The sequence below is a fragment of the Pseudactinotalea sp. HY160 genome, assembly GCF_009372055.1.
Classification (GTDB): Bacteria; Actinomycetota; Actinomycetes; order Actinomycetales; family Beutenbergiaceae; genus HY158.
In genome coordinates this window covers 1-230,686 of record NZ_WHMT01000004.1, presented here as the reverse complement: position 1 = coordinate 230,686, position 230,686 = coordinate 1, and the positions used below count along the sequence as shown (strand labels likewise).

The window sequence follows — 230,686 nt, the reverse complement described above, 5'->3', positions numbered from 1 at the left end:
CCTCGCTCGCGGGGAAGGGCACCACGAGGTAGCGCTCGTTCGCGACCGCGTCGAGGGCGGCCGTGACGGGATTGCCGGCGAGCACCTCCCGCTTGTGCTCCGCCGTGTTCCAGCTCGAGTCGACGAGCACGATGACGTCCGGATCGGCCGCGGCCACCGCCTCCCAGGAGACCGAGGCCCACGTGTCGTCGATCCCCGCCTCGATGTTGGTCAGGCCCGCGGTCGACATGATGAGCTCGGGAGCCCCGATGCCCCCGCCGACGAACGGGGTGTCCGATCCGGAGGAGTACCAGAGGGCGGTGAGATCGCCCGTGGCGGGCTCGATGGTCTCGAGGAGCCGGTGCTGCTCGGCCACGAGGTCGGCCGCCGCGCCGGGGACGTCGAGGATCCGGCCGACCTCGGTGATCTGGGCGAAGACCTGCTCGAACGTGAGCGGATTCGGCTGGTACTCCGGCTCCTGACACGCGGCCGGGAGCACGTACCCGGCGATGCCCAGATCGGCCAGGTGGTCGCGCTCGCCCACGCCGTCGGCCGTGAGGTTCGACTCCCAGCCGGCGACGATGAGGTCGGGCTCCGCCGCGAGCACGACCTCGGCGGCGGGCAGCTTCTCGGCGAGCACCGGGATGCCCTCCTCGGCCCACTGGTCCGGCACCGGGCCGTCGGCGAACGCGGTGCCGACGAGCCGATCGCCCGCGCCGAGGGCGAGCACGAGCTCCGTCGCCGCCGACTTGATCGTGACCACCCGCTCGGGCGGGGCCGGAAGGGTCACCTCGACGCCGCAGTTCGTGACGGTGAGCGGGAAGGCGCTGCTCGCGGGCGATGGCGTGGGGGAGGGACGCGCGGCGGGATCCGGTCCGCCCTGGCAGGCGGCGAGCGTGAGTAATACCGCGGCGCCGGCGGCCGTCAGGAGGCGGGTCCGGCGGGAGAGATCGGGCACGGGACATCCCTCGAGGAAGGCAGGCGGATGGGTCGCCGGCAGTACTGCCGGGGACGTCGCGGCCAGATCGAGCCGGAGTTCCGCGGGCACGAGCGCCCGGTGTCCGGGGTCAACGATAGCCCGATCCGAGCCGGGGGGATCGACCCCGCGGGCACGCGGCCCGTCCGGCTCAGCCGGGGCCGCTGAAGTCGACCGAGTCCAGCTCGAGCGTGCGCACCGACCCGTCGGCGGTGACCGTCAGCTCCGCACCCGGGGCGTTGTCGCCCGGGTACCAGGCGACCCACCACCCCTCGTTCAGGCTCGCCTCGACGGGTGAGCCCGCGCCGTCCGTGATCTGCACCCGAGTGACCCCGGCCGCGTACGTGCCTACGACGGCGCTGAAAGTGCCCGCGCCGCCCTCGGCGCCCCAGCCGAGCACGATCTCCTGCACGGCCACGGGATCGGCCTCGGCGCGGGCCGCGGCGACGTCGAGATAGGTCGTGCTCAACGGGGCGACGATGCCGTCGCTGCGCTGGCTCACCATGCACAGCCCGAGCGGATCGTGGCCCGTGGCGTCGTCCCGGCCGAGCATGACCGCGAGGGTGTAGGGCCCGCGCTGCTCGGCGAGCACGGGGGAGAGGTGGATGTCGTCGGCGTCGGGGTCCATGACGTTCCAGGGCGGCAACCTGTCCGGGCACGCCGCCACCATCACCTGCGGGTCCACCTCGATGGGCGTCGCCGTCCAGCCCGCATACGCGGTCGAGCCGCCGAGGCCGCTCAGGCCGATCGCCCCGGCGACGATCAGGGCCCCGGCTCCGACCGCCCCGAGCGCCAGCCGCATGGAGTGCCGGCTGCGGCGGGCGGGCACGATCGATTCGATGTCGACCACCTCGTCGGCCGCGATCCGCGCGTCGATGCGGGCGCGCAGCGCCGCCGAGTCCACCGTGAGCCCGGCCGCCGGGTCGAGCTCCCCCAGGGCGTCGAGCAGCGGGCCCTGGCCCGCTTGGTCCTGCCTCATGTCGTCTCCCCTCGACCGTGTTCGATCAGATGGAGCAGTCGCCGTCGGGCCCGGAACAGCCGGACCGCGAATGCGCTCGAGCTGATGGAGAGAACCTGGGCCGCCTCGCGGTGGGAGAGGTCGTCCCAGGCGACCATGCCCAGGACCTCCTGCTCGCCGGCCGTGAGCCGCTTCCACGCTGTGACCAGGTCGGCCCTGGTCGCGATGGCCCCCTCGATCCCGTCGTCGGGCACGATGCCTTCTGCGATGCGGACCGCGGTGTCTCGCCGGCGCGCCGCGGCCCGGTAGTTGTTGCGGATGATGTTGCGCGCCACCGTGAACAGCCACGGCCGCTCCTCGGATGGGACCTCGTCGATTCGGCGCCAGGCGACCAGGTAGGTCTCCGCCAGGACGTCCTCGGCGATGTCCGGTTCGGTGCGGCGGCGGATGAAGGCCAGCAGCTCGCGGTGATGAGCCCAAAGCTCATCGAATCTCGCGTGGCTGCTGGCCGCCATTCCGTTCCCGTCCCACCCATACCTATGACATGTCGGCTCCCGACGAATCCTTACAGTGACCTGCGTCACACTCCGGCGTGAGGGGGTGACCCGTTACGCTCGGTGCGGGCGCTCGACCACCCGAATCCATGAAGTCAAGCAGATCAGGGAACCCATGAGCCACTCGACCCCGGCCCGCAGACGCGCCGGACTCACCGTGTCCATCCTCGCGGGGCTCGCGCTCGCGGCCACGGCGGCCTCGCTGCCGGCCGCGGCCGACACCGCCGGTGAGGCGGCGGATCCCGGCGAGGCGGCGGGCGTCGTCCATACCCGAAGCCACGCCGAATGGCAGGCGTGGGCCGGGGACCTGCGCGCGGAGCTCGAGGGCACGGACTGGGCCGCGCTGTCGCGGGCCGCCGGCTGCGAGCTCACGTCGGTCTCCCTGACCGAGGTGGTCGACCCCGAGGCGAACGAGGCGCTCGGGGCCCCGGCGGACCTCGCGCTGCCCGTGGTGGAACGCGAGGAGCACTGCGCGCCCGGGCTCGCGGCCGGCGCGTTCACGCAGCAGGCCCCGATGCCGGCCGGCGCGTTCGCCGCGGCGGCCGGTTCGTGCGAGGGCGTGACCGGCGGGCGGGCCTGCATCTCCCGGTCGGGCTCGTATGTGACCGGCTCCTACACCTACTACGGCTCCGGCACCACGAACGGGTTCTCGCGCCTGTACAAGATCTCCTCCCTGTCGGGCTGCCCGCGGGGCACGACGATGGCCACGAGCGGGAGCTCGACGCTCGGCTACGGGGACCGGTCCTCGATCACCACGGCGCTGGGCACCGGCAGCTACTCGATGCACTTCTGGCGCAAGGTGTTCATCGGCCACAGCGACACCGGCGGCGCCTGCGCCTACCTGTGACCCCGTGAACCCGCGGGGCGGTGCGGCCGCCCCGCGGGATGCCGACCTCACACGGCCGTGTAGCCGCCGTCGACGAGGTGGTAGCTGCCGGTGATGAAGCTCGCCGCCGGCGAGAGTAGGAAGCACGTGAGCGCCGAGACCTCCTCCGCCCGGCCCAGCCGCCCCAGCGGGTGCTTGGTCGCGAGCAGCGCGAGCGCCTCGGTCGGCAGGTTCTTCTCGAGCAGCGGGGTCACGATGTATCCCGGCCCGACGGCGTTGATCCGCAGGCCCGCCGCACCGTACTCGGCGGCGGCGTTCTTCGTCAGCCCCACGACCGCGTGCTTGGCCGCGGTGTAGGCCCCGTTCCCGGGAGCCGCCACGGTGCCGTGGATCGAGGCCATGTTGACGATCGCCGAGCCGTGGGGATCCTTGAGCAGCTCCGGGATCTGGTAGCGCATCCCGTACAGCACGCCGTTCAGGTTGATGTCGATGACCCGCTGCCAGTCCGCGAGGTCGACCTCGCCGGCCGGCGCGCTCACGCCGCCGATGCCCGCATTGTTGACGGCGAGGTGGAGCCCCCCGTAGGTCTCGACCGCGTACTCCACCGCCAGCCGGGACTGCTCCGGGTCGGCCACGTCCTGCCGGAAGGCCGAGGCCGTGCCGCCCGCCGCCGCGATCTCCCCGGCCACGCGCTCGGCGCCGGCGAGGTCGATGTCCGAGACGACCACCGAGGCCCCGCCGAGCGCGAGCTCCTTCGAGATCGCCTCCCCGAGTCCGGAACCGCCCCCGGTCACGATCGCCACCCTGCCCGCGAACTTCGTCATGATGCGCTCCTTGTGTCTGCAGCTGCGTGTGCAACGGCGCGGATCTCGCGCACCTCCCACGGTAGGCGTACGGACGACGCCCGGCCGGGTCGAGGGTCCCGGTCACCCTGGGTAGAACGTCCCGTTCGGGGTGCGCTCAGCCGCGGCGGATCCGGAAGCGCCAGTACCGGCGCGGCCACAGCCCGGTGCGTTCCTGGGCGAGCAGGGCATGCCCATCGCGTTCGGCCCACAGCGGCACCTCGTACGGGGCGAACCGGTCACGGCTGAGCACCTCCAGCTCCTGCCCCGGCGTGAGCGCCCGCACGCGCTCGGCGGCCCGGATGAGCCCGATCGCACACGGGGCGGAGCGGTTGTCGAGCACGGCGGCCGGCGCCGACGGGCCCGTCATGGCGCGGTCCTCTCGGCGCGGCCCGCGGCGCTCGCGGGGGGTTCGGGGTGGGCGCGGTCCTCGGGGTCCTCAGGGTCCGCAGGGTCTTCAGGGTCCTCGAGGTCGTGGAGGTCGCAGACGCCCTGCACCGGGGAGCAGTGCCGAAAGAGGGGGCAGGTGATGAAGACGACCACGAGGGCGATGATCGCGAGCACCTTGCCCGGGATGAGGGCGCCGGGGAAGGCGGCCCACCAGGTCGCCGGCAGGGCGCGGTAGGCGCCGGCCATGAGCAGGCCGGTCACGATGATCGTGGGCAGCGCGAACCGCACGACCCACCGGAACCGGTCGAGCTGGTGCGCCCCGGCGACGACGGCGTCGACGTTCGCGTGCGCGCGGCCCGCGGGCATCGCCACCGCGATGTTCCAGAGCGCCCCGCCGAGCCAGAGCGTGAAGGCCGCCAGGTGCGCGGCCCGCATCCAGCCGTGCCAGCCGGCGCCCGCGTCGGCGTACGCCCACAGCGCGATCGCGGCCACGGCGAGCAGGCAGACGGCGATCCCGGCCGGTCGGCGGTCGACCCCCGCCGCGAGCGCCGCGGCGAGCGCCACGAGGCAGGCCACGAGCGCCCAGCGCACGAGCGGGGTGGGCGCCAGGTAGCCGGTGGCCAGCGGCCCGGCGACGCCCGCGAGCGCGATCGGGGCCACCCGGCGGCCGATCGTGCGGGCGCGGGCGAGCGCGGTCGCGTTGAGCGCCTCGAGCGCGCCCTGTTCCGCCTCCCGGTCGCTGCGGCGCAGGTAGAGCACCCGCCAGGCCGCGAACCCGCCCGCGAGCGCGATCGCCCAGAGGCCGAGCCACCGGGCCGCGATCGCCCCCGGGCCGAGGCCGGCCATCGCGCCGGTGAAGGTCACCCCGGCGAGCGAGGCGAGGCTGATGAGCACGAAGGCGACCTTCGGCAGGAACGGGGTCTCCTGCTTGACGATCACCTGCAGCCCGGACGGGCTCGCGGCGCTGAGCGCGGCCTGCTCGAGGGCGGAGGCGGCGTTCGGCCCGGTCACGGGTCCGGGGCGTTCGGGGGCGGAGGTCATCGAGGGCTCCTGGAGGCTGGGCGCCATCGGCGGCGCCCTGCGCCGGCCGCTGCCGGGAGGGCGTCTGGTGGTGGCGGGACGATTCGGTACAACACCCCTGACGGCACCGACGATACCGCCCCGACCCGATTTAGGTAAGCCGGTGCTTGCGCATATGAGACGCTGGCCTCATGACCACGCTCGAGCCCGGCCCGGTGGCCCACGGACTCCTCCTCGCGGCCGGCGCCGGCACGAGGATGGGCCGGCCGAAGGCGCTGCTCACCCGCCCCGACGGCACCGGCTACCTCGAGGCGGCGGCCCGCGCACTCCTCGAGGGCGGCTGCGCCGAGGTCCTCGTCGTGCTCGGCGCCGCGGCCGGCGAGGCCCGCCGCCGGCTCGAGGCCGCGGCGCCGACCGGCGTCCGCGCGATCGAGTGCCCGCGCTGGGCGCAGGGCCAGGGGGAGTCGCTGCGGTGCGGCCTACGCCACCTGCGCGAGCGCTCGAACGCGCGCGTCGCCGTCATCCAGCTCGTCGACCTGCCGGACGTGGATGCGCGCGTGATCCGGCGGCTCCTCGGTGCAGCCGGTTCGGCAGGTTCGACCGGTGCAGGCACGCTCGCCCGGGCGGCCTATGACGGGATCGGCGGCCATCCCGTGCTGCTCGGGCGCGACCACTGGGCGCCGGCGGCGGCGACCGCGGCCGGGGACCGGGGCGCACGCGCCTACCTGCGCGAGCACGCGACGGTCCTGATCGAGGCGGGCGACCTGGCCGCCGGGCGCGACGTCGACACCCCGGAGGAGTACCGGGCGGCGGGGGGCCTCGACGGCCCGGAGGGATCTGGCGGTTCAGGCGTTCCCGGCTGACATCCGCTGCCGCATGCAGTCGACGAACTGTGTGAGGAGATTGTCCGAGACCCGCTGGATGATGCCGCGGCCGAACTGGGCGGGCTTGCCCGTGATCGCCATGTCGGTGAGCACCTCGACCGAGGTTTCCTCCTCGGCCGCGGTGAGGGTCGCCGTGACGGTGACGGAGGCGACGCCGTTCCCGCGCCGATCCGTGCCGGAGGCCTCGATCACGACCCGGCCGGCCGCCTCGTCGCGTTCGACGAAGCGGCCCTCGCCCTTATAGGCCATCGAGATCGGGCCGAGCTTGACCCGCACGGAGCCCTCGAAGCCGTCGCCGTCGGTGCTCGTCAGGGCGGCCCCGGGGAAGCAGGGCACGACCTGTTCGAGGTCGTTGAACGTGGCCCACGTGTGCGCCATCGGGGCCGGCACGGTGAACTGGTGAGTGAGATCCATGAGTGGCGCCTCCCGGTCACCGGGGCGTGGCGGCCGCGAGCACGGCCCGGCGCGCGAGCACCGTCGCGAGGTGGAGCCGGTAGGCCTCGTCGCCGTTGAGGTCGGACGGCGGTTCGGTGCCCGCTCCGGCGGCGGCGCAGGCGGCCGTGACCGCCGCGGGCGTCGCCGGGCCGCCGACGAGGGCCTGTTCCACCTCGGCCGCGCGGACGGGCACCGAGCCCATGTTCGTCAGCGCGACACGGGCCCCCGCGATCGCCTCGCCCTCGAGCCGCACGCACGCGGCCACCGCGACGATCGACCACTGCTGGGCCACCCGAGTGAACTTCTCGTAGGCCGAGCCCCAGCCGTCGAAGAGCGGGACGCGGATCTCGGTGAGGAGTTCGTCCTCGCCGACCGCCGTGGTGAAGTAGTCGACGAAGAAGTCCGCCGCGCTCACCGTGCGGGGACCGGCCGGCCCCGTGATCGTCAGCTCCGCCTCGAGCGCGAGCAGGCAGGCGGACATGTCGCCGGCCGGGTCGGCGTGGACGATCGCGCCGCCGATCGTGCCGCGGTGGCGCACCTGCGGGTCGGCGACCGTGCCGGCCGCCCGGGCGAGCAGTCCGGCGTGGGCGGCGACGAGCGGGTCGGTGGCGATGTCGTGGTGGCGGGTCATCGGCCCGATGACGAGCCGGTCGTCCTCGACCCGGATGCCGCGCAGGCCGTCGATGTGCTGCAGCCCGATGACGAGCTCGGGATCGGCCATCCGGAGCTTGAGCACGGGGATGAGGCTCTGCCCGCCGGCGAGGATCTTCGTGTTCATCGGGTCGCGGGCGAGCAGCGTGACGGCCTCGGCGACGGTCGCGGGGGCCTCGTAGTCGAACGTGCTGGGGATCATGCTCCTGCCTCCGTTGCGGATGGGGCCGTGCCGGTGCTGCGGGCCGCCTCGAGTGCGTGCCAGACCCGGGCGGGGGTGCACGGCATGGTCAGGTCGGTCACCCCGAGGTGGCGGATCGCGTCGAGGATGCCGTTGACGATCGCGGGGGTCGAGGCGATCGTGCCGGCCTCGCCCACGCCCTTGACCCCGAGCTCGTTCGAGGTCGCCGGCGTGGTCGTGCGATCGGTGACGAACTCGGGCAGGTCGGGTGCCGAGGGCACGAGGTAGTCCGTGAACGATCCCGTGACGAGCGTGCCGAACTCGTCGTAGACGGCCTCCTCGTAGAGCGCCTGCGAGATGCCCTGGGCGAGCCCGCCGTGGACCTGGCCCTCGACGAGCATCGGGTTGACCACGGTGCCGACGTCGTCGACGCACACGTACGCGCGCACGGAGGCGCGCCCGGTCTCGGTGTCGACCTCCATCGCCGCGAGGTGGGTGCCGTGCGGGAAGGAGAAGTTCTCGGGATCGAACGTGGCGTCCGCGTCGAGGCTCGGTTCGAAGCCGTCCGGCAGGTCGTGTGCGGAGAACGTCGCGAATGCGACGTCGGCGAAGCTCACGCCCTGATCGGTCCCGCGGACCGAGAACCGGCCGTCGGTGAACTCGACGTCGGTGGCCGCGGCCTCGAGCATGTGGGCGGCGACGATCCGAGCCTTCTCGATCACCTTGTCGGCCGCGGCGAGCACCGCCATGCCGCCGACGGACAGCGAGCGCGACCCGTAGGTGTCGAGGCCCTTCTGGGCGATCTGGGTGTCGCCGTGGAGCACCTCGACGTTCTCGAACGGCACCCCGAGGCGGTCGGCCACGAGCTGACTCCAGGAGGTCACGTGCCCCTGCCCGTGCGGGCTCGTGCCGGTGACGACCTCGACGTTGCCGGTGGCCAGCACCCGCACCTGGGCGTACTCCCATCCGCCCGCCGCGTAGTTCAGCGCGCCGAGGACCCGGGAGGGGGCGAGCCCGCACATCTCGGTGAACGTCGAGACCCCGATCCCGAGCTGGATCGGGTCGCCGCTCTTGCGGCGGCGGGCCTGCTCGGCCCGAAGCTCGTCGTAGTCGAAGAGCTCGAGCGCCTTCGCGGTCGCGGCCTCGTAGTCGCCGGTGTCGTAGGTGAGGGAGGCGACCGTGTCGAAGGGGAACTCCTCGTGGGCGATCCAGTTCTTCTCCCGCAGCGCGATCGGGTCCATGTCGAGCTCGGTGGCGAGCTCGTCCATCATCCGCTCGATCGCGAACGTGGCCTCCGGCCGCCCGGCCCCGCGGTAGGCGTCGGTCCACACCCGGTTCGTGAACACGTTGCGGCATTCGAATCGGTAGGCCGAGAACTTGTAGATGCCGTTGTACATGAATGCCCCGAGGATCGGGATGCCCGAGGTGATGAGGCCGAGGTAGGCGCCCATGTCGGCGACGATCCGCACGTCCAGGCCCGTGACGGTGCCGTCGGCCTTCGCCCCGATCCGCAGGTGCTGGACGTGGTCGCGGCCGTGGTGGGCACCCATGAGCGACTCGCTGCGGGTCTCGGTGTACTTGCACGGCTTGCCCGTTCTGCGGGCGGCGAGGATGGTGATGACCTCCTCGGGGGTGACCGCCAGCTTGCCGCCGAACCCGCCGCCCACGTCGGGGGCGATGACGCGCAGCTTGCTCTCGGGGATGCCGAGGGTCAGGGCGAGCATGAGCTTGGCGATGTGGGGAACCTGCGTGGCCGACCACATCGTGATCTGCTCCCCGCTCGGATCCACGAGCACCGAGCGCGGCTCCATGAACGCCGGGATGAGCCGCTGCTGGCGGATCGTCCGCTCGACCACGACGTCCGATTCGGCCAGGGCGGCCTCGACCTCGCCCCCGGTGCCCGCCTCGGCCGAGTCGAAGACCCACGTCGCGGAGACGTTCGTGCCGAGGTCCGGATGCACGAGGGTCGAATCGGTCGCCGCCTCCTCCAGATCGAGCACGAGCGGCAGCTCCTCGTAGTCCACGTCGACGAGTTCCTGCGCGTCCCGCGCCTGGGCCCGGGAGCGGGCGACGACCACGGCGACGATCTCCCCGGCGAAGGCGACCGTGTCGACGGCGACCGCCGGGTGCGGGGGAGCCAACTGATCGGGGGTGACCGGCCAGGCGTTCGGCAGGGAGCCCTGCTCGTCGGCGAGGTCGGCGCCGGTGAACACGCGCACGACCCCGGGGGCGTCGCGGGCCGCCGACACGTCGATCGAGGCGATCCGGGCATGGGCCACGGGGCTGCGCACGAGCCCGAGGTAGAGGGTGCCGGGCAGGGAGATGTTGTCGGTGAAGCGCCCGCGGCCGGTCGTGAGGCGGGCGTCCTCCTTGCGCAGGCGCGCCCGGCCGATCTCGGGCGGGCGGGAGTCGGTGACGGTCATCGTGGTACCCCCTCCTCGGCGGCGGTCCGCACGGCCGCCACGATGTTCTGGTACCCGGTGCAGCGGCACAGGTTCCCCTCGAGGCCTGCGCGGATCTCGGTGTCGCTCGGGTGCGGGTTCTCCGCCAGCAGCGAGGCGGACTGCATGATCATGCCCGGGGTGCAGAAGCCGCACTGGAGCCCGTGGCAGGCGTTGAACGACTCCTGCAGCGGGTGCAGCCCCTCGTCCGGGGTGAGCCCCTCGATCGTGGTGATCTCGTGCCCGTCCGCCTCGACCGCGAGCATCGTGCACGACTTGATGCCGTAGCCGTCGAACAGCACGGTGCAGGCTCCGCAGTTCGTGGTGTCGCAGCCGATGGCCGTGCCGGTCTTGCCGAGCACCTCCCGCAGGTACTGCACGAGCAGCATCCGCGGTTCCACCGGATCGGTGTACTCGACCGAGTCGACCGTGACCGTGATCGTTCGTGTTCCCGTTGCCATCCTCGCGCTCCTTCGCCTCGACCAGCAACCATCCGACCCGCCCGACATTCGGACTGCATACGATACGCCGCATGTCAAACCGGCGTGGGCAAAGTCTCAGATTCGGTGAGATGGCCTATCCTGGCGGCGTGGCACAGGTGAGGCACGGATGAGGAGCATCGCCTCGATCGACGACGTCGGGGCGGCGCTGGACTCCGCCGGGTACCTGAGCGAGGAGGGCCTCTCGACGATCACCTACCTGGCGATCGCGATGGGCCGCCCGCTGCTGCTCGAGGGGGAGCCCGGTGCCGGGAAGACGGCGCTGGCCGAATCCCTCGCGGGCGGCCTGGGCGTGCCGCTCATCCGCCTCCAATGCTACGAGGGCATCGACGCCTCCCAGGCGCTCTACGACTGGGACTTCACCAAGCAGATCCTCCACCTGCGGGCGCTCGAGGCGGCCGCCGTCACCGGGAGGGACGGCCCCGGCGGCGAGGCGGCCGCGGGGATCGGCGAGATCGAGACCTCCCTGTTCGACGAGCGCTTCCTGCTCGCCCGGCCGATCCTGCGCTCGCTGCGGGAGGGGCCGTGCGTGCTGCTCATCGACGAGATCGACCGTGCGGACGACGAATTCGAGGCCTTCCTGCTCGAGGTGCTCTCCACGAACCAGGTGTCCATTCCCGAGCTGGGAACGATCCGCGCCGAGGTGGCGCCGATCGTCGTCATGACCTCGAACTGCACGCGCGAGCTGCATGACGCGCTCAAGCGCCGCTGCCTGTACCACTGGATCGACCATCCCGGCCTCGAACGCGAGGTCGCGATCGTCCGGCGGCGGTTGCCCGGCGTGAGCGAGCGGCTCGCGCGAAGGCTCGCGGGCGCCGTCCAGACGCTGCGGGCAGACGAGCGGCTCGTCAAGCCGCCCGGCGTGGCCGAGACGCTCGACTGGGCGGCGGCGCTGGCGCACCTGGGCCGCGCGGAGCTCGACCTGGCCACGGCCGCGGCGACCGTCGGTGCCGTGTGCAAGCATCGAGGTGACGTCGAGGTCGTGCGTGCCTCGCTCGACCGGTTGCTGCGGAACTGACATGGGCCCAGGAGGCGGCGCGCCGGCCCGCACCCCCGTGGAGATCCTCGCTGGGTTCTCGCGGGCGCTGCGGGAGACCGGCCTGGCCGTGACGACCGAGGCGACGGCCACCTTCGTCGACGCCGTGGCCCACCTCGACTACGGCCGCCGCGCCGACGTCTATTGGGCCGGCCGCGCCACCTTCTGCGCCCGCGCCGAGGACCTGCCCTCCTACGACCGGGCGTTCGAGGCGTGGTTCGCGGGTCTCGACGCGCCGCCGCCGGCCGGGCCCGGTGAGTCGGGACGGGCCGAGCGCCGGGCGGGGGTGCACCCCGGAGCGGCCGGGGACTCCGAGGCGATCGCGGCGCTCGCCTCGATGGCGGAGCGGCTCCGGCACCGCGACATCGCCCAGCTGAGCGCGGCCGAGCGGGCGCTCCTCGAACGCGAATTCGACACCCTCCCCGTGCGCCTTCCCACCCGCCGGACCCGCCGGCTCGAGGTCGCCGGTCATGGCCGGATCGACCGGGTGCGCACCCTGCGTGACCAGCTCCGCCGGGCGGGCGAGCCCGGGCCGCTGCGTCATGCCCGCCGGCGCCGACGGGCGCGCCGGATCGTGCTCCTCATCGACGTCTCCGGATCGATGAAGCCCTACGCCGACGCGCTGCTGCGGCTCGCCCACCGGGTATGCCGGGCGGCCCCCGCCGGCGGAGTCGAGGTGTTCACGCTCGGGACCCGGCTCACCCGCGTGACCGAGGCGATGCGACGCCCGGACGCCCACGCGGCCCTCGTCGCCGCCGGCGAGACCATCCCGGACTGGGCCGGGGGCACCCGGCTGGCCGACGCGCTCGAGGCCTTCCTGCGGCGGTGGGGGCGTCGCGGCCTGGCCCGCGGGGCCGTGGTGGTCATCGCCAGCGACGGCTGGGAGCGCGGCGATCCGCAGCGGCTGGCCGGGCAGCTGCGGGTGCTGGCGGGCCTGGCCCACCGGGTCGTGTGGTCGAACCCGCACGCCGGAAAGGAGGGCTACGAGCCGGTCCAGAGCGGGATCGTGGCCGCGTTGCCCCATCTCGACGCGCTCGTGGCGGGCCACTCGATCGCGGCCTTCGAGGAGCTGCTCGCAACGATCGGCGCGGCCCGGGGCGACTCGGTGCGGCGCCGCCCGAGTGAGGGGCCGGTTGCGAGGAACGGGAGGACGACCCATGCGTGACGTGCTCGAGGATCTCATGGCGCTGTGGGAGGCCGGGCGCACCGCCGGCCTGGCCACCGTCGTCGGCGCGTTCAAGTCGGCGCCGCGGCTGCCCGGGGCGGCGATGCTCGTGGCCGCCGACGGCGCCGTGAGCGGCTCGGTCTCCGGCGGCTGCGTCGAGGGCGCGGTGTACGAGGCGGCGAACGAGACCCTCGCCGGCGGCCCGGTGCGCCTGCAGCGCTACGGGTTCACCGACGACGACGCCTTCGCCGTCGGCCTCACGTGCGGCGGGATCATCGACGTCTTCGTCGAGCCCGTCTCGCACGCGACGTTCCCCGAGCTGGGCGACGTCGCCGCGGACATCCGCGCGGGCCGGCCGGTGGCCGTGGCGACCGTCGTCGACCACCCCGATCCCACCTGGCCGGGCCGTCACCTCGTGATCCGGCCGGACCGGGCCGCCGGCACCCTCGGCTCGGAGCGGGCCGACCACGCCGTGATCGACGACGGCCGCGGGCTGCTCGCCGCCGGCCGCAACGCGATGCTCACCTACGGCCCCGACGGGCAGCGCCTCGACGAGGGCATGCGGGTGTTCGTCTCGAGCTTCGCCCCGGCGCCGCGGATGATCGTCTTCGGGGCGATCGACTTCGCCGCCGCGCTCGCCCGGCAGGGCGCGTTCCTCGGCTACCGGGTGACGGTCTGTGATGCCCGGCCCGTCTTCGCCACCCGGGCGCGGTTCCCCGACGCCGACGAGGTCGTGGTGCGCTGGCCCCACGACTACCTCGCCGGCGAGGTCGACGCGGGCCGGATCGACCGGCGCACGGTCATCGCCGTGCTCACCCACGACCCGAAGTTCGACGTGCCCGTGCTCGAGGTGGCGCTCCGGCTGCGCGAGATCGCCTTCATCGGTGCGATGGGCTCGCGACTCACCCACGACGACCGGCTCGAGCGGCTGCGCGAGCGGGGGCTCACGGCCGCGGAGCTCGCGCGGCTGTCGAGCCCGATCGGGCTCGACCTCGGGGCCCGCACCCCCGAGGAGACCGCGGTGTCCATCGCGGCCGAGATCATCGCCCGCCGCTGGGGCGGCACCGGCGAGACCCTCAGTGCCCGGGCGGGCCGCATCCACAACGACGACGCCCTGGACTGACTCGCGTGAGCCCGCGTGGCAGCATGGCAGCCATGAACGACACCCACGCGCCCGGCCTCGTCGTCGTCACCGGCGCCTCGTCCGGCATCGGCGAGGCGACCGTGCGGCACCTGCGCGGCCTCGGCACCCCGGTGGTGGCCGTGGCGCGCCGCCGGGAACGACTCGAGACGCTCGCCGGTGAGGTCGGCTGCGAGGTCGTCGCCGCCGACCTGGCCACGGCCGAGGGGGCCCGCGCCCTCACGGACCACGTCGGTGCCCGGGCGCTCGCGGCCGTCGTCGCCAACGCCGGGGGAGCCCGCGGCGTCGATCCCGTGGAGGCCGCCGGGGGCGAGGAGGCGGAGGCGGTCATCGGCCGGTGGCGGGAGATGTACGACATGAACGTCGTGGCCACGCTGCGGACCGTCACGGCGCTGCTGCCGGCGCTGCGGGCCGGCGGCGGCGACGTCGTCGTGGTCACGTCCATGGCCGCCCGCGAGTTCTATCCGGGTGGCGCCGGCTACACCGCCGCCAAGCACGCCGAGCGCGCGATCCCGGCCACGCTGCGGATGGAGCTCCTCGGGGAGCCGATCCGCATCATCGAGATCGCGCCCGGGCTCGTGCACACCGAGGAGTTCTCGCTGCGCCGCCTCGGCGACCGGGCGCGGGCCGAGGCCGTGTACGCCGGCGTTCCGGGCCCGTTGCACGCCGCCGACGTCGCCGAGGCCATCGCCTGGACCCTGAGCCGGCCGGCGCACGTGAACATCGACCTGCTCGAGATCAACCCCGTGGCCCAGGCCGGCGCCACGAGGGTGCACCGGCTCACCCCGTGAGCGAGCCGAGGAAGCGGTCGTGGAAGGCCGCCACGTCGAGGTCCTCGACGATCCGGACGACCCCGGGCACGCGCGCATCCTCCGGATCGGGCCGGCCCGGCCGCAGATCGGCCGTCACCTGCCCGCGGGTGCGCTCCCCGCGGAGTTCCACGCCCGCGCGCACGAGCCGGTAGCTCGCGAGCCGGTGGTCGACGGCGAGGGCCATCGCCAGCGGATCGTGCAGCAGGCACGTGCGCCGGCCCAGGGTGCGTTCGTACCGGTCGAGGTAGTGCTGCATCGCCGCCCAGAGGAACCGCCCGTGCGGCGTCGCGGTGGTCGCGAGCCGGTCGAGCAGCTCGGGCGGGACCGCGGTCCGGCGGGTCGCCTCGAGCCCGACCCACGTCAGGTCCCACGGGGCGTCGATCACGAGCTGGGCGGCCTCCGGATCGCAGAACGTGTTCGCCTCGGCGAGCGCGGTCGCGTTCCCCGGCACAAGGATCGCCCCGCCCATGACCACGACCCGGCGCACGTGGCCGGCGAACTCCGGGTCGAGCAGCAGCGCGATGCCGATATTCGTCAGCGGCCCGACCGCCACGAGGGTGAGCTCGCCGGGGTGGGCGCGGGCGAGCCGCACGAGCTCGACCGGCGCGAGCGTGCCCGCGAGCGAGCGTGTGGACGGCGCCCGGCCGGTATCGCCCAGGCCGTCGCCTCCGTGCACGGCCTCCGCCGTACGAAGCGGCTGGGCGAGGGGCCGGGCGGCGCCCAGGTGCACCGGCACGTCGGCGAGACCGAGCACGTCGAGCACCGTGAGCGCGTTCCGGGCCCCGGTCTCGACGGGCACATTGCCGTGGGTGACCGTGCAGGCGACGTACTCGGCGCCGTGCGCGGCACCGTACGCCAGTGCGAGGGCATCGTCGATGCCCGGATCGCAGTCGAGGAGGAGGGGGAGGGGCGTCACGAGGCTGTCAATCGGCCGGAGTCCCGTGCCGGCCCGGCACGTCGGTGCGTGGCGGCGGCGTCCACGTCGCTGATCGAGATCCGTTGAGAGTCGGACACGATCTCTCCTCTCAGCGGCGATGTCGAGGGCCGGCCGGGAAGCGGCTCCGGTCGATTGTTGCTCACGGGATCGGGTCTGGTGCGCCGGTGCGCGGTTCGCTCCGGGGCTGCCGTCGCTGCTTCGAAGGACGCCGCTCGCCTCCGATGCCGCGTGAATCTCAGTGTACGCCCGGGCTGCTCGGCCGACCACGGGACGCTTCGGCTCAGGATGGCAGGGGGCGACATGTGAGCCCTGTCCGCTTGTCTACTTTCCGTCTACCATCATCGTATGGCGATGAAGACGACGACGATCAGGGTGCGTGAGCCGGATTCGGAGCGCCTACGCCGCATGGCCGACGCGCGCCAGACACCTGTGATCGACGTGGTCCACGCGGCCATCGACGCTCTCGAGCGACAGGAGTTTCTGCGTGGGCTCACCGAAGACTACTCAAAGCTGCGAGACGACCCGCGACTACTCGCCGAGTACAGGGAAGAGCGACGCGTGTGGGACTCCGTCGAAGCTACGGCTTGCGCAGCCACATCGAACTGACGTCCGGAGCGAGTGGCCTCGACCACGCCAGTTTCGCCCGCTGCGATCAGATCCGCACCATCTCCCTCGAGCGGCTACGATCGCGCATCGGTGCGGTCGGCCCAGTGGAGATGCGCGCCATTGATCAAGCCCTGCGATTCGTGCTCGACTTATGACTCGCCTGGGGTCGAGCCCGACACTGCTGGACATCGGCATATGGCGGCCCCGTCGAACGTGAACAGCTGACGCTCCGGACGAAGGCGGGCGGCGGAGCTCGATCGTCCGCCTCGTCCACTCCGTCGGGGCATCGGCGAGCGTGTCCACGGGGATGTCGCTCATCACGTAGCGCTCGCCGGCGCTCGTCTCGAAGCGGATCTCGTCCCGGCGGTTGCCCTCAAGCGCTCCTCCCGGGCCCGTCCAGGTCGTGTGCGGAGCGATCCGTGCGCAGCAGGCTGGCGAGGGTCGCGACGACCATCGAGGCGATGATGACGCCGAGTGAGAGCCCCGTGCCGATCTCGGGGGCCCACTGGATCGGCTGCCCGCCGTTGAGGAACGGGATGCTGTTCTCGTGCATCGCATGGAACACGAGCTTGACGCCGATGAATCCGAGGATGGCCGCGATCCCGTACTTGAGGTAGATGAGCCGCTCGATGAGGTGACCGAGCAGGAAGTACAGCTGCCGCAGCCCCATGAGGGCGAAGATGTTGGCCGTGAACACGATGAACGCGGAGTTCGTGATGCCGAAGACCGCGGGTATCGAATCGAGCGCGAAGAGCAGGTCCGTGGTGCCGAGCGCGAGGAGCACGAGCAGCAGCGGCGTGAGCATCGCCTGGCCGTCGACCATCGTGCGAAGGCGCATGCCGTCGTAGGTGTCGGTCATCCGAAGCCGCGAGCGCAGGCGCCGGATCAGGGCGTTGTCGCTGCCGCCCTCGTCCTCGGAGCCGGTGACCTGGTGGATCGCGGTGAACACGAGGAATGCGCCGAAGAGGTAGAAGATCCAGCTGTAGCTGGCGATGAGCTGGGCGCCGATGAGGATGAACACGCCGCGCAGCACGAGCGCGATGAGGATGCCGGCCATGAGCACCTCCTGCTGGAGGTGTTCGGGCACCGCGAACCGCGTCATGATGAGCACGAACACGAAGAGGTTGTCGATACTCAGGGAGTATTCGGTGAGCCAGCCGGCCACGAACTGACTGGCGTACTCGGCGCTGCCGAGCAGCAGGATGCAACCGGCGAAGACCAGCGCGAGGGTGACGTAGACGCCGACCCAGATCCCACACTCCTTCGCGCTCGGGCGGTGCGGCCGGCGAGTGACGACGACGAGGTCCGCGATGAGGATCGCGACGAGCACGATGAGCGAACCGATTTCGAACCAGGGTGGCAAGCCGGTGGACATGTGGGCCTCTCGGGGCGGTCTGCGCTGAAAGTCTCTCCCGCAGGTCGTGCGGCGCGTTGCGGGCGCCTAGCCTCAGGGCTTGGCGGGCAGGGAGGTGCGCGCCGTCACGTTCATCCGGTTCCACACGTTGATGACCGAGATGGCCATGATCAACTGAACGATCTGCTGCTCGTCGAAGGCATCGCGCACGCGTTCCCACACGGCATCGCTCACGCCACCGCGGGACAGCAGCGTCATCTGCTCCGTCAGGGCGAGCGCCGCCTGCTCCCGCTCACTGAACAGGTCGCCGGCCTCGTGCCAGGCCGCGACCAGGTCGATCCGCCGCTGATCGACGCCGGCCTCGCGGGCGTCGTCCGTGTGCATGTCGAGGCACCACGCGCAGCCGTTGAGCTGGGAGGCGCGGATATCCAGGAGCGGGACGAGCCCGGCGTCGAGTCGAGCCGAGTTCACGTACTTCTGCAACGGGAGCACGGCCTGGTAGGCCGTGGGGTCCACGTTCTTGATCGACAAGCGCTGCTTATTGGTCATCATCTGCTCCACTTCTCGCCCCTGTGCTCGCTGCCGCCCCTTTCCTTCGATGCTACGCCCGGCGCGTGGCAGGCTGGGGGTGAACGAAAGGATTCACCGATGAGAACCTTCACCCTGCCCGGCACCGACATCGTGGCCCCGAACGTCGTGCTCGGGCTCATGCGCATCGCCGACAAGACCGACGAGGAGATCCGCACCCTCGTCGCCGCCGCCCGCGACGCCGGCATCGACTTCCACGACCACGCCGACGTCTACGGCCCCACGACGCACGAGTGCGAACGACGCTGGGCCGGCGCGCTGCGGCTCGGCCCCGCCGAGCGCGAGCAGGTGACGATCCAGACGAAGGCCGGGATCGTGGGCGACGGCCCGTACTTCGACTACTCCCACGACCATCTCACCGCCGCCGTCGACGGCTCGCTCGAGGCGCTGGGCACCGACTACATCGACATCCTGCTGCTGCACCGGCCCGACGCCCTCGTCGAACCCGACGAGGTCGCCCGCGCCTTCGAGGACCTGCACGCCGCCGGCAAGGTGCGCCACTTCGGCGTCTCCAACCACACGCCCGGCCAGATCGAGCTGCTCAAGAAGTCCGTGACCCGGCCGCTCGTGATCAATCAGCTGCAGCTGTCGATCACCCACGCCCCGCTCATCGCCCAGGGGGTGGCCGCGAACATGGCGGGCCTCGACCAGTCGATCAGCCGCGACGCCGGCACGCTCGACTACTGCCGCCTGCACGACATCACCGTGCAGGCCTGGTCGCCGTTCCAGGCCGGGTTCTTCACCGGGGTGTTCCTCGACAATCCCGAGTACGCCGAACTCAACGCCGTGATCGACCGGCTCGCCGCCGCCTACGACGTGCCCCCGATCGCCATCGCCACCGCCTGGATCACCCGCCACCCGGCGACCATGCAGGTCGTGCTCGGCACCACGACCCCCGCGCGCGTCACCGGCGCCGCCCAGGGCTCGGACCTCCCGCTCACCCGCGCCGAGTGGTACGAACTCTTCCGCGCCGCGGGCCACACGGTGCCCTGATCCGACCACGACCCCGCATCCCCTGATGCTGCGCTCCATCTGGCGACCGCGGTCCTGCTCGGCGAGCCGGTCACGGTGGCGACGCACGACTCGACCATGACGACCGTCGCCGCGCACCTGGGACTGCGCGTGACCGATCCCGTCCACCCGCGGGAATGACGAGCCGGTCGCCCCGGCCGGGTAGACTTCCCGCAGGCATCGACCCGGCCATCACCGGTGAGCCTTCCGGAAGAACAGCCGCCCCCACCCGAGGGGGCGCCCAGTAGAACCGGACGGGAACGGCGCCGTCACCGCCGAAGGAAGCGATCGTCGTCCATAAGCCGGCTCCCGAAGGGTCGGCGGGCGGCGGTAACCGAGGTGGTACCGCGGTTCCGGCCATCGGCCGAGATCGTCCTCGGGGAGAAGCACGCCCACCCCGAAGGATTCCCATGGCGCCCACCCCCGCAGAGGCCCGCTACCCCCGCCACGCCGGTGGTGAGCCCGTCAGCTCCCCGGACCTGCCCGCGCTCGAGCGCGCGGTGCTCGACTACTGGGCCGCGGACGGCACGTTCCAGGCCTCGATCGATCAGCGCCCCGCCGGGGAGGACGGGTCGAACGAGTACGTCTTCTACGACGGCCCGCCGTTCGCGAACGGGCTGCCCCACTACGGGCACCTGCTCACCGGCTACGTCAAGGACGTCATCCCGCGCTTTCGCACGATGCTCGGGCAGCGGGTCGAGCGCCGCTTCGGCTGGGACACCCACGGGCTGCCCGCCGAGCTCGAGGCCGAGCGGGTGCTCGGCATCACTGACAAGTCCCAGATCGACGAGATGGGCATCGAGGCGTTCAACGCGGCCTGCCGCTCCTCGGTGCTGACCTACACCGCCGAATGGCAGGAGTACGTCACCCGCCAGGCCCGCTGGGTCGACTTCGAGAACGACTACAAGACCCTCGACCCCACCTATATGGAGTCGGTCATCTGGGCGTTCAAGCAGCTCCACGACAAGGGCCTGGCCTACGAGGGCTATCGCGTGCTGCCCTATTGCTGGAACGACCAGACCCCGCTGTCGAACCACGAACTGCGGATGGACGACGACGTCTACCAGATGCGCCAGGATCCGGCGCTCACGGTCGGGCTCCGGCTCGAGAGCGGCGAACTCGCCCTCGTCTGGACGACGACGCCGTGGACCCTGCCCTCGAACCTCGCCATCGCCGTGGGCCCCGAGATCGAGTACGTGACCGTGACCCCGGCGGAGGGACCGCTCGCGGGGGAGCGGGTGCTGCTCGCGCGCAGCCGGCTGGCCGCCTACGCCCGCGAGCTCGGCGAGGAGCCGCAGATCGTGGCGAGCACGAGCGGCGCGGACCTCGCCGGTCGCACCTACGCCCCGCCGTTCCCGTACTTCGAGGGGCAGCCGAACGCCCACCAGATCCTGGTCGACGACTTCGTCTCGACCGAGGACGGCACCGGGCTCGTGCACATGGCCCCCGCCTTCGGTGAGGAGGACATGAACGTCTGCGCCGCCGCGGGCATCGAGGCGGTCGTGCCCGTCGACGACGCGGGCCGGTTCACCCCGCTGGTGTCCGACTACGCCGGGCTGCAGGTCTTCGACGCCAACCCGAACGTGATCACCGACCTCAAGGCCGGCACCGGTGCCCTGGCGCGCCTGGCACCCGAGCGGCGTCCGGTCGTCGTGCGGCACGAGACCTACGACCACTCCTACCCGCACTGCTGGCGCTGCCGGAACCCGCTCATCTACAAGGCCGTGAGCTCCTGGTTCGTGCGGGTGAGCCGATTCCGGGATCGCATGGTCGAGCTGAACGAGCAGATCACCTGGGTGCCCGAGCACATCAAGCACGGCCAGTTCGGCAAGTGGCTCGCCGGCGCCCGCGACTGGTCGATCTCGCGCAACCGGTACTGGGGCACGCCGATCCCCGTGTGGGTCAGCGACGATCCCGACTATCCCCGCACCGAGGTGTACGGCTCGTTCGCCGAGCTCGAGGAGGCCTTCGGGGTCCCGGTGACCGACCTGCACCGGCCGTTCATCGACGAGCTCACCCGCCCCAACCCCGACGATCCGACCGGACGCGCGACCATGCGCCGCATCCCCGACGTGCTCGACGTGTGGTTCGACTCCGGGTCGATGCCGTTCGCGCAGGTGCACTACCCGTTCGAGAACTCCGACTGGTTCGAGCATCACTTCCCGGGCGACTTCATCGTGGAGTACGTCGGGCAGACCCGCGGCTGGTTCTACCTGCTGCACGTGCTCTCGACGGCGCTGTTCGACCGGCCCGCGTTCCGCACCGTCGTCTCGCACGGGATCGTGCTCGGTGACGACGGCCGCAAGGCGTCCAAGTCGCTGCGCAACTATCCGGACCCGACCGAGATGTGGGACTCCTACGGGTCGGATGCCGTGCGCCTGGCGCTCATGAGCTCGCCCGTGCTGCGCGGCGGGAACCTCATCGTGGCCGAGGAGGCCATCCGCGAGCAGGTGCGCGGCGTGCTCCTGCCGCTGTGGAACGCGTCGTATTTCTTCAGCCTGTACGCGAACGCCGTCGGGGGCGGTGAGCGTGCGGACGACGCAGCTCCCGCGGGCGGGTATCTCGCCTCCCCGCCCGCACCGGCCGAGGTGGCGGGCCTGGACGTGATGGACCGCTACCTGCTCGCCCGCACCCACGACCTCGTGGGTGCCGTGCGCGCCGACATGGAGGCCTACGACGTGCCGGCCGCGGCCGCGCACATCCGCGAGCACCTCGACGTGCTCACGAACTGGTACGTGCGCACCTCCCGGAACCGGTTCTGGGGCGAGGACCGCGGCGCCTACGACACCCTCTACACCGCGCTCGAGGTGCTCGCCCGCATCACCGCCCCGCTCGCCCCGATGGTCGTCGAGGAGATCTGGCGGGGCCTGACCGGCGGGCGCTCCGTGCACCTGACGAACTGGCCGGTGCCCGGGGATCCGGGTGACGCGGCCGCGGCCGCGCTCGTGGCCGACCCGGAGCTGGTGGCGGCGATGGACGCGGTGCGGACCGTCGTCTCTGCGGCCCACGGCCTGCGCAAGGCCCACCAGCTGCGCGTGCGCCAGCCGCTGCGCACCCTCCAGGTGGCCGTGCCCGACCCGCGGCTGCTCGCCCCGTTCACCGGCCTCATCGCCGAGGAGGTCAACCTCCACGAGGTCGAACTGCTCGACCTGGGGCAGGTGAGCATCGACGATTTCGGGCTCTACTCGAAGCTCACGGTCAACGCCCGGGCCGCCGGGCCGCGCCTCGGCAAGGACGTGCAGACCGTCATCCGGGCCGCCCGCGCGGGGGACTGGGAGATCCACGAGGCCGTCGTCTACGCGGGCGGGATCGCGCTGACCGAGGAGGAGTACACGCTCACCACGGAGGTCGCGGACGACGGGGATGCGAGCGTCGCGGCCACGACGCTGCCCGGCGACGGCTTCCTCGTGCTCGACATCGAACTGGACGACGAGCTCCTCGGCGACGGCTACGCCCGCGACGTGGTGCGGCAGGTGCAGGACGCCCGCAAGGCCGCCGACCTGCACATCACCGACCGGATCACCCTCTCGCTGCTCGTGCCGCAGGACTGGGCGGGTGCGGTGCGTGAGCGCGCCGAGTTCATCGCCGCCGAGACCCTCGCGGTCTCGGTCACGGTCGACGAGGGGCCGAGCGTGGTCGAGGCGGCTCCCGGGGACGGCCGGGTCGAGAACGAGGTCGGCATCGAGCTCGCCAGGGTGGAGCCGTGAGCCGCCCGCGCGCCGGCGGGGACGGCGGCACCGACCGGGCCGCCGACCGGGCCGCCGCCCTCAAGGCGGCCGCGGAGCAGGAGGCCCGGGCGATCTACGCCGGCATCCTCGCCCGCAACCCGGAGCACGACTTCGATCCGACCCTCGACCGGGTCGCCTCGCTCATGGACCTGCTCGGGAACCCGCAGCACTCCTTCCGGGCGATCCACCTGACGGGCACGAACGGAAAGACCTCCACGGCCCGGATGATCTCCGCGCTGCTGTCCGAGCTCGGGCTGCGGGTGGGCCGGTTCACCTCCCCGCACCTGCACAGCGTGCGCGAGCGGATCGACATCGACGGCGCCCCGATCTCGGCGGTGCGCTTCGTCGAGGTCTGGCGCGACATCGAACCGTACGTGGCGATGGTCGACGCGCAGCTCGCCGAGGCCGGGCAGTCCCGGCTCAGCTTCTTCGAGGTGCTCACGGGGCTCGCATACGCGGCCTTCGCCGATGCCCCGATCGAGGTGGGCGTCATCGAGGTCGGCATGGGCGGGTCGTGGGACTCGACCAACGTGATCGACGGCGACGTCGCGGTGGTCACCCCGATCGCCCGCGACCACGAGCGCTGGCTCGGGCACACGCCCGCGGAGATCGCCGGCGTCAAGGCCGGGATCATCAAGCGCCTCGAGGGGCGCTCCCAGGTCGTGGTCACGGCCGAGCAGCCGGAGGAGGCGGCCCCGGTGCTCGCGGAGGCGGCGGCAACGGCCGGGGCGCGGATCGTCGCCGCCGGCTACGACCTCGAGGTGGCGAACCGGCACGTGGCGGTCGGCGGCCAGCTCATCGACCTGCGCACCCCCGCCGGGCTCTACACCGAGATCTTCCTGCCGCTGCACGGGCGCCACCAGGCCGAGAACGCGGCGCTCGCGCTCACGGCCGTCGAGTCGTTCCTCGGCGGCGGCACCCTCGATCCCGGCGTGGTCGAGGCCGGCTTCGCCGCCGTCACCTCCCCGGGCCGGCTCGAGGTCATCCGGTCGAGCCCGACCGTGCTCGTCGACGGCGCCCACAATCCCGCGGCCGCGGTCGTGCTCGTCGACGCGATCGAGGAGGCCTTCGCCTTCAGCCGGCTCGTCGGGGTCGTCGGGGTCATGGCCGACAAGGACGCCGAGGGGCTGCTGTCGGTGCTCGAACCGCTCCTCGACGAGATCGTGCTCACCCAGGCGCCGACCCCGCGGGCGATGGACGCGGGCGATCTGGCCGAGATCGCCCGGGACGTCTTCGACGAGGACGTGGTCCACGTGGCCGCGGGGCTGTCGGACGCGATCACGCTCGCGGCCGACCTCGCCGAGCAGGGCGAGGTCGACGCGATCGCCTCCCGCACCGGCGTGCTCGTGACCGGCTCCGTGCTGCTGGCGGCCCAGGCGCGAGCGATCGTCGGACTCGGCGACTGAGGCGGGTCGGGATGGAGCAGCCCTCACCCGTCGCGGCCTTCCCGGCCGATTTCGGGCTGCGTGCGCGGCTCCAGGCGGTCACGCCGCACCTGACGCAGCGGATGGCTTCGCTCGCGGAACTCCTGCTCGATCGGCCCGAGCTGGCGGTCATGCTCTCGAGCAGTGACCTCGCCGCCCGCGCCGGCGTCTCGCCCCCGACCCTCACCCGGTTCTGCAAGCTGCTCGGCTACGGCGGTTTCGTGCAGCTGCGCATCGGCGCGGCCGCGGACGCGGGGCGCTCCGCGGGCCAGGAGAGCCTCACGGGTGAGCCGGGCGCGATGGTCCATCCGGGAATGGACGATCGGGAGTTGCTGCGCACCTTCCTCGCCACCCACGTGCAGGCGCTCCAGGCCTCGGCCGATCTGACGAACCTCGACGTCATGAGGGAGGCCGCCGCGCTCGTCGCCGCCGCCGACCGGGTCGACGTCTACGGCGTCGGCGGATCGGGTTCCGTCGCCGACGGCCTCGTCGAGCGGCTCTATCAGGTCGGCATCAACGCCCGCGGGTGGAGCGACCTGCACCTCGGGGTCATGAGCGCCTGCCGACTCGATCCGGGCTGCGTCGCCATCGGGGTCTCGAGTTCCGGGATCACGCGCGAGACCGTCGAGATGCTCACGGTCGCGGGCGAGACGGGTGCCCGCACGATCGCGATCACGAGTGATCACCGCTCACCGCTGGCCCAGGCCGCGGAGGTCGTCATCCGCACGGCGCCACTGGACGACTACCGCGATCTGGGCGAACTGACGGCGTCACACACCCAGGTCTTCGCCGCCGACCTGCTCTACCTGCTCGTCTCGTGGCACGACCGGGCCAGATCGGCCGAGCAGGCCGGCAAGGCGCGGGCCGCCGTCGCCCGGCTGGGCCGGCCGGTCCGGCGATCGCGCTGATCGCCGGACCGGTCGGATCACGAAACCGATCGCGACGATCGACGTCGCACGGCGAGCGCGGCGCCCCCGAGCAGCAGAAGTGCGACCGGCAGCACCAGGCCCGTGCCCACCCCCGTGACCGGCAGCGCCCCGGGCGCGGCGGCCTCTCCCGACCCATTCGCCGTGTCGCTCCCGGCCCCGCCCGCCGCGGCGTCGGGATCGCTGGGGTCGCTGGGGTCGCTGGGGTCGCTGGAGTTGCTGGGTCCGTCGGGTCCACTGGACCCTCCGGAATCGCCGACGCTCGTGCCGGAGGCCCCGGATCCGTCGGTGGCGTCACCGGCGCCCGAGTCGGCGTCCCCCGGGTCGGTGGTACCCGCGGAATCGTCGTCACCGCTCGCAGCGCCGTCCGCGTCGGCGCCGTCGGCTGCGGAATCGTCCCCGTCCGAACCGGAGCCGTCGGAGCCGTCCCCGTCCGAACCGTCCCCGTCCGAACCGTCGCCGTCGTCCCCGTCGCCGGGCTGCTCGGACGGGTCGATCACCTTGTAGAGCACTCCCTCACTCGGCGCGAGCTCGCGGGTCAGGGTTCCATCCGGCAGCTCGATCTCCCGGCCGAGCGAACCGTCCGCGCGGCTCACCTCCTGCAGCGCGACCGACGGGTCGGCGAACTCGAGCACCGCCTCGTGGGAACCGGTGAAGCTGTTGTTCACCACGAACAGATAGTCCTCGCCGCCGGCCCGGTCCACCAGGTGTGAGAGCACGAGGTTGGCGTCGCTGCGGGGCTGCACGAAGAAGTCGGCCGGCACGGGCTCCTGGCCGTGAGCGGTGCCGGCGACGTACACCTCGGTGGCGTCGAGGCCCATGAGGGTCGGTCCGAGCGCGTGGATCTCGGAGTTGAGCTGTGTGACGGGCGCGTACAGATCGGTCGGCTCGCCCTCGGCGGTCATGATCCCGTCGGTGAACGGCTCGCCCCGGTCGGTCGGGGTCCACCAGGTGAAGTAGGAGAGCTGCTTGTAGCCGTAGGCGAGGGCGAGGTTGGCCTCGTAGCGGATCTCCGCAGGCACCGGGCGGCGCAGGTTTCCGGGGATGCCGATGCTCTGCAGGTACATCGCAGTCTTGACCTGGTTCTCGAGCCCGAGCTCGCGCACGGTGTTGAGGTTCGTCAGCAACGACGCCGTACCGGTGCCGCCCTCCTGGAACGGGTACAGGTCGTACATGAGGTAGTCGCGGTCGTCGATCGTGCGCGGACCGGTCGCGTCCAGCCACGCCTGCATGGCGGCGTCGTTCGCCTCCTCGGAGCCGTAGAACGAGTAGGGGAAGAAGTTGAGGTGTGAGTAGTACTCGGGAGCAGCCTCGCGGATGGCGTTGAAGGCGGTCGCGTAGGCGGTTGCGTCGAGGGGCTCGTCCACGAGGTAGAAGCCGCCGACGCCCGGGATGTTCGTGTAGCGCTGTGCCCATGCGGCGGCCTGCTCCGGGGTCATCGTGGTGAACCGGCCCGAGGCGTTCTCGTCCTGCACGATCGTCTGCATCCCGCGCTCGTGCGCGAGCCGGGCCATCTCGTGGTTCACCGCCGGCGTCGCCGTGAGCTGCGAGGCCTGCACGACGTCGATACCCGCGTTCGCGAGGTAGTCGTACTGTTCGTCGTTCACATACTCGGGCAACGGCGCCCAGAAGACCGTGATCATGAAGTCGTCGCCGATGCGCTCGACCTGCTCGGCGACCTCGACGGGGACGCTCAGCGTCGTCTCGCCGGAGACGAGGGTGACCGTCGCCGTCCCCGACGCGACCGCGGTGATCGTTCCATCGGGCGCCACCGTGGCAACGGCCTCGTCCGAGGAGGACACGGCGTAGTCGCCCGTGTCACCACCGAAGTCCTCGAACCAGTGCGAGTCGCTCGCTCCGGGCTCGAGGAGCAACGCGGGCTTGACCGATCCGATGCATCCTTCGCTCGTTCCGTAGACCGCGAACTCGGCGAGTTGCACGAGGTAGCCGTCGACCCCGGCGGGGCCGTTGCGCACGTCGGTCACGAGCCGCACGTGATGTGCCATCGTGCCGGGGTCAATGTCGAAGACCTGGGGATCGGATTGATCCGCGGGATTGTCGACGCTCTCGGCGACCGGCGTCCACTGCGTTCCGTCCGCGGAGACCTCGATGCGGTAGTCACGCGGGAAGGCCTTCGTCCGGGGGAACACGACGGCGCGTGCGACCTCGGATTCGCACCGGAGCGCCAGCGTGAGTGTCGCGTCCTCGTGTGGGTCCTGCACCTTCTCGTACGGGTCGGTGCTCCAGCCACTCGTGCGGCCGACGTCACCGTCGATCGCGAAGGCGGCGGCCCAGGACTCGTCCGGCTTCTCGTAGCTGGAGGATGCTGTCACCCTCGAGGTGACCGAGAGGTTCTCGGTGCCGGCGGGTTGATAGTCCGGAATCTCGGTCGACGTGCCGAAGACCGCGATCTCGGAGAATTGCAGGATTCCGCCCTCGCGGGACTGTCGAGTGAGGACGTCGATCCGCACGCTGACGGCGTCGACCGGGGTGTCCAGGTCGATCACATCGGGTTCCGATACGACACCGTCGAAATCGTCCTCGTGCGTGACACGTTGTTCGAACACGTTCTGCCCGCCCGCGTCGGTGACCGTCACGGTGAACTCGGTCGGGTAGTAGACGCCGTAGAAGTCCGCGTCTCCGCGGGGGAAGACGACGATGCGTGAGAGGGCGGATTCGTTCCGGAGATCGACCTGCACGAACCCGCCGGCGTCCACACCCGTGTCCGCCGCCACCCAGACGTTCAAGTCGGGACTGCCGGCGTTCCCGTCGTTCAGCACGTCCGGGGCGAGCCCACCCTGCGAACTGCTTGCAGTCACCCGTGCGGACGGTGCGAGGTTGACGGTCCCCGCCGGTGCGTACGAGGCCACATCGGTCGGATCCGGCGCGGCGGTCGCCGAACTCGCGGTCATGGCGAGCCCGGCGCCGACCAGCCCGATCGTCAGCGTCGCGGCGAGGCCGGCGCGAAGCGTGCGCAGTCGCGTTCCGGTAGCTCTGGGCATCCTTGCTCCTCTTGGTCGGTGTCCGTGGCTGCGGTGCCCCGGGTCCGCCTCAGATTACGAGAAGTTCCATATGGATGTCTACCAACTGAAAGAGCCTTTCATCGCATCGTTCGCGCCGCCCCCTGGCACTCGCCGACCCCCGTCTTGCCGACCAGGGTGATATCGCTATTCTCGGGCGTCACACCCGGGATTCGACCCTGGTCGGCGGTGCCGGCGGGCAGCGTTCCCAGTCGTGTTCGGGGCATGAACCGGCGGCAGGCCGTGGTCACGGCACTCACGTGCATCGTCGCGGGTGTGCTGAGCTTCATCGTCGACCCGTGGTGGCTCGTCCTCGCGGTCGTCGTATCCGTGTCGCTGCCGCTCCTGACGCTCGCGGGCAGGAGCGAGCGGACAGGTCGCGGGTAGCCCGCCGGTTCACGCCCCGCCGCCGTCCGCGGTGAATCCGTCCGCGGTGAATCCGGCGACTCCTCCACGGTCGAGCAGGGTGAAACCCCTGAAATCCGCTGCCAGAGCCGGGGTTCGGCCCTGGTCGGTGGGTGGAGCGGGGGTTTGGCCCTGGTCGGTGGGTGGAGCGGGGGTTCGGCCCTGGTCGGCGACCGGAGCGGGACGGTGAGCCGTCAGCCGATGGGTGACCAGGCGCCGTCCCTGCGCCGGGCGAGCACGCCGCGCACGAACTGGGCCTGCCCGAGGTGCTCGAGGCCGTCGGAGACCACGCTCACGAGCCGCACCCCGAGGGTGACCGGCGGGTCCCAGCCCTCGTCGACCACCTGGTCGAGATCCCGGGCGCGCAGGCCGCGCAGGTAGGCCGCCGTCGCCTCCTGGGTCTGCTCGTGGTAGGTCGCGAGGTCGCCCACGGCCACCGCGGCGAGGGCCGCGACCTCCTCGCCCGTGTGCCCGAAGCCCGTCGCGGTGGGGCTGAACGGCAGGTCGAGCGCCCGCGCCCAGCCGCCCGCCGTCCACACCTGCTCGACGCCCGCGAGCTCGGCCACGTGATCGTCCTGCACCCGCGTCAGGTGCCACACGAGCCACCCGATCGAGTTCGCCGCGCCGTCGAGCTGGGCGCCGGCGTCGCCCGCGCTCAGGCCGTCGAGCACCCGGGCCACCCCGCCGGCGATCCGGCCGAACGAGTCGAGCAGCAGGGCGGTCGCGGCGTCGTCCTCGGTCATCGTCTTCCCCTGCCGTGCTCGGTGTTCCAGACTGGGGACCGGCGGGTGCACGGGCCCTCGACCGAGGGTAACCCCGGCGACCGCCCGAACGGCAGGAGGAGGCATGACCCGGATCGATTCCCAGCAGGGTGAACGCACCTACGACGTCGTCGTCATCGGCGCCGGGCCGGTCGGCGAGAACGTCGCCGACCGGGTCGTCGCGGGCGGCCTGAACGCGGTCGTGGTCGAGCACGAACTCGTCGGCGGCGAGTGCTCCTACTGGGCGTGCGTGCCCTCGAAGGCGCTGCTGCGCCCCGGCGCCGCCCTGCGCGCCGCCCGCGCGGTCGGCGGGTCCCGCGAGGCCGTCACGGCCGGTGTCGACGCGCGCGCCACGCTCGCCCGCCGCACCGAATTCACGAGCGACTGGGACGACTCGGCCCAGGTGGACTGGCTTCGCGGGGCCGGCATCGACCTCGTCCGCGGCACCGCCCGCCTGAGCGGCCCGAGGCGGGTGAGCGTACGGACGACGCAGGGCCCCGTCGCGCTCGAGGCCCGCCTCGCCGTCGTGGTCTGCACCGGATCGCGGGCGATCGTACCGGGGATCCCCGGCCTGGCCGAGGCCCGGCCCTGGACCTCCCGCGAGGCGACGTCCGCGCGCGCCGTCCCCGGCTCGCTCATCGTGCTCGGCGGCGGGGTCGTCGGCTGCGAGTCGGCCTGCGCCTACGCCGACCTCGGTGCCGACGTCACCGTGATCGAGGCGGACCGGCTGCTGGGAACGCTCGAACCCGTCGCGGCCGAGCACGTGCGCTCCGCCCTGGCCGCCCGCGGGGTGCGCTTCCACACGGGGGCCACGGCCACGCGCGTGACCCGGGACGACGCCGCGGCGCCGGATGCGCGGGTGACGGTCGAACTCTCCGGCGGCGAGCGCGTCACCGGAGCGGAGATCCTCGTGGCCACCGGCCGCGGGCCCCGCACCGACGGACTCGGCCTCGCCGTGGTCGGGCTGACCGACGGCGCATGGCTCGCGGTGGACGAGACCCTCCGGGTCACCGGGCCGGACGGCGCCGGGATCGACTGGCTCTACGCCGCGGGCGACGTGAACGGCCGCCGGCTGCTCACCCATCAGGGCAAGTATCAGGCCCGCATCGCGGCGGGGGCGATCATGGCCCGCGCCGCCCGCGCAGACTCCGGTGGGCACGGCGCCCGGCTCGACGACTCCCCGTGGGGCGCGCACGCGGCGACCGCCGACCAGCGCGCGGCCACGGCCGTGGTCTTCACCGATCCGCAGGTCGCCTCCGTCGGGCTGACCGAGGCCGACTGCCGGGAGCAGGGGGTGCGGACCCGCGTGGTCGACGTGGACCTGGGCGCCGTCGCCGGGGCCGCCCTCATGGCCGACGGCTACCGCGGCGCTGCCCGGATGGTCGTCGACGCCGACCGGCAGGTGATTCTCGGCCTGACGTTCATGGGCCAGGACGTGGCCGAGCTCGCGCAGGCCGGGGCGATCGCGATCGCGGGCGAGGTTCCGATCGCGCGGCTGTGGCACGCGGTGCCCGCCTTCCCGACCGTGAGTGAGGTGTGGCTGCGCCTGCTCGAGGCCTACCGCGACGGGTCGTGACCGGCACCAGACAGCGTGCGTGTGGGGCAGTAGGATCGGCAGTGAGTTCGGTAGCTCCACTGGAGGTTGGCCATGAAGAAGCTCATCAATGATCCACACGACGTCGTGAAGGAGGCGGTGGCGGGCTTCGTCGCCGCCCATTCCGATCTCGTGGCGGCGGGACCGGATCCCGAGGAACTGTTCGTCCACCGGCGCGGCGGGGCGGTGCCCGGCAAGGTCGGTCTCGTCTCCGGCGGCGGGAGCGGGCACGAGCCGCTGCACGTCGGCTTCGTGGGGGAGGGGATGCTCGACGCGGCCGTGCCCGGCGCCGTGTTCACCTCGCCCACGCCCGGTCCGATCCTGGCGGCCACGAAGGCCGCCGACGGCGGCGCCGGGGTGCTCCACATCGTCAAGAACTACACCGGCGACGTCCTCAACTTCGAGACGGCGGCCGAGCTGGCCGACGCGGAGGACATCGACGTCGCGGCCGTGATCATCAACGACGACGTCGCCGTCCAGGACTCCCTGTTCACGGCCGGTCGCCGCGGCGTGGCCGGCACGGTCCTCGTGGAGAAGATCGCCGGGGCGAGTGCGGAGCGGCGCGACGACCTGGCCACGGTCGCCGCCGTCGCCACGAAGGTGAACGAGCGCACCCGCAGCATGGGCGTGGCCCTGCACGCGTGCACGGTGCCGCACGCGGGCGAGCTCTCGTTCGAGCTCGCCGAGGACGAGATCGAGATCGGCATCGGTATCCACGGCGAACCGGGCCGCGAGCGGATCCCGATGGCCGGCGCGGACGACATCACCGATCGGCTCCTCGACGCCGTGACCACCGACCTCGGTCTGTCCGGGGGCGAGGAGGTGCTGCTGTTCGTCAACGGCATGGGCGCCACGCCGCTGTCCGAGCTGTACATCGTCTACGGCCGGGCGGCCGAGCGCCTCGCCGCGGCCGGGGTGAAGGTCACCCGGTCGCTCGTGGGCAACTACACGACGGCCCTGGACATGCAGGGCTGCTCGGTCACGGTGCTCCACCTCGACGAGGAACTCACTACGCTATGGGATGCCCCTGCGAAGACACCGGCGATGAGGAGTGAGACATGAGTGAGAAGGTGCTCGGCAACGAGTGGGCCGTGGCCTGGATCCAGGCCTGTGCCCGGATCACGTCCGATGAGCGCGCGGCGCTGAACGACCTGGACCGGGCCATCGGCGACGGTGACCACGGCGAGAACCTCGACCGGGGCTTCTCCGCCGTCGCGGCGAAGCTCGACTCCGCCGCCCCGGCCCAGCTGGGCGAGACCTTCAAGCTCGTGGCCACCACCCTCATGTCGACCGTGGGCGGCGCCGCCGGTCCGCTGTACGGCACCGCCTTCCTCCGCGCCGGCAAGGCCGCCGGGGAGGCGGACAACCGGGCCGGCGGGCTCGACGCGACCGGCGTGGCCGAGCTGCTCGAGGCCGGGCTGGCCGGCCTCGTCGCCCGCGGCAAGGCCGAGCCCGGCGACAAGACGATGGTGGACGCGTGGGACGCCGCCGCCACGGCCGCGCGCGCCGCGGCCGAGTCCGGGTCCGATCCGGTCGCCGTGTGGGCCGAGGCCTCGGACGCCGCGGAGGCCGGCGCCCGCGCCACCGAGCCGATGGTCGCCCGCAAGGGCCGGGCGTCCTACCTCGGCGAGCGCTCGGCCGGGCACCGCGATCCGGGCGCGCAGTCCTCGGCCATGCTGCTCGCGGCCGCGGCGGCCGCAGCGCGGGACACGCCGTGACGATCGCGGTGGGCCTCGTGCTCGTCTCCCACTCGGGCAACCTCGCCAAGGGAGCGGCCGAGGTCGCCGCGCAGATGGCACCCGACGTGCCGATCTATGCCGCCGGCGGCACCGACGACAACCGCATCGGCACGAGCTTCGACCGGGTCATGGAGATGGTCGAACGGGTTCAGGAGGCCGGGGCCGAGGCCGTCGTGCTCTCCGACCTCGGCTCCGCGCTGCTCACCGCCGAATCGGTCGCCGAGGTCCTGGACGGCGGGGTCACGATCGTCGACGCCCCCTTCGTCGAGGGCGCCGTCGCGGCGGCCGTCGCGGCCCAGACCGGTTCGAGTGCCTCGCAGGTCGCGGCGGCGGCGCGGACCGCGATCGATGCGTTCGCCGGCGGCCCTGCCGATGCTGCCGACTCTGCCGACGACACTGACCACCCTGGCGGCGACTCTGCTGCCACCGACAGCACGGCCGACACCGCGGCCCCGGCCACCCCGGCCCCGGCCGCCGCGGAGGCGACGGACGATCACGAGGCGAGCTCCGACGTCCTCGAGCGGACCGTGACGCTGCGCAACAGCCTCGGACTGCATGCGCGACCCGCCGCGCAGGTGGCGCGGATCGTCGCCGATCACGACGCCGAGGTGACGATCAACGAGACCCCCGCGGCGAGCGTCCTCGCGCTCATGGGGCTCGGCCTCACGGGCGGGGCGGAGGCGACGCTGCGGGCGAGCGGCCCGCAGGCCGGCGACGTGCTCACGCGGCTCGAGGAGGAGTTCGAGAACGGGTTCGGCGAGGACTAGGCCGACCCGGGGTACCGTGAGGTCGTGACCACCGCGCCCTCCTCCGATTCCCCGCCGGCCCGCCCCGGCCGGCCGGCCCCCGCCGGCCGATCCGTCCGGCACCTGTTCGCCGTTGCGACGCTCGGAACCCAGGTCTTCGTGTTCGGATTCGCCGGGCTCGTGGCCTACGGACTGCGGCTCGCGCCGCCGGAGGTCATCTGGCCGGTCGTCGGGTTCGCGGTCGCGCTGTGCCTGGCGGCGCTGGCGCTCCTGCGGGGCCTGCCCGGGCGCATCCTCGGCTCCCTCGTGCAGGTCGTGAGCATCCTCGCCGGACTGATCATCCCGATGATGTGGATCCTCGGCACGGTCTTCGCCGCGCTGTGGATCCTCGCCATGGTGCTCGGCGCGAAGATCGACCGTGAGAAGGCGGCCTACGCCGCCGCGGAGGCGGGCGGGCGCACCCGATAGCGTGTGCGAGGCTGGCCGCATGGATGTCCAGGTCTCGCCGGCGCTGACGATCCCGGCGGCGGAGCTGCGGTGGCGGTTCTCCCGCTCCTCCGGGCCCGGCGGCCAGCACGTGAACACCGCGGACAGCCGGGTCGAGCTGTCGTGGGACATCGCGACCTCGGCCGTGCTCAGCCCGACCCAACGGCGCCGGCTCGAGGGCGGCCTCGCCGGCCGGCTCGTGGGCACGACCCTGACCGTGACCGCCTCCGAGCGCAGCTCCCAGCTGCGCAACCGCGAGGTCGCGATCGCCCGGCTCGCCGAGCTGCTGCGCGCGGCGCTGCGTCCGCCGTCCGCGCCCCGGCGCGCCACCCGGCCCACCCGCGGATCGGTCCGGCGCCGGCGTGCGGCGAAGCAGCTCCGGTCCGAGACCAAGCGACTGCGGCGGCGCCCGGGGGACGACTAGTCCGGGCGGTGCTGCGCCGTGACACGCGTGCCGTGACATGCGTGCCGTGACGCATGCGATGACATGGGAGAAGGGCGCCCCCGGAGCCCGCTATCGTGGGGGACGCGCTGGGCCTGACATCGTTGCCATCGGCCACCTCGGCCATGCCCAGTCGCCGACACCCATCACATTCTTGCCACAACCTGCCACAAGGAGCTTCATGAGATCCATGCTTGCGGCCACCGCCGCAGCGGCACTCCTCGCAGCCGCCGTCGTCCTGCCGTCGGAGGCGGCCGTCGCGGACACCGGTCCGGCCGCGAACGGCGCCGTCCCCGCGGCCGCGGACGGGGAGTCGAACCGTGCCGACCGGCCACTTCCCCGGCTCGCCTCCCAGTACCGCGACGTGCTCGACCGGACCGGGAGCCCGCTCGCGTTCCGCGAATTCGACGGGGTCGGCAACCAGCGCTTCAACCCCCTCCTCGACGCGGGCGCATGGCACGGGTTCACCCTGCCGGCCGAGCCGAGCGAGTACGGCGGCTTTACCGGACCGATGGTGATCGCCGAGGAGTACAGCGTCTTCTTCGCCCACGAACTCGACCGGCTCACGATCAGCGCCGACGGGGACCCGGTCGACCTGTCGAGTGCGACCTCCCAGGAGATCTTCGCCATCCCGGGCGCCCTCGTGCAGAGCTATGACTTCGAGGGCTTCGGGCTCGAGCTCGAACTCCGGTTCGCCGACGACCGCACGGCGCTCGTGCGCACCCGGCTCGTCAACCACACGGCCTCGACCCAGGCGCTCGAGCTCACCTGGACCGGTGAGCTGCTCGACCAGTGGACCCCGACGGCCACGGTCGCCGAGACCTACCCGGACTGGACGCGGTCGATCGAGGCCACGGACGACGGGGTTCGGTTCACGTTCGGGAAGCTCCGCAGCACGTGGAACATCATGCAGAGCGGCAGCGCCGAGTACCGGATCGACCGCACCATCGCCGCCGAGACGACGATCGACAAGGCGGAGCTGAGCTACGCCAGCACCTCGAGCATCGACGTCCCCGCCGACGGCTCGAGTGAGTTCTACACGCTGCACAGCTACGTGCACTCGGACACCGAGGCGGCAGCCCTGGACGGCTCCGTCGCGGACATCGAGGCCGACCCGGACGCCTACTTCGACGCCTCGATCGAGCGGTGGGAGGGCTACCTGGCCGCCGCCCTGATCGACGAGTCCGCCACGGCCGAGCGCCGCCGGGTGACCGTCAAGGCGGTCGAGACGCTCAACGGCAACTGGCGCTCGCCCGCGGGGGAGATCGAGCACAACGGCATCACCCCCTCGAACACCGCCCGCTGGTTCGACGGACTGTGGGCCTGGGACACCTGGAAGGGTGCGGCCGCCCTCGGGGAGTTCAACCCCAAGATCGCCAAGGACACCATCCGCGCCATGTTCGACTCCCAGATCCAGGCCGACGACCCGGTGCGCCCGCAGGACGCCGGCATGGTCATCGACGCCGTCTTCTACAACAAGCTCGCCGACCGCGGCGGCGACGGCGGGAACTGGAACGAGCGCAACACGAAGCCCCCGCTGACCGCGTGGGCGATCTGGGACATCTACAAGGCGACCGGCGACGTCGACTTCGTGGCCGAGATGTACCCGAAGCTGCGGGCCTACCACGACTGGTGGTACCGGGCCCGCGATCACGACGGCAACGGCATCGCCGAGTACGGCGCCACGAAGCACCCCGCCCACAACGACGAGAACGGCAACATCACCTTCGACGTGCGCTACCCGGGCACCCCGCCCGCCGGGCTGGACTTCACGGGCTGTGAGGAGTCACGCGGCGTGTTCGCGTGCGCCGGCGACGAGCTCTATCGTGCGGTCCTCGCCGCCGGGGGCTACAACTCGCTCTCCGTCGGTGCCCAGGACGGCGCCGGCTGGGAGTCCGGGATGGACAACGCCGCGCGGTTCGGCTTCATCAACAACGACCAGCTCGAGCAGTACGCGGACGAGGCCTACGACGGCGACCTGGAGCGCGCCCGCAAGGACTGGCAGGTGCTCTTCCTGGAGAACCGGGCCGACGACGGCAGCCTTATCGGCTTCTCGATCAACCAGGAGTCCGTCGAGCTCAACGCCTACCTCGCGATGGAGAAGAACGTGCTGGCCGACATGGCCGTGCTGCTCGGCGAGCCCGACCAGGCCGAGGCCGACCGCCGCGACGCCGAGGAGATCGCGCAGTACGTCAACACGTGCATGTTCGACGAGGAGAGCGGGTTCTACTACGACCGTCAGCTCGCCGAGGACGCCGCCGAGGCCGGCTCGTGCTCCGGCGCGCTGCTGACCGACCGCGGCCGGGGCCCCGAGGGCTGGAGCCCGCTGTGGACGGGGATCGCGCCGGCCGACCAGGCCGCACGCGTGCGTGAGGTCATGCTCGATGAGAACGAGTTCAACACCCTCGTCCCGCTCGGCACCGCCTCCCAGACCAACCCCGCCTACGATCCCGAGATCTACTGGCGTGGGCGCGTGTGGGTGGACCAGTTCTACTTCGGCGTGACCGCCCTGAGCAACTACGGCTACGACGACGACGCGGAGGCGCTCACCGACAAGTTCTTCGCCAACGCGCAGGGACTCGCCGGCGATCAGCCCATCCGGGAGAACTACAACCCCGAGACGGGCGCGATGCAGGGGGCGACGAACTTCACGTGGAGCGCCGCCCACCTGTACATGCTCCTCGACCCGGAGAACGAGGGGCCGACCGAGCCCCCGACCGACGAGCCCACGGACGAGCCGACCGACCCCACGACGGAGCCGACCGACCCCGGTGAGGACCCGGACCCGACGGACGGGACGAACACGTCCGGTTCCGACGGTTCCGATGCCGCCGACGGTTCCGACGGTGCCGACGGTGCCGACAGTGCCGATGGCGCGCCGGGCGGCGCACTGCCGGACACCGGTGCCGGCGGCGCGACCGCCTGGTTCGCGGCGGCGCTCGGACTCCTCGCTGCGGGCGCGTTCGCGCTCGCCTATCGACGACGCTCGCTCACCCACTGAGCCGTCTCGGCGAACAGCGGGCCCCGGTCGCAATGCGGCCGGGGCCCGTTCGCGTCTGGGGAACGGTCCCCGCTCGGGGCGGGATCGCGGGCGTGGTGACCGGCGATAGGGTGAGGGACATGACTACAGAGCGCACCCTCGTCCTCATCAAGCCCGACGGCGTCGCCCGGTCCCTCACCGGGGAGATCCTGCGCCGGGTCGAGGCCAAGGGCTACGTGCTCACCGCCCTCGAGGTGCGTGCCGCCTCCCGGGAGCTCCTGGCCCAGCACTACGCCGAGCACGAGGGCAAGCCGTTCTACGAGCCGCTCGTGGAGTTCATGCTCTCCGGGCCGATCGTGGCCGCCGTCGTGAGCGGCGACCGGGTGATCGAGGGGTTCCGCTCCCTCGCCGGGGCCACGGACCCCACGGGCGCCGCGCCCGGCACGATCCGGGGCGACCTCGGGCGCGACTGGGGCCTGGCCGTGCAGCAGAATCTCGTGCACGGCTCGGACTCGACCGAGAGCGCCGAGGCCGAGATCGCGCTCTGGTTCCCGGCCCTGTAGCCGACCCCCCTCACCGGTACCGCAACCGGCCCTGTAGGCGGTCCCCTCACCGGCCCGGCCTGCGGGGAATCTCTTTGGTCGCTACGACGGGTGTTCTGCCCCGGTTCGCTGCGGCGACCGGGCTCGAGTCGTGGTCGGGGTAATTCGCCCGTGGCTCGCACCGACGTGTCTCCCCACCGAGGAATCGGCCGGGTCCACGAACGTCGCCCCGGCGCCCAGTAGGCTGAGCCCGTGCACCTGAAGACGTTGACGCTGCGGGGATTCAAGTCCTTCGCCTCGGCGACGACCCTTCACTTCGAGCCGGGCATCACCGCCGTCGTGGGGCCGAACGGGTCGGGCAAGTCGAACGTCGTGGACGCGCTCGCCTGGGTCATGGGCGAGCAGGGGGCCAAGACCCTGCGCGGCGGCAACATGGCCGACGTCATCTTCGCGGGCACCTCGTCGCGGCCGCCGCTCGGCCGCGCCGAGGTCTCGCTCACGATCGACAACACCGACGGCGCCCTCCCCATCGACTACACGGAGGTGACGATCTCACGCACGCTGTTCCAGGGGGGCGGCAGCGAGTACGCGATCAACGGCACCTCGTGCCGGCTCCTCGACATCGCCGAGCTCCTCTCCGACTCGGGCCTCGGCCGGGAGATGCACGTGATCGTCGGCCAGGGCCGCCTCGACGCCGTGCTCAGCGCCACCCCCGAGGACCGGCGCGGCTTCATCGAGGAGGCCGCCGGCGTGCTCAAGCACCGCAAGCGCAAGGAGAAGGCGCTGCGCAAGCTCGACGGGATGGCCGCCAACCTCGCCCGGGTGGGCGACCTCGTGACGGAGATCCGCCGCCAACTCGGACCGCTGGCCAAGCAGGCCGATATCGCCCGCCGCGCCCACGTGGTGCAGGCGGATCTGCGGGACGCGAAGGCGCGGCTGGTCGCCGACGACTATGTGCAGCTCACGGCCGCCCTCGAGGCCGAGCAGGCCGACGAGAACGCCCTGCGGGCCCGCCGCGAGCAGGTCGAGGACTCCCAGCTCAAGGCCCGGGCCCGGCTCACCGCCCTCGAGGGCGAGGCGGCTGCGGCCGCCCCCGCGCTCAACGAGGCCGCCGAGATGTGGTTCCGGCTCTCGAGCCTGCGCGAACGGCTGCGCGGCACGGCCACCCTCGCCGCCGAGCGGGGCCGCCTCCTCGAGGAGGACGACCGGGCACCGGTCACCGGGCCGGATCCCCGCGACCTCGACGCGCAGGCGGCCCGCGCCCGTGGCACCGAGGGCGAGCTGACCGCCGAGCACACCGCGGCCGCTGCCGCGCTCGAGACCGCCGTCGAACGACGCAGGCACGCGGAGGGGGTCGCGGCCGAGGCCGAGAAGGCCCTCGCCCGGGTGCACCGGGATGCCGCCGACCGCCGTGAGCATCTCGCACGCCTCACGGGCCGGGTCGCGGCGGCCCGCAGCCGGCTCGAGGCGACCGAGGCCGAGGTGGAGCGGCTGCGCGCCGGGCATGCCGCGGCCCGCTCCCGCGCCGAGGAGGCGGGGTCCGCCTATGCCCGACTCGAACAGGAGGCGGTCGGTGCCGAGGCCGGCGAGGAGGACCTCGACACCGCCCACGAGGCCGGCCTGGCCCGGCTCACCGCGGCGGAGGAGACGGTCACGAGCCTGACCGAACGGCGCCGCGGTACCGGCGGCGAGCTCGCCACCTGGACGGCCCGCCGCGACGCCCTCGACCTGAGCCTCACCCGCCGCGATGCCACCGGCACCCTGCTCGAGGGCGACGTGCCCGGCATCCTCGGTGCATTCGCCGACCGGCTGCAGGTCCGCGCCGGCTACGAGAACGCGATCGCCGCGGCGCTCGGCACCTGGGCGGACGCCGCGGTCGCCGAGACCATCGACGCCGCCGCCGCGGCGCTCGAGCGGGTCCGTGCCGAGGAGTTCGGAACCGCCCACCTGGTCATCGCCGGGGGCGGCGCTCCGGCGGGGCGCCCGGCACCGGTCGCGGGGGAGTGGGCGAGCGACCTCGTCACGCCGGAGCCCGACGTGGCCGCGGCCGTTCTCCTCCTGCTCGAGGGGGTCGTGGTCGTGGACGATCTGACCGAAGCCGCCGACGTGGCCCGGGCCGGCGACCCCGGGGTCGTCGCCGTCACCCGCGGCGGCGACCTCGTCACGGCGACGCGCGCCAGCGGCGGCGCCGGCGACTCCCCGAGCGTGCTCGAACTCCACGCCGCCCGCGACGAGGCCGCGGCCGCGGTCACGGCCGCCGAGCGGGAACTGGCCGGGATCGAGACCGCCCTCGAGCCCGCGCGCGAGGCGCTGCAGCTCGCCCAGTCCGACGCCGATGCCGCCCTGGCCGCCCTGCACGACTCCGACGCCGCGCTCGCCGCCGTGGCCGAACGCCTCGCGCAGCTGGGCTCGACCATGCGCGCCGGCCACGCCGAGGCCGAGCGCACCGCGGCCGCGATCGAGGACGCGAACGCGAGCCGGTCGACCATCGCCGCCGAGCTCGCCGAACTCACGGCCACCCTCGCCGCCGCCGAGGGGGAGGCCCGCGACGAGCCCGCCGCCGGTGCCGGGCCCGCCGCCGGTGTCGACCCGGCCACGGCCGCGGCGGAGGCGCGCGACGAGGCCGCCGTCGCCGCCACGACCGCGCGCGGCGTCGAGACCGATGCCCGGCTCGTCATGCGCACCCTCGAGGAACGGCTCCGCGCGATCTCCGGGCGCGCCGCCGCCCTCGAACGGTCCGCGGCCACCGAGCGCCGCAACCGCCAGGCCGCCGCCGAGCGCGCCCGGCGCCGGGCCGCCCAGCGGGTGAGCGCCGGACTCGTCGAGACGGGGGCCGAACGCGCACTCGCGGCGATCGACACCTCCCTCGCCGCGGCCCAGCGCGCCCGCGACGAGGCCGAGGCGGCCCGGACCGCCCGGGAGACGGAACTCGGCGCCGTCCGCACCCAGGTCGACGCCCTGGCGCGGGAACACGCGGAGCTGACGGACGTCGTCCATAAGGATGAGGTGGCGCGGGCCGGCCAGCGCGCGACGATCGAGGCGCTCGCCACCCGGGCCGCCGACGAGCTCGGGCTCGACCCCGAGGAACTCGTCGAGTCCTACGGCCCGCACCTGCCCATCCCGGCCACCTCGGGCCCGTCGGGCACAGAGCGCTCAGCGGGATCGGAGGACGACGCGGAGGCCGCGCCCGTGCCGTTCGTCCGCGCGGAGCAGGAGAAGCGGCTCCGGAAGGCCGAGCGCGCCCTCGCGCTCCTCGGCAAGGTCAACCCACTCGCGCTCGAGGAGCACGCGGCGCTCGAGGAACGGCACAACTTCCTCAGCCGTCAGCTCGCCGACATCAAGTCCTCGCGCGCGGACCTGCTGCAGATCGTGGCCGAGATCGACGAGCGGGTCGAGCAGGTCTTTGCCGACGCGTTCGCCGACACCGCGGCGCAGTTCGAGCGGGTGTTCGCCCGGCTCTTCCCCGGCGGCGAGGGCCGACTCCTGCTCACCGACCCCGGCGACCTGCTCACCACCGGTATCGAGGTGGAGGCGCGCCCGCCCGGCAAGAAGGTCAAGCGGCTCTCGCTGCTGTCCGGCGGGGAACGCTCGCTCACGGCGGTCGCGATCCTCGTGGCGATCTTCAAGGCCCGGCCGAGCCCGTTCTACGTCATGGACGAGGTCGAGGCCGCGCTCGACGACACGAACCTCGGGCGCCTCATCGACATCTTCCGCGAGCTGCGCGAGGACTCCCAGCTCATCGTCATCACCCACCAGAAGCGCACGATGGAGGTCGCCGATGCCCTCTACGGCGTGACGATGCGTGGGGACGGCGTCACGACCCTCATCTCCCAGCGGCTCGGCCAGGGGGGAACCCGCCTGAGCCCGCCCCTGAGTGCGGATGGGTGAGGGTGGGCGAGGTCACGTGAAGATTCGGTGACGGGCCGGGTGTCCGTGTCCGGCGCGGCGGCGGGGCGGGTGAGAATCGGAACATGACCGCAGCCGTCCTCGCCACCGTCTCGGCCATCGTGTGCGCCTTGATCGTGATCGTCGTGATCCTGGGGACGCGCGGTGGGGACTGGAAGCACGCCTGGTCGCGCTATCGGGGCGCACTGCGGGACCGATCCGCCTTCACCTCCGTGCGGGCCGAGGCCGCCGCGATCGCCGAGCCCGCCGCCCGCACGGGTGACCTGCGGGTGGGCGATCTGTGGACCCTGGGCGAGGCGGAGCCGCACCCACGCGCCTGACCGCGACGGCCCCTGCTTCGTGCGGGGAACGGGCCCTGCTTCGTGAGTGGGGAGGACCGGCCCGGGGTGTGGGGATCGGTCCCCGCTCGGTGGGGCGCGGTCGTTGAGGCAGACTAGGGGATGTGACGGATACCTTCTCCTGGCTCCTGTGGATCGCCCTCGCCATCGTCGTGCTCGTGGTCGGCACGGTCGTGTTCCTGCGTCCCGGCCGCGGTGGCCGGCGCGGCCCCGAGGTGCCGCCGACCCGGCAGACACCGCCCGCCGGCACCGCTGAGCGACCCGAGTCGGACGGCGAGGGGCCCGGCACCGGCGGGGTCGACACCCTCGCGCCGCCGGAGGGCGACGAGTCCGCCGGCGTGCTCGACACCGTCGACATCGATGGGGCGCTCGAACAGGCGGCGCCCACCCTCGAGCGCCCCGAGAGCGCCGGCACCCGGATGGAGCGCCTCCGCAGCCGGCTCGCCCGCTCCGGGGCCCTCGGCAGCGCCCTGCTCGCGGTGCTCTCCCGCGACCACCTGACCGAGGCCGACTGGGAGGAACTCGAGGAGACCCTCCTGATCGCCGACGTCGGCTCGGCCCCGACCGATGAGCTCATGAGCGCGCTGCGCACCCGCTCGCGCGTGGCCGGCGCCCTCGACCCGGACTCCGTGCGCGGGGAACTGCGCTCCCTCCTGCTCGATCTCGTGAACCCGGCCATGGACCGGAGCCTCGAGACCGCGACCCGCCTCGGCGACGACGGCGAGCCGCACCCGGCGACCATCCTCATGGTCGGCGTCAACGGCACCGGCAAGACCACCACCGCCGGAAAGCTCGCGCGCCTGCTCGTGGCCGAGGAGCGTGACGTCGTCCTCGGCGCCGCCGACACCTTCCGGGCCGCCGCCGCCGACCAACTGCAGACGTGGGGCGAGCGGGTCGGGGTGCCCGTCGTCCGCTCCGACCGGGACGGCGCCGACCCGGCCGCCGTCGCCTTCGACGCGGTCGCCACCGGTCGCGCCGACGGCGCCGACGTGGTGATCGTCGACACGGCCGGCCGGCTGCAGAACAAGGCCGGCCTCATGGACGAACTCGGCAAGGTCGCCCGCGTGGTCGGGCGCGCGGCACCCGTGAGCGAGGTGCTGCTCGTGCTCGACGCCACGACCGGCCAGAACGGCCTGCGCCAGGCCCAGGTCTTCGCCGAGGTCGTCGGCGTGACCGGGATCGTGCTCACCAAGCTCGACGGCACCGCCAAGGGCGGGATCGTCATCGCCGTCCAGCGCGAACTCGGCGTGCCCGTGAAGTTCGTCGGCCTGGGGGAGGGCCCGGACGACCTCGCTCCCTTCAGCGCCGCGGACTTCGTGGACGCCCTCCTGAGCTGAGCACCTATCCTGTAGCAGCACGACCCGATACCCGACGCCTCGAAGGACCGCATCCGTGTTCGCCAGCCTTTCCGACCGGCTCACCGCCAGCCTCAAGTCCCTGCGCGGCAAGGGCCGGCTCACCGACGCCGACATCGACACGACGATCAGCGAGGTGCGCCGGGCCCTGCTCGACGCCGACGTGGCCGTGCCCGCCGTGCGCGCCTTCACCAGCGCGGTGCGGGAGAAGGCCAAGGACGCCGACCTGTCCAAGGCGCTCCAGCCCGGTCAGCAGATCGTCAAGATCGTCAACGACGAACTCATCGAGATCCTCGGCGGCGAGTCCCGGGAGCTGACCCTCGCGAAGCGCCCGCCGACGGTCATCATGCTCGCCGGCCTCCAGGGCGCCGGGAAGACGACCCTGGCCGGGAAGCTCGGCGTCTGGCTGCGCGAGCAGGGGCACACCCCGCTCCTCGTCGCGGCCGACCTCCAGCGACCCAACGCCGTGACCCAGCTGCAGGTCGTGGGCGAGCAGGCCGGCGTGGCCGTGTGGGCGCCCGAGCCCGGCAACGGCGTCGGCGACCCGGTGCTCGTGGCCCGCGCCGGCGTCGAGCACGCCCGCGCCAAGCTCCACGACGTCGTGATCGTCGACACCGCCGGACGCCTCGGCGTCGACGAGGAACTCATGCGGCAGGCCGCGAACATCCGCGACGCCGTGAACCCCGACGAGACCCTCTTCGTGGTCGATGCGATGATCGGCCAGGACGCCGTGACGACGGCCGAGGCCTTCCGTGACGGCGTCGGCTTCACCGGGGTCGTGCTCTCCAAGCTCGACGGCGACGCCCGCGGCGGGGCGGCCCTGTCGATCCGGACGGTCACCGGCCGCCCCGTGCTGTTCGCCTCGACCGGTGAGAAGCTCACCGACTTCGAACGCTTCCACCCGGACCGGATGGCCTCGCGCATCCTCGACATGGGCGACATCCTCACCCTGATCGAGCAGGCCGAGAAGGCCTTCGACGAGCAGCAGGCCGCCGAGATCGCCCACAAGATCTCGGGCGACGGCGACTTCACCCTCGCCGACTTCATGGCCCAGATGCAGCAGCTGCGCAAGCTCGGATCGATGAAGAAGATGCTCGGGATGCTGCCCGGCATGGGGCAGATGCGCGACCAGCTCGAGAACTTCGACGAGCGCGAGGTCGACCGGATCGAGGCGATCATCAACTCGATGACCCCCGGTGAGCGCGACAATCCGAAGATCCTCAACGGCTCCCGCCGCAGCCGCATCGCCCGCGGATCCGGCACCACCGTGACCGAGATCAACCAGCTGCTCCAGCGGTTCGACCAGGCCAAGACCATGATGCGCTCGATGGCCAAGAGCGGGGGCCGTGGGATGCCCGGCATGGGGGGCATGCCCGGCATGGGCGGGATGCCCGGTGCGGGCGGCATGGGGTCCCTGCCCGGCAGCGGCAAGAAGTCCCGCGGCCGGATGGCGCCGGCGCCCAAGCGCAAGAAGGGCAAGTCCGGCAATCCCGCCAAGCGCGCCCAGCAGGAACGCGAGGCCGCCTCGCAGTCCCAGGCGAGCGCCGGGTCGGCGTTCGGGCAGGCGCCCGAGCCCGCGGACTTCGACCCGGGCAAGCTCCCGAGCGACCTCGGCGACTTCCTCAAGAACTAGCCGCCCGTGACCACGCTGAGCGGCGTCGTCCTCACGGGTGGGGTGGAGCGCGAGCGGGTTCGTATCGACGGCGACCGCCTCACCTTCGCGCCCGCTGCCGGCTGGGAGTCGGGGGAGTCGGGGGAGTCGCCCGAGTCGCTGTTGGGCTGGATCACCCCCGGACTCGTCGATGTGCACTGCCACCTCGGCCTCGGCCCGCTCGGCGCGATCGATGAGGCCGCGACCCGCGCCCAGGCGGACGCGGACGTGCGCGCCGGGGTGCTGCTCGTGCGCGACGCCGGGTCGCCGGCCGACACGGCGTGGATCCGGCGCGAGACGGGTATGCCCCGCCTCATCCGCGCCGGCCGGCACCTCGCGCGTCCGAAGCGGTACGTGCGCGACTACGCCCACGAGCTCGACGACCCGGACGACCTGCCGGCCGCGATGGCCGCCCAGGCCCGCGCCGGCGACGGCTGGGTCAAGATCGTGGGGGACTGGATCGACCGGAGCGACGGCGCCGCCGCCGACCTGCGGCCCCTGTGGACGGCGAGGCAGCTGCGGGAGGGAGTGGCGGCAGCCCACGGCCACGGCGCCCGGGTCATGGTGCACACCTTCGCCACCGAGACGGTCGAGGATCTGCTCGACGCCGGCGTCGACTGCATCGAGCACGGCACCGGCATGACACCCGCCCAGCTCGACCGGGCCGCGGAGGCGGGTGTCGCCGTCACCCCCACGCTCGTGCAGATCGCCAACTTCGCCGCGATCGCCGACCAGGCCGGTGTGAGGTATCCCCGCTATGCCGCACGGATGCGACGCCTGCACGCCCGCCGCCACGAGCAGGTGGCCGCGATGCACGCCGCCGGCGTGCAGATCCTCGTGGGCACCGACGCCGGGGGCCTGATCCGGCACGGCCGGATCGCCGACGAGGCCGCCGAGCTCGTGGCCGCGGGGGTGCCCGCCGCCGATGTCCTCGCCGCCGCGACGTGGGCCGCGCGCACGTATCTCGGGGCGCCCGGGATCGCCGAGGGGGCGCCGGCGGATGTCGTCGTCTACCCGGAGGATCCGCGGACCGACATCGGTGTGCTCGCCCGCCCGAGCGCCGTCTTCCTGCGGGGGCGACGAGTGCGCTGAGTTCCGTGAGGCCGGGGCGACGGCCGCCTGTGGCCCTCGCCACACTCCCGCGGGAGGGGCCGAGTGGCAGCAGGCCCCCGGCATCTGGCAGACTAACCCGCTGTACCCGTGTGCACTCAGCCCTCTCACTGATGCGACACGCGTCCACGAAGATCGTCCGCCGGTTGGCCCCACCTGCAGGCGGCGGTATTCACCCCCACGAACCAGGAGTGAGCCAACACGTGGCTGTCAAGATCCGTTTGAAGCGTCTCGGCAAGATCCGGGCGCCCTACTACCGTGTCGTCGTCGCCGACTCGCGCACCAAGCGCGACGGTCGCGTGATCGAGGAGATCGGCAAGTACCACCCGACCGAGGAGCCCTCGCTCATCGACATCGACCGGGAGCGCGCGCAGTACTGGCTCGGCGTGGGCGCACAGCCCACCGAGCAGGTGCTCGCACTCCTCAAGGTGACCGGCGACTGGCAGACCCACAAGGGCCTGCCCGGCACCGAGGGCACCCTGACGGTCAAGGCCGAGAAGGGCGACCCGGCCGAGGCCGTCAAGGCCGCCGAGGCGGACGCCGAACTGCGCAAGGCCCGGGCCTCCGAGGCCAAGGCCGCCGCCGCGGCCAAGGCTGCCGAGGCCCCCGCCGAGGAGTCCGCGGACACCTCGAACAGCGAGGACTGATGCTCACCGACGCGCTCGACCACCTGGTGCGCGGGATCGTCGACAAGCCCGACGACGTCCAGGTCACCGCGCGGTCGCTGCGCCGCGGGGACCTGCTCGAGGTCCGGGTCCACCCCGACGATCTCGGCCGGGTCATCGGCCGTTCGGGCCGCACCGCGCGAGCGCTGCGGACCGTGATGAACGCGCTCTCCACCGACGGCTCCGTGCGGGTCGACGTGGTGGACGTCGATCGTCGTTGAGATCAGCCGTGAACGGGCCCGCATTGCACAGTGCGGGCCCGTTCGCATGAGCGGAAGGAATCGCCGGCGGTGACTGAGGAACCGATGCTGCTGCGGATCGCCACGATCGGCGCCCCGAACGGGCTGCGCGGGCTCGCACGGCTGCGCCTGCACACCGACCGCCCGACCGAGCGGCTCGCGGTGGGCACGACGCTGACGAGCGCGGCCGGCCCGCTCACGATCGCCGCACTGCAGCGGCGCGAATCCCACTGGTACGCGAGCTTCGAGGGCTACGAGGACCGCACGGCGGTCGAGGGCCTCCGGGGCGTCGAGCTCCTGACCGAGCCCGAGAGTGAACCCGACGCGTGGTACCCGCACGAGCTCGCCGGGCTGCGGGCGGAGGATCCCACCGGCCGGGTGCTCGGCCAGATCCGCGGGCTCGAGTACTACCCGGCCCACGACGTGCTCGTGCTCGCCGAAACCTCCGGGGCGCGCACCCTCGTGCCGTTCGTCGCCGCCATCGTGCCCGTGGTCGACGTGCCCGGCGGGCGGGTCGTGATCGACCCGCCGGCGGGTCTGCTCGCCGGTGATGCCGACGACACTGCCGATACTGCCGATACTGCCGCCGCCGGCGACGCTGCCGACCCCGGCGACACCGGCGACACTGCCGACACGGACGCGCGCCCGTGACCGAGGCGCGGCAACCGGACGGCCCGAACGCCGGGAAGATCGACATCGTGTCGATCTTCCCGGCGTTCCTCGACGTGCTCGAACTCTCGCTCCTGGGGAAGGCGCGCGCGCAGGGAGACCTGCGGGTCGGCGTCCATGATCTGCGGGACTGGACCACGGACCGGCACCGGACCGTCGACGACACCCCGGCCGGCGGCGGTGCGGGCATGGTCATGCGCCCCGACGTCTGGGGGCGTGCGATCGACGACCTCCTCACCGGCTCGGACCCGGGCGCGCCGGCGACCCTCGTCGTGCCCACCCCGGCGGGGGAGCCGTTCACCCAGCGGATCGCCGAAGAGATCGCCGCCGAGATCGCCGGCGGGGCCCACCTGATCGTGGCCTGCGGCCGGTACGAGGGCATCGACGCCCGCGTGGGCGCCCACTACGCCGCGGCGGGGATGCGCGTGCGGGAGCTGTCGATCGGCGACTACGTGCTCAACGGGGGCGAGGTCGCCGCCGTCGTGATGATCGAGGCGATCGGGCGACTCCTGCCCGGGGTCGTGGGCAACCCGCACTCGCTCGTGGAGGAGTCGCACGGCCGGGCGGGCCTGCTCGAGTACCCCGTGTACACCGCCCCGGCGCAGTGGCGCGGACTCGACATCCCCGCGGTGCTGCGCTCCGGCGACCACGGCCGGATCGAGCGGTGGCGGCGCGCCCGGGCCGTGGCCCGCACGGCCGCCGTCCGCCCCGACCTCCTGGCCGCCCACGAGGTGAGCGTGCGCCGCGCCCGGCCCTCCGACGCCGCCGACCTCGCCGACGTCGCGGCCCGCACGTTCCCGCTCGCCTGCCCGCCCGGATTCCCGCCCGCGGAGGCGGCGGCCTTCGTCGCGGAGAACCTGACCGAGGCCGCGTTCCGGGGCTGGGCCAAGGCGCGGCGGCGACAGCTCTGGCTCGCCGAGGTCGCCGGGGCCGTCGTGGGCTACGCGATGGTCGTGCTCGACCAGCCGGGCCCCCTCGCGCCCACTGTGCATACCGAGCCCACCGTGCCGAGTGGGCCGAGTGCGCCGAGTGGGCCGGCCGGCCGGGTCGGCGACCTGAACAAGGTCTACGTGCTGCCCGAGCACCACGGCAGCGGCGTCGCGGACCGGCTGCTCGAGGCCGCGATCGAGGGCGCCGCCGCGGCCGGGATGGCCCGCCTGTGGCTCGGCGTGAACCAACGCAACGCCCGCGCCCAGGCCTTCTACCGGCGTCATTCATTCGCCGTCGCGGGGGAGCGCATGTTCACCGTCGGCGCGCGCGTCGAGGACGACTACGTGATGGAGCGCACGCTCGACCCGGATGGATTTCCACCGCGGCCCGGGGTGTGACAAACTTCAGCGACGGCCCGGTGAGCCGCCGGTTCGCTCTGCCGCGGGGGAGCGACCATCCACACGATCACCGGCCCACCCTGATCACGGCGGAACCACCGCCCGAACATTCGCTCTTGACCCGAGGCAAGCGCGGGAAGGCACACCATGCAGAAACTGGATTCGATCGACGCGGGCTCCCTCAAGGAGATCCCGCAGTTCCGGGCCGGCGACACCGTCAAGGTGCACGTGAACATCGTGGAAGGCAGCCGCTCGCGCGTGCAGATCTTCCAGGGCGTGGTGCTCGGGCGTCAGGGCAGCGGCCTGCGGGAGACGTGCCGCGTGCGCAAGTTCTCCTTCGGTGTCGGCGTCGAGCGTGTGTTCCCGCTGCACTCGCCCACGGTCGACAAGATCGAGGTCGTCACCCGCGGTGACGTGCGCCGCGCGAAGCTGTACTACCTGCGCGATCGCAAGGGCAAGGCGACCCGCGTCAAGGAACTGCGCGAGACCGCGAACTGAGTTGACCTACGAAGGTCCTGACTCGGCCGGGCAGGAGGATGTCGACCCCATCGGGGACGGCGTCCCCTCCCGGCCGCCGTCGTTCCCGCCGGCGGATCCGCATCGGCTCCCGCCGGCCGACCGGCCCCGCCAGGTGATCGTCGGTCGATCGGGGACGACGGAGCCTCCCGCGCAGCGACGTAGCCGCACGGCCTCGGGTCGGCCGGGTGCGCAGAGTCAGGGCGTGCTCGGGTTCCTGCGCGAGGCCGCGATCGTGGTGGTCGCCGCGCTCGTCATCTCCCTCGTGATCAAGACCTTCTTCGCTCAGGCGTTCTACATCCCGAGCGAGTCGATGGAGGACACGCTCAAGGTTGACGACCGCCTCATCGTGAACAAGCTCCGGCCCGGCCCGCTCGACATCCAACGCGGCGACGTCGTCGTGTTCGTGGACCCGGGCGGCTGGCTGCGGCCGCACTACGAGGAGCCGACCGTGGTCCAGCAGGTGCTCACGTGGGTGGGCCTGCTGCCCGCGGACGCCGGCGAGCACCTCATCAAGCGGGTCATCGGCCTGCCCGGCGACGAGGTGGCCTGCTGTGACGACCAGGGCCGCGTGACCGTCAACGGCGCGCCCCTGGACGAGCCGTACATCAAGCCGGGCGCGGTGCCGAGCGAGAAGACCTTCGACGAGACCGTGCCCGCCGAACACCTGTGGGTCATGGGTGACAACCGCCCCAGGTCGCAGGATTCGCGGTACTCCCAGGGCGCGGTCGGCGGGGGCTTCGTGCCGATCGACAACGTTGTGGGCACCGCCTGGGTGCGGGTGTGGCCGCTCGACCGGCTCGGCATGATCGGACGCTCGGGCGAGACGTTCGCCGACGTGCCCGATCCCGGCACCCGGGAACCGGCTCCGGACCAGGAGACCGCGGGCGACTGAGGCCCGCGTTACCGTAGGAGCCATGCCCGCATCCGCCCCCACGCGCACGCTCGAGAAGGAGCTGCTGGCCTCCCACGCGCGGATCGCAGGCATGGACGAGGTCGGCCGGGGCGCCCTCGCCGGGCCGGTGAGCGTCGGGGTCGTGGTCGTGGACGGCTCGACCGGGCGGCTGCCGGCCGGGCTGCGCGATTCCAAGCTCCTCACCCCCGAGGCCCGGATGCGACTGTTGGATCCGATCCGCCGCTGGTGCGTGGCCGGCGCGGTCGGGCACGCGAGCCCGGCCGAGATCGACGCGTACGGCATCATCGCGGCGCTGCGCCTGGCCGGGCACCGGGCGCTGGCGCAGGTGTGCGGGGCCGGCTGCGTGCCGGATCTCGTGCTGCTCGACGGCGTGCACGACTGGCTCACCCCGGTGCAGCCGCAGGTGCCCGTGCTTCCGGCGCTGCCGGGGCCGGCGCTGCCCGGTGCGGTGCTGCCGGGTGCGGTGCTGCCGGGTGCGGTTCAGTCGGAGCAGATCCGGCTGGGGCAGATCCGGCCAGGGACGGTGCAGTCGGACGGCGCCGGCGGCCAGCCGGCACGTGGCGGCCGGGAGTCCGCACCGCTGGGCTGCCCGCCGGTGCAGACCCACGTCAAGGGCGACCTGCGCATCAGCGCGATCGCCGCCGCCTCCGTGCTCGCCAAGACCGAGCGTGACGAGATGATGGTCGGCCACCACGAGGCGTATCCGGGCTTCGGGTGGGACTCGAACAAGGGATACGCGGCCGCCGCCCACACCGACGCGTTGCGACGCCTCGGCCCCTCGCCGCTGCACCGGCGGTCGTGGCGGCTCCCCGGCGTCGAGCCCACGTTCGTGCAGGCCGGCCTGCTCGACTAGCGCCCCAGGCGGTTGAGTATCGCGCCGACCGGGGTCGTTCCATGGTTCCCGTCGCCGACCAGGGTCGTTCCATGGTCCCCGTCGCCGGCCAGGGCCGATCCATGGTTCTCGGCGTCGACCAGGGCCGAATCGTCGTTCTCGTCGGTGACCAGGGCGAAGGCGGCGGTTTCGGCCGGGATTTCCGGGGTTACACCCTGGTCGGCGGCTGGTCGAGCCGGTCGGTGGGCCGGTCGGTCGAGCGACCAGGGTCGTTCCGCTGTTCCCGGCGGCGGCCAGGGCCGATCCATGGTTCTCGGCGTCGACCAGGGCCGAATCGTCCTTCTCATCGGTGACCAGGGCGAAGGCAGCGGTTTCGGCCGGGATTTCCCGGGTTCCTCCCTGGTCGCCGGGTGCTCGAGCCCACCAGTCGAGCCCACGAGCCGATCCCGCCAGCCGATCCCACCCGACGAGCCCGCCAGCCGAGCCCACCAGCCGGGCTCGTCGGGCGAGTCGGTCAGCGAGCCGGGTGCTGCGCGGGCCGCAGTCGCGCCAGGGCCGCGTCGACCTGAGCTTCGAAACCCGGGGCGCAGTTCGGGGGCAGGCTCGAGGTCGGGAACCAGCGCACGTCCTTGCTCTCCGGGCTCACCACGGGCGGCCGCGGCTCCGCGGTGAGCGCATAGACCACGTCCCAGTGGGCCCGGCACCGGCCGAACTCGGATGCCAGCTCGTGCCGGTTCAGGTCGATGGGCAGATCCCGCGTCGCGACGACGTCACTCAGCCCGCTCTCCTCCCGCGCCTCCCGCAGCGCCCCCGCGAGCGGGGTGGGATCGTCGGCCTCGAGGTGGCCGCCGAGCTGCACCCAGAAGCCGGCCTTGCCGTGCAGGCACAGCAGGATCTGCGCGAGGTCGGGGGTGAAGACCATGGCCGAGGCGGTGAAGTGCTCGGGGCCGGTGCGGTGCACGCGCCCCGGATCGGCGGCGAGGAAGGCGGCGTACTCTGCCCGCAGCGGCTCGCCGGCCGCCCACGGTTCGGCCCCGAGGGCGACGAGGGTGGTCGAGAGGGCGGCGGCGAGATCGGGCACCCGACCAGGGTAGGGGGCGCGGCCGGCCGGGCCCGGGGGCCCCGCCGCGAATGGGAGCCTCGCCGAACGCGGGATTCCGTCGAGGTGACCGGGGCCGGACCTCGACACGATCCCGCGTTCGAGGCCGCGGCCGGCGGCGGATGGGGGATGATGGGTCACGTGAGTGCAGAGGACCTGGAGAAGTACGAGACCGATGCCGAACTCGAGCTCTACCGCGAGTATCGCGACGTCGTGCATCTGTTCAGCTACGTGGTCGAGACCGAGCGCCGGTTCTACCTGGCCAATCAGGTGGATCTGCAGGTGCGCTCGGCGGGCGGGGAGGTGTTCTTCGAGCTGACCCTGGCCGACGCCTGGGTGTGGGACGTCTATCGCTCCGCCCGGTTCGTCAAGTCCGTCCGCGTGGTCACGTTCAAGGACGTGAACGTGGAGGAACTCGCCAAGGCCGACCTGGAACTCCCCTGAGGCACGGCCGCTCGTGAGCACGGCGGGGGGCCGGTTCGAGGACGCCGCGGACGGCGGCCCGCTGCGGCTGGACCTGCGCAGCATCGACGGCCACGACTTCCAGGTGCTCCGCCGGTTCGCCTACGTCAGCGAGGAATACGACGAGCCGTTCGTGGCGCCGTCCGATCCGGACACGTTCCGCACCGACCTGGCCTCCGTGCCGTGGATCTTCACCTGGCTCGTGCCCCGCAGCGGCATCTTCCTGCCGGCCGCGGTCCTGCACGATGCGACCGTGCGCCGCTGCTACACCGGTCCGTACCTCGATCGCGCCGGCGCCGACCGGCTGTTCCGCCGCGCGGCCCGCGCCCTCGGCACCGGCGTGATCCGCTGCTGGCTCATGTGGGCGGCGGTCACGATGGCCACGCTGTGGTCGCGGCCGCGCGCCCGCTGGTACTGGAGGGGCGTCGTCGCGGGGCTCATCGCGGTGGTCGTCGTGCTCGGGGCCCTCGCCACGGGCGACCTGTTCGGGGTCGGGCCCGGGGTGCCGTGGATGGGGCACGGGCCGCTGTGGACCCGGATCCTCGGCGGTGCGGCCGGGGCGCTCGTCATCCCCTCCGTGCTCGCCCTCAGTTGGGGACGGCGGCTCGCGCCCGCGGGCGTCATCACCGGGATCACGCTCGCGTTCCTCCTGCACGTGACCGTGGCGATCGCGGTGCTCTACGCCCTCTACCGGCTGCTGGAACGGCTCGTGAGCGGCCCGAGTCTCGGAGCGCGTCCGCCCGCGGGCTGACCCGCGGTACCACCCCTGAGGGGTGAGCCGAACCGTCCCGGGCGAGCAACGCCGTCCACAGGCGACCTCTCGATCCACAGCCCGGCCGGCCCGCGCCGCACGCCCGGGCCGCGCTGCGCCACGATGACGGGACATCGAGCGAGAGGGCGGTGATCGGGATGCAGCCACTGCAGATCGGGCGCGCCGGGGAATGCGTCGCCCGGGCCTACCTGGGCGAGCGCGGCTGGCGGATCCACGACGCGAATTGGCACTGCAGGTACGGCGAGATCGACCTCGTCGCCTCCCGGGGCACGGTGCTCGCGTTCATCGAGGTCAAGACGCGCACCTCGACCGCCCACGGCCACCCTCTCGAGGCGATCACCGCGCGCAAGCTCGCCCGGCTGCGTCGACTCTCGGCGGCATGGCTCGCGAGCCACGAACACGAGCCCCCCGAGATCCGCCTCGACCTCATCGCGATCCTCGCGCCCCGGTCGGGACCGGTGCGGCTCGAGCACGTGCGGGGAATCGGATGAGCCGGCAGGGCCTGGGCAGCACGATGGCCGTCTCGCTCGTGGGGCTGCAGGGCGACATCGTCGGGGTGGAGGCGCAGGTGAGCGACGGCCTGCCGCAGTTCCGGATCGTCGGCCTGCCCGATACAACACTCGCCGAGGCGCGCGATCGGGTGCGGGCCGCGATCCAGTCCACCGGCCTGACCTGGGCGCTGCGGCGGATCACCGTCGGCCTCACCCCCGCGGAACTGCCCAAGTCCGGGTCGATCTTCGACCTCGCGATCGCCGTGGCCGTGCTCCGCGCCCAGGGGAGCCTGCCGGGCGGTGGCGAGCACGTGCATCTGGGCGAGCTCGGTCTCGACGGCGCCCTGCACCCCGTGCGCGGGATCCTGCCCGCCGTGGCGGCCGCTGTGGCGCGTGGCCGGCCGCGGATCGTGGTCCCGGCCGCGAACCGCGCCGAGGCCGAGCTCGTTCCGGGCGCCCGGGTGGTCGGCGCCGGTCACCTCGCCGAGGTCGTGCGCCTGCACGGCGGGCGTGCGGACGACGCCCCCGCCCCTCCCGTAGCCGCCGCACCCGCCCCGCTCGCACCCGCCGCACCCGCCGGCGGCCTGGCGGGCCCGGCCGACCTGGCCGATGTGGTCGGTCAGCACGAGGCCCGGGCCGCCCTCGAGATCGCCGCCGCCGGCGGGCATCACCTGTTCATGAGCGGACCGCCGGGCACGGGCAAGACGATGCTCGCGGCCCGGCTGCCGGGGCTGCTGCCGGATCTGAGCGAGGCGCAGGCGATCGAGGTGACCGGGATCCACTCGATGTCCGGTACGTTCGACCCCGCCCGCGGCCTGCTTCGCCGGCCGCCGTTCGAGGCACCGCACCACAGCGCCACGATGGCCTCGATCGTCGGGGGCGGCTCGGGGATCCCGCGGCCGGGGTCGGCCTCGCGCGCCCACCTCGGCGTGCTCTTCCTCGATGAGTCGCCCGAGTTCGCCCCGCACGTGCTCGACTCGCTGCGCCAGCCGCTCGAACACGGTGAGCTCGTGCTGCAGCGCTCCTACGCCAGTGCCCGCTACCCCGCCCGGTTCCAACTCGTGCTCGCCGCCAACCCCTGCCCGTGCGGGAAGGGGAGCGGCAAGGGCATCGACTGCACCTGCTCCGCGCAGGTGCGGCGGCGGTACGAGAACCGACTCTCGGGCCCACTCCTCGACCGGGTCGACATCCGGGTGACCGTCGGCCGGATCACCCGCGTCGAGGCCGCCCGCGCCGGCGAGGACACCGCGACCGTCGCGGCCCGGGTACGGCGGGCCCGCCATCGCCAGCGCGAGCGGCTCGCGGGCACCCCGTGGGGCACGAACGGCGAGGTGCCCGGGCCGTGGCTGCGGGAGCGGACCGGGCAGGTCGCGCCGGACTGCCTCCGGTTGCTCGAGCGCCAGCTCGATCAGGGTCGTCTCAGCCTGCGCGGCATCGACCGGGTGCTGCGGCTCGCCTGGACCGTCGCCGATCTCGCCGGTGCCGAACGCCCGCGGGTCGACCACCTCGGCACCGCCCTCGTGCTGCGCTCTGGAGGCGAACATGACCCCGCTCGCATATGACGCGACCGATCCGCTGCTGGCGCGGATCGCCTGGTCGCGAATCATCGAACCCGGCGATCGGGTCGCCGGCTGCCTCCTCGCGGGCATCGGCCCGGTCGCGGCCCTCGACTGGCTGGCCACCGGCGGGGCGGACGGGCCCCCGGGGATGCCCCCACACGCGGCCTGGGCCCGCAGCGCCCGCAACTGGCGGCCCCGACTGCGCGACCTCGACCCGCGCCGCGAACACGACGCGATCGACCGCCTCACCGGTGCCGTGCTCACCCCGGAGGGGGCCGGGTGGCCCGCCGGGCTGACCGACCTGGGCCCCGGGGCGCCGCCGTGCCTGTGGGTGCGCGGCGTGATCGAGGCGATCTCCCGGCCGGCCGTGGCCCTCGTCGGCGCGCGCGCCTGCACCCACTACGGGCAGCACGTGACCGGCCGGCTCGCCGGTGCGGCCGCCGACGCCGGGCTCGTGGTCACCTCCGGTGGCGCGTTCGGCATCGACGCGGCCGCCCACCGGGCCACCCTCGAGGTCGGCGGCACGACCGTCGCCTATCAGGCCGGGGGAGTCGACCGGTTCTACCCGGGCGCGCACACCCCGCTGCTCGAGTCCGTGATCGAGCGCGGCGCGGTCGTCTCCGAGGCGCCACCCGGCTCGGCGCCGATGCGCCAGCGATTCCTCCAGCGCAACCGCCTCATCGCCGCGGCCACGGCCGCCGTCGTGGTGGTCGAGGCGGCTTGGCGCAGCGGCGCGCTGAGCACGGCCCATCATGCCGCCGGCCTGCTCCGGCCCGTCGGGGCCGTGCCCGGGCCGGTCACCTCGCCGGCCAGCGCGGGCTGCCACCGGCTCCTGCGCGACCAGGTCGCCACCTGCATCACAGACGAGGAGGAGCTGCTCGAGCTCGCCGGACCGATCGGCTCGGTCGACCCGCGCCCGGCGGAGGTGCCCGCGGGGCTCCTCGACGACCTCGATCCGGAGACGGCGCAGGTCCTCGACGCCCTGCCCGTGCGCGCGGCGACCGGCGTCGACGCGCTCGTGCGGGTCGCCGGGCTCGCCCCCGCGGCCGTCATCCGCGCGCTCGGGGTGCTCGAACTGGCCGGGAAGGTCGCCCGGCACGGCGACGGCTGGCGGCGGGCCCGATGAGCAGTCGCCGCCTCCTCGTCGGGTTCCTGGCCGCGGTCGTGCTCCTCGTCGCCATGCCCGCGGCGGCCTCGAACCCGCCCGAGGGCGCCCCGCCCGACCTGTCCGGCCCGCCCGACCAGCCGGCCCTGCCCGACCCGCCCGGCGCATCCGGCTACGTCGCGCCGGTCGGCCCGGTCGATCATGACCCGGTGGTCCTGCGCGCCTTCGACCCGCCCGCGCAGCCCTGGCTCGCGGGACACCGCGGTGTGGACCTCGCCGCCGAGGTCGGATCGCCGGTCCGCGCGGCGGCCGACGGCACCGTCGCCTTCGCGGGCACGGTCGCCGGCACGCCCGTCGTGAGCATCGACCACCCCGACGGGATCCGCACCACCTATCAGCCCGTGACCGGCCCGCTCGCCCGGGGCGATCCCGTGCGGGCGGGGGAGCCGATCGGTGAGCTCACCGCCGGCGAGCACTGCGGCGCCACCTCGTGCCTGCACTGGGGAGCGCGGACCGGCAGGGACGCCTATGTCGACCCGCTCGGGCTGCTGCGTCCGCCGGTCATCCGGCTCTACCCGGTCGAGTGACCGTGCTCGGCCGTGCCGGAGCGACTCACGCCCGCGGGTGTGCCTGGGTGAACACCGCCCGCAGCCGTTCGGGGCTCACGTGCGTGTACCGCTGGGTCGTCTGCAGCGAGGAGTGCCCGAGCACCTCCTGCACCGCCCGCAGATCCGCGCCGCCGGTGAGCAGGTGCGTCGCGGCCGAGTGCCGCAGGCCGTGCGGGGCGATGTCGCGCACGCCCGCCCGCGTCGCGATCCTATGGACGACGTCGCGCACCATCCGCGCGCCGTACCGTCCGCCTCGGGCGCCCAGGAAGAGGGCCGGGCCCGAGGCCGCGGTGACCAGGTCCCCGCGCCGGGCGAGCCAGGCCGCCAGGGCGCGCGCCGCGGGCACTCCGATCGGGACCATCCGCTCCTTGCCGCCCTTTCCGAGCACCCGCAGCAGGCGCTGGTCGAGATCGACGTCGTCGGTGTCGAGGCCGACGACCTCACTCACCCGGGCACCGCTGGCGTACAGCACCTCGAGCACCGCCCAGTCGCGGATCTGAGGCGCTCCGCCGTCGCGGGCCTCGACCTCGGCGCGGGTGAGCACCGACTCGGCCTCGCCCTCGCTCAGCACGGTCGGCAGCACCTGATCGGGCCGGGGAGCCTGCAGCCGCAGCGCCGGATCGTGCGCGAGCAGACCCTCCTCGTGCGCCCAGGAGCTGAACGTGCGTGCGGCCGCGGCCCGGCGTGCGAGCGTCGCCCGGGCCAGGCCGGCCTGGGTCTGCCCGGCCAGCCAGGAGCGCAGCGCCGCGAGGTCGAGTGCCGCGAGATCCGTGTGCTCCACCGGCTCCTTGGGCCCCCCTGGCTGCTCGGTCTGCTCGGTGTGCACGGTCTGCTCGGACTGCTCGGTCTGCTCGGTCTGCTCGGACTGCTCGGACTCGGTCTGCTCGGACCGCCGGGGCTGCTGGGACTCCCTGGGCCGCTGGGGCTCCCTGGCCTGCTGGGGCTGCTGGGGCCGCTGGGGCTCGGCGGCGCGCGCGGAGCTGTCCATGGCGGCACGCCCGCCGTCCCCGCCGGCGGCGGGCAGGGAGAGCAGCAGCGAGATGACGTCGGCCCGATAATTTCGTGCGGTGTGCTCACTCAGGCCGCGCCGCAGCAGCAGGGTCGCCGCGAAGGCCGCGAGCAGCGGCTCATCCCCGGGCCGGGCGCGAAGCAGCGTCCGCGGCGAGGCCGGACGCAGCCGATCGCGCGCGGCACTGCCGGAACCGTGAGCGACCATGGCCCCAGCCTGCCGCGTCGGCCGGCGCCCGCCCAGTCCGACACGCAGGCCCGACCCGCAGGCCCGGCATGCCCGCAGACCCGACCCACACGCCCAGTCCGACCCGCAGTCCCGGTACACCTGCAGTCCCGGTACACCCGCAGGCCCGGTACACCCGCAGGCCCGGTACACCCGCAGTGCCGGTACGCACCCAGGCCCAGCACGCCCGCCGAGCCGGTGCTCCCACCGGTTCCCGCACGCCCCCGCCCCCGGCCTGCCCCGTGCGGCCGGTGGGTGGGCCCGGGTGGTGCGCGCCGGTTCGGTGGACCTGGATGCGTCCTTGCACGAACGTGTCTTTACAAGGACACGTCCTTGCGCGGACCTGTCCTTGCCTGGGCACGGGCACGGGTATGGGCCTCGGCGTGGGCGCGGGAACGGGGGCGGGAGAACGTGACCGTCGTCGCACGCTCCGGGTTCGGCCGCGCATGGCAGCGGCCCCGGACGATCCGGTACGATATGGGGTGCAGTCGGACGGCCCTCGGGTCGCCGACTGACATCGCGTGCTCCCGACCGCGTCAGCGGGTGCGGAGGGCGAGGTCCGATTCCATCGGTGCCCTCCCACGTGAGCACCAGGTTCGCACGGCCGGCCGGCCTGCGAAGAGTCAACCGAATACGCGCGGAGCGATCCGCGCCGTGAAAGGACGAGCCATGGCCGTCGTCACCATGCGTCAACTGCTGGAGAGCGGTGTCCACTTCGGACACCAGACCCGTCGCTGGAACCCGAAGATGAAGCGCTTCATCTTCACCGAGCGCAACGGCATCTACATCATCGACCTGCAGAAGTCCCTCGCGGACATCGACCGGGCCTACGAATTCGTCAAGGAGACGGTCGCCCACGGCGGCACCATCCTCTTCGTGGGCACGAAGAAGCAGGCCCAGGAGGCGGTCGCCGAGCAGGCCACCCGCGTCGGCATGCCGTTCGTGAACCAGCGCTGGCTGGGCGGAATGCTCACGAACTTCGGCACGGTCAACAAGCGCCTCCAGCGCCTCAAGGAGCTCGAGGAGGTCGACTTCGACGACGTGGCCTCCTCCGCGTTCACCAAGAAGGAACTGCTCATGCAGCGCCGCGAGCGGGACAAGCTCGCCCGCACCCTCGGCGGCGTGCGCGACATGGCCAAGGTGCCCTCCGCCGTCTGGATCGTCGACACCAAGAAGGAGCACCTCGCCGTCGCCGAGGCGCGCAAGCTCAACATCCCGGTCGTCGCGATCCTCGACACCAACTGCGACCCGGACGAGGTCGACTTCCCGATCCCGGGTAACGACGACGCGATCCGGGCGGTCTCGCTGCTCACGCGCGTGATCGCCGACGGCGCGGCCGAGGGCCTCGTGGCCCGGTCCGCCGGTGCGGGCAAGCGCGGCGAGTCCGAGGCCGAGCCGCTGGCCGAGTGGGAGCGCGAGCTGCTCGCCGCCCACGAGAGCGAGGAGGCCGCGAAGGCCGCCGAGGCTCCCGAGGAGGCCAAGGCCGAGGTCGCGGATGCCGCCGCCGATGCGGCCGACGCCCCCGTGGCCGCCGACGCCGCCCCGTCCCCGTCGGCGGAGACCGCCGCCGCGGAGGCCGCAGTCGAGGCGACCGCAGTCGAGGAGGCCGCCGTCGAGGCGACCGACCAGACCGACCAGGCCTGAGACCACCACCGTCGATTCGAAGGATCGGACCAATACTTATGGCGAATTACACCGTCGCTGACATCTCCGCACTGCGCGAATCCACCGGCGCGGGCATGATGGACGTGAAGAAGGCGCTCGACGAGGCGGCCGGCGACAAGGAGAAGGCGCTGGAGATCATCCGCGTCAAGGGCCTCAAGGGCGTTGCCAAGCGCGAGGGGCGTGCGACCTCGGACGGCCTCGTGGCCACGTCGATCAACCCGAGCGAGGCCGGCGAGACCGGCGTCATGGTCGAGGTGAACTCCGAGACCGACTTCGTGGCGAAGAACGAGGTGTTCATCGCGCTCGCCGACCGGGTGCTCGAGGCCGCCGTGACCTCCGGCGCGGGTGACCTCGAGGCGCTCCTCGCCGCGGACTCGGACGGCAAGCCCGTGGGCACCGTCGTGGACGAGCAGGCCGCCACCCTCGGCGAGAAGATCGTCGTGCGTCGCGTCGCCCGCGTCGCCGGCGAGAAGGTCACCTCGTACCTGCACCGCACGAACAAGGACCTGCCCCCGCAGGTCGGCGTGCTCGTCGCGACCGACGCCGCCGGTGAGGCCGTGGCCAAGGACGTGGCGATGCACATCGCCGCGTACTCGCCCGCCTACCTCACGCGCGAGGAGGTTCCGGCCGATCAGGTCGCGGACGAGCGTCGCATCGCCGAGGAGACCGCCCGCAACGAGGGCAAGCCCGAGGCCGCCCTGCCGAAGATCATCGAGGGCCGCATGAACGGCTTCTACAAGGAGCACGTGCTCCTCGACCAGGCCTTCGCCAAGGACCCGAAGAAGTCCGTCGGCCAGATCGTCACCGAAGCGGGCGGCACCGTCACCGGCTTCGAGCGTTTCCGCGTCGGCTCCTGATCGACCACGATGGCCCCGTCCCACCTAGTCGTTGGGGCGGGGCCATTGTGTAACGTCGACGAGTATCCCCACGACCTGCGAGGTGCCATGACCAGCCAGCTCAGCCCGACCCCCTCGGCCCCCCGCCGAGTCCTGCTCAAACTGTCCGGTGAGGTCTTCGGAGGCGGCAGCATCGGGCTCGCCCCCGAGGTGGTCCAGGGCGTGGCCCGCGAGATCGCCGAGGCGATGGCCGCCGGGATCCAGGTCGCGATCGTGGTCGGCGGCGGCAACTTCTTCCGCGGCGCGCAGCTGAGCCAGCACGGCATGGACCGGGCCCGCGCCGACTACATGGGCATGCTCGGCACGGTCATGAACTCCCTCGCGCTGCAGGACTTCCTCGAGAAGGCCGGGGTCTCCACCCGCGTGCAGACCGCGATCACGATGGGCCAGGTCGCCGAGTCCTATATCCCGCTGCGCGCCATCCGCCACCTCGAGAAGGGGCGCGCGGTCGTCTTCGGGGCCGGAGCCGGGCTGCCGTACTTCTCGACCGACACCGTCGCGATCCAGCGCGCGCTCGAGGTCCGGTGCGACGAGGTGCTCGTGGGAAAGAACGGCGTGGACGGCGTCTACACAGCCGACCCACGGGTCGATCCCGACGCCCGCCGACTCGACACCATCACGTTCGACGAGGCGATGCAGCGCGACCTGCGCGTGGTGGATTCGACCGCCTTCGCACTCTGCCGCGACAATGGACTGCGGATGCGGGTGTTCGGAATGAGCGAGCCCGGCAACGTGACCAAGGCGCTGCTCGGGGAACCGATCGGCACCCTGGTCTCCGCCGCCTGAACGCACCGCCCACCCAGCCCACCCAACACAACCCCGAGGAGCACCGTGATCACCGAAGCCCTCTTCGAAGCCGAAGAGAAGATGGACAAGGCCGTCGACGTCGCTCGTGAGGATCTCTCCGGGATCCGCAGCGGCCGCGCGAACGCCGGGATGTTCAACAAGATCCTGGTCGACTACTACGGTGCCCCGACGCCGCTGCAGCAGCTCGCCTCGCTCACCATCCCGGAGGCCCGCACGGTGCTCATCAGCCCGTTCGACAAGTCGGCCATGGACGGCGTGCGCAAGGCCCTGCGCGAATCGGACCTGGGGGTCAACCCCTCGGACGACGGCCAGGTCATCCGGGTCGTGCTGCCCGCCCTGACCGAGGAGCGCCGCCGCGAGTACGTGCGCATGGCCAAGACCAAGGGGGAGGACGCCCGGGTCTCCGTGCGTAATATCCGCCGCCGCGCCAAGGAGGAGCTCGACCGCATCGGCAAGGACGGCGACGCCGGTGAGGACGAGGTGAACCGCGCCCAGTCCGAGCTCGACGCCCTGACCAAGAAGCACGTCGACCTCATCGACTCGATGCTCGCCGGCAAGGAGAAGGAACTCCTCGAGGTCTGAGGGCCACCGAGGAGAACCGGAGGCGTCCATGGCAGCATCGGGGCACCCCACCCGCCGCGACCGCAGGGCCGCCGAGCGGGCGGCCGAACGTGCCCACGATCCGGCCGACCCGCCGGACCCGACCGAGCCGACGGACCCGACCGAGCCGACGGATCCGACCGATCCGACCGAGCTGGCCGACCCCTCTGACCCCGACCCCTCTGACCCGGCACACCCCACGGATCCGGCTGACCCCACTCGACCCGCCGACCCGACCCGGCCCGCCGACCCCACTGAACCCACCGACCCGACCGAGCCCACTGCCCGGGCCCCGCGCAAGGCCGGCCGGAACCTGCCCGCGGCGCTGGCGGTGGCCGCGGTGCTCATCGCGGTGGTCGGGGTGGGACTGTTCGTGCCGTTCGGGTCCCCGCCGAAGCCGTGGGGCTTCGTGGCCCTCGTGCTGGCGGGCTGCCTCGGCGGGCTGTGGGAGTTCTCTCGGGCGGTGCGCACCCGGGGCATCGAGCTCCCGCTGGCGCCGCTGTGGGTCGGGGCCGTGGGAATCCTCGTCTCGGCCTACACCGCCGGCACCGAGGCGCTGCTCGTCGCCTTCGTGCTCACCGCCGGGGGAGTGCTCATCTGGCGGGTCCTCGACGGCGGGGGCCCGCTCGCGCTGCGGGACGCGACCGTGGCGATCCTCGCGGCGGCCTACATCCCCTTCCTCGCCGGCTTCCTCCTGCTCATGCTCGGCCAGTCCCAGGGGCCCGAGCGCGTGCTCGTGTTCCTCGCGCTCGTCATCGCCAACGACACGGGCGGCTACATCGCGGGCGTGCTCTACGGCCGCCATCCCCTCGCCCCGACCGTCAGCCCGAAGAAGTCCTGGGAGGGCTTCGCCGGATCCGTCGTGCTCGCCGGCCTCGTCGGCGTGGCCGGCGCGCTCTTCCTCCTCGACCTCCCCTGGTACGTGGGCCTCGTGCTCGCCGCCGTCGCGGTCGCGGCGGCCACCCTCGGCGACCTGTCCGAGTCGCTCATCAAGCGTGACCTCGGGGTCAAGGACATGGGATCCCTCCTGCCCGGCCACGGCGGGATCCTCGACCGGGTCGACTCGATCCTCATCGCCGCCCCGGTCGTGTTCACCGCGATGCTCCTCACCCTCGGCGGCTGACCGTGTGCCGCCGCCCGGTCCGCACCCGCAGTGCGAATCTGAAAGAATGCCCGCAATGACCTCCCAGCGCCAAGTCCTGCCCGCCCACGAGAAGGCGACGCTCCCGAAGCCGACCCTGAGCTTCTCCGTGCCCCGCCGCGGCAAGCCGCCGCGGCACCTGGCGGACCTCACCCTCGACGAACGCGTCACCGCCCTGCGCGACCTCGGTTTCCCCGGCTACCGGGCCCGACAGATCTCCACCCACTACTTCGAGCATCTCACCCGGGATGCGGCCGACATGACCGACATCCCGGCCGCGATGCGCGAGGCGGCCATCGACGAACTGGTGCCCGACCTCCTGGGCGAGGTGCGTCGTCTCGAAGCGGACGGCGGGGCCACGGTCAAGACCCTGTGGAGCCTGTTCGACGGGGTCAAGGTCGAATCCGTGCTCATGGGGTATCGCGATCGCGCCACGCTGTGCGTCTCGAGCCAGGCCGGCTGCGGGATGGCCTGCCCGTTCTGCGCGACCGGTCAGATGGGCCTGACCCGCAACCTCTCGCCCGCGGAGATCGTCGAACAGGTGCGCCAGGCCGCCCGGATGTGCCGCGACGGGGAGCTCGCGCGCGGGCCGAGCCGGCTGAGCAACATCGTGTTCATGGGCATGGGCGAGCCGATGGCCAACTACAAGTCGATCATGGCGGCCGTGCGCCGGATGGTCGCGCCGAGCCCCGAGGGCTTCGGCATGTCCGCCCGCAACATCACGGTCTCGACCGTGGGCCTCGTGCCGGCGATGCGCAAGCTCGCGGACGAGGGGATCCCCGTGACCCTCGCGCTCTCGCTGCACGCCCCCGACGACGAGCTGCGCGACGAGCTCATCCCGATCAACTCGCGCTGGAAGGTCGGCGAGGCGCTCGACGCGGCGCGCCACTACTTCGAGGTGACCGGCCGGCGCGTGAGCATCGAGTACGCGCTCATCAAGGACATGAACGACCACGCCTGGCGCGCCGACCTGCTCGGCAAGGAGTTGAACGACCGCGGCCACGGCTGGGCCCACGTCAACCCGATCCCGCTCAATCCGACCCCGGGTTCGATCTGGACGGCGAGTGAGAAGCACGTGGAGGAGGAGTTCGTGGCACGGTTGCGGCATGCGGGCATCGCGACCACGGTGCGGGACACCCGCGGCAGCGATATCGACGGCGCCTGCGGACAACTGGCCGCGGAGGTGCGGGAGTCGGCCGCGCCGGCAGGTGCCGACCGGCCCGGCACGGCGAGCGACGAGGAGCAGTAGATGGCGCAGATGTTCCCCCGGGTGTCCGGGACCTCGACGGGCTACGAGCGCGCCCAGGTCGACGAGTTCTTCGCCGAGGCGCGCGCCGCCTACGAGGGCGGCACCGGCATGAGTGCGGACGACGTCCGGCGGGCTGCGTTCGACCTGGTCCGGGGCGGTTATCGCCCGGGCGCGGTGGACGCCGCCCTCGACCGGCTCGAGAACGCGTTCATCCAGCGCGAGCGCACCGCCTTCATGGAGACGCACGGCCAGGACGCGTGGATGGCGGACGTCGCCCAGCGCGCCACCGTGCTCTACCCGCGGCTCAACCGGCCCGCGGGGGAGCGGTTCGCGCAGCCGCGGCGCGGGCGGGGCTACGACCGGGCCGGGGTCGACGCCGTGCTCGACCGGCTCGTCGACTACTTCGACTCGGGCCGGGCCCTGTCCGCGACGGATCTGCGCACGGTCACATTCGCCTCGGCGCGCCGGCCCCACGCCTACGACGAGGGCCCGGTGGACGCGTTCCTCGACCGCGCCGTCGACATCCTCCTCGCCGTCGAATGACCCGGTCGGTCACACTCCTCGGGAGCACGGGATCCATCGGGACCCAGACCCTCGAGGTCATTGCGGCCAACCCGGATCGGTTCACGCTCACGGCCCTGGCCGCCGGCGGGGCGAACCTCGAGCTCGCGGCCCGGCAGGCGGTCCGGTTCGGGGTCGAGGCGCTCGCCCTCGCCCGGGGCGACCGCGCCGAGGCGGCGGACGCGCTCGACCGGGCCCGCCGCGACCTCGGGCGCTCGGCCCGCCCGGAGGTGCTCGTGGGGGCCGAGGCGGCGACGAGGATCGCGGGTGCGGGCATGGACGTCGTGCTCAACGGGATCACGGGCTCGGTCGGGCTCGGGCCCACGCTCGCCGCGCTGGGTGCCGGATCGACCGTCGCCCTGGCCAACAAGGAGTCCCTCGTCACCGGGGGCGCGCTCGTTCGGGCCGCCCGGAGCCGGCCCGACCAGATCGTGCCGGTCGACTCGGCGCACTCCGCCATCGCCCAGGTGCTGCGTTCGGGCCGTACCGAGGAGGTCGCCCGGCTCGTGCTCACGGCCTCGGGCGGGCCGTTCCGCGGCCGCGCGCGGGAGGAGTTGGGCGGGGTGACGCCCGAGCAGGTCCTCGCCCACCCGACCCGGCGAACGGGACCGGCGGTCGCCACGAACACGGCCACGCTCGTCGACCAGGGGCTGGGACTCGTCGAGGCGCAGCTGCTCTTCGACCTGCCGCTCGACCGGATCGCCACGGTCGTGCACCCGCAGTCGATCGTGCACTCGATGGTCGAGTTCGTCGACGGCTCGACCACCGCGCTGGCCTCCCCGCCCGACATGCGGCTGCCGATCGGGCTCGGCCTCGGCTGGCCGGACCGCGTCGCGGGCCTCGTCCAGCCCTGCCGGTGGGAGGAGGAGACGACGTGGACGTTCGAACCCGTCGACTCCGACACCTTCCCGGCGATCGGGCTGTGCCGCGCCGCCGCGTCGGCCTCGGCCTCGCATCCGGCCGTGCTCAACGCCGCCAACGAGGAGTGCGTCGCCGCGTTCCTGGCCGGGCGGCTCCCCTTCCCGAGGATCACCCGGGTCATCGCCCACGTGCTCGACGATCACGACGGCGTCGACGCCGCCGCACTCGACCTGGTCGGGCTCGAGGAGATCGAGGAGTGGGGGCGGGGCCGCGCGCGGGACCTCATCGCCGCCGGCTCGCACAGATGATCCACGACTGATCCGCGACTGATCCACGTCTGATCCACACCTGATCCACCGGGCCTCCGCGTCGCGGCGCCGCCGGCCACGGCCGCGGCGCCTACGATGGGTCAGTGATGTTCTGGTTCGGTGTCCTGGTGATCGCTGTCGGCCTGGTGATCTCGATCGCCCTGCACGAGATCGGGCACCTGCTGCCCGCGAAGAGGTTCGGGGTCAAGGTCCCGCAGTACTTCGTCGGCTTCGGACCCACCCTGTGGTCCACCCGGCGCGGCGAGACCGAGTACGGCGTCAAGGCCGTCCCGCTCGGTGGTTTCGTGCGCATGATCGGCATGTTCCCGCCGAATGGCCGCCAGGGCGAGCCGAGACGGGGACTGCGCGGCTGGATGGACCGGGTCTCCGAGGACGCCCGCTCCTACAGCGCCCAGGAGGTCGATCCGGGGGACGAGCACCGCACCTTCTACTCGCTCAGCACCCCCAAGAAGCTGGCGGTCATGTTCGGCGGCCCGGTGATGAACCTCGTCATCGCCGCCGTGCTGTTCACGATCGTCGTGGCCGGTCTCGGCACCGCGGTCGCCACGAACCGGGTCTCGGCGGTCTCGCCGTGTGTGAGCACGACGGGGGAGTGCACGGCCGAGGACCCCGCCTCCCCGGCGGCGACCGCCGGTCTCGAGGACGGCGACCGGATCGTCGCCTGGAACGGCGAGTCGATCGACGACTGGGCCGACCTCGTGGCGGCCATCTCGGCAGGCGGCGCCGATCCCGCCGAGGTGCGGGTCGAACGCGACGGCGGCGAGTTCACCACGACCATCACCCCGGTGATGACCACGCGGCCCGCGGCCGACGGCTCCGGCAGCGAGACCACGCCGATCGTCGGCATCACCGGCACGTTCGCCCTGCGGCCGCAGCCGCTGACCGAGGTTCCCGGCGTCGTCTGGCAGGTCACCGCCGGCACGGCGGAGATCGTCGTCCAGCTGCCGCAGCGCCTCTACGGGATCGCGACCGCGCTGTTCACCGACGCCCCGCGCGACCCCGGCGTCATGGGGCTCATCGGGGCCGGCCGCATCGCCGGCGAGATCGCCTCCGTCTCGGTCGATCAGTACGGCGCCAAGGAGCGCGCCGCCGATCTGCTCTCGCTGCTCGCCTCGCTCAACATCGCCCTCTTCGTGTTCAACATGATCCCCCTGCTCCCGCTCGACGGCGGACACATCGCCGGCGCACTGTTCGAGGGCACCCGGCGACGCTGGGCCGCCTGGCGCAGCCGCCCCGACCCGGGGCTGGTCGACACCGCCCGGCTCATGCCGCTGACCTACGCCGTGTTCACGGTGCTCCTGGGCATGACCGTGCTGCTCGCCGTCGCCGACATCGTCAAGCCCGTCACCCTCTAGATGGGATACTGAGCCCGTGAGCAGTCCGATCAGCCTCGGCACGCCGGTCGCGCGGGAGCGGCCGTTCGTGTCCGCGCCGCGCCGTGCGGCCGGGCGCGTCGCCCCCACCCGGGGCGCCGCCGACCTGGACGCGGCCGGTCCGAGCCCGTCGATCGCGGTCGGATAGCTCGTGCGTGCGTGGGGCCGGTCGGCCTCGAAGGTGACGACCGGCCGGGAGATCGATCCCGAGCTGATCGTCGCCTTCTGCGCCGCCCACCCGATCGAGACCGCCCTCATGGCCGAGCCGGTCCAGACCCTCCGCTGGTCGGGTGCGCTCGGCGAGTCGGTCCTGGTCGCGCGCGCGCCCGGCACCGGCGGCGAACTGTCGGCGGTCTGCTGGATCGGCGGCAACATCGTGCCGGTCGGCTTCACCCCCGAGCAGCTGGACGAGCTCGCCGGGCGGATCCGCCGGCGGGGCCGGCGGTTCTCCTCGATCGTGGGCCCGGCCGACCAGGTGCTCGGCCTGTGGGAGCGGCTGCGCGACCAGCGCTGGCCGGTCCGGGAGATCCGCAGCGATCAGCCGTCGCTGCTCATCGACCACGATCCGATCGTGCCGCCCGACCCGAGCGTCCGGCCCGCGACGATGGCCGAGTTCGACCTCCTCCTCCCGGCCGCGGTCGCGATGTTCACCGAGGAGGTCGGCTACTCCCCGCTCGGGGTCGCGGGGGCGTACGAGCGGCGCGTGCGGGAGCTGATCGCCGGGGGGCGTTCGCTCGTGCGGATCGACGACGGCCCGCGTGGCCGGGAGGTCGTGTTCAAGGCCGACCTGGGTACCCTCGGCTTCGGGGTCACCCAGGTGCAGGGGGTCTGGATCCACCCCGCCTACCGTGGTCGATCCCTCGCCGCCCCGGCCGTGTCGGCGGTGATCGAGTACGCGCGCCGGCAGATCGCCCCGACCGTCTCGCTGTACGTCAACTCCTACAACGGCAGGGCGCTGGCGACATACGAGCGGGTGGGCTTCGAGCGCATCGGCACGTTCGCCTCCGTGCTCTTCTGACGGCGCGCGCCCGGCAGCCGCGGCCCCGACGGCCTCCCCGGATCCACTAGACTTCCGGCGTGCTCATGCGGATGTCTTCCCTCTTTGTCCGAACCCTGCGCGAGGCCCCGGCCGACGCGGAGGTCGCCAGCCACTCCTGGCTCGTGCGCGCCGGCTACGTGCGCCGCGCCGCCCCCGGGATCTACACGTGGCTGCCGCTGGGGCTGCGGGTGCTGGGCAAGATCGAGGCGATCGTGCGGGAGGAGATGAACCGTGCGGGCGCCCAGGAGGTGCACTTCCCGGCGCTGCTGCCGCGGGAGCCGTACGAGGCCACCGGGCGCTGGACCGAGTACGGGCCGAACCTGTTCCGCGTCAAGGACCGCCGGGACAACGACCTGCTCCTCGCGCCCACGCACGAGGAGATGTTCACGCTGCTCGTCGCCGATCTCTACTCCTCCTACAAGGACCTGCCGCTCACGCTCTTCCAGCTGCAGACGAAGTACCGCGACGAGGCCCGCCCCCGCGCGGGGCTCCTGCGCGGGCGAGAGTTCATCATGAAGGACGCCTACTCCTTCGACGTCGACGACGAGGGCCTGGCGGCCTCCTACGACGCCCAGCGCGCCGCCTACGAGCGCATCTTCACCCGGCTCGGCCTCGAGTACGCCATCGTCTCGGCGACCGCCGGGGCCATGGGCGGCTCGCGCAGCGAGGAGTTCCTGCACCCGAGCCCGATCGGCGAGGACACGTTCGTCCGCTCACCCGGCGGCTACGCGGCGAACGTCGAGGCCGTCACCACCCCGGTCCCGCCCGCCGTCGACGCGTCCGGCGAACCCGCGCCGATCGTGCACGACACCCCCGCCGCCGCCACGATCGAGGCCCTCGTGGACTCGGCCAACGAACTCTTTCCGCGCGCCGACCGGCCCTGGACGGCGGCGGACACGCTCAAGCACGTGCTCGTGACCGCCGTGCACCCCGACGGCGACCGCGAGGTCCTCGCGATCGGACTGCCCGGCGACCGCAACGTCGACGGCAAGCGGCTCGAGGCGGCCCTCTATCCGGCCGAGGCCGAGACCGCGACCGAGGCGGACCTGCGCACCCGGCCCGAGCTCGTGCCCGGCTACGTCGGCCCGCAGGTGCTCGGTCCCAACGCCCCGGAACGTGCGGACGACGCCCCCTCGCCCGTGCGGTACCTGCTCGATCCGCGGGTGGTCGACGGCACGGCCTGGGTGAGTGGCGCGAACGTGCCGGGCCGGCACGTGGCCCACCTCGTCAAGGGCCGGGACTTCGGCGCGGACGGCGTGATCGACGTGGCCGAGGTCCGGGCCGGGGATCCCGCCCCGGACGGCTCCGGGCCGCTCGAACTGGCCCGCGGCATCGAGGTCGGACACATCTTCGCGCTCGGTCGCAAGTACGCCGAGGCGCTCGGCCTGAACGTGCTCGATCGCAACGGCAAGGCCGTCACCGTGACGATGGGCTCCTACGGCCTCGGCGTCACGCGTGTGCTCGCCGCCCTCGCCGAGAAGACCTGCGACGACGCGGGCCTGGCCTGGCCCGTCGACGTCGCCCCGTTCCACGTGCACGTCGTGGCCACGGGCAAGGACGCGGCGGTCTTCGACACCGCGGCCGATCTCGCCGGCCGGCTCGACGCGGCCGGGCTCGAGGTGCTCTACGACGACCGACCCAAGGTCTCCCCGGGGGTCAAGTTCGCCGATGCCGAGATCCTCGGAGTGCCCTTCATCCTCGTCGTCGGGCGCGGGCTGGCGAGCGGGGTGGTGGAGGTGCGCACGCGCGCGAGCGGCGACCGGGTCGAGCTCGCGCCGGAGGCGGCCGTCACGGAGTTGATCGATCGGGTTCGCTCGGCCCTGGCCCACTGAGCAGGCCCGGCCACGGGCCGCCGACCACGGCCCCGCCATGGGTGCCGAAGTACGCCGTCCACGCCTGGTCGAGCGCGGCGGCCCGCTCCGGGCCGCGGCTCTCCTGCGCCGCGGCGATCCAGGCCGCGACGAGTTCCCCCTGGCGCAGCCGGATCGCCGTGTCCACCCCATCCGCGCCGATCGCGTAGGCGGGTCGGCGCGGGTCGGCGTCGGTGCCCGCGGCCGCTGCGATCATCGTGCGCGCCGCCGCCCGATGGTCCGCTGCGCGGGCGGCGAGGGCCTCCTGCTCCTCGCCGTCCGCCTGCGCCGCGGCGATCTCGCCCAGGTACCCGATCGCGTCGAGGTGGGCGATGATCGAATCCTTGGTCGCGCCGTCGTTGAGGTTCACCGGTGCGAGCGGGGCCGGGCAGACCGGCCCGCAGTCGAGGCCGAGGAGGTCGCGGCCCGCGCCGACCATCGCCTGCCGGGTCACGAGCATCGATCCGACGGTCGAGATCCAGCCCTCCGGCAGGTCCTGCTCGGCCAGGTCGGCGAGCTCGGTCAGGGAGGCGGTCAGCTCAGCGACCGCGGCCTCGGGCGAGAGCACGGCCGGTTCTGTGGATTCCGTCGGCTCCGTCGGGTCGACCGGGTCGGTCGGGTCGCCGGAGCCGGCAGGGTCGGCAGGGTCGTGCGTGTCCGTCGCGGGGCGCGGCGGGGGAGTCCAGACCCCGCCCAGGTCCCCGGCCTGCTCCGAACCGATGTCCGAGACGAGCCCGAAGAGGTCCGCCGGGCCCGGCCCCTCGGCCGCATTCGCCGAGGTGGCCTCGACCCGGCTCGTGACGTCCGCCACGCCCGTGGCGTTGCGCGCGAGCAGCTGCCGGAGCTGCTCGACGGCGTCGGGGGACGGGATCGGCGCGGGGGGCGAGCCGATCCGCACCCCGCAGCCGGCTGACAGGGCGGCGATCGCCACCCCGGCGGTCAGGGTGGCGAGGGCCCGGCGGATGGTCATGACGTTGATCGTGCCACGTCCTCGGCCTAGGCTGGTGCACTGCCGCCACGGGTGGGTCGCACGCGCGACCGCGAGACAACTACACAAGGAGGAGCCATGGCCGCCGAACGCGCGGACCTTCGGACCGCATTGACCAGCGTGCTCACGCCGGTGGTCGCCCACGCCGGACTCTTCCTCGAGGACGTCGCCCTGACCGGACCCGCGAAACACCGCACGCTCCGGGTGATCGTCGACCTGCCCGACGGCCCGGGCGGGGTCGACTCCGACCGGCTCGCCGACGTCACCCGCGCCGTGTCGGGGGCCATGGACGACGTCGCCGACCGCATCCCCGGCAGCTACACCCTCGAGGTCACGACCGCGGGCGCGGATCGGACCCTCACGACCGCCCGGCACTTCCGGCGCGCCGAGGGCCGCTCCGTCACCCTCACCACAGAGGACGGTTCCGTCACCGGCCGGGTCGTGGCCGCCGACGACGCGCAGGTCGTGCTGCGCACCGAGGCGGGCGAGACCGCCGTCGCCCTCGCGACCGTGCGCAGTGGCCGCATCAACCTGGACTTCCGCCCCGCCGCGGATCACGCCTGAGGAGGCCGTCATGGAAATCGATATGACCACGCTCAGGCTGGTCGAGTCGGAACGGGACATCCCGCTCGAGGCGCTCGCCTCGGCGATCGAGCAGGCCCTCGAACTGGCCTACCTCAAGACCCCGTACGCCTTCCCGCACGCCCGGGTGGAACTCGACCGTCGCAGCGGACGCGTGACCGTGTACGCGCGCGAGGAGGAGGACCCGTCGTCCCCCGAATTCGACGACACCCCGGACGACTTCGGGCGCATCGCCACCTCGACGGCCCGCCAGGTCATCATGCAGCGTCTGCGCGACGCGGAGGACGACCTGGTGCTCGGCAACTTCCGGGGGAAGGAGGGCGACATCCTCGCCGGGGTGATCCAGCAGGGCCCCGATCCCCGGACCGTGCTCGTCGACGTCGGCGGGGTCGAGGCCGTCCTGCCCGCCACCGAGCAGGTCCCCACCGAGACCTACGTCCACGGCGAACGGATCCGCGTGTACGTGGTGGAGGTCTCCCGCGGCATGAAGGGACCCCACATCACGGTCTCGCGCACCCACCCGAACCTCGTGCGCCGGCTCTTCGCGATGGAGGTGCCCGAGATCGCCGACGGCTCCGTGGTCATCGGCGCGCTCGCGCGTGAAGCCGGACACAGGAGCAAGATGGCCGTCTCCTCGACCGTCGCCGGCCTCGGCGCGAAGGGCGCCTGCATCGGCCCGCTCGGGCAACGGGTGCGCGCCGTCATGAGCGAACTGCGCGGGGAGAAGATCGACATCGTCGATTTCAGCGAGGATCCCAAGGTCTTCGTGGCCGCGGCGCTCTCCCCGGCCCGAGTCGACTCGGTCGAGATCGTCGACGCCGCGGAGCGTTCGGCACGCGTCGTCGTACCCGACTTCCAGCTCTCACTGGCGATCGGGAAGGAAGGACAGAACGTCCGTCTCGCCGCTCGACTCACCGGCTGGCGGATCGACATCCACCCCGACGTGGAGGCCTGAGCGAAGCGGGGTATACACTGGCCCACGGGCCGACGCCCGGTCATCCAGCGTTCACGAGCCTTCGGCGCTCGCACCGTACTCGAGAGGTTCGATCGATGAGTACTCACGTGCCGATACGTTCGTGCGTGGGATGCCGGACGAAGGACCGCAGGTCCGCCCTGGTACGCCTGGTGATCGATCACCGGTCCGACGACCATCCGGTCGTCACCGTCGATCGTTCCGCCTGCGCCCCGGGTCGGGGAGTGTGGGTGCACGAGCACCCACGTTGCCTGGACCGCGCCCTCACCACCCGGGCCTTCCCCCGGGGACTGCGGACCACCCGAGCGGTGGACCTCAGCCAGGTGACGGAGTGGCTCCACACCATCCGTCGTTGATCAAGAAAGCGGGTTAGAAGCCGATGGGCCCCCGATGAGTTCCCAGCGATGAATCACCACTAGCGACGGTCCGTTCCTGTCCGGGCGGACCTGGACAGGAGAGTTGTGTCACGAGTCCGCGTTCACGAGCTCGCCAAAGAGCTCGGCGTTGACAGCAAGACTGTGATGGCCAAATTGGAGCAGCTGGGCGAGTTCGTCAAGTCCGCCTCCTCCACGATCGAAGCCCCCGTTCAGCGGCGGCTCCGTGAGGCCTTCCCCGATCAGCCGGCGGCTGCGCCGGCTAAGAAGAAGACCCCCAAGGCGACCCCGGCCGAGAAGCCGGCCACAGCCGGTGCGGCCGCCGCACCGACCAAGCCGGCCACGTCGAGTGAGCCGAGTGGGCAGAGCGCGCCGGCGACCCCGAGCGGATCGGCCACCGCCGACGCGGAGGCCCCGGCGGCGCCGAAGCCCGGTGCAGTCAAGGCCGGTGCCGTCAAGCCCGGCCCCAAGGCTCCGGAACCCGCGGCGCCCGTGCCACCGGTCCCCGGCCCCAAGGCTCCCGAGCCCGCGGCACCGGCCCAGTCGGCACCGGCCCAACCGTCGGCACCGGCCGCTCCGGTCGCGAAGCCCGCCGCCGGCGAGACGCCGGCAGCGCCGTCCGATCAGGGTGAGGCGGCGGCCCGCCCGGCCCCGCGTCCCGGGCCCAAGCCCGCGCCCAAGCCCGCGGGGCGTCCGGGGAACAACCCGTTCGCCTCGAGCCAGGGCATGCCCCGTCCGGGGCAGCGTCCCGGCGGCGGCGGCCGCTCCGGTGGCGGACCGCGCCCCGGCGCGCCTCGCCCGGGGAACAACCCGTTCGCCTCGAGCCAGGGCATGCCCCGTCCGGGGCAGCGTCCAGGTCCTCGCCCCGGTGGCACCGGTGGAGCGGGTGGCACGGGTGCCGGAGCCGGAGCGGCGGGACCGCGTCCCGGCGGGCCGCGCCCGAGCCCCGGCATGATGCCCGGCCGCTCGAGTGTGGGCCGCCCGGGTGCCACGAACGCCGGTGGCGGTCGCGGCGGCGGTGCCGGTCGCGGTGCCGGCGGCGGCGGCGGTCGCAGCGGCGGTCCCGGTCGTCCCGGTGGTGGCGGCGGCTTCGGTGGCCGCGGCGGCGGTCGCGGTGGCCGTGGCTCCACGCAGGGAGCGTTCGGTCGTTCCGGCGGCCGTCCGGTTCGCGGGCGCAAGTCGAAGCGCGCGAAGCGGCAGGAGTTCGAACAGCAGTCCGCGCCGTCGATCGGCGGCGTCCAGGTTCCCCGTGGGAACGGTTCGACCGTCATCCGCATCCGCGCCGGCGCCTCCCTCATGGACTTCGGCGACCGGATCGACGCGAACCCCGCGAGCCTGGTGCAGGTGCTCTTCCACCTGGGAGAGATGGCCACCGCCACGCAGTCCCTCGACGAGGACACCTTCCAGACCCTCGGCAGCGAACTCGGGTACGTCATCGAGATCGTGTCGCCGGAGGAGGAGGACAAGGAGCTCCTCGGGAGCTTCGACATCGACCTCGAGGCGGAAGAGGCGGCCGAGACCGACGAGGACCTGCAGGCGCGCCCGCCGGTCGTCACGGTCATGGGCCACGTCGACCACGGTAAGACCGCCACGCTGGACGCCATCCGTCACACCGACACGGCGACCCGCGAGGCCGGTGGCATCACCCAGCACATCGGTGCCTACCAGGTCCACGCCGAGCACGAGGGCCTCGAACGCGCGATCACCTTCATCGACACCCCCGGTCACGAGGCGTTCACCGCCATGCGTGCCCGCGGCGCCCAGGTGACCGACATCGCGATCCTCGTGGTCGCGGCCGATGACGGCGTCATGCCCCAGACGGTCGAGGCTCTCAACCACGCACAGGCGGCGAACGTTCCGATCGTCGTCGCGGTGAACAAGGTGGACAAGCCCGACGCGAATCCGGACAAGATCCGGGCGCAGCTCACCGAGTACAACCTCGTGGCGGAGGAGTACGGCGGCGACACCATGTTCGTCGACGTCTCCGCCAAGCAGCGCACGGGCATCGACGACCTCCTCGAGGCCGTCCTGCTCACCGCCGACGCCGCCCTCGACCTGCGGGCCAACCCCGACAAGGACGCCCGCGGCGTCGCCATCGAGGCGAACCTCGACAAGGGCCGCGGAGCGGTCGCCACGGTGCTCGTGGAATCGGGCACCCTGCACGTCGGCGACGCGATCGTCGCCGGCACCGCCCACGGCCGTGTCCGGGCCATGTTCGACGAGCACGGTGAGTCCCTGACCGAGGCCGGTCCCGCGCGGCCGGTCCAGGTCCTCGGCCTCACGTCGGTCCCGGGAGCCGGGGACAGCTTCCTCGTCGCGCCCGACGACCGCACCGCCCGGCAGATCGCCGACAAGCGGGAGGCCGCCGAGCGTGCCGCGATGCTGGCCAAGCGTCGTAAGCGCGTCTCCCTCGAGGACTTCACCGAGCACCTCGAGGCCGGCAAGGTCGACACGCTCAACCTGGTGCTCAAGGGCGACGTCTCCGGTGCCGTCGAGGCACTCGAGGACGCCCTGCTCAAGATCGATGTGGGCGACGAGGTCGCGCTGCGGATCATCCACCGCGGTGTCGGTGCGATCACGCAGAACGACGTCAACCTCGCCACGGTCGACAGCGCCGTGATCCTCGGGTTCAACGTCCGTACCGCCGAGCGGGTGGCCGAACTGGCCGACCGCGAGGGGGTCGAGATCAAGTACTACTCGGTCATCTACCAGGCGATCGACGAGATCGAGAGCGCGCTCAAGGGCATGCTCAAGCCCGAGTACGAGGAGGCCCAGCTGGGCTCCGCCGAGGTTCGGCAGGTGTTCCGCTCCTCCAAGGTCGGTTCGATCGCCGGGTCGATCGTGCGCTCCGGCACGATCAAGCGCGGCACGAAGGCCCGCCTCCTGCGCGACGGCGTGGTCCTGGCCGACAACCTCACCATCTCCTCGCTCCGGCGGGAGAAGGACGACGTCACCGAGGTCCGCGAGGGCTTCGAATGCGGTATCGGCCTCGGCCACCGCGACATCATCGAGGGGGACGTCATCGAGACGTTCGAGATGCGCGAGATCCCGCGCGACTGACCGTCCGCGGCGTCATCGCCTCAGGGTCCCGGCCACTAGGCTGGGGCCCTGAGGCGCCTCCCGGGCCGGCCGGCGTGCCGGCGGCCCACCCACACACGGCCCATCACACTCCCCGCGCGGGTCGCGCGGGGGCCGAGAGCAGGAGAAGGAACATGGCCGATCACCCCCGCGCCCGTAAGCTCGGTGAGCGTATCCACCAGATCGTCGCCCAGATGCTCGACACCCGGATCAAGGACCCGCGCCTCGGCTTCATCACCGTGACGGACGTGCGCGTGACCGGGGACCTCCAGCACGCCACCGTGTTCTACACCGTCTACGGCGACGAGACCGACCGTGCGAGCACCGCCGCGGCGCTCGAATCGGCCAAGGGCCTCATCCGATCCGAAGTCGGCAAGCAGACGGGCGTGCGGCTCACCCCCACGCTCGAGTTCACCGTCGACTCCATCCCCGAGACCGCCGCCCACCTCGACTCGGCCCTCGCGCGGGCGGCCGCCCACGACGCCGAGGTGGCGAAGCTGCGCGAACGAGCGGGCTACGCCGGCGACGCCGATCCCTACCGGACCCCCCGCGCCGAGTCCCCCACGGACGAGGCACCCTGAACGCCCCCGACGGCCTGCTCCTGCTCGACAAGCCGGCGGGCCTCACCTCCCACGGCGCCGTCGCCCGCACGCGGCGCGCCCTGGGGACCCGCAAGGTCGGACACGCCGGCACCCTCGATCCGATGGCCACGGGCCTGCTCGTGCTCGGCATCGGGCGTGCCACCCGGCTGCTCACCTATATCGTCGGCGTGGACAAGACCTATACGGCCACCATCCGGCTCGGCCAGGGCACGAACACCGACGACGCCGAGGGGGAGGCGACCTCCTCCCCGGGCGCCCGCCTCGCCGCCGGCCCGGAGCGCGTCGTCCGGCTCGAGCCGGACGGGATCGAGGCCGTCGCCGCGGGGCTGCGCGGACCGATCGAGCAGGTTCCGAGCGCGGTCTCGGCCATCAAGGTCGACGGCAAGCGCGCCTACGCCCGGGTGCGCGCGGGGGAGGAGGTCGCCCTGCCTGCCCGGCCCGTGACGATCCACCGGTTCGCGCTGGCCGAGCCCCGCGCGTCGGTCGCCGCCGACGGCACACCGGTCGTCGACGTCGACGCCGTGATCGACTGCTCCTCCGGCACCTACGTGCGCGCCCTCGCCCGGGATCTCGGCGCCCGACTCGGCTGCGGCGGCCACCTCACCGCGCTGCGGCGCACCCGGGTCGGACCCTTCGACCTCGACCCCGAACCCACCGCCACGGCTGCCCGAACTGCGGCGGTCCGCGCCGACGACACCCTGCCCCGGACCGCCCCGGATGCGCTGCTGAGCGTGACCACTGCGCTGCGGCTGCTCTTGCCCGCCCGCGAGCTGACCGAGGGCGAGGCCCGGGCCGTCCGCTACGGCCAGTCACTCGCGGCGGGCGGCATGGCCGAGCTCGCCGGCGCGTTCGACCCGGCCGGGCGCGGGATCGCCGTGCTGAGCCTCGACGGTGAGCGGGCCCGCCCCGTGCTCGTGCTCGACCCGGCCTGATCCCCGGGGCGCGGGCCACTCTCCCCGCTCGGTTCCGGTCCGCCGGGCGACACCGAGAGGCCGGTTTGATAGTCTCGATTCGGTAACGATCGGTCGATCCGCGCGCAGGATCGTGGTGCGGCCGGTCGTCCGCCCGAGACGCCGACCCAGGGGAGAACGTGGCAGCAGCACCGAGGACAGCGGGCCTCCGCGACCCCGGAGGCGACGTCGGCCTGGCATCGGGCGCATCCGGGGTACCTGCGGCGAGCAGCCCGAGCGACCGGTCACGGCCGAGCGGGCGGCGAGCTGCGTCGTCCACACGCGCGCGCTTCCAACCGGAGATCCAGGCGCTGCGGGCGCTCGCGGTGCTCGCCGTCATGGCCTATCACTTCCGCCCGGGCGCCCTGCCGGGCGGCTACGTCGGCGTCGACATCTTCTTCGTCATCTCCGGCTACCTCATCACCGGGCTGATGATCCGCGAGATCGCCCGCGAGGGCCGGCTGAGCTTCCGCGGCTTCTACGGCCGGCGCATCCGGCGGATCCTGCCCGCGGCGAGCGCCGCGCTGGCCGCGATCACGGTCGCCGGCGTGCTCATCCTGCCGATGAACCGGTGGACCGACCTCGGCCACGAGGCGCTCGCCACGACGTTCTTCGGCCAGAACTGGTATCTGGCCCATCAGTCCGTCGACTACCTCGCCGAAGGGGCTGCGGCGAGCCCGCTGCAGCACTACTGGAGCCTGTCGGTCGAGGAACAGTTCTACTTCGTGTGGCCCGCGCTGCTCGTGGCCTCGATCGCCGCGGCCACGTGGTGGCGCCGGCGGCGGGGGCACGGACCGGCCTCGCCGCGGCTCGTCGCCGGCGTCGTGCTGTGGGCGGTCGTCGCGGGCAGCGGCGCCTACAGCGCCCTCCAGGTGATCGCCGGGGATCCGGCGGCCTACTTCGTCACCCCCGCCCGCGCCTGGGAGCTCGCCCTCGGCGGCCTGGTCGCCGTGCACTGGCCGCAGCTCCAGCGACTCGCGCGCGGCCCCCGTCGGGGCGGGGCCTGGCTCGGATCGGGGACGGCGCTCGTCGCCTTCGCGCTCGTGACCTACGACGCCGCCACGCCGTTCCCCGGCGTCGCGGCGCTCGCGCCGACCGTCGGCACCGCGGCGATGATCCTCGGGGCGAACCGGTGGATCGAGGCCAGGCCGGACGGCGCCCTCGCGCACCTGATCGGCGCCCGCAGCGTGCAGTGGTGCGGCGACGCCTCCTATTCCCTCTACCTGTGGCATTGGCCGGTCGTCGTGTTCCTGCCCTACCTGTTTCCCGGGGTGAGCCCGGCGGTGGCGCTCGGGTTCGGGGTCGCGCTCGCATTCCTGCTCGGCGCACTCTCCCGCCATCTCGTGGAGCTGCCGTTCCTGCACCACACCTCCGCCAACACCGCCCTGCCGCGGCTCGTGGCCGTCGCCGCGGTGAGCATGTCGTTCACCGCGATCGCCGGCGCCGGCACGGTGGGCTGGTTCCACCACAGCAGCACGACCCTCCAGAGCGAGGCCCAGGCGCTCGAGTCGAATCCGCCGCGCGGTTTCGGATCCGAGTCGATCAGCCGCAGCGGATACCGCCCGTTCGTGCAGAACGCGGCCGGGATCGCGCCGACGCCCTCCCGGGCCCGCGAGGACCTGCCGGAGAGCGCCAAGGACGACTGCAAGTCCTCGATCGACGACCCGACCACGCCGCGCTGCGTCTTCGGCGACGAGGACGCGGGCACGACCGTCGTGCTCGTCGGCGACTCCCACACCGAGCAGTACCTGCCCGCGTTCCAGAAGATCGCCGAAGAGCAGAGCCTGCGCATCGTCACCTACCTGCACGCCTCGTGCCCGTTCAGCTTCGCCCAGCGGGAGTCCGACGCCACCCGCGGGGGCCCGTGCCTCGAGGCGAACCGGGCGACCCTGGCCGACATCGTCGACCGGGACGAGGCCGACCTGTTCGTCACCTCCAACCTCACCGACCACCCCTTCGTCGAGAGCGCGGACGTGCCGAGCCCCACGGACGGCTTCCGGCAGATGTGGAAGGACCTGCGCGCGGTCGCCCCCGTGGCGGTGTTGAGCGACAACCCGATGATGCTGCCCAAGGACGAGACCACGGAGTGCGTGCTCGAGAACCTGAACGATCCCGAGGACTGCGCGATCGACAAGGACGACGCGATGCCGCTCGACCGCCAGCGGGCGGCCGCCGCGGGCGATCCGGACGTCACCTGGGTCGACATGACCGGGCAGTACTGCACCGCGGACGAATGCCCGCCGGTCATCGGCAACGTGATGGTCTATCGCGACCAGCAGCACGTGACCGAGACCTACGCCCGCACCCTCGCCGACTACGTCTGGGGCCAGGTCGAGCCGCTGCTCGGCACGGGGGCGGCCGCCGGGTGAGGCCCGCCGGCGGTCGCGTGGGCGGGCGCCAATTCGCGCAGGCACCCGCCGTGGTGGCACGCTAGGACCGGCGAGAGCGAACTGGAGAGGCGGAACCGCGTGCAGATCTGGCGTGGACTGAAGGAGATCCCGGCGGATGTGGCCGGCGCCGGAACGGCGATCACCATCGGGAACTTCGATGGCGTGCACACCGGCCATGCCGCCGTGCTCGCGGCCACGGTGCGCGCCGCCCGCGAGCGGGGTGTCATGGCCGTGGCGATCACCTTCGATCCGCATCCGGCGCGCATCCATCGCCCCGAGGGCGCGCCCGTGCTGCTCACCGGGCTGGCCGACCGGCTCGACCTGCTCGCCGCGGCCGGCCTCGACGCCTGCCTCGTGATCCACTACACCCCGGCCTTCGCGGCCCAGAGCGCGGTGGCCTTCGCGCGCACCTACCTGCGCGACGGCCTCGGGGCGCGAGCGGTCGTGGTCGGGGAGGACATCCGGTTCGGCGCGGGGAACGAGGGGGACCGGGGCACGATGGCCGAGCTCGGAGGCGAGCTCGGCTTCGAGGTCGGGATCGTCACCGACGTGCCCGCCGACGGCTCCCACCGGCGCGCCTCCTCCACCTGGGTGCGCGAGCTCCTGGCCGCCGGAGCGGTGGCCGATGCGCGCCGCATCCTCGGGCGCTGGCACCGGATGCGCGGCGTCGTCGTCCACGGGCAGGCCCGCGGACGCGACCTCGGATTCCCGACGGCGAACCTCGCCCCGGACGCGAGCGGCACCATTCCAGCCGACGGCGTGTACGCCGGCTGGCTCACGACCGATTGGGGCAGCGGCACCTCCGAGCGGATGCCCGCGGCGATCTCCATCGGCACGAACCCGACGTTCTCCGGGATGGCCCGCGTGGTCGAGGCGCACGTGCTCGGGCGCACCGACCTCGAGCTCTACGGCCGGGAGATCGTCGTCGAGTTCGTGGCCCGGCTGCGACCCACCCTCAAGTTCGACGGCATCGACGAGCTCATCGCGCGGATGAACACCGACGTCGACCAGGCGGCCGATCTGCTCGGTGTCCCGCGGCCCTCGGTTCGGCCCTCGATCCAGCCGATCCAGCCCTCGATTCAGCCGACCCAGCCCAGGGCGAACCGCGCCTGAGCCGTGTGGGAGGGGCGCCTGCGCGGTGTGTGCGCCGTCTCAGTCGCCCGCCCGATACCCGGACGCCGCCGCCTGATACGATGGACGTTGCCGTTCGATCGGCCGCGGAATTGTTATGCCCGGGTGGATATGCCCCGGAGCTCCGCGCAACGGAAAACGAAAAGGAGACGCCGGTGCCACTTGCTGCGGACGTCAAGAAGAAGATCATCGCCGAATACGCGACCAGCGAAGGCGACACCGGGTCGCCCGAGGTTCAGGTCGCCCTGCTCACCCAGCGGATCACCGATCTGACCGAGCACTTCAAGACCCACAAGCACGACCACCACAGCCGTCGTGGTCTGCTGCTGCTCGTCGGTCAGCGCCGCCGCCTCCTCGGCTACCTGCGCGAGACCGACATCGCGCGCTACCGCACGCTCATCGAGCGACTCGGCCTGCGCCGCTAGCCTGACCGCCCCGGCTCGGTCCCCTCGGGGACCGGGCCGGTGTCGTGTACCGGCCGGGGTTCCCGGCCGCAGCCAGAAACGAGAACAACCAGAATCGCCGGCAGGCGAAGGTCCTCGGTAGTGGCTCCCGGATCGTGGATCCGTGGGCCTCGATCGATGACCGCCGCGGGCCGGGATCGATCCACACGAAGGAGGGCACCCATGGAGGGTCCCGAGATCAAGTACGCCGAAGCCACGATCGACAACGGTCGGTTCGGCACCCGCACCATCCGCTTCGAGACGGGCCGCCTCGCCCAGCAGGCCGGCGGCGCCGTGCTCGCCACGCTCGACGAGGAGACCGTCGTGCTGTCCACGACGTCCGCGGGCAAGCACCCCCGGGAGGGATTCGACTTCTTCCCGCTGACCGTCGACATCGAGGAGCGCCAGTACGCCGCCGGTAAGATCCCCGGCTCGTTCTTCCGCCGCGAGGGCCGCCCCTCGACCGAGGCGATCCTCGCCTGCCGCCTCATCGACCGCCCGCTGCGCCCGCTGTTCGTCAAGGGGCTGCGCAACGAGGTCCAGGTCGTGGGCACCGTGTTCGCGATCCACCCGGACGACTCCTACGACATCCTTGCCATCAACGCGGCGTCGCTGTCCACCCAGATCTCCGGCCTGCCGTTCTCCGGCCCGGTCGGCGCCGTGCGCATCGCCCTGATCGACGACCAGTGGGTCGCCTTCCCGCGCTACTCCGAGGTCGAGCGCGCCGTGTTCTCGATGGTCGTGGCCGGACGGATCGTCGGGGACGACGTCGCGATCGCCATGATCGAGGCCGAGGCCACCGACCAGGCATGGGACCTCATCAAGAACCAGGGCGCGACCGCCCCGACCGAGGACGTCGTGGCCGCCGGGCTCGAGGCCGCCAAGCCGTTCGTCGCCGCGCTCGCCCAGGCACAGCTGGACCTGGCCGCCCAGGCGTCCAAGGAGACCCAGAGCTTCCCGCTCTTCCCCGACTACGAGGCGGACGTGTACGAGGCCGTCGAGGCGAAGGCCGCGGCCGACCTCGACGCCGCCCTGTCCATCGCGGGCAAGCAGGAGCGCGAGAACCGCCTCGACGAGCTCAAGTCGGAGCTCGTCTCCTCTCTCGCCGGCCAGTTCGAGGGGCGCGAGAAGGAGCTGTCCGCCGCGTTCCGCAGCGTGCAGAAGCAGGTCATCCGCACCCGCATCCTCTCCGACGGCTTCCGCATCGACGGCCGCGGGCTCGCCGACATCCGGACCCTCTCGGCCGAGGTCGAGGTGCTCCCGCGCGTGCACGGCTCGGCCCTGTTCGAGCGCGGCGAGACCCAGATCCTGGGCGTGACCACGCTCAACATGCTCAAGATGGAGCAGCAGCTGGACACCCTCTCCCCGGTGACCCGCAAGCGCTACATGCACAACTACAACTTCCCGCCCTACTCGACCGGTGAGACCGGCCGCGTGGGCTCGCCCAAGCGTCGCGAGATCGGCCACGGCGCGCTCGCCGAGCGGGCGATCGTGCCCGTGCTGCCCGCGCGCGAGGAGTTCCCCTACGCGATCCGTCAGGTCTCCGAGGCCCTCAGCTCCAACGGGTCCACCTCGATGGGGTCGGTCTGCGCCTCCACGCTCTCGCTGCTCAACGCCGGTGTGCCGCTGCGCGCCCCGGTCGCCGGCATCGCGATGGGTCTCGTTTCCGGGACCGTCGACGGCGAGACGAAGTACGCCGCCCTGACCGACATCCTCGGCGCCGAGGACGCATTCGGCGACATGGACTTCAAGGTCGCCGGCACGGGTGAGTTCATCACGGCCATCCAGCTCGACACGAAGCTCGACGGCATCCCGGCCTCCGTGCTCACGAGCGCGCTGACCCAGGCCCGTCAGGCCCGCCTGACGATCCTCGACGTCATGGCCGGCGCGATCGAGGCCCCGGACGAGATGGCCCCCACGGCCCCGCGCATCATCACGGTGCAGGTCCCCGTGGACAAGATCGGCGAGGTCATCGGGCCCAAGGGCAAGATGATCAACCAGATCCAGGACGACACGGGCGCCGACATCTCCATCGAGGACGACGGCACCGTGTTCATCGGCGCGGTCGACGGCCCGTCCGCCGAGGCGGCCCGCCAGGCGGTCAACGCCATCGCGAACCCGCACATGCCCGAGGTCGGGGAGCGGTTCGTGGGAACGGTCGTCAAGACCACGTCCTTCGGCGCGTTCATCTCGCTCACCCCGGGCAAGGACGGCCTGCTGCACATCTCCCAGGTGCGCAAGCTCGTGGGCGGCAAGCGCATCGACGCCGTCGAGGACGTGCTGTCGGTGGGGCAGAAGGTCCAGGTCGAGCTCGCCGAGATCGACCCCCGCGGCAAGCTCTCGCTGCACGCGGTGGTCGAGGAGGAGGCCGACGCCTCCGCCGCCGAGGCGAAGTAGTCCCCGGCATCCATGGTTGACCTCGTCCTCGGCCCGGCCGCCGCGCCGGGCACCGAGGTCTCGCTGGAGGCGGGCGGCGCGCTCATGCGCCGCTCCGTCCTCCCCGGCGGGATCCGGCTGCTGACCGAGTCCGTTCCGGGGCAGCGATCCGCAGCGATCGGTGCCTGGGTGGCGGTCGGGTCGAGGGACGAGACCGGGGGACACCACGGGTCCACCCACTTCCTCGAACACCTGCTGTTCAAGGGCACCCCCACGCGCACGGCCCTCGACATCGCCGCCGCGTTCGACGGCGTCGGCGGGGAGGCCAATGCCGCCACCGCCAAGGAGTACACGGCCTACTACGCCCGCGTGCTCGACGCGGACCTGCCGATGGCCAGTGAGACCATCCTCGACATGGTCACCTCCTCGATCATCGACGCGGACGAGTTCGAGTCCGAACGCGGCGTCATCCTCGAGGAACTCGCCATGGCCGGCGACGATCCGGTCGACGTCGCCCACGAGGCGTTCGCCGCCGCCGTCTTCGGAGAGCACGCCCTCGCCCGCCCGATCGGCGGCACCCCGGCGACGATCAATGCCACGGGGCGCGACGCCGTCCTCGAGCATTACCGGGCGAACTACCGCAGCGACGAACTCGTCGTCTGTGCCGCCGGCAACGTCGACCACGACCGGCTCGCCGGCGCCGTGCTGCGCGGCGTGGCCGCGGGCGGGTGGGAGCTGCCGGCGGACCTCGCCCCGGTGGCACGCCGCAGTCCCTCCCTCGCCGGCCCCCTGCTGGGGGCGACCAGCGGGCTCGCCGGCGCGTCCTCGAGCCGCGCGATCGCCCGCCCGTTCGAGCAGGCGAACATCCTCCTCGGCGGGCTCGGGCCGAGCGCCACGGACGAGCGCCGGTTCACCCTCGCCGTGCTCAACGCCGTCCTCGGCGGCTCGATGAGCTCGCGACTCTTCCAGGAGATCCGCGAGAAGCGCGGCCTGGCCTACTCCGTCTACTCCTTCGCCGCCGGGTACGCGGACACCGGGCTCTTCGGCGTGTACGCCGGCTGCGCGCCCGATCGCGCCGAGCAGGTGGTCGAACTCATCGAGACCGAGCTCCAGCGCCTCGCCCGCGAGCCCGTCGGCGCCGACGAACTCGCCCTCGGCATCGGCCAGGTGCGCGGGAACCTCGTGCTCGGGCTCGAGGACTCCGGCGCGCGCATGGCCAGGCTGGGCCGCGCTGAGATCACCCTGGGCGAGTTGACGACCGTGGACGAGAACCTCGCCCGCATCGCCGCCGTGACCGCCGAGCAGGTGCGAGAGCTCGCCGCCGACCTCGCCGGGCAGCCGCGCCACCTCGTGGCCGTCGGGCCGAGGGACGACGCACTGCCGCTCCCGTAGCCCGCCGCGGGTTCGCCCCTGTCGCTGCCGGAGCCGACGTGGCACACTGTGTGGCTCGCGCACGCAGATCTCGTGAGGAGCCGTGATGGCACAGTCCCTGGCAACCTATATCGCCCTGCCCGGCACGACGGCCGAGGCGATGGCGCACTGGCACGAGGTGCTCGGCGGCGAGCTCGACATCCTGCGGTACGGCGACGCGCCACCGATGGCGGGCATGGGCTTCGAGCCCGACCCGAACGCGGTCGCCCATGCGACGCTCACGTTGCCGGCCGGCGTCATCGCGGGCGGGGACTCGATGGATCCGGGCACGGACTATCCGGTCGGCGGCACGGCGTACTCGCTGCTGTTCACGACCGAGACCCCGGAGGAGGCGCGCGGGTACATCGACGCCTTCGTCGCCGGCGGGGGCCACGTCGGGATGCCGTTCGGGCAGGCGCCGTGGGGCGACTACTACGGTCAGGTATTCGACCGGTACGGGGTCATGTGGGCGTTCTCGTGCGAGGCCACGCCGGCCGCGTGATCCGGCGCGCCGCGCAGTGATCGGCAGGATCAGCCCGGCTGGTTCCGGGCGGAGCTCTCGGACCGGAACATCAGGGCCGCCCGGCGCAGCGTCGTGCGGGCGCGCCGGCGGTCCCCGGCGGCGTCGTAGGCCCAGCCGAGGTTGAACCAGGCGCGCCAGTCCTGCGGCGAGGCCTCCGCGATCTCGGCCAGCGGGCCGAAGCGTTCCGCCGCGGCCGCCTTGTCGATCCGGCCGCCGCGGGAGCGGGGCAGGTCGTCCACGACGAGGCCGTCCTCCGCCTCGAGGGTCGCGTACATCCGCGACACGACGGCGGCCTGGCGCCACTCGGCGACGAGGAACCACACGGTCACGACCGGGATCACGAACACCGCGACCCCGATGCCCACCGCGACCGGGATACCGCTGCCGATGAGGACGAGCGCGCGGGTGCCGACGATCCAGATGTACAGCGCGAGCAGCGCCGTCATCGCGGCGGCGTAGGCGATGCTCCCGCCCCGGGATCTCATCCGAGCCGTCTCACGTGGGCCTCAGCCGAGCAGGGGGTCGAGGCCGACGGTCAGGCCGGGGCGGCCGGCGACCGCGCGCACGGCCAGGAGCACGCCGGGCATGAAGGAGGCGCGGTCGAAGGAGTCGGTGCGGATCGTCAGCTGCTCGCCGGGGTTGCCGAAGAGGATCTCCTCGTGGGCCACGAGACCGCGCTGGCGCACGGCGTGCACGCGCACCCCGTCGACGTCCATGCCGCGGGCCTCGAACCCCGTCTCGGTCGCATCGGGCATCGGGTCGAGCCCGGCCCGCGCGCGGGCGGAGGCGATCCCGCGGGCCGTGTGCATGGCGGTGCCGGAGGGGGCGTCCACCTTGTTCGGGTGGTGCAGCTCGATCACCTCGGCCGACTCGAAGTAGGGGGCGGCCATGGCCGCGAAGCGCATCGCCAGCACCGCCGAGAGCGCGAAGTTCGGGGCGATGACCGCACCGAGGCCCGTGCCGTCGAGCGCGGCGCGCACCCGATCGAGGGAGCCCTCGGTCCAGCCGGTGGTGCCCACGACCGGTGCGATGCCGGCCTCGATCAGGGCGTGCACGTTCGCCTCGGTCACCGACGGGACCGTGAAGTCGACGGCGACGTCGACCGCGCCGGCGAGCGCCGCGATCTCCTCGGCCGTCCGGCCGCTCGCCGGGTCCCCGCTCGAGGGGTCCACCTCGGCCACCAGCTCCAGGTCCGCGGCGCCGGTGACGGCGGCGCACACCTGACGCCCCATCCGTCCCCGGGCACCCACAACCGCCACACGCAATGTCATGCCTCCCACCCTACTGGGACCTGGACGGACCGGCAGCAGCGGCCCGGGCGCGCGATCGAGTGGACCGGTCCGCCGGTCCCCCTAGCCAACGCGAATGCGGCGTTGATAGGCCTGAAGGGGGCAGGCATCAGTCACCGCCCAGTCGTCGCTTCCGGGCCAGGGAGGGGTCGTGTCGCATCCGAGGTCACCCCACGAGGTGCCGCCGAGATCCCATCAGGACCGCTTGATCGAACAGCATCTCGGCCTGGCCCGGTCGCTGGCCGCCCGATATCGCAGCCGGGGAGTCGAATTCCAGGACCTGGAGCAGGTGGCCTGCCTCGGCCTCGTCGGTGCGGCTCGCCGGTATCGGAGCGAACGCGGGGAGTTCGGGGTGTTCGCGGCGATGACGATCGAGGGCGAATTGAAGAAGTACTTTCGCGATCACGCATGGGTGATCCGGCCACCGCGACGGATCCAGCAGCTGCGTTCGGAGTTGGCCACCTCGTATCGCGATCGGCTGACCGATGCGGAGCAGCAGGTGCTGGCGTGCCGGCATGGCGTGACGCGACGCGAAGTCGGCGAGGCGCTCGCAGCGACCACCTGCTTTCGGGCGGATTCACTCGATGTCCCGGCGCGGGACGGTCGAGCGCCCCGGTCGGCGTCGATCTGCGATGGGGTCGATGGCGACCACGCGGGGCTGGAGGACCTCTTGGATCTGCGACGTGTGCTCGCCGCGCTGAGTGCCCGCGAACGCACCCTGATCCGGTTGCGATTCTTCGACGAACTCACGCAGCAACAGATCGCCGAGAGACTCGGGATCAGTCAGATCCAGGTCTCGCGGAGGCTGACGCGCGTGCTTGCGCGCCTCCGCGCGACCCTGGAGGCGGGTCCGCAATTCGCTTCAGCGGACCAGGGTACGGCGGGCCATGTGAAGCGAACGTTCCCGCCACAGGCCGCCTAGCCGCACCGATCCGTTGCCACCTCGAGGCCTCGAGCATGAGCGCGTGCACACAGGCCTGGGGCAGGTTGCCACGCAGTAGCTGCTGAACGTGTCGTACTCCTCGGATTGCAGGCGTGGCGGCCCACACGCGGCGCGGCTGCGTTCGAACCACATCCGTGCCGCGGTGAGCTGGCCCCGTCGTGCGCCGCCCGCGTCACGAAGAGGCCGCACAGCAGGAAGGCTCCCTCGGCGTGTCCGAGCGGGGCCGGTTCATGCCGGAATCGGTAGACGAACCCGTCCCGAGAGCTCGGCGCTGACCGCGTCATGAGACTGGTGAGGCCCACGAGCACCGCAGAGGCATGCCGGGCGTCCCACGGCGTGATCGTCGCGTTCATGTCTGGAACGGTGCGTCGCCTCGGTGGCCGACCGGGTGGCGTGAGCGTGCGGTTGTCGTAGTGCCCGCTCGCGGCTGCTCCCGAACGGTCCCGAACACGGTCGGCCTGCGTCAGTCATCCTGCCGGTCCTTGGAGTCCGCCGAGCCGTCGTCGTCGGCCTCGCCGGCGGTGAGCGGCATGGCGATGCTCTCGAGACTCGCCCGTTCCGCCTTGACCCCGAAGAACAGCTCGGCGATGCCGCCGAGTGCCATGACCCCGGCGCCGATGAAGAACGCGATCGAGACGAGTCCGGCGTCCTTGCTGTTGATGAGCGCGCCGAAGAGGAGCGGGCCCGCGATCCCGCCGACGGCCGTACCGATGGCGTAGAAGAACGCGATCGCGAGCGCCCGGGTCTCCATCGGGAAGATCTCGCTGACCGTCAGATAGGCCGCGCTCGCGCCGGAGGAGGCGAGGAAGAACGTGGCCACGAGAACGATCATGAACAGCCAGATGTTGCTCGTGCCGGAGATCATGACGAACGCGAGGACCACACCGAGCGCGGCCGAGCCGAGATAGGAGATCGAGATCATCGGCTTCCGGCCGACCGTATCGAACAGCGGGCCGAGGATGACGGGGCCGGCGAAGTTCGATACGGCCCACCCGGCGATGAAGAAGGGAACGATATCCGCCGACCGGTCGTAGAAGGTGGTGAGCAGCAGGCCGAGATTGAACGTAATCCCGTTGTACATGAACGCCTGACCGACGAACAGAGCGACGCTCAGGACCGACCGTCGAGGATACGTCTTGAACGCGACCTTCGCGATCTCCCGGAAGGGGATCGACCGCCGTTGACGAATCGTGAGCGAATCGCCCGGATCGGCCAGTTCGGCCGTGGTGCGATCGTTGATGTCCTGCTCGATCCCGCCGACGATCTCCTCGGCCTGATCTTGGTAGCCGTGGATGAACAGCCACCGCGGGCTCTCGGGGATGCCGCGCCGGACGTAGAGCACGCCGAGGCCGAGAACCGCGCCGATCCCGAAGGCGATACGCCAGCCGATATCGGCCGGGAACAGCGCCTTGTCGAGCAGCACGACGGCAGCAAGGTTGCCACCGACCGCGCCGAGCCAATAGCTGCCGTTGATGATGAGGTCGACGCGGCCGCGCACCCGGCCCGGGATCATCTCGTCGATCGCCGAATTGATGGCCGCATACTCCCCACCGATGCCGGCACCGGTGAAGAAGCGCGCGAGGAAGAAGTACCACGGAGCGAACGCGAACCCGGTGGCGACGGTGGCCACGAGGTACACGATGAGCGTGATCATGAACAGCCGCTTGCGGCCCAACTTGTCGGTGAGCTGCCCGAAGAACAACGCGCCCAGGCATGCTCCGGCCACATAGACGGCTCCGGCGAGACCGATCTGGGCGGAGTTGATCTCGATGCCGCTGCCGGACTGGGTGAGCCGCGAGGCGACGGCACCGACCATCGTGACCTCGAGCCCATCGAGAATCCAGACGGCACCGAGGCCGATGACGACCCGCCAATGGAAATTCGACCACGGGAGCCGGTCGAGCCGGCCGGGGATCTTCGTTTGGATGGTGCCCAACTGCACGTCCCTGCTCGCCATGTCACGCCTTCTTCGCCTGGTTGCGACGTTCGAACCATCGCCACAGGCGTAACGGGAAGAGACCGATGAGTGGGGCTCGACGACCGAGGTCGTCCCGGTCACGACGATCGAATGCGTGGGCGTACCGGGCGGCGGATTCCGGGTCGGCGTACTCCTTACGACCTCCCGCACCGCAGCGGCGGGTGCAGGTCCACCGCATCGTCGAGCCGTCGGCGGTGAAGTGGTAGTCGTGTCCGAAGACCGTGCAGACCAGCGGGGGAGCGGTGAGCGCCGGCGCGCTGGCTCCCGCGACTGTGTGGGAGGTGGTCGGCTGCGGGTCCTCGTCCGGGCTGCCGGCGCGTCCAGTGGTCATTGTCATCCACTCCTCGGGTCGCGACTGATGTGCTCAGTTGGCCGTGTGAAGTGTCTGCACCCCCGTCGCCCGAATCTATGCACCCGAGCCAGGACGCCCCGCGCGTGGGCCCCGTGACCGCCGGACCCGGCCCTGCGGATCCTGGATCGGTGCTCCAGTTGTCGGAGCGGCCGCGATCCGGGGGGAGACCCGGTGGGTCAGGAGCCCTGGATCAGGGCGAGGACCCGTTCGGCCTCCTGCGCCGATGTGAATGTGAGCTGGACGGCACCACCGGTGAGCGGTTCCATGACGGCGGGTGCGCCCACCACCTCGTTGCCGGCCCGCATGAGCAGCCGGTCACCGGAATCGGCGGCCTCCTGCGAGAGGTCTTCGAGCATCGCCGCGCCGGCATCGTCGAGCTGCACGGCGATCGTGTCGCCGTCCCCGAGCTCCGCGGAGGCGACGCCCGCGCGTTCGTAGGCGCCCGGGTCGAGCACGTGCGTGCCGCCCGCCTCGACGCATTCGGGAGCCGAGTCCGGCTCGCAGCCGGTCGTGAGCGCGAGGTCGATCGAACCACCGACACCACCGACACCGCCTGGACCACTGCCGCCATCGGCACCGTTGCCACCGTTGCCACCGTTGGCACCGGGTGAGCCGCTGCAGGCCGCGACGACGAGGCTCGTGGCGAGCACGCCCGCAGCCCATCCCGCCATCCGCCCGACGGGCCCCCGCCGGGTCGCCCGATCCGTCACCGTGCCCGCCTCGATCGGGATTCCCCGTTCCATCCGGCCCCTCCTCAGGGTTCACGTCCTCCGCGTCGTGCTCTGCCCCACACTCTCATACAGCCCCTGTCTCGGGTGGGGAAACTTCTGGGTCCCCGCAACGGATCTTCCTCCCCGCCGGGGCACGGAGCGCGCGGGCGGCGTGGAGCGGGGAAGAGTACCCGTCGCCCGCAACGAATAGTTTCCCCGCCGGGGCACGGAGCGCGCGGGCGGCGTGGAGCGGGGAAGAGTACCCGTCGCCCGCAACGAATAGTTTCCCCGCCGGGGCACGGAGCGCGCGGGCGGCGTGGAGCGGGGAAGAGCACCCGTCGCCCGCAACGAATAGTCTCCCCACGGCGCGGAGGCGAACGAATAGTCTCCCCACGGCGCGGAGCGGGGAGAGCACCCGCTGCCGGCAACGAATAGTCTCCCCACGGCGCGGAGGCGAGGGTCGCGCGCCGGTTCAGTCGCCCAGCTGCGCGCCGTAGGCCTCCTGGGCCACCTCGGTGCCGCCGGCATCGAAGGTGCGGCGCGTCCCCGTGGGTCCGAAGCCCGCCGCGGTGAAGAATCCGATCCGGCCCTCGTTGCCGACCGGGATCCAGGTGCGCAGCCCGGTCGCGCCGGTCTGACGCAGGATGTCGGCGCAGGCCGCGAGCAGCCGGGACCCGTGCCCGGCGCGGGCATGATCCGGGTCGACCTCGAGGGCGACGATCTCACCGGTCTCCTCGTCGGCGGGCGCCAGGGCCGCGAAGCCGACCACGGTGGCGCCCTCGCAGGCGGTGAGCATGCGGTGCTTGGCGGACGGGGGCGAGGCGATCGCCGCCGCCCACGCGGAGGAGAAGGCCGCGGCGTCCACGAGCTCCTCCGCGCTCGCCGGAACCCTGCCGTCGGCGAGCCATGCGGCCGCCTGGATGCGACCGAGCAGCGGGGCGTCCTCGTCGACGGAGGGACGCACGCTCGCGTCGGCGGTCAGGTCATGGCTGTGCCCGTGAGAATGCGACATGCCGCCCAGCCTATGCGGGCGCGGTACCGTTGTGTCCATGTCCACCCCCTCGCGCAGCTTCGGTTCGGTCGCCGTGGCCATGGTCACGCCCATGTTCCCCGACGGGTCGATCGACTACGAGTCCGCGCGCCGCCTCGCCCGCCACCTCGTCGACACCGGCTGCGATGCGGTGCTCGTGAGCGGCACGACGGGCGAGTCGCCCACGACCCACACCCCGGAGAAGGACGAGCTCATCCGGGTCGTCGTGGACGAGGTCGGCGCCGAGGCGATGGTCATCGCGGGCGCCAGCTCGAACGACACCGCGCACGCGGCCCGCATCGCCCAGGCCGCCGAGGCGGCCGGCGCCCACGGGCTGCTCGTGGTCTCGCCCTACTACAACCGGCCCTCCCAGGAGGGCGTCTTCAGGCACATCCGCGACATCGTCGAGTCCACGGCGCTGCCGGCGATGGTCTACGACATCCCGGGCCGCACCGGCGTCGCGATCGGCGACCGGTGCCTCGACCGGCTGGCGGAGGTACCCCAGATCAAGGCCGTCAAGGACGCCACCGGCAACGTGGCCGCCGGCTTCGACCGGATGCGGCGCACCGGCCTCGAGTTCTATTCCGGGGACGACGCCCTCAACCTCGCCTGGCTCGTCCACGGCGCCTCCGGCGTCGTGTCGGTCACAGGCCACCTCGTCGCCGGGGAGTACCGGCGCATGGTCCAGGCCACCGACGCCGGCGATCTCGACGAGGCCCGCAACCTCTCCGCCCAGCTGTCCCCGGTCTGCGATGCGATCATGGGGGGCGGGCAGGGAGCCGTCATGGCCAAGGCCGCCCTCACCCTGCAGGGCCGGATCACCCACGCGAGCGTGCGCTCGCCCCTCGTTGAGGCCGGCGCCGAGGAGATCGAGCAGCTGCGCTTCGACCTCGAGCGCCTCGGCCTGCTCGACTGATCAGTCAACCACTGGAGAATACATGTCTCACCCGCACCCCGGTCTCGGGCTGCCCGCGCCGCTGCCGGAGAACGGCCTGCGCATCATCGCCCTCGGCGGGCTCGGGGAGGTCGGCCGGAACATGGCCGTCTTCGAGCACCGCGGCCGGCTGCTCATCGTCGACTGCGGGGTGCTCTTCCCCGAGGACACCCAGCCCGGCGTCGACCTCATCCTGCCGGACTTCTCGATCATCGAGGACCGCCTCGACGACGTCGAGGCGATCGTGCTCACCCACGGCCACGAGGACCACATCGGCGCCGTGCCCTACCTGCTGCGCCTGCGCCGCGACATCCCGCTCGTGGGCTCCAAGCTCACGCTCGCCTTCATCGAGGCCAAGCTCAAGGAGCACCGCATCACGCCGGTGACCAAGCTCGTGACCGAGGGGCAGCGGCACTCCTTCGGCACGTTCGACTGCGAGTTCATCGCGGTCAACCACTCGATCCCGGATGCGCTCGCCGTGGCGATCCGCACCCCGGCCGGCACCGTGCTGCACACCGGCGACTTCAAGATGGACCAGCTTCCGCTCGATCGGCGCATCACCGACCTGCGCGCGTTCGCCCGCCTGGGGGAGGAGGGCGTCGACCTGTTCATGCCCGACTCGACCAACGCCGAGGTGCCCGGCTTCACCGTGGCCGAGCGTGAGATCGGGCCCGTGCTCGACCGCGTGTTCGAGCAGGCCGCCGGCCGGCTCGTGGTCGCCTCCTTCGCCTCCCATGTGCACCGCGTGCAGCAGGTCCTCGACACCGCCTACACCCACGGCCGCCGCGTGGCGCTCGTGGGCCGGTCGATGGTGCGCAACATGGGCATCGCGGCCGACCTCGGCTACCTCACCGTGCCGGAGGGGGTGCTCATCGACCTGAAGAAGGTCGGCGACCTGCCCGACGACCGGGTCGTGCTCATGTCCACCGGTTCGCAGGGGGAGCCGATGGCCGCCCTGAGCCGGATGGCGAACCGCGATCACAAGGTCTCGATCGGCCCCGGCGACACCGTGGTGCTCGCCTCCTCCCTCATCCCCGGCAACGAGAACGCGGTGTTCCGGGTCATCAACGGCCTCACCCGCCTCGGCGCGAAGGTCGTGCACCAGTCGAACGCCCGCGTGCACGTCTCCGGGCACGCCTCGGCCGGCGAGCTGCTCTACTGCTACAACATCATCCGGCCGAAGAACGTCATGCCCGTCCACGGCGAGATCCGCCACCTCGTGGCCAACGGTGCGCTCGCGGTCCAGAGCGGCCTCGCCCCCGAGCGGGTCGTGCTCGCCGAGGACGGCGTCGTGGTCGACCTGATCGACGGGGTGGCCCGCATCGCCGGCGCCGTGCCCTGCGGCTACGTCTACGTCGACGGCTCCTCCATCGGCGGCGTGACCGAGGACCAGCTCAAGGACCGCCGGATCCTCTCCGAGGAGGGCTTCCTCTCGGTGTTCGCGGTGGTCGAGGCCGCCACGGGCACGATCGTGTCCGGGCCGCAGCTGCACGCCCGCGGCTTCGCCGAGGACGAGGGCAAGCTCCAGTCGATCGTGCCCGACATCGAGGCCGCCCTCGTGGCCGCCATGGCCGAGGGAACCGTGGACACCCATGAGCTCCAGCAGGCCGTTCGCCGCGTGGTCGGGCGCTGGACCGGGCGCCGGCTCCGTCGCCGCCCGATGATCATCCCCGTGGTCGTCGCCGTCTGAGCGCGACCCGCGACCGAACCGCGGCTCCCCACGGCGCCGTCGGGCGTATGGACGACGCCCGCGCGCCGTGGGCGCGGGTGTGTCACTCACGTGTCGGGTGGGCGCCGTCTGGTTGACTGAACTCTCACGGGTGTCTTCTCGCGCCCGGTAGGAGGAAGAGACTCATGGCACCCCGCACGAAGCCGACCTCCGGCCGCGGTAGCAAGCCGGCCGGTCGCCCACCCGCTCGCCGGCCCGAACCGGAGCCGGAGGAGCCGTCGCTGCCCGTGCGGATGGTCAAGGGCACGTGGCTGGGCATCGCGCACCTGATCGGCGGCACGGCCCGCAGTATCGGAACAGGAGCACGCAACTTGGATCCCGCACATCGCCGGGACGGCCTCGCCTTCCTCATCCTCGCCCTCGCGATCGTCGTCGCGGTGCGGGAGTGGTTCGGGATCTCCGGGGCCGCCGGCGACGTGATCCACGCGGCCGTGGCGGGCGCCGTCGGCATCCTCGCGGTCATCGTTCCGGCGCTGCTCGTGTTCATGGCGGTCCGGCTTATGCGCCATCCCGACCGTGGGCACGTGAACGTGCGCATCACGATCGGACTGCTCGCGCTCACGACCGCGATCTGCGGTCTCATCGCCGTCGGCTCCGGCCTGCCCACGCCCACGGAATGGGACGCGGTCTTCGCCGCCGGAGGACTCCTCGGCCTGGCCGTGGCCAATCCGCTCTCGATGCTGCTGTCCACCTGGGTCGCGGTGCCCGTGCTCGTGCTGCTCGGGACCTTCGGGATTCTCGTGACCACCGCCACGCCCGTCGCGACGATCCCGCGCCGGCTGCGCCAGTTCGGCGACTGGGTCCAGGGCAGGGAGCCCGCCGGCGCCGCGGGGTCCGACCACTCCGGTGACCCGAGCGACCCGGGCGACCCGCACGCGCCCACACCGGCCACGCGTGACGGCGCGCCCGCAGCGAGAGGCAAGCGACGTCGTCCTCGATCGACGGGCGCGGCCCGAGCCGGCGACGAGGCGTTCGCCCACCCCCACGACGTGGCAGCCGAGGGCGAGGTGGCCGACCCGTCCGGAGACCCGTCCCACCCGGACGACGTGTTCGACGTCTACGAGGAACACGACCATGCGACCGGCGCGACCGGTGCGACCGGCGGGGCCGGGCACACGAAGGTCATGGACCCGGACGCGACCACGCTCCTCGGGGCGGACGGGTCCGAGGCGGTCGAGACCGAGAACCTGAGCGCCCCGCCGACCGAGCCGCTGCCGGCGCGGGCCGAGCAGCTCGAACTCGCCCCCGACCTCATCTACAACCTCCCCACCGACGAGATGCTCGTGAGCGGGCCCCCGCACAAGCTGCGCTCGGCGGCGAACGACCGCGTGGTCGAGGCGCTCACCACCGTGTTCACGGAGTTCTCGGTCGACGCCGAGGTCACCGGCTTCACCCGCGGCCCCACGGTCACCCGCTACGAGGTCGAGCTCGGCCCCGGGGTCAAGGTCGAGCGGATCACCGCCCTGACCAAGAACATCGCCTACGCCGTGGCGAGCGCCGACGTGCGCATCCTCTCGCCCATCCCCGGCAAGAAGGCGATCGGGATCGAGATCCCCAACACCGACCGCGAGACCGTCGTGCTCGGTGACGTGCTGCGCTCCTCGGTCGCGCGCCGGAACGAGCACCCGCTCGTGGTCGGCGTGGGCAAGGACGTCGAGGGCGGCTACGTCGTGGCGAACCTGTCGAAGATGCCGCACCTGCTCGTGGCCGGGGCGACCGGCTCGGGCAAGTCGAGCTTCGTCAACTCGATGATCACCTCGATCCTCATGCGCACGACCCCGGAGGAGGTGCGGATGGTGCTCGTCGACCCCAAGCGGGTGGAACTGACGATCTACGAGGGCATCCCGCACCTGATCACGCCGATCATCACGAACCCGAAGAAGGCGGCCGAGGCGCTCGAATGGGTCGTGCGCGAGATGGACCTGCGCTACGACGACCTGGCCGCGTACGGCTACAAGCACATCGACGACTTCAACGCCGGCGTGCGTTCGGGCAAGGTCCAGCCGCTGCCCGGCAGCGAGCGCAAGATCGCCCCGTATCCGTACCTGCTCGTGATCGTCGACGAGCTCGCCGACCTCATGATGGTCGCCCCGCGCGACGTCGAGGCCTCGATCCAGCGGATCACCCAGCTCGCGCGGGCCGCCGGGATCCACCTCGTGCTCGCGACCCAGCGCCCGTCCGTGGACGTCGTGACCGGGCTCATCAAGGCGAACGTGCCCTCCCGGCTCGCGTTCGCCACGAGCTCGCTCGCGGACTCCCGGGTCGTGCTCGACCAGCCCGGCGCCGAGAAGCTCATCGGCCAGGGCGACGCGCTGTTCCTGCCCATGGGCGCCTCGAAGCCGATGCGGGTCCAGGGCGCCTGGGTCGGGGAGTCGGAGATCCACGGCGTGGTCGAGCACGTCAAGTCCCAGCTTCAGCCGGTCTACCGCGACGACGTCGTGCCCACCGCCGCGAAGAAGCAGATCGACGAGGACATCGGCGACGACCTCGACGTGCTGCTGCAGGCGGCCGAGCTCGTGGTCACCTCCCAGTTCGGTTCCACCTCGATGCTGCAGCGCAAGCTGCGGGTCGGCTTCGCCAAGGCCGGCCGGCTCATGGACCTGCTCGAGTCCCGCGAGATCGTCGGCCCCTCCGAGGGCTCGAAGGCCCGCGACGTGCTCGTGACCCCCGAGGACCTGCCCGGCGTGCTCGCACTCTTGCGGGGGGAGACCCCGCCTGGCGATGGTGCCCGGGATGCCCACGACCCGGACAGCGGCGGCGACGCCTACGGCGACGACGATTGGGAGGACGAGGAGGGCGCCGAGTCCGAGGACGCCTGGGAGTTGACGGGCCGCTGAGGGCCCGCGGGTCCGAGCACCCGCGCTCAGCGCGTCGGCGGGCTATCGTCGAGGCCGTGCGCCGCATCCTCCCGAGCCTGGCCGCCCTCGCGGCGGCCGCCACGCTGTGCGCCGTGTTCACCGGGTGCGGCGGCGCGGGCGGGACCGCCTGCACGGAGATCGGGGCGCGCGCCGGAGTCCACCCCGACTGCGCCCGCCCGACCGACCTCAGCCGGCGCGCGGCACGACGACGGGCGGCTCGCCGGTCGGCTCGGGCGGCGTGGTGAGCAGCGGGAAGTCCGCGCCGGCGGAGTTCTCCATGATCGACTCCACCCGGGCCATCCGGTCCTCGAGGGTCGCGCGGGAGAGGGTGAGTGCTGCGGGGGGCTCGCCCTCGAGGAGTCCGGGCAGGGGATAGGCCCGCTGGTTCCCGAGCCGGTCGACGGTCATCGGCGTCCACTCCATGCCGGTGACCCGCGCCGGGCCGTCCGCGGGCTTGGTCACGGTCGCCGTCATGAACAGCCCCGTAGCGGTCTCGGGGATGCAGCAGTTCGAATCCTGATTCGAGATGAAGTTCCCCAGGGAATAGGCGACCCACATCCCGTCGCCGCCGGGGCCTCCCGGGAGCTTGGCCATCGGCTGGGGCACGTGCGGGTGGTTCCCGATGATCAGGTCGATCGCGCCGGAGGCGGCGAGCTTCTCGGCGAGCGCCTCCTGCTCGGGGTTCTGCCGGAGCTGATACTCCAGGCCCCAGTGGAGGCTCGCCACGACGAGGTCGGCGCCGTTCTCGCGGGCCGTCTCGGCCTGGGCGATCAACTGGTCGGCGTCGAGGAGGGTGACGAGCCAGGGCTGGTCGGGTGGGATCGGCAGCCCGTTCGTGCCGTAGGTCGCCGCGATCTGCGCGACCCGGATCTGCTGGCCGGCCCGCTCCAGGTCGTAGTACTGGGGGGTGGCCGCCTCCTGGGCCGAGCGGGCGCTGCCCGCGTGCCCGAGGCCCTCGGAGTCGAACACGTCGAGGGTGTACATCGCGTTGTCCGCGCCGCGGTCGATCGTGTGATTGGTGGCGGTGGCGCAGCCGTCCCAACCGAGGCCGGCCAGATTCGCGACGATCTGCATCGGCGCGCCGAACAGCGGGTAGCCGCTCGGGCGCTCCCCGGGCATCGACAGCGGCACCTCCATGTTGCACAGCGCCAGGTCGACCCCCTCGCTCCACTCGCGGGTCGCCTCAAGCATCGGCGTGAAGTCGTAGTCGTCGCCGCCGGTGTGCGCAACCCGGATCGGCGTGTCGTGCGGGAGCACGTCGCCGACCGCGCCGATCGTGAACACGGCATCCGGCGCGGGCGTGGGGCTCGGGGTCTCGGTCGGGGACGACGCCCCCTCGCTCGGCGCGTCGGTGGGGGACGCCCCCTCACTCGGCGCCGCACCGGTGAGGCCGCCGGGACCGTCGGCGTCGTTCCAGGGCTGCCAGGTCGCCGTCGCGGTGACGAGGGCGACGAGGATCGCCAGGCACGTGAGCAACAGCCATCGGGCGGGACGGCGAGTGGTCGGCGGCGTGGAGTGTGCGGGCACCCGCACAGTGTAGGCGGCGGCCCCGGCTCGAGGCTCGCGGGGTGGGCGGGGCCATCGCCCCGCGCGACCGATAGGCTGGTGAGGTGAGGACAACGAATGACGACGCCGCCCCGCGGGTGAGCTTTGTGTGGAACCTGCCCAATATCCTCACGCTCGCGCGCGTCGCGCTCGTGCCGGTCTTCATCGTGCTGCTCGTGCAGCAGACCATGGCCGCGCGGCTGTGGGCGTTCGGGGTGTTCGTGCTCGCCTCGCTCACCGATCGCTATGACGGCCACCTCGCCCGCAAGTACAACAAGGTGACGGCGTTCGGCACCCTCGCCGACACGATCGCCGACAAGTTCCTCACCGGGGCCGCGTTCATCCTGCTCTCCTGGCTCGATGCGATCCCATGGTGGGTGACGATCGTCATCCTCGTGCGCGAGGTCGGAATCACGCTGCTCAAGCTGCTCATGGTCTCCCACGAGGTGATCTCCGCCAGCGCCGGCGGCCGTCTCAAGATGGTGCTGCAGATCGCCGGGATCTGCGTGCTGCTCGTTCCCTGGGCGGACCTCGTCGGGGCACGGATCGGCGACTGGATCGTGCTGCTCGGCCAGATCGTCATCTATCTCGCGCTCGTGCTCACGGTGCTCACCGGCATCGACTACCTGGTCAAGGCTCGGCGAACGACCCGTGGCATCCGCGACTGACATCGCCTCGGCCCGGCTGGTCCACCTCGCCCGCGAGCGGGGGGTGAGCCTCGCGGTGGCCGAGTCCCTCACCGGCGGGGCCGTCACGGCCGCCCTCGTGTCCCAGCCGGGCGCCTCGCGCGTGCTGCTCGGGGGAATCGTCTCCTACACGAACGAGATGAAGATCGCCCTGCTCGGGGTGCCGGCCCGCCTGCTCGCCGACCACGGCAGTGTCGACTCCCGGGTCGCGCTCGCGATGGCGGCCGGGGCACGCCGGGTCACCGGGGCCGACGTCGGTCTCGCGACGACCGGGGTGGCCGGGCCGGGAGCGCACGACGGCAAGCCCGTGGGCACCGTCTACGTGGCCGTGTGCGACGACACGGGTGAGCGGCTCGAGGGGTTCTCGTTCAGCGGCGACCGCGATCAGATCAGGGAGCAGGCGAGCCTCGCCGCGCTCGACCTCGCGCTCGAGCACCTTGCCGGCTGAGGGCCGGCCGAGGGCCGGCCGCGGGCGGCCGAGGGCGGACTGAACGCCGGGAGCGGGCACAGGGAGCCGGGAACAAACGACTCCGGCGGCGTGTTGTGCCGGGTGATGAACTCGAATGACCTGACGACCAGCCCGCAGCGCCCGGCCCGACACTCTCCCGCCCATGCCCGGCGGTCGCCCGCCCGGATCCTCGGCAGGCGGGACGGTCTCACCTCCGCAACGATCCGCCCGACAGATGCACCGGCCGTCGGTGGTGCACGGTACGGTAGTACCAAGCAGTCACTCACCCGGAAGGAGGAACCCACCATGATCGTGCTTCGCCACCAGATCGGCGACGTTCTCCGTGGTGTCCGCCAGCGTCAAGGGCGCACACTACGCGAGGTCTCCTCCTCGGCTCAGGTCTCACTGGGATATCTTTCGGAAGTGGAACGCGGCCAGAAGGAGGCCTCCTCCGAACTGTTGTACTCGATCAGCTCGGCGCTGGACATCCCGCTCTCGCTCGTGCTCCGAGAGGTGTCCGACCGGGTCGCCCTCATCGAGGGCATCGCGATCCCGGACACGATCCCCGCGGACCTGACCGAACGCGACGAACTCGCCGCCGTCTAGAACCGGCAGCATCGAACAGCACCTCGGCCCGCCGGCCCAGCCGGCGGGCCCGCGTGTGTCACGAGCACGCCGGCGGGCCGGGGTGTGCTGAGCCGGCCGGCCGGAGGCTTTGGGTGAGCCGGGTGAGCTGGGTGGGCCGGTGGCGCCGTGGTCGGGTCGGGGGACCCGGGTCGCGCGTGCCGGCAGTCAGTCCGGCAGTCAGTCCGGCTGGCAGGCGGGGCAGTAGTAGCCGGGCCGGTCCGGCAGCGCGCGAGCGGCCTCGGCGGCGACGGTCGACGGCCGGACCCCGGCCACCGCGATCGGTGCGCCGCACCGCCGGCACGGGCGCCCGGCCCGGCCGTGCACATGGGTCGTCTCCCCGGGCCGCGTGCTCCCGGTCGCGGTGAGGGCCGGCGCATCGGCGCTGCGGCGCATGAGGGCCGCCGCCGTCGCATAGAGGCGGTCGAGCCCGGGCACGGCCGAGACCGGACGCCACGGGTTGATCCGGCACACCCACAACGACTCGGCCAGGTAGATCGTGCCGATCCCGGCCGCGACGCGCTGGTCGAGCAGCACCTCCCCGATCGGGCGGTCACCCTCCCGGCGCGCCCGCCGAGCGACGTCGGCGAGGTCGACGCGTGGGTCGAGCAGGTCCGGGCCGAGGTGCCCGAGCAGGGCTCCCTCGCCGGCGGTGGGCACGAGGTCGCACATCCCGAGCAGCGTGCCGATGCAGGTCCAGCGCACATTCGCCAGGACCACCCGGATGTCGGGGTTCCCGAGGCGCTGGGGCGGGTCGGCGGTGTGGCGCACGTGCCAGCTGCCGTCCATGCGCAGGTGAGTGTGGAGCGTGCGGCCGTCGTCGAGCCGGAGGAGCAGGTGCTTGCCGTAGCTCACGCATTCGGTCACGCCCGCCCCGGCGAGATCCATCGCGCCCAGGGTGGGCCAGCGCAGCTCCCCGCGAACGAGCACCCGGCCGGCCAGCGCCTCCTCCAGCCGGCGCGCGACCCGCCGCAGCACGTCCCCCTCAGGCATCGACGCACCCGCCCGCCGACTCCAGTCCCGATCCAGGCCCCGATCCCGCGCCCGGGCCGCTCGCGGCCGTCGTCTCGGCCGCGGGGGACACCGATTCCGGCCTGCTCATGCGGCTCCCCGCAGCCGCAGCCCGCGCGGATGCGGCACGAACCCGGCGCCCCGGAGCGCGGCGGTGGCGGCCGCGCCGGTCAGGGCGGCCGCGCCGTCGATCGTGGTGAGGGTGATCCGGCCCAGCCGGCCCGCGCGGATCGCCTCGGCGAGCGCGTCGGCGGCGATCGCCAGTACACCCGGCTCCGTGGTGAACGTCAGCAGGGAGCGGCCGCCGCGCTCGAGGTAGAACACGAGCCGGCCGGCCACGAGGGCGACGCACGCGCCGATCTTCCGGCCCGGACGGTGGCCGCCCGGGCCGCATGCCTCGGGCCAGGCGAGCGCGGCGCCGTAGGCCTGCGCCGGGTCCGTGGCGGCGAGCACGAGCCCGGACGGCGGGCCGGGCGCCGGGGCGGCGGCGGCGCGGAGGCGTTCGACCGCCTCGGGCAGCGCGAACTGCGCGGCGCCGAGACCCTCGACGAAGTATCCACGCCGCACCTGCCCCGACTCCTCCGCGCGGGCGAGCACCCGGTAGACCGACCCGAAACCGCCGGGCAGTCCCTCGGGCACCGAGCCGCGCAGCACCACCCCGTCCCGGTCCACCAGCGCGAGCGAGCGGCCGAGGATCCGGGCGGTGGCTTCACCCGCGCCCGGAACGAGCGACCAGCGTCCGCTCAGGTGCGGCGCGGTGGTCGACGGGGCGTCGATCCGCCGGCGGGCCCGCATAGATCGCAGCCCGGAGCGGGCCCGCGGCGCCCGGGTGGCCCGGGTGGCACGGGTGGCCGGAGCGGCCAGGGTGGCCGGATGGGCGGACCCGCCGAGGCGGGCGCGCAGCGGCGCGAGGGAGTCGTTGCTCAGGAAGCCGGCCCACGCGAGTTCCCAGATCGCCTCCGCGAACTCGGCCGGGGTCGGCGGGGGGAGCGGCGGCGCCGTCGTGCCCGCCCGTGCCGCGACCTCGGGCGCCAGTTCGCGGGCGAATCGGCCGACTCCGGCCGGCCCGGCGGCGAAGATCTCGATAATCCACCGGGCCGGCTGCGAGAGCTCGGTGATCTCGACCCGCCGATCGGGTGCGAGATCGGCCACCGCGTCGGCCGGGACGAGCGCGACCCAGCCGTCCAGGCCCGTGGCACTCGCCCCGGCCCCGATCCAGACGACCTCCCCGCTCGTGGTCAGCTCGTCGAGGTCCTCGGGCCGGTAGTCGACCACCCGTGCCGGGAGCACGAGGGACTCGAGCGCGCTCGCCGCCACCGGGGTGCCGGCGAGGGTCTCGACCGCGGCCGCCACGCCGTCGACGCCCCGCAACCGGCCGACCTCGTGCCAGCCCGGGAGGAAACCCGCGAACACCTCCGGCGGCACGGGCTCGACGTCGGCCCGCAGCGCCGCGAGGGAGCGCCGGCGGATCCGGCGAAGCACGTCGACGTCGCAGTAGTCCGGGCCGGGCATCCGGGCGCCGGCGGCCTCGGGCGGACGCAGGTCGCCGCTCGTGAGGGCGCCGGCGGCCACGAGGGCCGCCAGCGCCGCCATGACCGCGCCGAGCCCGATCCCGTACGCCGCGGCCACCTCGCCCCCGCGGAACGGGCCGTGGGTGCGAGCGAACCGGCGCACCAGCTCGAGCAGCGCCTCGGGATTCGCCCGCGTGAACGGCTCGGGCACCCCCGGCGGGAGGGCGACGCCGAGCCCGTCACGCAACCGGGCGGCGTCCTCGATCACCGCCCACGCCTCCCGGCCGGCGACGCGCACCCGCAGGACGCGCCGCGACCGCTCGAGGTCGTCCAGCCAGGCGGGCACGCCCGCGGGCTCCGCGGCCCGCTGCGCCAGGCCGTCCCCGCTCAGCGGCCCGGCGAGCCGGAGCACGTCGACGAGCTGCTCGGCGGAGGTGATCCGCCACGCCTCGGTGCGCAGCCCCACCTCCGCCTCGACCGAGGCGATCGCCTCCGGATCGAGCAGGTCGGCCAGGCCGCCGGGGCCGCCGAACCCGTCACCGAGCAGGTCGGAGAGCAGGCCCGGGTCGAGGGTGAGGGCGGCCGCGCGACGCTCGGCGAGCGGGGCGTCGCCGTCGTAGACGAACTGGGCCACGTACCCGAACAGCAGCGACTTCGCGAACGGTGAGGGCGCGGCGGTCTCGACCTCGACGACCCGGACCCGGCGCTGCCGCACCGCCGTCATGAGCTCGACGAGCGCGGCGACGTCGAAGTCGTCGCTCAGGCACTCCCGGACCGCCTCGAGCATGACCGGGAACTGCGGGTATCCGGCCGCCACGGCCAGCAGCTGGGCCGCGCGCTGCCGCTGCTGCCACAGGGGCCGGCGCCGATCCGGACGCCGCCGCGGCAACAGCAGGGAGCGGGCGGCGGCCTCGCGGAACCGGGCCGCGAAATGGGCCGACCCGCCGAGCGCGTCGACCACGAGCGAGCGGACCTCCTCCGGTTCGAGCAGCAACTCCTCCAGCTCGACCCGTGCCCCGCCTCCCGGTCTACCTGGGCCGCCCGGGCCACTGAGGCCGCCCGAGTCATCCGCGCCCACATCGGCGCCGGTCGGGAGTGCGAGCGGGTCGAACGGGTCGATCGCCTCCTCGGTGTCCGGCAGCCGCAGCACGATCCCGTCGTCGGTGTGCATCGCCGCCACGTCCCCGAACCGCTCGCGCAGCCGGGCCGCGAGCACGATCGCCCACGGCGCGTGAACCTGAGCGCCCCAGGGGGAGTGGATGACGATCCGCCAATCGCCCAGCTCGTCGCGGAACCGCTCCACCACGAGCACCTCGTGGGTGGCCAGCCTCGTCGCGCTCGCCCGCTGCTCGCGCAGGTAGGCGAGCAGGTTCGCACTCGCCCACTCGTCCAGCCCCCAGCCGGCGATCGCGGCGGGATCGAAGTCGGCCTCCTCCAGCTCCGCCAGCCGCTCGCCGAGGGCCCGGCCCAGCTCCGCGGGGCGGGACGGGGAGTCGCCGCGCCAGAACGGCAGCCGGCCCGGCAGCCCGGGGGCGGGGGAGACGAGCACGCGGTCCGGGGTGATCTCCTCGATCCGCCACGTCGAGGACCCGAGGGTGAACGTGTCGCCGGCGCGCGATTCGTAGACCATCTCCTCGTCGAGTTCACCCACCCGCTTGCCGCCCCGGGCCGCGGCGCCGCCCTCGCCGGCGACGTAGACCCCGTAGAGCCCCCGGTCCGGGATCGTCCCGCCGCTCGTGGTGGCGAGCCGCTGCGCGCCCGGCCGGCCGGTGAGCGTATCGCTCACCCGGTCCCATACGACGCGAGGTCGCAGTTCGGCGAACTCCTCGCTCGGGTACCTGCCCGAGAGCATGTCCACGACGGCGACGAGGGTCGCCTCGGTCAGGGTGTGGAACGGGTCGGCCCGGCGCGCGAGCTCGGCCAGCTCGGACATCGTCACGGGGTCGAGGGCGGTGATCGCGACGATGTGCTGGGCGAGCACGTCGAGCGGGTTGCTCAGCACGTGACTGCGTTCGATCAGGCCGGCGCGGGCACGCAGGCAGGTCGTGGCGGCGGCGAGCAGTTCGCCGCGGTGGGTCGGGATGACGACCCCGCGGGAGGCCTCGCCCACCCGGTGCCCGGCCCGACCGATCCGCTGGAGCGTGCTCGCCACGCTCGGGGGCGCCCCGACCTGCACCACGAGGTCGACGCTGCCCATGTCGATCCCGAGCTCGAGGGAACTCGTGGCCACGACCGCGGGCAGGGTGCCCTGCTTCAGGGCGGTCTCGATCGCGGTCCGTTCGGCGCGGCTCATCGACCCGTGGTGGGCGCGGGCCAGCACGCGGGCCGCGGGGACCGGGAGAGCCGTGCCCGCCTGGCCGGGGAGCTGGGCCGCCCAGGTCGAGCCCGTCGAGCCCGCTGAGCCCGTCGAGCCCGCTGAGCCCGTCGAGCCCGCCGCGCCCGCGTCGACGTCGCCCACGCCCGCCCGCGCGGCCGCCTCCTCGTTGATGCGGGCCGTGAGACGTTCGGCGCCGCGCCGGGAGTTCGCGAACACGATCGTGGACCGGTGTGCGGTGATGAGGTCGACGAGCCGGGAGGTGACATGCGGCCAGATCGACCCGGGTTCGCGCCGGGCGCCGGCCGCGTCACCACTCAGGTCGGCGCCCGGGCCCGAGTCTTGGCCGATCGCCGGGCCGATCGCCGGGCCGATCGCCCGGCCGGTCGGTGGCCCGGTCGTCGGCGCGGCGGCGAGGTCGGTCAGGTCGGGGACCGGAACGGCGATGTCGATCTCCACCTGCGGCCCCTGACCGGGCGCGATCACGCGGACGTCCCGGCCGCCGTCGGCCCGGTCGCGGTGGCCGGCGAGGAAGGCGGCCACGTCGCCCGGCGGGCGCACCGTGGCCGACAGCCCGATCCGCTGCGCCGGCCGCTCGAGCAGGAGGTCGAGCCGCTCGAGGGAGAGGGCCAGGTGGGCGCCCCGCTTCGTGCCGGCGAGCACGTGGATCTCGTCGACGATGACGGTGCGCACCCCGCGCAGCCCCGCCCGCGCCCCGGAGGTGAGCATGAGGAACAGGGACTCCGGCGTGGTGATGAGGATGTCCGGCGGCCGCGTGGCCATCGAGCGCCGTTCGGAGGCGGGGGTGTCGCCGGTGCGGACCCCGACGCGGAGGTCTCCCGCCGCGCCGGTCGCGGGGCCGAGGGCGCGCATCCCCGCCAGCGGCGCCCGGAGGTTGCGCTCGATGTCCGCCGCGAGCGCCTTGAGCGGCGAGACGTACAGCACGCGGCATCGCAGCGCCGGCTCGGGCGCCGGCTCCGTGGCGAGCCGGTCGAGCGCCCAGAAGAATGCCGCGAGGGTCTTGCCCGAGCCCGTCGGGGCGACGACGAGCGCGTGATCGCCCGAGGAGACGGCCTCCCACGTGCCCGCCTGGGCCGGGGTCGGCTCGGGGAACGCACCGGTGAACCAGGCACGGGCGACCGGGCTGAACCCGGCCAGCGCATCCGAGGAGTTCACGCACCTATTGTGCCGACCGGCTCCGACATTCGCACCGGGTCGTCCCTCGCGCCCCTCGTGTGCCTCGCGCCACCGCCCGCCCGCGCACGTCGACGCGCGCCCGCGCGCACGACCGCGCGCCCAGTCATGATCGAACCTGACGGGGCGTGTGACATCGTGAGCACAAGGCGTTAACATCAGATGTCTGCGGGTGGGGTGCCGTCGTGGCGACCCGCTGCTCGACTCACGATGGAGTGCACATGAATCACTGCGACAGGCCCGCACCGATGCGATCGGCCCACCAGGGACGCCCGCGACGTCGGGGTCGCGGCGGGACATTCGTCGCTGCGACCGGAGCCCTCGGCCTCCTCGCCGCGATGACGAGCTTCGCGGCCATCGGACCGGCGAGCGCGGCCCCGACCGACGACCTGAACATCGGCTTCGCCGGTTCGCTCGTCGACACGACGGGCTACACGACCCAGGGCGAGGAACGGATGCGCGGCGTCGTCCACCGGATCGACGGCGCGGAGGAGCAGCTCGCGACCGGGGGAGTCCGGCTCGACGGCGGCGCCCAGGGCATCGCGTTCGAGGCCGCCGACTTCACGCTGACCGGCGGCGCGGGCAACGCCGGCACGACCGGCTTCGTGGCCGAGGTCGAGTTCACGCCCGCCGGCTGGGGCGACATGTCCACCGTGCTCTCCGCGGGCGGAAACCTGTTCGTGCGCTCGGAGAACGGCCGGCTCGCCTACGGCTTCGACTCGCAGAACCCCGGCGGCGGTTGGTCCAAGCACCGCAACCAGGCGGACCTGCCCGCCATCGGGGCGGAGCACGCCCTCTCCGTGCGCTACGAGGCCGACGGTGCCGGCGCGGCCACCCTCGAGGTCTGGCTCGACGGTGAGCCGCTGCCGACGGTCACCGCGGACGGCCAGGCGGCCGTCAACGCCGCCCTCGTCGACACCTTCGGGTTCGGCAACGAGGTCCACCCCGCCGGCGGCGACCGCGGCATCGCCGGAACCCTGTCGCGGGTGCGGGTCGTCGGCGACTCGGGTGCCGACGAGCCGTTCGAGTTCCAGCCCACCCCCCTCGCCACGGACCTGCTCGACCTCGGCTTCGACGGGACCCTCGCCGGTGCCGAGTACGAGCCCGCGGCGGGCGACGTGCTCGACGGCGCCCTCGCCGTGCGCTCGGGAACCCAGATCTCCGGCGGCGCACTGGTCACCTCCGCGCCGACCCACGGCGCCGACTTCACCGCGACCGAGGACCCGTTCGGGGTCACCGCGCTCGACGCCGGCTTCGTGACCGAGATCGAGTTCACGCCGAACGGGGAGCAGGCCGAGCTCGGCACGGTGCTCGCCGTCGGCGGCAACTTCTTCGCACGCTTCCAGAACGGCCGGTTCCGTTACGGCTTCTCCTCGAACGCGAGCGGCTCCTGGCAGGACTACGTGCAGGACGTGCCCGCCCCGGCCGCGGGCGAAAGCCACGTGCTCTCCCTCGCCTACGACACGGATGCGGACGGCGTCACGCTCGTCGCCTGGCTCGACGGCGACGAACTTCCGCAGGTGAGCGCGCCTGCGCCGTCCACACGCAGTAGCGCCGCCGAGGCGACGCTCGCCGTCGGCAACGAATTCGCCGGACAGGCTCCGGAGCGTGCCTTCGCCGGCGAGATCGAGCGCGTGCGATTCGCGCTGCTCACCGGCCCGTTCGAGGGCCGCGCGTTCACCTACCAGCGGCTCGACGCGACCGTGTGCGACCCGATCGACGACCTCGAACCCGGCAACTACATCTCGGTCGGCCCGAACGAATGTGCCGAGAACATCATCGGCAAGGCGAACCTCGTGCGCCCGACCGCCGAGCAGCTCGACTGGCAGGAACTCGGGCTCACCGCGTTCATCCACTTCGGCATCAACACGTTCTACAACCAGGAATGGGGCCACGGCACCGAGGACCCGGCCCGCTTCGACCCGACCGGTGAGCTCGACGTGGACCGGTGGGTCCAGACCCTGCGCGACACCGGGCATCGCCTCGCGATCCTCGTGGTCAAGCACCACGACGGCTTCCTCTCCTTCCCCTCGCGCTACAGCGACTACTCGGTGGCCTCGACCCCGTGGCAAAACGGAGAGGGCGACATCCTGCGCGACTTCGTGACCGCGGCCCACAAGTACGGAATGCAGGTCGGGGTCTACATGTCGCCGGCTGACTCGAATCAGGAGATCGAGGGCACCTTCGGCAACGGGTCGGCCACGACGGAGCGGACCATCCCGACCCTCGTCGAGGGCGACGACCGCGCCGGCGAGGACCTGCCCACCTTCACGTACGAGGCGACCGACTACGGCGAGTACTTCCTCAACACGCTCTACGAGGTGCTCACCCAGTACGGCCCCATCGACGAGGTGTGGTTCGACGGCGCCCAGGGCAACACCGCCAAGCACGAGACCTACGACTACCCGGCGTTCTACGACATGATCGGCGAGCTCCAGCCGGACGCCGTCGTGGCCGTCGGCGGCCGGGACGTGCGCTGGGTCGGGACCGAGGCCGGATGGGCGCGGAACGACGAATGGGCCGTCGTGCCCATCTCGAACCCGGCGGACGGCGGCAAGATCGGCCTCGTGGGAACGAGCGGCAACATGGATCAGGCGCTCGGATCACGCGCCCAGATCGAGGCGGCCGCGCGCGCCGGCGCCGACGCCCTGCACTGGTGGCCCACCGAGGCCGACATGAAGCTGACCCAGGGATGGTTCGCGCACCCGAACGACGCGCCGAAGAGCGGCCAGACCCTGCTCGCGCACTACCTGGAGACGACGGGCCGCAACTCGCTCATGCTCCTCAACACGCCGCCGACGACCACCGGCACCTTCGCACCCGCCTCCGAGGACGCCCTGGCGGACTTCGCGGCGGAGCGACGCCGCTCGTTCACCCTCGACCACGCCCTCGGCGTGCAGGCGAGCGCGGACGGCGAGGCGACGGCGGCGATCACCGACGGCAACTCCCGCAGCTCCTGGCTCAGCGGCGACGACACACCCGAGGTCACCCTCGACCTGGGCGCGCCGGAGCGGGCCGACTACGTCGGCCTGAGCGAGGACGCGCTCCGCGGCGGGCAGGTCGTCGAGGGCGTGCGCGTCGACGCCTGGATCGACGGCGCCTGGACCGAGGTCGGCAGCGCCGGGGTCGTCGGCGTGCAGCGGATCATCGACCTGGACGAGCCCGTGACCGCCCAGGAGTTCCGGATCACGATCACCCGGGCGCGCGGCCCGGTCGCCCTCGCCTCGATCAACCTGTGGGAGCGTCTCGACGCCGATCCGGGCAAGCTGACCGAGGTGCACCTCGACCCGAGCGCTCCGGTGGCCGGCGACGGTTCCGCCGAGCGGCCGTTCAACCACCTCGAGCAGTTCCGGCGCGCGGAGCTCGCCCCCGGTGCGAGTGTCGTGCTCCACGGTGGAACGGCGGAGGACGCCGACGTGCCCTTCTGGGGCTACGGCACCGATGACGCCCCGATCACCGTGACCGTGGCCGACGGGGACGAGGCGCCCTCCTTCGGGGATCGAACGGCCGCCGACGTCTTCGGCCCGCTCACCGCGCAGGGCTGGGTACTCGACCTCGAGACCGGCGGCGACGGATCGGACGGCGGGTCCGACGGTGGGTCGGATGGCTCCGACGGCGGCCCCGACGGAGGGTCGGATGGCTCGGATGGCTCGGGCGGCGGGTCTGACGGCGGGTCTGATGGTTCGGGCGGCGGGTCTGACGGCTCCGACGGCGGCTCCGACGGTTCCGACGGTTCGGACGGCTCCGATGGTGGATCCGATGGCTCGGACGGCTCCGATGGTTCGGATGCTGGTTCTGACGGCGGGTCGGACGGTTCCGATGCTTCGGACGGCAGTGCCGGTGGTGCCGACGGTTCTGACAGCGGTTCGGACGGGCCCGATGGCACCGATGGCTCCGACGCAGGCGCCGGCAGCGACCAGGACGCGGACGCCGAGGGATCTGGCCCCGGCTCGGGGTCGGGTGACGGTTCCGACGGTGCCGATGACGCAAACGTGGGCGCCTCCGGCGCCTCGGACGCGGGTGCGAACCCGGGCTCCGGGGGCACTCCCGCCGGGGGCCTGCCGAGCACGGGCGCTGCGCCGATCGGCCTGGTCGCCGGGGCCCTGGCTCTGCTGGTCGGGGCGGCGGCCCTGCTGACCCGGCGAGCCGCCCGTCGCTGACGGTGCGACCTGGGTGCGCTCGACACGACGTGGTCGGCTTGAGTGCACCCACGTCCGTCGTGGCCTGGAGCTGGGTGGTCTGGACACGACGTGGTCGGCTTGAGGTCACCCAGCTCCGTACGGGCTTGGAGCTGGGTCATCTGGACACGACCTGATCGGCTTGAGGCCACCCAGGTCGCCCCGGGAGGTGCGGGGTCCGGCCACGAGCCGTGCCCGGACACCGGTGGGAGAGTCGTTACCCTGGGGGCGTGAAGCACTCGGAGTTCGCCGGCGCCGTGGAGGCCACGTTCGGCAGCTACGGCGCGAGCGTGCGCGCGGATCTCGTGCTCTCTGCGCTCGGCGGGCGCACGCCCGATGAGGCGCTCGCGGACGGCGCCGCACCCCAACGCGTCTGGGATGCGATGTGCGACGCCCTCGACCTGGGCGAGGCGCAGCGTTTCCCGCATCGGCGGGGTCACCGCCGCGCCTGAGACCACACGGCGAGGGCGCCGGTGCGATGACCCGCACCGGCGCCCTCGCCGTTCTCCTGGACCGGCCGGCCGTCAGGCCGCCAGGTGTCGCCTGCGCGCCAGCACGACTGCGGCACCGGCTGCCAGCAGGAGTGCCCCGAGGCCGATGAGGCCGCCCGCCTGGCCGCCGGGTGCCCCGGTCGTGGCCAGGTCTCCCGGCGGCGTCGCCCCGTCTGCGCCGTCCGTGCCGTGCGAAGAGTCTGCGCCGTCCGGACTATCCGAGGCATCCGGCCCGCCCGTGTCGGTCGGGGACGGCCCGCCGGTGTCCGAGGGGGAGGGCTCGCCGGTGTCGGTCGGGGACGGGCTCGGCTGGGCAGCGATGACGTCGAAGGTGGCGTCGGCGCGGACCGTCGGGTCGTTCGCCGCCGGATCGGCGGGGACGACGCTCACCTCGTACGTCCCCGCCGTCGCGTCCGCGGGGACATCGACGGCCACGACGGCGCGACCGTGCTCGTCCGTGGTGAACGTGGCCGAGCCGAACTCCGTCGTCGCCGTGTAGGCGGTGCCACGCACGAGGCCGGTCACATCGAAGGCGGTCGTGTCCCCGGCCTCGACGTCGCCGGCGATGAGTTCCGGCGTGGGCCGGAACCGGGTGTCCACCATGCATTCGTCGCCGGTGATCACGTTCGAGTGCACGTCCTTGGTCGGCACGCCCTCCGCGCCCGGTATGTCCGCCGGCACCACGAGGGTGTCGACGTAGGCGTTCGCGATCTGCGTGGCGCACTCGGAGCCGCCGTAGGAGGTGTGGCTGTAGCCGGCCACCGTGAGGAGCGTGGCGCCCATCGCGGCGGCGGCCACCACGCCGTTGTCGTACGGTGTCGCCGAGTCGTACGTGGTGGAGACGACCAGCACGTTCGGCATCGCCTCGAGGGTCTCGCCGGCGGGCAGCGTGAACTGATCCTCGTAGTAGGTGCACCAGTCCTCGACGGGCGCCATTCCGCGCTCGGGATGGTCGTTCGTGCGGGGATCGGTGAACGGCGCCGCCGCATAGTAGCCCTCGAGGTCGGCGATGATGCCGGCCGTGTCCTCGTTGTAGCCCGGCGGGGTGCCGGCGTCGGTGCACCAGATCGACGGGAACGCGGCCAGGTCGAGCGAGTAGGAGCCGTCGGGGCCACGGCCCGCATACGCGTCCGAGAGGATCATCATCCAGTCCTCGTTGCCCTCGACGGCGTCGGTCGCCTCGAGCAGGCCGGAGTTGAGGTAGCCCCAGTAGGCCTCGGTGTACATCGCCATGAGCGTGCCCTGGTTGAAGTCCGCGAAGCTCAGCGGCCGCGGGCCCCCGATCGAGCTGGAATACGTCTGGGCGCCCCAGGCCGCCCGGGCGATGTCGCGGTACCGCTCGAGCAGGGCGGGAACCGTGTTGTCGGGTGTCTCTCCGTCCGGGACGTCGTCGGTGCCCTGATACAGGGCGCACTCGAACGTCTCGGTGGTGCCCGCTTCGTCGACGACGACCTCCTGGCCCTCCATGCCCGCGCACCAGGCGAGGAACTGCTCGAACGTCGCCTGGAAGCCCGCGATCTGAGCGGTCGCGCCGTCCTGCCCGATCGACTTCGCGTACTCGGAGTATTTCGCGAGCTCGTCGGGGTTGTTCTCGAGCACATTGACGACGCCGTCGATCACCATCGCGCGGATGTTGTCCGGGAACTGGCGGGCGTACTCGTAGCCGATCGACGTGCCGTAGGAGAAGCCGATGTAGTTGAGCTTCTCGTCGCCGAGGACGCTGCGCAGCAGGTCGAGATCCTTGACGACGTTCACGGTTCCCGAGGCGCCGATGAGGGCACGGCCGTCGATCCCGAACGGCGCGCCGGTGTTCTCGTAGCACTCGTCGGTGTTGTACTCCAGGATGGCGTTGAGTTCGCTCGCAGCCAGGCCGTCGGACCCCTCCCGTTGCCGGTCCCAGGCGTCGTTCGACTGGCAGCGGATCATCGGAACGGAGGCGCCGACGCCGCGCGGGTCGATCCCGACCGTGTCGAAGTCCTCGGCCAGGCCCGCGAACATCCCACTGCCGGCGAGCACCAGGCCCGGGCTGCCCGGGCCGCCCGGGTCGGTGAACACGGCCCCTCGGCTCTCGCCGGTCGCGTTCGCGCGGGCGACCGCGAGGGCGATCGTGTCCCCGCCCGGGTCGGCGTAGTCGAGGGGGGCGATGACGTAGGCGCACTCGTCGGCCCCGCCGGTGGCGCCGAAGCCCGCGCAGGAGCCCCACTCGACCTGCTGGTCGTAGAACTCCTCGAGCCCGTCCGGCACGGTGCCGGCGCCCTCGCCGCCCGGAGCCGGCCGCGGGATCGTGTACTCGTCGTCTCCGGTGGCGAACCGCTCCGCCGCCGGGGCGATGCCGTACCCCTGGGGATCGGGCACGATCGCCTCGAAGTCGGTCGGGTCCGGAACGGGAAGGGCCGAGGGGAGCGGAGCGCTCGCGCGTGCGGCGAACGACCGGATCACCCGTTCGACCTCGTCGGAGCTCGCATCGGGGGCGAGCAGGTCGCCCGCGGGTCCGGGGATCAGAGCGCCGTCCGGCTCGGGTAGCGGTGGCGGTGGTAGCGGATCGGCGGCCGCCGGCCCGGCCGTCAGGAGGGTCGCCACCAGTGCGGCGGCACTGAGAACGGCTGTGCGTTGTCCCCATCGTGGCATCGTGAGCTGACCTCATCATCTTCTCGTGGGCACCCCGGAGGGTCGTCGCATCGGTGCGACACTCCGAGGGTAGCGGGCTCGTGGTGCTCGATGGGTGCAGAACCCGACGGGTGGTGCCCGTATCCCGGCGTGTCGGATCCTCGCATTCGAACGTCCGTGCGGTTAGGCTGTGGACTGTGAGGACGACGCGGCTCCGTCCACAGTTCGGGTCGGTGCTGCGGCGGATGTCGGTGGTCGGGCATAGCCTCCCAGGTATCGCGCTCGGAGAGGGCGCAATGGCCTGAACAGACCAGTTCCATACCCGCAGCGGCGACCCGGACGGGGCGCCCGAATGAGAAAGAGGCACCGTTATGGCTGCTCCCAAGGCAGATCGCGAGAAGGCACTCGAGGCCGCCCTCGGCCAGATCGACCGCCAGTTCGGCAAGGGCTCGATCATGCGCCTGGGCGACGACACCCGCCCCCGCGTCGCGGTGATCCCCACCGGGTCGATCGCCCTCGACGTCGCCCTCGGCACCGGCGGCCTCCCCCGAGGCCGGGTCGTCGAGATCTACGGTCCGGAGTCCTCCGGTAAGACCACCGTGGCGCTGCACGCCGTCGCCAACGCCCAACGGGCCGGCGGGATCGCGGCCTTCATCGACGCCGAGCACGCACTCGATCCGGAGTACGCCAAGAAGCTCGGCGTCGACACCGATGCGCTCCTCGTCTCCCAGCCCGACACGGGGGAACAGGCCCTGGAGATCATGGACATGCTCATCCGTTCCGGGGCGCTCGACGTCGTGGTGATCGACTCGGTCGCCGCGCTCGTGCCCAAGGCCGAGATCGAGGGGGAGATGGGCGATTCCCACGTCGGTCTCCAGGCCCGGCTCATGTCGCAGGCGCTGCGCAAGATCACCGGCGCACTCTCCGCCTCGGGCACCACGGCGATCTTCATCAACCAGCTCCGTGAGAAGATCGGCGTCTTCTTCGGCAGCCCGGAGACCACCACGGGCGGCAAGGCCCTCAAGTTCTACGCCTCGGTCCGCATCGACGTGCGCCGGATCGAGACCCTCAAGGACGGCACGAACGCGGTCGGTAACCGCACCCGCGCGAAGATCGTGAAGAACAAGATGGCGCCGCCGTTCAAGCAGGCCGAGTTCGACATCGTCTACGGGCTGGGGATCTCCCGCGAGGGCGGACTCATCGACCTCGGCGTCGAGAACGGCATCGTTCGCAAGTCCGGATCCTGGTACACCTACGAGGGCGATCAGCTCGGCCAGGGCAAGGAGAACGCCAGGAACTTCCTGCGCGACAACCCCGACCTCGCGATCGAGATCGAGGAGAAGATCAAGGCCAAGCTCGGTATCGGTGCCGCCGCGGACACGGCCGCGGAGAACGAGGTCGCCCCGGTACCCGTCGACTTCTGATGGCGGGCACAGACCCGGCCGCGGACGATCCGACCTCAGCCGCGGACGATCCGCCCCCGGCCGGGGACCTGCCGCGGGATCCGGCGAGCGCCGAGGCGACCGCCGACACGATCGCGCAGCTGCGCACGATGCTCGCCGACCACGCGGCCGGCCGCCTCCCCAGCGACCTGTGGCAGGCCTCCGAGCCCGCCGCCGGCACCGGTGAGGCGGTGGCGTCGCCCGAGCCGGTACCGCCGGGATCGGAACCCGCACCCGAGTCGGTACCCGCCCGCCGGTCGGCACCCGCCGGTGGGCCGGTGCCCACTGGCCGGTCGGCACCCGATCCCGCCGGCGTGCCGGCTGCGGAGGAGGAGCGTGAACGCGCCCGCGAGATCGCTCTCCAGCAGCTGTCCTTCTCGGCGCGCTCCCGCCACCAGCTGGCCCAGGCGATGACCGCCCGAGACGTCCCGGAGCCGATCGTGACCGAGCTGCTCGACCGCTTCGAGCAGGTCGGACTCATCGACGACGCCGAGTACGCGGCGATGCTCGTGCGCACCCGGTACCGGGAGCGGGGCCTCGCGCGCCCCGCCCTCGCGCAGGAACTGCGCCGCAAGGGGATCACCGGCCCACCGGCCGACGCCGCGCTCGACCAGATCGATTCCGGCGACGAGCGCGCCGCCGCGCGCGACCTGATCGCCCGGCGGATCCGCTCGATGGGCGAGGTCGAGCCGGCCAAGCGCCGGCAACGGCTCTATGCGCTGCTCGCCCGGCGCGGCTACGCCGCGGCCGTGGCGGTCTCCGTCGTCGACGAGGCCCTGGCCGCCGAGGGGCTCAACCGCTACTGAGCCCGGTCCGCTCTGCTGGTCACGAGCAGGCCACGGGCAGGCCACGGGCAGGCCACGGGCAGAGCACGGGCAGGGCACGCGTAGACCACGGATAGACCACAGGGGCCCGGATCGCCGATGCGATCCGGGCCCCTGTGGTCTGTGGTCGGTGCCGACCTGGCGGCGCACCGACCTGGCGGGGTCAGCCCTTGACGGAGCCGGACATGAGTCCGCCGACGAAGTACTTTCCGAGCAGGATGTAGACCACGAGGGTCGGCAGCGAGGCGAGGAGTGCGCCCGCCATGGATGCGCCGTAGTCCTGGAGCTGTGCGCCGTTGGCGAGGTTGTTCAGGGCGAGGGTGACGGGCCCATTCGCGGCGGTGGAGAAGAACACCGCGAAGAGGAAGTCGTTCCAGGCGGAGGTGAACTGCCAGATGAGCACGACCACGAAGCTCGGGATCGAGATCGGGAGCACGACCGAGGCGTAGGTACGGAACATGCCCGCGCCGTCCACGCGTGCCGCCTCGATGAGTTCGTTCGGAACGGACTCGTAGTAGTTGCGGAAGATGAGCGTGCAGATCGGGATGCCGTAGACGATGTGCAGCAGCAGCAGGGAGGGCACGCCCGAGGGCACGTTGAGCCCGAGGAGGAGCTGGTTGAGCGGGATGATCACGGCCTGGTAGGGGATGAACATCCCGAACAGGATGAGCGTGAACACGATGTTCGCGCCGCGGAAGCGCCAGCGGCTCAGCACGAAGCCGTTGAGCGATCCGAGGAAGGCCGCGACGATCGCCTGCGGGATGACGAACTGGACGCTGCGCCACATCGAGGGGGAGAGGGTGTCCCACGCCTTGGCCCAGTTCTCGAGGGTCCAGTTCTGGGGCAGGGTCCACGCATTCGTGGCGGTGGCCTCGACGCCGCTCTTGAAGCTGGTCACGAGGAGCACGTAGACGGGGATGAGCACGAGGACGAGCCCGAAGTAGAGCGCCAGGTATCGCAGCGTGCGGGCGGGGCGGAAGCGGGAGGTCGACGTGGTGCGCAGGGGCATGGTCGCGGTGGTCATCGGGCGCCCTCCTCTTTGCTCGTGTAGATCAGGTAGGGCACGACGAGGATCGCGACGATGACCAGCAGGATGCCGCCGACCGCCGCCGCGTTGGCGAAGTCGTAGTTCGACTTGAAGATGTACATGTCGACTGCGGGGACCTTGGTCTGGTAGTTCGAGGCCTTCGAGATCGCCATGATCAGGTCGAAGGACTTGAGCGACATGTGTCCGATGATGATGAGGGCCGAGAGGGCCACCGGCGTCAGCTGCGGGAACACGACGTGGCGGTAGACCTGCCACTCGCTGGCGCCGTCCATGCGTCCGGCCTCGCGCAGCTCGTCGGGGACGCCGCGGAAACCGGCGAGGAAGAGCGCCATGACGTAGCCCGAGAGCTGCCAGACGGCGGGCAGGGCGATCGCCGCCACGCCCCACGAGATGTTGTTCCACCAGGGGTTCTGGAGGAAGTCGAGGCCGACCATCTGGAAGAGCCGGTTGAGGCCGCTGGCGTGCTCGCCCTGGTTGGAGTTGAGGAGCCAGCGCCACACGACACCGGAGGCGATGAAGGAGACGGCCATCGGGAACAGGTAGATCGAGCGGAAGACGCCCTCACCCTTGGTCGGGCGCTCGAGCAGCCAGGCCCACAGGAAGCCGATGACCATCGTGCCCACGAGGAAGACGACCGTGAACACCACGAGGTTGCGCAGCGAGTGCTGGAAGTCGGGATCGGCGAACAGGTCGAGATAGTTGCGGAACCCGACCCAGCTCACCGGCTTGCCGCCGGCCGCCTGCGCGGAGGTGTGGTTGTCCGTGAAGGACGTATTGAAGTTGATCGCTATGAAGCCGTAGACGAAGACTCCGAGCAGCAGGATCGATGGGGCGAGCATCAGCAACGGAGGCCCCAGTCGTTTCAGGCGGTTCACGTGACTCCTTTTCGTGCCTGATTGTGGACGGCGGCGGTGCGTCGGGCGGTCCGGTCCGGATCCGGTGTGGTCCGGACCGTACCCTCCCGTGCGCGATCGGTGGCCGCTTCCGGCCACGGACCGCAGCGGGCGGGTGCCCCGTCCTGGAGCACCCGCCCGGTGTGCGTCGTGCGAGGGGTCAGCCGTTGACGGCTGCTCCGAGCTCGCTCTGGAAGGTGGCCAGGTCGGAGCCACCGGCGGTGAACTTGCTCACCGCGTCGGTCACGCCGTTGAGGACCGCGACCGGAGCGGCCGCGCCGTGCGCGAGCGAGGGAACGATCGTGTCGTTCGCGTAGGACTCGATGGCGGTCTGCTGGTACTCGGAGAACTCCGAGGGGTCCGCGTCGGTCCGGGCCGGGATCGAACCCTTGGCCTTGTTGAACGCGACCTGGCCCTCGAGCGAACCGATCGTCTCGAGCCAGGCCTTCGCGCCCTCGGCGTGCTTGGCGCCCACGGGCAGGGTGAAGGAGTCGGCGAGGAAGCCGAACTGCTCGTCCGAACCCGGGACCGGGAAGTCGACGAAGCCGGTGCCGCGCTCGATGTCGTTCTCCTCGAACAGGGCCACGGCCCAGTCGCCCATGACGTTGTAGCCGGCGACGCCGTCGATGACCTTCTGGGTGGCGTCGGGCCAGTCCAGACCGTCACGGTCGGTGTTCGTGAAGCCGATGAGCGTCTCGAAGTGCTCGAGCGCGCCGGTCACCTCGGCGCTCGCCCAGTCGGTCGAACCGTTCCACAGGCCGTTGTAGCCCTCGGCGCCGAGATCGGCCATGAGCACGGTCTCGAGCAGGTTGACCTGGGTCCAGGGCGCCGCGACCGACAGGGCGGTCGCGCCGGAGTCGGCGACCTTCTGCAGGTCCGCGATCCACGCGTCGATGTCCTCCGGCACCGCGGCCGGGTCGACACCGGCGGCCTCGAGCACCTCGGGGTTGGCCCACACGACGTTCGAGCGGTGGATGTTCGAGGGCACCGAGTAGATCTTGCCGTCGACGGTGAGCAGGTCGAGCAGGTCCTGGGGGAAGACCTCGTTCAGGCCGAACTCGTCGTACAGGCCCGAGACGTCTTCGAGCTGGCCCGCGTCGATGTAGTCCTGCAGCTCCATGCCCGCGTGGGCCTGGAACGTGTCCGGCGGGTCGCCGGCCTGCAGTCGGGTCTGCAGGAGGTCCTTCGCCGCCGAACCGGCGCCGCCGGCGACCGCGCCGTTGATGAACTCGGTGTCGGGGTGCTGCTCGGCGAAGACCGCCTCGAGCGCCTGCAGGCCGGTCAGTTCCGAACCGGCCGCCCACCAGGTGAAGACCTCGACCTTGCTGGCCGAGTTGTCGCCACCGGCGTCGGCGTTGTCGCCGTCGTCGCTACCGCCGCCGCAGGCGGTGAGCACGAGTCCGGCTGCCGCAAGCGCAGCGACCGCTGAGATGCGTCGCATCTGGTCACTCCTTTGTGTAGGGGAGGGGAGTTAGAGGACATCGTATGCTTCCGCACCGTCGTCCTGACCCACACAAGTCCACAAATACTCAGAAAACAACAAATGTACTCAAACTGTGATCTGGAGCTGGGGGCCGTGCGGGTGTGCCCGATGGGGGGAATCGGGGCCAGGTTGCACGGATCGAGCGGCGGCGTCGATGTGTGAGCCACACGGTACGGCCCCTTGATAACGTTGTCAACGCGTGTGAGGCCCCTCACCCCGGGAGCGTGTCGCGCGCGGCTTGTACGATCGGTTCCCGTGACCTCTCCAGCAGCCCCGCCGCTCGACTCCCCGGCCGCTCTCCCCGCCGTGGGGGCGGGTGACCGCGGCCGGCCCCGCACCTACCTCGTGCGCACCCTCGGGTGTCAGATGAACGAGCACGACTCGGAGCGGATGGCGGGGCTGCTCACCGACGCCGGCTATGTCGAGGCCCCGACCGCGGGTGCGGGCTCGCTCCTCGGCGAGGTCGACGGCGCCGACGTCGTCGTGATCAACACCTGTGCGGTGCGCGAGAACGCCTCCGACCGGCTCTACGGCAACCTGGGACAGCTCGCCTCCATCAAGAAGCGCCGGCCGGGCTTCCAGATCGCCGTCGGCGGCTGCCTCGCGCAGCAGGATCGGGCCGGGATCGTCGAGCGCGCACCCTACGTCGACGTCGTCTTCGGCACCCACAACATCGACGTCCTGCCGGTGCTGCTCGAACGGGCCCGGCACAACGAGGAGGCCCAGGTCGAGATCGAGGAGGCGCTCAAGACCTTCCCCTCCACGCTGCCCACGAAGCGCGACAGCGCCTTCTCGGCCTGGGTCTCCATCTCCGTCGGCTGCAACAACACGTGCACCTTCTGCATCGTGCCGCACCTGCGCGGCAAGGAGCGCGACCGCCGGCCCGGTGACGTGCTCGCCGAGGTCGGGGCGGTGGTCGCCGAGGGGGCCATCGAGGTCACCCTGCTCGGCCAGAACGTCAACTCCTACGGCGTGGGCTTCGGCGACCGCGGGGCGTTCGCGAAGCTGCTGCGCGCGTGCGGCCGCATCGAGCACCTCGAGCGGCTCCGCTTCACCTCCCCGCACCCGGCGGCGTTCACGGACGACGTGATCGAGGCGATGGCCGAGACCCCGGCCGTCATGCCGACCCTGCACATGCCCCTGCAGTCCGGTTCCGACCGGGTGCTGCGGGCGATGCGCCGGTCGTACCGCTCGGCCAAGTTCCTCGGCATCCTCGACCGCGTCCGTGCCCGCATCCCGGACGCCGCCATCACCACCGACCTGATCGTCGGGTTCCCGGGCGAGACCGAGGAGGATTTCCAGGCCACCCTCGAGGTGGTCGAGCGGTCTCGGTTCTCCTCCGCCTTCACCTTCCAGTACTCCCCGCGCCCCGGCACGCCGGCCGCGACGATGCCCGATCAGGTGCCCGCGGACGTCGTCGCCGACCGCTACCGCCGGCTGCTCGCCCTGCAGGAGCGCATCTCAGGCGAGGAGAACGCGGCCCAGGTGGGCCGCACGGTCGAGGTCCTGCTCGCCGATTCGGACGGCCGCAAGGACGCGGCGACCGCGCGCGTGTCCGGTCGCGCCCCCGACAACCGGCTCGTGCACGTGGGGCTTCCCCCCGACGTCGCCGCCCTCCCCGCCGACCGTCGCCCCCGCCCCGGGGACCTCGTCACCGCCACGATCACCCACGCGGCCCCCCACCACCTCATCGCGGACTCCGGCCCGGCCGGAGGGACGTTCGCGCTGCGGCGCACCCGTGCGGGCGACGCGTGGGAGCGGGCCCGCCACGCCGTCGCGGCCGCACAGGCGGAACCCGCGGGGCCGCGTCCCGTCGGGCTCGGGATGCCCGCCCTCCCGCCCTCCCGCCGGCCCGGTGACGGCCCGTGATGGACCCGGTGATGGCCCGGTGATGGGCCGGGCGGGAGCCCCCGCGATCCGGCCGGCCGGAGGCGTCGTCGCGATCGTCGGCCCGACGGCGACGGGCAAGTCCGACCTCGCGCTCGATCTGGCCGAGTCGCTCGACGGCGAGATCGTCAACGCGGATGCGATGCAGCTCTACCGGGGGATGGACATCGGTACGGCCAAGGTGCCGGCGTCCGAGCGTCGGGGCATCGCCCACCACCAGCTCGACGTGCTCGAGGTGACCGACGAGGCGAGCGTGGCCGCGTATCAGCGGCATGCCCGCGCGGACCTGGGCAGGATCGCGGCCGCCGGGCGGCGAGCGATCGTCGTCGGCGGCAGCGGGCTCTACGTGCGGGCGCTGCTCGACCGCATCTCCTTTCCCGGCACCGACGAGGCCGTGCGCGCCGGCATCCAGGCCCGCGCCGACGAGCTCGGTCCTGGCCTGCTCCACGACGAGCTGGCCCGGGCGGACCCGGCCGCCGCCGAGCGGATCGACCGTGCCAACACCCGCCGCATCGTGCGGGCGCTCGAGGTGATCGAGCTGACCGGGGAGCCCTTCTCGGCCCGGCTGCCGACGTATACGTACGAGATCGAGGCGGTTCAGCTCGGCATCGCCGTGCCCGCCGTCGACCTCGAGGATGCGATCGGGCGGCGCACGCGGGCGATGTTCGCCGCCGGCCTGGTCGAGGAGACCGAGGAGCTGCTCGCCCGCGGCCTGGCCGGCGGCCCCACCGCGGCGAGGGCGGTCGGATACGCCCAGGCGATCGGCGTCGTCCGCGGCGAACTAGGGGTCGAGGAGGCGCGCGACCAGGTCGCCCTCGCCACCCGGCAACTGGCGCGCCGCCAGCTCAAGTGGTTCCGGCGGGACCCGCGCGTGACCTGGCTCGAACCCGGTTCGGACCTGGCCCGCCGAGCGCATAGGCTCTGCCCATGAGCACCGATCCCACCCTCATCGACGAGACCGGCCCCGCGCCCGCGCGGGCCCCGATGATCGACCTGACGAAGGCCCACGGCGCCGCCCGGGCCTATCTCGTGCACTGCGACCGCGACGGAACCGGCGAGCTGAGTGCCGCCTCGGTGCGGGCCGTGACCGATCCGGTGCGCGGGATCGGCGCCACGGGCATCATCCGGCTCGTGCTCAGCTCCGTGCTCGGGAAGTCCGGCCCGGCCTGGTTCGTCTCGGCCGTCTCCCCGAGCGGGGGGCCCGCCGTCGTCTCGACCGGCGTGCTGCGCGTCGCGGCCGCCTACCTGCACACCAGCGGTGAGGTGAGTGCGGGGGAGGGCGACACGATCGCCCTGCTCTCGGACGCCGGCCGCCACTACGTCACCTACCGGGACGGTCAGTACGGGATCACCGTCGGCGCCTGGCGCGGCCTCGGCGGCACCAAGACCCTCGACGAGGGCTTCAACGCCACCGTCGCCGTCAGCGGCCTCGACGAGCCGCGGCCCGGTCTCCAACTCGACGTGGGCGCCACCCACACGATCGTCGCCCTCGAGTCCGCCGACGAGCTCGCCGGCCTGGATCTGAGCGCACCCACCCGCGTCGAGCCCGCCACGGACGGCACCGGCAGCCTCGCGTTCGTGGTCCCGCTCGGCGAGCGCGACGTCGAGGTGATCGGCGCCGGCGGCGCGGTGACCGGCTCCGAGCGGATCGGGGCGGCGCAGGTCCGGCTCGCCACCGCCGACGGCGCGGAGCTGCTCGGCGACGACTACGCCGCCGCGGCGGCCACGGTCGCCGTGCGCCACTGGCTCGGTGCGGAGGCGGCTGCCGAGTGGGTCGTGCTCACCCCCGGCGGGTCCCAGCGCGTCATCGTGCACCCGTCGCGGTCGGTCGAGGTGGCCGAGGAGATCGTCTTCCCCGCCACGATCGCATGGAAGGCCCAGCCGGCTCAACCGGTCCAGCAGGCCTGAACGGGTCCGATCGGGCCGACGTCCCGTGCCCGCCCGGCCCCCGCTCGCCGGAGGGTGCCCGGATCGGGACGGTTCAGGTGCGCGCCGGGCGCACCCGCAACACCCGGAAGCCCTTGTGGCTGGCGACCCGCGCGACCGTCACCGGCAGCTCCTGCTCGAGCCAGCGGTGCAGCGAGTCCGAGCCGAGGTTCTTGTTCACCACGAGGTAGGCCTCGCCGGCGGGCGCGAGCCGGGGCAGCCACGTGCGCATCATCTCGTGCAGGACCGCCTTGCCCACCCGGATCGGCGGGTTCGACCAGAGCACGTCGATCGGGGCGGGGCCGGCGAACTCCTCGGGCGCGCGGGCCTCGACCGCGAGGCCGTTGCGGTGGGCGTTCACCTCCGTCAACGCCCGTGCCGCCGGATTGACGTCGATCCCCACGACCCGCAACCCCGGCGCGGCATCGGCCATCGCCAGCGCGATCGGCCCCCACCCGCAGCCCAGGTCCACACCGAGGCCGCTCGCCGGCGGGTCCGGGACCTCGCGGAGGAGGACCGCCGTGCCTGGGTCCAGTCGGCCCCCCGAGAACACCCCCGCCGCGGTGCCGGCCGTCATCGGGCGCCCCCGCAGGACCACCCGCACCTCGCGTTCACGCGACCGGGCGGGGGGCTCTGAGCTGAAGTAGTGCGACACGCAGAACAGGATAGGCCCGCGCGGGCGCGCGCTCGCAGCGAAATCACCTTGGCCCGCGACCTGGAGCGTGCGAGAGTGGAGAACACCACTCCACCCCACTCGAAGGATGATATGCCCGCACCTGGTCACGACCGTGGCACCACCGCCCGTGCCGACCACTCCGGCAGCCCGGCACCGGTGAACGACCACCAGCGCGCCGAGGATCTGGTCGCCCGGATCCTCGCCCGGTCCGGAACGGCCCTGCAGGAGCGGGCAGCCGAGCACACCGACTACGACGGCGACCAGTTCGACGTCGAGGAACGCGCGGCCCTCCGCCGGATCGGCGGGCTCTCGACCGAGCTCGAGGACGTCACCGAGGTCGAGAACAGGCAGCTGCGGCTTGAGCGGGTCGTCCTCGCCGGGATCTACACCTCCGGCCGGACCGAGGCCGCCGAGGTCTCGCTCCGGGAGCTCGCCGCGCTCGCCGAGACCGCGGGCTCGACCGTGCGGGGCGGGGTACTGCAGCGGCGCCCCCATCCGGACCCGGCCACCTATCTCGGCTCGGGCAAGTCCCGGGAACTCGCCGACATCGTGCGCGAGACGGGGGCGGACACCGTGATCGTCGACTCCGAGCTGGCTCCCTCCCAGCGGCGCGCGCTCGAGGACGTGGTCCGGGTCAAGGTGATCGACCGGACCGCCCTCATCCTCGACATCTTCGCCCAGCACGCCAAGTCCCGAGAGGGCAAGGCCCAGGTCGAGCTCGCCCAGCTCGAGTACCTGCTGCCGCGGCTGCGCGGCTGGGGCGAATCGATGTCGCGGCAGGCGGGCGGCCGCGCGGCCGGCGGCGAGGGAATCGGCTCCCGCGGCCCCGGTGAGACGAAGATCGAGCTCGATCGCCGACGGATCCGCTCGCGGATGTCCAAGCTGCGCCACGAGATCGCCGCGATGGCCCCGGCCCGGGAGACCCAGCGTCAGCACCGGCGCGCGGGCGCCGTGCCCTCGGCGGCGATCGTCGGCTACACGAACGCGGGAAAGTCCTCCCTGCTCAACCGCCTCACCGGCGCCGGGGTGCTCGTGGAGAACGCGCTGTTCGCGACCCTCGATCCGACGGTGCGCCGCTCGCGCACTCCCGACGGGCGCGAGTACACGCTCGCCGACACCGTCGGCTTCGTGCGGAGCCTGCCCACCGAACTGGTCGAGGCGTTCCGATCGACGCTCGAGGAGGTCGGCCTCTCCGACGTCGTCGTGCACGTGGTCGACGCGGCGCACCCGGACCCGGAGGGCCAGATCGTCTCCGTCCGGGACGTGCTGCGCGACATCCCCGGGACCGCCGACCTGCCGGAGCTCGTGGTGCTCAACAAGGCCGACCTCGCCGAACCGGAGACCCTGGCCCGACTGCGCACCGCCGAGCCCGGGGCGATCATCGTCTCCGCGGCCACGGGCGCCGGGATCGAGGAGCTGCGCGAGCGGATCGCCGCGGACCTCCCGCGGCCGCGGATCGAGGTCGACCTCGTCGTGCCCTACGACCGGGGCGACCTCGTGCACCGGGCGTACACGACCGGGGAGGTGCTCAGCGAGCTGCACGACGCCGAGGGCACCCACCTCGTCGCCCGGGTCGACGAGGTGCTGGCGACCGATCTGCGGAAGGCGACCCAGGCGTCGTCCTGACGCCAGCGGGCCGCCCCGGCGACGCGGCTAGACGCTCGCCGGGGGGCGTTCGCCCGAACCCCGTTCGATGAGACGCACGGGCAGCGTGACGTTCTCCGGCGGCCGCGAGTCGCCCGCGATCCGATCGAAGAGCAGCTCGGCCGCACGGCGCCCCATCCCGCTCGCATCCTGCGCCACGACGGTCACGGGCGGGTCGAGAACGTCGGCCAGCTCGAAGTCGTCGAACCCGACGAGTGCGAGTCGCTGCAGGATCCGCCGGCCCGTGCGGAGCGCGGCATGGGTGAGCCGGTTGTTGCCCGTGATGAGCGCCGTGGGAGCCGGATCGAGGTCGAGCAACCGGGCCAGCACGGCGTCGACCTCCGCCACGTTCGGGGTGCCGAGGTGGATGAGGCGCTCGTCGACGCCGGCGCCTGCGGCCTCGAGGGCGGCGCGGTAGCCGGAGGCGCGCTCCCGCGCGGTGTACAGGGACGGGTTGTCGCCGAGGTAGGCGATCCGCCGATGGCCGTGGGCGAGGAGGTGCTCGGTGGCCAGGCGGGTGCCGCCCGCGTTGTCGGCGAGCACCGTGTCGGCCTCGAGCCCGCGCACCGGCCGGTCGATGAACACGAGCGGGGCGCCCATACGCAGCTCGGTCGCCAACCCCTCCGACTCGATGCCCTCGGTCGGGGTGAGGAGCTGTCCCTCGACCTGGCGGCCGTTGAAGGTGTTGACGAGCCCGACGGCGCGGGCGGGATCCCCCTCGGAGGAGGCCGCGACGAGGAAGACCTCGCGTGCCGCGGCGACCTCCTCCGCGGCACGGGTGACCACCGAGTAGAACGGGTCGGAGACGTCCTCCATGACGAACGAGATCGTGTTCGTGGAGCCCTGGCGCAGCTGGCGCGCGAACTCGTTGCGGCGATACCCGACGGCATCGATCGCGGCGGTCACGCGCGCTAGCATGTCGTCACTGACGTAGGGATCACCGTTGACTACCCGGGAGACCGTCTTGTGGCTCACGCCCGCGAATGCAGCGACATCGTGCATCGTGGGCCGCGACGTGCCCCGTCGACGTGAGTGGGAGGGCCCGGCAGTCGTCATGGCGGACGATCCTTTCTGGTGTGCTCCGACCGGAGCCAGGTGGCGAGATGGCCGGAATCAAGCGATTGACATCGTTAACAGGACATCCTAACGCGCTTGGGCCCCGGCGGGGACGATCCGTGGACGCGCGTTCGCGCCGACTGCGAACCTGGGAGGATGGGCGGGTGAGTGGCGCAGACGTGGACGAGGTGCTCGACTCCGTCGTCTCGGCGATGGCCGGATCCCGGCGGGAGGGCCAGCACGAGATGGCCCGGGCGGTCTCGGCCGCCGTCGCCGGGGGCGGCCGGCTGCTCGTACAGGCGGGCACCGGCACCGGGAAGTCCATCGCCTACCTGCTGCCGACGCTGCTGCACACGATCCGGACCGGGGAGCGGGCCGTCGTGTCCACGGCGACCCTGGCGCTCCAACGGCAGATCGTCGGGGTCGACCTCCCGCGGCTCGAGCCGGTCGTCACCGCCGCGGCCGGCCGCGCACCCGAGGTGGCGCTCCTCAAGGGATGGCACAACTACCTGTGCAAGCACAAGCTCGCCGGCGGCTACCCCGATGAGGAGGAGGCGCTGTTCTCGAGCGAGGGCCTGCGGGCGGAGGACCATGCGCCGCCCGCCGGGGAGTCGGACCCGGGCGAGGGCGGCCGGGAGCGGAGCGGCCTCGCCGCCCAGGTGCTCCGGCTGCGCGACTGGGCCGCCACGAGCGAGACCGGGGATCGCGACGACCTGCCCGCGGGCGTGAGCGACCGGGCCTGGCGGCAGGTCTCGATCAGCGCGCTCGAGTGCCTCGGTCAGAAGTGCCCACTCCTGGACGAGTGCTTCCCCGAGGCGGCGCGCAGGCGATCGCGGGAGGCCGACGTCGTGATCACGAACCACGCCATGCTCGGGGTCGCGGCCTCGGGCTCCCCGCGCGCCCTGCCGGAGCACGATGTGCTCATCATCGACGAGGCGCACGAACTGCCGTCCCGGGTCACCTCCCAGGCGACGGTCGAGCTCTCCGGAGCGGCGGTCGAGCGGGTCGCCCGGCTCGCGCGCCGGCACGCGGGCCTGGCGACGACCGCCCTCGACGAGGGGGCCGCGGCCCTGCGGGAGGCGCTGGCCCACGCGCAGCCGGGCCGATGGCCCCGCGGGCTGCCGATCGAGGTGAACGCGGCGGCCCGCGCGATCGACGCCGGCACCCGCGAGGTGCTCACCGCGTTGCGGGAGAGTCGCGGCGCGGGGAAGGGCGACCAGGGTGGCACGCTCATGGCCCGCTCCGCCCTCGTCGAACTCGCCGAGGTGACCGACCGACTCCTGTCGGACTCGATCGCCGAGAACCGTGATGTGGTCTGGTGCGAGGCGCCCCGACAGGCCGGCGAGGCTCCCCGGATCATGGTCGCCCCGCTCGAGGTCGCGGGGCGGATCGCGGGGGAGCTGCTCGGGGAGAAGGCGGTCGTGTGCACCTCCGCCACCCTCACCCTCGGCGGGCGGTTCGAGCCGGTGGCCGCCATGATCGGCCTCGCCGGCGACTACGAGGGAATCGAGGTCGCCTCGCCGTTCGACTACCGCGCCCAGGGCATCGTCTACGTGGCCAAGCACCTGCCGCCACCGGGGCGAGAGGGCCCGAGCGACCAGCTCCTCGACGAGGTGGCCGAGCTGATCACGGCGGCCGGCGGGCGCACGCTCGGCCTGTTCTCCTCGCGCCGGGCCGCCGAGGCCGTGGCCGAGGTCATGCGCGAACGGCTCGAGGTGCCGATCCTCGTCCAGGGCGAGGACTCCATCGGCTCGCTCGTGCGTCGATTCATCGAGGACGACGCCAGTTGCCTCTTCGGCACGCTCACCCTGTGGCAGGGGGTCGACGTGCCGGGGGACACGTGCCGACTCGTGCTCATGGACCGCATCCCATTCCCGCGGCCGGACGACCCGGTCATGTCGGCGCGTTCCGACGCCGTCAAGGCCCGCGGCGGCAACGGCTTCATGCAGGTGGCGGCCGCGCACGCAGCCCTCCTGCTCGCCCAGGGGGCCGGTCGGCTCATCCGGGGGGTGGGTGACCGCGGCGTCGTGGCGGTCCTGGACCCGCGGCTCGCGACCGCCCGCTACGGCAGCTTCCTCGCGGCGTCCCTGCCTCCGCTGTGGCCCACGACCGACCCTGCGCTCGTGCGGGCCGCCCTCACCCGGCTGCGCGAGGGCTCCTGAGGCTCGTCCCCGCGCCCCAGCAGGAGCGGGGGAGCCGGCGCGAAGGAACGGGCGGCTAGAGTGCGCGCAGAACCGCGACGACGCGCCCGAGGATGACCGCGTGGGTGCCGTCGATGGGGGAGTAGTTCGGGTTCGCCGGGTGGAGCCAGCGGCCGTCGTCCGCGTGCCGCAGCGTCTTGACCGTGGCCTCGCCGTCGATCATGGCGGCGACGATCTCGCCGTTCTCGGCCACGGACTGTGACCGGACCACGACCCAGTCGTCCTCGCAGATGGCGGCCTCGATCATCGAGTCGCCCACCACCTTGAGAAGGAACAGTTCGCCGTCGCCGACGAGCTGCTTCGGCAGGGGGAAGACGTCGTCGATGGCCTGCTCGGCCAGGATCGGCCCGCCCGCCGCGATTCGGCCCACGACCGGCACGAAGGAGGGCTCGACCGTCACGGCGCCCTCGTTCGTGGCGAAGGTCGGCGCGCCCTCCGTCGAGGGGGCGTCTGCCGCGTCCGTGCCGACGGAACCGTCGGGATCGATGAGCTCGATCGCCCGGGTCGCGATCGGGTCGCGTCGGAGGAGACCCTTCTCCTCGAGCACCTGGAGCTGATACTTGACGGACGACGGGCTGGCGAGTCCCACGGCCTCGCCGATCTCGCGCATCGTGGGCGGGTAGCCGCGTTCGCTCAGGGAGTCGCGGATGCACGCCATGATCCGCGCCTGCCGTTCGGTCAGATCGGCGGCGGGGCGCCCGGTCTCGGCGGTGGGGCTCATGGACTCTCCTTCGTTCCGTTCCGGCCGGGGGCCCGGGACCGGGGCGTGGCCACGCCGCGAACCTCCCGGCGCCGGAGATCCGAACGGGTCGATCGGATGTCGGTGGTCGGTGCTCAGCTTGGTCGTGATGTTGATCAGCCTACGGCCGCAGACACCGGTTCGCCCAACATATGTTCGAACCGCGTGTCGACATCGGCCGGGCTTCCTGTTATCTTCGTACAAGCGTACGACGAACGGACGTTCGAGAGGAACGACGATGAGTGTTCTAGCTTCAACGAAGCCCCACCGTGCCGGCCGCCCACTCCCCGCCGCAGTCCCGCAGCGGGGACCCCGCCCGACCGACCCCGCGCGCCGCTCCCGCCGGGCCCACATGGTGCTCCTGCCCGAATGGAGCGAATCGCCGGAGCGGGCCGAGGACCGTGCTCCCGGCCGCGGGAGCGGAGCGGGCGATGTCGCCGCCCGGCTCCCGATCCGGTCGCTCCCGCATCGTTCCACCACCGTCCCCGCGACCGCACCCGTGACCACCCCGCTCCCGACCCGGGCGCCCGTCGAGCCTCGACGTGAGGCCGCCCCGGCCGTTCGGACCGGGCTCCACCAGCACGTGGGAGAGGCGCTCTCGCTCGTGGTCTCCCGGCCCGTCGGCCGCATCGTCAACCGGCCGGTCGGCCGGATCGAGCCGACGCCGACGCTTACGCGGGCTCCGGCGCGGGTGCCCTCGTCTGCGCCGCGGTCGCTGTCACATGCGGCAGCCACGCACTCGGTAGCCACGCACTCGGTAGCCACGCACTCCGTCGCGGCGAGCCCCGCGCGCCGGCGGAGCTTCTCCCAGCTGACCGTCCGCGGCCAGCGGGTCCTGGTCGGCGCCGGGTTCGCCCTGGCGGTCGGACTCGGATCGCTCGTGGGTGGCCTCGTGCAGTCCGGCGGAGACGTGCCCGCGGCGACCGACGTCGTCACGGTCGAGTCCGGCGAGAGTCTCTGGCAGATCGCCGGCGCCGTGGCCGAGCCGGGCGCGGACCTGCGGCCGCTCATGGAGGAGATCCGCGCGCTCAACTCCCTCGACGGTTCCGCCCTCACCGGCGGCCAGAGCCTCCTCGTCCCCGTGGCGGCGGGCTGAGCATGCCACCGCGGCCACGTGCACCGGCGGGGCGGAGCCCGACGTGCACCGGGGGCGGAGCCCGACGTGCACCGGCGGGGCGGAACTCCACTTGCACCGGCGGGGTGGAACCCGTAGCGTTTCCCGGAGTTACAGATATGTGATTCGAAGGGATGGTGCACGGGTGCATTGCCCATTCTGTCGACACCCCGACTCGCGAGTCGTCGATTCGCGAACCGCCGAGGACGGCTCCTCGATTCGGCGCAGGCGTCAATGCCCCAACTGCGGTCGGCGTTTCACCACGCTCGAGACGACGAGCCTGTCGGTGATGAAGCGCTCCGGCGCGGTCGAGCCGTTCAGTCGTGACAAGGTCATCGCCGGCGTGCGGAAGGCCTGCCAGGGCCGCCCGGTGAGCGAGGATCAGTTCGCGCTGCTCGCCCAGCAGGTGGAGGAGGCGGTGCGCAGCACGGGGGCCGCGGAGATCGACGCGCACGAGGTCGGCCTGACGATCCTCGGCCCGCTCCGGGATCTCGACGAGGTGGCCTACCTGCGCTTCGCCAGCGTCTACCAGGGCTTCAGCTCCCTCACGGACTTCGAGGACGCGATCTCCACGCTGCGACGAGAACGAGACGAGCCCGCGCCCGAGACCCCCTGATCGGCTCTCGCCGCAGCGCGGCGGTGACGCCCTCAGGCGTCGCTCGAGCGGGCCCAGATGTTGATGTCGCCGTCGCGCGCGAAGCGGTCGATGCGCTCGAGTTCGTCCGCCGTGAAGTCCAGGTTCGCCAGCGCACCGAGCGTGTCGCTCAGCTGCTCCACGCTCGAGGCGCCCACGAGGGCGGTGGTCACGCGCGGGTCGCGGAGCACCCAGGCGATCGCCATCTGCGCCAGGCTCTGGCCGCGCGCCTGAGCCACCTCGTGGAGTGAACGGATCGCCGTCAGATTCTGCTCGCTGAGATGCTCGGAGCGGAGCGAACCGTGCCGCGCGGCCCGAGAGCCCTCCGGGACTCCGTGCAGGTACTTTCCGGTGAGCAGTCCCTGTGCCAGCGGGGAGAACACGACCGAGCCCATGCCCGCCGACCCGAGCACGTCGAGGACGCTCTCGCCCGAGGTGTCGGGCTCCTCGATCCAGCGATTGAGCATCGAGTAGGACGGCTGGTGCACGAGCAGGTCGAGGCCGATGTCGGCACAGACGGCCAGGGCCTCGCGAGTGCGGGTCGCCGAGTACGAGGAGATCCCCGCGTACAGCGCCCGGCCCGAGTCGACCGCGGTCTTGAGGGCCCCCATCGTCTCCCGCAGCGGCGTGTTCGGATCGAATCGGTGACTGTAGAAGATGTCGACGTACGGCAGGCCGAGTCGGTCGAGGGAGGCGTCGAGCGAGGCGAGCAGGTACTTGCGGGAGCCCCATTGGCCGTAGGGCCCGGGCCACATGTCGTACCCGGCCTTCGTCGTGACGACGAGCTGGTCGCGCAGGCCGGCGAGGTCCGAGTGGAGCACTCGGGCGAAGTTGCGCTCGGCCGACCCCGGCGGCGGTCCGTAGTTGTTCGCCAGGTCGATCTGCGTGATCCCCTGGTCGATCGCGTGCAGGATGATGTCGCGCTGGCGCTGCAGCGGCGTGTTGTCGCCGAAGTTCTGCCACAGGCCCAGCGAGATCGCTGGGAGGTCCAAGCCGCTGCGTCCGGCGCGACGCATGGGCATCCGGTCATATCGATCAGCTGCGGGGGTGTACATGCCCCGACCCTATCGGCACCGATCGGGGGTGGGCCCCGAGTGATCCGGGCCGATCCGGTCCGATCCGGTCCCGGCCGACCCGGGCGCGGCCGGGCCGACGCGGGCCGACGCGGGCCACGCCGTCAATAAGCTGGGCAGCCGCGACCGTCCTTGGCAAGCTGGGGGGAGTGGGTCAGCCGGACCCCGGTACAGACAGGTCACTAGGAGGCTCAGATGGCTGAGAACCAGGACGAATACGCCGACGCGAAGGCGAAGATGCGCGCAGCGCTCGAACGGAAGAAGGAGACCGAGCATGCGCGGGCCGACGGCCGCTCCAACACCGGGTCGATCCACGGCTCGGAGGTGACCGGCGCCGAGGGGAGGCGGATGTTCCGCCGCAAGTCCGGCTGAGCGCCACCTGCCGCAGACCAGCGGGGACGCCTGGCCACCCCCCGGGTGGTCGGGCGTCCCCGCTGTGTGTGTCCGCTCCGGGCGACTCAGGCGCCGGCGGGGGTGAGCACGCGCACCCGGATGGTGCCGTCGATCTGCTCCATGCCCGCCACGGCCTCGGCCGCGAGCCGGGAGGAGACGTCGGTCACCGCGTAGCCGAGGTGGCCCACGGTCCCGAGCACCTGGGACTCGATGTTCGCGCCCGCGGTCGAGAGCACCTGGTTGATGCCGGCCAGCACGCCGGGAACGTTGCGGTGCAGGTGCGTCACGCGCACGTTCGACCCCCGCGGGGTCTCGAGCACGAGCGCCGGCACGTTGACGGAGAGGTTCGTGGTGCCCAGCGTGAAGTAGTCGCGCAGCTTCGCCGAGACGAACTTGCCGATATCGGCCTGCGCCTCCTCGGTCGAGCCGCCCACGTGCGGGGTGAGGATGACGTTGGGCAGGTCGCGCAGCTCCGAGTCGAACGCGTCGCCCTGCACCTTCGGCTCGGTCGGGAAGACGTCGACCGCCGCGCCCGCGAGTCGGCCGGAGAGGATCTCCTCGCGCAGGTACGCGTAGTCCACGAGGAACCCGCGGGAGAGGTTGAGGAAGATCGAGCCGTCCTTCATCCCGCGGAACTGCGGCGGGCCGAACATCCCGGCATTGCCCGGGCGGCCGTCGACGTGGAGCGTGACCACGTCCGCCTCGGCGAGCAGGTCCTCCAGCGAGGTCATCCGCCGGGCGTTGCCCAGGGCGAGCTTCTCGGCCGTGTCGTAGAAGATGACGCGCATGCCGAGCGCCTCGGCCACGACGGACAGCTGGGTGCCGATGTTGCCGTAGCCCACGATGCCCAGGGTGCGCCCGCGCACCTCGTGCGAGCCCGTGGCGGACTTGTCCCAGATGCCGGCGTGCAGCGCCTTGTCCTTCTCGGTCAGGCGGCGGGTCAGCGCGATGATCTCCGAGAGCGCCAGCTCGACCACGGAGCGGGTGTTCGAGAACGGGGCGTTGAACGCGGCGACGCCGGCCTCGGCCGCGGCCTGCAGGTCGATCTGGTTCGTGCCGATGCAGAACGCGCCGACCGCGAGCAGGTCGGGCGACTCGGCGATCACGCGCGACGTCAGGTGCGTCTTCGACCGGATACCGAGGAGCTGCACCCCGGACAGTGCCGAGACGAGTTCGTCCTCGTCGAGCGCCCCCTTGGCGGTGGTCACCTCCACCCCGGCCTTTTCGAGGGATTCCCGCGCGAACGGATGGATGCTTTCGAGAAGGAGTGCCTTGACCACGTCGTCTATCATGACCCATCCCGCCGATCGGACCAAACGGATATCACGCAGTGGACGGCGCCCGCTCGCGCCCCGCCGGTCAGGCGAGCCCGGCCGGCAGCTCCTCGCTGTGGACGACGTCGAGGTGCCGGGTCGGCCGCGTCATCGCCACATACAGGTCGCCCGGCCCGTGCCCCTCCCGCTGGATCCGGGCCGGCTCCACCAGCACGACGTGATCGAACTCGAGGCCCTTCGCCTGCCCGGGAGTGAGCACCACCACAGGGTCGCGCAGGTCGCCGTCGAGACTCACACCGAGCGCCCGGGCCACCTCCGCCACGAGTGTGGCGGGCGCGATGACCGCGATCGCGCCGGTGTCCGCGGGGATCGCCGCGACCACCGCGGCCGTGGTGGCGGGGGCGTCGAGGGCGTGATGACGACGCAGCGCCCCCTCGACGTCTCGGGCGGAGGTGAGCGTGGCGGGGGGATGGGCGGGGTCGGCCGCCGCGGCCACCGCGTGGGCCGCCGCCATGATCGAGGCCGGGGTGCGGTAGTTGACGCTCAGCGTCTCGAGCCGCCAGCCGTCGCGCAGGCGGGAGTCGAGCGCCTCGCCCCAGCTGCGGGCACCGGCGGCGGTGGAGGTCTGGGCCACGTCGCCGACCACGGTCATCGACCGGGACGGATTGCGCCGCAGCACGGCACGCCAGGCCATCGCCGACAGCTCCTGCGCCTCGTCGATGACGACGTGCCCGTAGGTCCATTGCCGGTCTGCGCGGGCCCGGTCGGCGAGGGAGCCCACGGCGGCGCCCCCGTCGAATCGGTCGGCGAGCATCTCGGCGCTCACCATGCCGCCGCCGGCGCCCGAGGCGCTGAGCATCTCCTGCGCATAGGCCACCGCCTCCGCCCGCCGGGCGGCCTCCCGGCGCGAGTGTTCACGGTCGAGGGAGTCGTCGGCCCCGAGGAGCTCGGCCAGCTCGTCGAGGAGCGGCACGTCCGCGGGGGTCCACTCCGGCCACTCGCCGCCCGGGCCGGGCACGCGATCGGCCGGCCAGGCGAGCCGGGCCCGGGTGCGCGCGCCGAGTTCGGGGGCGGCCTCGAGCAGCCGGTGCGGCTTCGTGTACAGATCCCGCAGGAGGGAGGCGGGAGTGAGCGGCATCCAGGCGAGGTTGAGCGCGACCCGCACGTCCCGCGCGGAGCGCACCTCCTCGGTCAGCTCCGCCCAGTCGGCCTCGCCCACCTCCTCGCCGAGGGCCTGCGCGTACTGCTGCGCGAGCGCGGTGAGCATGTGCCGCACGAACGTCACCCGGGCCTCGTTGTGGGGCTTGCCGGTGCGGCGTGCCTTCGCCTGCGCGGCGCGCAGGTCGGCCGGGCGCAGGGTGAGGGTCTCCCGGGCCACGCGCAGCGGCCGCTCCGAGAGCACCCGCTGCCGGGCCCGCACGGCGCGCGGCAGGATCCGGGCCCACACGCCCCGGCCCTTGATCGTGGCGATCTCGTCCGGCTCCGTGCCCGTGGCGGTCACGTCCGGGAGCAGGCCGGCGATCGTCATCGAGACGACCCCCGTCTCCCCGAGGGCGGGCAGCACCTGTTCGATATAGCGCAGGAACACCGGCGTCGGCCCGATCACGAGCACCCCGGAGCGTTCGAGCCGCTCGCGGTGGGCGTAGAGCAGGTAGGCCGCGCGGTGCAGGGCGACCGCGGTCTTCCCGGTGCCCGGTCCGCCCTGAACCACGAGCACGCCGGCCGAGTCGGAGCGGATGATCGCGTCCTGCTCCGCCTGGATCGTCGCCACGATGTCGCCCATCCGGCCGGTGCGGTGCTGGGCCAGGGCCGCCAGGAGGGCTCCCTGGCCGGCCACCTGCGAGGGGTCGGTCACGGCGTCGAGGTCGAGCACGTCGTCCTCGATCGAGACCACGGAGCGCAGCCGCGTCTGGATGTGTCGGCGCAGGACCACACCGCCGGGGTGGGCGGCGGTCGCCTGATAGAACGGCTCGGCCGCCGGCGCGCGCCAGTCGGTGAGCAGTTGGGAGTGCTCGGCGTCCGAGAGGCCGATCCGGCCCACGTAGCGCTCCTCGCCGTCGGTCAGGTCGAGCCGGCCGAACACGAGCCGCTCCTCGACGGATTCGAGCTGTGCCAGCCGGTCCTCGTAGAGGGTGGCGAAGGCGTCGCGTTCGCTCCGGTTCTGCGGCGAGCCGCTCGGGCCCTCGCGGCGCACGTGGGCGAGCCGGCCGCGGGTGTGGGCGCGCAGTTCGTCGAGCCGGAGGTAGACCTCGTCGAGGTGGAGCTGTTCGTCGGTCAGGGGGGTGGGCGTGGGTCGGGGATCAGCGGCAGCCGACACGATCACGGGTCCTTTACGCGCAGGGGAGGCCGGAATTCCGCCGCCAGGGGCGGACCGTCTATTATCCATCCGGCGGGCCGGGATCGAGCCCGGAAGTCCGCCAGCAGGCACGTGCGCGGGTGTGACGTGGCCCGCACCGGGCGGCGACGGGCGGGGAATGTCCCAGGCCGTCCACGTGTTGTGACCAGCGAGGTGATACCCGATATGAGCAACCCGCGCAACCCCCGTGATCTGTTCGTCCGCTCCGAGGAGCCGGCCGAGGCCGTCGCCGTGCTCGTGCACGCGTTCCAGGGCGCCTTCGACGCGGGCCAGGCGGGTCAGCAGGCCGCCGACCACCTGACCGCGACCCTCGGCGGCGAGCGCGTCGCCACGTTCCGTGTGGACGAGCTGCTCGACTACCGCTCCCGCCGCCCGGCGATGATGTTCGAGAACGGCGCCTTCACCGACTACGACCGGCCCGAGCTCGTGGTCGACCTGCTCCGTGACGACGAGGGTGAGCCGCTGCTGCTCCTGCACGGGCCCGAGCCCGACCTGCAGTGGGACTCCTTCGTCGACGCCGTCGAGGCGATCGTCGACGACTTCGGGGTGCGGCTGACCATCGGCATGCACGGCATCCCGATGGGGGTCCCGCACACGCGCCCGCTCACCGTGACGGCCCACGCGACCCGGCGCGACCTCATCGCCGATCACCCGAACTTCATCGGCTCGGTCCAGGTGCCCGCCTCGGTCTCCGCGCTGCTCGAGTACGAGTTGGGGCGCCGCGGCCGCGACGCGCTCGGGATCTCCGTCAACGTGCCCCACTACCTCGCCCAGACCGAGTTCCCGCAGGCGGCGGCCGAGCTCCTGCGGCAGGTCTCGCGCGCCGGCGACCTGTCGCTGCCCCTCGGCGACCTCGAGGCCGAGGGCGTGCGGGTGCTCGAGGAGATCGACCGCCAGGTGGGCGAATCGGCGGAGGTGAGCGGCGTCGTCCATGCGCTCGAACGCAACTACGACGAGCACGCCCAGCGGGCCGTCGCCGAGGGGCGCCACCCCCTGCCCGCGCCGGTCGACGTGCCCAGCGCCGACGACATCGCGGCCCAGGTCGAGGCCTTCCTCGCCGGCCACGAGTCCGAGACCGACTCCGGCGACGAGTTCGGGCCACAGGGGCCGGCGGCGGAGTGAGGTGGGCCGTTCGGCCCGGCATCCGGGTGTCCACCTGGTGGGCGGTTCGGTGTGCCGCCCGTCGCGATAGTGGCGATCACGCGGCGTCCATGCAAGACTGTCCCGCAGTTGCACCAGTTTCTCTTACGTAGCACCCGGGATAATCACCCAAAGCACGACGTGGGCGAGGCAATGCGGCACCGCGAGACGGACACACGGTCCGTCTCGACAGAAAGTCCCGGAAGGACACAGCAACATGGCACAGGGAACCGTCAAGTGGTTCAACGCTGAAAAGGGCTACGGCTTCATCGCCCAGGATGGTGGCGGGGACGACGTCTTCGTGCACTACTCGGCGATCGAGAGCGACGGCTACCGCTCGCTCGAGGAGGCTCAGCGCGTGGAGTTCGACATCACCCAGGGCCCCAAGGGCCCGCAGGCGGAGAGCGTTCGCGCCGTCTGATCCAGGCGTGAGGCGGGCCCGTGACCGGTTGGTCACGGGCCCGTCGTCGTTTCTCATGGACGACGAGTCCCCGGCTCCGGCGGTCCCGGCGGCTGCGGTGACGTCGGCGACTCCGGCGAACGTTCGCGACTCGGGCGACTCGGGGCCGAGGCGGCTCAGGGGGCGGGCGGGTCCTCGAACGGGCGGTGACCGGCGAGGAAGTCGAGCGCCTGCGGGCCGGTGACCAGGCGGGCCGCCACGGGCATGGAGCGCAGGAGCCGCGCCGCGGTGTCGGGGAGCGGGCGGTGGGAGCCGACGAGCACGACGTTGCCGTAACGGCGCCCGCGCAGGATGGCCGGCTCGGCGACGATCCCGACGTGGGCGAACACCGCGGCCAGCGTGGCGGCCTCCCGGCGCGCGACCGGCAGGGGTGGGCGGTCGGCGACGTTGGCCAGGTAGATTCCGTCCTCGGTCAGCCGGGCGGCGACCGCACGTGTGAACTCCACCGTGCGCAGGTGCTGGGGAACGACCCGATCGGCGAAGGCGTCGCGCAGGACGACCTCATAGCGCGCGGGGCCCGGGGAGTCGACCGCCGCGCGCGCATCGCCCACACGGATCCGCAGCCGTGGCGCCCGGGGCAGCTCGAACCATTCCCGCATGTACTGCGCGAGCAGGCCGTCGATCTCAACGGCGAGCTGCCGCGAGTCGGGCCATTCGGCCTCGATCGCGCGGGCCATGGCGCAACCGGCGGCCCCCAGGTGCAGCGCGCGCAGCCGCGGGGCGCCGCCCGGGCCCGCCGGCGGGAAGGCCGCGCGGATCACCGCCTGCATGTGCTGCATGTACTCGAAGGTGAGGTCGGCCGGGTCGAGCAGGTTGAGGTGCGAGCTCTCGACCCCGCCGAGGAGCACGGTCACCTGCGTGCGTTCGATGTCGTAGGCCAGTTCTACGGTGGTGCACGAGGTGGCCACGGGCCCCTCCGGCCAGCCGTCCGCTCCCTGGGGCGTGCGGCGGGCGCGGGCAGCCGAACCGGAGCGACGGGAGCGGGATGAGGACGACGACCGACGGGGCACGTGGGCAGCCTAGCCGCCGGGCCGATCGGGCCGATCGGGTGGCTCGGGTGGCTCGGGCTGATCGGGTAGGTCGGGCCGGTGGGGCCGATCGCTCCGGAACCCTTGACTCGTTCAAACGGATGTTCGATACTGGTGTCGGGAGGGCATCATGACCATCGCAGCGCATCGGCAACTCACCCGGGCCCACGGCGAACTCGACGACGCCGCGCGGGCGCGGGCCGACACCGAGATCTTCCTCCACGCCCACATGGCCGCGCTGCGGGCGGCGGCCGCCGTGACGGCGGGCAGTTCTGCCACGGGACGGCGGCGCCTGCGCAGCGTGTGGGAGCAGCTGGCCGAGCGCGGCGGGCCGTGGGAGCCCTGGGCGGAGCGATTCGCGGCGGGAGCGCCCATCCGCGCGGGCATCGAGTCCGGGCAGCTCGACTCGCTCCCGCCGGGGCGGGCCGCCGCGGCCCTGGCCGCCGCCGGCGAGTTCGTCGCCGCCGTCGAGCGCGAGCTCGACGGCCGGGCGGCGACGCTCGTGCCGTGGACGATGGCCCCGAGTGCGGATCGGTTCGGGCGGGCCTTCGCCCGCGACGGCCACGGGGCGGCGAAGGCCTCGTGAGCCGCTCCCCCCGCGCCGCGGGCGTGCGCCGCGACTGGGGCGAGGACGACTCCTCCGCCCCGATCCTGCACGTCGACATGGACGCGTTCTTCGCTGCGGTCGAGCTGATCGACCGCCCCGAGTTGCGCGGGCTACCGGTCATCGTCGGCGGGGAACACCGGGGCGTCGTGCTCTCGGCCACGTACGAGGCGCGCGCCCTCGGGGTGCGGTCGGCGATGCCGATGCGCCGGGCCCGGATCCTCGCCCCCCGGGCGATCGTCATCCGCCCCGATCACGCCCGCTACCGGGAGGTCTCGCGGTCGGTCATGCAGATCCTCGGGGACATCACCCCCGTGATCGAACCGGTCTCGATCGACGAGGCCTTCCTCGACGTCTCCGGCGCGCGGCGGCGGATCGGCGGCCCCAGTCGGATCGGCCGGCTCATCCGGGCCCGCATCGCCGCGGAACTGCACGTCGTGGCCTCGGTCGGCATCGCCTCGACGAAGTTCGTGGCGAAGCTCGCCTCGCAGCACGCCAAGCCCGACGGGATGCTCCTCGTCCCGCACGAGGCCACGATCGACTTCCTCCACCAGCTCCCGGTCGGCGCGCTCTGGGGCGTGGGGGAGCGCACCGAGGCGGGCCTCGCCGGGGCGGGGATCACCACGGTCGCCGCGCTCGCCGAGACCCCGGTGGCGCGCCTCGCCGCCCTCGTCGGCGTCCGCGGCGCGGAGCGGCTCCACGACCTCTCGTGGGGAAGGGATCCGCGCCCGGTCGAACCCGTGCGCGCGGAGAAGTCCATCGGGCACGAGCAGACCTTCCCCACGGACCTGACCGACCTCGACGAGCTGAACGCCGCGCTCCTCGATCAGGCGCACCGCTGTGCCGCGAGGCTGCGAGCCGCCGAGGTGCTCGGAGGCACCGTCTCCATCAAGGTGCGCATGCACGACTTCACCACCCTGAACCGTTCCCGCACGCTCGCGGCCCCCACCGACGTCGCGCACGAGCTGTACGGGGCGGCCAAGGCCCTGCTCGCGGGGATGAGCGGCCTGAGCCGGGGCGTGCGGCTCCTGGGGATCCGGTGCGAGTCGCTGCAGCCCGCGGCGACCGTCGCGATCCAAGCCGCATTCGACGATCCGGGTCCCGAACGGCGTGACGCCGAACGGGCGATGGACGAGGTGCGGGCGAGATTCGGGTCGGAGGCGATGCGAGTTGGCTCACTGGTCCGCGGTCCGGGTACCGAGAACGGCGAAGGGGAACTATCCTAGAGAAAAGCACCGATCCCCGATGCCGAGCGACCCGTCAGGAGCCGACATGCCACTCTCCGAGTACGAGCAGCGCGTGTTGGAGCAGCTGGAGCAGCAGCTCCGCTCCGATGACCCCCGCCTCGTCGAGGTCATCTCGCGGCAGGGGCCGCGTCGACCGCTGACTGTGGCGATCGGTGTCCTCATCGTACTCCTCGGCCTCGGCGGACTCATCGGAGGCGTCGCCTCGGGGCACATCTGGCTCGGTTCGCTCGGCTTCGTTGCGATGTTCGGCGGAGTCCTCCTCGCGATGCGGCGCAGTGGCCCTCCGAGCGATCCGCGCGGTCACTCCGGCCGGGGCGGGAGCCCGCGCGGAAACAAGCCGCACGGAGGCAAGGCGCCCACGTCCAAGCGCCCACTCCTCGATCGCCTCGACGACCGGTGGGAGAAGCGCCGCCGCGACCGCTGAGCCGCCCTTCGCTACCCGCCGAGCGCGGCGGCGAGTTGGTCGGCCCACCGCCACGCCTGCTCGGGAGTGGCCCGCGATCCGGCCGGGCCGTAGCGGTGGTCGTTCATCGCGACCGCGAGCGAGCTCAGCGCGGCGATCGCCGCTGCGCCGTCGGCGGTCTCGAGCTCGCCGAGTCGATCGGCCCCCAGCGCGGCCACCTGGAGCGGGGTGAGCGCGTCCACGTCGTCCAGCCCGGACCGGCCGAGCATGCGCAGCGCATGGTCCCAGGCGGCTGAGATCGACGTGGCCCGCCGCTCGCGATCCCGGCGGCGGGTGAGCACGATCCCGGCGGCGGCCGCCGCCGCGACGATCGCTGCCGCGAGCGCGAGCGTCCACCCGCGCGTGGAGCCGCCGGTATCCTCCCCGGCGATCGCCGCGGCGGCCGTGGTCGAGGTCGCGGTGGTCGGGTCCTCGCTCGCGGGCTCGGTGGGCGCCGTGGTGCTCGGCGCCTCGGTGGGAGGCGCGTCGGCGGGGTCGGACGCCCAGGCCGGAGCCGTCGACGTGCGGTCGGAGGGGGTCGGCTCGAACCGGACCCAGCCGGCCTCCGGGAACCGCACCTGGGGCCAGGCGTGCGCGTCGTGGGCGCGCACGACCCCGCCCCCGCCCTCGTCGTCGCCGGGCAGGTAGCCCACGGCCATGCGGGCCTCGATCCCGAGGGTGCGCACCATGACGATCATCGCGGTGGCGAACTGCACGCAGTAGCCGCGGCCGTCGTTGAGGAAGTCCCAGACCGCGTCATTCGTGTGTTCGGGCCCCACCGAGGTCGTGTACTGGAACGAGGGATCGTTGCGCAGGTAGTTCTGGATCGCGAGCACCTGTTCGTACGGGCTCGCGGCGCCGGCGGTCACCTCGGCCGCGCGGGCGGCGATCTCGTCCTCGAAGCCCGTGGCGGGCACGTCGAGGTACGTCGGGTTCCGGTCGAGGGTCGAGGGGTCGAGGCCGCGCCAGTAGTCGAGGGAGTCCGGCCGCTCGACGAGCGTGAGCGTGAGGCTCTGCCCGCCCTCGTCCTGGGCCATGAGCTCGTCCCGCTCGGGCAGGTAGGCCTGCGGCGTCTGCGCCACGCGCGGCATCTCCGGCAGTGGAAGCCGGCCGTCGGGGACCCCCGGGAGCGTGAACGTCACCTCCTCGTTCGCGGCCGAAGGATCGGGAGCGGTCGGCCACAGCCGGGTCGTGAGCACGATGTGCTCCTCGGCCGTGGACCGGGCCCGCCACTGGCGCCCGGTGAAGTCGCTCAGGGTATGGGTGTGGAGCGCTCCGAGCTCGCCCGGGCTCACGCCGGTGTAGGTGAACACCGGGGAGTTCGGTCCGCGGATGAGATCGTCGCGCAGGTCGAGGCCCAGGTCGAGCCGCTGCCCCGACCCCGCCGCGGCGATGTCGGTGTACGTGCGCGGCACGTCCAGTGCGGCCACCCGGGGCACGACGGCGACGGCGAGCGCGAGCGCGACGGCGGCGCAGGCGAGCGTCGTGGCCGTGGCCGTGACCGAGCCGCGCGCCCGTTCCGGTCGTGCCTGCGCGGCGAGCACGAGCAGGAAGGCGCCGATCGTCACCGCGATCGCCGCGCCCGCGACCTGGCCGTTCCACAGCAGCGCGGGGGTCCACAGCGCGAGCAGCGGCAGGCCCGCGAGGGCGGGTGCCCGGCAGCCGACCGCGAAGGCCTCGGCCAGCAGGAAGGCGACGAGGGCCCCGGCGGCCACGACGAGCCCGAGGCCCGCCTCCGCCTCGACGGGGGCCGCCTGGGAGGAGATCGCCTCGAGCCCCGCCCGCACGCGAGCCGCCACCGCCGTGAGCGCCGTGGGGGAGGGGAGCACGAGCCAGCGCTCCTGCGGGTTCTCCATCACGATGACGGCGAGCGAGCCGGTCGCCGCCGCGAGGAGGCTCGGCACGCCGAAGGGCCGGATCCGCGGCCGGGCAAGCGCGAGCGTCAGTCCCGCGACCGCGAGGCCCGCGACCGTGATCGACCACCACGCCGCGGGATCGATGAGAGGGCGCAGCACGGTGGTCGGGGCGAGCACGGCGGCCACGAGCGCCGCCCACGTGACCACGTCGGCCGCCGCGGGCGCACGGGAGTCGGCCCGGGCACTCATACGATCCGCACCCCCCAGCCGGCCCGCTCGAACCGCGCGACCCAGGTCCCGGGCCGGGGCAGGTGGGCCAGGCCCGGGTGGCTCGCCCAGTCGAGCAGCGCGCCGATGGTCGCGGGGTCCTCCTCGCCCAGGACCACGAGCGCCGTGCCCACGAGCGTGCCCCGCGGCGGCTCCACGGGGCCTGGTGGTGGGCCCGGAAGCAGCGCGAGGTCGGTCAGCGCGTCCGCCAGGACCGGCACCGGCCGGCCGGTGAGCCGGCCCGAGGGATCGGGAGTCCACAGGGTCACCGCCCAGCCCTCCCCGTGGACCGAGGCGAGCAGGGAGGCGGCGACGTCGACCAGCCGGTCGAGGCCCTCCGCATCCGCGGCCCGGCCGGGAACGAGGACCACGTGGAAGAGCTCGGCCTCGGACGGGTCCTCCTGGCGAACGAGCAGCGTGGAGTGCCGGGCGGTCGCCTTCCAGTGCACGCGCTCGAGCGGATCGCCGGGCCGGTATTCGCGCAGCGTCGCGTCGTCCACGTCGCCGACCGGATGCCCGGCGGGCCGTGTGGCCACACTCAGCTCGCCCCAGGGCGTGTCCACCTCGATCGCATCGGTCCGGGGCCACACGACCTCGAGGGTGCTCGGCCGGGTCACCCGGCGCCACCGGGTCAGGGCGAACGGGTCGGATCCGGTGAGCAGCACCGGGCCGAGCCGCAGCCGTCCGCGCCGGCGGGCCTCGATCGTCGCCGAGACGGAGCCGCCGGTGCGGCGGGCACCCTCGGGGATCCGATCGCTCAGCTGCGACCACGGGGGAATCGGGCCCTGGACGGACAGGTCCATCGCGGCGGGCCTGCCGACCTGCAATCGAGCGGGCCGCAGCACCCGGACGACGCGGACGCGCCGATCCAGCGGGGCCCGCACGAGGCCGTACCCGAGGCCGGTGAGCACGAGGCACACGAGCGCCACCCCGAACCACATGAGCTCGGGGCGCCGGGTCGTCGCCCCCGCCCCGCCCAGGGCGAGCCCGACGAGGAGCAGGCCGACCCCGCGCGCCGTCGGCAGCGGCGGCCGGGGACGGGTCGACTGTCGAGGCACGCTCAGGGCACCGGCAGCTGTGCGCGCAGCTCGGCGAGCACCTGGGCGGGCGTTCGGCCCGCCGATCGGGCCTCCCGGGTGAGCGCGAGCCGGTGCCCGAGCACGGGCACGAGGATGTCCTGGATGTCGTCGGGGAGCACGAAGTCCCGCCCGGCCAGCGCGGCCCAGGCCCGCGCGAGCGCGACGAGGTGCAGCCCGGCCCGCGGGGAGGCTCCCAGGGCGACGTCGGCGTGATCCCGGGTCGCCCGCACGAGGGCGAGCACATAGCGGTGCACCGCCTCGGCGACGTAGACCCCGCTCACCTGGTCGATCGCCGCGGCCGCGGCTCCCGGGTCGAGGGCGCTCGCAGCCGTGCCATTGCTGCCATTGCTGCCATTGCCGCCATTTCCGGTATTGCTGCCATTGCCGCCATGGGGGGCATCGGCGGCGTGCTCGGCATCCGGCCGGCCGGTGAGCACGCGCAACTCGTGCTCGGCGTCCGGGTAGCCGATCGAGGTCTGGGCCATGAAGCGGTCCCGCTGGGCCTCGGGCAAGGGATAGGTGCCGGCCATCTCCACCGGGTTCTGCGTCGCGATGACCATGAACGGCTCGGGCAGGGCGTGCGTCGTGCCGTCCACCGTGACCTGACGCTCCTGCATCGCCTCGAGTAGCGCCGACTGGGTCTTCGGCGAGGCCCGGTTGATCTCGTCGCCGATGACCACCGTCGCGAACAGTGGCCCGGGGCGGAACTCGAACTCGTTCAACTGCTGCCGGTAGATCGTGATTCCGGTGAGGTCGGAGGGCAGCAGGTCCGGGGTGAACTGGATCCGCCCGACCGTGCCGCCCACGGCCCGGGCCAGTGCCTTGGCCAGGGTCGTCTTGCCCACGCCGGGCACGTCCTCGAGCAACAGGTGCCCCCGGGCGAGGAAGACCGCGCTCGCGAGCCGGACCACCTCGGGGCGACCGTGCAGGGACCGAGCCAGCGAGCGCTCGAGGCCCGTGAGGTCGAGGGTGAGTGTGGCCGATGTCATAACGAGAGCCTAATCCAGCGCCCGGCGGGGCGGGACCGGGCGGGGCACCCGGACGTGTGGGATCGCGGATCCCTCCACCGGCAGGATCCCGAGGATTCCGCCGATCGGAGTCGATGATTCGGGCCCGTATCCGTTGACGAGGGAGGGAAGTGGAGTAATGTGGGGCCTGTTGGTGTAGCCGGGATGAAGATCGGGGGTGACATGTTCCTCGGAACGTACGAGCCGAAGCTCGACGACAAGGGTCGGTTGATCCTGCCCGCGAAGTACCGCGAGGCCATGGCCCCGGGCGTGATCGTCACCCGCGGGCAGGAGCGCTGCCTCTACGCCTTCCCCCGCCAGCGCTTCGAACAGGTGCTCGCCGAACTCGAGGACTCCCCGCTCACCTCCAAGCAGAACCGCGCCTACACCCGCGTGTTCCTCTCGGGCGCCTCGGACGAGATCCCCGACAAGCAGGGCCGGGTCACGATCCCGGCCGTGTTGCGCAAGTACGCGGGCCTGAGCCGCGATCTCGCGGTGATCGGCTCCGGCACCAAGATCGAGATCTGGGACGCCGCGGCCTGGCAGACCTACCTCGAGGAACAGGAAGACCTCTACACCGAGCTGACCGAGGAGGTGGTGCGCGGCCTCTGATTCGGATCGCCACAGGGCGAGGTCTCTCACCGCGGTTCTGACGCACTTCCCCGGCGGCAGAACCAGTCGGGGGGAGTCCTGGCCAGGTGGCTCCGACAGCCGCCCTCCCGGTCCGCTCCACCCCGCTCCACCGATCCCTCCACATCGCTCCACCCGTTCCCCTCGCCCCGATCCGAAAGCAGCCCATGGACCACCCACGCAGCGGCGGCCCCGCAGCCGGCCACTCGCCGGGAGAGCGGCACGTGCCGGTGCTCGCGCAGCGCTGCGTCGACCTGCTCGCGCCCGCGCTCGGTGCCCGCGGGGCGACGGTCGTCGATGCCACGCTCGGCATGGGGGGCCACAGCGACCTGCTGCTCGAGACGTTCCCCAGCCTGCGGGTCCTCGGCATCGACCGCGACCCGCAGGCGCTCGACCTGGCGAGCGAGCGGCTCGCGCGCCATCGCGACCGGTTCACGCCGGTTCACGCCGTCTACGACGAGGTGAGCGACGTCGTCGCCACGCACGTGCCCGGCCCGGGCGGAGGGACCGTCCAGGGAATCCTGTTCGACCTGGGCGTCTCCTCCCTCCAACTCGACGAGCCGGACCGCGGGTTCGCCTACTCCCGGGACGCGCCGCTGGACATGCGGATGGATCAGACGAGGGGGACGACGGCCGCCGACCTGATCGCGAGCGCGCCCGAGGCCGAGCTGCGCCGGATCCTGTCCTGGTACGGCGAGGAGAAGTTCGCAGGTCGGATCGCCGCCGCGATCGTCCGCACCCGCGATCTCGACCCGATCACCCACTCGGCGGCCCTCGTCGACCTCGTCCGCGGGGCCATTCCGGCGGCGGCCCGGCGCACCGGCGGGAATCCCGCCAAACGTACCTTCCAGGCGCTGCGGATCGCCGTGAACGCCGAACTCGACGTGCTCGAACGCGCGATCCCCGCGGCGATCGACTCGATCGGCGTCGGCGGCCGCATCGTGGTGCTCTCCTACCAGTCGCTCGAGGACCGGCTCGTCAAGCGCGCCTTCACCGCCGGGGCCACCTCGACCGCGCCCCCGGACCTGCCCGTGGAACTGCCCGACCACGCGCCGTTCCTGCGGCTGCTCACGCGCGGGGCCGAGCGTGCCGACGCCGAGGAGATCGAGCGCAACCCGCGGGCCGCCTCGGTCCGACTCCGCGCCGTCGAGCGGATCCGTCCCCTGCCGAAGGAGGTCTCATGACCGCCGCCCGCGCCGTTCGCGCCCCGGCCACCCGGCCGTCCGCCCCGGCCACCCGCCGCCCGAAGCTGCGGCTCGTCCACGCCCCCGCCGCGGCGCGCTCCCGCGTGCCGTTCTTCCTCCTGTGCATCACGATCCTCGGAGGAGCGATGCTCGTGGCCCTCATGCTCAACACGTCCATGGCGGCGACCGCCTACGACATCCACTCCACCGAGGTGGAGCTCGCGCGGCTCTCGCAGACCAACCAGGAACTCGCGACCGAGGTCGACGAGCTCTCGGCGCCCGCCCGGCTGGCCCGGCGCGCCACGGAGCTCGGCATGGTCCGCAGCGCCGAGGTGAGCTTCATCCGCCTGGCCGACGGGAGCGTCGTGGGCCCGAAGGTGGAGGGCGGCGGTGAGTAGCCCGATGACGGCGGTCGGCGACCCGGCCAAGCGCCAGAAGTGGATCATGGCGATCGTGCTCGTGCTCGTCATCGTCTTCGCCGCCCGGCTCGTGTACGTGCAGGCGATCGCGGGCCCGGCGCTCGCGCAGGAGGGGCGCAACCTGCGGGTGAGCAGGCCCGAGCCGATCCCCGCCGCCCGGGGCCAGATCCTCGACGCGAACGGCGTCGTGCTCGCGACCACGGTCGAGACCTTCGACATCCGCGCCGACCTCTCCCAGCTGCCCGACTACGTGCTCACCGACGACGAGGGCGAGACGATCGGCCGCGGCGCCCTCGCCGCCGCCGACCAGCTCATCTCCGTGCTCGGCAGCCCCGCCGGGGTCGAGGACGCCGCCTACCGCGCCGAGCTCGGCGCCGACCTCGTGGGAACGAACGGCTGGTACCTCATCGCCGCCGGCGTCACGCGCGAGCTCTGGGATCAGGTCCGTGAGCTCGGGATCCCCGGCCTGTACGCCGAGCACTCGCAGCGCCGGGAATACCCCAATCAGACCGTGGCCGGCTCGATGCTCGGCTTCGTCGACGGCAGCGGCGAGGGCGCGGCGGGCCTCGAGTACCGGCTGCAGTCCGAGCTCTCCGGGACCGACGGCTCCCAGGTGCTCGAACGCGGCGTCGGTGGCCAGACCATCCCCACCGGCATCCAGGAGGTCACCCCGGCCGTGCCGGGCTGCGACGTCACCTTGACGATCGACTCGGATCTGCAGTGGCACAGCCAGCAGGTGCTCGACGAGACGGTCGAGACCTACGGCGCCGAATGGGGGGCGGCCGTCGTCATCGAGGCCGACACCGGCCGCGTGCTCGCGCTCGCCGACTCGGGCTCGGGCAACCCGAACAAGCCCGGCAAGGGGCCGGACTCGGCGTGGCGGCTCAACTCCGTCCAGGGCTTCTACGACCCGGGCTCGACCGGGAAGGTGCTCACCGTGCTCTCCGCCCTCGAGGAGGGCGAGGTCGAGCCGGAGACCGCGATCAACGACCCGTATCAGCTCACGACCCCGAACGGGCAGACCTTCACCGATCACAGCCCGCACCCCGACCAGGTCCTCACCGTCGCCGGCGTGCTCGCCCAGTCCGCCAACACCGGCACGATCAACATCGGCTCGCGCATGAGCGACGAGACCCGGTACGAGTACATGCGCCTCATGGGCTGGGGCGAGCCCACCGGGATCGAGCTGCCGAACGAGACCGCCGGACTCGTTCCCGAGCCGGACACCTGGGACGGCCGCCAGCGGTACACCACCATGTTCGGGCAGGGTCTCAACGTCAGCCTGCTGCAGAACACCGGGGTCTTCGCCACCGTCGCGAACGACGGGGTGGCCATCGCCCCGCGCCTCATCGACTCGATGAACTGCGACGGGCGGACCACGGTGCCGGAGCGGCCCGATCCCGTGCGGGTCGTCTCGGCCGAGCACAGCCGGGAGATGATCCGGATGCTCGAATCGGTGGTCAACGCCGATCACGGCACGGGAAAGCGCGCCGGCCTGCAGAACTACCGGGTCGCGGGCAAGACCGGCACCGCGCAGATCCGGGACCGGGCCGGCGGCCTGACCGACACGGCCGCCTCCTTCGTGGGCATCACCCCCGCCGAGGATCCCGAGCTCATCATCGGCGTGGTCGTCTACCGGCCCACGAGCGGCTTCTACGGCGGCACGATCGCCGCGCCCGTGTTCCACGACATCGCCAACTACGCGCTTCCGAGCCGGGGGATCGAGCCCTCGACCACGGACCCGAAGCCGTACCGGCTCGTCGTGGACGACGGATCGTGACGGGTTGTGACGGGCCGTGACGAAGCCGACGTTCCCGGGGCGCCGTCCCCCCGCGGACCCGGGACGGCGGTAGATTGCGGGCAGGACCGGCTCCGGCCGGAGCGAAGACCAGACCAGGGAGGAGGCGTGGGCATCCGCCCCGCACCTACGAGACACGATGATCGCGCTGACACCGTCCCTAGCCGCCGAGCTCCTCGGCGCCACCCTTGAACCCGGGACCCCACCGACCGCAGCGGCGGAGTTGACCGACGCGGTCGTCGACTCCCGCAAGGTGAGGCCCGGATCCCTCTTCGTGGCGCTCCCGGGCGACCACGTCGACGGCCACGACTACGTGGCCACGGCCCACGCCGCCGGCGCCGCCGCCGCCCTCGTGAGCAGACTCGTGCCCGGCGGGGGACCCCAGATCCTCGTGAGCGACCCCGCCGCCGCCCTCGGCACCCTGGCCCGCCACCACCTGGCCGGGCTGCGGGAGCGGGCGGCCGCGGCCGGGCGCCCCTTCGACGTCGTGGCCGTGACCGGTTCGGTGGGCAAGACGACCACGAAGGATCTGCTCGCCGCGCTGCTCGGCGAGCTCGGCGAGGTCGTCGCCCCCGTCGCCTCCTTCAACAACGAGATCGGCCTGCCGCTCACGGTGCTGAGCGCCGGGGAGCAGACCCGCACCCTCGTGCTCGAGATGGGCGCCGACGCCCCCGGCAACCTCACCTACCTCACCTCGATCGCGCCGCCCGACCTGGCGATCGTGCTCAAGGTCGGCCGCGCGCACCTGCAGGGCTTCGGCTCGATCGAGGGGGTCGCCCGCGCCAAGGCCGAGCTGGTCGAGGGGCTGCGCCCCGGCGGGGTCGCGCTGCTCAACCTCGACGACCCGCGGGTGGCCGCGATGGCCGGCCTGACCGAGCACGTGCGCACCTTCGGGGAGAGCCCGGAGGCCGACTTCCGCGCCACCCACGTGCGCACCGACGACGACGGCCGCGCGTCCTTCACCCTGACCGGACGCGCCGGCGGTGCGGCGGGCGCAACGAGCCCGACCGAGGTGAGTCTGGCCCTCGTGGGGGAGCATCACGTCGTGAACGGCCTCGCCGCCGCCGCCGCGGCCCTCCTGCTCGGGCTGAGCGCGGACGCCGTCGCCGCCCGACTGGCGCGCACGGGCCCGGCCAGCGCCCACCGCATGCACCTGATCGACACCGCCGGCGGCATCCGGATCGTCGACGACGCCTACAACGCCAACCCCGAATCGGTCCGGGCCGCGCTCAAGGCCCTCGCGGCCATGAGCGTGCGGGCCGGTGCGGGCCGGGAGCGGCGCCGCACTATCGCCGTGCTCGGGGAGATGCGCGAGCTCGGCCCGGACAGCATCGGCGAACACGATGCGATCGGCCGGCTGGCCGTGCGGCTGAACATCGACAAGCTCCTCGTGGTCGGCGAGGGCGCCCACCCGATCCACACCGGCGCCGTCCAGGAGGGCTCCTGGGGGGCCGAGGCCGCCCATGTCGACACGATCGAGGAGGCCCTGACCGTGCTGCTGACCGAGCTGCGCCCCGGCGACATCGTGTTGCTCAAGTCCTCCAACGGCGCCGGGCTGGCCCGGCTCGCCGACCGGCTCGTCGCCGACCTCGCCGAGGTGAGTGCCCCGTGATCGCCGTCCTCGTCGCGGGCGGCGTGAGCCTGCTCGTCTCACTCTTCGGCACCTCGCCGTTCATCCGCTTCCTCACGCGCCGCAACTACGGCCAGTTCATCCGTCAGGACGGCCCCACCGCCCACTTCACCAAGCGCGGCACCCCGACGATGGGCGGGGTGGTCATCATCGGCGCGACCCTCGCCGGGTTCGCGCTGGCGTTCGTGTTCGCGGGCCGGCTACCGTCGATCTCGGGGCTGCTGCTGCTCTTCCTCATGGTCGGGCTCGGGGTCATCGGCTTCCTCGACGACTTCATCAAGATCAGCCGGCAGCGTTCCCTCGGCCTCAGTCCGGTCTGGAAGATCGTCGGCCAGGGCGCCGTGGGCGTCGTCTTCTCCGTGCTCGTGCTGCAGTTCCCCAACGAGCGCTTCCGCACGCCCGCCTCGACCCAGATCTCCTTCACCCGGGACCTCGGCTGGGACCTGGCCTACTGGGGCGTGGGGCTCGGCGTCGTGCTCTTCGTGCTGTGGTCGAACTTCCTCATCACCGCCTGGTCGAACGCGGTGAACCTGACCGACGGGCTCGACGGGCTCGCCACGGGCGTGAGCATGCTCGTCTTCGGGGCCTACGTCGTGGTCACGCTGTGGCAGTCGAACCAGAACTGCCAGAACCTCTCGCAGGTGGGCGGGGGGTGCTACGAGGTCCGCGATCCCCAGGATCTGGCCATCGCCTCGGCCGCCATCGTCGGCGCCTGCGTCGGCTTCCTGTGGTGGAACGCCTCGCCCGCGCGGATCTTCATGGGCGACACCGGCTCCCTCGCCCTCGGCGGCGCCCTCGCCGGGCTCTCGATCCTCACCCGCACCGAGCTGCTCACCGCGATCATCGGGGGCCTGTTCGTGCTCATCGTGCTCTCCGACGTCATCCAGATCGGCTTCTTCAAGGCCACCGGCAGGCGCGTGTTCAAGATGGCCCCGCTGCACCACCACTTCGAGCTCAAGGGCTGGGCGGAGGTGACGATCGTCATCCGCTTCTGGATCATCGCCGCCCTGTTCGTCGCGGTCGGCGTCGCGATCTTCTACGGGGAGTGGATCGCGCGGTGACCTCGCTCGAGCCGAACCGGCGGTTCGCGGCGCCGCTCGCGGAACCGTCCGCGCGGCGCGGCCCGGAGGCGTTCGCGGGCGCCCACGTGCTCGTCGCCGGCTGGGGCGCCACCGGCCGGTCCGCCACCGCGGCGCTCACCGAGCTCGGCGCGCGCGTGAGCGTGCTCGAGGGAGGGTCGCCCGCGGAGCTGTCCGGCCTGCCCGCGGCGGTCGAGGTGATTACGGACGACGACCCGCACCGTCTCGCCGACCGCGCCCGATCCGCGGTCGCCGCGGGCGCGAGCCTGCTCGTCGCCTCCCCGGGGTGGGCGCCGAGCCATCCCGTGATCCGCGCGGTGGGCGGCCGACGTGGCACGGGTGACGAGAGCGGACAGAGCAGGCAGGGCGGAGAGGGCGGACGGAGCCGACAGAGCCGACAGAGCGGAGGGTCGATACCGATCTGGAGCGAGGTCGAGCTCGCCTGGCACCTGAGCGACCCGGCCACGCACTGGCTCACCCTGACCGGAACGAACGGCAAGACCACGACCGTGGGGATGCTCGCCGCGATCCTGGCCGCGGCGGGGCGCAACGCCCCCGCCGTCGGCAACGTCGGCGTGCCGATCGCCACGACCGTGCTCGGCTCCCGCGGCTCCGGCCGGCCACTCGACGCCCTCGCGGTGGAACTGTCGAGCTTCCAGCTCCACTTCACCTCCTCCGTCTCCGCCGTGGCCAGCGCCGTGATCAACCTCGCCGACGACCACCTCGACTGGCACGGCTCGGCCGAGGCGTATGCCGCGGACAAGGGCCGCATCCACACCCACACCCGGCGCGCGTGCATCTACAACGACGCGAGCCCGATCACCCGGGAGCTCGTCGAGCGGGCCGACGTGATCGAGGGCGCCCGGGGGATCGGGTTCACCCTCGCCGCCCCCGCCGTGGGCCAGGTCGGCCTCGTCGAGACCGCGCTCGTGGACCGGGCCTTCATCCACGGGCGGCACTCTCACGGTCAGGTGCTCGCGGACCTGAGCGACCTGGCCCGGCTCGCCGGACCGACCGGACTCGCCCCGCACCTGGTCGCCGACGCCCTCGCCGCGGCGGCGCTCGCCCGCGCCGACGACGCGCCCCCCGAGGCCGTCACCGGCGGACTGCGGGCCTACGACCCGGGCCGCCACCGCCTCGAGGACGTCGCCACCGTGGCCGGCGTGCACTACGTTGACGACTCGAAGGCCACGAACGCCCACGCCGCCGCGGCGGCCCTCGCCGGGCACCCGGCCTCCTCCATCGTGTGGATCGCCGGCGGGCTCGCCAAGGGCGCCCGGTTCGACGAGCTCGTGTCCGCGCACGGCCACCGGCTGCGGGCCGCCGTGCTCATCGGCGTCGACGAGGAGCCGTTCACCGACGCGCTCACGCGACACGCGCCGCAGGTCCCGCGCGTACGCGTCGACCCGGGCGACGATGATGTGATGCGATCCGCGATCCGAGCCGCCGCCGCGCTCGCCCACCCGGGCGACACGGTCCTGCTCGCCCCCGCGGGAGCCTCGATGGACCAGTTCGCGAGCTATGCGGGCCGGGGCGAGGCCTTCGTCCGGGCGGTGCACGACCTCGAGGCGCAGGCATGAGCGTGATCGAGCGGCCCGGCCGTGCCGCCCGGGGCCGAGCGCCCGCGCGCGCGGCGAGCGACGCCGTCCCCAAGCGATCGAGCCGGCGGATCGCGGCCTGGGACGCGCCGACCGCCACCTACTATCTCGTGGTCGGCACGACCGCGGCGCTGCTGGCGATCGGGCTGGTCATGGTGCTGTCGGCCTCGACCGTCTACTCGCTCAAGGCCACCGGCGGGCGCACCCCGTTCGAGGGCTTCCTCTCGCAGGCGAAGTTCGCGCTGCTCGCGCTGCCGCTCATGATCGTCGTCTCCCGGCTCAAGGTCTCGTGGCTGCGGTTCCTCAGCTGGCCGATCCTGCTCCTCACCGCCGCGATGCAGCTGCTGCTGTTCGTGCCGGCGTTCCGGCTGAGCAAGGGCGGGAACGCGGCGTGGGTCTCGATCGCCGGGCAGAACTTCCAGCCGAGCGAGTTCGCCAAGTTCGGGCTCGCCGTGTGGCTCGGGGCCGTGCTCGCCGCGAAGGGGCCGCTGCTCAAGGACTGGAAGCACGTGCTGCTACCCGGCGGCGTCATGTCGGCCTACATGATCGGCATGGTGTTCTACACCCGGGATCTGGGCACCGCGCTCATCTTCGGACTCCTCATCGCCGGCGCCTTCTGGGTGGCCGGGGTGCCGCGGATCATGTTCTACGGGGTGGGCATGGTCGCGGTCGGGGTGGTCGCCGCGTTCGTCGTCTCCTCCGGCAACCGGATGCACCGCATCACGGAGTTCCTCGGCCGGGGGGAGTCGGATCCGCTCGGCACGAGCATGCAGTCGATCCGCGCGCTGCAGGGGTTCGGCACGGGCGGCCTGTTCGGGGTGGGTCTCGGAGCGTCCCGGTCGAAATGGCTCTACCTGCCCGAGGCCGACAACGACTTCATCTTCGCGATCATCGGGGAGGAGCTCGGGCTGCTCGGCGCGCTCGTGGTGCTCGGGCTGTACCTGCTGCTCGCGATCGGGATGATGCGCATCATCAAGCGCCACCCGGACCCGTTCGCCAAGATCGCCACCGCCGCGATCGCCGCCTGGGTGATCGGCCAGGCGCTCATCAACATCGCCAGTGCGATCGGCATGGCCCCGGTCATCGGGGTGCCGTTGCCGCTCATCTCCTCGGGAGGATCCTCGTTGGTCACCACCATGGCCGCGCTCGCGTTCGTCATCGCGTTCGCGCGCACCGAACCCGGCTGCCGGGAGGTGCTGCAGGCGCGTTCGGCGGGCCTGCGGTCCTCGCTCGCCGTGCTCGCCCCGAGGCGCGGGCGTGGCTGAGCGCCGGGTCGTGCTCGCCGGGGGAGGCTCCGCGGGCCACGTCAACCCCCTCCTGGCCACCGCCGCGGGCCTGCGAGCGGCGGGCATCGAGGTGACCGTCCTGGGAACCGCGGAGGGCCTCGAGGCGGACCTCGTGCCCGCGGCCGGATTCGACCTCGTGCCGATCCCGAAGGTGCCGCTGCCACGCCGACCCTCGCCGGCCCTGTTCACCTTCCCCGCCCGGTGGCGCGCCGCGGTCGCCGCGGCCCGCGCGGCCATCGAGGACAGCCCCCCGGCGGGGGCGGTCGTCGGCTTCGGCGGCTACGTCTCCACCCCCGCCTATCTGGCCGCCCGCAGCGCGGGCGTGCCCGTGGTCATCCACGAGCAGAACGCCCGGCCCGGCCTCGCGAACCGGCTCGGCGCCCGGTTCGCGCACACGATCGCCCTCACGTTTCCCGGCACGCCGCTGCGATCCCGCCGCCACACCGTGACCGTGGGCCTGCCGCTGCGGCCACAGATCTCCGAGCTCATCGAGGCCCGGCGGCGCGACGCCCGGGCCGCCCGGGTCGCCGGCGCCGCCGCGCTCGGGCTCGACCCGGACCGGCCGATCGTGCTCGTCACGGGCGGCTCACTCGGGGCGCAACGCCTGAACGAGACCATGCCCGCCGCGGCCCCCGCCCTGCTCGGCACCGGGGCGCAGGTCTACCACCTGACCGGGCGCGGCAAGTCCGCCGGACCGACTGGATCTGTTGGATCTGCCGGGCCTACTGGGTTCACTGGATCTACTGGATCTGACGGGTCTGATGGGAACGGCGGACCAGGCCCGGACTATCACGTGGCCGAGTACCTCGTGGACATGGCCCAGGCGCTCGCCTGCGCGGACCTGGTCGTCTGCCGCGCCGGCGCCGGCACGGTCGCCGAGCTCACGGCCCTCGGCCTCCCCGCGATCTACGTGCCGCTGCCCGTGGGCAACGGCGAGCAGCGCCTCAACGCGGCCGATGTCGTGACCGCCGGCGGGGGAGTGCTCGTTCCCGATTCCGAGTTCACCCCGGCCTGGGTGGAGTCGGTCGTCGTGCCGCTGCTCGAGGATTCCGCGGCGCTCGCGGAGATGGCCGACCGCGCGGCCTCCGCGGGCGTGCAGGACGGCGCCGAGCGGCTCACCGCGACGATCCTCGCCATCCTCGCCGGCTCCGAGGACGGGGCAGACGGCGGGGCCGGTGACGGCTCCGAGGACGGCTCCGGCGACGGGGCCGACGGTGCTGCCGGCGAGGCGACCCCGGGGGCGTCGTCATGAGGATCCACTTCATCGCCATCGGCGGGGCCGGGATGAGCGTCGTGGCCGAGCTGCTGCTCGCCGCCGGACACGACGTCCAGGGCTCCGACCAGCGCGAGTCGACCGCGCTCGACCGGCTCCGCGGCCTCGGCGCCCGGGTCTGGGTGGGCCACGACGCCGACCACGTCGCCGGGGCCGACCTCGTGGTGATCTCCACGGCGATCCGCGAGAACAACGTCGAGCTCGTCGCGGCCCGGGCGGGCGGCATCGAGGTGATCCACCGCTCCGAGGCGCTCGCGATGGCCGCCGCGGACGCCGACTTCGTGGCCGTCGCCGGGGCGCACGGGAAGACCTCGACCTCGGGCATGCTGGCCGTCGCGCTCCGGGAGGCCGGGCTCGATCCCGGCTTCGCCGTGGGTGCGATCGTCGTCGGCGTCGGCTCCGGGGCCCACGCGGGCACGGGCCCGTTCGTGGCCGAGGCCGACGAGTCGGACGGCTCGTTCCTCAACTACCGCCCCCGGATCGGGATCGTCACGAACATCGAACCTGACCACCTCGATCACTACGGCAGCGTCCGCGCGGTCTACACCGCCTTCGAGGAGTTCGCAGGCCGGATCGTTCCCGGCGGGCTGCTCATCGCCTGCGCCGACGACATCGGCTCGGCGGCGCTCGCGGCCCTCGCGGCCGCCCGGGGGATCCGCGCCTGCACGTACGGCACCTCGCCGGGGGCCGACGTGCGCCTCGAGCACGTGCACTCCGGGGCCGGGAGCGCGAGCGCGGTGCTCACCACCGACGACCTGTCGCTGCGGCTCGACCTGGCCGTGCCCGGGGAGCACAACGTGCTCAACGCCGCCGCGGCCTGGTGCGCCGGGGTGGAGCTCGGGGTGTCGCCGGTGGCGATGGCGGACGCGCTGGCCACCTTCGGCGGCACGTCCCGCCGGTTCGAGACCAAGGGCGAGGTCGGTGGCATCCGCGTGATCGACGACTACGCCCACCACCCCACGGAGGTCACCGCGCTTCTGCGCACGGCCCGGCAGGTCGCCGGGCCGGGCCGGGTGCTCGCCGTGTTCCAGCCGCACCTGTTCTCCCGCACGGCCGCGTTCGCCGCGGAGTTCGCCGGCGCGCTCGCGCTCGCCGACGAGGCGTTCGTGCTGCCGATCTACCCCGCCCGGGAGGAGCCGCAGCCGGGCGTGACCTCCGCGCTCATCACCGATGCCGCGCCCGCCCTGCGGCCCGCGGCCTCGTTCGACGACGCCGTCGACGCGATCCGGCGCGACGCCCGGCCGGGCGACCTCGTGCTCACGATCGGCGCCGGCGACGTGACGGCCCTCGGCCCCCGGCTCGTGGCGTCCCTGCGCGCGCCGGGACGGCGACGATGACTGAGCCGCCGCCGTCCTTCGCGCCGGCGAACCCGCGGCCACGACCGACCCTGCCGACGCCCCCGTCGCCGCCGGCCGATCGGCAGGTCGAGCCGGGGCCCGGCGTCGACGAGGGCCGGGCCGGCACCGCGAGCCCCCTCAGTCCCGGGAGCCCGATCAGCCCGACCAGCGCGCCGGAGCCGACCGATGGAATCGCGGAGTCGGACGCCCGCCCGGCCACGACCCCGCCGCGGATCCGGCCGGCCCGGCTGAACCGCCGCACGCCGCCCGTCGAGCTTCCCGGGCCGCCCGCGCGGCCTGCACCGACGGTGAGCACGGGGCTGGCCGACCGGCTCGCCGAACGCAGCGCCGCGCTCCGGGCCCGGCGCATGCGCCTGGTCGGCATCGGCGCGGGTGCCCTGCTCGTGCTCGGATTCCTCGGCTGGGTGGTCGGCTTCTCGCCCTGGCTGGCCCTCGAGGAGTCGGAGATCGCCATCACCGGTGGCTCCGCGCAGGCCTCGACCGAGGAGATCGCGGCCTTCGTCACGCCCGCGGTCGGCACGCCGATCGCCCGCCTCGACACCGCCGGGATGGTCGCCGGGATCGAGTCGATCATCGGCGTCAAGGAGGCGACGATCACCCGCTCATGGCCGCACGGCCTCGAGGTCGACGTCGTCGCGCGCAAGCCCGAGGCCGCGGTCGAGCACGAGGGGGCCTACGTCGTCGTGGACGCCGACGGGGTGGAGCTCAATCACCTCGAGGAGGCGCCCGAGGGGCTGCCCGTGGTCGAGGTGCCGATCGGTGACCTTACCGGTCCGACCGTCGAGGCCGCGCTCACGGTCATGGCCTCGCTGGCCGACGACGTCGAGGTGGCCGCCGTGAGCGCAACCGGTCCCGAGTCGATCCGGCTCGAGCTCGCGGACGGCGCAAGGGTCGAGTGGGGCAGCGCCGAGGAGAGCGACCTCAAGGCCGCCGTGCTCGAGACCCTGCTCCAGGTGGAGGCGTCGGTCTACAACGTCGCCGAGCCGCTCTCACCCACGACCTCCTGATCGGCCCGGTGCGGCCCGGCGCGGACCCGTGACCACGCCGGTGTGGGGGATCAACTCCGCCCGGTGGTGACCCGCCCGCGAAACACGCCCGCGAATGTCGTTGCCCCCGACGGCCCGCACACCTACGGTCATCGGTGCAGGAAAATGACATAACTTTAAGCCTCTACCTGAGGTTGAAGGTTGCGATCGGCGACGAGAGGGAACGACGTGGCGGCACCGCAGAACTACCTGGCGGTCATCAAAGTCGTGGGCATCGGCGGTGGCGGTGTCAATGCCGTCAACCGGATGATCGAGGTCGGGTTGAAGGGCGTGGAGTTCATCGCCGTCAACACCGATGCGCAGGCGCTCTTGATGTCCGATGCCGACGTCAAGCTCGACGTCGGCCGCGAGCTCACCCGCGGCCTCGGTGCCGGGGCCGACCCGGAGGTGGGCAAGAAGGCCGCCGAGGACCACTCCGAGGACATCGAGGAGGTGCTGCGCGGGGCCGACATGGTGTTCGTCACCGCCGGTGAGGGCGGCGGCACGGGCACCGGGGGAGCCCCGGTCGTGGCGAAGATCGCCCGCTCGCTCGGAGCCCTGACGATCGGCGTGGTCACCCGCCCGTTCACGTTCGAGGGGCGCCGCCGCGGCGTCCAGGCCGACTCCGGCATCGAGGCGCTGCGCGCCGAGGTCGACACGCTCATCGTCATCCCGAACGACCGCCTGCTCTCGATCTCCGACCGCAACGTCTCGGTGCTCGATGCGTTCAAGTCGGCCGACCAGGTGCTCCTCTCCGGTGTTCAGGGCATCACCGACCTCATCACCACCCCGGGCCTGATCAACCTCGACTTCGCCGACGTCAAGTCCGTCATGCAGGGCGCCGGCAGCGCGCTCATGGGCATCGGTTCCGCCCGCGGGGAGGACCGCGCCGTCCAGGCCTCCGAGTTGGCGATCTCCTCGCCGCTGCTCGAGGCGAGCATCGACGGCGCCCACGGCGTGCTGCTCTCCATCCAGGGCGGCTCCGACCTCGGCCTGTTCGAGATCCACGAGGCCGCTCGCCTCGTGCAGGAGGCGGCCCACCCGGAGGCGAACATCATCTTCGGTGCCGTGATCGACGACGCCCTCGGCGACGAGGTCCGCGTGACCGTCATCGCCGCCGGCTTCGATTCCGGCAGCCCCACGCCGCGCAAGCAGGTGCCCGCCGCGCGTCCGGCCGCGCAGCCGGCGGTTCCCGCCGTGCCCAGCCGGGTGCCTGAGGACGACGCAGCGCCCCTTCCGTCGGTCGCCTCGCCCGCGCGGCCCGCGCCGGAGCCCCAGCGGCCCGCGGAGCCGGCGCCCCGGCGCGCGGACCAGTGGAACGGGTCCGGCGCCTCGCCCGCCGTCACCTCGGCCCCCGAGGTGAGCATGGAGGTGCCACGCGTCTTCGCCGACGAGCCCCGACGCCGCTCGAGCGACGACGACCTGGACGTGCCCGACTTCCTCAAGTGAGCGACGTCGCGCGCTTCCCTCCGACACGCCGACCCGGCTGCCCGCTCCGTCGGGCCCGCTGGTCTAGCGTCTGGAACACGATCAGCCACCACTCAAGGGAGCAACCATGGCCGGAGCGCTGCGCAAGACCATGCTGTACCTCGGCCTCTCGGAGGCCCAGCAGGAAGAGCAGGACCGCCAGGAGGTGATGGAGACGGATTACATCGACGAGGCGAACTACGAGGACGACTACCGTCACGTGGAGCAGGCCGAGATCACGCCGCTGCCCACGGCCCGCTCGAGCCTGCGGCGGATCACCACGGTGCACCCGCGCACGTACAACGACGCGAAGGTCATCGGTGAGGCGTTCCGGTCCGGCACGCCGGTCATCATGAACCTGACCGAGATGAGCGACGCGGATGCCAAGCGGCTCGTGGACTTCTCGGCCGGGCTCGTGTTCGGACTGCGCGGCGCGATCGAGCGCGTGACCAACAAGGTGTTCCTGCTCTCACCCGCCACGGTCGAGATCGCCTCCGAGGAGTCCCAGCCCGAAGGCCAGCAGGCCCGCTTCTTCAACCAGAGCTGAGTGTGCAGATCCTCCTGAGCGTCGCCTACCTGGTGGTGCTGCTGTTCATGATCACGCTGTTCGTCCGGCTCGTCTTCGACTGGATCCAGGTGTTCGCCCGGGATTGGAAGCCCTCCGGCGTGGTGCTGATCATCGCGGAGGGCGTCTACACGGTGACCGACCCGCCGATCAAGGGGCTGCGCCGACTCATCCCCCCGCTGCGGATCGGCTCGATCGCGCTCGACCTGGCCTTCCTCATCGTCCTCATCGGCTGCTCGATCCTCCTGAACATCCTGGCCGGGATGGCACGGTGACGATGCGCCACCGGATCGGGAGAGACCGCGCCGCGCCATCGGCTAGATTTGTCTCCTGAACCTGCACGACCGACTCACGCTCTCAGACTCGAACGAAAATCCGAGGTGACGACCATGTCCCTGCTCACCGCAGACGACGTCCTCAACAAGAAGTTTCAGCCGACCAAGTTCCGCGAGGGCTACGACCAGGACGAGGTCGATGACTTTCTCGACGAGGTAGTCAACACCCTGCGCGCGGTCTACGCCGAGAACGAGGAGCTCAAGGCCCGCCTCGCCGCCGGTGGCGCGGAGGCGCCGGCCGAGTCGGCCGCCCAGCCGTCGTGGCAGTCCCCGGTCCAGTCCGCCTCGGCCGGAGAGCCGGCGGGCTCGACCCCGTCGCCGGAGGAGTCCTCTCCGCCGGAGCAGCCGGAGGCGATCGTCTCCTCGGCGCCCGTGTCGGCGGCGTCGGTGGCATCGGCCCCGGCCCCCGTGTCGGCGCCCGCGGAGGCCGCGAACGAGCCCGAGTCGGCGACCGGCATGCTGCAGCTCGCCCAGCGCCTCCACGACGAGTACGTCTCCAACGGCAAGACCGAGGCCGACCGCCTCATCAACGAGGCGCGCACCGAGAGCGAGCGGATGGTCGGCGAGGCCGAGGAGGTCCGTAACCGCACGATGAGCCAGCTCGAGACCGAGCGCAACGTGCTCGAGCACAAGATCGACGAGCTCCGCGGCTTCGAGCGCGACTACCGCGCCCGCCTCAAGAGCTACCTCGAGGGCCTGCTGAGCGACGTCGAGGGGCGCGGCCCGGGCACCTCCTCGCTCGGTCAGACCAGCCAGACGGGCCAGAACGACCTGCGTCGCTACTGACGCCGCACCGATCATTCTCGGATCGAATCGAACCGGACGGCGGATCCCCTGTGGGTCCGCCGTTCGGCTGCCATGAAGGGCACCCATGACCTCCCGCACCCCCGCCGAACCCACGCCTGAGCGCGAGGAGCCCGGGAGCTCTCCCGCGGTCGATCTCGGCGGGCAGGCCCCCGACGTCGAGGCGGCCAGGCCGAAGTGGTCGCGGCTCGAGGGAACGGACGCGGGGTCCGGCGATGCTGATGAGCCTGGTCGGCCCGACGAGCCCGATGAGCCCGGAGTGCCGGCCGGGCAGACCGGGCAGACCGGGCAGACCGGGGCCGATGGACGACGCCGGGTGCCGTTGCTCTTCGTCGTCGGGCTCGCGCTCGTGTACTTCATCGCCGACCAGGCGAGCAAGTTCTGGGCGATGTCGGCGCTGGAGCCCGGCAGCTACCGGCCCGTGATCGGCGATCTGCTCGGCTTCCAGCTCGTCTTCAACTCCGGCGCGGCCTTCTCCCTCGCCGAGGGGATGACCTGGGTGTTCACGATCGCCGCGGCGGGCGTCTCGGTGGTCATCGTGCGCGTGGCCCGCAATCTGCGCTCGCGCGCCTGGGCGCTCGTGCTGGCCGGCCTCCTCGGCGGCACCCTCGGGAACCTGTTCGATCGGCTCTTCCGTGAGCCGGGCTTCGGCCGCGGGTACGTCGTCGACTTCATCAACTACAACGGCTTCTTCGTGGGCAACGTCGCCGACATCTTCATCGTGGCCGCCGCGATCGGCATGGGTGTGCTCACGTTCATGGGGATCGGCTTCGACGGCCGGCGCGACGGTCACGTCGACACAGCCGACACGACCGACACAGCGGACACGACGGACACAGCCGACACAGCAGAGCCCGCCGACAGCGCCGAGGCAGCCACCCCGGTCGAGTCCGCGCGCGTGGCAGAATCCGCCGAGACGGCCGACCCGTCAGCCACCGCCGATACTGCTGAGTCGGTCGGCTCCGCCCCGGCCGAGGGGCCGGACGATTCCCGTGCCTGAGATCCGCTCCCTCCCGGTGCCCGAGGGGCTCGTGGGGGATCGAGTCGACGCCGCCCTGTCCCGGCTCCTGGGGATCAGCCGCACCCGTGCCGCCGAGCTCGCCGAGGCCGGTGGGGTCGCCCTCGACGGCGTCCCGGCCGGGAAGTCCGACCGGCTCGCGCCCGGCGCGTGGATCACAGTGGAGCTCCCCGACGTCCAAGCGCCCCCGCCACCCGAGCCGGTGCCCGGCCTCCTCATCCGCTACGACGACCCGGACCTCGTCGTCATCGACAAGCCCGTCGGGGTCGCGGCGCATCCGAGCCCCGGGTGGTCCGGGCCCACCGTTCCCGGGGCCCTCGCCGCGGCGGGTTACCAGATCTCCACCTCCGGGGCCGCGGAACGTCAGGGCATCGTTCACCGGCTCGACGCGGGCACGTCGGGCCTGATGATGGTCGCCAAGACCGACCTCGCCTATTCGGTGCTCAAGCGCGCGTTCAAGGAACGCACCGTGACCAAGACCTATCACGCTCTCGTGCAGGGGCTGCCGGACCCGTCGATCGGCACGATCGACGCCCCGATCGGGCGCCACCCCAAGGCCGACTACAAGTTCGCGGTCACGACCGACGGGCGGCCGTCGGTCACCCACTACGAGGTGATCGAGGCCGTGCGGGGCGCGAGCCTGCTCGAGATCGGCCTCGAGACCGGGCGCACCCATCAGATCCGTGTGCACACCTCGGCGATCGGTCACCCCTGCGTGGGCGACCTGACCTACGGCGCCGATCCGTCCCTGGCCCGTCGGCTCGGCCTCACCCGGCAGTGGCTGCACGCGATGGCCCTGGGGTTCCACCATCCCCGCAGCGGGGAGTGGACGATCGTGCGCAGCGAGTACCCCGAGGATCTCGCCGCCGCGCTCGCGGCCCTGCGCGATCACCCCTGAGCCTGCGCCCGTCCTTCCGGCCAGTCGGCCTTCCGGCCAGTCGGCCTTCCGGCCTGCCGCGGAATCGGTGGTGCAGGCCGGCTGCGCGGTGGGCGCGCGCGGCGGGCGTAAACTGTTCCGCGTGACTCCACTCTCCTATGTCATCGCGGGATCCGAGGCCACCGGCGGAGCCGGTATCCAGGCGGACCTCAAGGCGTTTCAGGCGCTCGGCACGTATGGGATGGGCACGCTCACGTGCATCGTCTCGTTCGACCCGGCGAACGACTGGGGGCACCGTTTCGTTCCGCTCGACCCGCAGGTCATCGCCGACCAGATCGAGGCGGCCACGGCCTGCCACGATCTCGACGTCGTCAAGATCGGCATGCTCGGCACGCCGGCGACGATCGACGTCGTCGCCGACTCGCTCGGGCGCCGGCAGTGGCGGCACGTCGTGCTCGACCCGGTGCTCATCTGCAAGGGCCAGGAGCCGGGTGCCGCGCTCGACACGGACAACGCCCTCAAGGCCCGCATGCTCCCGCTCGCGACCGTGGTCACCCCGAACGTGTTCGAGGCTCGCACCCTCGCCGGGATGGAGTCGATCTCCACGGTGGCGGAGCTCGCCGAGGCGGCCCGCCGCATCCACGCCCTCGGCCCGGCCTACGTCGTGGCCAAGGGCGGCGTCGAACTGCCCGGAGCCGACGCCGTCGACGTCTTCTACGACGGCCGACGGACGATCGCGTTCTCCGCGCCGAAGGTCGGCGACGAGCGCGTGAGCGGAGCCGGCTGCACGTTCGCCGCCGCGATCACGGCCGAGCTCGCCAAGGGGGCGGACGTGCTGGACGCGGTGCGCACGGCCAAGGGCCTCGTGACCCGCGGCATCCACGACCGCCTCGCCTGCCACACGCCGTTCGACGTCCTGCGCCTCGTTCCCGGCTCGGAGCCCGTCGCGGTGACCGAACTGACCCTGGACTGACCGTGGCGCCGGCCGCAGCGGGCGAGTGGCCGATCCGGATCGTGCGGGCTCGCACCCCCGACCGGCTCCGGCAGTGCCATGCGGTGCGGGCCGAGGTGTTCATCGCCGAACAGGGCGTGAGCGCCGCCGACGAACTCGACGGCCGCGACGAACTTCCCGGCACCGTCCACGTGCTCGCGCTCGCCGGCGCGGGCACGCCGGTGGGAACGGCGCGGCTGCTCGCCGATGGCCGCGGCACCGGGCCCGCCGAGCAGGACGCCCCGCCGGGGGAACGGGGCGAGGGGCTACCGGTCGTGCACATCGGCCGGGTCGCCGTGGTCTCCGGGCTGCGGGGGAGGCGGCTGGGCAGGCGCCTCATGAGCGCACTCGAGGAGATCGCCCTGGCCGAATACGGGCGTGTCACCGGCGGCGAGCGGGCGGTGCGGGTGGAGTTGTCCGCCCAGGAGAGCGCCCTCGGTTTCTACGAGCGTCTCGGCTATCGCCTCGCGCACGAACGGTATCTCGACGCGGACATGTGGCACCGCGATGCCTGGAGGGTCTGTCGGGGCGATTCCTGAGACGACCGCCGGGCCGCGCTCCTTTCGAGGTCGAGATCGGGTCGAACCGGGTGACATCGGTCGAATTCGGGCAATAGTCGGCCACGAATCGAATGTTCGGCCAGGGTCGGCCGATGTTCATTCGTAGGTCGCGATCGAACGATGATGATGGCACTTAAGGCATGGTTTGATAGCTACTTTAGTCTCGCCGTGACGTAGTTGTTATCAGGCCGATATCACGAGGCGAAGTAAGCGCCCGTCTAACGGATACCCTGACTCCGTACCTGGGCGTTACCTGAAGGGGTCGCGCCGGGATCCGTCGCACCGAATGCCGCGGGTTCGTACACCTATTGATCGATCTCAGGGGAGTGAGATGCAGCACCTTGGTGAATTGCCGCGTAATTCTGCGCGGTCCAGATGGCGGCGCCCAGCCGTGATCGCCACCGCTTCGGCGGCGGCGCTCTCGCTCGGCGCCATCGGTCTTGCGGGTGGGTTCCCACCGGCCTCGGCGGCGACGGGGGACGAGAGCGAGGCACAGGCGCGACTCATCGACGGGTCGCTCCTGAGCAGCCTCGACGTGACTCTGCTCGATGATCTGCTCGCGGCGGTGACGACCGAGGCGGGCAACCCGAGCGATGCGGGCCCGAACAACGGTTCGGTCGACGTCGGTGCGCTCGCCGACAACCTCGCGGTCGACGTCGGCTCGATCTCGCTGCCGCTCATCGACGACGGCGCGAATGGGGGGCTCCTCGATCTCGGCGTGGGCGCCGGACTCGGCGTGCTCAACGGCTACGCCGCGGCCCCGAACGGCCAGGAGGCCCACGCGGCCTCCGGCGCGGTGACCGGTCAGGGCGCCATCGACGTGGGCGAGAGCGGCGACGCCATGATGGCCCGTGTCGACCTCACGGCCCTCCTCGGACAGCTCGGCATCGACGGTCTGACCGACACGGTCGTCGACGACCTGTCGATCGGACTCGGTGCCCTCGCCACGACCGCCGACCAGACGGCTCCGGACGCGGCGACGAGCGACTACGAGATCGCGGGCGCAGAGCTGACGCTCCACAGCCCGGCCGTGGCCGGCCTGTCCGACACGGTCACATCCGTCGTCGATGGTGCCGAGACCGCCGTCAATGGCGTGCTCGGCCCGGACGGCACCGTGCAGGGCGCCCTCGACGCACTCACGCTGGCACCGATTTCGATCGATCTCGGCATCGCGAAGGTGAGCGTCGATCTCGGTTCGCCCGACCTCAATGCGACCGTCGACCTCGGATCCGTCGTCGACGACGTGCTCGGACAGGCACTGACGGATGCCGACGGCATCGTCGGAATCGATCTGAGCACCGGCACGATCACGGTGAACCTCGCGGCACTGCACGCCGACGGCCTCAACAGCCTCGACCCGAACACGAATATCCTCCAGACCGGTGAGATCGACCGGATCACCACCGCGATCGCGAACGCGCTCGGCGACCTGACCGACAATCTCGACGCCGCGATCCGCGACGCGGTCGCCGGCATCGACCTCACGATCACGCTCAATCCGACCGTGGGTGGCAACCTCGCCCTGATCACGATCGCCGGCGACGTCGGCATCTCCATCGGGGGGACCGTCGGTGACTTCCTCGGCCTCGATGGCAGCGCCGAGCCGGTCGTCGACGTCACGACCAGCGTCGAGGTCTGCCTGATCGGGGGGCTCGTTTGCGCGGACCTGAGCCCGAGCCTGCTGGAGACCGCGCTCGAAGGCACGGTCACCACGCTCCTGTCCACCGTCGGAGGCGCCCTCGAGGGCGTCCTCGACACCGCCGTCGGCGGACTCGGGGACACGGTCGGCGGCGCCGTCTCCGGCGTCCTCACCGTGCTCGCCCCGCTCGACCAGGTGCTCGAGCAGATCGTCACCCTCACGGTCAATGCCCAGCCGACCGAACTCGACCCCGCCCAGGAGGGCGACCTCGGAGCCGACTCCTTCACGGTGCGCGCGCTCTCGATCGCACTCCTGCCCGGAGCCCTCGGCGGCGTCACGCTCGACCTGGCCTCCTCCAGCGTCCACACGACCGCGCTCGCGCCCGTGGCGGACGTGACGATCACGGCCCCCACCGCCGGCCAGGCATTCACGATCGCACCGGGTGAGACCGGCGCCGACGTCACCGTCAGCGGCACCGGCGAGGTCGGCGCGGACGTCACCGTGACAGTCGGAGCCGACGAGCAGGCGACCACGGTCGCCGGCGACGACACCTGGTCGGTCACGGTGACCGACCTCGGCGCCGGAGACCACACCGCCACGGCAGCGCAGGACTTCGACGGCGCCACCTCCACGGCGAGCGTCGACTTCGTGGTCGAGGCCCCGGCCGACGCCGACAGCTACGAGCCGGCGTATGCGGCCACGGACGCGGTGCCGAACCAGCCCGCGACCTCGGCCGCGCCGACGTTCACCGACGCCGGCGGCGCCGCGACGACCGCCCCGACCGGAACCTCCTACGCCATCGGCCCGGACGCTCCGACCGGCGCGAGCGTCGACCCCGCCACGGGTGAGGTCACCTGGACTCCGGCGGACTCCGACGCCGGCACGACGGTCACGGTTCCCGTGGTCGTCTCCTACCCGGACGCCACGACCGACGTGGCAGGCGCCCCGTTCACGGTGGGTGACCTGGCCGGTGCCTACGACCCCGCCTACGCGACGACGGCCGCCGTGCCGGGTGCGCAGGCGACCTCGGACGCGCCGACGTTCACCGACGCCGCAGGCGCGACGGTGGCCATGCCCAGCGATGCGACGTTCGCACTCGACTCGGGCGCACCGAGCGGTGCCGACATCGACGGCGCCACCGGCGTCGTCACCTGGACGCCGGGCATCGAGGTCGCGAACACCACGGTCGACATCCCGGTCCTGGTGACCTACGCAGACGACTCGAGCGACGCCGTCGACGCGCCGTTCGAGGTGGGTTCCGTCGCGGACGCGCTCGCTCCGGCATACGCCCCGACCGACGCGCAGCCGAACGTCGAGGCCACCTCGCAGGAGCCCACGTTCACCGACACGACCGGTGCGACGATCGACGCGCCCACGGGCACGACCTTCGCGCTCGGCGCGAGTGCACCGGCCGGCGCGGAGATCGACGGCTCGACCGGCGCGATCACGTGGACCCCGGGCACGGACGACGCGAACTCCGTGGTCAACATCCCGGTCGTGGTCACCTACCCGGACGACTCGAGCGATGACGCGACCGCCGCGTTCAACGTCGGCGACGTGCTCGACTCGGACGCCTACACCCCGGCATACGAGTCGACCCCGGTGATCCCGGGCGAGACGGCGACCTCCGAGGTGCCGACGTTCACCGACCTCGCCGGTGACGAGGTCTCCGCCCCGGCGGGCACGACCTTCGCCGCCGGGACCGAGGCGCCCACGGGAGCCGTCGTCAACGAGACGACCGGCGCGGTCACCTGGACCCCGAGCTTCGACCAGGCGAACAGCACCGTCTCCATCCCGGTCGTGGTCACCTACCCGGACGCCACGACGGACGAGGCGACCGCGCCGTTCGAGGTCGGCTCGATCGCCGACGCGCTCACCCCGGCGTACACGGCCACGGCCGCCATCCCCGGTGAGTCCGTGACCTCCGACGTGCCGACCTTCACCGACAACGCCGGTGACGACGCAACCGCCCCGGACGGCACGACCTTCGCCCTGGGCGCGGACGCGCCGAGCGGTGCGGCCATCGACGCCGGCACCGGTGCCGTGACCTGGACCCCGGGTGCAGGCGATGCGAACAGCACCGTCTCCATCCCGGTCGTGGTCACCTACCCGGACGCCACGACGGACGAGGCGACCGCGCCGTTCGAGGTCGGCTCGATCGCCGACGCCCTCACCCCGGCGTACACGGCCACGGCCGCCGTCCCCGGTGTCGAGGTCACCTCGGAGCCCCCGACGTTCACCGACAACGCCGGTGACGCCGCGGACGCCCCGGACGGCACGACCTTCGCCTTGGGCGCGGGCGCGCCGAGCGGCGCGACGATCGACGCCGCCACCGGTGCCGTGACGTGGACCCCGGCCATCGCGGACGCGGGCAGCACCGTCGCGGTCCCGGTCGTGGTGCTCTACCCGGACGCCTCCTCGGACGAGGCCGACGCCCCGTTCCAGGTCGGCGACCTGGCGGAGGCCTACACGCCGGCGTACGCCGACACGGCCGCGTTCCCCGGGGTCGAGGTGACGACGGCGCCGCCGACGTTCACCGACGGCAACGGTGAGACGGCTGAGGCTCCCGAGGGCACGACCTTCGCGCTCGGGGCGGATGCCCCGGCCGGTGCGGAGATCGACGGCTCGACCGGCGCGATCACGTGGACCCCGGGCGCGGGCGACGCGAACAGCACGGTCGACATCCCGGTCGTGGTCACCTATCCGGACGACTCGACCGACGACGTGAACGCCGCGTTCGTCGTGGGCACCATCGCGGACGACCTCACCCCGGCCTACGGCACGACCGAGGCCACGGTCGACACGCCCGTCACCTCCGACCCGCCCACCTTCACCGGCGGTGACGGTCCCGCGGAGGCACCGACGGGAACGACCTACGCCCTCGGCGACGACGCTCCTGCCGGCGCGTCGATCGACGAGGAGACCGGGGCCATCACCTGGACCCCCACGCAGGACGACTCCGGCACGACCGTGCAGATCCCCGTCGTGGTGACCTACCCGGACGCCTCGAGCGACAGCGTCGAGGCCCCGTTCGACGTCCAGGTCTCCAACGCGGATGCGTCGGCGTCGGCGGCGGCGTCGGCGAATGCGGATGACGACTCCAACGCGGCGGCTCAGGCGGCTGCGCAGGCGGCGGCGACCGCGGATGCGGACACGACGGCCTCGGCTGCGGCGGATGCCTCGGCGGAGTCGGCTGCTGCGGTGGCTGCGAATGCGGATGCGTCCTCGGATGCCTCGAGTGACGTGAGTTCGGATGCGAATGCGGCGGCTGCTGCGTCGTCGCAGGCTGCGGCGAATGCGGATGCGTCCTCGCAGGCGGATGCGAATGCGTCGGCGGCGTCCTCGGCTGCTGCGGATGTCAATGCCGCGGCTGCCTCGGATGCGTCGTCGGAGGCTGCCGCGAATGCGGATGCGTCCTCGGCGGCGTCGGCGGATGCCTCGGCTGATGCGAACGCGGATCTGAATGCGGATGCGTCGGCTTCGGCTGCGGCTGCGGCGTCGGCGAACGTCGATGCCGAGGCCTCGGCGAACGCGAGCGCCGAGACCGAAGGCACCGCCGACGATCAGGGTGCTGCGGCCGACGCGCAGGGCGCGTCCGCCCAGTCGTCCGCGGCGGCGAACGGCTCCGGCGACGGGCAGCTGCCCGACACCGGGTCGACGCTCAACCTGCCGGCGATCCTGGGCGCGATGCTCCTGGCCCTGCTCGGGGCGGGCGTGCTCGTGGCCAACCGCAAGCGCGGCTGACACGATCCGAGCCCATCGGTGAATGAATGAGGTTCGGCCCCGCATCCAGCATGCGGGGCCGAACCTCATTCGGCTGCGGAGCCAGGCCCCCTGTCGGTCGGATAAGGTTCCGCGTGGAGAAGATGCGATGAAGCCCAACGAAGATTCGAACCCGAACCCGAACCCGACGCCCGCGCGCCCGGCGGTGCACAGCGGACTGACCACGGCGAAACGCGTCGTCATCCTGCTGGCGGTGTTCTTCACCGCGTTCCACGTGTTCGCGACGTTCCTGTGGATCGCGCCCACCTCCGCGCTGCGGGACGTCATCCCCGGCAAGGTGCTGCACAACTACATGATCCCCATGTTCGGTCAGAGCTGGAGCGTCTTCGCCCCCGACCCGATCAACGGGGACTACCGGCTGCAGGTGCGTGCCGTCGTCGAGACCGACGGGCAGCCGGTCGAGACCGAGTGGGTCGACGCGACCGCGGCGGAGCTGACCATGCACATGCACAACCTGTTCCCGCCCCGGGCGGCGATGTCGGCGAACGACGTCGCCTCCCGGGTCAAGGGTGCCTTCGACAAGCTCGACAAGGACCAGAAGGACGTCGTGGCCCTCGGGTATTACGACGGCGACGACTGGCGCGATCGGATGGAGACCGCGCTGCGCGCCTACGACGACGACGGCGTCACCCGCTACATGAAGGCCGACCGGCTCGCGTCGGCCTACTCCACGCAGGTGGCCTACGCGATGTGGGGCGAGGACGTGACCCAGGTTCAGTTCAGCGTGAGCCGGCAGAACGTCGTCCCCTACGAGAAGCGGAACGATCCCGAGGCCGAGCGGCCCGGCGTGCAGGCCGTGCCCATCGGCTGGCGCGGCCTGGTCGAGGAGCCCGGACAGTCCCGGGAGAACTTCGCCGAGATCTTCCTCACCGGAGTGGAGGAGTCCGGCCGATGACCGACACGACACGCGACGCCGGCCCGCAGGAGGGCGCTACGGCGCCCGAGCAGGCAGACCGGGGCGAGGCGCCGTCGTCCACGCGCCGCGGCCCGCTCACCGCCGCCGGATCACTGGCCGGCACCCTCCTGAGCGAACTGTTCGGTGTCCTCGGCCGCGGGCTCGATCGCGGGATCGAGCGGATCGAGTACTGGCTCGTCGACGCCCGGCACGCCCGGTACGGACTCGCGATCACGCGGATCCTGCTCGGGCTCACCGGACTCGGGCTGCTCATCACGAACTTCCGCACCCGCTACTACGCCTTCGGCAGCGGGTCGGCGTGGAACGGTGAGGCCGCGCAGCCGGTGAGCGACTTCCCGCAGATCTGGATCTTCAGCCTCTTCCACCGGCTCGCGCTGCACGACGGGTGGTTCACGCTCGCCTGCCTCGTGCTCGGCGCCCTCGCCGTGCTCGTGATCCTCGGGTGGCGCACGAAGATCGTCCTGCCGATCTTCTTCGTCGGGTGGGTCTCGTTCATCGAGGTGAACGACGCGCTCGGCGACCAGGGCGACAACATGTACCGCATCACGCTCCTCGCGCTCCTGTTCGCCGACACCGCCGGGCGCTGGTCCCTCGACGCGCGCCGGCGCGGGCGAGGGCAGGCGCTCCGCGGCCCCTGGTGGAAGCGCGCCTGGCACGGCGGGGAGTTCGCCCCGGCCTGGCTCACGAACACGCTCCACAACCTCGCCCTCGTCGCCGTGGCGACCCACGTGTGCTTCGTCTACGCCTCCGGCGCGCTGTACAAGGCGGGCGGGGCCGCGTGGCAGCACGGCTACGCGATCTACAACCCGCTGCAGACGCAACGGTTCGGACCGTGGCCCGAGCTGAGCGACCTGTTCACCACGTGGGGCCCGATGGTCGCCGTGATCTCGTGGACCTCGATCATCCTGCAGATGTCGTTCCCGATGATGCTCATGCGCCGGCCGACCCGGATCATCGCGCTCTTCGGGATCTGCGGCTTCCACATCGGCATCGCCGTGCTTATGGGGCTGCCGTGGTTCTCGCTCGCGATGATCGCGATCGATGCGATCTTCGTGCGGGATGTGACCTGGGCCCGGCTCGCCGGCCGGATCGGCGACGGCTGGCGCCAGGCCCGGGCCGGGGATCGCGGGGACCCGGACGGCGACGACACCCCCGAACGCGGGGCCACCCCGGCGACGGAGGAGTCCGAGCAGGCCCGGGAGGTGGCGGCCCCGGACGAGGCGCCCGAACCGGCCCGATGACGGCCCCCGCCACATCCGGCACGCGATGACCCTCCCGCCGGCCCGCCCGCCGCTCTCCCGCGAGGGCCGGCTCGTGCTGTGGATCGCGATCCTCGCCTCGTTCGTCGCGTTCCTCGACGGCACGGTCGTCAACGTGGCCCTGCCCGCCATCGAGAACGAACTGGGCGGCGGGCTCGTGACCCAGCAGTGGGTCGTCGACGCCTATCTCATCACGCTCGGCGCGCTCATCCTCGTGGCCGGCTCCCTCAGCGACGTGTTCGGGCGCATCGTCGTGATCCGGGTCGGGCTCATCGGCTTCGGCCTCACGTCCGTGGCCGTGGGGCTCGCCCCGACCGCGCTCACGATGATCCTCGCCCGCGGCGCCCAGGGCATCGCCGGGGCCATGCTCGTGCCGAGTTCGCTCGCCCTGATCACCTCGACGTTCGGCGGCCGCGCCCAGAGCCGCGCGATCGGCACCTGGACCGGCGCGACCACGACGGCGATGGTCGTCGGCCCGGTGCTCGGCGGCGCCCTCGTGGACCTGGCGTCCTGGCGACTCGTGTTCCTCATCAACGTCGTGCCGATCGCGATCACGCTCGGACTGCTCCACCGGCTCGCCCGCACGGGCCGGCGCGATCGGCGCGATCCCGCGGCGCGGGTCGACTGGCCCAGCGCCGCCCTGTGCACGATCGGCCTGAGCGGGGTGGTGTTCGCACTCATCGAACAGGGCCGGCTCGGGTGGTCGGCGGCGACGATCTGGGGACCGTTCATCGTCGGAGCGATCTGCCTGGGCGTGTTCCTCGCGCGACAACGGCGGCTGGCGCAGCCGATGATGCCGCTCACGCTGTTCCGGGTGCGCAACTTCTCCCACGGGAACCTCGCCACCACGTTCGTGTACGCCGCGCTCGGCCTCTACGGGCTCGTCGTGGCGGTGTACCTCCAACAGGGCGCCGGCATGCCGGCCACGGTCGCCGGGTTGGTGCTGCTCCCGCCGACGATCCTCATGATCCTCGGCAGCTCCCGGGTCGGGGACCGGGCGGGGCGCGTCGGCCCGCGGGCGTTCATGACCGCCGGGCCGATCGTCATGGCCGCCGGCGCGCTCGGGCTGCTGCGGGTCGCGGACTCCTTCGACCTGTGGACGCAGGTGCTGCCCTCGGTGGTCGTGTTCGGGATCGGATTGACGTTGACGGTCGCGCCGCTCACCTCGGCGGTGCTCGGGTCGATCGAACCCGCGCGCGCGGGGATCGCCTCGGCGATCAACAACGCCATCGCCCGCGTGGCCGGGCTGCTCGCCGTGGCGGCCCTCGGACCGATCACCGGCGGCGTGCTCGACCTCGGCGGGTTCCACCGCGTCGCCGTCGTCGTCGCGGTGCTGCTCGCCCTCGGCGGCCTCGCCTCCTACGCGGGCATCCGCAACCCCTCCGCACCCGAGCCCGGATGACACCGCCGGCCGGGCCCGTCGAGGCGGCTTAGAATCGAGGGCATGTCGTCGGCTGATTTCGTCCACCTGCACGTCCACACCGAATACTCCATGTTGGACGGCGCAGCTCGCCTCGACGACCTGTTCGCCGAGGCGCAGCGGCTCGGGCAGACCTCGCTGGCCATGACCGACCACGGCTACCTGTTCGGCGCGTACGACTTCTGGCGCACCGCACGCAAGCACGACATCAAGCCGATCATCGGCGTCGAGGCCTACGTCACCCCCGGCACGAGCCGCTTCGACAAGACCCGGGTCCGCTGGGGGGAGGAGTCCCAGCGCGGCGACGACGTCTCCGGCAGCGGCGCCTACACCCACATGACCCTGCTCGCGGAGAACACCGCGGGCATGCACAACCTGTTCCGGATGAGTTCCCTCGCCTCGCTCGAGGGCCAACTGGGCAAGTGGCCGCGCATCGACCGCGATCTGCTGCAGCGCTACTCCGGTGGGCTCATCGGCACGAGCGGCTGTGCGTCGGGGGAGGTGCAGGTCAAGCTGCGGCTCGGGCAGCGCGAGGCCGCCCGCCGGGCCGCCGGTGAGATGCAGGACATCCTCGGCAAGGACAACTTCTTCATCGAGATCATGGACCACGGCGCCGACATCGAGCGGCGCACGATCAGCGAGCTGCTCGAACTCGCGACGGAGCTCGACGCGCCGCTGCTCGCCACGAACGACCTGCACTACACCCGCGCCGAGGACGCCCACTCCCACGAGGCGTTGCTGTGCGTGCAGTCGGCCTCCACCCTCATGGAGCCCACCTACGACCAGGGTGGGAAGCGGTTCGCGTTCTCCGGGCAGGGCTACTACCTCAAGAGCGCCGCGGAGATGCGCTCGATCTTCCCCGATCACCCCCAGGCGTGCGACAACACCCTGCTCGTGGCCGAGCGCTGCGACGTCTCCTTCACCGAGGAGGTCGGGCGCTACATGCCGCACTACCCGGTGCCCGAGGGGGAGGACGAGATCTCCACCTTCGTCAAGGCGGTCGAGGTCGGCCTGCACCGCCGCTACGCCGGCGCCGTGCCCGACGACGTGGACAAGCAGGCGCGGTACGAGATCGAGGTCATCACGTCCAAGGGGTACGCCGGCTACTACCTCGTGGTTGCGGACTTCATCAACTGGGCCAAGGACAACGGGATCCGGGTGGGGCCGGGGCGTGGTTCGGGGGCCGGGTCGATGGCGGCGTACGCCATGGGCATCACCGACCTCGACCCGCTTCAGCACGGGCTCATCTTCGAGCGCTTCCTCAATCCCGAGCGGATGAGCCTTCCCGACTTCGACATCGACTTCGATGAGCGTCGCCGCGGCGAGGTGATCAAATACGTCTCGGAGCGTTACGGCGAGGAGCAGGTCTCCTACATCGTCACCTACGGCACGATCAAGGCCAAGCAGGCGCTCAAGGACTCCGCGCGCGTGCTCGGCTACGAGTTCTCGATGGGGGAGCGGCTGACCAAGGCGCTGCCGGCCGCGGTCATGGGCAAGGACATCACCCTGAGCGGGACCCACGACCCGGAGGACAAGCGCTACGCCGAGGCCGGGGACTTCCGCGAGCTCATCTCCACCGACCCCGACGCCGCCCGCGTCTTCGACACGGCCAAGGGGCTCGAGAACCTCAAGCGGCAGTGGGGGGTGCACGCGGCCGGGGTGATCATCGCCTCCGAACCGCTCATCGACATCATCCCGATCATGCGCCGCCCCCAGGACGGGGCCGTGATCACCCAGATCGACTTCCCCGCCGGGGAGGATCTCGGGCTGGTCAAGATGGACTTCCTCGGCCTGCGGAACCTGACGATCCTCGACGACGCCCTGGAGAACATCCGCCTCAACGGCAAGGAGCCCGTCGTCATCGAGGACGTGGCCCTCGACGACCGCGACACCTACGCCCTGCTCTCGCGCGGTGAGACCCTCGGGGTGTTCCAACTCGACGGCGGCGGCATGCGCACCCTGCTGCGGCAGATGCGCCCCGACAACTTCGAGGACATCTCGGCGGTCGGCGCGCTCTACCGCCCGGGCCCGATGGGCGCGAACTCCCACACGAACTACGCCCTGCGCAAGAACGGCCTGCAGCCGATCACCCCGCTGCATCCGGGCCTCGCGGGCCCGCTCGACGACATTCTCGGCACCACCTACGGCCTGATCGTGTATCAGGAGCAGGTCATGGAGATCGCCCAGAAGCTCGCCGGGTACACGCTCGGGCAGGCCGACCTGCTCCGCCGCGCGATGGGAAAGAAGAAGAAGGAGGTGCTCGACGCCGAGTACATTCCATTCTCGGGCGGAATGCGCGCGAACGGCTACACCGACGCCGCCATCCAGGCGCTGTGGGACGTGCTCGTGCCGTTCTCCGACTACGCATTCAACAAGGCCCACTCCGCGGCCTACGGCGTGGTCTCCTATTGGACCGCCTACCTCAAGGCGAACTACCCGGTCGAGTACATGGCCGCGCTCCTCACCTCGACCAGGGTCGACAAGGACAAGTCGGCGCTCTACCTCAACGAGTGCCGGCACATGCGTATCACGGTGCTGCCGCCCGACGTCAATGACTCCGTGGGAATGTTCACCGCCGTCGGGGCGGATATCCGATTCGGGATGGCGGCCGTGCGCAACGTCGGCGAGAACGTCGTGGCCGGAATCATCGCGGCGCGCGAGGAGAAGGGCGCCTTCACCTCCTTCAGCGACTTCCTCGAGAAGGTCCCGGCCCAGGTGTGCAACAAGCGCACGATCGAATCGCTCATCAAGGCCGGCGCCTTCGATTCCCTCGGCCACACCCGCCGGTCGCTGCTCATGATCTACGAGCAGGCGATCGACGCGATCGTCGGCGTCAAGCGCAAGGAGGCCGAGGGGCAGTTCGACCTGTTCGCCTCCCTCGACGGCCCGGACGAGGGCGCGACCTTCGCCGTCGAGGTGCCCGACCTGCCTGAGTGGGAGAAGAAGCAGAAGCTCACTTTCGAGCGGGAGATGCTCGGCCTGTACGTCTCGGATCACCCGCTCGCGGGCATCGATCACGTGCTCGAGCAGGCCGCCGACTGCTCGATCGCGACGCTGAACGAGGACGAGTCGCGCCCGGACGGCTCCCAGGTGAGCGTCGCGGGGCTCATCACGGCGGTCGACCGGCGCAGCTCCAAGGCCGGGCGCCCGTTCGCGATCGTCACGGTCGAGGACATGACCGGAAGCATCGAGATCATGTTCTTCGGGGAGACGTACCTCGCGTATACGACCGCCCTGGCCCAGGACACGGTCATCATCATCAAGGGCCGGGTCCGCCGCCGGGACGAGGAGATGGGCCTGCACGCGGTCGAGGTGACCGTGCCCGACGTCATCGCCGGCGACCACGCGCCGGTGCGGCTGACCATGCCGACCATCCGGTGCACCGAGCCGATGGTCGAGCGGCTGCGCGGGGTCCTCACCACCCACCCGGGCGGATCCGAGGTTCAGCTGTGGCTCACCGCGGGAGACAAGGCCACGATCATGCGTCTGGACGACGGGTTGCGGGTCGAGCGCAATGCCGCACTCTTCGGGGAGCTCAAGGCCCTGCTCGGTCCGAATTGCCTCAACTGATGAGTGTGCGGCCGCCTTCTTCGAGAGCGCCGAGATTTGCTCTTCCGCGCGAACCCACCAGGGTGTAGCTTGACGGGATGGGCAATGAAGCTGCGAGCGGAACCGAAGACGCGATCTCCAACCCCCTCTTCGGGCTGGAGATCGGTTCAACCGTTTTCGGGTCGCTTGGAAAATTCGGCACGACCGCACTCAAGCCCGGGATCACGAAACTGATCCCGCAGGAGTCGATGCGGCTCACCATGTCCGGAAACAGCGGATACGTCTACACCGACAGCATGAACCAGGGATCGCTCAGCATCTCCGGCAGCTATGGCATCGGCGGACTATCGAAGGTCTCCGGCGCACTGAGCGCCTACGTCGGCCACACGGACATCAACCGCAGCAGGTCCCTGTCGATCACCCTTCGGTGCACAAAGGTCGCAGGCGTGGAGTATGTCAACTTCGACGACCTCGACGTGGCGAGCTTCATCGGGGCGCTCAAGGACTCGGTCAAGGCGGACATCTTCGATGTACTGCAGAAATACAACGCGGTCATGTCCCGCGATGCGGAAGTCGATGACGGCGCCAAGGACTGCACCGGCGAGGTGGGCGTCCTCGGCGGGGATGACACCGACAGGGAGGCGAAGATCGCGACGTGGGCCGCCGCATCGAGAGCCTTCCTGCACGCACATGGCAGCGGTGTCATCGTCGGCGTCCTTTGGGGCGGGCTCGCGGAGGCGACGTTGGACTTCAAGCTGAAGTCGGAGTCCGGCCAGTGGGTGTACGGCGGGTCCGGCGAGTTCACCTACGCAGGTATGGGCGGTGACGTCAGCGTGTCTGCGGCCTATGGCGGTAGCCGGCAGCAGTTGGACGAGACCGCAACAGCATCTGTGAGGGTCTCGAGCAGTGGCGCCTGCGTCGCGCCCGTGGCCAGCAAATGGTACGACGACCTGACGAAGCAGGCGGCAGCGGGTCTGGATTCGCTCGGACAGTCGCCCATGGTGAGTCCCACGTTGATGGCCCCGGTGGATCCGCCCAAGACGGCCGCCTATCGTGCACCTGAGAAACCGAAGAGTGTCTCGGAACAGATCGGACAGATCAAAGACCTCCAGGGACTGGAGGCGCTCGCCCAGGCCTCTGCGTACGACGCATACAAGCGCGATGGTGGAAAGGATGACCTGCGGAAATTCTTGGAGGACAGTAGGAAGCCGAATAGCAACGCTTCTCTTAAAGATGCCACCGACACGGATTCGTCTTTGTTTGGGAATTTGTTTTCGGCTGGAGTGACCAACTCTGGCGTCCAATCGCCCCGGGTTCCCCACGACGAGGTGCCGGAGAAGCAGGCCTCCGCTGAGGAGCCGTCGATGACACCTGCCGGATACCAGCCGATGGGGGTCTGGGTGGCGAGCTGGAGCCAGATCTTTCCATGGGTGGTGAGTGGACACTCGAACGAGATTCCACCCGACGCTCGAGAGTTGGATTTGATTAGGTTGAGGAGGATGCAAAATGACTTTATCACCCTGTCCCGTCTCTACCGTCGGTTCGCTCGCAATCCGAACCTGTCGATCGAGCCGATGACCGACCGCATTTCGTTCGCTGATCTGGCGAATGACTTCGAACGAGGAGCGGTCAGCATTGCTCGTGTTATGGCAACTGACGTGGTGGAGGAATCCCCTCGGCCTAGGATTGCCGACGAGATGAATGTGAGACTCAGTGAGCTCAGCTCCGATGCGGAAACGATCTATCGAGAGTGGGATCGTATTGGAATTCTCCGGCGTGCCGAACTCGGTCTGGGGGTCATGGTGAACGGTCCTCGCGGTGGCTCGGTAGAGAAGTCGGTGAGTGGGACCGAATGGATGCGCCCGTACAAAGGGATGGATCTACGATATGTAAAAATACAGCCGACTCCACTCCTGACCGAGTGCCCGCTGCGTATCACGGTTGATGCTGCAGGGAAGACGCATGGCAACTTTCAAGTATTGTCTTCATGCGTCAAGGGGTGGCCGCTCATTTATGTAGGAGCAGACAAGCGAGCTCACGTTGTCTGTTACATCGAAGACGTCGACGTAAAGAAATGTGGAATCATGGCGTCGGCCGATGGTTCTCAAATTTCTGCTAGTGGAAAGGATATCGTGCTCTGGGGTAGGCAAGCCAAATGGGTGCCGATAGTGCCTCCAATGGAGGGAATGCCGATCTTTTTTGAGCTATCCTCACCCAGCGAGGACGACCCATCTGCTTCCCTCGTGGGGAGAACCGTGTTCGGGGCGACAATCAAGCTGCGCCCGATCCCGTACACTGCCGCCGAAGGGAGCCGATGGAAGGGTGAGGGCTGCGCAATCGGCGAAGGTGGCCTAGGGAATCAATTGGACGCCGTGAGCGCTATGCTTGAGAACGAGACTCGATGGAGCATGGACAGCGCGTTCTGGGAGGGGCGCACCTTCGATTCCGGTAGATTGCGCATGCGGCAAATCAGGCCATCGTACGTGGGCCTGCAATCGGAGCCGCGAAACATATTCGCATGAGCGGCCTTGCGTGATCGATAGCGTTTCGCTCGTGTGGGCTATTTGGTTCGGACGCAGTTATGTCAGCTGGCTCTCATGAAGATTAGGATTGCCTCACCTCATTGAAGGTGAGCCTCACCTTGCTGGCGGGAATTCATTTCCAGTGCTTCGATTGATTCATGAGCATCAGAGTGCAGGATTCGGGAACGAGCGCCGGCGAATTGGCCGGCCGGCTCAATTGGCTGCGCGCCGGCGTCCTCGGGGCGAACGACGGCATCGTCTCGGTCGCCGCCGTGGTCGTCGGCGTGGCCGGCGTGACCACCGACAGCACGCCCATCCTCATCGCCGGGCTCGCCGCCGTCATCGGCGGGGCGATCTCGATGGCGCTGGGGGAGTACGTCTCGGTCTCCTCCCAGACCGATTCGCAGCGGGCCCTCGGGATCGAGGAGGACGAGGTCGTCAGCCCGTGGCACGCCGCGCTCGCCTCGGCGATCGCCTTCCTCGCCGGCTCCCTCCTGCCTATGGTGGCGGTCATGCTGCCACCCGCGCCGGCACGGGTCCCGGTCACGTTCGTCGCCGTGTTGCTCGCGCTGGCGCTGACCGGCTGGGTCGCCGCCTGGATCGGCCACGCGAACACCCGCCGAGCCGCGCTGCGAGTGGTCGCTGGCGGCGCCCTCGCCCTGGTGGCCACCTACGGCATCGGACTCTGGCTCAACTCGGCCGGGGTGAGCTTCTGACACGCGAGGGTGAGCCGATACGTCGCCCCGCCCGCCCGCGGAGCGATAGCGTGAGGGCCAGGACCCCGGAGGAGACGACCATGGTCAACAAGCTGAGCCTGCTAGCCAAGGCCCGCGAGCTCGCCGACAAGGCGAGTCGTGCCCCGAGCGGTCGCGCCGCCGACACGGTCCTCGGTGGCCACGAGAAGCGGATGCGCCAGACCGTCGTCGCGATGCGCGCCGGCGTGACCCTCGCGGAGACCGCCAGCCCACACGAGGTGACGCTGCTCGTGATCTCGGGCCGCCTCTGGCTGGAGTCGGGAGACGATCGCTGGTCCGCCCGCGAATGGGGGTACCTCATCGTTCCCGGCGAGCCCTACAGCGTCGTCGCCGAGACCGACGCGACCTTCCTCCTCACGGTCGGGATGGCCTGACCCGCGTCGCACGCGCGACGTAGGACGACGCCCGCCTGCTCCGGCAGCCGAGGCGAATCGAGGAGCGTCCGCTGCGTCCTTAGCGCGAAGCGGGATGGGCGCGCGTGCACGGTGACCGAGGTGTGGGCAACCCGGCCGGGCGGCGACGACCGACCGTAGGATGGGTCCCGTGATACGCACGATCGATCTTCGTGGCCAGCACCTCGACGCGGCAGACCTGGAGAGCAGGTTGCCCCGGGCCGAGGTGGACATCGACGTCGCTCTCGAGCGGGTGCGCCCGATCCTGCAGCGCGTGCGCACCGAGGGCGCCGCGGCGCTCGGCGACCTGGCCGAACAGTTCGACGGTGTCCGCCCCGCCCGGTTGCGCGTGCCCGCCGAGGCGATCGCCGCGGCCGAGGCGGCCCTCCCGGCCGACCTGCGCGCGGCGATCGTGGAGGCGATCCGCCGTGCCCGCGCCGCGCACACGGCCCAGCTGCCCCAGCCGGCCACGACCGAGCTCGGCCCCGGCGCACTCGTGCACCAGCGCTGGATTCCCGTGCGGCGCGTCGGACTCTACGTGCCCGGCGGGCTCGCCGCGTACCCGTCGTCGGTCATCATGAACGCCGTCGCGGCCCAGGTCGCCGGCACCCGCTCCATCGCGCTCGCCTCGCCTCCGCAGAAGGACAACGGCGGCCTGCCGAACGCCACGGTGCTCGCCGCGTGCGCGCTCATGGGCATCGAGGAGGTCTATGCCGTGGGCGGCGCCCAGGCCGTGGGGATGTTCGCCTACGGCGTGGATTCGCGAACGGACGGCGCACCCGACCCGGGCAACTCCTGCCCGCCCGTCGATGTGGTCACCGGTCCCGGCAACATCTACGTCGCCGCCGCCAAGCGCGCCGTGCTCGGCGTCATCGGGATCGACTCGGAGGCCGGCACGACCGAGATCGGCATCCTCGCCGACGACACGGCCGACCCGACGTGGGTGGCGGCCGACCTCATCTCCCAGGCCGAACACGACCCGGCCGCCGCCTCCGTGCTCGTGACCGCGTCGACCGAGCTCGCGGACGCCGTGCGGGAGGCGCTCGAGCACCAGGTCACCCTCGCCAAGCACAGCGACCGGATCGCCACGGCGCTCGGGGGCCCGCAGTCCGCGATCGTCCTCGTCGACGATCTCGAGGCCGGCGTGGCCGTCGTCGACGCCTATGCCGCCGAGCACCTCGAGATCCAGACGGCCGACGCCTCCGCGCTCGCGGCCCGGATCAGCAACGCGGGCGCCATCTTCGTCGGGCCGTACTCGCCCGTGCCGCTGGGCGACTACATCGCGGGCTCGAACCACGTGCTGCCCACGGGCGGCACCGCCCGATTCGCCTCCGGGCTCGGAGTGCAGGCATTCCTCAAGTCCGTGCAGGTGGTCGACTACACCGCCGACGCGCTCGCCGAGGTGACCGACGCGCTGAGCGTCCTCGCCGAGGCCGAGGATCTTCCGGCTCACGCCTACGCGGCCCGGATCCGTCGCGGCGACTGAGCCGTTCACAGGAGTGCCCCGACCTCGGTGGCCTCAGTGGCCTGAGTGGACTCGGCGGCCTTGGTGGCGCGGAATCGAGGTGACGCGCGGTCTCGCGCCGCGTACGGTATGGGCATGGACGCCGTATTCCGCATGATCCGTAGCACCGGATTCCGCCGTGGCCCCGCGCGCATCCTCGGTGGCATCTGCGGGGGCATCGCCGCGGCGACCGGGGTCAACGTGCTCTGGATCCGCGTGGCCGTGCTCGTGCTCTTCCTGCTGCCGGTCTTCGGCTTCGGGTTGTACCTGCTCGTCTGGGCGCTCACGCCCTGGGGCGCCGGGGCGATCCCCGCGGAGCGCTTTCTGGACGGCTGGGCGGGTCGCTCCTGAGGCCGGCCGGTGGCCCGCCCGCGGTCCGACCGGTGATCCGACCGGTGATCCGACCGGTGATCCGACCCGGAGGGTTTCCCCCAGGAAGAATCCGGGTGATCCCTGATTCCGTGCACCCATCCCATGATCTACCGTGTTCGCAGGACGCGAGGAGATGACATGTTCGACGCGGTGACCGAGATCGTGCTGGCCACGGCGGCGTCCGCCTGGGTGCTGCCCGTCCTGTTCGTGTGCACGCTGATCGATGGGGTCTTCCCGCCGATTCCGAGTGAGTCCGTGGTCATCGCTCTCGCGAGCCTCTCGGTCACCCATGAGGGCCCGGCCCTCGGATGGATCGTCCTCGTGGCCGCGCTCGGTGCCTTCGCGGGGGACAACCTCGCCTACCTCATCGGCTCGAAGCTGCCGGTGCACCGCTTCGGCGTCTTCCAGCGCCCCAGGGGAGCGAAGATGTTGGCGTGGGCCGAGCGGGCGCTGGCCCGCCGCGGAGTCGTCTTCATCCTCGCCGCCCGCTATGTTCCGATCGGGCGCGTCGCAGTGAACATGACCGCCGGTGCGGTGGGCTACCCCTACCGCCGGTTCGTCCTCGTCTCGGGGGTGGCCGCCGTGATGTGGGCCGGCTACTCCATGGCGCTGGGACTGAGCGCCGGCGCGGTGCTCGACGAGCATCCGCTCATCGCGATCGGAGCGGGCGTCGTGCTCGGGGTGAGCATCGGCTGGGTGATCGACCTCGCCTTCCGGCGGTTCTTCGACGACGGCACCGACGCACTCGACATGCTCGACACGGCGGATGAGGCGGGGCCGGCCGGCGCGGTCGCCGAGGAGCCCGCCGGTGCGGCGTCCGAGCCCGTCGAACTGGACCTGACCCCCTGACCGTGCCGGGCGGTCCCCGTCGCGGCGGGGCGACGGTCGTGTCCGGTCAGGTCAGGGCCGCGTCGTCGCGTTCCCCGGTGCGGACCCGGACGGCCTCCTCGACCGGCAGCACCCAGACCTTGCCGTCCCCGGGAACCTCGGTGCGGGCGGCGTCGACGATGACCTGCACGATCCGGGGCGTCTGGGAGTCCTCGGCGAGGATCTCCACCCGGATCTTCTGCAGCAGGGCCACCGTGTAGGAGGCGCCCCGGTACACCTCGCGGTGACCGTGGTAGTCCTCCCGATGTCCGTGCTGGGCGCCGTAGCCGGCGGCGTCCGAGATCGTCATGCCGTGGATGCCGAAGTCCTCGAGCGCCTCCTTGGTCTGCGGGAAGCACTCGGGGCGGATGACGGCGGTGATGAGCTTCATGGTGTTCTCCTCAGGTCCGGAGCTGATGGTCGAGGTCGATGGGCCGGGGGCCGCTCAGCCGCGGACCGAGAACTGGCCCGAGGTGCCCGAGGCGAAGGAGTAGGCGGTCTCGGCGTGTTCGCCCAGGTCGATCCCCTGCACCTCGGACCTCTCGTCGACCCGGAAGCCGATCGTTCGGTCGACGAGCGCGGCGATGGCCCACGTCACGAGCCCGCCGAAGACGACGGTCACGAGCACCGTGACGACCTGTGCGGCGAGGAGACCGGGGCCGCCGCCGTAGAACAGGCCCGCGCGTCCGATCGCCGGGGACGCGATGAACCCGAGCGCCACGGTTCCCACGATGCCGGAGACGAGGTGCACGCCGACGACGTCGAGTGAGTCGTCGTAGCCGAGGCGGTACTTGAGCCCGACGGCGAAGGCGGAGGCCACCCCGGCGCAGGCACCGAGCACGATGGCCCACGCAGGCGTGATGTTCGCGCACGCGGGCGTGACGGCCACGAGCCCGGCCACGACCCCCGAGGCCGCGCCCAGGGTGGTCGCGTGACCGTCGCGGAACCGCTCGACCACGAGCCACGAGAGCATCGCGGCACCGGGGGCCACGAGCGTGTTGATCCAGATGAGGCCCGCCTGCGCGCCGTCGGCCGCGGCCCCGGCGTTGAAGCCGAACCACCCGAACCAGAGGATCCCCGCTCCGAGCATGACGAGCGGAAGGTTGTGCGGCCGCTGATTCTGGTCGGTGCCGAAGCCGCGCCGGGCGCCGAGGACGAGGCAGAGCACGAGCGCCGCCACCCCGGCGTTGATGTGCACGACCGTTCCGCCGGCGAAGTCGATCGCCTCGCCGAGCCGCCGGCCGATGACCCCGTCCCGCATGAGCCCACCCGTGCCCCACACCATGAAGGCGACCGGCGCGTAGACGAGCGTGACCCACAGCGGCACGAACAGGCACCAGGCGCCGAACCGTGCCCGGTCGGCCACCGCCCCGGAGATGAGCGCGACGGCGATGATCGCGAACGTGGCCGAGAATCCGACCAGGAGCAGGTCGCCGCGGGCCAGCGCGTCGATCGAGCCGAGGTCGGAGAACGGATTGCCCGCGAGACCCGGCACGAACTCGTCCCCGGCGGCGATCGACTGGCCCCACAGCACCCAGACCACCCCGACGATGCCGATCGCCACGAAGCTCATCATCAGCATGTTCAGGGCCGCCTTGACCCGGGTCATCCCGCCGTAGAAGAACGCGAGGCCCGGGGTCATGAGCAGCACGAGCGCCGCGGCCACCATGGTCCAGACGGTCGGAGCGTCCAAAGAGTCCATCGCCTGCCTCCTCCGGCTAAACCATCTCGATATCAAGACATTGCTGGAATATTACGCAACGATGGTTCAAGCGCTGTCAAGGGGTGATCGCATCATGGGCATGGCGACAGCCTGACGTGATTAAGAAGTGATCTTGGTGCGTGTTTGGTGTTGGGCGAGTCGGAGCCCGAACGGACGCGTGCCCGACCTACCCGAGCCCGAGGGTGAGTGGATACACGGCTCGCGCCCCGGCCGCGACGAGCAGCCGCGCGGCCACGGTGAGCGTCCAGCCGGAGTAGCTGACGTCGTCCAGCAGGAGGATCGATCGGCCCGCCACTGCCAGGTCGGGCAGTCGCAGGCGCCGGGCCACCGCCGCGAGCCGGTGGGCCGAGTTCACATCCCTGCTCGTGGGCTCGAGCTGCTCCGCGCGCGCGCCGAGCGCCCCGAGGATCGGGACCTCCAGGAGGGCGGCGGTGCCGCCGGCGAGATGGCGCACCAACCGGGGACGCGTGACCGAATCGACCGCGACGATCGCCTCGACCGGCGGCCGCCAGTCCGACAGGAGCGCGCTCAGGGGCCCGCGCAGCCGGTCCGGCACGTCGCCGTCGGGCCCGGTCACGCAGTCGCGCACGGCCAGCGAGAGCCCGAGGCCGTCGAGCCGGGCGAGGGCCCGGCCGGGCTCGGCGGGTGGCGAGATCCGCCCGGAGAGGGCGGCTCCGGCGACCGTGATCCCGGCGGCCTTCATCCCGGTGGGCCAGGCCTTGCGCGGGGTGATCTCGACGCCCGGGCGCTCGAGGGCCCGGGCCGCCGCGGTCACGACCTGTACCGCGGGCAGCTCCGGCACCGGCACGCCCCCGCAGTTGTCGCAGCGCCCGCACGGCTCACCGGTGAGGGTGGGGTCGTCGAGGCAGCGGCGCAGGAATCGCATCCGGCACTCGTTCGTGCTCTCGTAGTCGATCATGGTGGACTGCTCGGCCCGCCGGGCCTGCTCGACGCGCTCGTAGCGGGCCGCGTCGTAATCCCAGCGATCGCCGGTGGCGATCCATCCGCCGCGCACCCGCCGCACCGCGCCGTCGACGTCGAGCACCTTGAGCATGAGCTCGAGCCGGGTGCGGCGCAGGTCGACGTGGGTCTCGAGCGCCGCGGTCGACATCGGCGCCTGCCCCTCCCGCGGCAGGGCCGCCAGGGCCGCCGAGACCGCCGCCGGCGGCGGGAACGAGAGGGAGCCGAAATAGTCCCAGATCGCGCGGTCCTCCGGACCCGGCAACAACACGACCTCGGCCCGGTCCGTGGCCCGGCCGGCCCGGCCGATCTGCTGGTAGTACCCGATCGGCGAGGCGGGCGCCCCCAGATGGATGACGAACGCCAGGTCGGACTTGTCGAACCCCATCCCCAGGGCGGACGTGGCCACGAGCGCCTTGACCTCGTTCCCCAGCAGCGCCCGCTCCAGCTCCTCCCGGCGGGTGGGGTCGGTCCCGCCCGTGTAGGCGGCCACCTCGTGACCGGCCTCGCGCAGGAACCGGGCGGTCTCCTCGGCGGCCGCCACCGTGAGGCAGTAGACGATCCCCGAGCCCGCATAGCCGCCGAGCCGCTCCGCCAACCACGCGAGCCGGGTCGGCTGATCGGCCACCGGCGCGACCGCCAGGCGCAGGCTGGCTCGGTCGAGGCCGCCGCGCAGCGTGAGCACGTCCGCCCCGAGCTGCTCGGCCACGTCGGCACACACGCGCTCGTTCGCGGTCGCCGTGGTCGCCAGCACCGGCACCCTCGTGGGCAGTGCCGCGAGCAGGGTGGAGATCCGCCGATAGTCCGGGCGGAAGTCGTGCCCCCAGTCAGAGATGCAGTGCGCCTCGTCCACGACCACGAGGCCCGCCTCGGCCGCCAGGTGCGGCAGCACCTCCGCGGCGAACGTGGGGTTGTTCAGCCGTTCGGGCGAGCACAGCACGATGTCGGCGGCGCCCGCGCGGATCTCCTCGTGCAGGGCGTCCCAGTCGCCCGTGTTGGCCGAGTTGAGCGTGATCGCCCGGATCCCGGCGCGCGTGGCCGCCGCCACCTGATCGCGCATGAGCGCCAGCAGCGGCGAGATGATCAGGGTGGGGCCGCTGCCGCCTTCGCGCAGCAGCGCCGTGGCCACGAAGTACACGGCCGACTTGCCCCATCCCGTGCGCTGCACCACGAGCGCCCGCGCCCGATCCACCACGAGCGCACGGATCGCCTCCCACTGATCCGCGCGCAGCGTCACGCCCTCCCGCCCGACGAGCCGCGTGAGGACGGCGCCCGCCCGCTCCCGTAGTTCGGCCTCCTCGGGGGATCGGGCCGGGGGAGGTGCGCAGGTGGATGCGGCCGGGGCCGCCGTGGGGGAGGAGCTCATCCTGCGAGACTAACCGCGGCCCCCGACACCGGCGACGGGGGGTCCGCGAGCCGCCGCGAACCCCGCCGCCGTAGGATCCCCCGGGCTCGCCCGGCACCGCCCGGCACCGCCCGGCACCGCTCGTGTCGAGGCTGTCCACGCTCTCGGACAGTTCATGGCCGGTTCCCAGCCGCCGCTATGGTTGCCCCGGCGGGCGAGCCGTCGACGATCGTCGAGGAGGTCGGTGTGGACGACAAGGTGAGCGTTGCCGTGCTCGGACCCGTGGAGGTCAGCCGGCGCGGGCTCCCCCTGGACCTGGGCGGGGCGAAGCAGCGCGCCCTGCTGGCCCGGCTCGCGGTCTCGGCCCCGGCGGCGGTCTCCGTGGACGCGCTCGTGGAGGACCTGTGGAACTCCGCCCCGCGCGAGCCCACCCGTGCGCTGCAGCAGCACGTCTCGCGGCTGCGCGCGAACCTGCCGGTCGAGCGGCGTCACGGCGGCTATCGGCTGGCGCCGGAGAGCGTCGTCGTCGACGTCACGACCTTCAAGCAGCTGAGCGCTCGCGGCCAGGACCTCCTCAAGGCCGGCGCCGCCGACGAGGCGGCCGGCTACCTCGACCGCGCCCTGACGCTCTGGCGCGGCACCGCCTTCGCCGACCTGGCTCCGAACTCCGGGATGACGACGATCGCGACCCACCTCGAGCATCTGCGCCAGTCGGTCGAGATCGACCGCAACGAGGCCTACCTCGCCTGCGGCCGCGGCCCCGACCTCATCCCGGAACTGCAGCGGCTCACCGGCGCGAGCCCGCTCGTGGAGGCGTTCTGGGCGCACCTCATGGCCGCCCTGTACCAGCACGGCCGGATCCCGGAGGCCCTCGCGGCCTTCCACGCGGCCCGCTCCGCTCTCGTCGGCGCGCTCGGGCACGAGCCGGGGGAGCGGCTGACCGAGATCCACCGGGCCCTCCTCGTGGGCGCCGCGCCGCCCGGGCTCGCCGACTCCCCGGGCGCGCCCGCTGTGCCCGCCTCACCCGCCTCACCCGCTGTGCCCGCCGTGCCGACTCTCCGGGCCGAGCAGCGCCCGAGGGCCCGCGCGCGGGCGAGCAGCGACGACGCGCGCCCCGGACTGCCCGGGCGCGGACGCGAGCTCGAGATCCTCGAATCCGCTTGGCGGGAGGCGCGACGCGGACTGCGCGTCGTCACCATCACCGGCGAGCTCGGCATCGGCAAGAGCCGGCTCGCGGAGGAGTTCGCCTCCCGGCTCGCGCGCGAGGGCGCCCGGGTGCGATACGGCCGCTGCGACGACGACGTCGAGAGCGCCTATCAGCCGTTCGCCGACATCCTCGCCGCCGACATCGAGCACGTCGCGGGCACGGACGCCACGCGGGCCCGCAACCGCCTCGGGCCCGACGCCCGCGACCTCCTGCCCATCGCGCCCGCGCTCGCCCCGCTCCTGCCCGGCCCGGGGGAGGGGACCGACCCCGCCACCCAAGTGCACAGGGTCCGCGCCGCCCTGACCCGCTGGCTCATCGAATCCACCCGGGTCACCCCGATGGTGTGGGTGATCGACGACCTGCACTGGTCGAGCCCGGAGACCACGGCGCTCCTCGAGCACCTCATCCGCTCCGCCCGGTCCGCCCGCGTCCTCGTCCTCATCACGCTGCGCGATCGCGATGACCCGGGCACGCGCCGCATCCCGGAACGGTTCCTGCCCGTGCTGCGCCAGTCCGAGGTCGTGACTCAGCTGTCGCTGGGCCGCCTCGACCGGTCCGCGACCCGCGACGTGGTGCTCGCCGAGGTCGCGGGCGGGGGAGGCGAGGCGAGCGAACAGCTCGTCGACCGGATCCAGCACGCCTCGGGCGGGCTGCCGCTGTTCGTGCTCGAGCTCATGCGCCAACTGCGCACCCTCCCGGGCGAGGCCGCCCCCGGGACCGTCGCCCCAGCGGACCCCCGCGACGCGGGCCGGCCCCCGCTCGGCGCGATCCCACCCGGGCTGCGGACCGTCATCCATGCCCGCCTCGAGACGCTGCCGCGTCGTGCCCGCGAGGTGCTCGAGCAGGCGGCCGTTCTCGGGCGCCGGTTCGAACTCGAGCTCCTGGCGCAGGTGTACGGCGACGAGGACCGCCTCGACGACGCCCTCTCGGCCGCCGTGTACGCCCGGCTCATCGAGGCGGACGGGCAGCCGTGGCGCTACGTGTTCTGCCACGACGTCGTGCGGGCGATGCTCTACGAGGAGATCGCGCCCCTGCGGCGGGCCCGGCTCCACGCCCGGGCGGCCGCCGCGCTCGAGGCCGCCGGCGCCGCCGCGAACCCCTACGCCCGCGCCCACCACAGCGAGCGGGCCGCGCCGATCGCCGGGCCGGACCGCGCCGTCACCGCGCTCGTGCTGGCCGGCGAGGCGGCCCTGGACCAGCGAGCCCCCGGGAGCGCCGAGCGGTTCTACCGGCGCGCGCTCGCGCTCGCGGACACCACCGCCGAACGGAGCGGCTCGGCCCAGTACTGCGATCTGCTCATCGGGCTCGGGCGGGCGCTCTTCGGCGGGGCCGACCCGGCCTACCGCGACACGCTGCTCGAGGCGGGCCGCCTGGCCCGACGACTCTCCGATCACGACCGGCTCGTGACCGCCGTGCTGGCCAACTCGCGCGGCTGGTACGCGAGCACCGTGGGCCTCGATCACGAGCGCGTGGCCCAGCTCGAGGACGCCCTCGCCGCCTGCCCCGCGGACCGGCACTCGACCCGGGCCCGGCTGCTCGGGGCGTGGGCCGTGGAGATCGTGCGGGACACGAGCCGCCGCGACGAGGCGCTCGAGCACAGCGCCCGGGCGCTCGAACTGGCCGAGGGCGCGGGCGACGAGCGGATCCTCGGGCAGCTGCTCTCCGACCGGTACGCCGTGATGTACGCCTCCTTCGAGGATCCGGCCGGCTGCGTCGAACTCAACCGGCGCCTCGAGCGGCTCGCCCGGCGCCGCGGCGACGAGGGGCTCGAGCTCAGCGCGACGATCGGGCTGGCCCAATCCGCGCTGACCGTCGGCGACGGCGCCGAGGCCGATCGAGCACTCGCGCGCGCCCTCGGCCTCGCCGACACGCTCAACGAACCGGCCCGGCTGTGGATGACCCGCTGCTGGCAGGCGACCCGCACCGCCGGCACCGGCGACCTCGCCTCGGCCCGCGCCCAGGCCGACGCCGCCCTCGAGCTGGGCACCGCCTCCGGGCAGCCCGACGCTCACGCCTGGTACGCCGGGCAGATGTTCATGCTGCTCCTGCACGCCGGGGGTCCCGGCGACCTGCGCGACGACTCCGCCGAACAGGCGCTGCGCTACGCCGCGGCCATCCCGGCGTGGCGGGCCGCCCACGCGCTCGCCCTCGCCCACGCCGGTGCGCACGACCAGGCGCGCGCCCTCCTCGCGGAGTTCGTGGACTCCGGCTTCTCCACCCTTCCCCGCGACATGCTGTGGCTGCACGGGATGGCCTACCTGTGCCAGGCCGCCGCGGCGCTCGGGGACGCGCCGTCCGCCGGCCTGCTCGCCGGCGCGCTCGCGCCCTACGAGCGGCTCGTGGCCGACAACGGCACGATCGACGCCGGCCCGATGGCCCTGCACCTGGCCGCCGTGACGGCGGTCGCCGGGGATCGGGAGCAGGCCGCGCGGCTTCTCGACGTCGCCGCCCGCGTCACCGACCGCCTCCGCGCCCCGATCTGGCACGGGCACCTCGACGCATTGCGCCGGCGGCTCACGCCGCAGGCGTAGGGACGACGCCCGGCTCGCCAACGTAGACCGGTGCCGGTCCGCTCATCCACTCGACGCAGGACAGGCGCGTCGTCTCAATCGAGCAGGCTCGGTAGGGGAACCTGCGGGTCGGCCAGCCGCGACGGATCCACCCTGACCCGCGCGCGGATCAGATCCTGCAACGGCGTCATCCCCTCGTCCCGGCGGTTGACGTGCATCGCGGCCACCACCCGCCCGTCCGCGAGCCAGAACGCCTGGAAGGCCCGGGCGGCCGGGTCCCCGCGGATGACGGGCTCCTCCGCCGCACCCCGGCGCACCCACCCGGCGTATTCGACGAACAGGTCGTACTGGTCGGTGAAGACGAACGGGACGGGATCGAATTCCGAGTCGCGGCCGAGCATCGACCGGGCCGCGATCTCACCGCTCATCAGCGCATTGGCCCAGTGCTCACTGCGCAGCGAGGTGCCGTAGAACCCGTTCGCCACCGCGGCGATGTCGCCGGCGGCGAATACGTGCGGGTCCTTGGTTCGCATGCGGGAATCGACACGGACCCCGCCATCGGCCCCGAGCAGCTCGGGATCGACGAGCCCGGTGTCGGGGACGGCGCCGATCGCGATGACCACGCAGTCCGCCCGGAGGGAATCGCCGTCGTCCAGGACGACGCGCGTGGTTCCCGCTCGTGCGCGGATCTCGGTGGCCCGGCGGCCGAAGCGGAAGTCGACACCGTGCGCGCGGTGGACACCGGTGAAGAAGCCGCCGACGGTCGCTCCGAGGGTGGGCTGCAACGACACGTCGTGTGGATCGACGACCGTGACGTGGCACCCGGAGAGCGAGGCGGTCGCTGCGACCTCGAGCCCGATCCAGCCGCCGCCGATGATCACCACACGGGCGCCGGGCCGCAGCCGGGCGCCCAGGCGCTCGGAGTCTTCGAGGGTGCGTAGATAGTGCACCTGCCCGCCCGTGCCTCCCGGCACGGTCAAGCGTCGCGGCTGCGACCCGGTGGCAAGGAGCAGCGCGTCGTAGTCGACCCGGTCGCCCCGGTCCAGCAGGACCCGTGTGCGGGCCCGGTCGATGCCCACGGCGGTCCGTCCCCGCCGGAACCGGACGTCGTGGTTCTCGTACCAGTCCTCGTGTGGAAGGAGGTCGTGGGACCGGTACGGCTCACCTGCGAGATAGGACTTCGACAGCGGGGGCCGCTCGTAGGGAATGTGGGGTTCGCGGCCGATCAGCTCGATCGTCCCGTCGAACCCGAGGGCGCGCAGGGTGAGCGCGGCCGTTCCGCCGGCCTGCCCGGCGCCGAGGATGATGAATCGCCGGCTCATCCGGCCAGCCTGCCATGGGCGTGCCGGTGGGGGGCCGCGTTCCAACCGCTCGTGGGGACGGTTCGGCAGGGGATCGGCAGGGGGATACGTGCGCCGACGAACAACGCGCCCGAGCAGTTGGCACCCTGGGGGCCTCAGTAGACTCGTGCCGTGACGAACCTCCCGATCCGACCGGACCTGCGCGGCCTCGAGCCGTACGGCGCCCCCCAGCTCGACGTGCCGCACCTGCTCAACGTGAACGAGAACCCCTACGAACCGACCCCCGAGGTCGAGGCGGCGATCACGGCGGCGGTGACGGACGTCGTCCATACGCTCAATCGCTACCCGGATCGCGAGTTCGCCGGGCTCCGCGCGGACCTGGCCGCCTACCTCGCGGCCGAATCGGGCGTTCGCGGGCTCGGCGTGGAGAACATCTGGGCCGCGAACGGCTCGAACGAGGTCATGTTGCACCTGTTCCAGGCGTTCGGCGGGCCCGGGCGGGTGGCGCTGAGTTTCACGCCCACCTACTCGATGTACCCGGAGTACGCCCGCGACACCTTCACGGCCTGGGTCACGGCCGAACGCAACGCGGACCACACCCTCGACGCGGACACGGTGATCGCCCGGATGCGCGCGGAACGGCCCGCGCTCGTGCTGCTCGCGAGCCCGAACAACCCCACCGGCACGGCGCTGTCGGTGGCCGCGATCGAGGAGATCGCGGCGGCGGCCCGAACCACCGGACCGGAGGGGGCGGCGAGCGTCGTCGTGGTCGACGAGGCCTACGCCGAGTTCCGGCGCGAGGGCACGGGCAGCGCGCTCGAGCTGCTCGCGCGGCACCCGCACCTGGTGGTGACGCGCACGATGAGCAAGGCGTTCGCGTTCGCCGGGGTCCGGCTCGGCTACCTCGCCGCCGCACCGCAGGTCGTGGACGTGCTGCGGATCGTGCGGCTGCCGTATCACCTGTCGGCCGTCACCCAGGCCGTCGCGCGGGCGGCGCTGGCCCACGCGGGCGGGTTGCAGGCGCAGGTCGCGGAGCTGCGCGGCGCGCGGGACGACCTGGCCGCCTGGCTGGGGGAGAATGGTTTCACCACCGTGGATTCGGACGCGAACTTCATCCTGTTCGGGGAGTTCGAGGATCGGCACGCGGTGTGGCAAGGACTGCTCGATCGCGGGGTGCTCATCCGGGAGACCGGGCCGGAGCGGTACCTGCGAGTGAGCGTTGGCACCGGCGAGCAGATGGCTGCTTTCCGCACGGCACTACTGGAGGTCACCGGCCGATGAGCCCGTCAGCGAATAATGGAACGGCGGCCCGCACGGGCCGCGTCGAGCGCGTCACGAGCGAGTCGAGCGTGCTGGTCGAGCTGGATCTCGACGGCCGTGGGCGCACCGAGATCGACACCGGCGTGCCGTTCTACGATCACATGCTCACCGCGCTCGGCAAGCACTCCCTCATCGACCTGACCGTGCGCGCCCAGGGCGATGTGCACGTCGACGCCCACCACACCGTGGAGGACGTGGCGATCTCGCTCGGGCAGGCGCTGCGCCAGGCCCTCGGCGACAAGGCCGGCATCGCCCGGTTCGGGGACGCGCTCGTGCCGCTCGACGAGGCGCTCGCCCAGGCCGTCGTGGACGTCTCGGGCCGGCCCTACCTCGTGCACTCCGGCGAGCCCGCCGGGCAGGAGTACCACCTCATCGGGGGGCACTTCACCGGATCGCTCACCCGACACGTGTTCGAGTCGATCGCCCACCACGCGAACATCTGCCTGCACGTGCGCGTGCTCGGCGGCCGCGATCCGCACCACATCGTCGAGGCCCAGTTCAAGGCCCTCGCGCGGGCGCTGCGCGCGGCCATCGAGCGTGACCCGCGGGTGGAGGGGATTCCCTCCACCAAGGGGGCCCTGTGATGTCTGCCGGCTCCAGTGGCCCTAGTGGCTCCGGGGGCGCCAGTGGCACTGGGGGCTCTGGCGGCTCCAGTGGCACGGGCGGCGCAGGCGGTACGGGTGGCTCGGGTGGCGCAGGGGCCTTCGGCGAGGACGACTTCGATCTCGAGGCGTTCGACGCCGACTTCGCCGCGCACTTCGGCGCGACGACCGAGGAGACGGACGGCGTCGGCGAACCGGGGCCGAGGTCGGGAGCCGGGTATTCGGCAGAGTCGGGCGACGCCGACGAGTCGGGGGAGCCGGGCGAGTCGGCTGACGCGGGCGAGTCGGTCGAGCCGGGTGAGTCCGGTGAGTCGGACGGTTCGGACGCGGCCTCGACCGTGACCGCGGTGGTGCTCACCCCGCTTGCGCACGCCCCCGCCCTCGCGCGACTCATGGGCCTGGCCGGGATGGACTGGCCGGTCGTGCCCACGCGGACCGGAGCGGTCACGGCCTGCGCCGTGCCCGTCGCACCGGATGACCTCTCGGCCCTCACCGGGGAACTCCCGGGCGACATCCTCGACGTGGCCAAGGCGCTCTCGCACACCTCGAAGTACGGGGTGGTCCTGCTGACCGCGCGGGTCACGCATTCCGCCGAGGAGGGGCCGGGCGGGAACGTGAGCGCCGACCGGTACGTGGCCGGAAAGCACGTGGAGTCCCTTCCGCCCGGACTCGTGACCACGGGGGCCGACGACGTGGTGGAGCAGCTCGTGCTCGGCCAGATCGCCCCCGCGGACGTTCCCGGCGCGCTTGATCCTGCGACCGAGGCGGCCGCCGGCCCGCAGACTCCGGGAGCCTCGGGCAATCCGACCAAGCGCGGCCCGAAGTGGCGCCGGCCGTGACGCGCATCGCCGTGCTCGACTACGGCTCGGGCAACGTGCGCTCGGTCGCCTGTGCCCTCAGCCGGCTCGGCGTCACGGTCGACCTCACGTCGGACCCGGAGGCGGTGGCCGGCGCCGACGGGCTCGTGGTGCCCGGGGTCGGCGCCTTCGCGGCGGTCATGGATCAGCTGCGTCGCGTCGGCGCCCCCCGGATGGTCGAACGTCGCCTCGCCGGCGGCCGCCCGGTGCTGGGAATCTGCGTGGGCATGCAGGTGATGTTCGCCCGCGGCAACGAGCACGGCGTGATCGCCGACGGGCTCGGCCAGTGGGACGGCCTCGTGGAGCGGCTCGACGCCCCGATCGTTCCGCACATGGGCTGGGCGCAGGTGGAGCCCCCGGCCGACACCGTGCTCTTCCGCGGGATCGCCGATGAACGGTTCTATTTCGTGCACTCCTACGCGGCGCGGACCGCGCCCGAGCACACCGACATCACCTGGGCCGAGCACGGCCACCGGTTCGTGGCGGCCGTGGAGAACGGCACGCTGCAGGCCACCCAGTTCCACCCGGAGAAGTCCGGCGACGCGGGCGCGCAACTGCTCGCGAACTGGCTCGAGACCCTGGACTGAGAACGGCCGAGCACGGCCGATCGCCTAGGCTGGTTCCCGGCCGCGTGCCCGCAGACCCATCGACGAAACGGACCTCCATGACCCGCCTGCAACTGCTCCCCGCCATCGACGTGGTCGAGGGGCGGGCCGTGCGCCTCTACCAGGGGGAGGCCGGCTCGGAGACCTCCTACGGCAGCCCGCTCGAGGCCGCCCGGCAGTGGGCGGATGGCGGGGCGGAGTGGATCCACCTCGTCGACCTCGACGCCGCCTTCGGGCGCGGGTCGAATGCCGAACTCATCGCCGAGGTTGTCGCCTCGGTCGACGTGCGGGTGGAGCTCTCCGGCGGGATTCGGGACGACGACTCGCTCGCCCGGGCGCTCGCGACCGGCTGCGCTCGGGTCAACCTGGGCACCGCCGCGCTCGAACAGCCCGAGTGGACCGCGCGCGTCATCGCCGAGCACGGCGAGAAGATCGCCGTCGGGCTCGACGTGCGTGGCACGACCCTGGCCGGCCGCGGCTGGACCAAGGAGGGCGGCGACCTGTGGGAGGTGCTCGAGCGCCTCGAACGGGACGGCTGTGCGCGATACGTCGTGACCGACGTGACGAAGGACGGCACCCTCCAGGGCCCGAACCTCGACCTGCTCACCCAGATCTGCGAGCACACCCGGGCGCCGGTCATCGCCTCCGGGGGCATCTCGGGGCTCGACGACATCCGCGCGCTCACCGCGCTCGTGGATACGGGCGTCGAGGGCGCGATCATCGGCAAGGCCCTCTATGCCGGACAGTTCACCCTGCCGCAGGCCCTGGACATCGCGGGCCGGCCGTGACCGTTCCGCACGATCACGGCGCCCCGCGGGATCACAGCGGGCCGGGGGATCACAGCGGGCCGGGGGATCACGGCGCACCGCGGGATCATGGGGCACTGCCCGACCTGAGCGCGCTCGCCAACCCGACCGAGGCGGGGCCCGGCGGACTCAAGCCGTTCCCCCAGTCCTCGGCCTTCGCCGGGGACGACGGCTCCACGCCCGCGGCCCTGGCCGCCGCGTTCGCCACCGAGCAGCCGCACCGGCTCGGCGCGATCGTCGAGGCGCTCCGGGAGGCACGCCTGCTCATCCCGGTCGTGGCGAACCTCGACGAGATGGAGGCCCCCGAGTTCGAGGGTCAGGTGGTGGGGGAGAAGAGCGCGCACGCCGCCATGGTCACCGTGGCCGCCCCGGACGGTCGGGGGGCGATCCCGGTGTTCTCCTCGGTGGCCGCGCTCACCGCATGGCGTGCGGATGCCCGGCCCGTGCCGGTCGAGGCGCGTAAGGCCGCGCTCGCGGCCGGTACGGAGGCCGATTCACTCCTCGTGCTCGATCCCGGAAGCGACCACACGACCCTCGTGCCCAGCCACGCCGTGGCGGCCATCGCCACGGGGGAGCCGTGGTCGAACCCGCTGGTGGACCCGGAGGTCCACCAGGCGATCGCCGGGATCGTCGAGTCGATCCCGGCCGCCGTCCGTGCCGAGATCCGGCCGGGCACCGGTGCCGAGATCCGGATCGTGCTCGCCCTGCGGCCCGGACTCGACCGCGTCGGCGTGATCAGCGCCTCCCAGCAGGCCTCGGCGGCCCTCGGCGCCTCGACGGTGGTCACGGCCCGGGTCGACTCTCTCGAGCTGCGCATCACGACCGCCACGGACGCGGAACCCGCGTAGCCGCGTAGCCCGCAGAACGTCTGTAGCCCGTGCAGCCGCTGTAGTCGCTTCCGTCGTACCCGTCCAACCCGTCGTACCCGTCCAACCCGTCGTACCCGTCCAACCCGTCGTACCCGTCCAACCCGTCGCACTCGTCCAACCCGTCGCACAGTCCAACTTGCTCAACCCGTGTCGTGGCTCTCCCCGCGACCGGCGGATCGCGGCGCTCTGTCCACGAGGTGGCCCGGGATCGTCCGTTCGCACCGTGTTCTCCCCGGCCGGCGGCTCGTGACCGGTGGTTCGTGATCGACGGCTCATCGTGCTCTGTCCACGAGGTGACCCGTGACCGTCCGTTCGCAACGTGTCCTCCCTGACCGGCGGCTCGCGATCGGCGGTTCGTGATCGACGGCTCATTGTGCGCCGTCCATGAGGTGGCCCGTGTGTCGGTGGACGACACGCGGTGCGCCGCTCGCGGATCGGAGCAGCCGATCCGTTCAGCGGTCTCGAATCGGTGGTGTGCATGCCGGCGTCGTGTCTGCGCTATGTGCCTCGCGGCTCACGCCACGGCTCGCTTCGCGGCTCACGCTACGGCTCCCGCCACGGCTCGCTTCGCGGCCGGCTTCGCACTCGTCCGCGAGGCTCGACCGGGTTCCCGGGATTCCGCGGGTTCCGCGGGTTCTCTGGGTTCCGCGGGTTCCCCGGGTTCCCCAGGTTCCCCAGGTTCCGCGGGTTCCCCGGGTTCCGCGGGTTCCCCGGGTTCCCCGGGTCTCTTCGAGGTTCCCCGGGTTCCCCGGGGTCCGAGGGTTCCCTGGGTCCCGCGGGTTCCCGCGTGCCTCCGCGGGTTCCCGCGTGGCTCTGGGGCCTCTTCGGGGTTCCGCCCCGATGCCGCGGGATGGCACCTCGATTCCACGGGATCCGGGCCGTGGTCCCCGTCGTCCCGCTGTCCGGGGTGAATGTCGGTGCTCGGTTCTAGGGTTGTTTCATGAGCACGAAGGCAGCCCGGCAGATGCGAGCGAGGCGAGCGGAGATCGCCTCGATCGCCTCCGAGGACGCGGTACTGGACCGAGTCCGCCAGGTGCGCAAGGTCCAGGCGGGCGCGGAGGCCGATCTGTTCTTCCTGGCGATCGAGATCGCCCAACGCAGCCCGGTCACCGAAGAGTGCGGGGCGTGGTCCTGTCACACCGATCTGGCCCTGGGGGTCTCGTACTGTGATTCGGCGGCGAACTGGTTCGCGGCCGTGACCGGCTTCTCCACCGACGCCGCCCAGGCGATGCTCCTCGAAGCCCTCGAGGTCGCCGAACGCCTGCCACTGCTGTACGGGCGCGTCCTCGATGGGCGTACCCGGGCGCACACGGCCCGGCTCGTGGCCGAACAGACCCTCGGTTTGACTGTGGAGGCGGCCGGGTTCGTCGATGTCCAGGTCGCAGCGGCCGGGGCGATCCGGGGCCGATACGCCATCAAGTCCCTGGTGCGGGAGGCGATGATCACCCACATGCCCGACCAATACGCCCACCTGCAGCGGGCGCAGGCCGATCCGCGCCGGGCCGATGTCCATATCGGCACCGACGGCACCGGCCGCATCGACGCGATCGTATCCACCTTCGCCGCCCTCGATCTCGAACAGAGCCTGACCTTCGGGGCCGCGCAACTCAAGGCCGCCGGATCCGGTGAGGTCCTCGATACCCGTCGCTCGCTCACGTTCGAGGGCATCATCGCCGCCACCCACCACCCCGAACCGGCCCGGCAGGACGGCTTCGACCTGACCAGCGGGCAACCAGGCCAGCAGGCCCAGCAGACCCAGCAGGCCCAGCAGGCCCAGCAGGCACAGGCGCCGGGGGCGGGGGCGCCGGACTGGGCGAACAGCACGGGCGGCACGGGCGGCACGGGCGGCACAGTCGGCATCGGCGGCGCTGGGGGCATGGCTGCGGCCGCTGTAGTCGATCTGACTCCCGATGAAGCCGCGGGCCAGTTCGACGGCCCGTCCGTGAGCACAGCCGCGGCCCCGGCCACGAGTACGGCCGCGGGTCCCGCTGGGAGTGCAGCCGTGGGCAGCGCCGGGAGTGCAGCCGTGGGCAGCGCCGCCGGAACGGCGGTGGGCGAAGCTGCGGCGGCGGACCCGACCGGCGAGGCGCCTGCCACGGTGACTGGTCGTGGTGTGTCCTGCGGTCCTGCGCGGTCGGGTCGGGGCGTGCCGCGGGCGAAGGTCGTCATGTACCTGCACATGAACGCCTCCGCGTTCTGGCCCGACGGCAGGCCACCCGACCAACCCTGCGGCCCACCCCGTGATCATTCCGATCACGGGCCCGGTCACCATCCTGGCGGCCCGCCTCCCGATCATCTTGGCGGCCCGCCTCCTGATCATCCCGGCGGCCGATCCCCTGATCATCCCGATCGTGATCCCGGCGGCCGGCCTCATTGCCATCCCGGCGGCCTGTCCGACGATGGGTCGTACGCGGACCCGCCGGGCACGGGTTGTCTCGAACATGCGGCCGGCTCGACGGGCACAGCGGCCGCAGCGGGCGCAGTCGATCCCGAGCACGCCGCCGATGCGGCCTATGTCGCGGGGCGGTTGTCCCGTGAACCCGTGCGCATCGAGGGGCCGGGGATCCCGCCCGGGCTCGTGATCACCGCCGCCGAGGTCGCGGCCATGTTCACCACACCCCACGACGCGGCCATGCCCGGGCGCGCTGGCGGGTCCGGCGCGGCGCACGGGCCTGGCGGGTCGGGTGGGCCGTGGGGGCCGCAGGTGTTCGTGCGTCCGGTCATCGACCTCGAGACCGAACACGAGGTCGCCGGCTATGCCGCCGGGGACGTGATCAAGGACCACCTCCACCTACGGGATCGAACCTGCGTGTTCCCCAATTGCGCCCGCCCGGCCCGGGCCTGCGATGCCGACCATATCGACCCCTGGAAGACCGATCCCCAGGGCGACCCGGTCGGCGGGCCGACCTGCACCTGCAACCTCGCCAGCCTGTGTCGCCGGCACCACCGCTGGAAGACGCACAACCACCCCGGGCAGCCGCAGGGCCGCGGCTCCTGGTCCTACGTCATGCTCGGACCCGGAACCTACTACTGGAGCGGCCCCATGGGCCTACGGTTCCTGCGCACTCCGACCGGCACGACCGAGGTCACCGACCAGGCCTGGCACCGCCACGACCTCGCCGCACTCCCAGACCTCCACGACCTCCAGGGGCTCCAGGACTTCAACGGGCGTCAGGGCCTCGGCGCTGTTCCAGGCCGCGAGCCGCACCCAGATCACCCGGCGCGCCCGGACCAGCCGGCTCTCCCAGGCCACGAGAGTCTCCCAGGACTCGAGACTCTCCCAGGACTCGAGGCTCACACGGTCCTCGAGGCTCACACGGACCTCGGAGCTCGCACGGACCTCGAGGGTCACGCGGAACAGCCCGACCGCTCGGACATTGAGGCCAGCCCCGACTCCCGGGCTCGCCGGGACGACCTCGACGAGGCCTTCATGGACGCCCTCGACTACGAATACGGCAATGCCGACAGCGACGTCGAGCCCAGCGAGGCCGACCTCGAGGCCATCCTCGCCAACAGGTCATCGCAGCCACCCTCCGTGTAGAGCCCGGAGCACAGGAGCCCGGCGCACAGGACGCTGCTGGGCAGCACCGCCCGGTGACGAGGACGGCGGACACTCTCCAACGATTGCCTGCGCGCCGTGCGCACCTGACTGCCTGCGCGCCATGCGCACCTGACTGCCTGTGCGCCCTACGGGCCTGACTGCCTGCGCGCCCTGCGGGCCTGACGGTCTGTGCGGGATACACGCCCGACCACCTGTGCCCGACGGCCTGCCGTCCGTATGGAGCGCACAAAGGTCACAAGGGCGCTGTCATTACGTCGTGTCCACGATGCAGACTTATGTCTTGACGCGACCCAAAGTGCTCCGTATAGTCCGTGCTGTGTGACACACCCCATATCGGAAGCCCGATGGCAGGGCCCGGAGCGGGGTCCGTGGTCACGCAGAGCCCTCGGCGACGAGGGCTCGAACATCCGAGCCGGAACGCACCCACGGGGCGCCGGTGCGGCTCGCCCATGCGACCACGAAGGCGGATCGCGGCGAGAGGCAGATTCCGTACACATCGAGGAGGATTTGTGGTCAGACGGACAGCAGCCGGCCGATGGTCGGCCCGAGGCGCGACGGCGGTCATGACCGCCGCGTTGGTGATACCGCTGGCGATGACGGGAGCGTCGGCCGCGCCGGGCGACGGGGTGAGCACCGCGGCGCTCCCCGAGCAGGAGCCCGGCGTCACCCTGCGCACATTCCAGCTCGGGCGTGACCCGGGCGCGGTCTGCCCGCTCACCCCGGGCACCACCCCGAACGTCGACAAGATCATGCCGACGATCGACTGGAGCGCCGACGCGGACTTCGGCCTCTCGAGCAACTTCATCACCCACGCCATCGCGAACCTCCACGTTGCCGAGGCCGGTTCGTACGAGTTCCGCATGACCAACGACGACGGCGCGATCTTCTACCTGGACGACCAGGTCCTGATCAACAACGACGGGCCGAGCGACTCGACCTCCGTCACCGCCACCGCCACCCTCGACGCCGGCGTCCACCCCGTGCGGATCGAGCACTACGAGGGCTTCGACAAGCAGCGCCTCACCCTCGAGTGGAAGCAGCCGGGCCAGAGCGCCTTCGAGGTCGTTCCCGCCTCCGTGCTCACCACCGAGGCCGGCGTCGTACGGGTCACGGCACCGGGTACGAAGAGCTGCGTGGGCGACACGGACACCTCCGGCGACGGAATGCCGCTGTCGACCGTCAACCCGAACTACGAGCTGGTCGATCTGCGGCCCGAGGGCTTCGAGCCCGCGGTCTCCGCTCTCGACTTCAACGCGGACGGCGATCTCGTGGTCGTCACCTCCGGCAACGTCAGCCCCGGCGGGTGGACCGATGACCCGTACTCGGGCGAGGTCTACATCCTCGAGGGCGCCCAGGGGGCGGACGGTCCCGAGGACGTCACGGCCGTCAAGGTCGCCGACGAACTGTTCAACCCGATGGGCGTCGCCGTCATCGGCGAGTCGATCTTCGTCTCCGAGCGGGACGGGCTCACCGAGCTCACCGACCCCGACGGCGACGGCGTCTACGACCAGCGCAACCAGTTCGCGACCTGGCCCTTCGGAGAGAACTTCCACGAATTCGCCTTCGGCCTCATCTACGACGAGGACTACTTCTACCTGAGCCTCTCGGTCGCGATCAACCAGGGTGGCCACTCCACCGTGCCGCAGCCGGCGAGCAACCGCGGCACCTCGATCAAGGTCGACCGCGACACCGGGGAGGTCACGTTCGTGGCCGGTGGCCTGCGCACCCCGAACGGCATCGCCTGGGGTCCGAACGAGGACGTCTTCGTCATGGACAACCAGGGCGACTGGCTACCGAGCTCGAAGCTCGTGCACATCGAGCAGGACCGGTTCTTCAACCACTATATGACCCCGGCCGGCCCCTTCGACGACCAGCCCGTGACCGACCCGGCCGTGTGGATCCCGCAGAACGACATCGGCAACTCCCCGAGCGCGCCGTTCCTGCTCGAGCAGGGCCCCTTCGCCGGGCAGATGCTCTTCGGCGACGTCACCTACGGCGGCCTGCAGCGGATCTTCCTCGAACAGGTCGAGGGCGAGTACCAGGGCGCCGTGTTCCGGCACAGCGCCGGGCTCGAGGCCGGTGTCAACCGCACGATCGTCGGCCCCGACGGGTCGATCTACGTCGGCGGAATCGGCGAGGCCGGCAACTGGGGCGAGGCCGGCAAGCTCCGGTACGGCCTGCAGAAGCTCGTGCCCGTCGGCGACGACACCTTCGACATGCACGAGATGCGCCTGACGGACGACGGCTTCGCGATCACCTACACCCAACCGCTGTCCGAGGAGACGGCGGCCAGCATCGCCGACGCCTACACCCTGTCGCAGTGGCGCTACGTGCCCACCTCCTCCTACGGTGGACCCAAGATCGGCGAGGAGATCCTCGCCGTGACCGGCGCGGAGGTCTCCGCGGACCGGACCACGGTCAACCTGACGGTCGACGGGCTCAAGCCGGGCCGCGTCGTCCACCTGCGCTCGCCCCACATGCCGCAGACGTTCGAGTCCGCCGACGGCCAGCGCCTGTGGAACACCGAGGCCTGGTACACGCTCAACACCCTCCCGGGCTACGTCGGACCGGCCGAGCGCGGCTACTACGAGGCCGAGGACGCCGTCCTCGGCGGCGGGGCGGACATCGACACCGAGCACAGCAACTACTCCGGTGCGGGCTTCGCCGACGCGATCAACACCGTGGGAGCGAGCGTGCGGTTCGACGTCACGGTCGACGAGTCCGGGACCCAGCCGGTGTACCTGCGCTACGCCAACGGGCCGAACCCATTCGAGGGCACCAAGACCATGTCGCTGTACGTCAACGGCGAGCTCATCGGGCCCTGGGAGCTTCCCAGCACCGGCACCTGGAAGGACTGGGGCACGGTCACCCGCGACCTGGACCTGCGTGCCGGAGCCAACTCGATCATGCTCCGCTACGACGAGGGCGATGACGGCAACGTCAACCTCGACATGCTCTCGATCGGCGCACCCGACATCTGCACCCCGTTCCAGGCCGATCCCGGCTACACCGCGATCTACGACGGCACCCTCGCCAGCATGGACGACTGGAGCCTCGCGGGCGGCGGATCCTTCGGGCGCTACGAGGACTGCTCCCTGCGTTCCACCGGCGGCATGGGGCTGCTGTGGTACACCCAGCAGGACTTCGACAACTACAGCCTCAAGCTCGACTGGAAGCTCATCAAGGACGACAACGGCGGGGTCTTCATCGGCTTCCCCGACCCCGGCAACGACCCGTGGGTCGCCGTCAACCAGGGCTACGAGATCCAGATCGACGCGAGCGACGAGCCGGACCGCACGACCGGTGCGGTCTACACCTTCCAGGGCGCCGACGAGGTGGCCCGCGACGCGGCGCTCAACCCGGTCGGGCAGTGGAACTCGTACGACATCGTCGTCTGGGGAGACACCATCAAGATCTTCCTCAACGGCGAACTCGTGAACGACTTCGTCAGCACCGACCCGGCCCGTGACCTGAGCCAGGGCTTCATCGGGCTTCAGAACCACGGCGGCGGCGAGACCATCTACTACCGCAACGTGCAGATCGACGAACTGGACGAGGCACCGGTCTACCCGGAGGCGACCCCGGCCGAGGTGACGTTCTCCGACGAGGACGGCACCGACGCCGACACCTACACCATTCCCGCGGTCGAGGGCGTGGCGTACCGGGTCGACGGCGCCGTGGTCGAGGCCGGCACCCACCCGGGCTCCGGCACGGTGACGGTCACCGCCCACGCGACCGGGCGGTACGTGCTGGCCGAGGGCTCCACCGCCGAGTGGAGCCACGAATTCTCCGCCGACGACGGCGGCCCGGTCGGCGTGCTGACCGAGACGGCGGTGACGACCCGGTGCGTGGCCGGCAGGCAGGTGCTCGTGGCGTCGGTGACGAACGTGGCCGGCGCGCCGCTCGATGTGAGCGTCGAGACGGCCTTCGGTACCAGGTCCGTTGCGGCTCTGGCCGATGGTGCGACGAAGTCGCTCGCGTTCACGACGCGGTCGGTCGCGATCGACGGCGGTGAGCTCACCGTCGATGCGACGGGCGGCGACGGGCTGGATGGGCAGGAGGTGCTCGCCTACGAGGCGGTGTCCTGTTCCTAGGTCCGAGTGCGTGACCGGTCGGCCTGCCCCTGCGGGTCCTCCCCCGCGGGGGCAGGCCGACCGGTGAATGAACGATTCGACATCCGCGGGCGAAGCAGCCCGGCAGTACACATCTCGACGCGGCGAGCGCCGGTCGGGGAGATGGGAGAAGAAGATGGTCAAGCGCAGTGTGGTCAAGCGCAGTGTGGTCGGACGTGCCGTGGTCGGTGCGGTCGGTGGTGTGATGCTCGTGGGTGTGGGGACGGCGGCGATGGCCGCGCACCCGGATGCCGAGGACACCAGTGCGGTCGAGATCGGTGTCGAGATCGGGTCGGCGGGTGCGTTGACGATGACGGTCGATGGCACCCAGTCGACGCTGGTCGAGGACGGCTCGACCGAGGAGTTTCGTCAGTTCACCGGTGAGTTGCCGAATGTGACCGTGACCGATACCCGCAGTGACGCGCCCGAGGGCGTGTACTGGTACGTCAACGGTCAGGCGAGTGACTTCGTGGGTGATGACGGGCAGGCCCCGATCGGTCCGGAGCACCTGGGGTGGACGCCGGCGATGGTGACCGAGAGCTCGAGCGGGGCCGTGGGTGAGGGCCAGGAGGTCGGCACCGTGCTCGATGCCGACGGCGAGGGTCCCGGGCTGGCGGGTGAGGAGTTGTTCCTCCTGGCGCTCGACTCCCAGGAGGCGCACGCGGAGAACGGCAGCTGGACGGCGAACGCGGACCTGGTGCTGCGCACCGAGACCGACGTGGCCCCGGGCAGCTATTCCTCGGTGCTCACCCTCTCGCTCTTCGAGGATTCGTACTGACCCACCCCGGCAGCGCGTGATCGCCCGTGGCCGGGACCCGCGACCGGGTCCCGGCCACGGGCGTGCCGGTGGTCACCACCGGCACCCGACCCGCCCGACACCCGACCCGGCCCCGACACACGAAGACGGCGCCGCCCGAGGTGAGCGACGCCGTCCCTACGCGTGAGAACCTACGAGACGTGCCCGGTGAACTTCTCGCCCGGGCCCTTCCCGGGCTCGTCCTGGACCTCGGAGGCCTCCCGGAACGCGAGCTGGAGCGAGCGCAGGCCGTCCCGCAACGGCCGGGCGTGCCGGTCGTCCAGCGCGGGCCCGCTCGCGGTGATGAGCCCGGCGAGGGCGTCGATGAGCTTGCGCCCCTCGTCGAGGTCGAGATAGTCGCCGCTCGCCTCGTCCTCGGCGAGGCCGACCTTGACGGCCGCGGCGCTCATGAGATGGACGGCGGCGGCGCCGATGATCTGCGCCGCGGAGACGTCGGCGATGTCGCGGATCTGCGCGTCCGCCGAGAGATGGGTGTGGTCCGGGCCACCATCGGAGGGGGAGTGGTCGATGCCACGGTCAGCTGCGTTCATATCTGGTAGTGTTCCAGATCGACCGACTGTTGAAGAACACGGCCGCCGAGCCTCACCGCCCGGCACCGCGTCTCCTCGACAGAGTGCAAGTGGAGATTCTCCCACCTCGGCCCGACCGTTCAGCAACACCGAACCGACAGGGCCCAGGTAGTCAAGGTCGGATGCGCCGTGATGAGCGGACCGCATCCCGTGGTGTGTCCGAGCGATCCACTGCGCCACCTTGAGGCCTCCGCATGCAACCGCGAGCGGGGGCCTTTTCTCGCTCGTGGCGGACGCCCACACACCACGGTGAAGGAGCAACACATCAGCGAGCCCCGCATCAACGAGCGGATCCGTGTGTCCGAAGTACGCCTCGTCGGACCCAACGGTGAACAGGTAGGCATTGTTCGCGTCGAAGACGCATTGCGGCTGGCGAACGAGGCCGACCTCGACCTGGTCGAGGTGGCCCCCGACGCCCGCCCGCCCGTCGCCAAACTCATGGACTTCGGCAAGTTCAAGTACGAAGCCGACCAGAAGGCGCGGGATGCTCGGCGAAACCAGACGAACACGGTTCTCAAGGAGATCCGTTTCCGGCTGAAGATCGACCCGCACGACTACGGCACCAAGAAGGGCCACGTCGAGCGGTTCCTCAAGGGCGGCGACAAGGTCAAGGTCATGATCATGTTCCGTGGCCGTGAGCAGTCCCGCCCCGAGATGGGGATGCGGCTCCTGCAGCGGCTCGCCGAGGACGTGGCCGAGCTCGGCCACGTGGAGAGCGCCCCGCGCCTCGATGGCCGCAACATGACCATGGTGATCGGCCCGAACAAGAAGAAGGCCGACGCCCAGCGTGAACAGCGCAAGCAGCGTGAACAGGCACAGAAGGCTGCCGAGCAGTCGTCGAGTCAGTGACAACCAAGGATGAATGATGCCGAAGAATAAGACGCACTCTGGTGCGAAGAAGCGTTTCCGGGTGACCGGGGCAGGCAAGCTCATGCGTGAGCGCGCCCGCCACGTGCACAAGTTCCAGGAGCGCTCCAGCGCCCAGGCGGGACGTCTGAAGAACGACGTCGTCGTCGCCCCGGCCGACGCCAAGAAGATCAACAAGATGCTCGGCCGCTGACGGCCCCCAACACCAAGGAGACGACGTGGCACGCGTCAAGCGGGCAGTCAATGCCCAGAAGAAGCGCCGGACAACCCTCGAACGGGCCAGCGGCTACCGCGGTCAGCGTTCGCGCCTGTACCGCAAGGCCAAGGAGCAGGTCACTCACTCGCTGAGCTACTCCTACCGCGACCGCCGGGCGAAGAAGGGTGACTTCCGTCGCCTGTGGATCCAGCGGATCAACGCGGCCGTCCGGGCCGAGGGGATGACCTACAACCGTTTCATCCAGGGCCTCAAGGCCGCCGGTGTCGAGGTGGACCGCCGCCTCCTCGCCGAGCTCGCCGTGAACGAGCCGACCGCGTTCTCCGCGCTGGTCGAGACCGCACGGAAGGCCCTGCCGGCGGACGTCAACGCCCCGGCCGCCTGATTCAGGCACACCGCAGCGCCCTCGGGAGTCTCCCGGGGGCGCTGCGCTGTGCTGAGGCGCCGTCTCGTGCTCAGGGACGGCGACGCTCACCTCGGGTGGGCGCCTCGCCCGTGCCTCGCGCGCCGGTGCGCGGACGGGTGGCCACCGCGGGGTGGTCGATCCCGCCCGCCGGGCGCGGCTCAGCCCTGCTCGGCGGCCCAGGCGGCGACCCGGGCCGCGGACTCGGCGTCGGAGAGGTCCTCGACGCGGGTCATGATCGACCAGCGCACCCCGAACGGGTCGCGGATCGAGGCGAACCGGTCCCCGGAGACGAACGTCGCCACCGGTTCGCGGACCGTCGCTCCGGCCGCCTCGGCCCGGGCCGCCACCGCGTCGACGTCGGCGCAGTACAGCCCGATCGAATAGCAGGCGTCGTCCCCGGCCGGGGGAGGGACGAGGTGGTAGGCCGGGCTCGGCTCCCCCAACTGCAGCAGGCCCTGCCCGAAGTCGAGCACGGCGTGCACGACGACCCCGCCCATCTCGGTCACGTCGACCACCCGGGCGCCGAACACGCCCGAGTAGAACTCGATCGCCTTCGCCGCCCCCGGCACGGCCAGGAACGGGGTGAGGCTCGTGGCGCTGTGGGGGACGCCGTCAGTAGTGTGTGCACCGGTGACGCCCCGTGGCGCCGTCATTCTCTCGCTCATGCAGGAACGCTAATCCGCGGTGCACGGCGAGAACTTGTAGATTCGCGACATGATTCGACCGGGGAGGTGTCCGTGACCGGCGAGCTCGACCCCCGCGGCATCCTCTTCCCCTCCGGGCTGCCCGAGTTCCACCGCGTGCCCGCTCCCGCCGAACTCGCCGACCTCGCGCGCTGGTTCTGGATCCCCGAATGGAGGCTGGCGCCGGGGGAGACGTCCCACCAGGAGGTCCTGCCCTTCCCCGCCTGCAACCTGACCGTGCAGGCCGGCAGCGGTGGGCCGGCCCGCGGTGGGGATGCCGGTGCCACGGTCGGACTGACCGGCCCGACCACCCGGATCTCCCAGCGCGAGCTGAGCGGGAGCGGCTGGGCCGTGGGCGCGCTCCTGCGACCGGGCGGCGTGAGCGCCCTTCGACTCTCGCCCGCCGAGCTGCGCGACCTCGAGGTGCCCTTCGACGCGCCGGGCCTGGCCGGGGCGGTGAGCGACGCGATGGTCGGGGCCGACCCGCCCGATGTACCCGGCCGGCACTATGTACCCGGGGTGCCCGAGGCGGCCGGCCGGCACGAGCGCGCCGCCGGCGCCTTTGGCCGCTGGCTGGCCGAGCACGCGGCCCCGCCCGATCCCGCGGCCCTGACCGCGAACGAGCTCGAGGAGCTGATCCGCACCGACCGCGAGGTCGTGCACGTCGATCGACTCGCCCGCCTCCTCGGTCTCTCCACCCGGAGCGTGCAGCGCCTCTCGCTGCGATTCATTGGGCTGCCGCCGCTGGCCGTCATCCGGCGCTACCGCCTGCAGGAGGCCGCCCTGCGGCTGCGTGAGCACCGGGAGGTCACGATCGCCGAGATCGCCGCCGAGCTCGGCTACTCCGACCAGGCGCACCTGGGCGCCGACTTTCGAACCGTGCTCGGATTCGCCCCCGGCGCCTACCGCCGCGGCAGTCGCTGACGGCAGGTGCCCGCCGTTGCCGGGTCTTGCCGGGTCACGGCCGCGGATTCAGGCGTCCGTGCCGTCCTCCGGTGACCGCGGCGAGGTGCTGCCGCGCCCGTTCGGCGGCCCCGCCGGCGGGGGAGGGTCGGTGATGACCCGACCCCCGAAACCCGGCGGGTCGAACGGGGTGCCGTGGGGCATGTCACGGCCGAGGCGTTCGACCGCCTCGCGCATGGCCTCCCGGTAGCGGGCCTGACGCTCCAGCGTGCGTGGGCGGGCGAGCACGCTCGCCACGATGAACGCGATCAGGACGACGAGCAGGTAGATGCGCGTCGCCCGTTGCATCGTGTCGTTGTTCCCGTCGACGGCGGCGATGATGAGCAGGATCCATGCGGGCGCCGCGAGCAGGTGGAGCCCGGCGTAGCAGCCGATCCGCGCGAGCACGCCCCAGCCGCGCCAGATGAAGACGAGCGCCGCGAGGTAGGCGAGGATCAGGATGAGGATCCACATGGTTCCCCCGGGTCGTGGGCGCAGACGTGTCCGCACCAGGTTAGCGCCGCCGGCTCGGTGCGGATGCGTCATGATGGTCATGTGCTGCCCTCGATGACCAACCCCAAGGCCGACCGCGTCCGCCGCATCCGTGCGCTCGCCACCGGCTCCGGCCGGCGCCGTCAGGGCGCCTTCCTCGTCGAGGGGCCGCAGGGGGTGCGCGAGGCCGTGCGGCACGCCCCGCGCCTGGTCCGCGACGTGTACCTGTCGGTCGAGGCCTCCCAGCGTCATGCCGAGATCCTCGACGACGCCACTCGCCACGACCTGTACGTGCACCTGTGCTCCCCGGACGTGATCGACGCGATGAGCGCCGATGCCCAGGGCCTCGTGGCCGTGCTCAGCAGCGACGCGCACTCGCTCGAGGCGATCCTCGAGGGCGCCGGCGACCGGTCGCCCCGACTCGTGGCGGCCCTGGTCGAGGCCCGCGACCCGGGGAACGCCGGCACCGTGATCCGGGCCGCCGATGCCGCGGGAGCCGACGGCGTCGTGCTCACCGCCGGCAGCGTCGACGTCGAGAACCCCAAGGTGCTGCGAGCCTCCGCCGGGTCCGCGTTCCACCTGCCGGTCGCCACCGGCGCGCGCGCCGAGGAGTTGATCGAGACCGCCCGGGCCGCCGGCCTGCAGGTGCTCGCCGCGAGCGGCGCCGGCGACGTGAGCCTCGACGACCTCGCCGCCGTGGCCTCCGCAGAGGCGGCCGAGCGGGGCCACCACCACACCCCCCAGGTCGGCATCGACCTCACCCGCCCCACCCTGTGGCTCTTCGGCAACGAGGCCCACGGCCTGATCGGCCCCGTCCTCGACGCGGCCGACGCCGTCGTGCGCATCCCCATCTACGGGGAGGCCGAGAGCCTCAACCTCGCGATGGCGGCGACCCTGTGCCTCTACGCCTCCGCCCGCGCCCAGCGCGACTGACGCCCGCCTCGGCGGGGGAGCGGGCGCCGTCCATACGCATGACGCCCGCTCGCGCGATCGCCGCGTGAGCGTGACGGCCGCCACTGTCGATTACTTGACACGTCACGTGATCGGCCATACATTTTCTTTCAGGTCTTGAGTGTCAGCACGAAGCCCCGGCTAGCTGACCGGCAACCCTCCAGTCGCGGTGGGGTGCCCCGGGTGACGACCAGGTCCGCCACCACCGGTGAACGGGCAAGCGCAACCCGCCAGAGATCCTGGCACCAGGAGAAGGAAAAGCACATGTCGCAGGTCCAGGTACACACGGTCGCATCGACGCGCTCCTCGTACTGCATGCACATGTGTCACATGACGGTCATGGCGATGGGCTGCCCGGCCCGCTGAGCCACCCGCCCGACGCCTCGGGCTCCCGCCCCTTCGGCGTCACCCCTCGGATGACGGCAGGCACACGTGCGGATCGAGTGAGACGATCTGCGTGCCCGGCCACCCGAGCGCTTTCTCCTACGACCTTCACGAAGGCGTTGTCATGGCCAACTTCTCTTCTCGTACCTCGATCGTCTCCCTCGACCTGACCGGCGCCGGCGCCCCCGTGGCGTGGCAGCGCGATCACGACCCGGAGACCGAACTGTTCGTCATGGGCCGGCTCGCGGGCCTGTCCGCCCTCGCCGACAAGGCCGGCGTCGACCTCATCACGCTCGACTCGAGCTTCCGGCTCGGCGGCCGGCGGCGGCGCGACGCGTGGCTCGACGGCGCACTCGCGGCCTCCCGTCTCGGCAACCACACCGCGGCCGCGGTCATCGCCGCGAGCGTGCCCCTCGGCGTCACCCCGAACGACCAGGTCGCCTCCGCGGTCGCGAGCCTGCACCGGTCGACGGCGGGCCGCGGCGGCTGGCAGGTCGAGTCGCCCGCCGCGCACACCGCCCTGCCGGGGGGCGTCGACGCCGTGGTGAAGCAACTCCGGTCCCCGGCGGTCAGCCGGCGCACGGGAGCCGTCGCATCGGGCCCGGCCCCGGCCGTGGTCGTGCGCGTCGGATCCGACGTCGACGTCGAGATCGCCGCCGCCCGCGCCGACGTGGCCCGGCTGCGTGTCGACTCCGTGGAGGAGGCCCGCAACCTCCGGGCCGCCCTGCGTACGGCGGCCCGCGACTGGGGCCGTGACGCCGATGAGATCAAGGTGCTGGTCGACGTCCATACGCTCATCGCGCCGGACGCGGCCCGTGCCCAGGCCCGCGCAGACCTGCTGCGCGACCTCGGGCTCGCGCCCGCCGACGGGCTGCTGCGGACCGCGGGCCCGGCCCACGAGCTCGCCCGGCTGTGGCAGAACTGGGTGCGCGCCGGCGCGGCCGACGGCTTCGCGGTGATCCCGGCGTCGGTGCCGACCGACGTCGTGGCGCTCGTGTCCGAGGTGCTGCCCGACCTGCGCGCCCGGGGCCTGCGCAGCCAGATCGCCCCGGTGCCCGCGGAGTTCGCGGCCGCCGAGCGCACCTCCCGTGAGCGCGCCGGCTCCCCGGTCGCCGCCTGAGCCTGGTCGCCGCGCGCCGCCGTCCGGGGAAACTCGTCGGTGTGAGCGACGGGGGAACGTCCCCGGATCGCGGGCCGGCGCGGGTTTCCCGGTCCTGCGGGGAAACTCGCTGGTGCGGGGGACGCAAAAGTTTCCCCGCACCGCGGCAGCACCGCTGTTAACGGGCGGCGCGGGCTCTCTGGTCCTGCGGGGAAACTCGCTGGTGCGAGGGACGCACAAGTTTCCCCGCACCGCGGCGGCGCCGCTGTTGACGGTCCGGCGGCGGGTTCCCTGGTCCTGCGGGGAAACTTGTTGGTGTGAGCGACGGGGGAATTTCCCCGGATCGCGGGCCGGCGCGGGCCACTGGTCGTGCGGGGAAATTCGCTGGTGCGAGGGACCCAAAAGTTTCCCCGCGCCGCGGCGGCACCGCTGTTGACGGTGCGGCGGCGGGTTCCCTGGTCCTGCGGGGAAACTTGTTGGTGTGAGCGACGGGGGAATTTCCCCGGATCGCGGGCCGGCGCGGGCCACTCGTCGTGCGGGGTAGATCGCCGGTGTGCAGGAGCAACGAGTTTCCCCGCACCGAGTGGTCCGCACCGAGGCACCGAGGCAGCGGGCACCGAGGCGCCGAGGCGCCGAGGCAGCACCGGAGTGGCCGGCGAGTCGCCACTGAGCGGGCAGCCCGGACGGCGGGTGCCCCGGGTCCGTAGACTGGGGCCATGACTGCCCAGGCCAGCGCTGACCACGAATCGAGCACGATGAGCACCGAGACCACCGAGACCACCGAGAACACCGGCCCCGTCGACACGGCCGCCGCGATCACCCGGATCGCCGTCGCTGCGAAGGAGGCCTCCCGCCGTCTCGCCCGGCTCACCCGTGCCGAGAAGGACGACGCCCTCGAGGCGCTGGCCGCCGCGCTCGTGGCCGCCACGGCGCGGATCATCGAGGCGAACGACCGCGACGTCGAGCGCGAACGCGCCGCCGGGATGAGCGAGTCGATGCTCGACCGGCTCGCCCTCACCCCCGCCCGGATCGAGACGATCGCCGGGGCGCTGCGGGAGCTGGCGGCGCTGCCCGACCCCGTCGGGGAGGTCGTCTCGGGCCAACGGTTGCCGAACGGGCTGCGCATCCGCCAGGTCCGGGTGCCGCTCGGCGTCGTCGGCATGATCTACGAGGCCCGCCCGAACGTGACCGTCGACGCCGCCGGTCTCGCCCTCAAGTCCGGCAACGCCGTGATCCTGCGGGGCGGCTCGGCGGCGCAGCAGTCGAACGTCGCGATCGTCGACGTGCTCGGCGACGCGCTGACCGAGCTCGGCCTGCCGCGCACCGCAGTGCAGTCGATCGACGCCTACGGCCGGGCCGGGGCGAGCGAGCTCATGCGGGCCCGCGGGCTCGTCGACGTGCTCATCCCGCGCGGGGGAGCCGGGCTCATCCAGACCGTCATCACCGACTCCCTCGTGCCGGTGATCGAGACCGGCACCGGGAACTGCCACGTGTACGTGGACGCGAGCGCCGACCTCGACCAGGCGGTGGCGATCGCGATGAACTCCAAGACCCACCGCCCGAGCGTGTGCAACGCCGCCGAGACCCTGCTCGTGCACGCCGACGTCGCCGCCGAGTTCCTGCCGCGGGTGCTCACCGACCTGAGCCGCGCCGGGGTCGGCATCCACGCCGATGCCCGCGCCGCCGAATACGCGAGTTCCCACGGCCCGGTCGACGTGGCCACCGAGGCGGACTGGGCGGGCGAGTACCTCTCCCTCGACCTCGCGGTCAAGGTGGTCGGGGGCATCGACGAGGCCCTCGAGCACATCCGCACGTACTCCTCCGGCCACACCGAGGCGATCTGCGCCACCGACGTGCGCGCGATCGGCCGATTCACCACCGAGCTCGACTCGGCCGCGATCATGGTCAACGCCTCCACCCGGTTCACCGACGGCGGCGAGCTCGGGCTCGGCGCCGAGATCGGCATCTCGACCCAGAAGCTGCACGCCCGCGGCCCGATGGGGCTCGAGGCACTGACGACGAGCACATGGATCGTCGAGGGCGAGGGCCACATCCGGGCCTGACGCCCGGCGCGCCCGTGATCGGGGCCGCACCCGCCCGCCGGGTTCCCCCGTGTCCGGCGAAACGTGCGAGAATAGGCAGCGGACTTGGACACGGGTGAAAGGACCCTTCATGAGCAGTTCGCTCGTACCCCTCATGGCCGCCGAATCGTCGGAGGGCTTCGGTGCGCTCGGTTACGGGATCGCCGCGTTCGCAATCCTCATCTTCCTGCTGATGGTGACGGTGGCCTTCCGGTCGGTCTGGACCCGCCGTCGCTGACATGACCGGGACCATCGAGGCGTCGACGACGCCGGCAGTAGCGTGACCGGCCGGAGGCGCGGCCGGTGATTGCAGCGGCTCACGAACCGCAGCGGATCGGGATCATGGGCGGGACCTTCGATCCGATCCACCATGGCCACCTGGTGGCCGCGAGCGAGGTCGCCGACGAGTTCGATCTCGACGTCGTGGTGTTCGTGCCCACCGGCGCGCAGCCGTTCAAGCTCGACCGCCAGGTCACGCTCGCCGAGCACCGCTACCTCATGGCGGTCGTGGCCACGGCCTCGAACCCGCGCTTCACGGTCTCCCGCGTCGACATCGACCGGCCCGGCATCACGTACACGATCGACACCCTGCGGGAGTTGCGCGAGCGGTACCCGGCCGCGGAGCTGTTCTTCATCACCGGCGCCGACGCCCTCGATCAGATCCTCCAGTGGAAGGACTCCACGGAGTTGTGGTCGCTCGCCCATTTCGTGGGCGTCACCCGGCCCGGCCACACGGTGGAGACCGACCGGCTGCCGCAGGGCGAATACTCCCTCCTCGAGATCCCCGCGATGGCGATCTCCTCGACCGACTGCCGCGCCCGCGTGGCCGCCGGCAAGCCGGTCTGGTATCTCGTGCCCGACGGCGTGGTGCAGCACATCGCCAAGCACGGCCTCTACCGCGACGCCTCGACCTTCACCCACGGAGTCGGCGAATGAGCGCGCATTCGGCCGGCAGCCCGGGCGAGGGCACCGGCGAGTTCGAGAACCTTGACACGGCCGCCCTCGGGGAGCGCCGCCGCCGCCGCGAGGCCGAGCGCGCCATCGAGCGGGCCCGCGAGCAGCCGCTCACCCGGCGGGAGATCCGCGCGCGGGACGAGGCGATCGCCTCGGGCGCGCTCCAGCTTGGGGACGTCGCAGCTCGCGCCGCGCGGACCGGTCACCTTCCCGGGGGCTCACCCGGGCACGAGTCGGCGGCCGGGCCGGCACGCCCCACGGGCGCAGGCTCGACCGACTCGGCCACGTCGACCACGTCGACCGGTGAGACCGGTTCGACCGGCTCAGCCGGTTCGACCGGTTCGACCACTTCGACCGGCTCAGCCGGTTCGACCGGTGAGACCAGTTGGACCGGTTCGACCAGTTCGACCACTTCGACCGGCTCGACCGGTTCGGCCACTTCGACCGGTTCGACCGGTTCTGTCGGTTCGGCGGGTTCTATCGGTGCGACTGGTTCTGTCGGTGCGACCGGTTCTGTCGGCTCGACTGGTTCTGTCGGTTCGGCCGGTTCCGCGAGTTCCGTCAGTTCGGTGGCCTCGGCGGGTTCGACTGGTTCAGTCGGCTCCGCTGGTTCAGAGGACTCGGAGGACGCGGCGCGGGAGGAACCGGCCGCGCGGTCTGGCCTCGCTCGTCCCGTTCAGTCCGCGCATCCCGGTCAGGCCGCGCAGCCCGGTCGTTCGGCCGGGCGGGCCCTGACCCGGCGGGAGCTGCGTGAGCAGGCGGCCGCCGCGGCCGCGGCTGCAGGTGCCGCGACTGCCGATGCCGATGCGTCCCCGGCGGCCTCGAGTGGGGCCGGCTCCCCGTCCGCGGCGCACGCGGGCGCGGAGCGGCCGAGCTACTCGAGCGTGCAGGCCCTGCGCACCGGCCCGTTCGGCGCCACCCCGCCGCCGGGCCTGGTGCCCGCGCAGCCATCCCGGCCGGACCCCGAGCCCGCGCCGACCCCGAGCCCGACCCCGACCCCGAGCCAGTCCTCGGCCCCGGCCCCGAGTCCGGCCGAGGAGGAGCAGGAGAGCACGCAGACCTTCACGCCGCAGTGGGCGTCGGTGTCCGCGCCGACCCCGGACGAGAGCAGGCCGCCGCGCCGCGTCAGTTATCGGGACGTGCCGCCGCCGGACGCCGCCGCGCGGCTGGCCGAGGCGGCCCCGGAACGCACGCTGCGTCGTCCGGTGGTTCGGCCCGCGACGGGCGCGATCGCACTCGGCGAGGACCCGACGGGTGCGACCCGCGCCGTGCCGGGCACCCCGCGCAGGTCCGTCTACACCGCTTCCGTGCCCGCCCTGAGCGGTGAAGAGGACGTTCCCGTCGCCGAGAGCGCCTCGCCCGTGCACTGGCACAGCACCGCGACGGGGGCGGTCGTGACCGACGACGTGACCCCGACCGGGGCCCCGGTTCCCGAGCCGGGCAGCGCGCACGAGCCGGCCGAGGAGCCGTCCGGGAGCAGCGCCGAGCCGCGCTCGATCGACGAGGTCGTGGCGGGGGAGGACGACACCGGCGAGCAGTTCCCGGTCCGGCCCGAGTGGGCGGCCGTCGGTTCGGTCGGATCGATCGGCTCGGCCGCCACGGCCACGCTCGCCGCCATCGGCCACGAGCCGGGCCCGACCCCCGCGACGGCGGAGGAGGCTACGGCGGGCGCGGAGGCGTCGTCCATAGGCGATGAGGACGAGGACGACGAGGGGTCGCCGAGGTGGCTCGTCGTGTTGCAATGGCTGGTGATCCTGGCGGTGGCCGTCGTGCTCGGAATGCTCGTGTGGTACGTGGCCACGGGCGGGCTCTCCGGTGAGAGCGGCGCCGCGGGGCCGATCGAGATGTGGAGAATGACATGACCGAGAAGGAGAACCGTGCCCGCAGATGAACGAGCCCGTGAGCTGGCGGTCCGTGCCGCCCAGGCAGCGGCGGCGAAGAAGGGCGAGGGCATCGTGGCCCTCGACGTGGCGGACAGGCTGGTGCTGACCGACGTGTTCGTGATCGTCGGCGCCGAGAGCGAACGGCAGGTGCGCGCGGTGGTCGACGCGGTCGACGAGGAGATGCACCTCGCCGGGGCGCGGGCCGTGCGCAAGGAGGGCACGAACGAGGCCCGCTGGGTGCTCATGGACTACGGTGACATCATCGTGCACGTGCAGCACGCCGAGGACCGGGAGTTCTACGCCCTCGAGCGGCTCTGGAAGGACTGCCCCGTGGTGGAGCTGCCCGACCTGTCCGGGATCGCGGCGGCCGCCGACGATCCGGTGGGACAGCGCGAGGAGGCGTGAGCGCCGGCACGGTCATCCTGTGGCGGCACGGACAGACCGACTACAACGCCGAGGGGCGGCTCCAGGGGCAGATCGACATCCCCCTGAACGACGTGGGCCGGGCCCAGGCGGCCGTGGCGGCGGAGCAGCTGGCGCTGCTCGAGCCGGCGGCGATCGTCTCCTCGGACCTGTCGCGGGCCGTCGAGACCGGCCGGGCCCTCGGGGAGCTGACCGGGCTCGACGTGACCACGGACGAGCGGCTGCGCGAGCGCTCGTTCGGGATCTGGGAGGGCCGCACGCACACCGAGATGCGGGCCGAGTGGCCCGACGCGTTCGCGCAGTGGCGCCGGGGTGCCCACCCCGAGGGCATCGACGCCGAGTCGCGCGAGGAGCTCGGGGAGCGACTCGTGGCGGCGGTCGGTGAGATCGCCGGACGATATGAGAGGTCGGACACAGTCGTGCTCGTGGCCCACGGCGCCGCGATCGCCACCGGGATCACCGCGCTGCTCGGGCAGAACCCCGAGGGATGGCGCGGAATCGCGGGTCTGGGCAACTGTCACTGGTCCACGCTGCAGCCCTACGGCGGGCAGCCGGCGTGGCGGCTCACGGGCCACAACGTCGGGGTGCCGGTTCGGGATTTCACATCGGCGGGCAGGATCGTCTAGAGTAGAGCCTGCCCGCGAGGGCAACCCGCACGGGGCTATGGCGCAGTTGGTAGCGCGCTTCCATGGCATGGAAGAGGTCAGGGGTTCGAATCCCCTTAGCTCCACAAAACACCTGGTCAGAGGTCGTTTCCCGAAGGGGAAGGCGGCCTCTGATCGTCTCTTGGCGCGGAGACCCGACGTCGCCGTGAGCGTAGCGCATCAACAGCATGTCGTAGCGATCCGTGTGTGTTCGTGTCCGCCTCGTGCGTCTTCACGATCGGCGGTTTCACGCGGGGGTCGACCCGGCAGTACGAGCGGGTGCGCCCGGTGTTCCCCGGTGAGTGGCCAGCTATGTCAGTGCTCATCGGCATACTGTCCGACATGGTTCGGAAGATGACGCCCGCGCAGATCAAAGCCACGGTGAACAAGGCACAGCGCCAGCAGAAGCAGGCGGTCGACAAGTACAACCGTGATGCCCGGCGACACAGCGCGGCCGTCAAGAAGGCGGTGAACGACTACAACCGCGAGGTGCGCACGTACAACGCCAAGGCTCGCGCGCACAACGCGGAGGTTAGGAACCAGCGCCGTCGTCTCGATCAGGAGATCCGCCGACTCAACTCGCGGCCGGCGGCGCGGACCTTCGTCACCTACCGGTCGTCGGTCGAGACACTCGCGAACACGTACACCGAGACAGAGGAGAGCCTGGCCGGGCGGGCCGTCAGCCCTGCCGGGCGGGACCTCCTCGACCGCGGCAGCGAGGAGGCCGCCAATAGCGCCTATCTGCTCAACGCCATGGACGGTGACGGCGCGACCGAGGACGACCCGACCGAGCAGGAGCTGCGCGGGCCGAGCATGCAGGAAGAACTCGCTGCGTTCGGACAGGACCTCGTCGACCGATGGACGGGTGCCCTGTTCTCACTCAGTCCCAGCAGCCCCGACGCCGCACGTCACTTCTGCACCAGTGCCCGTGAGGTGCTGATTTCGATGATCGACGGCGCAGCCCCGGACGCCCACGTTGCCGAAGCTCACCCGGACTGCGCTCGGACCGACAAGGGTGTGCCGACGCGGCGGGCCAAGGTCGGCTTCCTCTTGCGGCGCAAGGGCATCGACGAGAGCCCCATCGAGGATCTCGTCGAGGAGGACATGAACAACGTCCTAGGGCTCTTCCGCGAGTTCAATAACGGCACCCACGGGCACGCCGGGCGGTTCACGATCACTCAGCTGAACGCTCTGCGTATTCGCGTCGAGTCGGCGATCAGATTCATCCACACGCTCTGTGTGGTCTGAACCTCGGCTGCGAGACCAGGCCGGGGCGCCGCTGCGCTGACGCGCGTGTCCGAGGAGTGCTCGCTCTCATCGGACACGAGCCGAGAGTGCGCGATTCTGGAGCAGCGACCGATGTAATATCTCTGATAGATGGCATGAGATTGGGGAGGACCAGATGAGCATGGCCGAGTCGTTGGTCGCAGTCGCGACACCTCTGCCGACCCGCACCGCCATGCCAGAGCTGAGCAGTGACTCCAAGTCCATCGCAATGCTCGACGACGACACGCCCCAGCCGCGTCACGACGCCCCGGTTTCGCTGACCTCCTACCGACGGACTATCACCATGAGTAACTCTGATATAGAACGTCTCTCGGTGAAGTCGCGGCACCGTGTGAAGACCTACGGAGAGGTCTTCACGCCGCGCTCGATGGTCGACCAGATGCTCAATCTCGTCAGCGACGATCTCGAACGTGGTGAGGGCTTCGTAGACAAGACGTTCCTGGAACCGGCAGCCGGGGACGGAAACTTTCTCGTCGCGATCCTGCAACGCAAGCTCGCCGCCATCGAGGAACGGTTCGACTCGTCAGTCTGGTCGCGTGAGTCCCTGTTCGCTCTCGCCTCGATTTATGCGATCGAACTGCTAGAGGACAACCACCGTGACGCGCAGGTTGCTCTCGTGAACGAGTTCGTGACGTTCCACGAGTCGCACGGCACGCGCTGCAGCCCTCGCGCTGACTTCTACCGTGCTGCTGTCTTCATCGTTGAGATGAATATCGTCCGCGGCGACACGCTCACCGGTCGGACCCTGAGGGGCCAGGAGATCGAGTTTTCGTGGTGGATCCGGCAGATCGATGATCCATCGATGGTCAAGCGGGAGCCTTTCACATTCAATTCGTTGCGCGAGGCCGATGCTTTCGACTTCGCGGTCTACGACCGCTTCGAGCCGTGCCCGGTCCACCACGTCCATAAGAATGCGAGCGCAGATGCTTAGCCCAAAGATCAGTACATTCCGGGAGATCACGCCGCAGATCTACTCGTGGAGCACGACCGACCTGCCCAAGTACGACGGCTGGGAGAAGATCGGCTACACGGAGCAGGCCGGCGGCGCACAGGCGCGCATCGCTCAGCAGGCTTCGCAGCTGTCGATCAGCAAGACGATCGAGTGGGTCTTCAAAGCGACGTACATGACGCCCGATGGTGGGCGTTTCACCGACCACGACCTCCATGCCTACCTCAAGCAGCAGGGCATCCAGCGCGACGGCGTCCCGGCGACCGACGACCGGCCCAAACGGACCGAGTGGCACCGTTTCGACGGCGCTCCGAAGAGCTCGCGTGAGTACTTCCTCGACTTCGCTTCAGGCAATATCGAGATCGACAGTTCCGGTGTTGTGGAGCAGGACTACGAGCTCCGCCCGGAGCAGCAGGCGGCCGTCACCCAGGCGCTAGAGGCGTTCGGTAACGGCAAGGTCGAGGTGCTGTGGAACGCTAAGCCGCGTTTCGGCAAGACGCTCACGACCTACGACCTCATGTGCAAGCTCCACGCGCGCCGGGTGCTCATCGTGACCAACCGTCCGGCGATCGCGAACTCGTGGCTCGACGATTTCCTGCGCTTCATCGGCCACCAGACGACCTACCGCTTCGTCTCCGAGTCCCCGTCACTGAACGGCCGCCCTACGATGACCAGGCAGCAGTGGGCATCGTACGTTTCACACACAAGCGACGAAGATCCGCGCATCGTCGAGTTCCTCTCGTTGCAGGACCTCAAGGGGTCGGTGTACTTCGGAGGCGGCTACGAGAAGCTCGGCCACATCGCGAAGTACGATTGGGACCTCCTTGTCATCGACGAGGCACACGAGGGTATCGACACGACGAAGACCGATGTCGCCTTCGACCAGATCACTCGCGAGCGGACACTGCACCTGTCGGGTACGCCGTTCAAGGCCCTAGCCTCGGGCAGATTCGACCAGGACCAGATCTTCAACTGGACTTACGAGGACGAGCAGACTGCGCGCACCGAGTGGAACGACCCGAGCCAGGAGAACCCCTACGAGGCACTCCCCACGCTGAACCTGCTTAGCTACCAGGTCTCCCGGATGATCAGCGACCGTCTTGCCGAAGGGGTGGCGATCGCCGAGGACGAGGCGAACATCGACTACGCCTTCGATCTCGGTGAGTTCTTCCGTACGAAGGACAACGGGTTCTTCGAGCACGAGGCTGACGTGCAGGCGTTCCTCGACCGGCTGTCCGTGAACGAGAAGTACCCGCTCTCGACCCCGGAGCTGCGCGACGAGATCCGGCACTCGTTCTGGCTGCTCGACCGTGTGGCCTCGACGAAGGCACTGCAACGCATGCTGAACAAGCACCCGGTGTTCAAGGAGTACACCGTCGTCCTGGCCGCCGGCGACGGGCGTGGCGCGGACGACGACAGCGACCTCGTGGCCTCGAAGGCGTCCCTGACTAAGGTTCGCGAGGCCATCGCCGAGGCCGAAAAGATTGGTGGCAGGACGATCACACTCTCCGTCGGTCAGCTCACCACTGGTGTGACGGTGCCCGAGTGGACAGCGGTCGTCATGCTCTCGAATGTGACCTCGCCGGCGCTGTACATGCAGGCGGCGTTCCGGGCGCAGAACCCATGCACCTTTGAACGCGGCGACAGGGTCTTTCAGAAGAAGAACGCCTACATCTTCGACTTCGCTCCCGAGCGCACGCTCACCATCTTAGATGAGTTCGCGAACAACCTTCACCCGAACCCCTCGGGGGAGCCGGCCCAGCGGCAGCAGAACATCCGGACGCTGCTGAACTTCTTCCCCGTGATCGGCGAGGACGCCGAGGGGCGGATGGTCGAGCTCGACGCCTCGCAGGTTCTCACCTTCCCGAAGGTGTTCAAGGCTCGCGAGGTCGTGCGCCGCGGGTTCCTGTCAAACCTGCTGTTCGCCAACGTCGCCGGGATCTTCCGCCACTCCGAACACGTCAAGAGGATCCTCGACAAGCTCCCGACCGCTGAGCAGGGAAGGGTCAAGAAGAAGGAGCTTGACCTTCCTGAGCCTATGCCGAACGTGGACCGCGATGGCAACGCCGAGGTCGACCTTGAGACCGTCATCAACCCGAAAGTCGCCGAGCTGGGCGCTCCCGTGTGGAGCGTCGAGCACATCCCGCCGACCGACCCGCAGGCCTCCGTCGCGGAGGTGGCACAGAAGCTCGCGAAGCTCGCGACTGAGAAGACGCGCGACACTCGGGACAAACTGCAGGCCGAGTACGGCCTGACCAAAAAGCAGGTCGAGCGCGATGAGCGGGCCACCGAAGCGGAGGTTGTGCGCAGGTACGAGCGCGTGCGTGTCGAGCACGAGATCGCCTCGAAGCACCTCTCTGACGAGGTTGCCGAGGCTGCCACCGAGGTCGACGCCGCAGCGATCGCCGCGAAGAGGGCTGAGCAGGAGAAGGCCTTCCACGAGAGTGTCGCCAAGCTTCTCACGGAGACGACCGAGTCGATCACCGAGACGATCGTCGTGCGAGAGGAGAAGAAGAAGGAGCAGAAGCGCGCCGATCAGACCATGGATGACGCACGTTCTCACCTGCGCGGCTTCGCTCGAACTATCCCGATGTTCCTCATGGCCTATGGCGACCGGGACACTCGCTTGTCGAACTTCGACGACTACACCCCCGACGACGTGTTCGAGGAGATCACCGGCATCAGCGAGGCGGAGTTCCGCATGTTGCGCGATGGTCAGGAGATCACTGAGGAGGATGGCACGGTCACCACGATCCCCGGGCTCTTCGACGAGTCGGTCTTCGACCAGTCGATACAGGAGTTCCTCGACAAGAAGGAAGCCCTCGCCGACTACTTCGACGATGCGCAGACGGAGAACATCTTCGCGTACATCCCGGCGCAGAAGACCTCGATGGTCTTCACGCCGCATCGGGTCGTCAAGCAGATGGTCGACATCCTCGAGGGCGAGAACCCCGGGATATTCACGGACCCCGAGAAGACGTTTGCCGACCTCTTCTCCACCGCCGGTCTGTTCCTCATGGAGCTCGTGCGCCGTCTGGACACCGGCCTCGCCGACCGGATCCCCGACCAGGAGGAGCGGCTCAAGCACATCCTCACCTCGCAGCTGTTCGAGATGAGCCACAACGAGATCCTCCACGAGATCACCCTCGAGGCGGTCTCCGGCGGGGTGCCCGAGCGCAAGCGGTGGCTCAAGGAGTCCGGTCACTTCAGTGTCGGCAACCTCGCGAAGATGACCAGCGCGCAGCGGACCCAGACGATCGACGACATGCTGACGGAAGGCAACTGACCATGGGTAAGAAGTTCGATGTTGTGATCGGTAACCCTCCCTACCAGGAGGAGGCGCAGGGTGACGGTACTCGCGACACGCCCGTCTACCACCAGTTCATGGACGCGGCATACGAGGTCGCTAGCAAGGCCGTGCTCATCACGCCGGCACGCTTCCTCTTCAACGCCGGGTTCACTCCGAAGGCGTGGAACGAGAAGATGCTCGCAGACCGGCACCTGAACGTCCCGCACTACGTGCCCAACAGCAACGACCTCTTCCCGGGTACTGACATCAAGGGCGGGATCGCAATCACCTACTGGGACGAAGAACGTAACGACGAGCCGATCGACACGTTCACCAGTTATCCGGAGCTTAACGAGATCCTCCACAAGGTCAACGCCACTCACGACGAATCGATCGCTCCGACAGTTTCGAGTGGCCGCGCTTACGCTTACACGGGACTCATGCACAAGGAGAACCCGCAGGCGTCCGCCCTCATGTCAACGGATGCTCAGTTCCGCGTGAGTACTAATGCCTTCGACCAGCTACCGTTCCTTTACTTGGCGACTATGCCCGGCGACGGCCGCGAGTATGGTCAGGTCCTTGGTCTCGTCAAGAACAAGCGGTTCTCCCGTTGGATTCGTCGTGACTACGTCCGCGGCCCCAAGAGTTTCGACAAGTTTAAGGTGGCGCTGCCCGCGGCCAATGGGTCCGGCGTCCTGGGGGAGTCTCTGTCCTCGCCTGATGTGATCGGACCCGAGGTCGCCGTCACCCAGACCTTCATCACGATCGGGGCGTTCGATGACGAGGCTCACGCTCAGGCGTGCCTCAAGTACGTGAAGACGAAGTTCGCTCGTGCCATGCTCGGCATCCTGAAGATCACGCAGCACAATCCGGCGAAGGTGTGGAAGCACGTTCCGCTCCAGGACTTCACGCAAGCATCCGACATCGACTGGAGCAGGTCGATTCCAGAGATTGATCAGCAGCTCTACGCGAAGTACGGGCTCGGCGATGACGAGATCGAGTTCATCGAGTCGCACGTCAAGCCGATGAGCTGATTGTCTTGTTGCCGTCAGGAGTGGACACGATGGTGCCAGAATCAGAGAACTCGGGCTTCGACGGAATTATCCGTGATGCCAGCAAGCGGCACGGCTGGTCTCAAGCCGAGCTCGCTGAGAATTCGGGCTTGTCCCGGCCCACGATCGCTCGCATCGAAGCGGGTAACGACGTCACGACGGCGACAGTAGCGAAGGTTGCGCAGGTACTCGGCCTGAAGCTTGAGTTGAAGCGAACCGGGGCACAAGCCGCGGCCAGTGAGGAGTCAGTTGATGGCGACGGGCTATGAGCGGTACAGTAAGCACGCAGTCTGGGAGACCCTCAGGCTTAAGCGAGAGTCGCTGAACGCGGCCAGGTTCGACGACGCGGCGTCGGAGCAGACCCGGCTCGATATCGTCGAATGGCTCGACGAGGCGCTGAAGACGAAGGTAGCCCGCCAGCCTGCCCTGTATCTGGGCGCATTGGATGAGCTCAGCAACGCTCTGAATCAGCTGCCCGTCGACACTGCGCAGTTCAAGCAGTTCGTCACCAACCGTCAGCACGGAGGTCAGCCGTACCAGCTGCTCGAGCAGGCCCTGAGGGCACTGCCGCTGCCTCCTCCGAGGGACCTGAAGGCCGCGTACGTCGACCTGCTCGACCAGGAGGTCCAGGCCCGCACCGAGCGCCTCGGCCAACTCGCGGAGCGGGTTAGGGAGACCGAGAAATCCCTCCAGGAACGGCAAGGTGAGCTCGACGCCGTCGGGACCGAGGTCGAGCGGCTCCGAGGCGAGATCAAGACCCAGCGAGAAGCGATCAAGCAGGTGAGCGAGTCGGCCGACGCTGACATGCGTGCGGCATGGCAGGAGAAGCTCGAGGTCTGGCGCCAGGAACGCAAGATCACCGACGAGCAGCACGACGCCAAGGCAGTGGAGAGCATCGGTACGCTCGCCGCTGTCACGAAAGCGGGCGAAGCTCTCGCCGAGCACGCCGCAGGTGATCTCAGTGCAGCAGATTGGTACGGACGGGCGAAACGCGAGCGACGTGCCGCTCAGTGGATTCGGGCGGGTGCTCTGGCAGCGTTCGTCTTCGCCGGGGCCGTCGGATACTTCATCGTCAGCGAGGCCATCGCCAACAATTTCGACATCTCGGTCGGTGGTGGCATCCTGCGAGCCTCCGTGGCCGTCGTGATCGGTGCGTTCGGCGCACTCTTGCTCCGTGAGTCCGGCCGTCATTTCCGTGAGGCGGATACAGCAGAGGACGTCGCGTTGTCTCTCAAGGCACTGGCGCCGTTCTACGCAAACTCTGACGATGACGTCCGGCTCAGCGCACGAGTGCATGTCGGTGACGCGGTGCTCGTCAGGAACGTTCTATCTCGGTTCTCGCACCGTGACGCCGCCAAGCACGCCGGTGACGTGGACTCTGCCCAACTGCCGGACCTCGTGAAGGACGCCACGAAGGCGCTCGGCAAGTCCGAGGAGACCAAGGCCCCATGACCCCGACCCTCGGTCCTATACTCCTCAGCGCTGGCATCGACCCGGCTGATTCTCAGGCGATTCGCCACGCTTTCGTGCGTGACCACGAAGACAGCGGACTTCCTGGCATCCACGGCGACTCGACCGACGACGAGATCCTCGAGTACACGAGCCGGCAGTCGGCGAGGCCGCGGATCTTCCGGCGGATCCGCCCAAGTTATGGGTGGTGTTCGTCCGCGAGGGTGGTGACTGGGCCCGTCTCTGGTCGGTGGTGGAGAATCGCGGCGAGCTCTCGAACGTCGGCGCTGTGCGCACATTCGACCTGGTCGTTGCCGATCACTTGGTCGACCTGCGGAATCGGCTCGTCATCGGCTGGCGGCCGCTCGCATCTGGCGTCTCAACGGTCCGACGGTGGCCGACTAATCGGTCGTGGCGATCGCAGACGCGCAGCCTGCACACCGACCAGAGGACGGGCAGACAAGACGTTGACGGCGCTGACCAGGCTCGTATGAAGTCATGCTCGCCTCTAGCCGGCCTGCATCGGACAGCGCCACCGCCGCCGGTGTCTTGCGTCTGAGTTAATGCGGAAGTCCCGGAGATTTATACCCAGCGGGAAGTGGGCGTGTTGGACTCATCTGGAGGATGGTCATGTCGTCTACTGCTCGTGTGAAAGATGGACGGAAGCCTCGGCGTGTGTTGCCGCCGAGCGAGAAGTGGGAGTTGTTCACGGCGGTGCTGGCCGGCACGTTCACCCAGGCGCAGGCTGCCGCGAAGTGGCGGATCGATCGGTCGACGGTGACCACGATCTGCCGGACGGCGAAGGAGGGGGCGCTTGCGGCGTTGTCGGCGAAGCCGGGACGGCCGGGCAAGACGCCCGAGCGGGTCGCCTTGGAGGAGGCCAACGCCGAGTTGGAGACGCTGCGTGCCACGATCACCGCCCAGGCGGTAGAACTGCACTTGTACCGGGGAAAATCGAGTTGGGACTGACCGCCGGCCCGGTCCCTGCGCGGGTGGACGCCTCCACCAAGGCCGGCATCTGTGATCTGGTCGATCACGCTCTGGCCGGCGGGTTCTCGGCCAGAGCGGCGTGCCGGATCCTCGATATCGAGGACTCGCGGGTGGCGCGCTGGCAGGCCCGCCGGGCCGCCGGCGCCTCGTTGGACGATGCTCTCCCGGGCGGGAGCCCGTTGCATGGGCTCCTGGACTGGGAACGGGCCGCGATCGGTGACTTGTACTGTGCCTGGGGCGAGGTCGACCGCTCGCA

General features: G+C 72.0%; 195 protein-coding genes, 1 tRNA gene, 1 pseudogene and 1 riboswitch (1 of these 198 cut by a window edge). Of the genes and pseudogenes, 148 read left to right on the top strand and 49 right to left on the bottom strand.

The features are described from left to right. The 3 genes from GCG21_RS06465 to GCG21_RS06455 form a co-directional block, all read right to left on the bottom strand. On the bottom strand, positions 1-937 hold the 5' portion of the coding sequence (locus GCG21_RS06465) for a putative F420-0 ABC transporter substrate-binding protein (RefSeq protein WP_370517345.1). It extends 68 nt beyond the left edge of the window; the window shows 937 of its 1,005 coding nt (coding positions 1-937); the start codon lies at positions 935-937; its stop codon lies beyond the left edge, outside the window. Between the two features lie 169 nt (positions 938-1,106). After that, complete coding sequence (locus GCG21_RS06460) at positions 1,107-1,934, bottom strand: hypothetical protein (RefSeq protein WP_152818428.1); 828 nt, start codon at positions 1,932-1,934, stop codon at positions 1,107-1,109. Next, positions 1,931-2,428, bottom strand: a complete 498-nt coding sequence (locus GCG21_RS06455) for an RNA polymerase sigma factor (RefSeq protein ID WP_152818427.1) — start codon at positions 2,426-2,428, stop codon at positions 1,931-1,933. The genes GCG21_RS06460 and GCG21_RS06455 overlap by 4 nt, the downstream gene beginning before the upstream one ends. A gap of 154 nt (positions 2,429-2,582) precedes the next feature. Here GCG21_RS06455 and GCG21_RS06450 point away from each other — a divergent pair, with 154 nt between their 5' ends. After that, positions 2,583-3,314, top strand: a complete 732-nt coding sequence (locus GCG21_RS06450; protein ID WP_152818426.1) for a hypothetical protein — start codon at positions 2,583-2,585, stop codon at positions 3,312-3,314. Between the two features lie 47 nt (positions 3,315-3,361). Here the strand turns inward: GCG21_RS06450 and GCG21_RS06445 are convergent, their stop codons facing one another. The 3 genes from GCG21_RS06445 to GCG21_RS16195 all read right to left on the bottom strand — a co-directional run bounded on the left by GCG21_RS06445 (position 3,362) and on the right by GCG21_RS16195 (position 5,566). Further along, positions 3,362-4,117 (bottom strand): SDR family NAD(P)-dependent oxidoreductase, encoded by a 756-nt coding sequence (locus GCG21_RS06445; RefSeq protein ID WP_152818425.1) that lies wholly within the window; start codon positions 4,115-4,117, stop codon positions 3,362-3,364. A gap of 136 nt (positions 4,118-4,253) precedes the next feature. Further along, positions 4,254-4,505 (bottom strand): sulfurtransferase TusA family protein, encoded by a 252-nt coding sequence (locus GCG21_RS06440; protein WP_152818478.1) that lies wholly within the window; start codon positions 4,503-4,505, stop codon positions 4,254-4,256. Beyond that, positions 4,502-5,566 carry a hypothetical protein gene (locus tag GCG21_RS16195; protein ID WP_194164965.1) on the bottom strand — a complete coding sequence of 355 codons (1,065 nt, stop codon included), beginning with the start codon at positions 5,564-5,566 and terminating at the stop codon, positions 4,502-4,504. Before GCG21_RS16195 ends, GCG21_RS06440 begins: the two co-directional genes overlap by 4 nt. A 170-nt stretch (positions 5,567-5,736) precedes the next feature. On the opposite strand from GCG21_RS16195, the gene GCG21_RS06430 reads away from it, so the two are divergent. Further along, positions 5,737-6,408, top strand: a complete 672-nt coding sequence (locus GCG21_RS06430) for an NTP transferase domain-containing protein (protein ID WP_152818424.1) — start codon at positions 5,737-5,739, stop codon at positions 6,406-6,408. Here the strand turns inward: GCG21_RS06430 and GCG21_RS06425 are convergent. Genes GCG21_RS06425 through GCG21_RS06410 form a run of 4 tightly spaced genes read right to left on the bottom strand, consistent with a single transcriptional unit; the run spans position 6,391 to position 10,598 of the window. Continuing rightward, complete coding sequence (locus tag GCG21_RS06425; RefSeq protein ID WP_152818423.1) at positions 6,391-6,843, bottom strand: SRPBCC family protein; 453 nt, start codon at positions 6,841-6,843, stop codon at positions 6,391-6,393. The genes GCG21_RS06430 and GCG21_RS06425 overlap by 18 nt on opposite strands. Before the next feature lie 16 nt (positions 6,844-6,859). After that, a complete protein-coding gene (locus tag GCG21_RS06420; RefSeq protein WP_152818422.1) occupies positions 6,860-7,717 on the bottom strand; it encodes a xanthine dehydrogenase family protein subunit M in 858 nt (285 codons plus the stop codon). Beyond that, complete coding sequence (locus GCG21_RS06415; protein ID WP_152818421.1) at positions 7,714-10,119, bottom strand: xanthine dehydrogenase family protein molybdopterin-binding subunit; 2,406 nt, start codon at positions 10,117-10,119, stop codon at positions 7,714-7,716. Before GCG21_RS06415 ends, GCG21_RS06420 begins: the two co-directional genes overlap by 4 nt. Next, positions 10,116-10,598, bottom strand: coding sequence for a (2Fe-2S)-binding protein (locus GCG21_RS06410; RefSeq protein ID WP_152818420.1), 483 nt, complete (start codon positions 10,596-10,598; stop codon positions 10,116-10,118). The genes GCG21_RS06415 and GCG21_RS06410 overlap by 4 nt, the downstream gene beginning before the upstream one ends. Positions 10,599-10,746: 148 nt before the next feature. Between GCG21_RS06410 and GCG21_RS06405 the strand changes: the two genes are divergently transcribed. From GCG21_RS06405 to GCG21_RS06390, 4 genes are read left to right on the top strand one after another with little or no spacing between them, the layout of a single operon-like run. Next, positions 10,747-11,655 carry a MoxR family ATPase gene (locus GCG21_RS06405; protein WP_152818419.1) on the top strand — a complete coding sequence of 303 codons (909 nt, stop codon included), beginning with the start codon at positions 10,747-10,749 and terminating at the stop codon, positions 11,653-11,655. A gap of 1 nt (position 11,656) precedes the next feature. After that, positions 11,657-12,838: a VWA domain-containing protein gene (locus GCG21_RS06400; RefSeq protein ID WP_152818418.1), complete on the top strand. Its 1,182-nt coding sequence runs from the start codon at positions 11,657-11,659 to the stop codon at positions 12,836-12,838. After that, positions 12,831-13,961, top strand: coding sequence for an XdhC/CoxI family protein (locus GCG21_RS06395; protein WP_152818417.1), 1,131 nt, complete (start codon positions 12,831-12,833; stop codon positions 13,959-13,961). The genes GCG21_RS06400 and GCG21_RS06395 overlap by 8 nt, the downstream gene beginning before the upstream one ends. A gap of 32 nt (positions 13,962-13,993) precedes the next feature. Continuing rightward, positions 13,994-14,770, top strand: coding sequence for an SDR family NAD(P)-dependent oxidoreductase (locus GCG21_RS06390; RefSeq protein ID WP_152818416.1), 777 nt, complete (start codon positions 13,994-13,996; stop codon positions 14,768-14,770). On the opposite strand, the gene GCG21_RS06385 is transcribed toward GCG21_RS06390, so the two are convergent. Further along, a complete protein-coding gene (locus GCG21_RS06385; RefSeq protein WP_370517344.1) occupies positions 14,760-15,707 on the bottom strand; it encodes a nucleoside hydrolase in 948 nt (315 codons plus the stop codon). The genes GCG21_RS06390 and GCG21_RS06385 overlap by 11 nt on opposite strands. Positions 15,708-16,073: 366 nt before the next feature. On the opposite strand from GCG21_RS06385, the gene GCG21_RS06380 reads away from it, so the two are divergent. Beyond that, complete coding sequence (locus tag GCG21_RS06380; protein WP_152818415.1) at positions 16,074-16,334, top strand: hypothetical protein; 261 nt, start codon at positions 16,074-16,076, stop codon at positions 16,332-16,334. Next, on the top strand, positions 16,289-16,489 hold the full coding sequence (locus GCG21_RS06375) for a type II toxin-antitoxin system PemK/MazF family toxin (protein WP_153878389.1): 201 nt from the start codon (positions 16,289-16,291) through the stop codon (positions 16,487-16,489). Before GCG21_RS06380 ends, GCG21_RS06375 begins: the two co-directional genes overlap by 46 nt. A gap of 218 nt (positions 16,490-16,707) precedes the next feature. Here GCG21_RS06375 and GCG21_RS06370 read toward each other — a convergent pair whose 3' ends face one another. Together GCG21_RS06370 and GCG21_RS06365 are read right to left on the bottom strand one after the other, a co-directional pair. Further along, complete coding sequence (locus tag GCG21_RS06370; RefSeq protein ID WP_152818413.1) at positions 16,708-17,709, bottom strand: TerC/Alx family metal homeostasis membrane protein; 1,002 nt, start codon at positions 17,707-17,709, stop codon at positions 16,708-16,710. A 72-nt stretch (positions 17,710-17,781) separates the two neighbouring features. Then, positions 17,782-18,237: a carboxymuconolactone decarboxylase family protein gene (locus GCG21_RS06365; RefSeq protein WP_152818412.1), complete on the bottom strand. Its 456-nt coding sequence runs from the start codon at positions 18,235-18,237 to the stop codon at positions 17,782-17,784. Positions 18,238-18,336: 99 nt separating this feature from the next. On the opposite strand from GCG21_RS06365, the gene GCG21_RS06360 reads away from it, so the two are divergent. The 4 genes from GCG21_RS06360 to GCG21_RS06340 all read left to right on the top strand — a co-directional run bounded on the left by GCG21_RS06360 (position 18,337) and on the right by GCG21_RS06340 (position 25,347). Continuing rightward, positions 18,337-19,269 carry an aldo/keto reductase family oxidoreductase gene (locus tag GCG21_RS06360; protein ID WP_152818411.1) on the top strand — a complete coding sequence of 311 codons (933 nt, stop codon included), beginning with the start codon at positions 18,337-18,339 and terminating at the stop codon, positions 19,267-19,269. Between the two features lie 428 nt (positions 19,270-19,697). Then, entirely contained in the window at positions 19,698-22,994 is a 3,297-nt protein-coding gene (gene ileS / locus GCG21_RS06350; RefSeq protein WP_152818410.1) for an isoleucine--tRNA ligase, read from the top strand. After that, on the top strand, positions 22,991-24,421 hold the full coding sequence (locus GCG21_RS06345; RefSeq protein WP_370517343.1) for a folylpolyglutamate synthase/dihydrofolate synthase family protein: 1,431 nt from the start codon (positions 22,991-22,993) through the stop codon (positions 24,419-24,421). Before ileS ends, GCG21_RS06345 begins: the two co-directional genes overlap by 4 nt. Positions 24,422-24,432: 11 nt before the next feature. After that, complete coding sequence (locus GCG21_RS06340) at positions 24,433-25,347, top strand: MurR/RpiR family transcriptional regulator (RefSeq protein WP_152818409.1); 915 nt, start codon at positions 24,433-24,435, stop codon at positions 25,345-25,347. A gap of 17 nt (positions 25,348-25,364) precedes the next feature. Here the strand turns inward: GCG21_RS06340 and GCG21_RS06335 are convergent, their stop codons facing one another. After that, entirely contained in the window at positions 25,365-28,367 is a 3,003-nt protein-coding gene (locus GCG21_RS06335; RefSeq protein ID WP_152818408.1) for a discoidin domain-containing protein, read from the bottom strand. A 243-nt stretch (positions 28,368-28,610) separates the two neighbouring features. Here GCG21_RS06335 and GCG21_RS16190 point away from each other — a divergent pair, with 243 nt between their 5' ends. After that, positions 28,611-28,772: a hypothetical protein gene (locus GCG21_RS16190; RefSeq protein ID WP_153878380.1), complete on the top strand. Its 162-nt coding sequence runs from the start codon at positions 28,611-28,613 to the stop codon at positions 28,770-28,772. 212 nt (positions 28,773-28,984) lie between these two features. Here the strand turns inward: GCG21_RS16190 and GCG21_RS06330 are convergent, their stop codons facing one another. Then, the gene (locus GCG21_RS06330; protein WP_152818407.1) at positions 28,985-29,533 is read right to left on the bottom strand and encodes a DUF664 domain-containing protein; all 549 of its coding nucleotides are present in this window, start codon (positions 29,531-29,533) and stop codon (positions 28,985-28,987) included. 103 nt (positions 29,534-29,636) lie between these two features. Between GCG21_RS06330 and GCG21_RS06325 the strand changes: the two genes are divergently transcribed. The 21 genes and pseudogenes from GCG21_RS06325 (at position 29,637) to GCG21_RS16660 (ending at position 51,626) form a co-directional block, all read left to right on the top strand. Further along, positions 29,637-31,127, top strand: a complete 1,491-nt coding sequence (locus GCG21_RS06325; RefSeq protein WP_152818406.1) for an NAD(P)/FAD-dependent oxidoreductase — start codon at positions 29,637-29,639, stop codon at positions 31,125-31,127. A gap of 72 nt (positions 31,128-31,199) precedes the next feature. Next, positions 31,200-32,207: a dihydroxyacetone kinase subunit DhaK gene (gene dhaK / locus GCG21_RS06320; protein ID WP_152818405.1), complete on the top strand. Its 1,008-nt coding sequence runs from the start codon at positions 31,200-31,202 to the stop codon at positions 32,205-32,207. Next, the gene (dhaL, locus tag GCG21_RS06315; protein ID WP_152818404.1) at positions 32,204-32,863 is read left to right on the top strand and encodes a dihydroxyacetone kinase subunit DhaL; all 660 of its coding nucleotides are present in this window, start codon (positions 32,204-32,206) and stop codon (positions 32,861-32,863) included. Before dhaK ends, dhaL begins: the two co-directional genes overlap by 4 nt. Continuing rightward, positions 32,860-33,651 (top strand): dihydroxyacetone kinase phosphoryl donor subunit DhaM, encoded by a 792-nt coding sequence (dhaM, locus tag GCG21_RS16975; RefSeq protein ID WP_370517342.1) that lies wholly within the window; start codon positions 32,860-32,862, stop codon positions 33,649-33,651. The genes dhaL and dhaM overlap by 4 nt, the downstream gene beginning before the upstream one ends. 24 nt (positions 33,652-33,675) lie before the next feature. Then, positions 33,676-34,098 (top strand): DUF4233 domain-containing protein, encoded by a 423-nt coding sequence (locus tag GCG21_RS06305; protein ID WP_152818403.1) that lies wholly within the window; start codon positions 33,676-33,678, stop codon positions 34,096-34,098. Between the two features lie 19 nt (positions 34,099-34,117). After that, the gene (arfB, locus tag GCG21_RS06300; RefSeq protein WP_152818402.1) at positions 34,118-34,540 is read left to right on the top strand and encodes an alternative ribosome rescue aminoacyl-tRNA hydrolase ArfB; all 423 of its coding nucleotides are present in this window, start codon (positions 34,118-34,120) and stop codon (positions 34,538-34,540) included. A gap of 199 nt (positions 34,541-34,739) precedes the next feature. After that, positions 34,740-37,559 (top strand): alpha-glucosidase, encoded by a 2,820-nt coding sequence (ygjK, locus tag GCG21_RS06295; RefSeq protein WP_152818401.1) that lies wholly within the window; start codon positions 34,740-34,742, stop codon positions 37,557-37,559. A 119-nt stretch (positions 37,560-37,678) separates the two neighbouring features. Continuing rightward, the gene (ndk, locus tag GCG21_RS06290) at positions 37,679-38,101 is read left to right on the top strand and encodes a nucleoside-diphosphate kinase (protein ID WP_152818400.1); all 423 of its coding nucleotides are present in this window, start codon (positions 37,679-37,681) and stop codon (positions 38,099-38,101) included. A gap of 231 nt (positions 38,102-38,332) precedes the next feature. Next, complete coding sequence (gene smc / locus GCG21_RS06285) at positions 38,333-41,968, top strand: chromosome segregation protein SMC (protein WP_370517341.1); 3,636 nt, start codon at positions 38,333-38,335, stop codon at positions 41,966-41,968. 83 nt (positions 41,969-42,051) lie between these two features. Continuing rightward, the gene (locus GCG21_RS06280) at positions 42,052-42,306 is read left to right on the top strand and encodes a hypothetical protein (protein ID WP_152818399.1); all 255 of its coding nucleotides are present in this window, start codon (positions 42,052-42,054) and stop codon (positions 42,304-42,306) included. A 122-nt stretch (positions 42,307-42,428) separates the two neighbouring features. Next, positions 42,429-43,661, top strand: a complete 1,233-nt coding sequence (gene ftsY / locus GCG21_RS06275; RefSeq protein ID WP_370517340.1) for a signal recognition particle-docking protein FtsY — start codon at positions 42,429-42,431, stop codon at positions 43,659-43,661. Positions 43,662-43,716: 55 nt separating this feature from the next. Then, the gene (ffh, locus tag GCG21_RS06270; protein ID WP_370517339.1) at positions 43,717-45,312 is read left to right on the top strand and encodes a signal recognition particle protein; all 1,596 of its coding nucleotides are present in this window, start codon (positions 43,717-43,719) and stop codon (positions 45,310-45,312) included. Positions 45,313-45,318: 6 nt separating this feature from the next. Further along, a complete protein-coding gene (locus GCG21_RS06265) occupies positions 45,319-46,422 on the top strand; it encodes an amidohydrolase family protein (RefSeq protein ID WP_370517338.1) in 1,104 nt (367 codons plus the stop codon). 221 nt (positions 46,423-46,643) lie between these two features. Continuing rightward, entirely contained in the window at positions 46,644-47,087 is a 444-nt protein-coding gene (gene rpsP / locus GCG21_RS06260) for a 30S ribosomal protein S16 (protein WP_370517337.1), read from the top strand. Next, positions 47,087-47,326 carry an RNA-binding protein gene (locus tag GCG21_RS06255; protein ID WP_152818397.1) on the top strand — a complete coding sequence of 80 codons (240 nt, stop codon included), beginning with the start codon at positions 47,087-47,089 and terminating at the stop codon, positions 47,324-47,326. Before rpsP ends, GCG21_RS06255 begins: the two co-directional genes overlap by 1 nt. Positions 47,327-47,395: 69 nt before the next feature. Next, positions 47,396-47,995, top strand: coding sequence for a ribosome maturation factor RimM (gene rimM / locus GCG21_RS06250; RefSeq protein ID WP_370517336.1), 600 nt, complete (start codon positions 47,396-47,398; stop codon positions 47,993-47,995). Next, positions 47,992-48,753, top strand: a pseudogene (gene trmD, locus GCG21_RS16670) (tRNA (guanosine(37)-N1)-methyltransferase TrmD); the annotation flags it as partial. The gene rimM and the pseudogene trmD, both read left to right, overlap by 4 nt. Then, positions 48,745-49,341 (top strand): GNAT family N-acetyltransferase, encoded by a 597-nt coding sequence (locus GCG21_RS16665; protein WP_370517348.1) that lies wholly within the window; start codon positions 48,745-48,747, stop codon positions 49,339-49,341. The pseudogene trmD and the gene GCG21_RS16665, both read left to right, overlap by 9 nt. A 147-nt stretch (positions 49,342-49,488) precedes the next feature. After that, positions 49,489-49,839, top strand: a complete 351-nt coding sequence (gene rplS, locus GCG21_RS06240; protein WP_152818396.1) for a 50S ribosomal protein L19 — start codon at positions 49,489-49,491, stop codon at positions 49,837-49,839. A gap of 223 nt (positions 49,840-50,062) precedes the next feature. Beyond that, positions 50,063-50,752 (top strand): signal peptidase I, encoded by a 690-nt coding sequence (gene lepB, locus GCG21_RS06235; protein WP_370460108.1) that lies wholly within the window; start codon positions 50,063-50,065, stop codon positions 50,750-50,752. Between the two features lie 22 nt (positions 50,753-50,774). After that, positions 50,775-51,626: a ribonuclease HII gene (locus tag GCG21_RS16660; RefSeq protein WP_152818394.1), complete on the top strand. Its 852-nt coding sequence runs from the start codon at positions 50,775-50,777 to the stop codon at positions 51,624-51,626. Between the two features lie 493 nt (positions 51,627-52,119). Here the strand turns inward: GCG21_RS16660 and GCG21_RS06225 are convergent, their stop codons facing one another. Next, positions 52,120-52,686: an NUDIX hydrolase gene (locus tag GCG21_RS06225; protein ID WP_152818393.1), complete on the bottom strand. Its 567-nt coding sequence runs from the start codon at positions 52,684-52,686 to the stop codon at positions 52,120-52,122. A gap of 159 nt (positions 52,687-52,845) precedes the next feature. On the opposite strand from GCG21_RS06225, the gene GCG21_RS06220 reads away from it, so the two are divergent. The 6 genes from GCG21_RS06220 (at position 52,846) to GCG21_RS06195 (ending at position 57,680) form a co-directional block, all read left to right on the top strand. After that, positions 52,846-53,148, top strand: a complete 303-nt coding sequence (locus tag GCG21_RS06220) for a DUF2469 domain-containing protein (RefSeq protein ID WP_153878359.1) — start codon at positions 52,846-52,848, stop codon at positions 53,146-53,148. A 13-nt stretch (positions 53,149-53,161) separates the two neighbouring features. Further along, a complete protein-coding gene (locus GCG21_RS06215; protein WP_152818391.1) occupies positions 53,162-53,917 on the top strand; it encodes a DUF1353 domain-containing protein in 756 nt (251 codons plus the stop codon). Positions 53,918-54,075: 158 nt separating this feature from the next. After that, complete coding sequence (locus GCG21_RS06210) at positions 54,076-54,429, top strand: YraN family protein (RefSeq protein WP_152818390.1); 354 nt, start codon at positions 54,076-54,078, stop codon at positions 54,427-54,429. Further along, positions 54,426-55,991, top strand: coding sequence for a YifB family Mg chelatase-like AAA ATPase (locus GCG21_RS06205; protein WP_227993348.1), 1,566 nt, complete (start codon positions 54,426-54,428; stop codon positions 55,989-55,991). The genes GCG21_RS06210 and GCG21_RS06205 overlap by 4 nt, the downstream gene beginning before the upstream one ends. Beyond that, positions 55,972-57,114, top strand: a complete 1,143-nt coding sequence (locus GCG21_RS06200; RefSeq protein WP_152818388.1) for a DNA-processing protein DprA — start codon at positions 55,972-55,974, stop codon at positions 57,112-57,114. Before GCG21_RS06205 ends, GCG21_RS06200 begins: the two co-directional genes overlap by 20 nt. Beyond that, positions 57,111-57,680, top strand: coding sequence for a M23 family metallopeptidase (locus tag GCG21_RS06195; RefSeq protein ID WP_194164964.1), 570 nt, complete (start codon positions 57,111-57,113; stop codon positions 57,678-57,680). The genes GCG21_RS06200 and GCG21_RS06195 overlap by 4 nt, the downstream gene beginning before the upstream one ends. 25 nt (positions 57,681-57,705) lie before the next feature. Here the strand turns inward: GCG21_RS06195 and GCG21_RS06190 are convergent, their stop codons facing one another. Further along, the gene (locus tag GCG21_RS06190) at positions 57,706-58,917 is read right to left on the bottom strand and encodes a tyrosine-type recombinase/integrase (protein WP_227993346.1); all 1,212 of its coding nucleotides are present in this window, start codon (positions 58,915-58,917) and stop codon (positions 57,706-57,708) included. 687 nt (positions 58,918-59,604) lie between these two features. Between GCG21_RS06190 and rpsB the strand changes: the two genes are divergently transcribed. The 12 genes from rpsB (at position 59,605) to GCG21_RS06135 (ending at position 71,288) form a co-directional block, all read left to right on the top strand. Then, positions 59,605-60,579, top strand: coding sequence for a 30S ribosomal protein S2 (rpsB, locus tag GCG21_RS06185; RefSeq protein WP_152818387.1), 975 nt, complete (start codon positions 59,605-59,607; stop codon positions 60,577-60,579). Positions 60,580-60,617: 38 nt separating this feature from the next. Continuing rightward, complete coding sequence (gene tsf, locus GCG21_RS06180; RefSeq protein ID WP_152818386.1) at positions 60,618-61,457, top strand: translation elongation factor Ts; 840 nt, start codon at positions 60,618-60,620, stop codon at positions 61,455-61,457. 87 nt (positions 61,458-61,544) lie between these two features. Beyond that, positions 61,545-62,282, top strand: coding sequence for a UMP kinase (gene pyrH / locus GCG21_RS06175; RefSeq protein ID WP_152818385.1), 738 nt, complete (start codon positions 61,545-61,547; stop codon positions 62,280-62,282). A 45-nt stretch (positions 62,283-62,327) separates the two neighbouring features. Continuing rightward, entirely contained in the window at positions 62,328-62,885 is a 558-nt protein-coding gene (frr, locus tag GCG21_RS06170) for a ribosome recycling factor (RefSeq protein WP_153878354.1), read from the top strand. 28 nt (positions 62,886-62,913) lie between these two features. After that, positions 62,914-64,026, top strand: a complete 1,113-nt coding sequence (locus GCG21_RS06165; protein WP_152818384.1) for a phosphatidate cytidylyltransferase — start codon at positions 62,914-62,916, stop codon at positions 64,024-64,026. 55 nt (positions 64,027-64,081) lie between these two features. Continuing rightward, positions 64,082-65,293, top strand: coding sequence for a 23S rRNA (adenine(2503)-C(2))-methyltransferase RlmN (gene rlmN, locus GCG21_RS06160; protein ID WP_227993345.1), 1,212 nt, complete (start codon positions 64,082-64,084; stop codon positions 65,291-65,293). Beyond that, positions 65,294-65,836 carry a DivIVA domain-containing protein gene (locus GCG21_RS06155; protein WP_152818382.1) on the top strand — a complete coding sequence of 181 codons (543 nt, stop codon included), beginning with the start codon at positions 65,294-65,296 and terminating at the stop codon, positions 65,834-65,836. Further along, a complete protein-coding gene (locus GCG21_RS06150; protein WP_152818381.1) occupies positions 65,833-67,023 on the top strand; it encodes a 1-deoxy-D-xylulose-5-phosphate reductoisomerase in 1,191 nt (396 codons plus the stop codon). The genes GCG21_RS06155 and GCG21_RS06150 overlap by 4 nt, the downstream gene beginning before the upstream one ends. 107 nt (positions 67,024-67,130) lie before the next feature. Next, the gene (locus tag GCG21_RS06145; protein ID WP_152818380.1) at positions 67,131-68,399 is read left to right on the top strand and encodes an RIP metalloprotease; all 1,269 of its coding nucleotides are present in this window, start codon (positions 67,131-67,133) and stop codon (positions 68,397-68,399) included. Positions 68,400-68,415: 16 nt separating this feature from the next. After that, positions 68,416-68,565 (top strand): hypothetical protein, encoded by a 150-nt coding sequence (locus GCG21_RS16180; RefSeq protein ID WP_194164963.1) that lies wholly within the window; start codon positions 68,416-68,418, stop codon positions 68,563-68,565. A 3-nt stretch (positions 68,566-68,568) separates the two neighbouring features. Further along, positions 68,569-69,435, top strand: coding sequence for a GNAT family N-acetyltransferase (locus GCG21_RS06140; RefSeq protein ID WP_370517335.1), 867 nt, complete (start codon positions 68,569-68,571; stop codon positions 69,433-69,435). Positions 69,436-69,506: 71 nt separating this feature from the next. After that, the gene (locus tag GCG21_RS06135) at positions 69,507-71,288 is read left to right on the top strand and encodes a proline--tRNA ligase (protein WP_227993343.1); all 1,782 of its coding nucleotides are present in this window, start codon (positions 69,507-69,509) and stop codon (positions 71,286-71,288) included. On the opposite strand, the gene GCG21_RS06130 is transcribed toward GCG21_RS06135, so the two are convergent. Further along, positions 71,245-72,276, bottom strand: a complete 1,032-nt coding sequence (locus tag GCG21_RS06130) for a hypothetical protein (protein ID WP_152818379.1) — start codon at positions 72,274-72,276, stop codon at positions 71,245-71,247. The two genes, GCG21_RS06135 and GCG21_RS06130, sit on opposite strands and share 44 nt — an antisense overlap. A 96-nt stretch (positions 72,277-72,372) precedes the next feature. Here GCG21_RS06130 and rimP point away from each other — a divergent pair, with 96 nt between their 5' ends. From rimP to GCG21_RS06070, 12 genes are all read left to right on the top strand, one after another. Beyond that, positions 72,373-72,858, top strand: a complete 486-nt coding sequence (gene rimP, locus GCG21_RS06125) for a ribosome maturation factor RimP (protein ID WP_152818378.1) — start codon at positions 72,373-72,375, stop codon at positions 72,856-72,858. A gap of 10 nt (positions 72,859-72,868) precedes the next feature. Next, entirely contained in the window at positions 72,869-73,831 is a 963-nt protein-coding gene (nusA, locus tag GCG21_RS06120; protein ID WP_152818377.1) for a transcription termination factor NusA, read from the top strand. Positions 73,832-73,926: 95 nt separating this feature from the next. Further along, the gene (locus GCG21_RS17215) at positions 73,927-74,205 is read left to right on the top strand and encodes a YlxR family protein (protein WP_152818376.1); all 279 of its coding nucleotides are present in this window, start codon (positions 73,927-73,929) and stop codon (positions 74,203-74,205) included. A 105-nt stretch (positions 74,206-74,310) separates the two neighbouring features. Then, positions 74,311-77,283, top strand: coding sequence for a translation initiation factor IF-2 (infB, locus tag GCG21_RS06110; RefSeq protein ID WP_370517334.1), 2,973 nt, complete (start codon positions 74,311-74,313; stop codon positions 77,281-77,283). Between the two features lie 152 nt (positions 77,284-77,435). Then, complete coding sequence (gene rbfA / locus GCG21_RS06105) at positions 77,436-77,882, top strand: 30S ribosome-binding factor RbfA (protein ID WP_152818374.1); 447 nt, start codon at positions 77,436-77,438, stop codon at positions 77,880-77,882. Beyond that, positions 77,879-78,835: a tRNA pseudouridine(55) synthase TruB gene (truB, locus tag GCG21_RS06100; RefSeq protein ID WP_152818373.1), complete on the top strand. Its 957-nt coding sequence runs from the start codon at positions 77,879-77,881 to the stop codon at positions 78,833-78,835. Before rbfA ends, truB begins: the two co-directional genes overlap by 4 nt. A 158-nt stretch (positions 78,836-78,993) precedes the next feature. Continuing rightward, complete coding sequence (locus GCG21_RS06095; protein WP_152818372.1) at positions 78,994-81,222, top strand: acyltransferase family protein; 2,229 nt, start codon at positions 78,994-78,996, stop codon at positions 81,220-81,222. Positions 81,223-81,321: 99 nt separating this feature from the next. Beyond that, positions 81,322-82,356 carry a bifunctional riboflavin kinase/FAD synthetase gene (locus GCG21_RS06090; RefSeq protein WP_370517333.1) on the top strand — a complete coding sequence of 345 codons (1,035 nt, stop codon included), beginning with the start codon at positions 81,322-81,324 and terminating at the stop codon, positions 82,354-82,356. Between the two features lie 173 nt (positions 82,357-82,529). Beyond that, positions 82,530-82,799, top strand: coding sequence for a 30S ribosomal protein S15 (gene rpsO / locus GCG21_RS06085; protein ID WP_153878343.1), 270 nt, complete (start codon positions 82,530-82,532; stop codon positions 82,797-82,799). Positions 82,800-83,000: 201 nt separating this feature from the next. Continuing rightward, positions 83,001-85,214: a polyribonucleotide nucleotidyltransferase gene (locus GCG21_RS06080; protein WP_152818369.1), complete on the top strand. Its 2,214-nt coding sequence runs from the start codon at positions 83,001-83,003 to the stop codon at positions 85,212-85,214. Between the two features lie 12 nt (positions 85,215-85,226). Further along, a complete protein-coding gene (locus GCG21_RS06075; RefSeq protein ID WP_152818368.1) occupies positions 85,227-86,585 on the top strand; it encodes a pitrilysin family protein in 1,359 nt (452 codons plus the stop codon). Positions 86,586-86,670: 85 nt separating this feature from the next. Next, positions 86,671-87,105 (top strand): VOC family protein, encoded by a 435-nt coding sequence (locus GCG21_RS06070; RefSeq protein ID WP_152818367.1) that lies wholly within the window; start codon positions 86,671-86,673, stop codon positions 87,103-87,105. A gap of 29 nt (positions 87,106-87,134) precedes the next feature. On the opposite strand, the gene GCG21_RS06065 is transcribed toward GCG21_RS06070, so the two are convergent. Beyond that, on the bottom strand, positions 87,135-87,611 hold the full coding sequence (locus GCG21_RS06065; protein WP_152818366.1) for a hypothetical protein: 477 nt from the start codon (positions 87,609-87,611) through the stop codon (positions 87,135-87,137). Between the two features lie 21 nt (positions 87,612-87,632). After that, positions 87,633-88,397, bottom strand: coding sequence for a 4-hydroxy-tetrahydrodipicolinate reductase (gene dapB / locus GCG21_RS06060; protein WP_152818365.1), 765 nt, complete (start codon positions 88,395-88,397; stop codon positions 87,633-87,635). A gap of 223 nt (positions 88,398-88,620) precedes the next feature. Here dapB and GCG21_RS06055 point away from each other — a divergent pair, with 223 nt between their 5' ends. Continuing rightward, positions 88,621-89,337: a sigma-70 family RNA polymerase sigma factor gene (locus GCG21_RS06055; RefSeq protein ID WP_152818364.1), complete on the top strand. Its 717-nt coding sequence runs from the start codon at positions 88,621-88,623 to the stop codon at positions 89,335-89,337. A gap of 484 nt (positions 89,338-89,821) precedes the next feature. On the opposite strand, the gene GCG21_RS06050 is transcribed toward GCG21_RS06055, so the two are convergent. The 4 genes from GCG21_RS06050 to GCG21_RS06035 form a co-directional block, all read right to left on the bottom strand. Beyond that, the gene (locus GCG21_RS06050) at positions 89,822-91,315 is read right to left on the bottom strand and encodes an MFS transporter (protein ID WP_152818363.1); all 1,494 of its coding nucleotides are present in this window, start codon (positions 91,313-91,315) and stop codon (positions 89,822-89,824) included. A gap of 1 nt (position 91,316) precedes the next feature. Then, positions 91,317-91,673, bottom strand: a complete 357-nt coding sequence (locus GCG21_RS16655; protein ID WP_227993342.1) for a hypothetical protein — start codon at positions 91,671-91,673, stop codon at positions 91,317-91,319. Between the two features lie 191 nt (positions 91,674-91,864). Further along, complete coding sequence (locus tag GCG21_RS06040) at positions 91,865-92,431, bottom strand: hypothetical protein (RefSeq protein WP_152818362.1); 567 nt, start codon at positions 92,429-92,431, stop codon at positions 91,865-91,867. 439 nt (positions 92,432-92,870) lie between these two features. Beyond that, complete coding sequence (locus tag GCG21_RS06035; protein ID WP_152818361.1) at positions 92,871-93,410, bottom strand: GNAT family N-acetyltransferase; 540 nt, start codon at positions 93,408-93,410, stop codon at positions 92,871-92,873. A 37-nt stretch (positions 93,411-93,447) separates the two neighbouring features. Between GCG21_RS06035 and dapA the strand changes: the two genes are divergently transcribed. The 3 genes from dapA to GCG21_RS06020 all read left to right on the top strand — a co-directional run bounded on the left by dapA (position 93,448) and on the right by GCG21_RS06020 (position 98,928). Next, positions 93,448-94,344: a 4-hydroxy-tetrahydrodipicolinate synthase gene (gene dapA / locus GCG21_RS06030; RefSeq protein WP_152818360.1), complete on the top strand. Its 897-nt coding sequence runs from the start codon at positions 93,448-93,450 to the stop codon at positions 94,342-94,344. 22 nt (positions 94,345-94,366) lie between these two features. Next, positions 94,367-96,052: a ribonuclease J gene (locus tag GCG21_RS06025; RefSeq protein WP_152818359.1), complete on the top strand. Its 1,686-nt coding sequence runs from the start codon at positions 94,367-94,369 to the stop codon at positions 96,050-96,052. Positions 96,053-96,216: 164 nt separating this feature from the next. Further along, positions 96,217-98,928: a DNA translocase FtsK 4TM domain-containing protein gene (locus GCG21_RS06020; RefSeq protein WP_370517332.1), complete on the top strand. Its 2,712-nt coding sequence runs from the start codon at positions 96,217-96,219 to the stop codon at positions 98,926-98,928. Positions 98,929-99,135: 207 nt separating this feature from the next. On the opposite strand, the gene GCG21_RS06015 is transcribed toward GCG21_RS06020, so the two are convergent. Then, positions 99,136-100,476, bottom strand: a complete 1,341-nt coding sequence (locus GCG21_RS06015) for a CapA family protein (RefSeq protein ID WP_194164962.1) — start codon at positions 100,474-100,476, stop codon at positions 99,136-99,138. Positions 100,477-100,559: 83 nt separating this feature from the next. On the opposite strand from GCG21_RS06015, the gene pgsA reads away from it, so the two are divergent. The 3 genes from pgsA to GCG21_RS06000 all read left to right on the top strand — a co-directional run bounded on the left by pgsA (position 100,560) and on the right by GCG21_RS06000 (position 102,234). Continuing rightward, positions 100,560-101,162 carry a CDP-diacylglycerol--glycerol-3-phosphate 3-phosphatidyltransferase gene (gene pgsA / locus GCG21_RS06010; protein WP_370517331.1) on the top strand — a complete coding sequence of 201 codons (603 nt, stop codon included), beginning with the start codon at positions 100,560-100,562 and terminating at the stop codon, positions 101,160-101,162. Next, positions 101,146-101,628, top strand: coding sequence for a CinA family protein (locus tag GCG21_RS06005; protein ID WP_153878334.1), 483 nt, complete (start codon positions 101,146-101,148; stop codon positions 101,626-101,628). The genes pgsA and GCG21_RS06005 overlap by 17 nt, the downstream gene beginning before the upstream one ends. 306 nt (positions 101,629-101,934) lie before the next feature. Continuing rightward, positions 101,935-102,234 carry a helix-turn-helix domain-containing protein gene (locus GCG21_RS06000; RefSeq protein WP_152818357.1) on the top strand — a complete coding sequence of 100 codons (300 nt, stop codon included), beginning with the start codon at positions 101,935-101,937 and terminating at the stop codon, positions 102,232-102,234. Between the two features lie 198 nt (positions 102,235-102,432). On the opposite strand, the gene GCG21_RS05995 is transcribed toward GCG21_RS06000, so the two are convergent. After that, on the bottom strand, positions 102,433-103,245 hold the full coding sequence (locus GCG21_RS05995) for an Fpg/Nei family DNA glycosylase (protein ID WP_152818356.1): 813 nt from the start codon (positions 103,243-103,245) through the stop codon (positions 102,433-102,435). A 105-nt stretch (positions 103,246-103,350) separates the two neighbouring features. Next, positions 103,351-108,264, bottom strand: a complete 4,914-nt coding sequence (locus GCG21_RS05990) for a DEAD/DEAH box helicase (RefSeq protein WP_370517330.1) — start codon at positions 108,262-108,264, stop codon at positions 103,351-103,353. Positions 108,265-108,620: 356 nt separating this feature from the next. Here GCG21_RS05990 and GCG21_RS05985 point away from each other — a divergent pair, with 356 nt between their 5' ends. Together GCG21_RS05985 and GCG21_RS05980 are read left to right on the top strand one after the other, a co-directional pair. Further along, positions 108,621-112,442, top strand: a complete 3,822-nt coding sequence (locus GCG21_RS05985) for an alpha-L-fucosidase (RefSeq protein ID WP_152818354.1) — start codon at positions 108,621-108,623, stop codon at positions 112,440-112,442. A gap of 248 nt (positions 112,443-112,690) precedes the next feature. Beyond that, positions 112,691-112,912 carry a DUF3046 domain-containing protein gene (locus GCG21_RS05980; RefSeq protein WP_153878329.1) on the top strand — a complete coding sequence of 74 codons (222 nt, stop codon included), beginning with the start codon at positions 112,691-112,693 and terminating at the stop codon, positions 112,910-112,912. A gap of 72 nt (positions 112,913-112,984) precedes the next feature. Here GCG21_RS05980 and GCG21_RS05975 read toward each other — a convergent pair whose 3' ends face one another. Continuing rightward, positions 112,985-115,531, bottom strand: coding sequence for an alpha/beta fold hydrolase (locus tag GCG21_RS05975; protein ID WP_152818353.1), 2,547 nt, complete (start codon positions 115,529-115,531; stop codon positions 112,985-112,987). A 398-nt stretch (positions 115,532-115,929) separates the two neighbouring features. Here GCG21_RS05975 and recA point away from each other — a divergent pair, with 398 nt between their 5' ends. Further along, positions 115,930-116,982, top strand: coding sequence for a recombinase RecA (recA, locus tag GCG21_RS05970; protein WP_152818352.1), 1,053 nt, complete (start codon positions 115,930-115,932; stop codon positions 116,980-116,982). Beyond that, entirely contained in the window at positions 116,982-117,806 is an 825-nt protein-coding gene (locus GCG21_RS16650) for a RecX family transcriptional regulator (RefSeq protein ID WP_227993335.1), read from the top strand. The genes recA and GCG21_RS16650 overlap by 1 nt, the downstream gene beginning before the upstream one ends. Before the next feature lie 181 nt (positions 117,807-117,987). Here GCG21_RS16650 and GCG21_RS05960 read toward each other — a convergent pair whose 3' ends face one another. From GCG21_RS05960 to GCG21_RS05950, 3 genes are all read right to left on the bottom strand, one after another. Then, positions 117,988-118,848: a carbohydrate ABC transporter permease gene (locus GCG21_RS05960; RefSeq protein WP_152818351.1), complete on the bottom strand. Its 861-nt coding sequence runs from the start codon at positions 118,846-118,848 to the stop codon at positions 117,988-117,990. After that, on the bottom strand, positions 118,845-119,711 hold the full coding sequence (locus GCG21_RS05955; RefSeq protein WP_152818460.1) for a carbohydrate ABC transporter permease: 867 nt from the start codon (positions 119,709-119,711) through the stop codon (positions 118,845-118,847). The genes GCG21_RS05960 and GCG21_RS05955 overlap by 4 nt, the downstream gene beginning before the upstream one ends. 214 nt (positions 119,712-119,925) lie before the next feature. After that, positions 119,926-121,206, bottom strand: a complete 1,281-nt coding sequence (locus tag GCG21_RS05950) for an ABC transporter substrate-binding protein (protein ID WP_152818350.1) — start codon at positions 121,204-121,206, stop codon at positions 119,926-119,928. 297 nt (positions 121,207-121,503) lie between these two features. Here GCG21_RS05950 and miaB point away from each other — a divergent pair, with 297 nt between their 5' ends. From miaB to GCG21_RS05935, 3 genes are read left to right on the top strand one after another with little or no spacing between them, the layout of a single operon-like run. Next, positions 121,504-123,117, top strand: coding sequence for a tRNA (N6-isopentenyl adenosine(37)-C2)-methylthiotransferase MiaB (miaB, locus tag GCG21_RS05945; RefSeq protein WP_370517329.1), 1,614 nt, complete (start codon positions 121,504-121,506; stop codon positions 123,115-123,117). A gap of 22 nt (positions 123,118-123,139) precedes the next feature. Then, positions 123,140-124,066 carry a tRNA (adenosine(37)-N6)-dimethylallyltransferase MiaA gene (gene miaA, locus GCG21_RS05940; protein WP_152818348.1) on the top strand — a complete coding sequence of 309 codons (927 nt, stop codon included), beginning with the start codon at positions 123,140-123,142 and terminating at the stop codon, positions 124,064-124,066. Then, complete coding sequence (locus GCG21_RS05935; RefSeq protein WP_152818347.1) at positions 124,063-125,043, top strand: hypothetical protein; 981 nt, start codon at positions 124,063-124,065, stop codon at positions 125,041-125,043. The genes miaA and GCG21_RS05935 overlap by 4 nt, the downstream gene beginning before the upstream one ends. A gap of 73 nt (positions 125,044-125,116) precedes the next feature. Here GCG21_RS05935 and GCG21_RS05930 read toward each other — a convergent pair whose 3' ends face one another. Beyond that, positions 125,117-125,716 (bottom strand): class I SAM-dependent methyltransferase, encoded by a 600-nt coding sequence (locus GCG21_RS05930; RefSeq protein WP_370517328.1) that lies wholly within the window; start codon positions 125,714-125,716, stop codon positions 125,117-125,119. 111 nt (positions 125,717-125,827) lie between these two features. Between GCG21_RS05930 and hflX the strand changes: the two genes are divergently transcribed. After that, a complete protein-coding gene (hflX, locus tag GCG21_RS05925; protein WP_152818346.1) occupies positions 125,828-127,363 on the top strand; it encodes a GTPase HflX in 1,536 nt (511 codons plus the stop codon). A gap of 27 nt (positions 127,364-127,390) precedes the next feature. On the opposite strand, the gene GCG21_RS05920 is transcribed toward hflX, so the two are convergent. After that, positions 127,391-128,383 carry a LacI family DNA-binding transcriptional regulator gene (locus tag GCG21_RS05920; RefSeq protein ID WP_152818458.1) on the bottom strand — a complete coding sequence of 331 codons (993 nt, stop codon included), beginning with the start codon at positions 128,381-128,383 and terminating at the stop codon, positions 127,391-127,393. Positions 128,384-128,601: 218 nt separating this feature from the next. On the opposite strand from GCG21_RS05920, the gene GCG21_RS05915 reads away from it, so the two are divergent. Beyond that, a complete protein-coding gene (locus tag GCG21_RS05915; protein ID WP_370460106.1) occupies positions 128,602-130,599 on the top strand; it encodes an ATP-dependent DNA helicase in 1,998 nt (665 codons plus the stop codon). A 55-nt stretch (positions 130,600-130,654) separates the two neighbouring features. On the opposite strand, the gene lexA is transcribed toward GCG21_RS05915, so the two are convergent. Next, positions 130,655-131,359 carry a transcriptional repressor LexA gene (gene lexA / locus GCG21_RS05910; RefSeq protein ID WP_152818344.1) on the bottom strand — a complete coding sequence of 235 codons (705 nt, stop codon included), beginning with the start codon at positions 131,357-131,359 and terminating at the stop codon, positions 130,655-130,657. Between the two features lie 517 nt (positions 131,360-131,876). On the opposite strand from lexA, the gene GCG21_RS16175 reads away from it, so the two are divergent. Beyond that, positions 131,877-132,473 carry a LysM peptidoglycan-binding domain-containing protein gene (locus tag GCG21_RS16175; RefSeq protein ID WP_194164961.1) on the top strand — a complete coding sequence of 199 codons (597 nt, stop codon included), beginning with the start codon at positions 131,877-131,879 and terminating at the stop codon, positions 132,471-132,473. Positions 132,474-132,636: 163 nt separating this feature from the next. Next, positions 132,637-133,107, top strand: coding sequence for a transcriptional regulator NrdR (gene nrdR, locus GCG21_RS05900; RefSeq protein WP_153878323.1), 471 nt, complete (start codon positions 132,637-132,639; stop codon positions 133,105-133,107). A 32-nt stretch (positions 133,108-133,139) separates the two neighbouring features. Here the strand turns inward: nrdR and mgrA are convergent, their stop codons facing one another. Next, entirely contained in the window at positions 133,140-134,180 is a 1,041-nt protein-coding gene (gene mgrA, locus GCG21_RS05895; RefSeq protein ID WP_152818342.1) for an L-glyceraldehyde 3-phosphate reductase, read from the bottom strand. A gap of 213 nt (positions 134,181-134,393) precedes the next feature. On the opposite strand from mgrA, the gene GCG21_RS16170 reads away from it, so the two are divergent. Beyond that, a complete protein-coding gene (locus GCG21_RS16170) occupies positions 134,394-134,570 on the top strand; it encodes a DUF5302 domain-containing protein (RefSeq protein ID WP_194164960.1) in 177 nt (58 codons plus the stop codon). Positions 134,571-134,656: 86 nt separating this feature from the next. Here GCG21_RS16170 and serA read toward each other — a convergent pair whose 3' ends face one another. Together serA and GCG21_RS05885 are read right to left on the bottom strand one after the other, a co-directional pair. After that, positions 134,657-135,883, bottom strand: coding sequence for a phosphoglycerate dehydrogenase (gene serA, locus GCG21_RS05890; protein WP_152818341.1), 1,227 nt, complete (start codon positions 135,881-135,883; stop codon positions 134,657-134,659). A 67-nt stretch (positions 135,884-135,950) separates the two neighbouring features. Next, positions 135,951-138,182 (bottom strand): AAA family ATPase, encoded by a 2,232-nt coding sequence (locus tag GCG21_RS05885; RefSeq protein WP_370517327.1) that lies wholly within the window; start codon positions 138,180-138,182, stop codon positions 135,951-135,953. A 204-nt stretch (positions 138,183-138,386) separates the two neighbouring features. Here GCG21_RS05885 and GCG21_RS05880 point away from each other — a divergent pair, with 204 nt between their 5' ends. Then, a complete protein-coding gene (locus tag GCG21_RS05880; protein ID WP_152818339.1) occupies positions 138,387-139,343 on the top strand; it encodes a proteasome assembly chaperone family protein in 957 nt (318 codons plus the stop codon). Between the two features lie 235 nt (positions 139,344-139,578). Then, positions 139,579-139,782 carry a cold-shock protein gene (locus tag GCG21_RS05875; protein WP_152818338.1) on the top strand — a complete coding sequence of 68 codons (204 nt, stop codon included), beginning with the start codon at positions 139,579-139,581 and terminating at the stop codon, positions 139,780-139,782. A 155-nt stretch (positions 139,783-139,937) separates the two neighbouring features. On the opposite strand, the gene GCG21_RS05870 is transcribed toward GCG21_RS05875, so the two are convergent. Next, a complete protein-coding gene (locus GCG21_RS05870; protein WP_152818337.1) occupies positions 139,938-140,831 on the bottom strand; it encodes a fused MFS/spermidine synthase in 894 nt (297 codons plus the stop codon). A gap of 148 nt (positions 140,832-140,979) precedes the next feature. Here GCG21_RS05870 and GCG21_RS05865 point away from each other — a divergent pair, with 148 nt between their 5' ends. The 3 genes from GCG21_RS05865 to GCG21_RS05855 are packed head-to-tail and all read left to right on the top strand — an operon-like array spanning position 140,980 to position 143,124. Next, on the top strand, positions 140,980-141,435 hold the full coding sequence (locus GCG21_RS05865) for an SAV_6107 family HEPN domain-containing protein (RefSeq protein ID WP_152818336.1): 456 nt from the start codon (positions 140,980-140,982) through the stop codon (positions 141,433-141,435). Continuing rightward, complete coding sequence (gene dinB / locus GCG21_RS05860) at positions 141,432-142,679, top strand: DNA polymerase IV (RefSeq protein WP_370517326.1); 1,248 nt, start codon at positions 141,432-141,434, stop codon at positions 142,677-142,679. Before GCG21_RS05865 ends, dinB begins: the two co-directional genes overlap by 4 nt. A 46-nt stretch (positions 142,680-142,725) precedes the next feature. Continuing rightward, positions 142,726-143,124 (top strand): DUF3040 domain-containing protein, encoded by a 399-nt coding sequence (locus tag GCG21_RS05855; RefSeq protein WP_194164959.1) that lies wholly within the window; start codon positions 142,726-142,728, stop codon positions 143,122-143,124. An 11-nt stretch (positions 143,125-143,135) separates the two neighbouring features. On the opposite strand, the gene GCG21_RS05850 is transcribed toward GCG21_RS05855, so the two are convergent. Genes GCG21_RS05850 through GCG21_RS05840 form a run of 3 tightly spaced genes read right to left on the bottom strand, consistent with a single transcriptional unit; the run spans position 143,136 to position 147,333 of the window. Beyond that, on the bottom strand, positions 143,136-145,247 hold the full coding sequence (locus GCG21_RS05850) for a transglutaminase domain-containing protein (protein WP_152818334.1): 2,112 nt from the start codon (positions 145,245-145,247) through the stop codon (positions 143,136-143,138). Then, positions 145,244-146,323: a DUF58 domain-containing protein gene (locus GCG21_RS05845; protein ID WP_152818333.1), complete on the bottom strand. Its 1,080-nt coding sequence runs from the start codon at positions 146,321-146,323 to the stop codon at positions 145,244-145,246. The genes GCG21_RS05850 and GCG21_RS05845 overlap by 4 nt, the downstream gene beginning before the upstream one ends. Before the next feature lie 2 nt (positions 146,324-146,325). Then, positions 146,326-147,333: a MoxR family ATPase gene (locus tag GCG21_RS05840; RefSeq protein ID WP_152818332.1), complete on the bottom strand. Its 1,008-nt coding sequence runs from the start codon at positions 147,331-147,333 to the stop codon at positions 146,326-146,328. 201 nt (positions 147,334-147,534) lie between these two features. Between GCG21_RS05840 and mraZ the strand changes: the two genes are divergently transcribed. From mraZ to GCG21_RS05690, 30 genes are all read left to right on the top strand, one after another. Next, complete coding sequence (mraZ, locus tag GCG21_RS05835; protein ID WP_152818455.1) at positions 147,535-147,963, top strand: division/cell wall cluster transcriptional repressor MraZ; 429 nt, start codon at positions 147,535-147,537, stop codon at positions 147,961-147,963. 185 nt (positions 147,964-148,148) lie between these two features. Next, positions 148,149-149,165 (top strand): 16S rRNA (cytosine(1402)-N(4))-methyltransferase RsmH, encoded by a 1,017-nt coding sequence (gene rsmH, locus GCG21_RS05830; RefSeq protein ID WP_152818331.1) that lies wholly within the window; start codon positions 148,149-148,151, stop codon positions 149,163-149,165. Then, complete coding sequence (locus GCG21_RS05825) at positions 149,162-149,563, top strand: septum formation initiator family protein (protein WP_152818330.1); 402 nt, start codon at positions 149,162-149,164, stop codon at positions 149,561-149,563. Before rsmH ends, GCG21_RS05825 begins: the two co-directional genes overlap by 4 nt. Continuing rightward, complete coding sequence (locus GCG21_RS05820) at positions 149,556-151,364, top strand: penicillin-binding protein 2 (RefSeq protein WP_152818329.1); 1,809 nt, start codon at positions 149,556-149,558, stop codon at positions 151,362-151,364. The genes GCG21_RS05825 and GCG21_RS05820 overlap by 8 nt, the downstream gene beginning before the upstream one ends. A 157-nt stretch (positions 151,365-151,521) precedes the next feature. Then, complete coding sequence (murF, locus tag GCG21_RS16645) at positions 151,522-152,994, top strand: UDP-N-acetylmuramoyl-tripeptide--D-alanyl-D-alanine ligase (RefSeq protein ID WP_152818328.1); 1,473 nt, start codon at positions 151,522-151,524, stop codon at positions 152,992-152,994. After that, entirely contained in the window at positions 152,991-154,073 is a 1,083-nt protein-coding gene (gene mraY / locus GCG21_RS05810; protein ID WP_370517325.1) for a phospho-N-acetylmuramoyl-pentapeptide-transferase, read from the top strand. Before murF ends, mraY begins: the two co-directional genes overlap by 4 nt. Then, positions 154,070-155,671 (top strand): UDP-N-acetylmuramoyl-L-alanine--D-glutamate ligase, encoded by a 1,602-nt coding sequence (murD, locus tag GCG21_RS05805; protein ID WP_370517324.1) that lies wholly within the window; start codon positions 154,070-154,072, stop codon positions 155,669-155,671. Before mraY ends, murD begins: the two co-directional genes overlap by 4 nt. Then, on the top strand, positions 155,668-156,954 hold the full coding sequence (locus GCG21_RS05800) for a putative peptidoglycan glycosyltransferase FtsW (protein WP_152818326.1): 1,287 nt from the start codon (positions 155,668-155,670) through the stop codon (positions 156,952-156,954). The genes murD and GCG21_RS05800 overlap by 4 nt, the downstream gene beginning before the upstream one ends. Continuing rightward, the gene (locus GCG21_RS05795; RefSeq protein WP_370517323.1) at positions 156,947-158,227 is read left to right on the top strand and encodes a glycosyltransferase; all 1,281 of its coding nucleotides are present in this window, start codon (positions 156,947-156,949) and stop codon (positions 158,225-158,227) included. Before GCG21_RS05800 ends, GCG21_RS05795 begins: the two co-directional genes overlap by 8 nt. After that, a complete protein-coding gene (murC, locus tag GCG21_RS05790; protein WP_152818325.1) occupies positions 158,224-159,585 on the top strand; it encodes a UDP-N-acetylmuramate--L-alanine ligase in 1,362 nt (453 codons plus the stop codon). The genes GCG21_RS05795 and murC overlap by 4 nt, the downstream gene beginning before the upstream one ends. Beyond that, positions 159,582-160,613, top strand: a complete 1,032-nt coding sequence (locus GCG21_RS05785) for a cell division protein FtsQ/DivIB (RefSeq protein ID WP_152818324.1) — start codon at positions 159,582-159,584, stop codon at positions 160,611-160,613. Before murC ends, GCG21_RS05785 begins: the two co-directional genes overlap by 4 nt. A gap of 207 nt (positions 160,614-160,820) precedes the next feature. Further along, positions 160,821-162,080, top strand: coding sequence for a cell division protein FtsZ (gene ftsZ / locus GCG21_RS05780; RefSeq protein ID WP_370517322.1), 1,260 nt, complete (start codon positions 160,821-160,823; stop codon positions 162,078-162,080). A gap of 106 nt (positions 162,081-162,186) precedes the next feature. After that, on the top strand, positions 162,187-162,645 hold the full coding sequence (locus tag GCG21_RS05775) for a cell division protein SepF (RefSeq protein WP_152818322.1): 459 nt from the start codon (positions 162,187-162,189) through the stop codon (positions 162,643-162,645). A 2-nt stretch (positions 162,646-162,647) separates the two neighbouring features. Beyond that, the gene (locus tag GCG21_RS05770) at positions 162,648-162,938 is read left to right on the top strand and encodes a YggT family protein (RefSeq protein WP_370517321.1); all 291 of its coding nucleotides are present in this window, start codon (positions 162,648-162,650) and stop codon (positions 162,936-162,938) included. Positions 162,939-163,052: 114 nt separating this feature from the next. Next, on the top strand, positions 163,053-163,784 hold the full coding sequence (locus GCG21_RS05765; protein WP_152818321.1) for a DivIVA domain-containing protein: 732 nt from the start codon (positions 163,053-163,055) through the stop codon (positions 163,782-163,784). Positions 163,785-163,869: 85 nt separating this feature from the next. Beyond that, the gene (locus GCG21_RS05760) at positions 163,870-164,802 is read left to right on the top strand and encodes a signal peptidase II (RefSeq protein ID WP_152818320.1); all 933 of its coding nucleotides are present in this window, start codon (positions 163,870-163,872) and stop codon (positions 164,800-164,802) included. Beyond that, the gene (locus GCG21_RS05755) at positions 164,795-165,718 is read left to right on the top strand and encodes an RluA family pseudouridine synthase (protein WP_370517320.1); all 924 of its coding nucleotides are present in this window, start codon (positions 164,795-164,797) and stop codon (positions 165,716-165,718) included. Before GCG21_RS05760 ends, GCG21_RS05755 begins: the two co-directional genes overlap by 8 nt. A gap of 121 nt (positions 165,719-165,839) precedes the next feature. Further along, positions 165,840-166,670, top strand: a complete 831-nt coding sequence (gene thiD, locus GCG21_RS05750; RefSeq protein ID WP_370517319.1) for a bifunctional hydroxymethylpyrimidine kinase/phosphomethylpyrimidine kinase — start codon at positions 165,840-165,842, stop codon at positions 166,668-166,670. 2 nt (positions 166,671-166,672) lie between these two features. Beyond that, positions 166,673-167,227 carry a GNAT family N-acetyltransferase gene (locus GCG21_RS05745; RefSeq protein ID WP_370517318.1) on the top strand — a complete coding sequence of 185 codons (555 nt, stop codon included), beginning with the start codon at positions 166,673-166,675 and terminating at the stop codon, positions 167,225-167,227. Positions 167,228-167,639: 412 nt separating this feature from the next. After that, positions 167,640-172,631, top strand: a complete 4,992-nt coding sequence (locus GCG21_RS05740) for a YPDG domain-containing protein (protein WP_194164958.1) — start codon at positions 167,640-167,642, stop codon at positions 172,629-172,631. A gap of 127 nt (positions 172,632-172,758) precedes the next feature. Further along, complete coding sequence (locus GCG21_RS05735) at positions 172,759-173,565, top strand: DUF5819 family protein (protein ID WP_227993331.1); 807 nt, start codon at positions 172,759-172,761, stop codon at positions 173,563-173,565. Continuing rightward, entirely contained in the window at positions 173,562-174,827 is a 1,266-nt protein-coding gene (locus tag GCG21_RS05730; RefSeq protein WP_152818318.1) for an HTTM domain-containing protein, read from the top strand. Before GCG21_RS05735 ends, GCG21_RS05730 begins: the two co-directional genes overlap by 4 nt. Before the next feature lie 25 nt (positions 174,828-174,852). Continuing rightward, complete coding sequence (locus tag GCG21_RS05725) at positions 174,853-176,247, top strand: MFS transporter (RefSeq protein WP_152818317.1); 1,395 nt, start codon at positions 174,853-174,855, stop codon at positions 176,245-176,247. Between the two features lie 42 nt (positions 176,248-176,289). After that, the gene (gene dnaE / locus GCG21_RS05720) at positions 176,290-179,835 is read left to right on the top strand and encodes a DNA polymerase III subunit alpha (RefSeq protein WP_152818316.1); all 3,546 of its coding nucleotides are present in this window, start codon (positions 176,290-176,292) and stop codon (positions 179,833-179,835) included. Positions 179,836-179,912: 77 nt separating this feature from the next. After that, on the top strand, positions 179,913-182,336 hold the full coding sequence (locus GCG21_RS05715; protein WP_152818315.1) for a hypothetical protein: 2,424 nt from the start codon (positions 179,913-179,915) through the stop codon (positions 182,334-182,336). Positions 182,337-182,494: 158 nt separating this feature from the next. Continuing rightward, the gene (locus GCG21_RS05710) at positions 182,495-183,052 is read left to right on the top strand and encodes a VIT1/CCC1 transporter family protein (protein WP_152818314.1); all 558 of its coding nucleotides are present in this window, start codon (positions 182,495-182,497) and stop codon (positions 183,050-183,052) included. 50 nt (positions 183,053-183,102) lie between these two features. Continuing rightward, on the top strand, positions 183,103-183,465 hold the full coding sequence (locus GCG21_RS05705) for a LuxR family transcriptional regulator (RefSeq protein ID WP_227993324.1): 363 nt from the start codon (positions 183,103-183,105) through the stop codon (positions 183,463-183,465). Positions 183,466-183,634: 169 nt separating this feature from the next. After that, entirely contained in the window at positions 183,635-184,969 is a 1,335-nt protein-coding gene (hisD, locus tag GCG21_RS05700; RefSeq protein WP_370517317.1) for a histidinol dehydrogenase, read from the top strand. 114 nt (positions 184,970-185,083) lie between these two features. Further along, positions 185,084-185,338, top strand: a complete 255-nt coding sequence (locus tag GCG21_RS05695; protein ID WP_152818312.1) for a PspC domain-containing protein — start codon at positions 185,084-185,086, stop codon at positions 185,336-185,338. Between the two features lie 159 nt (positions 185,339-185,497). Next, a complete protein-coding gene (locus GCG21_RS05690; protein WP_194164957.1) occupies positions 185,498-186,208 on the top strand; it encodes a DedA family protein in 711 nt (236 codons plus the stop codon). A 46-nt stretch (positions 186,209-186,254) separates the two neighbouring features. Here the strand turns inward: GCG21_RS05690 and GCG21_RS05685 are convergent, their stop codons facing one another. The 3 genes from GCG21_RS05685 to GCG21_RS05675 all read right to left on the bottom strand — a co-directional run bounded on the left by GCG21_RS05685 (position 186,255) and on the right by GCG21_RS05675 (position 190,275). Continuing rightward, complete coding sequence (locus GCG21_RS05685) at positions 186,255-186,617, bottom strand: P-II family nitrogen regulator (RefSeq protein WP_152818310.1); 363 nt, start codon at positions 186,615-186,617, stop codon at positions 186,255-186,257. 54 nt (positions 186,618-186,671) lie between these two features. Further along, on the bottom strand, positions 186,672-187,928 hold the full coding sequence (locus GCG21_RS05680; RefSeq protein ID WP_152818309.1) for an ammonium transporter: 1,257 nt from the start codon (positions 187,926-187,928) through the stop codon (positions 186,672-186,674). Between the two features lie 187 nt (positions 187,929-188,115). Next, the gene (locus tag GCG21_RS05675) at positions 188,116-190,275 is read right to left on the bottom strand and encodes a RecQ family ATP-dependent DNA helicase (RefSeq protein WP_152818308.1); all 2,160 of its coding nucleotides are present in this window, start codon (positions 190,273-190,275) and stop codon (positions 188,116-188,118) included. A 177-nt stretch (positions 190,276-190,452) separates the two neighbouring features. Here GCG21_RS05675 and GCG21_RS05670 point away from each other — a divergent pair, with 177 nt between their 5' ends. Then, positions 190,453-193,992, top strand: a complete 3,540-nt coding sequence (locus GCG21_RS05670) for an AfsR/SARP family transcriptional regulator (RefSeq protein WP_152818307.1) — start codon at positions 190,453-190,455, stop codon at positions 193,990-193,992. Positions 193,993-194,066: 74 nt separating this feature from the next. On the opposite strand, the gene GCG21_RS05665 is transcribed toward GCG21_RS05670, so the two are convergent. After that, positions 194,067-195,293, bottom strand: a complete 1,227-nt coding sequence (locus tag GCG21_RS05665) for an NAD(P)/FAD-dependent oxidoreductase (RefSeq protein ID WP_152818306.1) — start codon at positions 195,291-195,293, stop codon at positions 194,067-194,069. A 150-nt stretch (positions 195,294-195,443) separates the two neighbouring features. Here GCG21_RS05665 and GCG21_RS05660 point away from each other — a divergent pair, with 150 nt between their 5' ends. The 9 genes from GCG21_RS05660 (at position 195,444) to GCG21_RS05615 (ending at position 208,783) form a co-directional block, all read left to right on the top strand. Continuing rightward, positions 195,444-196,553 carry a histidinol-phosphate transaminase gene (locus GCG21_RS05660; protein WP_370517316.1) on the top strand — a complete coding sequence of 370 codons (1,110 nt, stop codon included), beginning with the start codon at positions 195,444-195,446 and terminating at the stop codon, positions 196,551-196,553. Next, positions 196,550-197,176, top strand: a complete 627-nt coding sequence (hisB, locus tag GCG21_RS05655) for an imidazoleglycerol-phosphate dehydratase HisB (protein ID WP_152818305.1) — start codon at positions 196,550-196,552, stop codon at positions 197,174-197,176. The genes GCG21_RS05660 and hisB overlap by 4 nt, the downstream gene beginning before the upstream one ends. Continuing rightward, positions 197,176-198,033 carry a hypothetical protein gene (locus tag GCG21_RS05650; protein WP_152818304.1) on the top strand — a complete coding sequence of 286 codons (858 nt, stop codon included), beginning with the start codon at positions 197,176-197,178 and terminating at the stop codon, positions 198,031-198,033. The genes hisB and GCG21_RS05650 overlap by 1 nt, the downstream gene beginning before the upstream one ends. Then, entirely contained in the window at positions 198,030-198,638 is a 609-nt protein-coding gene (gene hisH, locus GCG21_RS05645; RefSeq protein ID WP_370517315.1) for an imidazole glycerol phosphate synthase subunit HisH, read from the top strand. Before GCG21_RS05650 ends, hisH begins: the two co-directional genes overlap by 4 nt. 77 nt (positions 198,639-198,715) lie before the next feature. Further along, entirely contained in the window at positions 198,716-199,444 is a 729-nt protein-coding gene (gene priA / locus GCG21_RS05640) for a bifunctional 1-(5-phosphoribosyl)-5-((5-phosphoribosylamino)methylideneamino)imidazole-4-carboxamide isomerase/phosphoribosylanthranilate isomerase PriA (RefSeq protein ID WP_152818303.1), read from the top strand. After that, positions 199,441-200,310 carry an SseB family protein gene (locus GCG21_RS05635; RefSeq protein WP_152818302.1) on the top strand — a complete coding sequence of 290 codons (870 nt, stop codon included), beginning with the start codon at positions 199,441-199,443 and terminating at the stop codon, positions 200,308-200,310. Before priA ends, GCG21_RS05635 begins: the two co-directional genes overlap by 4 nt. Positions 200,311-201,271: 961 nt before the next feature. Beyond that, positions 201,272-203,872, top strand: a complete 2,601-nt coding sequence (locus GCG21_RS05625; RefSeq protein WP_152818300.1) for an HNH endonuclease signature motif containing protein — start codon at positions 201,272-201,274, stop codon at positions 203,870-203,872. Between the two features lie 584 nt (positions 203,873-204,456). Then, positions 204,457-207,987, top strand: a complete 3,531-nt coding sequence (locus tag GCG21_RS05620) for a family 16 glycoside hydrolase (RefSeq protein WP_152818299.1) — start codon at positions 204,457-204,459, stop codon at positions 207,985-207,987. A gap of 154 nt (positions 207,988-208,141) precedes the next feature. Further along, the gene (locus tag GCG21_RS05615; protein WP_227993319.1) at positions 208,142-208,783 is read left to right on the top strand and encodes a hypothetical protein; all 642 of its coding nucleotides are present in this window, start codon (positions 208,142-208,144) and stop codon (positions 208,781-208,783) included. Between the two features lie 170 nt (positions 208,784-208,953). Here GCG21_RS05615 and GCG21_RS05610 read toward each other — a convergent pair whose 3' ends face one another. Next, positions 208,954-209,352, bottom strand: coding sequence for a DUF1844 domain-containing protein (locus GCG21_RS05610; RefSeq protein WP_152818298.1), 399 nt, complete (start codon positions 209,350-209,352; stop codon positions 208,954-208,956). A gap of 171 nt (positions 209,353-209,523) precedes the next feature. On the opposite strand from GCG21_RS05610, the gene infC reads away from it, so the two are divergent. The 3 genes from infC to rplT are packed head-to-tail and all read left to right on the top strand — an operon-like array spanning position 209,524 to position 210,857. Further along, the gene (infC, locus tag GCG21_RS05605) at positions 209,524-210,240 is read left to right on the top strand and encodes a translation initiation factor IF-3 (RefSeq protein WP_152818297.1); all 717 of its coding nucleotides are present in this window, start codon (positions 209,524-209,526) and stop codon (positions 210,238-210,240) included. A gap of 16 nt (positions 210,241-210,256) precedes the next feature. Further along, the gene (gene rpmI / locus GCG21_RS05600; RefSeq protein ID WP_152818296.1) at positions 210,257-210,451 is read left to right on the top strand and encodes a 50S ribosomal protein L35; all 195 of its coding nucleotides are present in this window, start codon (positions 210,257-210,259) and stop codon (positions 210,449-210,451) included. Positions 210,452-210,476: 25 nt separating this feature from the next. Then, complete coding sequence (gene rplT / locus GCG21_RS05595) at positions 210,477-210,857, top strand: 50S ribosomal protein L20 (protein ID WP_153878288.1); 381 nt, start codon at positions 210,477-210,479, stop codon at positions 210,855-210,857. Between the two features lie 179 nt (positions 210,858-211,036). On the opposite strand, the gene GCG21_RS05590 is transcribed toward rplT, so the two are convergent. Beyond that, a complete protein-coding gene (locus GCG21_RS05590) occupies positions 211,037-211,543 on the bottom strand; it encodes a glyoxalase/bleomycin resistance/extradiol dioxygenase family protein (RefSeq protein ID WP_152818295.1) in 507 nt (168 codons plus the stop codon). A 72-nt stretch (positions 211,544-211,615) separates the two neighbouring features. On the opposite strand from GCG21_RS05590, the gene GCG21_RS05585 reads away from it, so the two are divergent. Continuing rightward, positions 211,616-212,485 (top strand): helix-turn-helix domain-containing protein, encoded by an 870-nt coding sequence (locus GCG21_RS05585; protein ID WP_370517314.1) that lies wholly within the window; start codon positions 211,616-211,618, stop codon positions 212,483-212,485. 48 nt (positions 212,486-212,533) lie between these two features. On the opposite strand, the gene GCG21_RS05580 is transcribed toward GCG21_RS05585, so the two are convergent. Then, complete coding sequence (locus GCG21_RS05580) at positions 212,534-212,977, bottom strand: hypothetical protein (protein ID WP_152818294.1); 444 nt, start codon at positions 212,975-212,977, stop codon at positions 212,534-212,536. 93 nt (positions 212,978-213,070) lie between these two features. Here GCG21_RS05580 and GCG21_RS05575 point away from each other — a divergent pair, with 93 nt between their 5' ends. The 5 genes from GCG21_RS05575 (at position 213,071) to nadD (ending at position 218,446) form a co-directional block, all read left to right on the top strand. Continuing rightward, the gene (locus GCG21_RS05575; protein ID WP_152818293.1) at positions 213,071-213,928 is read left to right on the top strand and encodes an RNA methyltransferase; all 858 of its coding nucleotides are present in this window, start codon (positions 213,071-213,073) and stop codon (positions 213,926-213,928) included. Between the two features lie 131 nt (positions 213,929-214,059). Next, a riboswitch (SAM riboswitch) is annotated at positions 214,060-214,175 on the top strand. Positions 214,176-214,454: 279 nt separating this feature from the next. Continuing rightward, a complete protein-coding gene (locus tag GCG21_RS05570; protein WP_152818292.1) occupies positions 214,455-215,450 on the top strand; it encodes an LLM class flavin-dependent oxidoreductase in 996 nt (331 codons plus the stop codon). Between the two features lie 734 nt (positions 215,451-216,184). Further along, the gene (locus GCG21_RS05565; RefSeq protein ID WP_152818443.1) at positions 216,185-217,492 is read left to right on the top strand and encodes a glutamate-5-semialdehyde dehydrogenase; all 1,308 of its coding nucleotides are present in this window, start codon (positions 216,185-216,187) and stop codon (positions 217,490-217,492) included. Between the two features lie 109 nt (positions 217,493-217,601). Further along, positions 217,602-217,748 (top strand): hypothetical protein, encoded by a 147-nt coding sequence (locus tag GCG21_RS16160; protein WP_153878282.1) that lies wholly within the window; start codon positions 217,602-217,604, stop codon positions 217,746-217,748. Between the two features lie 65 nt (positions 217,749-217,813). Then, positions 217,814-218,446 carry a nicotinate-nucleotide adenylyltransferase gene (nadD, locus tag GCG21_RS05560; protein ID WP_228759888.1) on the top strand — a complete coding sequence of 211 codons (633 nt, stop codon included), beginning with the start codon at positions 217,814-217,816 and terminating at the stop codon, positions 218,444-218,446. Between the two features lie 220 nt (positions 218,447-218,666). On the opposite strand, the gene GCG21_RS17210 is transcribed toward nadD, so the two are convergent. After that, positions 218,667-219,029: a hypothetical protein gene (locus GCG21_RS17210; protein ID WP_227993361.1), complete on the bottom strand. Its 363-nt coding sequence runs from the start codon at positions 219,027-219,029 to the stop codon at positions 218,667-218,669. 1,312 nt (positions 219,030-220,341) lie between these two features. On the opposite strand from GCG21_RS17210, the gene rsfS reads away from it, so the two are divergent. The 11 genes from rsfS to GCG21_RS16635 form a co-directional block, all read left to right on the top strand. Further along, entirely contained in the window at positions 220,342-220,752 is a 411-nt protein-coding gene (rsfS, locus tag GCG21_RS05550) for a ribosome silencing factor (RefSeq protein WP_370517313.1), read from the top strand. Then, positions 220,749-221,396, top strand: a complete 648-nt coding sequence (locus tag GCG21_RS05545) for a histidine phosphatase family protein (protein ID WP_370517312.1) — start codon at positions 220,749-220,751, stop codon at positions 221,394-221,396. The genes rsfS and GCG21_RS05545 overlap by 4 nt, the downstream gene beginning before the upstream one ends. A gap of 31 nt (positions 221,397-221,427) precedes the next feature. Continuing rightward, positions 221,428-221,500, top strand: a tRNA-Ala gene (locus GCG21_RS05540). Between the two features lie 268 nt (positions 221,501-221,768). Further along, positions 221,769-222,662, top strand: a complete 894-nt coding sequence (locus tag GCG21_RS05535) for a hypothetical protein (RefSeq protein WP_152818290.1) — start codon at positions 221,769-221,771, stop codon at positions 222,660-222,662. A gap of 154 nt (positions 222,663-222,816) precedes the next feature. Further along, positions 222,817-223,632, top strand: a complete 816-nt coding sequence (locus tag GCG21_RS05530; RefSeq protein ID WP_152818289.1) for a methylase — start codon at positions 222,817-222,819, stop codon at positions 223,630-223,632. Next, complete coding sequence (locus GCG21_RS05525) at positions 223,550-226,936, top strand: DEAD/DEAH box helicase (RefSeq protein ID WP_227993356.1); 3,387 nt, start codon at positions 223,550-223,552, stop codon at positions 226,934-226,936. Before GCG21_RS05530 ends, GCG21_RS05525 begins: the two co-directional genes overlap by 83 nt. A 2-nt stretch (positions 226,937-226,938) precedes the next feature. Next, positions 226,939-227,973, top strand: a complete 1,035-nt coding sequence (locus tag GCG21_RS05520) for an Eco57I restriction-modification methylase domain-containing protein (protein WP_152818287.1) — start codon at positions 226,939-226,941, stop codon at positions 227,971-227,973. Between the two features lie 29 nt (positions 227,974-228,002). Then, positions 228,003-228,260, top strand: coding sequence for a helix-turn-helix transcriptional regulator (locus tag GCG21_RS05515; RefSeq protein WP_152818286.1), 258 nt, complete (start codon positions 228,003-228,005; stop codon positions 228,258-228,260). Next, positions 228,244-229,443 carry a hypothetical protein gene (locus GCG21_RS05510; protein WP_152818285.1) on the top strand — a complete coding sequence of 400 codons (1,200 nt, stop codon included), beginning with the start codon at positions 228,244-228,246 and terminating at the stop codon, positions 229,441-229,443. The genes GCG21_RS05515 and GCG21_RS05510 overlap by 17 nt, the downstream gene beginning before the upstream one ends. Before the next feature lie 672 nt (positions 229,444-230,115). Next, the gene (locus tag GCG21_RS05505) at positions 230,116-230,409 is read left to right on the top strand and encodes a helix-turn-helix domain-containing protein (protein WP_370517311.1); all 294 of its coding nucleotides are present in this window, start codon (positions 230,116-230,118) and stop codon (positions 230,407-230,409) included. 23 nt (positions 230,410-230,432) lie between these two features. Beyond that, on the top strand, positions 230,433-230,686 hold a 254-nt coding region (locus GCG21_RS16635), incomplete at its 3' end, for a hypothetical protein (RefSeq protein ID WP_227993313.1).

What these genes read in the sequence shown, in the direction of transcription:
- GCG21_RS05955 (WP_152818460.1), bottom strand. Translation starts at nt 119,711, where the DNA reads ATGCTCGCCCCATCGATCCTGCTGCTCGGAGTCTTCGTCTACGGCTTC.
- GCG21_RS06360 (WP_152818411.1), top strand. Translation starts at nt 18,337, where the DNA reads ATGAGAACCTTCACCCTGCCCGGCACCGACATCGTGGCCCCGAACGTC.
- GCG21_RS06155 (WP_152818382.1), top strand. Translation starts at nt 65,294, where the DNA reads ATGGCGCAGATGTTCCCCCGGGTGTCCGGGACCTCGACGGGCTACGAG.
- GCG21_RS06330 (WP_152818407.1), bottom strand. Translation starts at nt 29,533, where the DNA reads ATGACCGAGGACGACGCCGCGACCGCCCTGCTGCTCGACTCGTTCGGC.
- miaA (WP_152818348.1), top strand. Translation starts at nt 123,140, where the DNA reads ATGGGCCGGGCGGGAGCCCCCGCGATCCGGCCGGCCGGAGGCGTCGTC.
- GCG21_RS06280 (WP_152818399.1), top strand. Translation starts at nt 42,052, where the DNA reads ATGACCGCAGCCGTCCTCGCCACCGTCTCGGCCATCGTGTGCGCCTTG.
- GCG21_RS06165 (WP_152818384.1), top strand. Translation starts at nt 62,914, where the DNA reads ATGGCAGCATCGGGGCACCCCACCCGCCGCGACCGCAGGGCCGCCGAG.
- priA (WP_152818303.1), top strand. Translation starts at nt 198,716, where the DNA reads ATGACCCGCCTGCAACTGCTCCCCGCCATCGACGTGGTCGAGGGGCGG.
- hisB (WP_152818305.1), top strand. Translation starts at nt 196,550, where the DNA reads ATGAGCCCGTCAGCGAATAATGGAACGGCGGCCCGCACGGGCCGCGTC.
- GCG21_RS06410 (WP_152818420.1), bottom strand. Translation starts at nt 10,598, where the DNA reads ATGGCAACGGGAACACGAACGATCACGGTCACGGTCGACTCGGTCGAG.
- GCG21_RS05515 (WP_152818286.1), top strand. Translation starts at nt 228,003, where the DNA reads ATGGTGCCAGAATCAGAGAACTCGGGCTTCGACGGAATTATCCGTGAT.
- GCG21_RS06440 (WP_152818478.1), bottom strand. Translation starts at nt 4,505, where the DNA reads ATGACGGGCCCGTCGGCGCCGGCCGCCGTGCTCGACAACCGCTCCGCC.
- ileS (WP_152818410.1), top strand. Translation starts at nt 19,698, where the DNA reads ATGGCGCCCACCCCCGCAGAGGCCCGCTACCCCCGCCACGCCGGTGGT.
- GCG21_RS05995 (WP_152818356.1), bottom strand. Translation starts at nt 103,245, where the DNA reads ATGCCTGAGGGGGACGTGCTGCGGCGGGTCGCGCGCCGGCTGGAGGAG.
- GCG21_RS06210 (WP_152818390.1), top strand. Translation starts at nt 54,076, where the DNA reads ATGCAGCCACTGCAGATCGGGCGCGCCGGGGAATGCGTCGCCCGGGCC.
- mgrA (WP_152818342.1), bottom strand. Translation starts at nt 134,180, where the DNA reads ATGTACACCCCCGCAGCTGATCGATATGACCGGATGCCCATGCGTCGC.
- GCG21_RS05765 (WP_152818321.1), top strand. Translation starts at nt 163,053, where the DNA reads ATGTCCCTGCTCACCGCAGACGACGTCCTCAACAAGAAGTTTCAGCCG.
- rpsB (WP_152818387.1), top strand. Translation starts at nt 59,605, where the DNA reads ATGGCCGTCGTCACCATGCGTCAACTGCTGGAGAGCGGTGTCCACTTC.
- GCG21_RS05825 (WP_152818330.1), top strand. Translation starts at nt 149,162, where the DNA reads ATGACCGCCGCCCGCGCCGTTCGCGCCCCGGCCACCCGGCCGTCCGCC.
- GCG21_RS05665 (WP_152818306.1), bottom strand. Translation starts at nt 195,293, where the DNA reads ATGAGCCGGCGATTCATCATCCTCGGCGCCGGGCAGGCCGGCGGAACG.
- GCG21_RS06455 (WP_152818427.1), bottom strand. Translation starts at nt 2,428, where the DNA reads ATGGCGGCCAGCAGCCACGCGAGATTCGATGAGCTTTGGGCTCATCAC.
- dnaE (WP_152818316.1), top strand. Translation starts at nt 176,290, where the DNA reads ATGTCGTCGGCTGATTTCGTCCACCTGCACGTCCACACCGAATACTCC.
- nusA (WP_152818377.1), top strand. Translation starts at nt 72,869, where the DNA reads ATGGAAATCGATATGACCACGCTCAGGCTGGTCGAGTCGGAACGGGAC.
- GCG21_RS06415 (WP_152818421.1), bottom strand. Translation starts at nt 10,119, where the DNA reads ATGACCGTCACCGACTCCCGCCCGCCCGAGATCGGCCGGGCGCGCCTG.
- GCG21_RS06395 (WP_152818417.1), top strand. Translation starts at nt 12,831, where the DNA reads ATGCGTGACGTGCTCGAGGATCTCATGGCGCTGTGGGAGGCCGGGCGC.
- GCG21_RS05675 (WP_152818308.1), bottom strand. Translation starts at nt 190,275, where the DNA reads ATGAGCTCCTCCCCCACGGCGGCCCCGGCCGCATCCACCTGCGCACCT.
- GCG21_RS06405 (WP_152818419.1), top strand. Translation starts at nt 10,747, where the DNA reads ATGAGGAGCATCGCCTCGATCGACGACGTCGGGGCGGCGCTGGACTCC.
- rimP (WP_152818378.1), top strand. Translation starts at nt 72,373, where the DNA reads ATGGCCGCCGAACGCGCGGACCTTCGGACCGCATTGACCAGCGTGCTC.
- murC (WP_152818325.1), top strand. Translation starts at nt 158,224, where the DNA reads ATGAGGATCCACTTCATCGCCATCGGCGGGGCCGGGATGAGCGTCGTG.
- infC (WP_152818297.1), top strand. Translation starts at nt 209,524, where the DNA reads ATGAGCGGACCGCATCCCGTGGTGTGTCCGAGCGATCCACTGCGCCAC.
- GCG21_RS05775 (WP_152818322.1), top strand. Translation starts at nt 162,187, where the DNA reads ATGGCCGGAGCGCTGCGCAAGACCATGCTGTACCTCGGCCTCTCGGAG.
- GCG21_RS05520 (WP_152818287.1), top strand. Translation starts at nt 226,939, where the DNA reads ATGGGTAAGAAGTTCGATGTTGTGATCGGTAACCCTCCCTACCAGGAG.
- ndk (WP_152818400.1), top strand. Translation starts at nt 37,679, where the DNA reads ATGACTACAGAGCGCACCCTCGTCCTCATCAAGCCCGACGGCGTCGCC.
- GCG21_RS05875 (WP_152818338.1), top strand. Translation starts at nt 139,579, where the DNA reads ATGGCACAGGGAACCGTCAAGTGGTTCAACGCTGAAAAGGGCTACGGC.
- pyrH (WP_152818385.1), top strand. Translation starts at nt 61,545, where the DNA reads ATGACCAGCCAGCTCAGCCCGACCCCCTCGGCCCCCCGCCGAGTCCTG.
- GCG21_RS16195 (WP_194164965.1), bottom strand. Translation starts at nt 5,566, where the DNA reads ATGACCTCCGCCCCCGAACGCCCCGGACCCGTGACCGGGCCGAACGCC.
- GCG21_RS05510 (WP_152818285.1), top strand. Translation starts at nt 228,244, where the DNA reads ATGGCGACGGGCTATGAGCGGTACAGTAAGCACGCAGTCTGGGAGACC.
- GCG21_RS05535 (WP_152818290.1), top strand. Translation starts at nt 221,769, where the DNA reads ATGACGCCCGCGCAGATCAAAGCCACGGTGAACAAGGCACAGCGCCAG.
- hflX (WP_152818346.1), top strand. Translation starts at nt 125,828, where the DNA reads ATGCCCGCACCTGGTCACGACCGTGGCACCACCGCCCGTGCCGACCAC.
- GCG21_RS16650 (WP_227993335.1), top strand. Translation starts at nt 116,982, where the DNA reads ATGGCGGGCACAGACCCGGCCGCGGACGATCCGACCTCAGCCGCGGAC.
- GCG21_RS05840 (WP_152818332.1), bottom strand. Translation starts at nt 147,333, where the DNA reads ATGACATCGGCCACACTCACCCTCGACCTCACGGGCCTCGAGCGCTCG.
- GCG21_RS05615 (WP_227993319.1), top strand. Translation starts at nt 208,142, where the DNA reads ATGGTCAAGCGCAGTGTGGTCAAGCGCAGTGTGGTCGGACGTGCCGTG.
- GCG21_RS06200 (WP_152818388.1), top strand. Translation starts at nt 55,972, where the DNA reads ATGACCCCGCTCGCATATGACGCGACCGATCCGCTGCTGGCGCGGATC.
- GCG21_RS05530 (WP_152818289.1), top strand. Translation starts at nt 222,817, where the DNA reads ATGAGCATGGCCGAGTCGTTGGTCGCAGTCGCGACACCTCTGCCGACC.
- GCG21_RS06430 (WP_152818424.1), top strand. Translation starts at nt 5,737, where the DNA reads ATGACCACGCTCGAGCCCGGCCCGGTGGCCCACGGACTCCTCCTCGCG.
- GCG21_RS05920 (WP_152818458.1), bottom strand. Translation starts at nt 128,383, where the DNA reads ATGCACGATGTCGCTGCATTCGCGGGCGTGAGCCACAAGACGGTCTCC.
- GCG21_RS05710 (WP_152818314.1), top strand. Translation starts at nt 182,495, where the DNA reads ATGAGCATCAGAGTGCAGGATTCGGGAACGAGCGCCGGCGAATTGGCC.
- GCG21_RS06325 (WP_152818406.1), top strand. Translation starts at nt 29,637, where the DNA reads ATGACCCGGATCGATTCCCAGCAGGGTGAACGCACCTACGACGTCGTC.
- murF (WP_152818328.1), top strand. Translation starts at nt 151,522, where the DNA reads ATGATCGCGCTGACACCGTCCCTAGCCGCCGAGCTCCTCGGCGCCACC.
- GCG21_RS06420 (WP_152818422.1), bottom strand. Translation starts at nt 7,717, where the DNA reads ATGATCCCCAGCACGTTCGACTACGAGGCCCCCGCGACCGTCGCCGAG.
- GCG21_RS05865 (WP_152818336.1), top strand. Translation starts at nt 140,980, where the DNA reads ATGACCATCGCAGCGCATCGGCAACTCACCCGGGCCCACGGCGAACTC.
- tsf (WP_152818386.1), top strand. Translation starts at nt 60,618, where the DNA reads ATGGCGAATTACACCGTCGCTGACATCTCCGCACTGCGCGAATCCACC.
- GCG21_RS06450 (WP_152818426.1), top strand. Translation starts at nt 2,583, where the DNA reads ATGAGCCACTCGACCCCGGCCCGCAGACGCGCCGGACTCACCGTGTCC.
- GCG21_RS05850 (WP_152818334.1), bottom strand. Translation starts at nt 145,247, where the DNA reads ATGAGTGCCCGGGCCGACTCCCGTGCGCCCGCGGCGGCCGACGTGGTC.
- GCG21_RS06080 (WP_152818369.1), top strand. Translation starts at nt 83,001, where the DNA reads ATGGAGGGTCCCGAGATCAAGTACGCCGAAGCCACGATCGACAACGGT.
- GCG21_RS05935 (WP_152818347.1), top strand. Translation starts at nt 124,063, where the DNA reads ATGAGCACCGATCCCACCCTCATCGACGAGACCGGCCCCGCGCCCGCG.
- GCG21_RS06075 (WP_152818368.1), top strand. Translation starts at nt 85,227, where the DNA reads ATGGTTGACCTCGTCCTCGGCCCGGCCGCCGCGCCGGGCACCGAGGTC.
- GCG21_RS06335 (WP_152818408.1), bottom strand. Translation starts at nt 28,367, where the DNA reads ATGCCCAGAGCTACCGGAACGCGACTGCGCACGCTTCGCGCCGGCCTC.
- serA (WP_152818341.1), bottom strand. Translation starts at nt 135,883, where the DNA reads ATGATAGACGACGTGGTCAAGGCACTCCTTCTCGAAAGCATCCATCCG.
- GCG21_RS06445 (WP_152818425.1), bottom strand. Translation starts at nt 4,117, where the DNA reads ATGACGAAGTTCGCGGGCAGGGTGGCGATCGTGACCGGGGGCGGTTCC.
- GCG21_RS05625 (WP_152818300.1), top strand. Translation starts at nt 201,272, where the DNA reads ATGAGCACGAAGGCAGCCCGGCAGATGCGAGCGAGGCGAGCGGAGATC.
- GCG21_RS05575 (WP_152818293.1), top strand. Translation starts at nt 213,071, where the DNA reads ATGACCAACCCCAAGGCCGACCGCGTCCGCCGCATCCGTGCGCTCGCC.
- GCG21_RS06025 (WP_152818359.1), top strand. Translation starts at nt 94,367, where the DNA reads ATGTCTCACCCGCACCCCGGTCTCGGGCTGCCCGCGCCGCTGCCGGAG.
- GCG21_RS06065 (WP_152818366.1), bottom strand. Translation starts at nt 87,611, where the DNA reads ATGAGATCCCGGGGCGGGAGCATCGCCTACGCCGCCGCGATGACGGCG.
- GCG21_RS05690 (WP_194164957.1), top strand. Translation starts at nt 185,498, where the DNA reads ATGTTCGACGCGGTGACCGAGATCGTGCTGGCCACGGCGGCGTCCGCC.
- GCG21_RS05680 (WP_152818309.1), bottom strand. Translation starts at nt 187,928, where the DNA reads ATGGACTCTTTGGACGCTCCGACCGTCTGGACCATGGTGGCCGCGGCG.
- arfB (WP_152818402.1), top strand. Translation starts at nt 34,118, where the DNA reads ATGGATGTCCAGGTCTCGCCGGCGCTGACGATCCCGGCGGCGGAGCTG.
- dhaL (WP_152818404.1), top strand. Translation starts at nt 32,204, where the DNA reads ATGAGTGAGAAGGTGCTCGGCAACGAGTGGGCCGTGGCCTGGATCCAG.
- GCG21_RS06150 (WP_152818381.1), top strand. Translation starts at nt 65,833, where the DNA reads ATGACCCGGTCGGTCACACTCCTCGGGAGCACGGGATCCATCGGGACC.
- GCG21_RS05760 (WP_152818320.1), top strand. Translation starts at nt 163,870, where the DNA reads ATGACCTCCCGCACCCCCGCCGAACCCACGCCTGAGCGCGAGGAGCCC.
- GCG21_RS05735 (WP_227993331.1), top strand. Translation starts at nt 172,759, where the DNA reads ATGAAGCCCAACGAAGATTCGAACCCGAACCCGAACCCGACGCCCGCG.
- rsmH (WP_152818331.1), top strand. Translation starts at nt 148,149, where the DNA reads ATGGACCACCCACGCAGCGGCGGCCCCGCAGCCGGCCACTCGCCGGGA.
- dhaK (WP_152818405.1), top strand. Translation starts at nt 31,200, where the DNA reads ATGAAGAAGCTCATCAATGATCCACACGACGTCGTGAAGGAGGCGGTG.
- GCG21_RS05855 (WP_194164959.1), top strand. Translation starts at nt 142,726, where the DNA reads ATGCCACTCTCCGAGTACGAGCAGCGCGTGTTGGAGCAGCTGGAGCAG.
- GCG21_RS06130 (WP_152818379.1), bottom strand. Translation starts at nt 72,276, where the DNA reads ATGACCATCCGCCGGGCCCTCGCCACCCTGACCGCCGGGGTGGCGATC.
- GCG21_RS05590 (WP_152818295.1), bottom strand. Translation starts at nt 211,543, where the DNA reads ATGAGCGAGAGAATGACGGCGCCACGGGGCGTCACCGGTGCACACACT.
- GCG21_RS16170 (WP_194164960.1), top strand. Translation starts at nt 134,394, where the DNA reads ATGGCTGAGAACCAGGACGAATACGCCGACGCGAAGGCGAAGATGCGC.
- GCG21_RS05650 (WP_152818304.1), top strand. Translation starts at nt 197,176, where the DNA reads ATGTCTGCCGGCTCCAGTGGCCCTAGTGGCTCCGGGGGCGCCAGTGGC.
- GCG21_RS05960 (WP_152818351.1), bottom strand. Translation starts at nt 118,848, where the DNA reads ATGACCACCGCGACCATGCCCCTGCGCACCACGTCGACCTCCCGCTTC.
- GCG21_RS05610 (WP_152818298.1), bottom strand. Translation starts at nt 209,352, where the DNA reads ATGAACGCAGCTGACCGTGGCATCGACCACTCCCCCTCCGATGGTGGC.
- rplS (WP_152818396.1), top strand. Translation starts at nt 49,489, where the DNA reads ATGCAGAAACTGGATTCGATCGACGCGGGCTCCCTCAAGGAGATCCCG.
- GCG21_RS05950 (WP_152818350.1), bottom strand. Translation starts at nt 121,206, where the DNA reads ATGCGACGCATCTCAGCGGTCGCTGCGCTTGCGGCAGCCGGACTCGTG.
- GCG21_RS06460 (WP_152818428.1), bottom strand. Translation starts at nt 1,934, where the DNA reads ATGAGGCAGGACCAAGCGGGCCAGGGCCCGCTGCTCGACGCCCTGGGG.
- GCG21_RS06040 (WP_152818362.1), bottom strand. Translation starts at nt 92,431, where the DNA reads ATGGAACGGGGAATCCCGATCGAGGCGGGCACGGTGACGGATCGGGCG.
- lexA (WP_152818344.1), bottom strand. Translation starts at nt 131,359, where the DNA reads ATGAGCCCCACCGCCGAGACCGGGCGCCCCGCCGCCGATCTGACCGAA.
- dapA (WP_152818360.1), top strand. Translation starts at nt 93,448, where the DNA reads ATGTCCACCCCCTCGCGCAGCTTCGGTTCGGTCGCCGTGGCCATGGTC.
- GCG21_RS05985 (WP_152818354.1), top strand. Translation starts at nt 108,621, where the DNA reads ATGACGAGCTTCGCGGCCATCGGACCGGCGAGCGCGGCCCCGACCGAC.
- GCG21_RS05715 (WP_152818315.1), top strand. Translation starts at nt 179,913, where the DNA reads ATGGGCAATGAAGCTGCGAGCGGAACCGAAGACGCGATCTCCAACCCC.
- dapB (WP_152818365.1), bottom strand. Translation starts at nt 88,397, where the DNA reads ATGACATTGCGTGTGGCGGTTGTGGGTGCCCGGGGACGGATGGGGCGT.
- GCG21_RS06070 (WP_152818367.1), top strand. Translation starts at nt 86,671, where the DNA reads ATGGCACAGTCCCTGGCAACCTATATCGCCCTGCCCGGCACGACGGCC.
- GCG21_RS17215 (WP_152818376.1), top strand. Translation starts at nt 73,927, where the DNA reads ATGAGTACTCACGTGCCGATACGTTCGTGCGTGGGATGCCGGACGAAG.
- GCG21_RS16160 (WP_153878282.1), top strand. Translation starts at nt 217,602, where the DNA reads ATGAGCAGTTCGCTCGTACCCCTCATGGCCGCCGAATCGTCGGAGGGC.
- GCG21_RS06145 (WP_152818380.1), top strand. Translation starts at nt 67,131, where the DNA reads ATGTTCTGGTTCGGTGTCCTGGTGATCGCTGTCGGCCTGGTGATCTCG.
- GCG21_RS05785 (WP_152818324.1), top strand. Translation starts at nt 159,582, where the DNA reads ATGACTGAGCCGCCGCCGTCCTTCGCGCCGGCGAACCCGCGGCCACGA.
- GCG21_RS06195 (WP_194164964.1), top strand. Translation starts at nt 57,111, where the DNA reads ATGAGCAGTCGCCGCCTCCTCGTCGGGTTCCTGGCCGCGGTCGTGCTC.
- recA (WP_152818352.1), top strand. Translation starts at nt 115,930, where the DNA reads ATGGCTGCTCCCAAGGCAGATCGCGAGAAGGCACTCGAGGCCGCCCTC.
- GCG21_RS05620 (WP_152818299.1), top strand. Translation starts at nt 204,457, where the DNA reads ATGACCGCCGCGTTGGTGATACCGCTGGCGATGACGGGAGCGTCGGCC.
- GCG21_RS05685 (WP_152818310.1), bottom strand. Translation starts at nt 186,617, where the DNA reads ATGAAGCTCATCACCGCCGTCATCCGCCCCGAGTGCTTCCCGCAGACC.
- GCG21_RS06370 (WP_152818413.1), bottom strand. Translation starts at nt 17,709, where the DNA reads ATGTCCACCGGCTTGCCACCCTGGTTCGAAATCGGTTCGCTCATCGTG.
- GCG21_RS16190 (WP_153878380.1), top strand. Translation starts at nt 28,611, where the DNA reads ATGAACCGGCGGCAGGCCGTGGTCACGGCACTCACGTGCATCGTCGCG.
- GCG21_RS05670 (WP_152818307.1), top strand. Translation starts at nt 190,453, where the DNA reads ATGGTTGCCCCGGCGGGCGAGCCGTCGACGATCGTCGAGGAGGTCGGT.
- GCG21_RS05580 (WP_152818294.1), bottom strand. Translation starts at nt 212,977, where the DNA reads ATGTGGATCCTCATCCTGATCCTCGCCTACCTCGCGGCGCTCGTCTTC.
- GCG21_RS05570 (WP_152818292.1), top strand. Translation starts at nt 214,455, where the DNA reads ATGGCCAACTTCTCTTCTCGTACCTCGATCGTCTCCCTCGACCTGACC.
- GCG21_RS06255 (WP_152818397.1), top strand. Translation starts at nt 47,087, where the DNA reads ATGCTCACCGACGCGCTCGACCACCTGGTGCGCGGGATCGTCGACAAG.
- GCG21_RS06190 (WP_227993346.1), bottom strand. Translation starts at nt 58,917, where the DNA reads ATGGTCGCTCACGGTTCCGGCAGTGCCGCGCGCGATCGGCTGCGTCCG.
- GCG21_RS05730 (WP_152818318.1), top strand. Translation starts at nt 173,562, where the DNA reads ATGACCGACACGACACGCGACGCCGGCCCGCAGGAGGGCGCTACGGCG.
- GCG21_RS05725 (WP_152818317.1), top strand. Translation starts at nt 174,853, where the DNA reads ATGACCCTCCCGCCGGCCCGCCCGCCGCTCTCCCGCGAGGGCCGGCTC.
- GCG21_RS16655 (WP_227993342.1), bottom strand. Translation starts at nt 91,673, where the DNA reads ATGACAATGACCACTGGACGCGCCGGCAGCCCGGACGAGGACCCGCAG.
- GCG21_RS06050 (WP_152818363.1), bottom strand. Translation starts at nt 91,315, where the DNA reads ATGGCGAGCAGGGACGTGCAGTTGGGCACCATCCAAACGAAGATCCCC.
- GCG21_RS05565 (WP_152818443.1), top strand. Translation starts at nt 216,185, where the DNA reads ATGAGCACCGAGACCACCGAGACCACCGAGAACACCGGCCCCGTCGAC.
- mraZ (WP_152818455.1), top strand. Translation starts at nt 147,535, where the DNA reads ATGTTCCTCGGAACGTACGAGCCGAAGCTCGACGACAAGGGTCGGTTG.
- GCG21_RS06365 (WP_152818412.1), bottom strand. Translation starts at nt 18,237, where the DNA reads ATGACCAATAAGCAGCGCTTGTCGATCAAGAACGTGGACCCCACGGCC.
- GCG21_RS06340 (WP_152818409.1), top strand. Translation starts at nt 24,433, where the DNA reads ATGGAGCAGCCCTCACCCGTCGCGGCCTTCCCGGCCGATTTCGGGCTG.
- GCG21_RS06205 (WP_227993348.1), top strand. Translation starts at nt 54,426, where the DNA reads ATGAGCCGGCAGGGCCTGGGCAGCACGATGGCCGTCTCGCTCGTGGGG.
- GCG21_RS05695 (WP_152818312.1), top strand. Translation starts at nt 185,084, where the DNA reads ATGGACGCCGTATTCCGCATGATCCGTAGCACCGGATTCCGCCGTGGC.
- GCG21_RS06400 (WP_152818418.1), top strand. Translation starts at nt 11,657, where the DNA reads ATGGGCCCAGGAGGCGGCGCGCCGGCCCGCACCCCCGTGGAGATCCTC.
- GCG21_RS06390 (WP_152818416.1), top strand. Translation starts at nt 13,994, where the DNA reads ATGAACGACACCCACGCGCCCGGCCTCGTCGTCGTCACCGGCGCCTCG.
- rlmN (WP_227993345.1), top strand. Translation starts at nt 64,082, where the DNA reads ATGACCTCCCAGCGCCAAGTCCTGCCCGCCCACGAGAAGGCGACGCTC.
- rpmI (WP_152818296.1), top strand. Translation starts at nt 210,257, where the DNA reads ATGCCGAAGAATAAGACGCACTCTGGTGCGAAGAAGCGTTTCCGGGTG.
- GCG21_RS06020 (WP_370517332.1), top strand. Translation starts at nt 96,217, where the DNA reads ATGGCACCCCGCACGAAGCCGACCTCCGGCCGCGGTAGCAAGCCGGCC.
- GCG21_RS05525 (WP_227993356.1), top strand. Translation starts at nt 223,550, where the DNA reads ATGCTTTCGACTTCGCGGTCTACGACCGCTTCGAGCCGTGCCCGGTCC.
- ygjK (WP_152818401.1), top strand. Translation starts at nt 34,740, where the DNA reads ATGAGATCCATGCTTGCGGCCACCGCCGCAGCGGCACTCCTCGCAGCC.
- rbfA (WP_152818374.1), top strand. Translation starts at nt 77,436, where the DNA reads ATGGCCGATCACCCCCGCGCCCGTAAGCTCGGTGAGCGTATCCACCAG.
- GCG21_RS06035 (WP_152818361.1), bottom strand. Translation starts at nt 93,410, where the DNA reads ATGTCGCATTCTCACGGGCACAGCCATGACCTGACCGCCGACGCGAGC.
- GCG21_RS05800 (WP_152818326.1), top strand. Translation starts at nt 155,668, where the DNA reads ATGAGCGTGATCGAGCGGCCCGGCCGTGCCGCCCGGGGCCGAGCGCCC.
- GCG21_RS16660 (WP_152818394.1), top strand. Translation starts at nt 50,775, where the DNA reads ATGCCCGCATCCGCCCCCACGCGCACGCTCGAGAAGGAGCTGCTGGCC.
- GCG21_RS06000 (WP_152818357.1), top strand. Translation starts at nt 101,935, where the DNA reads ATGATCGTGCTTCGCCACCAGATCGGCGACGTTCTCCGTGGTGTCCGC.
- GCG21_RS06380 (WP_152818415.1), top strand. Translation starts at nt 16,074, where the DNA reads ATGGCGATGAAGACGACGACGATCAGGGTGCGTGAGCCGGATTCGGAG.
- GCG21_RS06135 (WP_227993343.1), top strand. Translation starts at nt 69,507, where the DNA reads ATGTCTTCCCTCTTTGTCCGAACCCTGCGCGAGGCCCCGGCCGACGCG.
- GCG21_RS06425 (WP_152818423.1), bottom strand. Translation starts at nt 6,843, where the DNA reads ATGGATCTCACTCACCAGTTCACCGTGCCGGCCCCGATGGCGCACACG.
- GCG21_RS05880 (WP_152818339.1), top strand. Translation starts at nt 138,387, where the DNA reads ATGAGCAACCCGCGCAACCCCCGTGATCTGTTCGTCCGCTCCGAGGAG.